The organism is Streptomyces dengpaensis (assembly GCF_002946835.1).
In the GTDB taxonomy this organism is placed as follows: domain Bacteria; phylum Actinomycetota; class Actinomycetes; order Streptomycetales; family Streptomycetaceae; genus Streptomyces; species Streptomyces dengpaensis.
This window is the reverse complement of the sequence record NZ_CP026652.1, coordinates 5,653,280-5,883,965: the sequence shown is the minus strand read 5'-3', so window position 1 is coordinate 5,883,965 and position 230,686 is coordinate 5,653,280. Positions and strand designations below refer to the sequence as shown.

Annotated in this window: 184 protein-coding genes, 4 tRNA genes and 11 pseudogenes (2 of these 199 cut by a window edge); 88 read left to right on the top strand and 111 right to left on the bottom strand. The window is 70.2% G+C overall.

What is annotated here, in order from left to right; all coding sequences use genetic code 11:
• Positions 1–219, bottom strand: the beginning of a protein-coding gene (locus C4B68_RS27235; RefSeq protein ID WP_099499188.1) for a DUF1266 domain-containing protein. 396 nt of this gene lie to the left of the window's left edge; the window shows 219 of its 615 coding nt (coding positions 1–219); it begins with the start codon at positions 217–219; its stop codon lies beyond the left edge, outside the window.
• Positions 220–631: 412 nt separating this feature from the next.
• Positions 632–1,372, bottom strand: coding sequence for a FadR/GntR family transcriptional regulator (locus C4B68_RS27230; protein WP_099499500.1), 741 nt, complete (start codon positions 1,370–1,372; stop codon positions 632–634).
• A 224-nt stretch (positions 1,373–1,596) separates the two neighbouring features.
• Between C4B68_RS27230 and C4B68_RS27225 the strand changes: the two genes are divergently transcribed.
• The 5 genes from C4B68_RS27225 to C4B68_RS27205 all read left to right on the top strand — a co-directional run bounded on the left by C4B68_RS27225 (position 1,597) and on the right by C4B68_RS27205 (position 8,559).
• On the top strand, positions 1,597–3,225 hold the full coding sequence (locus C4B68_RS27225; protein ID WP_099499189.1) for an ABC transporter substrate-binding protein: 1,629 nt from the start codon (positions 1,597–1,599) through the stop codon (positions 3,223–3,225).
• Positions 3,226–3,466: 241 nt separating this feature from the next.
• Complete coding sequence (locus tag C4B68_RS27220) at positions 3,467–4,429, top strand: ABC transporter permease (protein WP_099499190.1); 963 nt, start codon at positions 3,467–3,469, stop codon at positions 4,427–4,429.
• Between the two features lie 115 nt (positions 4,430–4,544).
• Positions 4,545–6,524: a dipeptide/oligopeptide/nickel ABC transporter permease/ATP-binding protein gene (locus C4B68_RS27215; protein ID WP_099499191.1), complete on the top strand. Its 1,980-nt coding sequence runs from the start codon at positions 4,545–4,547 to the stop codon at positions 6,522–6,524.
• Positions 6,521–7,624, top strand: coding sequence for an oligopeptide/dipeptide ABC transporter ATP-binding protein (locus C4B68_RS27210; RefSeq protein WP_099499192.1), 1,104 nt, complete (start codon positions 6,521–6,523; stop codon positions 7,622–7,624). Before C4B68_RS27215 ends, C4B68_RS27210 begins: the two co-directional genes overlap by 4 nt.
• A gap of 2 nt (positions 7,625–7,626) precedes the next feature.
• Positions 7,627–8,559, top strand: a complete 933-nt coding sequence (locus C4B68_RS27205) for a dihydrodipicolinate synthase family protein (RefSeq protein WP_099499193.1) — start codon at positions 7,627–7,629, stop codon at positions 8,557–8,559.
• Positions 8,560–8,608: 49 nt separating this feature from the next.
• On the opposite strand, the gene C4B68_RS27200 is transcribed toward C4B68_RS27205, so the two are convergent.
• From C4B68_RS27200 to leuA, 6 genes and pseudogenes are all read right to left on the bottom strand, one after another.
• Positions 8,609–9,826 (bottom strand): sialidase family protein, encoded by a 1,218-nt coding sequence (locus tag C4B68_RS27200; protein WP_099499194.1) that lies wholly within the window; start codon positions 9,824–9,826, stop codon positions 8,609–8,611.
• 120 nt (positions 9,827–9,946) lie between these two features.
• Entirely contained in the window at positions 9,947–10,621 is a 675-nt protein-coding gene (locus C4B68_RS27195; RefSeq protein WP_099499195.1) for a response regulator, read from the bottom strand.
• 230 nt (positions 10,622–10,851) lie between these two features.
• Positions 10,852–12,093: pseudogene (locus C4B68_RS27190) on the bottom strand (sensor histidine kinase); the annotation flags it as partial.
• Between the two features lie 64 nt (positions 12,094–12,157).
• A complete protein-coding gene (locus tag C4B68_RS27185; RefSeq protein WP_180289155.1) occupies positions 12,158–14,239 on the bottom strand; it encodes an MMPL family transporter in 2,082 nt (693 codons plus the stop codon).
• Positions 14,240–14,394: 155 nt separating this feature from the next.
• A complete protein-coding gene (locus C4B68_RS27180; RefSeq protein ID WP_099499198.1) occupies positions 14,395–15,090 on the bottom strand; it encodes a tellurite resistance TerB family protein in 696 nt (231 codons plus the stop codon).
• A 186-nt stretch (positions 15,091–15,276) separates the two neighbouring features.
• Positions 15,277–17,034, bottom strand: coding sequence for a 2-isopropylmalate synthase (gene leuA / locus C4B68_RS27175; RefSeq protein ID WP_099499199.1), 1,758 nt, complete (start codon positions 17,032–17,034; stop codon positions 15,277–15,279).
• Between the two features lie 329 nt (positions 17,035–17,363).
• Here leuA and C4B68_RS27165 point away from each other — a divergent pair, with 329 nt between their 5' ends.
• The 12 genes and pseudogenes from C4B68_RS27165 (at position 17,364) to C4B68_RS27110 (ending at position 27,239) form a co-directional block, all read left to right on the top strand.
• Complete coding sequence (locus C4B68_RS27165) at positions 17,364–18,437, top strand: M4 family metallopeptidase (RefSeq protein ID WP_099499200.1); 1,074 nt, start codon at positions 17,364–17,366, stop codon at positions 18,435–18,437.
• A gap of 41 nt (positions 18,438–18,478) precedes the next feature.
• Positions 18,479–18,745: a protealysin inhibitor emfourin gene (locus C4B68_RS27160; RefSeq protein ID WP_099499201.1), complete on the top strand. Its 267-nt coding sequence runs from the start codon at positions 18,479–18,481 to the stop codon at positions 18,743–18,745.
• Between the two features lie 190 nt (positions 18,746–18,935).
• Positions 18,936–20,252: a GH1 family beta-glucosidase gene (locus C4B68_RS27155; protein ID WP_099499202.1), complete on the top strand. Its 1,317-nt coding sequence runs from the start codon at positions 18,936–18,938 to the stop codon at positions 20,250–20,252.
• Positions 20,249–20,828: pseudogene (locus tag C4B68_RS27150) on the top strand (MFS transporter). Before C4B68_RS27155 ends, C4B68_RS27150 begins: the two are co-directional and overlap by 4 nt.
• 63 nt (positions 20,829–20,891) lie before the next feature.
• The gene (locus C4B68_RS27145; protein WP_099499203.1) at positions 20,892–22,004 is read left to right on the top strand and encodes a carbohydrate kinase family protein; all 1,113 of its coding nucleotides are present in this window, start codon (positions 20,892–20,894) and stop codon (positions 22,002–22,004) included.
• A 179-nt stretch (positions 22,005–22,183) separates the two neighbouring features.
• A complete protein-coding gene (locus tag C4B68_RS27140) occupies positions 22,184–23,251 on the top strand; it encodes a PhoH family protein (protein ID WP_099499204.1) in 1,068 nt (355 codons plus the stop codon).
• A gap of 12 nt (positions 23,252–23,263) precedes the next feature.
• Positions 23,264–23,761 carry an rRNA maturation RNase YbeY gene (gene ybeY, locus C4B68_RS27135; protein ID WP_099499205.1) on the top strand — a complete coding sequence of 166 codons (498 nt, stop codon included), beginning with the start codon at positions 23,264–23,266 and terminating at the stop codon, positions 23,759–23,761.
• Entirely contained in the window at positions 23,758–25,062 is a 1,305-nt protein-coding gene (locus C4B68_RS27130) for a hemolysin family protein (RefSeq protein ID WP_099499206.1), read from the top strand. The genes ybeY and C4B68_RS27130 overlap by 4 nt, the downstream gene beginning before the upstream one ends.
• Entirely contained in the window at positions 25,059–25,418 is a 360-nt protein-coding gene (locus tag C4B68_RS27125) for an MmcQ/YjbR family DNA-binding protein (RefSeq protein ID WP_099499207.1), read from the top strand. Before C4B68_RS27130 ends, C4B68_RS27125 begins: the two co-directional genes overlap by 4 nt.
• Before the next feature lie 54 nt (positions 25,419–25,472).
• Positions 25,473–25,823: a cytidine/deoxycytidylate deaminase family protein gene (locus C4B68_RS27120; protein ID WP_099499208.1), complete on the top strand. Its 351-nt coding sequence runs from the start codon at positions 25,473–25,475 to the stop codon at positions 25,821–25,823.
• A gap of 79 nt (positions 25,824–25,902) precedes the next feature.
• Entirely contained in the window at positions 25,903–26,490 is a 588-nt protein-coding gene (locus C4B68_RS27115) for a sensor histidine kinase (protein WP_240634488.1), read from the top strand.
• On the top strand, positions 26,487–27,239 hold the full coding sequence (locus C4B68_RS27110) for a response regulator (RefSeq protein ID WP_099499209.1): 753 nt from the start codon (positions 26,487–26,489) through the stop codon (positions 27,237–27,239). The genes C4B68_RS27115 and C4B68_RS27110 overlap by 4 nt, the downstream gene beginning before the upstream one ends.
• Positions 27,240–27,290: 51 nt before the next feature.
• Here the strand turns inward: C4B68_RS27110 and era are convergent, their stop codons facing one another.
• Complete coding sequence (gene era / locus C4B68_RS27105) at positions 27,291–28,283, bottom strand: GTPase Era (protein ID WP_180289156.1); 993 nt, start codon at positions 28,281–28,283, stop codon at positions 27,291–27,293.
• 220 nt (positions 28,284–28,503) lie between these two features.
• Between era and C4B68_RS42105 the strand changes: the two are divergent.
• From C4B68_RS42105 to C4B68_RS27085, 3 genes and pseudogenes are all read left to right on the top strand, one after another.
• Positions 28,504–28,659, top strand: a pseudogene (locus C4B68_RS42105) (ammonium transporter); the annotation flags it as partial.
• A gap of 220 nt (positions 28,660–28,879) precedes the next feature.
• A complete protein-coding gene (locus C4B68_RS27090) occupies positions 28,880–29,218 on the top strand; it encodes a P-II family nitrogen regulator (RefSeq protein ID WP_099499211.1) in 339 nt (112 codons plus the stop codon).
• Positions 29,219–29,276: 58 nt separating this feature from the next.
• Complete coding sequence (locus tag C4B68_RS27085; RefSeq protein ID WP_099499212.1) at positions 29,277–29,702, top strand: VOC family protein; 426 nt, start codon at positions 29,277–29,279, stop codon at positions 29,700–29,702.
• 55 nt (positions 29,703–29,757) lie between these two features.
• Here the strand turns inward: C4B68_RS27085 and C4B68_RS27080 are convergent, their stop codons facing one another.
• Positions 29,758–30,234 carry a hypothetical protein gene (locus C4B68_RS27080; RefSeq protein WP_099499213.1) on the bottom strand — a complete coding sequence of 159 codons (477 nt, stop codon included), beginning with the start codon at positions 30,232–30,234 and terminating at the stop codon, positions 29,758–29,760.
• Between the two features lie 968 nt (positions 30,235–31,202).
• Here C4B68_RS27080 and C4B68_RS27075 point away from each other — a divergent pair.
• Positions 31,203–32,510 (top strand): MFS transporter, encoded by a 1,308-nt coding sequence (locus tag C4B68_RS27075; protein ID WP_099499214.1) that lies wholly within the window; start codon positions 31,203–31,205, stop codon positions 32,508–32,510.
• Positions 32,511–32,513: 3 nt separating this feature from the next.
• On the opposite strand, the gene C4B68_RS27070 is transcribed toward C4B68_RS27075, so the two are convergent.
• From C4B68_RS27070 to C4B68_RS27050, 5 genes are all read right to left on the bottom strand, one after another.
• Positions 32,514–33,506 (bottom strand): adenosine deaminase, encoded by a 993-nt coding sequence (locus tag C4B68_RS27070; RefSeq protein WP_099499215.1) that lies wholly within the window; start codon positions 33,504–33,506, stop codon positions 32,514–32,516.
• 91 nt (positions 33,507–33,597) lie between these two features.
• On the bottom strand, positions 33,598–34,503 hold the full coding sequence (locus C4B68_RS27065) for a ribonuclease Z (RefSeq protein ID WP_099499216.1): 906 nt from the start codon (positions 34,501–34,503) through the stop codon (positions 33,598–33,600).
• Between the two features lie 6 nt (positions 34,504–34,509).
• The gene (locus tag C4B68_RS27060) at positions 34,510–34,863 is read right to left on the bottom strand and encodes a histidine triad nucleotide-binding protein (RefSeq protein WP_099499217.1); all 354 of its coding nucleotides are present in this window, start codon (positions 34,861–34,863) and stop codon (positions 34,510–34,512) included.
• A gap of 179 nt (positions 34,864–35,042) precedes the next feature.
• Complete coding sequence (locus C4B68_RS27055) at positions 35,043–38,342, bottom strand: S41 family peptidase (protein WP_099499218.1); 3,300 nt, start codon at positions 38,340–38,342, stop codon at positions 35,043–35,045.
• A 133-nt stretch (positions 38,343–38,475) separates the two neighbouring features.
• Positions 38,476–39,042 carry a hypothetical protein gene (locus C4B68_RS27050; RefSeq protein WP_180289157.1) on the bottom strand — a complete coding sequence of 189 codons (567 nt, stop codon included), beginning with the start codon at positions 39,040–39,042 and terminating at the stop codon, positions 38,476–38,478.
• Between the two features lie 308 nt (positions 39,043–39,350).
• Here C4B68_RS27050 and C4B68_RS27045 point away from each other — a divergent pair, with 308 nt between their 5' ends.
• Positions 39,351–39,758 (top strand): hypothetical protein, encoded by a 408-nt coding sequence (locus C4B68_RS27045; protein WP_240634487.1) that lies wholly within the window; start codon positions 39,351–39,353, stop codon positions 39,756–39,758.
• Here C4B68_RS27045 and C4B68_RS27040 read toward each other — a convergent pair.
• The 5 genes from C4B68_RS27040 to hrcA all read right to left on the bottom strand — a co-directional run bounded on the left by C4B68_RS27040 (position 39,700) and on the right by hrcA (position 44,291).
• Positions 39,700–40,092 carry a VOC family protein gene (locus C4B68_RS27040; RefSeq protein ID WP_099499220.1) on the bottom strand — a complete coding sequence of 131 codons (393 nt, stop codon included), beginning with the start codon at positions 40,090–40,092 and terminating at the stop codon, positions 39,700–39,702. The genes C4B68_RS27045 and C4B68_RS27040 overlap by 59 nt on opposite strands.
• A gap of 12 nt (positions 40,093–40,104) precedes the next feature.
• Positions 40,105–40,854, bottom strand: coding sequence for a 16S rRNA (uracil(1498)-N(3))-methyltransferase (locus C4B68_RS27035; RefSeq protein ID WP_099499221.1), 750 nt, complete (start codon positions 40,852–40,854; stop codon positions 40,105–40,107).
• Entirely contained in the window at positions 40,851–41,954 is a 1,104-nt protein-coding gene (locus tag C4B68_RS27030) for a nitronate monooxygenase (protein WP_099499222.1), read from the bottom strand. Before C4B68_RS27030 ends, C4B68_RS27035 begins: the two co-directional genes overlap by 4 nt.
• 177 nt (positions 41,955–42,131) lie before the next feature.
• On the bottom strand, positions 42,132–43,274 hold the full coding sequence (gene dnaJ, locus C4B68_RS27025) for a molecular chaperone DnaJ (RefSeq protein WP_099499223.1): 1,143 nt from the start codon (positions 43,272–43,274) through the stop codon (positions 42,132–42,134).
• Complete coding sequence (gene hrcA / locus C4B68_RS27020) at positions 43,275–44,291, bottom strand: heat-inducible transcriptional repressor HrcA (RefSeq protein WP_099499224.1); 1,017 nt, start codon at positions 44,289–44,291, stop codon at positions 43,275–43,277. It lies immediately after the preceding gene.
• Positions 44,292–44,460: 169 nt separating this feature from the next.
• Here hrcA and C4B68_RS27015 point away from each other — a divergent pair, with 169 nt between their 5' ends.
• Positions 44,461–45,204, top strand: a complete 744-nt coding sequence (locus C4B68_RS27015) for an MBL fold metallo-hydrolase (protein WP_099499225.1) — start codon at positions 44,461–44,463, stop codon at positions 45,202–45,204.
• Between the two features lie 44 nt (positions 45,205–45,248).
• Positions 45,249–46,058: a DUF3097 domain-containing protein gene (locus tag C4B68_RS27010; protein WP_099499226.1), complete on the top strand. Its 810-nt coding sequence runs from the start codon at positions 45,249–45,251 to the stop codon at positions 46,056–46,058.
• 21 nt (positions 46,059–46,079) lie between these two features.
• On the opposite strand, the gene hemW is transcribed toward C4B68_RS27010, so the two are convergent.
• Both hemW and C4B68_RS27000 read right to left on the bottom strand, forming a co-directional pair.
• Positions 46,080–47,312: a radical SAM family heme chaperone HemW gene (gene hemW / locus C4B68_RS27005; RefSeq protein ID WP_099499227.1), complete on the bottom strand. Its 1,233-nt coding sequence runs from the start codon at positions 47,310–47,312 to the stop codon at positions 46,080–46,082.
• A gap of 145 nt (positions 47,313–47,457) precedes the next feature.
• The gene (locus C4B68_RS27000; protein ID WP_099499228.1) at positions 47,458–49,533 is read right to left on the bottom strand and encodes a SpoIIE family protein phosphatase; all 2,076 of its coding nucleotides are present in this window, start codon (positions 49,531–49,533) and stop codon (positions 47,458–47,460) included.
• Positions 49,534–49,713: 180 nt separating this feature from the next.
• Here C4B68_RS27000 and C4B68_RS26995 point away from each other — a divergent pair, with 180 nt between their 5' ends.
• A complete protein-coding gene (locus C4B68_RS26995; protein WP_373682178.1) occupies positions 49,714–53,787 on the top strand; it encodes a HAMP domain-containing protein in 4,074 nt (1,357 codons plus the stop codon).
• A gap of 12 nt (positions 53,788–53,799) precedes the next feature.
• A complete protein-coding gene (locus C4B68_RS26990) occupies positions 53,800–54,393 on the top strand; it encodes a response regulator (RefSeq protein WP_099499229.1) in 594 nt (197 codons plus the stop codon).
• A 30-nt stretch (positions 54,394–54,423) separates the two neighbouring features.
• On the opposite strand, the gene C4B68_RS26985 is transcribed toward C4B68_RS26990, so the two are convergent.
• Entirely contained in the window at positions 54,424–56,304 is a 1,881-nt protein-coding gene (locus C4B68_RS26985; protein ID WP_099499230.1) for an AMP-dependent synthetase/ligase, read from the bottom strand.
• 213 nt (positions 56,305–56,517) lie between these two features.
• Positions 56,518–58,386, bottom strand: coding sequence for a translation elongation factor 4 (gene lepA / locus C4B68_RS26980; protein ID WP_099499231.1), 1,869 nt, complete (start codon positions 58,384–58,386; stop codon positions 56,518–56,520).
• A gap of 224 nt (positions 58,387–58,610) precedes the next feature.
• Here lepA and rpsT point away from each other — a divergent pair, with 224 nt between their 5' ends.
• Positions 58,611–58,877, top strand: coding sequence for a 30S ribosomal protein S20 (rpsT, locus tag C4B68_RS26970; protein ID WP_099499233.1), 267 nt, complete (start codon positions 58,611–58,613; stop codon positions 58,875–58,877).
• Positions 58,878–59,297: 420 nt separating this feature from the next.
• On the opposite strand, the gene holA is transcribed toward rpsT, so the two are convergent.
• The 8 genes from holA to leuS all read right to left on the bottom strand — a co-directional run bounded on the left by holA (position 59,298) and on the right by leuS (position 70,487).
• Positions 59,298–60,284 carry a DNA polymerase III subunit delta gene (gene holA / locus C4B68_RS26965; RefSeq protein WP_180289158.1) on the bottom strand — a complete coding sequence of 329 codons (987 nt, stop codon included), beginning with the start codon at positions 60,282–60,284 and terminating at the stop codon, positions 59,298–59,300.
• A gap of 212 nt (positions 60,285–60,496) precedes the next feature.
• Entirely contained in the window at positions 60,497–60,742 is a 246-nt protein-coding gene (locus tag C4B68_RS26960; RefSeq protein ID WP_099499234.1) for a hypothetical protein, read from the bottom strand.
• 109 nt (positions 60,743–60,851) lie between these two features.
• Positions 60,852–61,685, bottom strand: a complete 834-nt coding sequence (locus C4B68_RS26955; protein WP_099499235.1) for an arylamine N-acetyltransferase family protein — start codon at positions 61,683–61,685, stop codon at positions 60,852–60,854.
• Positions 61,686–61,689: 4 nt separating this feature from the next.
• Positions 61,690–64,233 carry a ComEC/Rec2 family competence protein gene (locus C4B68_RS26950; protein WP_099499236.1) on the bottom strand — a complete coding sequence of 848 codons (2,544 nt, stop codon included), beginning with the start codon at positions 64,231–64,233 and terminating at the stop codon, positions 61,690–61,692.
• A gap of 200 nt (positions 64,234–64,433) precedes the next feature.
• Positions 64,434–65,483, bottom strand: coding sequence for a ComEA family DNA-binding protein (locus tag C4B68_RS26945; protein ID WP_420824029.1), 1,050 nt, complete (start codon positions 65,481–65,483; stop codon positions 64,434–64,436).
• Positions 65,484–65,821: 338 nt separating this feature from the next.
• Complete coding sequence (locus C4B68_RS26940; protein WP_099499238.1) at positions 65,822–66,667, bottom strand: DegV family protein; 846 nt, start codon at positions 66,665–66,667, stop codon at positions 65,822–65,824.
• Between the two features lie 72 nt (positions 66,668–66,739).
• Positions 66,740–67,471, bottom strand: coding sequence for a hypothetical protein (locus tag C4B68_RS26935; protein WP_099499239.1), 732 nt, complete (start codon positions 67,469–67,471; stop codon positions 66,740–66,742).
• A gap of 133 nt (positions 67,472–67,604) precedes the next feature.
• Positions 67,605–70,487: a leucine--tRNA ligase gene (gene leuS, locus C4B68_RS26930; RefSeq protein ID WP_099499240.1), complete on the bottom strand. Its 2,883-nt coding sequence runs from the start codon at positions 70,485–70,487 to the stop codon at positions 67,605–67,607.
• Positions 70,488–70,903: 416 nt separating this feature from the next.
• On the opposite strand from leuS, the gene C4B68_RS26920 reads away from it, so the two are divergent.
• Together C4B68_RS26920 and C4B68_RS26915 are read left to right on the top strand one after the other, a co-directional pair.
• Positions 70,904–72,202, top strand: coding sequence for a ferric reductase-like transmembrane domain-containing protein (locus tag C4B68_RS26920; protein WP_180289159.1), 1,299 nt, complete (start codon positions 70,904–70,906; stop codon positions 72,200–72,202).
• The gene (locus C4B68_RS26915; RefSeq protein ID WP_099499241.1) at positions 72,203–73,822 is read left to right on the top strand and encodes an NADH-quinone oxidoreductase subunit NuoF family protein; all 1,620 of its coding nucleotides are present in this window, start codon (positions 72,203–72,205) and stop codon (positions 73,820–73,822) included.
• Positions 73,823–73,871: 49 nt separating this feature from the next.
• Here C4B68_RS26915 and C4B68_RS26910 read toward each other — a convergent pair.
• A tRNA-Ala gene (locus tag C4B68_RS26910) sits at positions 73,872–73,944 on the bottom strand.
• A 140-nt stretch (positions 73,945–74,084) separates the two neighbouring features.
• On the opposite strand from C4B68_RS26910, the gene C4B68_RS26905 reads away from it, so the two are divergent.
• The gene (locus tag C4B68_RS26905; protein ID WP_240634486.1) at positions 74,085–75,269 is read left to right on the top strand and encodes a glycosyltransferase 87 family protein; all 1,185 of its coding nucleotides are present in this window, start codon (positions 74,085–74,087) and stop codon (positions 75,267–75,269) included.
• On the opposite strand, the gene C4B68_RS26900 is transcribed toward C4B68_RS26905, so the two are convergent.
• The 9 genes from C4B68_RS26900 to C4B68_RS41430 all read right to left on the bottom strand — a co-directional run bounded on the left by C4B68_RS26900 (position 75,238) and on the right by C4B68_RS41430 (position 80,733).
• On the bottom strand, positions 75,238–75,471 hold the full coding sequence (locus C4B68_RS26900; RefSeq protein ID WP_099499243.1) for a hypothetical protein: 234 nt from the start codon (positions 75,469–75,471) through the stop codon (positions 75,238–75,240). The genes C4B68_RS26905 and C4B68_RS26900 overlap by 32 nt on opposite strands.
• Positions 75,472–75,474: 3 nt before the next feature.
• Positions 75,475–75,648, bottom strand: a complete 174-nt coding sequence (locus C4B68_RS42100) for a hypothetical protein (protein ID WP_167459174.1) — start codon at positions 75,646–75,648, stop codon at positions 75,475–75,477.
• Between the two features lie 428 nt (positions 75,649–76,076).
• A tRNA-Ala gene (locus tag C4B68_RS26895) sits at positions 76,077–76,149 on the bottom strand.
• Positions 76,150–76,256: 107 nt separating this feature from the next.
• A complete protein-coding gene (locus C4B68_RS26890) occupies positions 76,257–76,898 on the bottom strand; it encodes a histidine phosphatase family protein (protein WP_099499507.1) in 642 nt (213 codons plus the stop codon).
• A gap of 17 nt (positions 76,899–76,915) precedes the next feature.
• Positions 76,916–77,359: a ribosome silencing factor gene (gene rsfS, locus C4B68_RS26885; protein WP_099499244.1), complete on the bottom strand. Its 444-nt coding sequence runs from the start codon at positions 77,357–77,359 to the stop codon at positions 76,916–76,918.
• Between the two features lie 200 nt (positions 77,360–77,559).
• Positions 77,560–79,359, bottom strand: a complete 1,800-nt coding sequence (locus C4B68_RS26880) for an LCP family protein (RefSeq protein ID WP_099499245.1) — start codon at positions 79,357–79,359, stop codon at positions 77,560–77,562.
• 16 nt (positions 79,360–79,375) lie between these two features.
• Positions 79,376–80,086, bottom strand: coding sequence for a nicotinate-nucleotide adenylyltransferase (nadD, locus tag C4B68_RS26875; protein WP_180289160.1), 711 nt, complete (start codon positions 80,084–80,086; stop codon positions 79,376–79,378).
• 69 nt (positions 80,087–80,155) lie between these two features.
• Positions 80,156–80,317, bottom strand: coding sequence for a hypothetical protein (locus C4B68_RS42095; protein ID WP_099499246.1), 162 nt, complete (start codon positions 80,315–80,317; stop codon positions 80,156–80,158).
• Positions 80,318–80,538: 221 nt separating this feature from the next.
• Entirely contained in the window at positions 80,539–80,733 is a 195-nt protein-coding gene (locus C4B68_RS41430; protein WP_107475390.1) for a hypothetical protein, read from the bottom strand.
• Between the two features lie 69 nt (positions 80,734–80,802).
• On the opposite strand from C4B68_RS41430, the gene C4B68_RS26870 reads away from it, so the two are divergent.
• The gene (locus C4B68_RS26870) at positions 80,803–81,918 is read left to right on the top strand and encodes a M48 family metallopeptidase (RefSeq protein ID WP_099499510.1); all 1,116 of its coding nucleotides are present in this window, start codon (positions 80,803–80,805) and stop codon (positions 81,916–81,918) included.
• A gap of 42 nt (positions 81,919–81,960) precedes the next feature.
• On the opposite strand, the gene C4B68_RS26865 is transcribed toward C4B68_RS26870, so the two are convergent.
• The 15 genes from C4B68_RS26865 to C4B68_RS26790 form a co-directional block, all read right to left on the bottom strand.
• Positions 81,961–83,028 carry an SCO2583 family membrane protein gene (locus C4B68_RS26865; protein ID WP_099499247.1) on the bottom strand — a complete coding sequence of 356 codons (1,068 nt, stop codon included), beginning with the start codon at positions 83,026–83,028 and terminating at the stop codon, positions 81,961–81,963.
• 147 nt (positions 83,029–83,175) lie between these two features.
• Complete coding sequence (locus tag C4B68_RS26860; protein ID WP_441349327.1) at positions 83,176–83,802, bottom strand: SCO2584 family spore wall biosynthesis protein; 627 nt, start codon at positions 83,800–83,802, stop codon at positions 83,176–83,178.
• Positions 83,803–83,972: 170 nt separating this feature from the next.
• Positions 83,973–85,259: a glutamate-5-semialdehyde dehydrogenase gene (locus C4B68_RS26850; protein WP_099499249.1), complete on the bottom strand. Its 1,287-nt coding sequence runs from the start codon at positions 85,257–85,259 to the stop codon at positions 83,973–83,975.
• 61 nt (positions 85,260–85,320) lie between these two features.
• Positions 85,321–85,824 carry a hypothetical protein gene (locus C4B68_RS26845; protein ID WP_180289161.1) on the bottom strand — a complete coding sequence of 168 codons (504 nt, stop codon included), beginning with the start codon at positions 85,822–85,824 and terminating at the stop codon, positions 85,321–85,323.
• Between the two features lie 401 nt (positions 85,825–86,225).
• A complete protein-coding gene (gene proB / locus C4B68_RS26840; RefSeq protein WP_099499511.1) occupies positions 86,226–87,332 on the bottom strand; it encodes a glutamate 5-kinase in 1,107 nt (368 codons plus the stop codon).
• Positions 87,333–87,575: 243 nt separating this feature from the next.
• Entirely contained in the window at positions 87,576–88,718 is a 1,143-nt protein-coding gene (locus tag C4B68_RS26835; protein ID WP_099499512.1) for a glycosyltransferase family 2 protein, read from the bottom strand.
• Between the two features lie 256 nt (positions 88,719–88,974).
• On the bottom strand, positions 88,975–91,095 hold the full coding sequence (locus C4B68_RS26830) for a hypothetical protein (protein WP_240634485.1): 2,121 nt from the start codon (positions 91,093–91,095) through the stop codon (positions 88,975–88,977).
• Positions 91,096–91,239: 144 nt separating this feature from the next.
• The gene (locus tag C4B68_RS26825) at positions 91,240–92,739 is read right to left on the bottom strand and encodes a bifunctional cytidylyltransferase/SDR family oxidoreductase (RefSeq protein WP_099499252.1); all 1,500 of its coding nucleotides are present in this window, start codon (positions 92,737–92,739) and stop codon (positions 91,240–91,242) included.
• 317 nt (positions 92,740–93,056) lie between these two features.
• On the bottom strand, positions 93,057–94,607 hold the full coding sequence (locus tag C4B68_RS26820; protein ID WP_099499253.1) for an alkaline phosphatase D family protein: 1,551 nt from the start codon (positions 94,605–94,607) through the stop codon (positions 93,057–93,059).
• A 248-nt stretch (positions 94,608–94,855) separates the two neighbouring features.
• Positions 94,856–96,292 carry a GTPase ObgE gene (gene obgE, locus C4B68_RS26815; RefSeq protein ID WP_099499254.1) on the bottom strand — a complete coding sequence of 479 codons (1,437 nt, stop codon included), beginning with the start codon at positions 96,290–96,292 and terminating at the stop codon, positions 94,856–94,858.
• A gap of 123 nt (positions 96,293–96,415) precedes the next feature.
• The gene (gene rpmA, locus C4B68_RS26810; RefSeq protein WP_099499255.1) at positions 96,416–96,670 is read right to left on the bottom strand and encodes a 50S ribosomal protein L27; all 255 of its coding nucleotides are present in this window, start codon (positions 96,668–96,670) and stop codon (positions 96,416–96,418) included.
• Between the two features lie 14 nt (positions 96,671–96,684).
• Positions 96,685–97,005 carry a 50S ribosomal protein L21 gene (gene rplU / locus C4B68_RS26805; RefSeq protein WP_028802589.1) on the bottom strand — a complete coding sequence of 107 codons (321 nt, stop codon included), beginning with the start codon at positions 97,003–97,005 and terminating at the stop codon, positions 96,685–96,687.
• A gap of 268 nt (positions 97,006–97,273) precedes the next feature.
• Positions 97,274–101,410 carry an Rne/Rng family ribonuclease gene (locus C4B68_RS26800; RefSeq protein ID WP_099499256.1) on the bottom strand — a complete coding sequence of 1,379 codons (4,137 nt, stop codon included), beginning with the start codon at positions 101,408–101,410 and terminating at the stop codon, positions 97,274–97,276.
• Positions 101,411–101,670: 260 nt separating this feature from the next.
• Positions 101,671–102,474 carry a TIGR03936 family radical SAM-associated protein gene (locus C4B68_RS26795; protein ID WP_099499257.1) on the bottom strand — a complete coding sequence of 268 codons (804 nt, stop codon included), beginning with the start codon at positions 102,472–102,474 and terminating at the stop codon, positions 101,671–101,673.
• 48 nt (positions 102,475–102,522) lie between these two features.
• A complete protein-coding gene (locus C4B68_RS26790) occupies positions 102,523–103,707 on the bottom strand; it encodes a hypothetical protein (RefSeq protein ID WP_099499258.1) in 1,185 nt (394 codons plus the stop codon).
• A 170-nt stretch (positions 103,708–103,877) separates the two neighbouring features.
• On the opposite strand from C4B68_RS26790, the gene C4B68_RS26785 reads away from it, so the two are divergent.
• The 3 genes from C4B68_RS26785 (at position 103,878) to C4B68_RS26780 (ending at position 106,865) form a co-directional block, all read left to right on the top strand.
• Positions 103,878–104,462 carry a TerD family protein gene (locus C4B68_RS26785; protein ID WP_099499259.1) on the top strand — a complete coding sequence of 195 codons (585 nt, stop codon included), beginning with the start codon at positions 103,878–103,880 and terminating at the stop codon, positions 104,460–104,462.
• Between the two features lie 370 nt (positions 104,463–104,832).
• Entirely contained in the window at positions 104,833–105,003 is a 171-nt protein-coding gene (locus tag C4B68_RS42090) for a hypothetical protein (RefSeq protein ID WP_167458946.1), read from the top strand.
• 299 nt (positions 105,004–105,302) lie between these two features.
• Positions 105,303–106,865 (top strand): recombinase family protein, encoded by a 1,563-nt coding sequence (locus C4B68_RS26780; RefSeq protein ID WP_099499513.1) that lies wholly within the window; start codon positions 105,303–105,305, stop codon positions 106,863–106,865.
• Positions 106,866–107,032: 167 nt separating this feature from the next.
• On the opposite strand, the gene C4B68_RS26775 is transcribed toward C4B68_RS26780, so the two are convergent.
• From C4B68_RS26775 to C4B68_RS26760, 4 genes are all read right to left on the bottom strand, one after another.
• Entirely contained in the window at positions 107,033–108,409 is a 1,377-nt protein-coding gene (locus tag C4B68_RS26775) for a replication initiator (protein WP_099499260.1), read from the bottom strand.
• A gap of 301 nt (positions 108,410–108,710) precedes the next feature.
• The gene (locus C4B68_RS26770) at positions 108,711–108,908 is read right to left on the bottom strand and encodes a hypothetical protein (protein WP_099499261.1); all 198 of its coding nucleotides are present in this window, start codon (positions 108,906–108,908) and stop codon (positions 108,711–108,713) included.
• Positions 108,905–110,206, bottom strand: coding sequence for an FtsK/SpoIIIE domain-containing protein (locus tag C4B68_RS26765; protein ID WP_099499262.1), 1,302 nt, complete (start codon positions 110,204–110,206; stop codon positions 108,905–108,907). The genes C4B68_RS26770 and C4B68_RS26765 overlap by 4 nt, the downstream gene beginning before the upstream one ends.
• Positions 110,206–110,550, bottom strand: a complete 345-nt coding sequence (locus tag C4B68_RS26760; protein WP_099499263.1) for an SCO3933 family regulatory protein — start codon at positions 110,548–110,550, stop codon at positions 110,206–110,208. Before C4B68_RS26760 ends, C4B68_RS26765 begins: the two co-directional genes overlap by 1 nt.
• Positions 110,551–110,713: 163 nt before the next feature.
• On the opposite strand from C4B68_RS26760, the gene C4B68_RS26755 reads away from it, so the two are divergent.
• Entirely contained in the window at positions 110,714–111,493 is a 780-nt protein-coding gene (locus tag C4B68_RS26755) for a GntR family transcriptional regulator (RefSeq protein WP_099499264.1), read from the top strand.
• Between the two features lie 410 nt (positions 111,494–111,903).
• Here C4B68_RS26755 and C4B68_RS26750 read toward each other — a convergent pair whose 3' ends face one another.
• Complete coding sequence (locus C4B68_RS26750; RefSeq protein WP_099499514.1) at positions 111,904–112,200, bottom strand: hypothetical protein; 297 nt, start codon at positions 112,198–112,200, stop codon at positions 111,904–111,906.
• Between the two features lie 323 nt (positions 112,201–112,523).
• Complete coding sequence (locus C4B68_RS26745) at positions 112,524–113,078, bottom strand: ATP-binding protein (RefSeq protein ID WP_099499265.1); 555 nt, start codon at positions 113,076–113,078, stop codon at positions 112,524–112,526.
• A gap of 207 nt (positions 113,079–113,285) precedes the next feature.
• On the opposite strand from C4B68_RS26745, the pseudogene C4B68_RS26740 reads away from it, so the two are divergent.
• Positions 113,286–114,661 (top strand): annotated as a pseudogene (locus C4B68_RS26740) (sporulation protein).
• 3 nt (positions 114,662–114,664) lie between these two features.
• On the opposite strand, the gene C4B68_RS26735 reads toward C4B68_RS26740, so the two are convergent.
• From C4B68_RS26735 to C4B68_RS26675, 12 genes are all read right to left on the bottom strand, one after another.
• Positions 114,665–115,579, bottom strand: coding sequence for a phosphotransferase enzyme family protein (locus tag C4B68_RS26735; protein ID WP_099499266.1), 915 nt, complete (start codon positions 115,577–115,579; stop codon positions 114,665–114,667).
• Positions 115,580–116,531: 952 nt separating this feature from the next.
• Positions 116,532–118,484 (bottom strand): TIGR03960 family B12-binding radical SAM protein, encoded by a 1,953-nt coding sequence (locus C4B68_RS26725; RefSeq protein WP_099499268.1) that lies wholly within the window; start codon positions 118,482–118,484, stop codon positions 116,532–116,534.
• A 205-nt stretch (positions 118,485–118,689) separates the two neighbouring features.
• Complete coding sequence (locus C4B68_RS26720; protein ID WP_099499269.1) at positions 118,690–120,225, bottom strand: CYTH and CHAD domain-containing protein; 1,536 nt, start codon at positions 120,223–120,225, stop codon at positions 118,690–118,692.
• A gap of 272 nt (positions 120,226–120,497) precedes the next feature.
• Entirely contained in the window at positions 120,498–121,697 is a 1,200-nt protein-coding gene (gene rodA / locus C4B68_RS26715) for a rod shape-determining protein RodA (protein ID WP_099499270.1), read from the bottom strand.
• Between the two features lie 34 nt (positions 121,698–121,731).
• On the bottom strand, positions 121,732–124,023 hold the full coding sequence (gene mrdA / locus C4B68_RS26710) for a penicillin-binding protein 2 (RefSeq protein ID WP_099499271.1): 2,292 nt from the start codon (positions 124,021–124,023) through the stop codon (positions 121,732–121,734).
• A gap of 155 nt (positions 124,024–124,178) precedes the next feature.
• A complete protein-coding gene (gene mreD, locus C4B68_RS26705) occupies positions 124,179–124,850 on the bottom strand; it encodes a rod shape-determining protein MreD (protein ID WP_099499272.1) in 672 nt (223 codons plus the stop codon).
• 15 nt (positions 124,851–124,865) lie between these two features.
• Positions 124,866–125,804, bottom strand: a complete 939-nt coding sequence (gene mreC, locus C4B68_RS26700; RefSeq protein ID WP_099499273.1) for a rod shape-determining protein MreC — start codon at positions 125,802–125,804, stop codon at positions 124,866–124,868.
• A gap of 216 nt (positions 125,805–126,020) precedes the next feature.
• Positions 126,021–127,040 carry a rod shape-determining protein gene (locus C4B68_RS26695; protein WP_099499274.1) on the bottom strand — a complete coding sequence of 340 codons (1,020 nt, stop codon included), beginning with the start codon at positions 127,038–127,040 and terminating at the stop codon, positions 126,021–126,023.
• 401 nt (positions 127,041–127,441) lie between these two features.
• Entirely contained in the window at positions 127,442–127,855 is a 414-nt protein-coding gene (ndk, locus tag C4B68_RS26690; protein WP_099499275.1) for a nucleoside-diphosphate kinase, read from the bottom strand.
• A gap of 104 nt (positions 127,856–127,959) precedes the next feature.
• Complete coding sequence (locus C4B68_RS26685; RefSeq protein WP_099499276.1) at positions 127,960–128,325, bottom strand: DUF4233 domain-containing protein; 366 nt, start codon at positions 128,323–128,325, stop codon at positions 127,960–127,962.
• 4 nt (positions 128,326–128,329) lie between these two features.
• Complete coding sequence (folC, locus tag C4B68_RS26680; protein ID WP_099499277.1) at positions 128,330–129,877, bottom strand: bifunctional tetrahydrofolate synthase/dihydrofolate synthase; 1,548 nt, start codon at positions 129,875–129,877, stop codon at positions 128,330–128,332.
• Positions 129,878–130,125: 248 nt separating this feature from the next.
• Positions 130,126–132,750: a valine--tRNA ligase gene (locus tag C4B68_RS26675; RefSeq protein WP_099499278.1), complete on the bottom strand. Its 2,625-nt coding sequence runs from the start codon at positions 132,748–132,750 to the stop codon at positions 130,126–130,128.
• 136 nt (positions 132,751–132,886) lie between these two features.
• Here C4B68_RS26675 and C4B68_RS26670 point away from each other — a divergent pair, with 136 nt between their 5' ends.
• Positions 132,887–133,819, top strand: a complete 933-nt coding sequence (locus tag C4B68_RS26670) for a hypothetical protein (protein WP_099499279.1) — start codon at positions 132,887–132,889, stop codon at positions 133,817–133,819.
• A gap of 77 nt (positions 133,820–133,896) precedes the next feature.
• On the opposite strand, the gene clpX is transcribed toward C4B68_RS26670, so the two are convergent.
• The 5 genes from clpX to C4B68_RS26645 all read right to left on the bottom strand — a co-directional run bounded on the left by clpX (position 133,897) and on the right by C4B68_RS26645 (position 138,732).
• Positions 133,897–135,183 carry an ATP-dependent Clp protease ATP-binding subunit ClpX gene (clpX, locus tag C4B68_RS26665; protein ID WP_099499515.1) on the bottom strand — a complete coding sequence of 429 codons (1,287 nt, stop codon included), beginning with the start codon at positions 135,181–135,183 and terminating at the stop codon, positions 133,897–133,899.
• 171 nt (positions 135,184–135,354) lie between these two features.
• Entirely contained in the window at positions 135,355–136,035 is a 681-nt protein-coding gene (locus C4B68_RS26660) for an ATP-dependent Clp protease proteolytic subunit (protein WP_099499280.1), read from the bottom strand.
• A 107-nt stretch (positions 136,036–136,142) separates the two neighbouring features.
• On the bottom strand, positions 136,143–136,751 hold the full coding sequence (locus C4B68_RS26655; protein ID WP_167459328.1) for an ATP-dependent Clp protease proteolytic subunit: 609 nt from the start codon (positions 136,749–136,751) through the stop codon (positions 136,143–136,145).
• A 299-nt stretch (positions 136,752–137,050) separates the two neighbouring features.
• Positions 137,051–138,451 carry a trigger factor gene (gene tig, locus C4B68_RS26650; protein ID WP_099499282.1) on the bottom strand — a complete coding sequence of 467 codons (1,401 nt, stop codon included), beginning with the start codon at positions 138,449–138,451 and terminating at the stop codon, positions 137,051–137,053.
• A gap of 204 nt (positions 138,452–138,655) precedes the next feature.
• A tRNA-Pro gene (locus C4B68_RS26645) sits at positions 138,656–138,732 on the bottom strand.
• 152 nt (positions 138,733–138,884) lie between these two features.
• Between C4B68_RS26645 and C4B68_RS26640 the strand changes: the two genes are divergently transcribed.
• Positions 138,885–138,958 (top strand) — tRNA-Gly (locus C4B68_RS26640).
• 89 nt (positions 138,959–139,047) lie between these two features.
• On the opposite strand, the gene C4B68_RS26635 is transcribed toward C4B68_RS26640, so the two are convergent.
• Positions 139,048–139,242 (bottom strand): hypothetical protein, encoded by a 195-nt coding sequence (locus C4B68_RS26635; RefSeq protein WP_099499283.1) that lies wholly within the window; start codon positions 139,240–139,242, stop codon positions 139,048–139,050.
• A gap of 698 nt (positions 139,243–139,940) precedes the next feature.
• On the opposite strand from C4B68_RS26635, the gene C4B68_RS26630 reads away from it, so the two are divergent.
• Positions 139,941–141,137 carry an acyltransferase family protein gene (locus tag C4B68_RS26630; protein ID WP_099499284.1) on the top strand — a complete coding sequence of 399 codons (1,197 nt, stop codon included), beginning with the start codon at positions 139,941–139,943 and terminating at the stop codon, positions 141,135–141,137.
• A gap of 124 nt (positions 141,138–141,261) precedes the next feature.
• On the opposite strand, the gene C4B68_RS26625 is transcribed toward C4B68_RS26630, so the two are convergent.
• Positions 141,262–141,720, bottom strand: a complete 459-nt coding sequence (locus C4B68_RS26625; RefSeq protein ID WP_240634483.1) for an HD domain-containing protein — start codon at positions 141,718–141,720, stop codon at positions 141,262–141,264.
• Between the two features lie 190 nt (positions 141,721–141,910).
• Positions 141,911–143,137 carry a PP2C family protein-serine/threonine phosphatase gene (locus tag C4B68_RS26620; RefSeq protein ID WP_240634482.1) on the bottom strand — a complete coding sequence of 409 codons (1,227 nt, stop codon included), beginning with the start codon at positions 143,135–143,137 and terminating at the stop codon, positions 141,911–141,913.
• A 160-nt stretch (positions 143,138–143,297) separates the two neighbouring features.
• Between C4B68_RS26620 and C4B68_RS26615 the strand changes: the two genes are divergently transcribed.
• Positions 143,298–144,527: a GNAT family N-acetyltransferase gene (locus tag C4B68_RS26615; protein ID WP_099499286.1), complete on the top strand. Its 1,230-nt coding sequence runs from the start codon at positions 143,298–143,300 to the stop codon at positions 144,525–144,527.
• Between the two features lie 49 nt (positions 144,528–144,576).
• Here the strand turns inward: C4B68_RS26615 and C4B68_RS26610 are convergent, their stop codons facing one another.
• Positions 144,577–145,386 carry an Fpg/Nei family DNA glycosylase gene (locus tag C4B68_RS26610; protein ID WP_099499287.1) on the bottom strand — a complete coding sequence of 270 codons (810 nt, stop codon included), beginning with the start codon at positions 145,384–145,386 and terminating at the stop codon, positions 144,577–144,579.
• 180 nt (positions 145,387–145,566) lie between these two features.
• On the bottom strand, positions 145,567–146,055 hold the full coding sequence (locus tag C4B68_RS26605) for a ribose-5-phosphate isomerase (protein ID WP_099499288.1): 489 nt from the start codon (positions 146,053–146,055) through the stop codon (positions 145,567–145,569).
• Positions 146,056–146,301: 246 nt separating this feature from the next.
• Between C4B68_RS26605 and C4B68_RS26600 the strand changes: the two genes are divergently transcribed.
• The gene (locus C4B68_RS26600; protein WP_099499289.1) at positions 146,302–147,795 is read left to right on the top strand and encodes an amino acid permease; all 1,494 of its coding nucleotides are present in this window, start codon (positions 146,302–146,304) and stop codon (positions 147,793–147,795) included.
• Positions 147,796–147,981: 186 nt separating this feature from the next.
• Here the strand turns inward: C4B68_RS26600 and C4B68_RS26595 are convergent, their stop codons facing one another.
• Positions 147,982–149,940 carry a serine/threonine-protein kinase gene (locus C4B68_RS26595; RefSeq protein ID WP_240634481.1) on the bottom strand — a complete coding sequence of 653 codons (1,959 nt, stop codon included), beginning with the start codon at positions 149,938–149,940 and terminating at the stop codon, positions 147,982–147,984.
• A 231-nt stretch (positions 149,941–150,171) separates the two neighbouring features.
• Here C4B68_RS26595 and C4B68_RS26590 point away from each other — a divergent pair, with 231 nt between their 5' ends.
• The gene (locus tag C4B68_RS26590) at positions 150,172–150,900 is read left to right on the top strand and encodes a hypothetical protein (protein ID WP_099499291.1); all 729 of its coding nucleotides are present in this window, start codon (positions 150,172–150,174) and stop codon (positions 150,898–150,900) included.
• A gap of 119 nt (positions 150,901–151,019) precedes the next feature.
• Here C4B68_RS26590 and C4B68_RS26585 read toward each other — a convergent pair whose 3' ends face one another.
• Positions 151,020–151,601, bottom strand: a complete 582-nt coding sequence (locus C4B68_RS26585) for a biotin transporter BioY (RefSeq protein ID WP_099499292.1) — start codon at positions 151,599–151,601, stop codon at positions 151,020–151,022.
• Between the two features lie 490 nt (positions 151,602–152,091).
• Here C4B68_RS26585 and C4B68_RS26580 point away from each other — a divergent pair, with 490 nt between their 5' ends.
• Both C4B68_RS26580 and C4B68_RS26575 read left to right on the top strand, forming a co-directional pair.
• The gene (locus C4B68_RS26580) at positions 152,092–153,477 is read left to right on the top strand and encodes an amino acid permease (RefSeq protein WP_099499293.1); all 1,386 of its coding nucleotides are present in this window, start codon (positions 152,092–152,094) and stop codon (positions 153,475–153,477) included.
• Positions 153,478–153,777: 300 nt separating this feature from the next.
• Entirely contained in the window at positions 153,778–154,125 is a 348-nt protein-coding gene (locus C4B68_RS26575; protein WP_143674245.1) for a DUF6415 family natural product biosynthesis protein, read from the top strand.
• A gap of 112 nt (positions 154,126–154,237) precedes the next feature.
• On the opposite strand, the gene C4B68_RS26570 is transcribed toward C4B68_RS26575, so the two are convergent.
• Together C4B68_RS26570 and C4B68_RS26565 are read right to left on the bottom strand one after the other, a co-directional pair.
• Positions 154,238–154,864: a histidine phosphatase family protein gene (locus C4B68_RS26570; RefSeq protein WP_099499295.1), complete on the bottom strand. Its 627-nt coding sequence runs from the start codon at positions 154,862–154,864 to the stop codon at positions 154,238–154,240.
• Positions 154,861–155,130: pseudogene (locus C4B68_RS26565) on the bottom strand (carbohydrate kinase); the annotation flags it as partial. The pseudogene C4B68_RS26565 and the gene C4B68_RS26570, both read right to left, overlap by 4 nt.
• Before the next feature lie 44 nt (positions 155,131–155,174).
• Between C4B68_RS26565 and C4B68_RS43535 the strand changes: the two are divergent.
• The 3 genes and pseudogenes from C4B68_RS43535 to C4B68_RS26550 form a co-directional block, all read left to right on the top strand.
• Positions 155,175–155,363, top strand: a pseudogene (locus C4B68_RS43535) (glycerophosphodiester phosphodiesterase); the annotation flags it as partial.
• Positions 155,360–155,590: a hypothetical protein gene (locus C4B68_RS26555; RefSeq protein WP_099499296.1), complete on the top strand. Its 231-nt coding sequence runs from the start codon at positions 155,360–155,362 to the stop codon at positions 155,588–155,590. The pseudogene C4B68_RS43535 and the gene C4B68_RS26555, both read left to right, overlap by 4 nt.
• A 36-nt stretch (positions 155,591–155,626) precedes the next feature.
• Complete coding sequence (locus C4B68_RS26550; RefSeq protein WP_099499297.1) at positions 155,627–156,157, top strand: DUF4240 domain-containing protein; 531 nt, start codon at positions 155,627–155,629, stop codon at positions 156,155–156,157.
• A gap of 87 nt (positions 156,158–156,244) precedes the next feature.
• Here C4B68_RS26550 and C4B68_RS26545 read toward each other — a convergent pair whose 3' ends face one another.
• A complete protein-coding gene (locus C4B68_RS26545; RefSeq protein ID WP_099499298.1) occupies positions 156,245–156,907 on the bottom strand; it encodes a DsbA family protein in 663 nt (220 codons plus the stop codon).
• A gap of 188 nt (positions 156,908–157,095) precedes the next feature.
• On the opposite strand from C4B68_RS26545, the gene pepN (C4B68_RS26540) reads away from it, so the two are divergent.
• The 3 genes from pepN (C4B68_RS26540) to C4B68_RS26530 all read left to right on the top strand — a co-directional run bounded on the left by pepN (C4B68_RS26540) (position 157,096) and on the right by C4B68_RS26530 (position 161,814).
• The gene (gene pepN / locus C4B68_RS26540) at positions 157,096–159,711 is read left to right on the top strand and encodes an aminopeptidase N (protein WP_099499299.1); all 2,616 of its coding nucleotides are present in this window, start codon (positions 157,096–157,098) and stop codon (positions 159,709–159,711) included.
• A gap of 275 nt (positions 159,712–159,986) precedes the next feature.
• Positions 159,987–161,045: a hypothetical protein gene (locus tag C4B68_RS26535; RefSeq protein WP_099499300.1), complete on the top strand. Its 1,059-nt coding sequence runs from the start codon at positions 159,987–159,989 to the stop codon at positions 161,043–161,045.
• 202 nt (positions 161,046–161,247) lie between these two features.
• Positions 161,248–161,814 carry an isochorismatase family protein gene (locus tag C4B68_RS26530; protein WP_099499301.1) on the top strand — a complete coding sequence of 189 codons (567 nt, stop codon included), beginning with the start codon at positions 161,248–161,250 and terminating at the stop codon, positions 161,812–161,814.
• Between the two features lie 142 nt (positions 161,815–161,956).
• Here C4B68_RS26530 and C4B68_RS26525 read toward each other — a convergent pair whose 3' ends face one another.
• On the bottom strand, positions 161,957–163,744 hold the full coding sequence (locus C4B68_RS26525) for a TIGR03767 family metallophosphoesterase (protein ID WP_099499302.1): 1,788 nt from the start codon (positions 163,742–163,744) through the stop codon (positions 161,957–161,959).
• 343 nt (positions 163,745–164,087) lie between these two features.
• Here C4B68_RS26525 and C4B68_RS26520 point away from each other — a divergent pair.
• Positions 164,088–164,270: pseudogene (locus tag C4B68_RS26520) on the top strand (CGNR zinc finger domain-containing protein); the annotation flags it as partial.
• Between the two features lie 222 nt (positions 164,271–164,492).
• Positions 164,493–167,819 carry a S8 family serine peptidase gene (locus C4B68_RS26515; RefSeq protein WP_099499303.1) on the top strand — a complete coding sequence of 1,109 codons (3,327 nt, stop codon included), beginning with the start codon at positions 164,493–164,495 and terminating at the stop codon, positions 167,817–167,819.
• Between the two features lie 73 nt (positions 167,820–167,892).
• On the opposite strand, the gene C4B68_RS26510 is transcribed toward C4B68_RS26515, so the two are convergent.
• Together C4B68_RS26510 and C4B68_RS26505 are read right to left on the bottom strand one after the other, a co-directional pair.
• On the bottom strand, positions 167,893–168,693 hold the full coding sequence (locus tag C4B68_RS26510; protein WP_099499304.1) for a hypothetical protein: 801 nt from the start codon (positions 168,691–168,693) through the stop codon (positions 167,893–167,895).
• 1 nt (position 168,694) lies between these two features.
• Complete coding sequence (locus tag C4B68_RS26505; protein WP_180289162.1) at positions 168,695–169,234, bottom strand: sigma-70 family RNA polymerase sigma factor; 540 nt, start codon at positions 169,232–169,234, stop codon at positions 168,695–168,697.
• 231 nt (positions 169,235–169,465) lie between these two features.
• On the opposite strand from C4B68_RS26505, the gene C4B68_RS26500 reads away from it, so the two are divergent.
• The gene (locus tag C4B68_RS26500; protein WP_099499516.1) at positions 169,466–170,482 is read left to right on the top strand and encodes an aspartate-semialdehyde dehydrogenase; all 1,017 of its coding nucleotides are present in this window, start codon (positions 169,466–169,468) and stop codon (positions 170,480–170,482) included.
• A 57-nt stretch (positions 170,483–170,539) separates the two neighbouring features.
• Here the strand turns inward: C4B68_RS26500 and C4B68_RS26495 are convergent, their stop codons facing one another.
• The 3 genes from C4B68_RS26495 to C4B68_RS26485 are packed head-to-tail and all read right to left on the bottom strand — an operon-like array spanning position 170,540 to position 171,652.
• Positions 170,540–170,866: a type II toxin-antitoxin system PemK/MazF family toxin gene (locus C4B68_RS26495; RefSeq protein ID WP_276311601.1), complete on the bottom strand. Its 327-nt coding sequence runs from the start codon at positions 170,864–170,866 to the stop codon at positions 170,540–170,542.
• Between the two features lie 7 nt (positions 170,867–170,873).
• Positions 170,874–171,104, bottom strand: a complete 231-nt coding sequence (locus tag C4B68_RS26490; protein ID WP_099499517.1) for a ribbon-helix-helix domain-containing protein — start codon at positions 171,102–171,104, stop codon at positions 170,874–170,876.
• 59 nt (positions 171,105–171,163) lie between these two features.
• Entirely contained in the window at positions 171,164–171,652 is a 489-nt protein-coding gene (locus C4B68_RS26485) for a DUF1203 domain-containing protein (RefSeq protein WP_099499307.1), read from the bottom strand.
• 112 nt (positions 171,653–171,764) lie between these two features.
• Between C4B68_RS26485 and pepN (C4B68_RS26480) the strand changes: the two genes are divergently transcribed.
• The gene (pepN, locus tag C4B68_RS26480; protein ID WP_099499308.1) at positions 171,765–174,344 is read left to right on the top strand and encodes an aminopeptidase N; all 2,580 of its coding nucleotides are present in this window, start codon (positions 171,765–171,767) and stop codon (positions 174,342–174,344) included.
• Between the two features lie 37 nt (positions 174,345–174,381).
• Here the strand turns inward: pepN (C4B68_RS26480) and C4B68_RS26475 are convergent, their stop codons facing one another.
• Together C4B68_RS26475 and C4B68_RS43530 are read right to left on the bottom strand one after the other, a co-directional pair.
• On the bottom strand, positions 174,382–174,795 hold the full coding sequence (locus C4B68_RS26475; protein WP_240634480.1) for a hypothetical protein: 414 nt from the start codon (positions 174,793–174,795) through the stop codon (positions 174,382–174,384).
• Positions 174,771–175,136 carry a hypothetical protein gene (locus tag C4B68_RS43530; protein ID WP_240634479.1) on the bottom strand — a complete coding sequence of 122 codons (366 nt, stop codon included), beginning with the start codon at positions 175,134–175,136 and terminating at the stop codon, positions 174,771–174,773. Before C4B68_RS43530 ends, C4B68_RS26475 begins: the two co-directional genes overlap by 25 nt.
• Before the next feature lie 423 nt (positions 175,137–175,559).
• Here C4B68_RS43530 and C4B68_RS26465 point away from each other — a divergent pair, with 423 nt between their 5' ends.
• Complete coding sequence (locus tag C4B68_RS26465; RefSeq protein ID WP_180289163.1) at positions 175,560–176,432, top strand: trypsin-like serine protease; 873 nt, start codon at positions 175,560–175,562, stop codon at positions 176,430–176,432.
• 148 nt (positions 176,433–176,580) lie between these two features.
• On the opposite strand, the pseudogene C4B68_RS26460 reads toward C4B68_RS26465, so the two are convergent.
• Positions 176,581–176,889: pseudogene (locus tag C4B68_RS26460) on the bottom strand (aromatic-ring hydroxylase C-terminal domain-containing protein); the annotation flags it as partial.
• Positions 176,890–177,051: 162 nt separating this feature from the next.
• Between C4B68_RS26460 and C4B68_RS26455 the strand changes: the two are divergent.
• The gene (locus tag C4B68_RS26455) at positions 177,052–177,699 is read left to right on the top strand and encodes a TetR/AcrR family transcriptional regulator (protein ID WP_099499310.1); all 648 of its coding nucleotides are present in this window, start codon (positions 177,052–177,054) and stop codon (positions 177,697–177,699) included.
• A 164-nt stretch (positions 177,700–177,863) separates the two neighbouring features.
• On the opposite strand, the gene C4B68_RS26450 is transcribed toward C4B68_RS26455, so the two are convergent.
• From C4B68_RS26450 to C4B68_RS26440, 3 genes are read right to left on the bottom strand one after another with little or no spacing between them, the layout of a single operon-like run.
• Positions 177,864–178,103 carry a hypothetical protein gene (locus C4B68_RS26450; protein ID WP_099499311.1) on the bottom strand — a complete coding sequence of 80 codons (240 nt, stop codon included), beginning with the start codon at positions 178,101–178,103 and terminating at the stop codon, positions 177,864–177,866.
• 58 nt (positions 178,104–178,161) lie between these two features.
• A complete protein-coding gene (gene malQ / locus C4B68_RS26445; RefSeq protein WP_099499312.1) occupies positions 178,162–180,288 on the bottom strand; it encodes a 4-alpha-glucanotransferase in 2,127 nt (708 codons plus the stop codon).
• Complete coding sequence (locus tag C4B68_RS26440) at positions 180,289–180,489, bottom strand: hypothetical protein (protein WP_099499519.1); 201 nt, start codon at positions 180,487–180,489, stop codon at positions 180,289–180,291.
• Between the two features lie 634 nt (positions 180,490–181,123).
• Here C4B68_RS26440 and C4B68_RS26435 point away from each other — a divergent pair.
• The 4 genes from C4B68_RS26435 to C4B68_RS26420 all read left to right on the top strand — a co-directional run bounded on the left by C4B68_RS26435 (position 181,124) and on the right by C4B68_RS26420 (position 186,923).
• A complete protein-coding gene (locus C4B68_RS26435) occupies positions 181,124–184,219 on the top strand; it encodes a glycoside hydrolase family 84 protein (RefSeq protein ID WP_099499313.1) in 3,096 nt (1,031 codons plus the stop codon).
• A gap of 87 nt (positions 184,220–184,306) precedes the next feature.
• Positions 184,307–184,840, top strand: a complete 534-nt coding sequence (locus tag C4B68_RS26430; RefSeq protein WP_099499314.1) for a PadR family transcriptional regulator — start codon at positions 184,307–184,309, stop codon at positions 184,838–184,840.
• Positions 184,837–185,568 carry an ABC transporter ATP-binding protein gene (locus C4B68_RS26425; protein ID WP_099499315.1) on the top strand — a complete coding sequence of 244 codons (732 nt, stop codon included), beginning with the start codon at positions 184,837–184,839 and terminating at the stop codon, positions 185,566–185,568. Before C4B68_RS26430 ends, C4B68_RS26425 begins: the two co-directional genes overlap by 4 nt.
• Positions 185,565–186,923: an ABC transporter permease family protein gene (locus tag C4B68_RS26420; RefSeq protein ID WP_099499316.1), complete on the top strand. Its 1,359-nt coding sequence runs from the start codon at positions 185,565–185,567 to the stop codon at positions 186,921–186,923. Before C4B68_RS26425 ends, C4B68_RS26420 begins: the two co-directional genes overlap by 4 nt.
• Positions 186,924–187,105: 182 nt before the next feature.
• Here the strand turns inward: C4B68_RS26420 and C4B68_RS26415 are convergent, their stop codons facing one another.
• The gene (locus tag C4B68_RS26415; protein ID WP_099499317.1) at positions 187,106–187,642 is read right to left on the bottom strand and encodes an HNH endonuclease; all 537 of its coding nucleotides are present in this window, start codon (positions 187,640–187,642) and stop codon (positions 187,106–187,108) included.
• Between the two features lie 270 nt (positions 187,643–187,912).
• Here C4B68_RS26415 and C4B68_RS26410 point away from each other — a divergent pair, with 270 nt between their 5' ends.
• The 10 genes from C4B68_RS26410 (at position 187,913) to C4B68_RS26370 (ending at position 203,015) form a co-directional block, all read left to right on the top strand.
• Positions 187,913–189,004, top strand: a complete 1,092-nt coding sequence (locus C4B68_RS26410) for a mechanosensitive ion channel family protein (protein WP_240634478.1) — start codon at positions 187,913–187,915, stop codon at positions 189,002–189,004.
• A 470-nt stretch (positions 189,005–189,474) separates the two neighbouring features.
• Positions 189,475–189,615 (top strand): hypothetical protein, encoded by a 141-nt coding sequence (locus C4B68_RS42085; RefSeq protein WP_167458945.1) that lies wholly within the window; start codon positions 189,475–189,477, stop codon positions 189,613–189,615.
• 1 nt (position 189,616) lies between these two features.
• A complete protein-coding gene (gene helR, locus C4B68_RS26405) occupies positions 189,617–191,806 on the top strand; it encodes an RNA polymerase recycling motor ATPase HelR (protein WP_099499319.1) in 2,190 nt (729 codons plus the stop codon).
• Between the two features lie 311 nt (positions 191,807–192,117).
• The gene (locus C4B68_RS26400) at positions 192,118–193,599 is read left to right on the top strand and encodes a hypothetical protein (RefSeq protein WP_099499320.1); all 1,482 of its coding nucleotides are present in this window, start codon (positions 192,118–192,120) and stop codon (positions 193,597–193,599) included.
• A 13-nt stretch (positions 193,600–193,612) separates the two neighbouring features.
• Complete coding sequence (locus tag C4B68_RS26395) at positions 193,613–194,629, top strand: glutamate ABC transporter substrate-binding protein (protein WP_099499321.1); 1,017 nt, start codon at positions 193,613–193,615, stop codon at positions 194,627–194,629.
• Positions 194,630–194,707: 78 nt separating this feature from the next.
• Positions 194,708–196,045, top strand: a complete 1,338-nt coding sequence (locus C4B68_RS26390; RefSeq protein ID WP_099499322.1) for a hypothetical protein — start codon at positions 194,708–194,710, stop codon at positions 196,043–196,045.
• Between the two features lie 19 nt (positions 196,046–196,064).
• Entirely contained in the window at positions 196,065–198,728 is a 2,664-nt protein-coding gene (locus C4B68_RS26385) for a serine/threonine-protein kinase (protein ID WP_099499323.1), read from the top strand.
• Positions 198,729–200,150 (top strand): PP2C family protein-serine/threonine phosphatase, encoded by a 1,422-nt coding sequence (locus tag C4B68_RS26380; RefSeq protein WP_099499324.1) that lies wholly within the window; start codon positions 198,729–198,731, stop codon positions 200,148–200,150.
• A gap of 105 nt (positions 200,151–200,255) precedes the next feature.
• Complete coding sequence (locus tag C4B68_RS26375; RefSeq protein ID WP_099499325.1) at positions 200,256–201,602, top strand: vWA domain-containing protein; 1,347 nt, start codon at positions 200,256–200,258, stop codon at positions 201,600–201,602.
• A gap of 84 nt (positions 201,603–201,686) precedes the next feature.
• Positions 201,687–203,015, top strand: a complete 1,329-nt coding sequence (locus C4B68_RS26370; RefSeq protein ID WP_099499326.1) for an FHA domain-containing protein — start codon at positions 201,687–201,689, stop codon at positions 203,013–203,015.
• A 63-nt stretch (positions 203,016–203,078) separates the two neighbouring features.
• Here the strand turns inward: C4B68_RS26370 and C4B68_RS26365 are convergent, their stop codons facing one another.
• The gene (locus C4B68_RS26365; RefSeq protein WP_099499327.1) at positions 203,079–204,062 is read right to left on the bottom strand and encodes a methyltransferase domain-containing protein; all 984 of its coding nucleotides are present in this window, start codon (positions 204,060–204,062) and stop codon (positions 203,079–203,081) included.
• 184 nt (positions 204,063–204,246) lie between these two features.
• On the opposite strand from C4B68_RS26365, the gene C4B68_RS26360 reads away from it, so the two are divergent.
• Entirely contained in the window at positions 204,247–204,660 is a 414-nt protein-coding gene (locus C4B68_RS26360) for a globin (RefSeq protein ID WP_167459173.1), read from the top strand.
• A gap of 159 nt (positions 204,661–204,819) precedes the next feature.
• Positions 204,820–205,385 (top strand): annotated as a pseudogene (locus tag C4B68_RS44835) (ABC transporter permease); the annotation flags it as partial.
• A gap of 105 nt (positions 205,386–205,490) precedes the next feature.
• On the opposite strand, the gene C4B68_RS26350 reads toward C4B68_RS44835, so the two are convergent.
• The 4 genes from C4B68_RS26350 to C4B68_RS26335 all read right to left on the bottom strand — a co-directional run bounded on the left by C4B68_RS26350 (position 205,491) and on the right by C4B68_RS26335 (position 208,810).
• Positions 205,491–206,189 carry a DUF8185 domain-containing protein gene (locus C4B68_RS26350; RefSeq protein ID WP_099499328.1) on the bottom strand — a complete coding sequence of 233 codons (699 nt, stop codon included), beginning with the start codon at positions 206,187–206,189 and terminating at the stop codon, positions 205,491–205,493.
• Entirely contained in the window at positions 206,186–206,620 is a 435-nt protein-coding gene (locus C4B68_RS26345) for an acyl-CoA thioesterase (protein WP_099499329.1), read from the bottom strand. Before C4B68_RS26345 ends, C4B68_RS26350 begins: the two co-directional genes overlap by 4 nt.
• A 6-nt stretch (positions 206,621–206,626) precedes the next feature.
• A complete protein-coding gene (gene ettA, locus C4B68_RS26340) occupies positions 206,627–208,291 on the bottom strand; it encodes an energy-dependent translational throttle protein EttA (RefSeq protein ID WP_099499330.1) in 1,665 nt (554 codons plus the stop codon).
• 204 nt (positions 208,292–208,495) lie between these two features.
• Positions 208,496–208,810 carry an RNA-binding protein gene (locus C4B68_RS26335; protein WP_099499331.1) on the bottom strand — a complete coding sequence of 105 codons (315 nt, stop codon included), beginning with the start codon at positions 208,808–208,810 and terminating at the stop codon, positions 208,496–208,498.
• Between the two features lie 833 nt (positions 208,811–209,643).
• Here C4B68_RS26335 and C4B68_RS42080 point away from each other — a divergent pair.
• From C4B68_RS42080 to C4B68_RS44830, 3 genes and pseudogenes are all read left to right on the top strand, one after another.
• Entirely contained in the window at positions 209,644–209,997 is a 354-nt protein-coding gene (locus C4B68_RS42080; protein WP_167459172.1) for a hypothetical protein, read from the top strand.
• A 488-nt stretch (positions 209,998–210,485) separates the two neighbouring features.
• Positions 210,486–211,371, top strand: a pseudogene (locus C4B68_RS26325) (transposase); the annotation flags it as partial.
• Positions 211,345–211,637: pseudogene (locus tag C4B68_RS44830) on the top strand (tyrosine-type recombinase/integrase); the annotation flags it as partial. The pseudogenes C4B68_RS26325 and C4B68_RS44830, both read left to right, overlap by 27 nt.
• A gap of 323 nt (positions 211,638–211,960) precedes the next feature.
• Here C4B68_RS44830 and C4B68_RS26315 read toward each other — a convergent pair.
• Positions 211,961–212,596 carry a TetR/AcrR family transcriptional regulator gene (locus tag C4B68_RS26315; RefSeq protein WP_099499332.1) on the bottom strand — a complete coding sequence of 212 codons (636 nt, stop codon included), beginning with the start codon at positions 212,594–212,596 and terminating at the stop codon, positions 211,961–211,963.
• A gap of 147 nt (positions 212,597–212,743) precedes the next feature.
• Between C4B68_RS26315 and C4B68_RS26310 the strand changes: the two genes are divergently transcribed.
• The 3 genes from C4B68_RS26310 to C4B68_RS26300 all read left to right on the top strand — a co-directional run bounded on the left by C4B68_RS26310 (position 212,744) and on the right by C4B68_RS26300 (position 214,521).
• Positions 212,744–213,226: an alcohol dehydrogenase catalytic domain-containing protein gene (locus tag C4B68_RS26310; RefSeq protein ID WP_099499333.1), complete on the top strand. Its 483-nt coding sequence runs from the start codon at positions 212,744–212,746 to the stop codon at positions 213,224–213,226.
• A complete protein-coding gene (locus C4B68_RS26305) occupies positions 213,162–213,854 on the top strand; it encodes a zinc-binding dehydrogenase (protein WP_099499334.1) in 693 nt (230 codons plus the stop codon). Before C4B68_RS26310 ends, C4B68_RS26305 begins: the two co-directional genes overlap by 65 nt.
• A gap of 373 nt (positions 213,855–214,227) precedes the next feature.
• Positions 214,228–214,521, top strand: coding sequence for a DUF1876 domain-containing protein (locus tag C4B68_RS26300; protein ID WP_099499521.1), 294 nt, complete (start codon positions 214,228–214,230; stop codon positions 214,519–214,521).
• Between the two features lie 371 nt (positions 214,522–214,892).
• Here the strand turns inward: C4B68_RS26300 and C4B68_RS43520 are convergent, their stop codons facing one another.
• Together C4B68_RS43520 and C4B68_RS26290 are read right to left on the bottom strand one after the other, a co-directional pair.
• Positions 214,893–215,507: an arsenate reductase/protein-tyrosine-phosphatase family protein gene (locus C4B68_RS43520; RefSeq protein ID WP_240634477.1), complete on the bottom strand. Its 615-nt coding sequence runs from the start codon at positions 215,505–215,507 to the stop codon at positions 214,893–214,895.
• Positions 215,504–216,958, bottom strand: a complete 1,455-nt coding sequence (locus tag C4B68_RS26290; RefSeq protein ID WP_099499335.1) for a tyrosine-protein kinase domain-containing protein — start codon at positions 216,956–216,958, stop codon at positions 215,504–215,506. Before C4B68_RS26290 ends, C4B68_RS43520 begins: the two co-directional genes overlap by 4 nt.
• 408 nt (positions 216,959–217,366) lie before the next feature.
• Here C4B68_RS26290 and C4B68_RS26285 point away from each other — a divergent pair, with 408 nt between their 5' ends.
• The 10 genes from C4B68_RS26285 to C4B68_RS41420 form a co-directional block, all read left to right on the top strand.
• Positions 217,367–218,023 (top strand): hypothetical protein, encoded by a 657-nt coding sequence (locus tag C4B68_RS26285; RefSeq protein ID WP_099499336.1) that lies wholly within the window; start codon positions 217,367–217,369, stop codon positions 218,021–218,023.
• A 10-nt stretch (positions 218,024–218,033) separates the two neighbouring features.
• Positions 218,034–219,926, top strand: coding sequence for a DUF4012 domain-containing protein (locus C4B68_RS26280; RefSeq protein ID WP_099499337.1), 1,893 nt, complete (start codon positions 218,034–218,036; stop codon positions 219,924–219,926).
• Entirely contained in the window at positions 219,919–220,752 is an 834-nt protein-coding gene (locus C4B68_RS26275) for a glutaminyl-peptide cyclotransferase (protein WP_099499338.1), read from the top strand. Before C4B68_RS26280 ends, C4B68_RS26275 begins: the two co-directional genes overlap by 8 nt.
• Positions 220,753–221,295: 543 nt before the next feature.
• Entirely contained in the window at positions 221,296–222,753 is a 1,458-nt protein-coding gene (locus C4B68_RS26270; protein ID WP_240634476.1) for a sugar transferase, read from the top strand.
• Between the two features lie 922 nt (positions 222,754–223,675).
• Positions 223,676–224,866, top strand: a complete 1,191-nt coding sequence (gene wecB / locus C4B68_RS26265; RefSeq protein WP_099499340.1) for a non-hydrolyzing UDP-N-acetylglucosamine 2-epimerase — start codon at positions 223,676–223,678, stop codon at positions 224,864–224,866.
• Positions 224,867–224,909: 43 nt separating this feature from the next.
• Positions 224,910–226,082 carry a glycosyltransferase family 4 protein gene (locus tag C4B68_RS26260; protein WP_099499341.1) on the top strand — a complete coding sequence of 391 codons (1,173 nt, stop codon included), beginning with the start codon at positions 224,910–224,912 and terminating at the stop codon, positions 226,080–226,082.
• Positions 226,079–227,161: a glycosyltransferase gene (locus C4B68_RS26255; RefSeq protein WP_167459171.1), complete on the top strand. Its 1,083-nt coding sequence runs from the start codon at positions 226,079–226,081 to the stop codon at positions 227,159–227,161. The genes C4B68_RS26260 and C4B68_RS26255 overlap by 4 nt, the downstream gene beginning before the upstream one ends.
• Positions 227,158–228,147: a glycosyltransferase gene (locus C4B68_RS26250; protein WP_099499343.1), complete on the top strand. Its 990-nt coding sequence runs from the start codon at positions 227,158–227,160 to the stop codon at positions 228,145–228,147. The genes C4B68_RS26255 and C4B68_RS26250 overlap by 4 nt, the downstream gene beginning before the upstream one ends.
• The gene (locus C4B68_RS26245; protein ID WP_099499344.1) at positions 228,144–229,523 is read left to right on the top strand and encodes a hypothetical protein; all 1,380 of its coding nucleotides are present in this window, start codon (positions 228,144–228,146) and stop codon (positions 229,521–229,523) included. The genes C4B68_RS26250 and C4B68_RS26245 overlap by 4 nt, the downstream gene beginning before the upstream one ends.
• Positions 229,520–230,686 carry the 5' portion of a lipopolysaccharide biosynthesis protein gene (locus C4B68_RS41420; RefSeq protein ID WP_143674247.1) on the top strand. The gene runs 141 nt beyond the window's last position, so the window shows 1,167 of its 1,308 coding nt (coding positions 1–1,167); its start codon is at positions 229,520–229,522; the stop codon falls past the right edge of the window. The genes C4B68_RS26245 and C4B68_RS41420 overlap by 4 nt, the downstream gene beginning before the upstream one ends.

The window sequence follows — 230,686 nt, the reverse complement described above, 5'->3', positions numbered from 1 at the left end:
GCGGACCAGCGCCTCACGCGAGGTGATCTCCCACTTGTCCGCCAGCCACTGCCCGGCCTTGTCGTCGTCGATGCGGGTGAAGGGGTACAGGGTCGTCCGCGAGGCATCCTTGTCCCAGTTCACGGGCGCGCTGAGCGACACCATCCACAGCTGGTGCATGGTGAGCGGAACGGGGTACTTGCGCGTCGCCTTCGGTTTGCGACGGTTCCATATCGCCATGCGGCCGCACCCTACGTCACTCCCTCCTCAGGGGTTCAAGCCAGGAACACAAGCCGCGTCTCCGCCATTCCGGGCACCCGCCGCCCGTCCCGGCACCCCTTCAAGTTCAAGTCGCTCAAGGGTCCCGCCCCTTCAAGGAACCTCGCCGCGGCTGCGCGCGTTCGCCTACGCCGTCGCCGCGCGCAGCCGCTCCACGGCGGTCGCGGTGCCCCCGCGCCTGGACGGAGTTCATCGGCTGCTCCTTCTTCCGATCAGCCACGTACGCCGCGTACCGGGCCTCGGCCAGCGGAATCGCAAGCCGGAACCCGGCACCTTCACTCATACGAGGCGGCCCGGCCTCGGCGCGGCCGGCGGGCAGTTCCCCGGGGCTCCGCCCCGGAACCCCGCTCCTCAGGGGCCGGAGGGGCGAGGATCAGCTCACCCCCCGCGAAGCCTGTGCCGCCCTCGCCTCGATCCCCCTGAAGTGGTCCGCCATGGCCCGCTGAGCGGCCTCGACGTCGCGGGCGCGCAGGGCGGTGATGATGTCGCGGTGGCGGCGGACGGTCACCTCGGGGGCCGGGTCGTCGGTCCAGCCGCGGACGCCGGCGACGCGGCGGAAGACGGTCCAGAAGGCGCCGAGGAGCTGCGGGACGAGGGCGTTGCCGAGGGAGGCGTACAGCAACTCGTGGAATTCGCGGTCGAGTTCGGGGAAGGGGCGGCCTTCACTGCCCGCCGCCTCCATCTGGACCACCACGGATTCGAGGCGGTCGAGCTCCGCCTCGGAGAGGGTCGCCGCGACCCGGCTGATCAGCCCCTCCTCCAGGACCTCGCGGACCTGCAGTATCTCCGCCAACGCACCGGTCTCGTCGTCCAGTTGGGCGAGCGTGCGGAAGGTGAGGCCGTCGACGAGGGGGTTCAGGGAGGCCTGGCCGACGTAGGTGCCGTAGCCGTGTCTGATCTCGACTATGTCGAGTGCCTGCAGGGCCTTGAGGGCCTCGCGGACGGAGTTGCGGCTCACGCCGAGGTCGGCCATCAGCTCGGTCTCGGTGGGCAGCGGCGCACCGGCCGGGAGCTTGCGGTCGAGGATCAGCTGCATGACCTCGCGCTGGATCTGGCTGCTCACCCGGCGTTCGGGCCGACGCCGGTTCTCGGTCTCCTCAGGCATGCGCCGCATCGTACGCTCGCTGGACATCGGACGTCCCACCTCCGGACTGATTAAACGCCTACTGGCGTCAATGGAAGCCAACTACCCCGTTTCACACCGCCATTGGTCGTACCTCTGGAAGATACGCCATTCGTGTGCGAGCCCTTGACCGCCCTCACCGCCCCTCTTATGGTCACGCTGCCCCCTATGACGTAGGACGTCGTATCTCCCCACCACTCCTTGCTGGAGGAACCGTGCGCGACGTGACCAACACTCCGGCGCTGCACCGCCGGGCGTTCCTGAAGTACACCGGCGCCCTCGGGGCGGCCGCCGCCCTCTCCTCGTCGCTGGCCGCCTGCTCGTCCGGGCCGGAGTCCACGAACGACACCAACGACGGCGGCGGCGGCAAGAACGCCACCCTGACGGCCGTCATCGGCTACGGGAACGACGGCAGCTGGGATCCCACTCAGACCGCGTCCGCCTTCTGCATGGCGGCCAACAACCACATCTACGAGGGCCTGCTCGACACCGACCCGATCTCCCGCGAGCCGTATGCCGCGCTCGCCACGCAGGTCCCCGCCGACCTCACGAGCACCTCGTGGAAGTTCGAGCTGCGCGCGGGCGCGAAGTTCCACGACGGCAAGCCCGTCACCGCCGACGACGTGGTCTTCGTCTTCGACCGGATCCTCGACCCGAAGACGCCGACCCTCGCCAAGGGCTTCTTCGCCAGCTGGCTGAAGGAAGTCAAGAAGATCGACGCGCAGAACGTCGAGCTGGTCCTCAAGTTCCCCTTCCCGGACGGGATTTCGCGGCTCACCCTCGCGAAGATCATGCCGAAGCACGTCTTCTCCCAGCCGGGCGCCTGGGACGACGCGATCAAGGGCAAGGCGATCGGCTCGGGGCCGTACCGGCAGACCGCGCACCACCCGAAGTCGAACACGACCTTCGAGGCGTTCGCCGACTACAACGGGCCGCGCAAGGCCGCGTTCAAGAAGATGAACTGGCTGACCATAGTGGATGCCGCGCCCCGCGTCGCGAAGATCTCGGGGTCGAGTGCCGGCGCGCAGATCGCCGACAACATCCCGTACGCCAATATCGAGCAGCTCAAGCAGGGCGGTATGACCGTCCAGGGCGGCGCGGGCATGAACAACCTCTTCCTCATGTTCAACACCCAGCACAAGCCCTTCGACGACGTACGGGTCCGGCAGGCGCTGCACTACGCCATCGACACCGGCAAGATGGTCGAGGTCGCGCTCAAGGGGCACGGCAAGCCGTCATCGTCGTTCCTCAACGAGGGCAACCCCTTCTACCGGCCCGCGAAGACCGTCTACTCGTACGACCCCGAGAAGGCGAAGAAGCTGCTGAAGGATGCCGGGGTCTCGGGGCTCAAGATCGAGATCCTCGCGGTGAACGTCAGCTGGATCGTCGACTGCCTGCCGACCATCAAGTCGTCCTGGGACGCGATCGGCGTGGAGACCACGCTCTCGCCGCAGGAGACGACGGCCGTCTTCACCAAGATGGACCAGAAGCAGGACTACCAGGTCGTCGCGGCCGCCTCGAACCCGAACCAGTTCGGGCTGGATGCAGACCTGATCATGCACTACAACTACGGCCCCGAGAACCTGTGGATGCAGTACGCCCGCTGGGCCGGCAACTCCGTCGCCAAGCAGCTCTTCAAGGAGATGGACGCGGCGACGCAGGAGCCGGACGCCGACAAGAAGAAGACGATGATCCAGGACTACATCGACATCGTCGCCGAGGAGGCCGTGCTCTACCCGGTCGTGCACAACGAGCTGATGACCGCGTGGAACCCGAAGAGGCTCTCCGGGATAAGGGCGCAGCCGTACCCCGGAATCAACCTCCTTCAGGCCAAGTGGGTCTAGGGCCTGTCCGGCGGATCATGTCGGAGACGCGGGGCTTGGCACGCCCATCTGCGGCATTGTCGTCACTCGCCGACTCCCCCACGCTCGAATGCGCTCGCGCGGGGGCACCCCCATCGAGTCGACTCCCTCCTCCGCCTTGCATCCGGACGCACCAAGCCCCGCTCACCTGTGTTTATAAGGCACCGTTACTTTCCCCCAACCTGATCCGCCGGACAGGCCCTAGCGTGCAGGGAGTTCGTACGTGGTCGCCATCGCCAGGATCCTGCTGCGCCGCATCGCGCTGCTCGTGCCGCTGATGCTCGGGATCGTCCTGTTCGTGTTCCTCGTGATGCGGTTCTCCGACGTCGATCCGGCGTCGGCGTTCTTCCAGGGCGCCAATCCGACCGAGCAGCAGCTGCATGACTTCCGGGAGCAGAACGGCCTGCTCGACCCGCTGCCCGTGCGCTACGTCGACTTCGTGGTGGACCTGCTGCACGGCGACATGGGCACCAGCGCGCTGACCCGGGCGCCGGTGGTCGAGCAGGTCACCACCGCGCTGCCGCTCACGGTCCAGCTCACGTTCCTGGGCCTCGGCATCGCGGTGGTGCTCGCGCTGCTCGGCGGGGTCACCGCCGCGATCTACCGCGACCGGCTGCCCGACCAGCTCATCCGCGTCGTCTCGCTCACGGGGGTGGCCGCCCCTGGGTTCTGGCTGGCGCTCCTGATGATCCAGTACCTCGCCGTCGACCAGGGCTGGTTCCCGACCGGCGGCTACATCAACCCGGCCGACTCGCTGAGCGGCTGGCTGAAGACCATGACCCTGCCCGCGCTCGCGCTCTCCCTCCCGGTCGCCGCGCAGCTCACCCGGATCGTGCGGACCTCCGTGGTGGAGGAGCTGGACAAGGACTACGTACGGACGGCGATCGGCAGCGGCCTGCCGCCGCGGGTCGTCGTCGGCCGCAACGTCCTGCGCAACGCCCTGATCAACCCGCTCACCGTGCTGGGCCTGCGCGTCGGCTATCTGCTCGGCGGCGCGGTCGTCATCGAGACGATCTTCTCGCTGCCGGGCATGGGCAAGCTCATGATCGACGCCGTGAAGAACGGCGACCCGGCGGTCGTGCAGGGCGTCGTGCTGACCACGGCCACCGGCTTCGTGGTCGTGAACCTCGTCATCGACATCCTGTATCTGCTGGTCAACCCACGACTGAGGGACGCGAACGGATGACGCCGCCCCTGACGCCGCCCATGCCCCTGACGCCCCGGCGGATGACGCCCCCGACGCGCCCGACGCTCCGCCGGATGACACCCCGACAGACCACGCCCCTTGGGGGTGCGACCTGATGTTCACCCGCAAGAGCCTCACCGAGGCACTCTCCCGGCCCGGCATCCGGCTGCGGGGATGGCGCAGGCTGCCGCTGCTGTCGAAGGTCGCGGTCTGCTTCCTCGCCGTGGTCGTGCTGGTCGCGCTGTTCGCCCCGCTGCTGGCCCCGCACGACCCGCTCGACCAGCAGCCACCGGTGGACGGCACCGGACACCCGTCCGCCGGCCACTGGATGGGGCAGGACAGCCTCGGCCGGGACATCCTCAGCCGGCTGATGTACGGCGCCCGCTGGTCCCTCGCGATCGGGCTCGGCGCCACCGCGCTCGCCCTCGTCGTCGGGGCGCTCCTCGGCGCCGTGGCCGCCACCTCCCGCAAGGCGGTCGACGAGACGCTCATGCGCTGCCTGGACGTGGTGATGGCGTTCCCCGGCATCGCGCTCGCCGCCGTCCTGGTCGCCGTCTTCGGCGGCGGCATCACCGTACTGATCTGCGCGATCGCGTTCCTGTTCACGCCGCCGGTCGCCAGGGTCGTACGGGCGAACGTCCTCGATCAGTACGGCGAGGACTATGTGACCGCCGAGCACGTCATCGGCGCCCGCACCCCGCACATCGTCATTCGGCACGTGGCGATCAACTGCGCCGCGCCCGTGCTGGTGTTCTGCACCGTGCAGGTCGCGGAGGCCATCGTCTTCGAGGCGTCGCTGTCCTTCATCGGCGCGGGCGTACGGCCGCCGGACCCGTCCTGGGGCAGCGTCATCGCGGACGGCAAGAACATGGTGCTGACGGGCGGCTGGTGGGCCACGGTCTTCCCGGGCCTGCTGATGCTGATCACCGTACTGTCGCTGAACATCCTCTCCGAGGGCGTCTCGGACGCGTGGGCGGCACCGGCGGCGCGCGATGTCCCGGCGCGTGCGGCCAAGGCGGAGGACCGGCTGGAGGCACCCGAGCCGGGCAGCGGCAAGGTCCTCGACCTGCCGGGCCTCACGGAGGCGGCCGCGCGGCTGCGCTCACGGGCCCGCCCACTGCCCTCCGGCCAGCCCGTCCTCGCGGTCGAGAACCTGGCCATCGGCTTCGATACCCGGCACGGAGGCGTGGACATCGTCGACGGCATCAGCTTCGAGGTGCAGCTGGGTGAGGTCCTCGGCCTGGTCGGCGAGTCCGGCTGCGGCAAGTCGCTGACGGCGCTGACGGTGATGGGCCTGGAGCCGAAGGGGGCCCGGGTCCGCGGCCATGTCCGCTTCAACCAGCGGCAGTTGGTCGGTGAGCCGATGCGCGTACGGCGCAAGCTCCTCGGCCACGAGATGGCGATGATCTACCAGGACGCGCTGTCGTCCCTGAACCCGGCGATGACGATCAGGGCGCAGCTGAAGCAGGTGATCCGGCGGGGCGGCAGGCGCACGGCAACCGAGCTGCTGGAACTGGTCGGCCTGGACCCCGAGCGCACCCTGCGCAGCTACCCCCACGAGCTCTCCGGCGGCCAGCGCCAGCGTGTCCTGATCGCCATGGCCCTGTCCCGCAGCCCCAAGCTGATCGTCGCCGACGAACCGACGACCGCCCTGGACGTGACGGTCCAGGCGCAGGTCATAGAGCTGCTGCTGCGGCTGCGCGCGGAGCTGGACTTCGCGCTGATCCTCGTCTCGCACGACCTGGCGCTGGTCGCCGACGTCACCGACCGGGTGGTCGTCATGTACGGCGGCCAGATCGTGGAGACCGGGGTGACCGCCGACCTGGTGGAGGCCCCGGCCCACCACTACACGCGCGGGCTGCTGGGCAGCGTTCTGTCCCTGGAGTCGTCGGCCGAACGGATGACGCAGATCAAGGGGGTCGTCCCCTCCCCGGCCGACTTCCCGGCCGGCTGCCGGTTCGCCGACCGCTGCCCGATGGCGAGCGAGGTGTGCCGTACGACGGCACCGGATCTGGTGGGAACGCATACGCATACGGCGGCCTGTCACCACCCGGCGGTCGACCTGGTGACGGCGGAGAGCGAGGCGGTCAATTGAACGCGCCGACCGGGGAAGCCGAGGTTGTCGGGACACCCGCGATCGTCCGGCTCACGGACACCCACGTCGTCCACAAGGCCCGCAGCGGCGGCCTGTTCACCCGGGACAAGGTGTACGCCCTGACCGGCGCCGACCTCGCCATCGCGCCCGGCGAGACGGTGGGCGTCGTCGGCGAGTCGGGCTGCGGCAAGTCGACGCTGGCGAAGGTGCTGGTGGGGGTGCAGCGGCCGACGTCGGGCACGGTGTCGTTCCGCGGCCGGGACGTCTGGTCCATGAGGCCGACGGAGCGGCGTACGGCCATCGGCAGCAGCACCGGCATGATCTTCCAGGACCCGTCGACGGCACTGAACCGACGGCTGACGGTCCGCCAGATCCTGCGGGACCCGCTGGATGTGCACCGGCGCGGTACCCCGTCCGAACGGGAGGACCGTGTACGGGAGTTGATGTCGCTGGTCGGGCTCCCGCGGGTCCTGGCCGACGGGCTCCCCGGCCAGCTCTCCGGCGGCCAGCGCCAGCGTGTGGCCATCGCCCGGGCCCTGGCGCTCGACCCGGACCTGGTGGTGGCCGACGAGCCGACGAGCGCGCTGGATGTGTCGGTCCGCGCCCAGATCCTCAACCTCCTCCTGGACCTGAAGGAGCGTCTGGGCCTGGCCCTGGTCTTCGTCTCGCACGACATCCAGACGGTACGGCGGATGAGCGACCGGGTGATCACGATGTACCTCGGCCGGATCGTGGAGGAGTCACCGGCCGACGAGGTCACCGACGGCTCCCGGCACCCGTACACCCGGGCGCTCTTCTCGGCGACCCCGGGTCTCCTCGACCCGATCGACCCGATCCCGCTGGTGGGCCCCGTTCCCTCGGCGACCCGGCCGCCGAGCGGCTGCCCGTTCCGTACGCGCTGCTGGAAGGCTGACGAGGAATGCGGCGTCTCCATGCCGGACTTCACGGCCGCGTCAACCCCTGATCACCGCTACCGGTGCCACCATCCTGTGCAGGAGGGCATCTCCACGCGCGCGCTGGTCGCGCAGGCAGAGTCCGCCGCCCCGGCCACCGCCATGGCCGCCGATGTTCCGTTCCAGCAGCACATCAGGGAGCCCTAGAAATGATGCCCACCCCGCTGTCCGGTGTCGTACCGCCCGTCTGCACCCCTCTGACACCGGACCGCGAGGTGGACATCCCGTCACTGGTCAGGCTGGTGGACCACCTGGTGAACGGCGGGGTGCACGGCCTCTTCGTCCTCGGCTCGACGTCGGAGGCGGCGTATCTGACGGACGCGCAGCGCAGGCTGGTGGTGGAGACGGTCACGTCCCATGTGTCCGGCCGGCTCCCGGTCCTCGCGGGCGCGATCGACATGACGACGCCGCGCGTCCTGGACCACGTCCGGGAGGTGACGGCGGCGGGCGCGGACGCCGTCGTCGTCACGGCGCCCTTCTACACCCGCACCCACCCGGCGGAGATCGCCCGCCACTACCGCGTGATCGCCGCGCACTCCCCGGCCCCCGTCTTCGCCTACGACCTCCCCTCCTCCGTCCACACCAAGCTGAGCCCGGACCTGGTCCTGGAACTCGCCGCGGACCGGGTCCTCGCCGGTCTCAAGGACTCCAGCGGCGACCTCGGCGCCTTCCGCGCCGTCGTCACCGCCGCCCGCACGCGCCCCGACATCACCCGTTTCACCCTCCTCACCGGATCCGAACTCGTCGTGGACTCGGCACTGGCCCTGGGCGCGGACGGGGCGGTGCCCGGTCTGGCCAACGTCGATCCGGTGGGGTACGTGCGGGTCTACGACCTGTGCGCGGCGGGCGACTGGGAGCGGGCCCGGGCCGAGCAGGAGCGGCTGTGCGCATTGTTCGGGATGGTGGGCGTGGGTGACCCCGCCCGGATGGGCGGCAGCTCGTCGGCCCTGGGGGCCTTCAAGGCGGCGCTGTACCTGCGGGGGATCATCGACTGCCCGGCGACAGCGGAGCCCCAGGTTCCGCTGTCGGAGGGAGAGGCCGAGCGGGTGGGGAAGTACCTGGCGGGGGCGGGGCTGCTGTAAGGACCGGCTCCCACGCCAGGGCTGTCCGGCGGATCATGCCGGACAGGCCCTAGCCGAGGAGGTCGTCCACCGGCACCCGCCTGAACTCGATCGTCTCGTACGTCCCCGTCACGCCCGTCTCGTAGAGGAGACCGACCCGGCTCCTGCTCAGCTGTACGAGGTCGGAGTACGCGGCCCGCTGGGTGGACAGCGTGGTCGCCTTGGTGAAGGTCGTGCCGCCGTTCGTGCTGCGCCAGACGGCCATGGACTGGCGGGCGGTGGGGACGGAAGGGCCGGAGAAGAGGAGCGGGGCGGCCCGGCCGGTGAGCTGGAGGACGGAGGCCTGGACCACGGGGACGTCGTTCAGGGTGGGCTGGACGGCGTAGGGGCGGTCGAGGGTCTCGGCTCCGTCGCTGGAGTAGGAGTCGAGGCGGTTGCCCACGCTCGTGCCGTTCTGGTCCCGGGAGGTGAAGTAGATACGGCCGTCGGGGAGTTCGGCGGCCAGGCTTTCGTTCGCGTTGTCGACGCCGTCGTACGAGTCGTCGATGAAGCCCATGCGCCAGGTCAGGCCGCCGTTGTCGCTGTAGAGGGCGTGGGCGCCATAGTACCTGGGCTCCTGGCCGGTGTCCGGGGAGCCGACGGGCGGGGCCGTGGAGTGGTTGGCGGGGACCACCAGGCGGCCGGCGTGCGGTCCGTGGCGCAGCGCGAGCGCGTGGCCGGGGCCCGTGGCGTACCAGCGCCAGTTCGGGAGTTTGACGTCCGCCGTGATGTCGCGCGGTGCGGAGAAGTGGCGGCCGTTGTCGCCGCTCGTCTGGACGAAGACGCGGCGGCTTTGTTCCGGTGTGGCCTCGCCGCGCATGATCTGCGCCTCGGTCACCGCGCCGCTGTTGTAGGAGGTGAGGAGGACGATACGGCCCGTGCGCGGGTCCACGACCGGCGCCGGGTTGCCCCGTGTGTCGCCGTCTCCGGACGCCACCACCTGGAGCGCGCTCCAGGTGCAGCCGCCGTCGTGGGAGCGTCTGAGGACCACGTCGATGTTGTCGGTGTCGCCCGCGCCGTTGCGCCTTCCCTCGGCGAAGGCGAGCAGCGTGCCCGCCCGGGTCGTGACGGTCGCCGGGATGCGGTACGTGTCGTAGCCGTCCTGGCCCGCCGTGTACGGGACGGAGGACGTGCAGCTCCGGCTCGCGGGCGGCGCGGCCACGGCCGTACCGGGGGCCGCGAGGGCGGTGAGGGCGGTGAGCAGCCCGGTGACCGCGGCCGAAGCGGCCAGGCGGCGTTTGACGGTCATGACACTCCCTGGGCAGCGGCGGACAGAACATCGGACGTGTGACGTGGGATGTCCAGGAAAACCTAATGTGCCCCAGGTGGCACATCAATACCCGTGTCGCTACGGCGTGTTGACGTGACGTCAGCCAGATGCGGTGCCGGGAGTGACGAGCCCCGACTCGTACGCCACGATCACCAGCTGGGTACGGTCGCGGGCACCCAGCTTGCCCATGATGCGGCTGACATGGGTCTTCGCGGTGAGCGGGCTCAGGCCCAACGCTCCCGCTATCTCGGTGTTGTTCAGGCCGCGCGCGACTAGCGTCAGCACCTCGCGCTCACGTTCGGAGAGGCATTCGGGGCCGCTCCCCGCGGGCGCCGGAACCGACGGGCCGCGCAGGAAGCGGGCGATCAGCCGGGCGGTCGGCGCCGGCGAGAGCAGGGCGTCGCCGGCGGCCACCGTACGGATGGCGTCGAGGAGTTCGGCGGGCCTCGTGTCCTTCACCAGGAAGCCGGAGGCGCCCGCGCGCAGGGCCTCCACGATGTGCTCGTCGGTGTCGTACGTGGTGAGGACCAGGACCCTGACCCCGGCCAGGTCCTCGTCGGCCGCGATGAGCCGGGTGGCCTCGATGCCGTCCAGGTCGGGCATGCGGATGTCCATGACGATCAGATCGGCCCGCACGCTGCGCGCCAGCTCCACGGCCTCCCGCCCCGTGGCCGCCTGCCCCACCACCTCCATGTCCCGCGCCGATTCGACGAGCATGGCGAACGCGGCGCGCACGAGCGTCTGGTCGTCGGCGAGGAGTACGCGGATGGTCATCGGGGTTCGCCCCGTTCCGGTTCGGGGGCGGGTAGGGGTGCGGGTCCGGGTCCGGGTCCGGGTTCGGTCACGGGGGGATCGGATGCCCGTACGGCTTCGGAACCACGTACGGCATCCGGATCTCGTACGGCTTCGGAACCACGTACGGCTTCCCGGTCCCGTACGCCTTCAGAACCGCCTACGGCTTCCAGGTCCCGCGCACCTTCCCGTTCGCCCGTCCGCGCCGCGCCCCCAGCCCCCGTCGGCAGCACCGCCCACACCCCGAACCCGCCGCCCTTCCGCGCCCCGGCCTCCAACGTCCCGCCCACACTACGAGCCCGCTCCCGCATCCCGATGAGCCCGAACCCGGGCGTGCCGCCCGAGTCGCTGTCACCGACCCCGTCGTCCGTGACCGTCACCCGCAGAGCCCAGTCCTCCGCCCGCAGTTCCACCTGTACGCTCACGTCCGGGCCCGCGTGCCGTACCGCGTTCGTCAGCGCCTCCTGGACGATCCGGTACGCGGCGGCACCCACGGCGGACGGGACGTCGCCCGCGCCCACCGCGACCGCCGCCGCCACCTCGGCGCCCGCCGTGCGCGCCGCGGCCACCAGGTCGGGCACCCCGTCGAGCCCGGGCAGCGGCCCGCGGCCCTCGCCTCCGTACACGGAGCCGTACTCCGACGCGCGCAGCACCTCCAGCGTCGTACGCAGTTCGCCGCGCGCCGACCGGCAGGTCTCGGCGATGTCGTCGAGGGCCTTCGCGACCGCCGCCCGGTCCAGTCGCTCGGGGTCGGCGGCCAGGACGTGCGCGGCGACGGAGGTCTGGACGCCGACGAGGGTGATGCTGTGGGCGAGCAGGTCGTGCAGGTCACGGGCGATGCGCAGGCGTTCCTCGGCCACCCGGCGGCGGGCCTCCTCCTCGCGGGTGCGTTCGGCGCGTTCGGCGCGTTCGACGATGGCGGCGACGTACTGGCGGTAGTAGCGGACGGCGACGCCGAAGAAGAGCACGGCGATGACCCAGCCGGAGATCCGCAGCAGTTCGACGGCCTGGTGGGTGTCGACCGTGAGCATCACGTTCACCGAGACGGTGAGGACGGCGATGCCCGTCGCGAGTGTGCGCAGGGGCCGGCCGGTCACGGCGACGGTGTAGAGCGCGACGCACGCCGCCGGGGTGGGCGCGACGTGGTTGTTGTCGAGGGCGTGGTACGGCACCATCAGCGCCACCACCAGGGCCAGCACCAGCAGTGGACGGCGCCGCCGCCACACGAGCGGCACCTGGGCCGCGAGCAGCAGCGTCCAGCCGAGCGCGTCGGGACTGCGTGCCTCGTCGGTTAACAGGCCCATGGCCACGGCGAGGAGAGCGGTCACCGCGGCCAGCAGCGCGTCGTTGCGGGTGGCGCGCGCGGCGGTCCGGGGATCGCGGCTGACCGCCGCGATGATCCGCTCGCCGGGGCGGGGCCGCGCCGTTGTCGTCGTTGCCTGCACGGGGTTCATCTTCCGGTAGGAGGGCGCCCCTCCGGCAGAGAGGGGCGCCCTCGGGTTCACACGGGCTGACGGATCACACGGGCTCCGGCTGCCGCTCCGACGGCCGGAGCGGCTCGGGGGCCTTGGACAGCCGGCCCGGCCACCACACTCTCCGTCCGAGGGCGACGCTCGCGCTGGTCACCAGGTAGGTCCGGACGAGGAAGGTGTCCAGCAGCACACCGACCGCGATCACGAAGCCCAGCTCGACGAGCTGCACCAGCCCCATGTTGGTGAGGACGGCGAAGGTGGCGGCGAGGACGAGTCCCGCGGAGGCGATCACGCCGCCCGTGGTCCGCAGCGCGCTGAGCGCGGCGGCGACCGGCTCGGCACCCCGTATCGACTCCTCCCGCATCCGGTGCAGGAGGAAGATGCCGTAGTCCACGCCCAGGGCGACGAGGAACACGAAGGACAGGAGCCCGAGCCCCGGATCGGTGCCCTCGAAACCGAGCAGCGGCCCGAAGACCAGCCCGCCGATCCCGAGCGCGGCGCCCCATACCGCGACCACGGCGGCCACCAGCATCAGCGGTGCGACCAGCGAGCGCAGCAGAGCGATCAGGATCAGCAGGACGGAGGCGAGGACGATCGGGACGACGATGAGCCGGTCCCGGGCGTTGGTGTCCTCCAGGTCGATCTGCTGGGCGCTGGGCCCGCCGACGTAGGAGCCCTTGAGGTCGTCCCGGAGTTCCTTGATGGTCCGGGTCTCGCCCGCGGACTGTGGTGCGTCCGCGGCGATGACGGAGATCTCCGTCCAGCCGTTTCCGGTACGTCCCTTCCGCGCGTCGGCGACGCCTTGCGTGCCGCGGACGGTCGCCAGGGTCGCGTCGGCACGGTCGGCCGGTGTGATCACGTCGATGGGCTGGCTGCCTCGGTCGGGGTAGCCCCGGGCCAGCGTCTGCAGGGCGGCGACCGACTCGGGCTTGTCGACGAAGGAGTCCTCCTGCTTGATCGAGCCGGGCAGGTTGAAGGCCCCCAGGGCGAGCGCGCCGAGCAGGACGGCACCGCCCGCGAGGACGGCCAGCGGGCGCCGCCCCGCCGAGGTGCCCATCGCGGAGAACAGCGACCGGCGCGCCTTGGGCGTGCTCCCGTACGCGGGCACGAGCGGCCAGAACACCCGGCGGCCCAGCAGGACGAGGATCGCGGGCAGCAGCGTCAGCATGGCCACCAGCGCGCACAGCACTCCCACGGTGCCGAGTGGTCCCATGCCCCGGCTGGAGTTGAGGTCGGCGGCGAGCAGGCACAGCAGTCCGGCGGCGACGGTCCCGGACGAGGCGAGCACGGCGGGCCCGCAGCCGCGCAGGGCGGCGCGCATCGCGTCGTACGGCCGCTCGATGCGCCGCAGTTCCTCCCGGTAGCGGGCGACGAGCAACAAGGCGTAGTCCGTCCCGGCGCCGAAGACGAGGATCGTCATGACGCCCGAGCTCTGCCCCGAAACGCTGGTCCCGAAGGCCTGGTTGAGCCCGTAGGCGACGCCCATCGACAGATAGTCCGCGATGCCGGCGACGACGAGCGGCACCAGCCACAGCAGCGGGCTGCGGTAGATGAGGATCAGCAGGACGGCCACGACGGCGACGGTCGTGTAGAGCAGCGGTCCGCCGAGCGAGTTGTACACGCCGGCGGCATCGGTGTTCAGTGCCCCGGGCCCGCCGACCTCGACCGTCAGCCCGCCTTCGCTGTGGGCGACGTGGCGTACGTCGTCGACGAGGGCGTCCCGCTTGTCCTCGTCGCTGCCGGGCTCGTTGCTGGCGACCGGGTACATGAGGGTCGTACCGTCCGCGGACGGGATGCCCTGCGGCGTCCCGTTGAGCGTGTGCTGCCCGGCGATCGTGGTGACCTGCCGCTCCGCCGTGGCCTTGTCGGCGGCGGTCAGACCGCTGTCCCGGTGGTAGACGAGCACGAGTTCCGTGCTCTGGCCCCCGGGCAACTGCTCCTGGATCTTCGCGACTTGGGTGGAGTCGGCGCTCGCGGGCAGATAGTCGGTGACCCGGTCGTGCTGCACATCGGCGAGCTTCGCCGCGAACGGCCCCACCGCCGCCAGTACGGCGACCCACAGCCCGAGCACCAGCCAGGGCACGGCTCGTCGCCGCCCCCGTGTCACATCAGTCCTTGCGGCCCCCATCGACGGGCCTCCCTCCGGCATGGATGTCTGGTTGCCGTCTCCAGACTTCCGGCGCGGGAGGGCGGAATCGTCGTGCGGGAGGGCGAGCCCGGGGGTACTGCGAGGGGTGGCCGTACGGCCCGACTACTCCCTGGGGAGTACGCGCGCTGCGGCACCTACGACGGTGTACGCGCCGCCGCGAGCAGCCGCGTCACGTCGTCCGAGCAGATCGTCAGCGCCGCGCCCACGGTGGCCAGGACCTCCCGCTCGGCGGGGGTGTACGGCCCGTCGGCCAGGGCGATGCGGGCGCCCTGGAGGAGGATCGACTCCCGGCCCGCGGCGGCGAGGTGGGGTGCCAGCGGGTCCAGGGCCTCGTGGAGCTCTATGGCCAGGCTGGCGCCGCAGGGCTCCCCGAAGAGCCGTCCGGTGTCCGCGGCGAGCGCCTCGACGAGGGCGCCGAGCTGGTCCTCCGTGCAGTCGTCGAAGCCGGCCGAGCGCACGGCGCCTGCGGCGGTCTCCAGGGACGTACGGGAGCAGGTGCCGCCCGTGGCGAGGACGGCGAGGGCGACGGTGTGGACGGCGTCGCGGAGCATCGCGGAGAAGCGGGTGGTGGTGGGGTGGTCGAGGACGTCGGGGCCGTAGTGGTGGCGGCAGGCGGCGCATTCGACGACGGGTCCGGTCTCGCCGCGCGGCAGGACGGGAACGCCGAGGAGGGTGAAGCGGCGACGGCCGGTGAGGCGCTGGTAGTTGCGGTCGCCTCCGCAGCCGGGGCAGAAGAACTCGCCGTCGCCGACGCTGGTCCACGCGGTACGGGTGCCCAGGATGCGGGAAACCTGAACTGCACGACCGTTTCGTCCCCATCCTGGCAGCACGCTCGCACACCTCCGTAACCCCGCGGCAACATCGCCGCGCTTGCGTGATGTTAGCCACATTGTTGATGTGGAGTCAGTACCCAGGACGAGACCTCCCCGTGACCTCCACGGGGATTGGCCGGTAAATGACGGGCCCCGCCCGCCTCGTAAGGCGAGCGGGGCCACGAAAACCGCCGGTCAGGCTGGTCAGCGGGTCGCGCGGTTGACGGCGGAGACGACGGCCTTCAGCGAGGCACGTGTCGTATTCGCGTCGATGCCGATTCCCCACAGAACCTTGTCGCCGATCGCGACCTCGATGTACGAGGCGGCCTGCGCGGAGGCGCCCTCGCTCATCGTGTGCTCCTGGTAGTCGAGCAGGCGGGCGTCGATGCCGATGCCCTGCAGCGCGTGGAAGAACGCGGAGATCGGACCGTTGCCGCTGCCCACCAAGGTGGTCTCGACGCCGTCCACCTCGGCCTCGACGGTGAGGGTGTCCACGCCGTCCGTGTCCGTGGTCGACTGGCCCTTCCTGACCTGCAGACGGCCCCAAGGGTTCTCCGGGTTGGGCAGGTACTCGTCCTGGAAGGCCGCCCAGATGTCCTTCGGCGTGACCTCGCCGCCCTCGGCGTCCGTCTTCGCCTGGATGATCTTCGAGAACTCGATCTGCATCCGGCGCGGCAGGTCCAGCTTGTGGTCGTTCTTCAGGACGTAGGCGATACCGCCCTTGCCGGACTGCGAGTTGACGCGGATGACGGCCTCGTACGTGCGGCCGACGTCCTTCGGGTCGATCGGCAGGTACGGGACGGCCCACTCGATGTCGTCGACCGTGACGCCCTTGGCCTTCGCGTCGGCCTCCATCGCGTCGAATCCCTTCTTGATGGCGTCCTGGTGGGAGCCGGAGAAGGAGGTGTAGACGAGGTCGCCGACGTACGGGTGGCGTGCGTGGACCTCCATCTGGTTGCAGTACTCCCACGTGCGACGGATCTCGTCGATGTCGGAGAAGTCGATCTGCGGGTCGACGCCCTGGGAGAACAGGTTCATGCCCAGGGTGACCAGGTCGACGTTGCCGGTGCGCTCGCCCTGCCCGAACAGACAGCCCTCGACGCGGTCGGCGCCGGCCATCAGCGCCAGCTCGGCGGCGGCGACGGCCGTACCGCGGTCGTTGTGGGGGTGGATCGACAGGCAGACGTACTCGCGGCGGGACAGGTTGCGGCCCATCCACTCGAAGCGGTCCGCGTGGGTCGACGGGGTCGAACGCTCCACCGTGGCGGGCAGGTTGAGGATGATCTCGCGGCCGGGGCCGGGCTGCCAGACGTCCATGACCGCCTCGCAGACCTCCAGGGCGAAGTCCAGCTCGGTGTCGGTGAAGATCTCGGGCGAGTACTGGTAGCCGAACTCCGTCTCCGGGTCCAGCAGCTTCTCGGCGTACTCCATGACGAGCCGGGTGCCGTCGACGGCGATCTGCTTGATGTCGTCCTTGGAACCGTTGAAGACGACGCGGCGGAAGACCGGGGCCGTGGCGTTGTACAGGTGCACGGTGGCGCGTCTGGCGCCCTTCAGCGACTCGACGGTCCGCTCGATCAGGTCCTCACGGGCCTGGGTCAGTACGGAGATCGTCACGTCGTCCGGGATCGCGCCCTCTTCCTCGATGATCGAGCGCACGAAATCGAAGTCGGTCTGGCCGGAGGCGGGGAAGCCGACCTCGATCTCCTTGTAGCCCATCTTCACCAGCAGGTCGAACATCGCGCGCTTGCGCGCGGGCGACATGGGGTCGATCAGGGCCTGGTTGCCGTCGCGCAGGTCCGTGGAGAGCCAGCGGGGGGCCACGGTGATCCGGTTGTCCGGCCAGGTGCGGTCAGGGATGTCGACCTGCTCGTACCGGCCGTACTTGTGGACCGGCATGGAGGTGGGCCGCTGCCGGTTCGGGCGGGTCTGGTCGCTCTTGCTGCTCTGGCTGTTCGCCATGATGCGTGGGCTCCTCGAGGTGTCCGCATGTCCTGAAGGGACGGCCGACGGCGCAACGCCAGACTCCGCGGGGAGGGGGTCGGCCTCGACTACAGGCCCTCGCCGCGGCAGCTAAGGAGAAGCAGCCCGAAACGCATGATGCTCCGCAGCCTAGCCGAGCCTCCCTCCGTGCGAGGGGTCGTATCAGTATGCGGGATCGTGTCGACATAACGGGGCAAAAAGTGCGCCATACCACGTCCAGACGGAGTCCGCCGCTCCTTATCGCCCCATTTCACCAATCATGGTTGCAGGTAGTGACAGAGGCATAACTCAGTGCAAGGGTGCCGGGCATGACGAACCACGGGGGCTTCACGCCCGTCTTCTGCACGATCATCCCGCCTCATGTCCTCGACAAGCTCGCCCAGAACGAGGACCCCGCGCTCGCCGGACCCGCGCGCCAGACCCTGCAGCGCGACGCCTACGAGCGCACCCACCGCCGCCTGACCACGGTCATCGGCGCCCCGGCCGTCGCGCCGCCCGCGGACGCGCCCGAGGAGCAGCCGCACCGCACGATCTACGACGCCCGCCACCAGCAGGACCTGCCCGGCGAGAAGGTCCGCGGCGAGGGCGACGAGCCGGGCAAGGACTCCACCGTCAACCGCGCGTACGCCGGTCTCGGCGCGACCTTCGAGCTGTACCTCAAGGCGTACCAGCGCAACTCGATCAACGGCGAGGGCCTGCCGCTCGACGCCACGGTGCACTTCGACGAGAACTACAACAACGCCTTCTGGAACGGCGAGCAGATGGTGTTCGGCGACGGTGACGGCGAGATCTTCCTCGACTTCACCATCCCGGTCGACGTCATCGGCCACGAGCTGACCCACGGCGTCACCCAGTACACGGCGAACCTCACCTACTTCGGCCAGCCGGGCGCCCTGAACGAGTCCATGTCGGACGTCTTCGGCTCGCTGATCAAGCAGTACACGCTCGGCCAGACCGCCTCCGAGGCCGACTGGCTGATCGGCGTCGGCCTGCTCGCCCCGCGCGTCACCGGCACGGCCCTGCGCTCCATGAAGGAGCCGGGCAGCGCGTACGACGACGACGTGCTCGGCAAGGACCCGCAGCCCGGGACGATGGACGGCTACGTCCGCACCGGCCGCGACAACGGCGGCGTCCACATCAACTCCGGCATCCCCAACCACGCCTTCTACCTCGTCGCCGACGCCCTCGGCGGCCATGCGTGGGAGCGGGCCGGACAGATCTGGTACGACGTCCTCACCGGCGGCGAGCTCTCGTCCCAGGCGAGCTTCACGGACTTCGCCAAGCTGACGGTCGCGGCCGCGAAGGCACGGTACGGCGACAGCGGCGAGGAGCTCCAGTCCGTGCTGAAGGCGTGGGAGCAGGTCGGAGTGCCCGCCATGTAGCTCCGGTGGCCACGGCCTCCGACTCGTACTAGACAGGACCCATGCGTATTCAGGTAAGGCGCACGGGCGGATTCGCGGGCATCGACCGCCACGCCGAGGTGGACACCTCGGACCGGCCCGATGCCCAGGAGTGGCACGCCCTGGCCGAGCAGGCACTCTCCGCCGGCCGGGGCACGCCCCCCATCGGCGTACCGGACGGATTCAGCTACCAGATCACGGTGGACGACAAGACGGTGTACGCGGCAGACCCGCGCTTGACGGACGAGCAAAGGAAGCTGATTTCCAGAGTCCTGAAGGAGGGCGCATAGAAACCGGGGCCCAGGGAAGCTGGCGTCAGGGGCGCGGGGCTGTGACATTGTGCGGCTCCGCCGCGTGGGCGCGACAAGCCACAGACGGCCCGCAGTCGCGTGATCAGGGGACCCCGTCCCCATGAGGCGCCCCCGGAAGCACAACTGCTGGTTGGCACCGGGCCGTTGACTTGCGTTACCCGCGGTACAGATGATCGCACGCATGGCGACGAACCCCCTCCCGCAGTTCCCGCCCGGCTTCCTCTGGGGCGTATCCACCTCGGCCCACCAGATCGAGGGAGCCGTCGACGAACGGAACCCCTCGGTGTGGGACGCGTTCACGGCCGAGCCTGGCCGGGTGAAGGACGGCTCCACCGCGACGGTGGCGTGCGACCACTGCCACCGCTACCTCGAGGATGTCGCGCTCCTCGCCGACCTGGGCGTGGACGCGTACCGCTTCTCGATCTCCTGGCCCCGGGTGAACTCCCCCGGCGGCCTGGACTTCTACGACCGTCTGGTCGACGAGCTGGCCGGGGCGGGCATCCGTCCCGTCCCGACCCTCTTCCACTGGGACCTGCCCGTGGAGCTGGACTGGCTGAACCGGGACACGGCGGAGCGCTTCGCCGAGTACGCCGGTGTCGTCGCCGCACGCCTGGGCGACCGCGTCCAGAAGTGGATCACCCTCAACGAGCCCGCCGAACACACCCTGTTGGGCCACGCGCTGGGCGCGCACGCTCCCGGCAAGCGGCTCCTGTTCGACGCGCTGCCGGTGGCACATCACCAGCTCCTCGCCCACGGTCTCGCCGTACAGTCCCTGCGCGCGGCCGGAGTCGCGGACATCGGGATCGCCAACTCGCACGGCCCGACCTGGGCGGCATCGCGCAACGCCGAGGACGTGGAGGCCGCCGACTTCTACGACGTACTCCTCAACCGCCTCTTCGCGGACCCGATCCTGCTGGCGCAATACCCGGAAGGCATCGGCGAGTTGCTGCCGGGCGACGTCGAGGCGGACCTGAAGGTCATCGCCGAGCCGGTCGACTGGTACGGGATCAATTACTACGCGCCGACCAAGGTGGGCGCTCCCGAGGGCGCGGAGATGGAGTTCGGCGGACTGACCCTGCCCGCCGAACTCCCCTTCTCCGTACTCCCGTTGGAGGGATATCCGGTCACCGACTTCGGCTGGCCGGTCGTACCCGAGGCGCTCACCGAACTGCTGGTCGGCTTCCACGAGCGGTACGGCGACCGGCTCCCGCCGGTCGTCATCACCGAGAACGGCTGCTCGTACGAGGGCATCGACGACCAGGAGCGGATCACCTTCCTGGACGGTCATGTACGGGCCCTGCACCGGGCGTTGGAGCAGGGCGTCGACGTACGCGGCTATTTCATCTGGTCGCTGATGGACAACTTCGAGTGGGCGGAGGGATACGCGCGCCGCTTCGGTCTCGTCCACATCGACTACGAGACCCTGGAACGGACACCGAAGGCGTCGTACGCGTGGCTGCGGGATGTCCTGCGGGCACGGAGATGACGGCCTCGCCGCCCGCACCGGCCCTCGCCGAGCCGGCAGAGCGGGTCGGCAGGGGCTGGACCGCGGCGCTGTCGCTCGCCAACGGGGCCATCTGGGTGGGCTGGTACGGCCCCCTCCACATCCTCCTCGCCTCCCAGGCGGAGGACTTCGCGCCCGGCACCGGGATGTCGAAGGAGGCCATGCTGGCGTGGGTCACGGGCGCCGGCGCGGTCGTCCCGCCGCCGCAAGCCGTTCGTGATCTGGTCCGGCGTGCTGATGGCGGCGGCCACGGCCGCCCTGTCCGGCTGGCAGACCTGGCCCGGCGCGATCGTCGCGGCGGCGGTCCTGGGCGTGGGCTTCGGCGTCTTCACCTCCGTCGACTTCGCCCTGATGACGGACGTCCTGCCCAAGGCCCTGGACCGCGGCAAGGACCTCGGCGTCATCAACATCGCCAACGCCCTCCCCCAGGTCGCCGCCCCGGCGCTGGCCGCGCCGATCGTGACCTATCTGGGCGGGTACCAGGTGCTGTACCTGGTGGCGGCGGCGATCGGGCTCGCAGGGGCGGTGCTGGTGGGCCGGATTCGGGGCGTGGACTGACACCTCAGAGGGGGCAGGCGTGGTGCACACTGACCAGATCCGCACCACCCCAGGGAGCGCACCGTGATCACGCCGGACGGAGAGCGACCGTACTTTCACGCCCACGTCGACCCGCTCGCCGGGCTGCGTACGCCCCAGGACCCGCCCTGGGACGTCTATCTCACGGGCACGGTCTTCCTGGACATCATCTTCACGGGGCTCGACTCGGCCCCGGTGCGCGGCACCGAGTCCTGGGCGCGGGGCATGGGGTCCAGCCCCGGCGGCGTGGCGAACATGGCGACGGCACTGGCGCGGCTGGGCCTGAAGACGTCACTCGCCGCCGCCTTCGGGGACGACCACTACGGGGAGTACTGCTGGGACGCGCTGGAGCAGGGCGAGGGCATCGACCTCGCCGCGTCGCGCACCGTACCGGGCTGGCACTCACCGGTCACCGTCTCGATGGCGTACGAGGGCGAGCGGACCATGGTCTCGCACGGCCACGAGCCGCCCCCGGAGGAGCCGGCGCCGAACTGCCCGCCGCGCGCGCGTGCCGCGGTCGCGTCCCTGACGCCGGGCGAGCGGGCCCACTGGATCGCCCACGCCGCGAGCGAGGGCACCCGCGTCTTCGCCGACGTCGGCTGGGACGACACGGGCGCGTGGGACCTCGCGGGCCTGGCCGACCTCGAGCACTGCGAGGCCTTCCTGCCGAACGCCGAGGAGGCCAGGCGCTACACCGGCACCGACTGCCCGCGCGCGGCGGCGCACGCGCTGACGGAACACGTACCGGTGGCGGTGGTCACCCTGGGCGCGGAGGGCGCGTACGCGGTCGACCGCCGGACCGGGGAGGCCGCCGAGGTGCCCGCGATCGCCGTGGAGGCCCTCGACCCGACCGGCGCCGGGGACGTGTTCGTGGCGGGCTTCGTCACGGGCACCCTGGCCGGCTGGCCGCTGGCCGACCGCCTCGCCTTCGCGGGGCTGACGGCCGCGCTGTCCGTCCAGGAGTTCGGGGGGTCGCTGTCGGCCCCCGGGTGGTCGGAGATCGGGGCGTGGTGGCGGAAGGTGCAGTCCGTGGAGGGCCAGGACCCGGCGGCGCTGCGGCGGTACGCGTTCCTGGCGGACCTGGTGCCCCAGGAGCAGGTGCGGCCCTGGCCGCTGCGCAGGGCGGTGCCGACGATCGGGTTCCGTCGGTCGGCGTGACGGCCGCCGTTGACGTCTTCGGCGGATGACATCACAGGGCGCACCCTCTGCCGGTGCTCCGCGTGTGAGGAAAAGCCCTACGGCACTGTCAGTCCAGCGACGTACCCTGGGAACCGCAAGGCTGTCCATGTGGCAAGCGTGCCGATCGAGGAGGAAAAGCAGGCCTACAGAGCCGGCCCATGACTCAGACACCCACAGCACAGACCCCCGCGCAGGGGCAGGCACGAGCGCACTTCACGGTCCCCGCGAAGCACCCCATGGTCACCGTGCTGGGATCTGGCGACGCCCTCCTGCGTGTGATCGAGAAGGCCTTCCCGGCGGCCGACATCCATGTCCGGGGCAATGAGATCAGTGCGGTCGGCGACGCCGGTGAAGTCGCCCTCGTCCAGCGCCTGTTCGACGAGATGATGCTGGTGCTCCGCACGGGGCAGCCGATGACGGAGGACGCAGTGGAACGCTCGATCGCCATGCTCAGGGCGAGCGAGAACGGGGAGGGCGACGGCCAGGAGACCCCGGCCGAGGTGCTCACGCAGAACATCCTGTCCTCGCGAGGCCGCACCATCCGTCCCAAGACGCTCAACCAGAAGCGGTACGTCGACGCCATCGACAAGCACACCGTCGTCTTCGGCATCGGCCCCGCCGGTACCGGCAAGACGTACCTCGCCATGGCGAAGGCGGTCCAGGCCCTGCAGTCCAAGCAGGTCAACCGGATCATCCTGACCCGGCCCGCCGTGGAGGCGGGCGAGCGCCTCGGCTTCCTGCCGGGCACGCTGTACGAGAAGATCGACCCGTACCTGCGCCCGCTGTACGACGCGCTGCACGACATGCTCGACCCGGACTCGATTCCGCGGCTGATGGCGGCGGGGACCATCGAGGTCGCGCCCCTCGCCTACATGCGCGGCCGGACCCTCAACGACGCCTTCATCATCCTGGACGAGGCACAGAACACGAGCGCCGAGCAGATGAAGATGTTCCTCACCCGCCTCGGCTTCGACTCGAAGATCGTGGTCACGGGCGACGTGACGCAGGTCGACCTTCCGAACGGGACGAAGTCGGGTCTGCGCCAGGTCCAGGAGATCCTGGAGGGCGTCGAGGACGTGCACTTCTCGCGGCTCACGTCCCACGATGTCGTACGGCACAAGCTGGTCGGCCGTATCGTCGACGCGTACGAGAAGTACGACATCGAGAACGGCACCGAGAACGGCTCCCACCAGGGCCGCGGAAAAGCCGCACACAAGGGGAAGTAGAACAGCACCAGCATGTCGATCGACGTCAACAACGAGTCCGGAACCGAGGTCGACGAGCAGGCGATCCTCGACATCGCCCGGTACGCGCTCGCGCGGATGCGCATCCACCCGCTCTCCGAGCTCTCGGTGATCGTCGTGGACGCCGACGCCATGGAACAGCTGCACATCCAGTGGATGGATCTGCCCGGCCCCACCGATGTCATGTCCTTTCCCATGGACGAGCTGCGGCCGCCGTCGAAGGACGACGACGAGCCGCCGCAGGGCCTCCTCGGTGACATCGTGCTCTGCCCGGAGGTCGCCGAGCGGCAGGGCAAGGACGCCGAGACGCGGCACTCCATGGACGAGGAGCTCCAGCTGCTCACCGTCCATGGGGTGCTGCACCTGCTCGGCTACGACCACGAGGAAGCGGACGAGAAGGCCGAGATGTTCGGTCTGCAGGCCGCCATCGTGGACGGCTGGCGCGCGGAAAAGGGCATGACAGGCCCCTCTCCCGCCCCGACCGTGTCATGAGCCCCCAGCTCGTCATCGGCGCCGTCCTGCTGGTTGTCGTCGCCTGGCTCGCCGCCTGCGCGGAGGCGGGCCTCGCGCGCGTCTCCAGCTTCCGCGCCGAGGAAGCCGTGCGCAGCGAACGCCGCGGCAGCGCCAAGCTCGCGCAGGTCGCCGCCGACCCGACCCGCTACCTCAATGTCGCGCTGCTCGTGCGCGTCGCCTGCGAGATGGCGGCCGCCGCGGTGGTCACGTACGCCTGCCTGAAGGAGTTCGACAGGACCTGGCAGGCGCTCACCGTCGCGATCGCGGTCATGGTCCTCGTGTCGTACGTCGCGGTCGGCGTCTCCCCGCGCACCATCGGCCGCCAGCACCCGCTGAACACGGCGACGGCGGCCGCGTACGTCCTGCTGCCGCTGGCGCGGATCATGGGCCCGATCCCGCCGCTCCTGATCCTCATCGGCAACGCGCTGACGCCCGGCAAGGGCTTCCCGCGCGGCCCGTTCGCCTCCGAGGCCGAGTTGCGCGCGTTGGTCGACCTCGCCGAGAAGGAGTCGCTGATCGAGGACGAGGAGCGCCGCATGGTGCACTCGGTCTTCGAGCTGGGTGACACCCTCGTACGGGAAGTCATGGTTCCCCGCACGGACCTCGTCAGCATCGAGCGGTTCAAGACCATCCGGCAGGCGCTGACCCTGGCGCTGCGGTCGGGCTTCTCGCGCATCCCCGTGACCGGGGAGAACGAGGACGACGTCGTCGGGATCGTGTATCTGAAGGACCTCGCCCGCAAGACGCACATCAGCCGGGACGCGGAGAGCGAGCTGGTGTCGACCGCGATGCGGCCCGCCAGCTTCGTGCCCGACACGAAGAACGCGGGCGATCTGCTGCGCGAGATGCAGCAGGAGCGCAACCACGTCGCCGTCGTCATCGACGAGTACGGCGGCACGGCCGGCATCGTCACCATCGAGGACATCCTCGAGGAGATCGTCGGCGAGATCACCGACGAGTACGACCGCGAGCTGCCGCCCGTCCAGGAACTCGGCGACGACCGGTACCGCGTCACCGCCCGCCTCGACATCGGCGACCTCGGCGAGCTGTACGGCTTCGAGGCGTACGACGACGAGGACGTGGAGACGGTGGGCGGACTGCTGGCCAAGGCGCTCGGGCGGGTCCCGATCGCCGAGGCCTCGTCGGTCGTGGAGCTGCCCGACGGGCGGGAGCTGCGGCTGACGGCGGAGGCCGCGGCCGGGCGCCGCAACAAGATCGTCACGGTGCTCGTCGAGCCGGTCGGCCCGGTGGATCCGCCCGAGGAGGAGCAGCCGGAGTGACTCCGAAGCAGCTGCGCGCGTTCTGCCTGTCCTTCAACGCGACCGTCGAGGACTTCCCCTTCAACCCGGAGACCTCGGTCTTCAAGGTGCTGGGGAAGATGTTCGCCCTCACGAACCTGGCGGCCCGTCCCCTCACGGTCAACCTGAAGTGCGACCCGGAAGACGCGGTCCGGCTGCGCGGCGAGTACCCGGGGCTGATCATCCCCGGCTATCACATGAACAAGAGGCACTGGAACACGGTGACGGTCGACGGCGAGCTCCCGGACCGCCTGGTCCGGGAGCTCGTCGAGGATTCGTACGATCTCGTCGTCGCCGGTCTGCCGAAGGCCGAGCGGCTCCGCCTCGACCGTCCCTGACGGCTGGTGCCCCCTTGGGCGGAGGAGCGCGGTGCGGGTTCGTATGCTCGGGGCATGACGGACAGCGCGCTTGACCCCGAGGACCGCAAGATCGTCACCCTGGCCCGTTCCGCGCGGGCGCGTAACGGTGTGCCCGAGGGGGCGGCCGTGCGGGACGAGACCGGCCGTACGTATGTCGCCGGGACCGTGGCTCTGCCCTCCCTGCGGCTGAGCGCCCTGCAGACCGCGGTGGCGATGGCGGTGGCTTCGGGGGCGAAGTCGCTGGAGGCCGCGGCGGTGGTGTCCGAGGCGGACGCCGTGCCCGCGGAGGACCTGGGGGCTGTACGGGACCTTGGCGGGGACGGGACGCCGGTGCTCCTCGCGGGGCCCGACGGGGCGGTTCGGGTCGTCGTGACCGCGGGCTGAGTTTTTCGCCCCCTCCGCCCCTGCCCGTCCCGAATCTGGGGGGCTCCGCCCCCCAGACCCCCGTGTCGCGCTTCGCACGATGCCGGACGAGGCCGCGGCCGCCCTGAGAGCCGTCGAGGACGCGGGACGGGGCGCGATGACCGATCTGCGGCATCTGCTGGGCCTGTTGGCGCCGTCGCCGAACGGCGAGGAGCCGGAACCGAGTTCGGGCGGAAGCCCTGGCGGCGACGTCGGTACGGCGGGGCTGGCGCCGCAGCCCGGCCTTGACCGGCTGGGACCACTCGTCGACCGGATATCGTTCGCCGGGCTGCCCGTCGAGGTGCGGATCTCGGGCGAGCCGCGCCCGCTGCCGGAGGGGATCGACGTGACCGCGTACCGGATCATCCAGGAGGCGCTGACCAACGCGCTCAAGCACGGCGACGGCGGCAAGGCCGAGGTGACCGTGCGCTACGCGGACCACGCCCTGCGCGTGGAGGTGCTGAACACCGGCCCGAGCATGCTGACCGGCGCGGCGCCCGCGCCGCTGCCGCGGCCCAAGACGGGGACCGGCCGTGGACTCCTCGGCCTGCGCGAGCGGGTCGCGGTGTACGGCGGGGACCTGGACGCCCGGCGGCGGCTCGGCGGCGGCTACCGGGTGCGGGCCCGCATCCCCTTGGACCGCCCGTGACGGCGGCCGCGGCGGAGCCGGCTCCCCGCGTGCTCATCGCCGATGACCAGACGCTGATCAGGACGGGTTTCCGGCTGATCCTGGCGGCCCGCGGCATCGAGGTGGTGGGCGAGGCGGCGGACGGCACGGAGGCGGTGGCGGCGGCGCGCGAACTGCGCCCGGACGTCGTGCTGATGGACATCCGTATGCCGAACATGGACGGCCTGGAGGCCACCCGCCGCATTCTGGCGCAGGCTCCGGAGTGCCGGGTGCTCATGCTGACCACGTTCGACCTGGACCGCTATGTGTACGCGGCGCTGTCGCTCGGGGCGAGCGGCTTCCTGCTGAAGGACGTCACGCCGGAACATCTGGCGGCGGCCGTACGGCTGGTCGACACGGGCGACGCCCTGCTGGCCCCGTCGATCACCCGACGCCTGGTGGAGCGCTTCGCGCCGGCGGTGGCCGACCCGCCCGCCGTGCACGCGGACCTCTCGGCCCTGACGCCCCGTGAGCTGGAGGTCCTGACGCTGCTGGGCCGCGGCCTGTCCAACGCCGAGCTGGCCGCGCGGCTGGTCCTCAGCGAAGCCACCGTGAAGTCCCATGTGACCCGCATCTTCGCCAAGCTGGCCCTGCGCGACCGCGCCCAGGCGGTCGTCCTCGCGTACGAGACAGGCCTGGTCGTTCCAGCCCGTCCGGCGTTTGAGGACAAGGCCGTTCAGGCCGATACGGGGGGTCTGGGGGGCGGAGCCCCCCAGAGACGGGACGGGTAGGGGCGGAGGGGGCGAAAACCCCGACGGCCACGGCCACCCGCCCCGCTCGCCTCAGAAGCCCAGCTTCCGCAGCTGCCGGGGGTCCCGCTGCCAGTCCTTGGCGACCTTCACATGGAGGTCCAGGAACACCGGCGTGCCGAGCAGCGCCTCGATGTGCTTGCGGGACTTGATGCCGACTTCCTTGAGGCGCTTGCCCTTCGGGCCGATGATGATGCCCTTCTGGCTGGGGCGCTCGATGTAGACGAAGGCATGGATGTCGAGGAGGGGCCTGTCGGCGGGGCGGTCCTCGCGGGGGAGCATCTCCTCGACGACGACGGCGATGGAGTGGGGCAGCTCGTCGCGGACGCCTTCGAGCGCGGCCTCGCGGATCAGCTCCGCCACCATGACCTGCTCCGGCTCGTCCGTCAGCTCGCCGTCGGGATACAGCGCGGGCCCCTCCGGGAGGAGCGGGACGATCAGGTCGGCCAGCAGGTCCACCTGCTTGTCGCCGACCGCCGACACGGGCACGATCTCCGCCCACTCGAAACCCAGCTCCTGGGCGAGCTGGTCGATCGCGATGAGCTGCTCGGCGAGCGTCTTGCCGTCGACCAGGTCGGTCTTCGTGACGATCGCGATCTTCGGCGTCTTCTTGATGGACGCCAGTTCCTTCGCGATGAACCGGTCACCGGGGCCGAGCTTCTCGTTCGCGGGCAGGCAGAAGCCGATGACGTCCACTTCGGCCCAGGTGGTGCGTACGACGTCGTTCAGACGCTCGCCGAGCAGCGTGCGCGGCTTGTGCAGGCCTGGGGTGTCCACCAGGATCAGCTGCGCGTCGGGCCGGTGCACGATGCCCCGCACCGTGTGCCGCGTCGTCTGCGGCTGGTTCGCGGTGATCGCCACCTTCTGGCCGACCAGAGCGTTCGTAAGGGTGGACTTGCCCGCGTTGGGGCGGCCCACGAAGCAGGCGAAGCCGGCGCGATGATCCCCCACTGCCTTGAGGGCGTGGGAGGTGCCCCCATCCTCGGACGGCTCAGGTGACTGGTTACGAACGCTCATGGCGCCCATTGTCCCTGATTCACGAGCCCCCGCCGCACGCCGAGCCCCTGATGCGTACGACCCCGCCGCACACCCGAGCGCCTCCGCGCGGTGCGGTGAGCTTCCGGAAACCCCCGCGCAACAGGAAAGGCGCACGTGCACAACCGGAAACGCGGGCCGGTGCCCCTCCGACGATGCCCCCGTCCCCGTCGGAGAGACCGGAGAGACCGTGATCCTGGCCGCCGCCTTCGGCGGGCTCATCGGAGGCCTGAAGCACGCCGGTATGGCGGGCATCGGCCCCGACAGCGTCCAGGGCACCGTCCCCACCGTCCTCTTCGCCACCTTCCAGCTCACCTTCGCGATCATCACCGCCGCGCTGATCAGCGGCGCGATCGCGGACCGCAGCTAGGGGCGTTCCGGCCGTGGGGGCGTACGCCTTCGCCATCACGTACGGCATCGGGAAGCTGATCGACCGGCTCATGGGCTTCCCGGGCGGACGAGGAGCAGGAGCGGACGGGTCTGGACCTTACGGTGCACGCCGAGACGGCCTACGATCACGGGGTCCTGGGCCATGGCGCCCCGGTCTCGTCATCCGTCCCCGCCGCGCAGAAGGTCACGACCCAGGCATGAAGCTCATCACCGCGATCGTCAAGCCGTACCGCCTCGACGAGGTCAAGACCGCCCTCCAGGAAATCGGTGTGCACGGTCTGACCGTCACCGAGGCCAGCGGCTACGGGCGCCAGCGCGGCCATACCGAGGTGTACCGCGGCGCCGAGTACCAGGTCGACCTCGTCCCCAAGGCCCGTATCGAGGTCGTCGTCGAGGACGCCGACGCGGACGCCGTCATCGACGCGATCGTCAGGGCCGCGCAGACCGGGAAGATCGGCGACGGGAAGGTCTGGGCGGTACCGGTGGAGACCGTCGTACGGGTCCGTACGGGCGAACGGGGCCCGGACGCGCTCTGATCACACCTGTCGCCTCGCCTCCCCGCCCACGGCCACCGCTCGCGGCACAGTGGGGGCCATGAACGCAGACGACAGAAACCTTCTTGCCCGGGCGCGTGTGGCGACCAGGCTTCCCGCTCAGGACCTGGACCGAGCGCGCCGTTTCTACTCCGAGCGGCTCGGTCTGGAGCCCGTCGACGAACGGCCCGGTGGGCTGCTCTACCGGTGCGAAGGCGTGGACTTCGTGGTGTTCCAGTCGACGGGAGCCTCGCCCGGCACCTTCACGCAGATGGCGTTCGAGGTCGACGACATCGAGGCGGTCGTGTCGGAACTCAAGCGGCGCGGCGTGGTGTTCGAGGACGTCGACGTGCCTGGGCTTCGGACGAGGGACGGGATCGCCGAGATCGAGGGGAACTACCCGAGCAAGGGGGCGCGGGGTGAGCGCGGCGCCTGGTTCCGGGACAGCGAGGGCAATCTGCTGGGCCTCGGCCAGCCGGTCGTCTGACGCGTGAGCCGGTGCCGCCGCGCGCGAGCGACACCGGCTCCTTCAGGGCTTGGCGTCAGTCGAACACGAACGGGCCCGGGGACTGCGGCGCTCCCGCGGTGCACGTGATGGTGATGCCGAAGACCACCATCTCAAGGGAGCCACCGAATGCCTCCAGGCTGTCGCCGGAGGCGACGGTGCCGTCCAGGGGGCCCACCGTGACCCCGCCGCCCGCTGGGATGGCGGGGTTCTTCGTCCCGCTGAAGACGGTGGTGCCGCCGCCCGTCTTCACCATGGTCAGGGTGGAGCTGACCGAGTCCTCGGCGACGGAGATCGGCGCCGTGATCTCGGTGGAGCTGAGGGTGATGGTCGCGGCCGTGCCGTTCTGGGTGGCCGTCAGGGTGGCCGCGCCGCTGCCGCCGATGCTGCAGGTCGCGTTGATGGTGGCCGTCTGTGGGACGACGGCCGCGGCGGCGGGCGCGAAGGCCAGACCGGTCGCGGCGAGGGTGCCCGCGGCCAACGCCGCGGCGATTCCGAGTCGCTTGCCTCTCATCGGATTCCCTTCCCTTGTACGGGAATTGCCATGTGGGGGTTTCACGCGCCGGACGGCACCGCCCTGTCCGGGCACACCGGCTTCTCACCGTTGCGCAGGTGAGCGTGCGGGGAGATGTGTGCGCGGGCCGCTTCGCGGGGGCGGGGTGCGGGACGCCTCGCGGCGGCGTATCTGACGGTCCGTCGGAACGTGCGGTCCCATTGATGCGCGGGTGGCTCGCGATGGCAAGGGATGCCAGGAGTTTTCCTCCAAGGGTCACGAAAACTGGCCGAAGTTCGCCCGGCGGCAGGCTTCTTCCACCCCGGAGAGGCTGGAATCAGCCCGTCCGGCGTTGACGCACGGCTCGCGCCTCACCCTCGAACACCGGACGGGCCGACGGTTTCCTCGCCCCCGCCGCCCCTACCCATTCCCATACCTGGGGGCTGCCGCCCCCAGCCCCGCGCATCGGCCTGAACGGCCTCGTCCTCGAACGGCGGACGGGCTGAAAGCACCTTCGCCGGCCGGAGTGGGTGGGGGCGCGGCCCGTTGCCCCACCCGCGAGCGCCGGACGGGCCAAAAGATCTGGACGCACGCCCCCACGCACCCGCAGTCGCCATCGCACGGGAGGGGCCGTGCCGGTACATCACATGCCCGTCGCCCCGTTCGGATCTGGAGACGGCTCCTGTAATCCAACGTCTGATCCACCGGCCACGACGGGCGGATGTACCGGCACGGCCCCGACCCACCCACCGGCAGAAAGCGACCCCGGCGCGGCCAGCGGTGCGGGCGACAGCCGGGCGAAAGCCGGACCGCAAACGCCATTGCCTACCCCTGCCCTCCCACCCCAAACGCAACGTGCCCCAGATCACACCATCCCGGCTTCTTCGCACCCCCACCCCCTTGATACAAATTGCCCGCGCGTTCCTGTCTGTCGACAGCCGCCCAACCTCCTTCTTGAACCGCTCCTTTCGCATGCCCTGGGAACGCCCGTGTCCGCCCGCACCACCACCCCCTGGCCCCTCGTCGCCCTTTTCACGGCCGGGTACCTCGCCCCGTATCTGCTGCCGACCACCGTCGGCAGACTGGACGCGGGCCTCCCCCTCTCGACCACGCAGGCCGGTGCCATCGGCAGCGCGCTGCTGCTGAGTTCGGCGACGGCGGGCTTCCTGCTCGCGTCGCGCGTCGACCGCTTCGGACCGCAGCGGCTCGCTCGCACGGGCCTGCTGCTCGCCGCCGTCGGGTACGGCACCGCCGCCCTCAGCACGACCGTCCCCCTGGTCATCGCCAGCGCGATGATCGGCGGCCTCGGCTCCGGTACCGCCACCACGGTCGCCGCGACCGGCATCGCCGCCCAGCGCGACCCGCACCGCACCACCACCCTGGGCCTGCTCGGCGTCTCCGCCCTCGCGGGCACGCTGTATCTGACGATCCCCCACCTGGGCCCGGCCCACGGCCTGCCCCTCGCCGCGATCGCCTGCACGGCGCTGCTCGTGCTGCCCGCGACCGGACACCTCCCCGCCCGCACGCCCGCGACCCAGCGCCCGCGCACCGCGGCCCCGCTCCCCCACCCCCGCTCCGGCCTCGTCCTCGCCGCCGCCATGCTGTTCTGGTCCCTCGCCCAGAACTCCCTCTGGGGCGTCAGCGGCCGCATCGGTCTCACCCAGGCGGGGCTCACCGAGGTCACGGTCGGCGCGGTCTTCGCGGCGGCGCTCGGCGCGGGGCTGCTGGGGGTGATCGGCGCGGGTGCGCTGGGCCCGCGGCTCGGTCAGGCGTGGCCGATCGGCGCGGGCACGGCGTTGATCGCCGGCTGCATCGCGCTCAGCGCGGCATCGAGCGACCTGGCGTCGTTCGCGACGGGCGAGATCGCCTGGAACACGCTCTACCCGGTCGTGCTGTCGTACGTCATCGGCCTCGCCGCGTCCCTGGATCCGCGCGGCCGGTGGGCGGTCCTCGTCGGCTCGGCCTCCTCGCTGGGCACGGCGTGCGGCCCGCTCGCCGGCAGTCTGCTCTCGGCGCGGGCGGGTTTCCCCGCGATGGGCACGATCCTGGCGCTCGGCCTGCTCCTGGTCACCGTCCCGATGACGGTCGTGGCGCTCCGCCCGAGGCGCGCAGCCCAGCGCGAACACCCGGTCGTCGAGTTCCCCCTGGAGGCCCTGCCCGTCCAGCGCACGGCGTCCGGCACGGCCGCTTACGAAACGAAGGCCTACGACATGAAGGCGTACGACATGACCGCCTACGACATGGCAGGACCCCGGCAGGTGGCAGCGACCGCCGCGCCGGGGGCCGGAACCACCTGAGCGCTACGCGAACTCGTACGCCTCGACCTCGGCGATGTACCGCGCCCGCCGCTCCTCGTCGTGCTCCAGGAAGGACGCCTCGAACGAGTTGCGTGCCAGCTCCCGCAACCGCTCCTGGTCGAGGCCGAGCGCTTCGCGCACCGCGTGGAAGGTGTCGCCGACGTAGCCGCCGAAGTAGGCGGGGTCGTCGGAGTTGACGGTGCACAGCAGCCCGGCGTCCATCATGGCGGGCAGCGGGTGGTCCTCCAGGACGTCGACGGCGCGCAGCCGTACGTTCGACAGCGGGCACAGCGTCAGCGGCACCCGGTCCCGTACGAGCCGCTCGACGAGGTCGGCGTCCTCCATGCAGCGCAGCCCGTGGTCGACGCGCTCGACGCCGAGCACGTCCAGGGCCTCGGTGATGTACGCGGGCGGGCCCTCCTCGCCCGCGTGCGCGACGCGCCGCAGACCGAGCGCGGCGGCGGCCTCGTACACCGCGCGGAACTTGACCGGCGGGTGGCCGACCTCGGCGGAATCGAGGCCGATGCCGACGATCCGGTCGAGGTACGGCTTCGCGGCCTCCAGGGTCGCCATGGCCGACTCGGCGGACTCGTCGCGCAGGAAGCACATGATCAGCTGCGTGGAGATGCCGTGTGTCTCCTCGCTGCGGGCGAGCGCCCCGGACAGACCCTCGACGACCGTCCCCATCGCCACCCCACGGGCGATGTGCGCCTGCGGATCGAAGAAGATCTCCGCGTGCCGCACGCCCTGCGCGGCGGCCCGCACCAGGTAGGCGTCGGCCAGGTCGGCGAAGTCCTGTTCCGTCCGCAGGACGGCCATGAGCTCGTAGTACAGGTTCAGGAACGACTGGAGGTCGTCGAAGAGATACGCCTTGCGCAGCTCCTCGGTGTCCGCGTACGGCAGCGTGACGCCGTTGCGCGCGGCGAGCGCGAAGGCGAGCTCGGGTTCGAGGGTGCCTTCGATGTGGAGGTGCAGTTCTGCTTTGGGGAGGGGCATCGAAGCATCGTACGGTCGTTTCCCTGGCACTCCGGAAACCGGCACTCGGACCGCGCTCACCGGCGCCTCGAAACCCCAACCCGGACCCCGCTCAGCGACGCTTCGGAACCGGCACCCTGACCAGATCGTGCGCCACCGTCAGCTCCCCCTCGAACCCGGCGGCGCGGGCCTGCCGCTCGAAGGCTTCGGGCTCGGAGTAACGCTGACTGAAGTGGGTGAGCACGAGATGCCGTACGCCCGCTTCCTTAGCCACCCGTCCCGCCTGACCGGCGGTCAAATGCCCGTGCTCGACGGCGAGTAGCTCGTCCTCGACGAGGAAGGTGGACTCGATGACGAGCAGATCGCACCCCTCCGCGAGAGCGCCCACCCCCTCGCACATCCGGGTGTCCATGACGAACGCGAACCGCTGACCGCGCCGCACCTCGCTGACGTCGTCGAGGGTGACCCCGCCCAGCGAGCCCTCCCGCTGCAGCCGCCCGACGTCGGGCCCCTTGATGCCCCGCTCGGCGAGCCGCTCCGGCAGCATCCGCCGCCCGTCCGGCTCGACCAGCCGGTATCCGAAGGACTCGACGGGGTGGGAGAGCCTGCGGGCCTCCAGGGTGTACGCGGGCGTCGCCGCGAGCACGCCGTCCGCCTCGACCGGCGCTTCCACCAGCTCGACGGTCTCGCGGTAGGCCGTGGCATAGCGCAGCCGGTCGAAGAACCGCTGCCCGGAGCGCGGGTAGTGCGCGGTCACCTCGTGCGGTACACGGTCGAGGTTGATGCGCTGGATCACGCCGGCGAGTCCGAGCGAGTGGTCGCCGTGGAAGTGGGTGACACAGATCCGGTGCAGGTCGTGCGCGGCGACCCCGGCACGCAGCATCTGGCGCTGCGTGCCCTCGCCGGGGTCGAAGAGCAGTCCCTCGCCGTCCCAGCGCAGCAGATAGCCGTTGTGGTTGCGGTGCCGGGTCGGGACCTGGCTGGCGGTGCCGAGGACCACCAATTCACGTACGGACAACGTCGGTTACCCCGGGGGCCAGTGCATGCCGCGGCCGCCCAGGAGGTGGGCGTGCGCGTGGAAGACGGTCTGGCCCGCGCCGCTGCCGGTGTTGAAGACGACGCGGTAGCTCTCCAGCTGCTCCTCGCCCGCGACCACGCCGGTCTCGCGCAGCATGTCCGCCGTGATGGCGGGCTCGGCGGCGGCGAGCGTTGCCGCGTCCCGGTAGTGGACCTTGGGGATGACCAGGATGTGGGTGGGCGCCTGCGGGTTGATGTCACGGAACGCCACGGTCGTGTCCGTCTCCCGGACCACGGTCGCCGGAATATGCCCCGCGACGATCTTGCAGAACAGGCAGTCGTCCTGCGGCTCTCCCGCCATGCGTGTGCCTCCTCACGCCAGCCGATCATTACGTCGGCATCGTATCGGCCCAGCCGCCTGCCCTGTGTGCGGCTCCGCGCCCGCCCAAAAGGGCGGGCGGGCGGGGAACATCCGCCGCGAAGCGGCGGATCACCCAAGCCACAACGGCGCGGCACCAAAGATCAAAGCGGCGGCGAAGATCAAAGCGGCGGCAAGGCGGGCGCAGCCTTCGCCGGGTTCTCCGACAGCGCCGCCAGTGCGATCCGGATCGCCTCGTCGAGCTGGGGGTCACGCCCGGCGGCGTAGTCCTGCGGGGTCTGGACGACCTCGACGTCGGGGTCGACGCCGTGGTTCTCCACCGACCACTCGTACCCCTCCAACCAGAACGCGTACTTGGGCTGGGTGACGAGCGTGCCGTCGACGAGCCGGTAGCGGCTGTCGATGCCGATGACACCGCCCCAGGTCCGCGTACCCACCACGGGACCGATGCCGAGCGCCTTGATCGCCGCGTTGACGATGTCCCCGTCCGAGCCGGAGAACTCGTTGGCGACGGCGACGACGGGACCGCGCGGCGCGTCCTCCGGATAGCTGTACGGCCGTACCCCGCGCGGAACGTCCCAGCCCACGATCCGGCGCGCCAGCTTCTCGACGACCAGCTGGGAGGTGTGGCCGCCGCGGTTCTCGCGGACGTCCACGACCAGCCCCTCCCGGGCCACCTCGACACGCAGGTCGCGATGGAGCTGGGCCCACCCGGAGCCCACCATGTCGGGCACGTGCAGATACCCGAGGCGGCCCCCGGACCGCTCGTGGACGTAGGCGCGCCGGTCCGCCACCCACGCGTGGTACCGCAGCGGCTCCTCGTCCGCGAGGGGCACCACGACCGCGTGCCGTGGATCCCCGCCGCCGGACGGCGAGATGGTCAGCTCGACCGGCTTGCCCGCGGTGCCGACGAGCAGCGGCCCGGGCCCGGCCACCGGGTCGACCGGCTGCCCCCCGACCGCGACGATCGCGTCCCCGGCGCGCACCGCGACCCCGGGCGCGGCGAGCGGCGCCCGCGCCTGAGGGTCGGAGGTCTCCGACGGGAGGATCCGGTCGATGCGCCAACTCCCGTCCGCGTGACGGGAGATGTCCGCGCCGAGCAGCCCCTGCTCCCGGTCGCCGCCGCCCCATCCGCCGCGCGGAGTGACGTACGCGTGCGAGGTGCCGAGTTCGCCCTGCACCTCCCACAACAGGTCCACGAGGTCGTCGTGGGTGGCGACCCGTTCCAGGACCGGCCGGTATCTGTCCAGGACCGCGTCCCAGTCGACGCCGCCCAGGTCGGGCCGCCAGAAGTTGTCCCGCATGAGGCGGCCCGTCTCCTCGTACATCTGCCGCCACTCGGCGACCGGGTCGACGGTCCGCTGTACGCGTGAGAGGTCGACGGTGATGTTCGTGTCGCTCTCGTCGTCGTTCGAGGCGCGCCGGTCGCTGGGGACGACCTTGAGCTTGCCGTCGGCCCACAGCAGCACCCGCTTGCCGTCGCCGCTGACGGCGAAGTGGTCGGCGTCGGCGGCGAGATACTCGATGCGCTGCTGGACGAGGTCGTAGCGCTCCAGCTCGGTCTTCGGGTCCGGGTCGTCGGGCGTGGCACGGGAGGCGCCGAGCACGCCGCGCACCGGGTGGCGCAGCCACAGCACCCCGTCCTTGGCGGCCCGCAGCGTCGAGTAGCGGGCGGCCTCGACGGGGAACGGCACGATGCGGTCGGCGAGCCCGTCCAGGTCGATCCGGGTCGCGGGCGCGCCCTCGCTGTCGGGCGTCTCGTCCTTGTCGGGCGCCTCGAAGGGGCGGCCGTGCCGCTGCGGCCCGAAGGGGGACGGCGTGGTCGCGGCCAGCGTGATCAGGTACGGCCGGGAGCCGCCCACGAACGCCAGGTCGAAGACGTGCTCGTCGTAGACGGGGTCGAAGGAGCGCGCCGACAGGAAGGCGAGGTGCTTGCCGTCGAGCGTGAACGCGGGCGCATAGTCCCGGAACCGGAGCGGGGTCGCCTCGGTCACCGAGAGGTCGGTGGTGTTGGCCAGCTTGAGCTGGCGCAGCGGGCGCGGCCCGGGGTGCGACCAGGCCAGCCACGCCGAGTCGGGCGAGAAGACGAGGCCGGTGATCTCCCCGTCCTCGCTGCGGTCGACCTCGCGCACCTCGCCGCTCTCCCGCTCGACGAGCAGCACGCGTCCGTCGTGCGAGGCGACGGCGGCGCGGCTGCCGTCGGGCGCCATGGCGAGGCCGAGTACCCGTCCGAGCTGCCCGGCGGCGAGCCTGCGCGGGGTCGCTCCGGGGGCGACGCCCGTGGCCGGGGCGAACTCGAGGGCGTCGTCGCCCTCGGCGTCGGTCACCCACACCACGTGCTCCTCGCCGTCGGCGCGGAAGGTGCGGGGCAGCCGGGCGCGTACGCCGGGCTCGGCGGCGAGGGCGCGGGCCGGGCCCGAACGGTGGGTGACCCAGTGGACGGCGCCGCGCACGGAGAGCGCGCTGCCGCGTCCGGTGTGGTCGGGCACGCCGGCCGAGAACCAGCGCGACGCGTTCACCGGGTGCGGCTGCTGGTCGACGCGCTGCCCGCCGAGCCGGAGGTCCAGCCGGCGCGGCTCGGCGCCCTCCAGGTCGTCGAGGAGCCACAGTTCGCCTGCGGACGCGTACACGACCCGCGTGCCGTCGCTCGCCGCGTGCCGGGCGTAGAAACCTCCCCCACTCTCGGCTTCTCCCCCACTCTCGGCTTCGCTCGAGCGGGGAGACCCCCATGAGCGGGAGGTGCCCCCACCCGGCGTGTGCCGACGCAGGTCCGACCCGTCGGCGAGGGAGGAGTAGAGCGCGCCGACGCCCTCGTGATCCGACAGGAAGGCGATGCGCTCCCCCACCCACACAGGGTATTCGAGGTTCCCGTCGAGCTCTTCATGCAGCCGTACGAACTCCCCGGCGCCTTCCCCGTCGCGGACGCCCCTGTCGATCCACAGCTTCCCCGCCGTACCGCCGCGGTACCGCTTCCACCACGCGGCCTCGCGCCCCATGGGAGCGGACAGCAGGACGACACCGGGGCCGCCGTGGGCGACGTCGCCGACAGGACCGTACGGAAGGGTCGTCGCGGGACCGCCGTCGAGCGGGACGGCCCGCGCCCAGCTTCGCCTGAGGCTCGCCTGCCCCTGGGCGCTGAGCGCGAGGACCTGCCCGTCCGGGGTCCAGCCGCGCACCTGGGTCTTCGCACTGCCCCAGTACGTCAGCCGCTGGGACGGTCCGCCCTCCAGGGAGGCGGCGTGCACCTCGGGCGCCCCGTCTCGCGTCGACGTCCAGGCGACGGTCATGCCGTCCGGGGAGATGCGCGGATGGTTCACCGGGGTGTTGTCGGCGCTGATCCGCCAGGCCCGGCCGCCGCCGTCGAGCGGGGCGGCCCAGACGTCGTCCTCGGCGGTGAAGACGACCAACTCGCCGTGCAGATGCGGAAACCGGAGGTACGCGGAGGGTGCGGACTCTGTCACCCGATCACCCTAAGCAGCGAAAGCGCCCGCCGACAGGGGTTTCGATCACTTGATCCGGGTCCGGCCGGGCCGGTCGTCTGCCCCGGGCGTCTTGCCCCCGGCCCCTTGTGCCCTGCGGGTCACTTGCTCTGAGTCACTTGCCCTGGGACGGCCAGCACGTGGGATCGCCCTTGCACCACATCGTCTTCGTCACGGTGACGGTGACGGTGGGGTCGGGCTGTCCGTTCGTGGGCTGGTACGAGATCGGCGGGGTGGGGGTGTTCGTGGATTCGCAGTTGCCCAGGCCGTTCACGTGGAACCACTCCTTGCCGCCGACCGTGGCGACGAGGTCCCCGCGCACGCACGCGCCGTCGACGGCGCGGGTGACCTTGCCCTTGACGGTGATGTCCTGCCCGTCGTCGGTCTCTCCCTGGCAGTCGACGGAGGCGACGGTGTTCTCGGTCGGCGAGTGCGTCTTGCCCGGCGTATAGGCCTTGTTGTCCCCGTCGTAGGACGCCGTGCAGCTGAGCCAGCGCACGTTCGCGTGCTGCCGTTCGAGTTCCTTGGTCGCGGTCTGGTCGGTCGTGTAGGCGACCGTGGCGGAACTCAGCCCGTTCGGATCACAGGCGACGACTCCGCCCACGACGACCACCGCAAGGCCGGCCACGGCTGCCGTCCGCTGTGTCCGCGGACGGCCCCAAACCCACTTCAATGCCCCCATGGAGGGCATCCTGCCACTGTCCCGGGCGACGCGATAGGGCGTATACGGCCACTCCTCGGCTCACCCGCCACAATCGAGTCCCTCGCCCAACTGAGCATGCCCCGGAGGCCCGTTGCCCCACTCGCGGATCCGCCCCCGCCGGAACACCCCCCGGCTCCTGCCCGCACCGCGCCCCTCCGACGACGCCCCTCAGGGCTCCGACCCGGCGGCGGACCTGGCAGCCGGACCTCCGGCGCCGCGAGGACATCCAACTCCTGCCCGCGGAAAACCCGGAGACCAGGAGGTGTCCCGCCGCATAGCCTGGCGTGGTGGGCAACGACCGCAGGCTGCGCAGGCTCGTCGTGGACGAGCAGACGACCTACTTCTGGAGCTACCGCCAGAAGCGCGGCCGCGACGGCGTCTGGCGTGACGCCCTCACGCTGTACCGCGACGGCACCCGCACGCGTTTCGTCTTCCACGCGGGCGAGGCGGGCTCGGGCCGGTACACGTCCGAAGGCGGCTATTGGATGGAGGGCTGCCTGGCGGACGGCCGCGGCAACCTGCTCAACCTGCGTGAACCCGGCGTCGTACGCGCCCTGGTCGACGAGGCCGGGCGCCGCGGACTGCTGACGGGCGCTGGGGAGCTGGACGGCTGGGAGCTGTTCCGGGCGGTCGTCGTCAGCCGCTCAGCAGCAGCCACTGCTGGAGTTCCACCAGGTTCCCCTCCGGGTCCTTGAGGTGGGCGACCCGCATGCGGTCGGTCAGGAGCACCGGGCCGTGCAGCACGGTCGCGCCACGCGAGGTGATCTGCTCGCAGTACGCGTCCAGGTCGTCCACCCGCAGCACCACCAGGGAGCGGTGCCCGGTCGCCGACTCACCCAGTTCACCCAGGACTTCGGCCATCGCCGCCCGGTCCTGCAGGGCGATGCCCGCCGAGCCGGCGGCGGGGCTGAACTTCTCGTACGGCCCCTCGGTCGCCCCCGACTGGGGCTTGAGGCCCAGGACTTCGCCGTAGAAGCGGTAGCACGCGGCGAAGTCCGAGACGAGCAGCCGTACTTGGGCGAGTTCCACGGCGATTCCCCGTCAGTACCAGCGGCCGGTACGGGCCAGCAGCAGCGCCGTCGCCACGGTCCCGGCGGTCGACGTACGCAGCACCGTGCGCCCCAGGTGGAACGTCCGCGCGCCCGCTTCGGTGAACAGCCGAACCTCCTCGGGGGAGATCCCGCCCTCTGGGCCGACCACCAGGACAATCTCCCCGGACGCGGGGAGTTCGGCCGTCGCGAACGGCTCGGTCCCCAGCTCCGTGTCCTCGTGCAGCACCGCCGCGAGGTCCGCTGTGGCGAGAAGTGCGGCAACCTGCTTGGTCGTCATCGCGTCCGCGATCTCCGGGAAGCGGACCCGACGGGACTGCTTGCCGGCTTCCCGCGCCGTGGCCCGCCACTTGGCGAGCGCCTTCAGGCCCCGCTCGCCCTTCCACTGCGTGATGCAGCGGGAGGCGGCCCAGGGGACGATCGCGTCGACGCCGGTCTCGGTCATCGTCTCGACGGCGAGTTCGCCCCGGTCGCCCTTGGGCAGGGCCTGGACGACGGTGATACGGGGGGACTCCTCCGGCTCCTCCGACACCGCGTGCACGTCGACGATCAGCCGGTCCTTGCCCTCGGTGCCGACCACCTCGCACTCGGCCCAGCGCCCCGCGCCGTCCGTGAGGACGACACTCTCCCCGGGCCGCAGCCGCTTCACGGAGACGGCGTGCCGCCCCTCGGGGCCGTCGAGGACGTAGCGTGCGCCGGCGCCCGCGTTGAAGTGTTCGGCCACGAACACCGGTGCCGTCATCGGACCGCACCCCCGTCCTGTCCCGGGGTCTCTGACAACGCTGTCGTCAACGCCGTCCGTGCGGCGAGGAGTTCGGTGTTCAGTACCTCAACCAGCTGCCCCGCGGGCAGTTCGCGCGCCATGCGGTGGCCCTGCCCGGCCCACAGCGCCATGCCCTGCGCGTCGCCCGCCGCGGCGGCCGCCTTGCGCAGCGGGGAGGTGAGGTGGTGGATCTCGGGGTACGCGGCGGGCGCGTACGGGCCGTGCTCGCGCAGGAAGCGGTTGACCAATCCGCGCGCCGGGCGGCCGGAGAACGCGCGCGTCAGCTCCGTACGGACGAAGAGGGGGTTGGTCAGCGCCTGCTTGTGCACGGCGTTGGCGCCGGACTCGGGGGTGGCGAGGAAAGCGGTGCCGAGCTGGGCGGCGTTCGCGCCCGCGGCGAGGGCCGCGGCGATCTGGCTGCCGCGCATGATGCCGCCGGCGGCGACGATCGGGATCTGCACGGTCTCGCGGACCTGTGCGATCAGCGAGAGCAGTCCGATGCCGGTGCCGTCCGTCTCCGGGTTGTCGCGGTGGGTGCCCTGGTGGCCGCCCGCCTCGACGCCCTGCGCGATGACCGCGTCGGCGCCCGCCCGCTCCACGGCGAGGGCCTCCTCGGCGGTGGTCGCGGTGACGAGGGTGAAGGTGCCCGCGCGACGCAGCGAGAGCAGGACGTCCCGGGTGGGGACGCCGAAGTGGAAGGAGACCACCGGCACCGGGTTGTCGAGGAGGACGGCGAGCTTGGCGTCGTATCCGTCGTCCCGGCCGCTGTCGGGGTCGCCGAGCTCGGTCTCGTACCAGGCGGCCTCACCGGCGAGCTGGCTGGCGTACACCTGGACGGTCGCGGCGTCCGCGAACTCGGGCTGCGGCATGAACACATTGACCCCGAAGGGGCGGCCCGTCAGCCCCCGCACCTGCTTGATCTCCTGGTACATGCCGTCGGCGGTCTTGTACCCGGCAGCGAGGAAACCGAGCCCACCGGCCTCGGACACGGCCGCCGCGAGCCGCGGCACGGAGACGCCGCCCGCCATGGGGGCCTGCACGATCGGGTAGGGGAAGAGATCGGTCAGTGCGGAGGACATGACGGCATGTTGTCACGTCCTCCGCACAGGACCGAATCCACCCTGGCACCAGCCCGTCCGGCGTTTGAGGACGAGCGCGAAGCGCGATGAGGGGGTCTGGGGGCGGAGCCCCCAGGTACGGGACGGGCAGCGACGGAGGGGGCGGAAAACCCTCCCCAGCGCCCCCTCAGTGCCTCGTCAGCGACCGTTGAACGCATCCTTCAGCCGCGAGAACAGCCCCTGCTGCCCCGGCTGGAACTGCCCGGTGGGCCGCTCCTCGCCCCGCAGCTTCGCCAGCTCCCGCAGCAACCGCTCCTGCTCGGGATCGAGCTTGGTCGGCGTCATGACCTCGACATGCACGATGAGGTCACCGCGGCCACCGCCCCGCAGGTGCGTGACACCGCGCCCGTGCAGCGGAATCGACTGCCCGGACTGCGTACCGGGCCGGATGTCGACCTCCTCCAGCCCGTCGAGCGTCTCCAGCGGCACCTTGGTACCCAGCGTCGCCGCGGTCATCGGAATGGTGACCGTGCAGTGCAGATCGTCCCCGCGCCGCTGGAACACGGCGTGCGGCAGCTCATGGATCTCGACGTAGAGGTCACCGGCGGGACCGCCACCGGGCCCGACCTCGCCCTCACCCGCGAGCTGGATCCGCGTGCCGTTGTCGACACCGGCCGGGATCTTGACCGTCAGCGTGCGACGCGACCGGACCCGGCCGTCGCCCGCGCACTCGGGGCACGGAGTCGGGACCACGGTCCCGAAGCCCTGGCACTGCGGACAGGGCCGCGAGGTCATGACCTGACCGAGGAAGGACCGGGTGACCTGGGACACCTCACCGCGGCCGCGGCACATGTCACAGGTCTGCGCGGAGGTCCCCGGCGCCGCACCCTCGCCGTTGCAGCTGTTGCAGACGACGGCCGTGTCGACCTGGATGTCCTTCGTGGTGCCGAAGGCCGCCTCGTCCAGGTCGATCTCGAGCCTGATCATGGCGTCCTGGCCACGCCGCGTACGCGACCGGGGGCCGCGCTGCGACGCCGTACCGAAGAAGGCGTCCATGATGTCCGAGAAGTTCCCGAAGCCGCCGGCGCCGAAGCCGCCCGCGCCCGCTCCCGCGCCGCCCGACTGGGACAGCGGGTCGCCGCCGAGGTCGTAGACCTGCTTCTTCTGCGGGTCCGACAACACCTCGTACGCGGCGTTGATCTCCTTGAACCGCTCCTGCGTCTTCGGATCGGGATTGACGTCCGGGTGCAGCTCGCGCGCGAGCCTCCGGAACGCCTTCTTGATCTCGTCCTGGGATGCGTCGCGGCGCACGCCGAGTACGGCGTAGTAGTCCGTGGCCACTTAGGACTCCGCCAGGATCTGTCCGACGTACCGTGCCACCGCTCGTACCGCTCCCATCGTTCCCGGGTAATCCATGCGGGTCGGTCCGACCACGCCGAGTTTGGCTACTGCCTCGCCGCCCGAACCGTAGCCGACCGAGACCACGGACGTGGAGTTGAGTCCCTCATACGCGTTCTCATGACCGATCTTTACCGTCATGCCCGAATCCCCGGCCTCGCCAAGCAACTTGAGGAGCACGACCTGCTCTTCGAGGGCTTCGAGCACCGGACGGATGGTGAGAGGGAAGTCATGTCCGAAACGGGTGAGATTGGCGGTGCCGCCGATCATCAGCCGCTCCTCGGTCTCCTCGACGAGTGTCTCCAGCAGGGTGGAGAGCACCGTCGCGACCGTACCCCGGTCCTCCGCATCGAAACTGTCCGGCAGATCCTGCACCAGCTGCGGGACGTCCGTGAAGCGGCGGCCGGTGATCCTGCTGTTGAGCCGGGCCCGCAGATCCGCGAGCGACGTCTCGCCGAACGGCGCCGGGCAGTCGATCATGCGCTGCTCGACCCGGCCGGTGTCCGTGATCAGCACCAGCATCAGGCGCGCGGGGGCCAGCGACAGCAGCTCCACGTGCCGCACGGTCGAGCGCGTCAGCGAGGGGTACTGCACGACGGCGACCTGCCGCGTGAGCTGCGCGAGCAGCCGTACGGTCCGCGCCACGACGTCATCGAGGTCGACGGCGCCGTCGAGGAAGTTCTGAATGGCCCGCCGCTCCGGCGCCGTCATCGGCTTGACGCCCGCGAGCTTGTCGACGAAGAGCCGGTAGCCCTTGTCGGTGGGGATGCGCCCGGCGCTGGTGTGCGGCTGGGCGATGTAGCCCTCGTCCTCCAGCGCGGCCATGTCGTTGCGGACGGTCGCCGGGGAGACGCCGAGCCGGTGCCGCTCGGTGAGCGCCTTGGAACCGACCGGCTCCTCGGTGCCCACGTAGTCCTGGACGATGGCGCGCAGCACTTCGAGCCTGCGTTCACTGAGCATCGCGCACACCTCCAGATGTCTTCCCGTGGTCCCCGTGGACTGCCGGCCTGGCACTCAGCGCACGCGAGTGCCAGCGTTTCCCGGCCAGTGTACGGCGGTGAGGTATGGCCCCGGCAAGGGCGGGCCTGCGAAGTCGTTCCCCGCACCCTGTCACGGCTAGCGTCGGCGTATGAGCGTGACTTGGGAAGAGCTGGGGTGGGAAATGCTGGCACCCCGGGTCGGGCGGCGACGGCTTCCGGTGTGGGACTGCACGGCCGGGCTCGTGGTGGGCGAAGGCGCGGCCCTGATGATCGACGCGGGGTCGAGCCTGGCGGAGGGCGCGCGCCTCAGGACCGAGACACGACGGCTCCTCGGCGGCGGCCGCCGCGTGACGCACCTCGCACTCACGCACCCGCACTTCGACCATGTCTTCGGCGCCGCGGCGTTCGCGGGGGTGGAGGTGTTCGGGGCGGTCGGTCTGGACGCGGTCCTCGCGTACGAGCGCGAGCGCGAGGCGCTGCGCGCGGACGCCGTACGCAACGGTCTGGACCCGCGGGACGCGGCGGAGGCCGCGGACCTCCTGGTGCGCCCCCGCCACTTGGTGTGCGGCGAGTGGACCCTCGACCTCGGCGGCGGTGTCCAGGTCCTGCTGGCGAACGTGGGCCCGGCCCACACGGCCCACGACCTGGCGATCCTGGTCTCCGGCACACCGGACTCTCCCGAGGTCGTCTTCTGCGGTGACCTCGTGGAGGAGTCGGGCGAACCGCAGGCGGGTCCGGACGCCGTTCCCTCCCACTGGCCGGTCGCCCTGGACCGGCTGCTCGATCTGGGAGGGGAGAACGCGGTGTACGTGCCGGGGCACGGGGCCGCGGTGAATGCGGCGTTTGTCCACGCCCAGCGGGACGCGCTGGCGGCCCGTTTCGGCGTGTCGTAGGAGTCGTACGACGTCAGGGCCGCGCTTCTCCTATCGTCATCCGAATGCGCCAGTACTCTCCGGACATGACCCCGCCGTGGAAGAAGCCCCGGGCCGTGCCCGAGGTCCCCGCGGACCCCGGCCTGGTGGTCGAGGAGCCCGGCACCGGCTTCTGCGGCGCGGTGATCCGCTGCGAGGCGGGCACGGTGACCCTGGAGGACCGCTTCGGCAAGCACCGGGTGTTCCCGCTGGAGCCGCGCGGCTTCCTCCTGGAGGGCGGGGTGGTGACCCTGGTCCGCCCGTCTGCCGCTCCGGTACGGCCCTCGCGTACCGCCTCGGGTTCCGTCGCCGTACCGGGCGGGCGGGCCCGGGTGGCGCGGGCCGGGCGGATCTACGTGGAGGGCCGCCACGACGCCGAACTGGTCGAGAAGGTCTGGGGCGACGACCTGCGCATCGAGGGCGTCGTCGTGGAGTACCTGGAGGGCATCGACGACCTCCCGTCGATCGTCGCGGACTTCGCGCCGGGGCCGGACGCCCGGCTTGGCGTCCTGGTGGACCACCTGGTCCCCGGCACCAAGGAATCGCGGATCGCGGAGTCGGTGACGAGCGAGCACGCGCTGGTCCTCGGCCACCCGTACATCGACATCTGGGAGGCGGTGAAGCCGTCGTCCCTGGGCATCGCGGAGTGGCCGCGCGTGCCGCGCGGGCAGGACTGGAAGAAGGGGGTGTGCCGGGCCCTGGGGTGGCCGGAAAACACCGGTGCGGCGTGGCGGCACATTCTGTCGCGGGTGCGGTCTTACAAGGACCTGGAGCCGGAACTACTGGGCCGGGTGGAGGAGTTGATCGACTTCGTCACGGACAGCGCTGGGGCCTGACTCCCGCACAATCCCGAGTGATCAGTCCACCAGGTCCCTGACCACGGCGTCCGCCAGCAGCCGCCCCCGCAGGGTGAGCACCGCACGCCCCTCCTCGTACGGCCCCGCTTCGAGCAGACCGTCGGCCACTGCCCGGCGTGAGGCCGCCAGGCCGTCCGCGTGGAGCAGGGACAGCGGCGCCCCCTCGCGCAGCCGCAGCTCCAGCAGGATGCGCTCCACCCGGCGGTCCTCGTCGGAGAGGAGTTCGCGGCCCGCGCCCGGGGAACGGCCGGAGGCCAGCGCCGCCGCGTACGCCCCCGGGTGCTTCACGTTCCACCAGCGCACGCCGCCGACGTGGCTGTGGGCGCCGGGGCCCGCTCCCCACCAGTCGGCGCCGCGCCAGTAGAGCTCGTTGTGCAGGCAGCGGCCGGATTCCGACGTGGCCCAGTTGGAGACCTCGTACCAGTCGAAGCCCGCCGCCGACATCACCTCGTCGGCGATCAGGTACCGGTCCGCGTGGACGTCGTCGTCCGTCATCGGGACCTCACCGCGGCGGATGCGGCGGGCGAGCTGTGTGCCCTCCTCGACGATCAGGGCGTACGCGGAGATGTGGTCGGGCCCGGCGCCGAGGGCCGCGTCCAGGGACGCGCGCCAGTCGTCGTCCGACTCCCCCGGCGTGCCGTAGATCAGGTCGAGGTTCACGTGCTCGAAGCCCGCCGCGCGGGCCTCGGCGACGCAGGCCTCGGGGCGGCCGGGAGTGTGCGTGCGGTCGAGCACCTTCAGTACGTGCTGCCGGGCGCTCTGCATGCCGAAGGAGATCCGGTTGAAGCCACCGGCGCGCAGGGTCGCGAGGTACGCCGGGTCGACGGACTCCGGGTTCGCCTCCGTGGTGATCTCCGCGTCGTCCGCGAGCCCGAACTCGTCGCGGATCGCCCCCAGCATCCGTACGAGATCGTCGGCGGCCAGCAGGGTCGGCGTACCGCCGCCGACGAAGACCGTGCGCACCTCGCGCGGGTCGTCGCCGAGGACCTTGCGGGCCAGGCGGACCTCGTCGATCAGCGTGTCCGCGTAGTTGTCGCGGGAGGCGAGTACGCCTCCGGTGCCCCGCAGCTCGGTCGCCGTGTAGGTGTTGAAGTCGCAGTAGCCGCAGCGGGTCGCGCAGTACGGCACGTGGAGGTAGAACCCGAGGGGTCGCTCGGCGGCCCCGGCAAGGGCGTTCGCGGGCAGCGCCCCGTCGTCGGGGACGGGCTCACCGTCGGGGAGTGCGGAAGGCATGTCTTCTATTGTCCAGCACGGAGGGATTGATCAAGCCCGTCCGGCGTTTGAGGACGAGCGCGAAGCGCGACAAGGGGGTCTGGGGGGCGGAGCCCCCAGGTAGGGGACGGGTAGGGGCGGAGGGGGCGAAAACCCCGTAGGACCCCTACTCCGCCTGCAGCACCAGCAGCGCCATGTCGTCCTCCGGCGGCCGCGAACCGAACTCGTGCACCAGCCTGCGGATCCGTTCCGCGATCAGTTCGGCGCTCAGGCCCGCGCAGCCCGCGAGGGCCTTCGCGAGGCCGTCGTCGTCGTCGAACTGGCGCGGCCCGCTGCGCCGCTCCGTCACGCCGTCGGTGACGCACAGCATGGTGTCACCGGGGTACAGCTCGAAGGTCTCGGACGTATAGCCGGCGTCCTCGACGACGCCGAGGAGGGTCTGCGGCCGGGCCACCTCCCGTACGTCGCCGTCGGGCCCGAGGAGCAGCGGCAGCGGATGCCCGGCGGAGGCGATGGTGCAGCGTACGCCACCGTCGAAGGGGACGAGCTCGCCGTACAGCAGGGACAGGAACCGCGTCTGCGGGCCGAGGTCCGCGCCGAGCCCGGGCGCGCCCGCCGCCACGAGCGCGCGGGCCGCGGCGTCCGCGGCCTCCGTCGCGTCGTCGAGCAGGAGCTGGTTGAGGCGGTCGAGGACGTCCGCGACGTCGTAGCCCTCGCGGGCCAGCAGCCGCAGCCAGGGCCGGGCGAGCCCGATCACGACGGCGGCCTCGGGCCCCTTGCCCTGGACGTCGCCCACCGTGAAGCACCAGCGGCCGTCGCCCGCCGGAAAGAGGTCGTAGAAGTCGCCGCTGGGTCCGCCCTTGTCGAGCGGCTCGTACACGAGGGCGCTGCGCACCCCGGGGATCTCGGCGACCGCGCCGGGCAGCAGACCGCGCTGCAGGACCCGGCTGATGGTGGCCTGGCGCGCGTACTGGCGGGCCGCGCCGATGGCGAGGGCGATACGGCGGCTGAGGTCCTCGACGAGTCCGGTGATCTCGTCGGGGAAGCCGATCCGCCCGGCCCGCCCGATGACGAGCGTGCCCAGTGGCCGCCCGCCCGCGATCAGCCGGTACCCGAGGGCCGCGCCGCTGGCCCCGGGCGCGCCCAGCGCCTCGCCGGGCCAGGGCACGGGGACGGCCCGGGAGCGCACGGCGTCGGGCAGCCGCGGCGGGTCCTTCTCCAGGGCGCGGCGCAGGTCCTCGATACGGTTCTCGCTGCCGTGCCAGACGCGGGCGAGCCGGGGTCCCAGGGCGAGGCCGAGCCCGCCCATCCGGTCGGTGGCCTCGTCCTCCAGCCACACCGCGCACCAGTCGGCGAGGCGCGGCACGAGGAGCTGTCCGGCGAGCGCGGCGACCAGGTCCTCGTCGAGCTGCCCGGCAAGCAGATCGGAGGCCTCGGCGAGGAAGGAGAGGGCGCCGCGGTTGAGCCAGTCCAGGTCCTGCTGGGCGTTGCGTCGCGGCTCGGGCGGGAGCATCTCGTGGGCGAGCGTCTCGCCGGCCCGCAGCCCTCGCTCAAGGGCCTGCTCGGCCTGCTCTGCGGCGTACGCGGCTCTCCCCTCCGCGTCCGAAAAGCGTCTGGCACCCGGAATCCCGTTGTCGTCCGGGATCCCGTCGCCTCCCGGCATCCCCTCGCCGCCCACCGTCGCCTCGCCGCCCGAAGCCCTGGTGGAGCCCGCACCCCCGTCGCACCGCCCACCTGCGTCGACCAGCAGCCGCGCCCACACGGTCTTGATGCCCGGGCGATACGTGATCCCCCAGGCCTCGGAGAGCGCGGCCACGAGCCGCAGCCCGCGCCCGTACTCCGGTGTGCCGTACGGCCGTTGGATGCTGTCGTCGCACACCCCGCGCGAGGGGTGCTGATCCGAGACCTCGACGACCAGCGGGCCCGGCGCCCCGTCGGCCCTGCCTTCGAGGTGGCAGAGCAGTTCGACGTCGGTGCCGGCGTGCACGACGGCGTTGGTGACGAGTTCGCTGACCACCACGAGGGCGTCCTCGGTGAGGCGGTCGTCGATGATCTCGGTTCCGGGCAGGGCGAGTTGGGCCCAGTCGGCGAGCGCGCCGTGCAGGAACCTGCGGGCGGCTCCGGGTGCGAGCGGAGTGCCCGCCAGCGACGTACGGGCCATGAGTTCCTGGCCGGCGCGGTGGTTCGCAGGCGCATCAGGGGCACGCGCCATGGACTCCCGTTGCGTCGGAATGGCCCCCACTGTGCGGCTCCCTGAGCAGTTCGGACGAATACGCCTCAGGCGATGCAGACAGAGTGACAGACTGGCCCTGCCCATAAGCACCGAGTTACGAAGTGGGCCACCATGAGTGAGAACAGTGGTATGCGCATGCTCGAAGACGGTCAGATTCGAGCATCGGATCTGCGCCCCCTGCTCGCCGCGATGACCGCCGCGCGGGACGGCGACTTCACCAAGCTCCCGGAGACGGGGCACGGCCTGGTGGCCGAGCTGAGCACCGCGTTCAACCAGATCGTCGACCGCAGCAACCATTTCAACACGGAAGTGCAGCGGGTACGGCGGGAACTGGTCCGGCACGGGCGGCTCGACGAGCGCCTTTCGGCCAGCCCGGGCCAGGGCACCTGGACGACGCGCGTCAATGACGTGAACCAGCTGCTCGACGCCCTGGTGGCCCCGGCGGCGAACGCGACCCGCGTGCTCGACGCGGTGGCCGGCGGCGATCTGACCCAGCGGGTCGACCTGCACGACGGCAACCGGCAGCTGCGCGGCGACTTGCGCCGGCTGGGCCGCGCCGTCAACAAGATGGTCGACCAGCTCTCCCTCTTCACCGGCGAGGTCACCCGCGTCGCCCGCGAGGTCGGCACGGAGGGGCGGCTCGGCGGTCGCGCCAAGGTGACGGGTCTGTCGGGGAGCTGGCGGGATGTCACCGAGGCGGTCAACACGATGGCGTCCCGGCTGACGGCCCAGGTGCGGGACATCGCCCTGGTGACCACGGCAGTGGCGCGCGGCGACCTGACCCGTACGGTGACGGTCGAGGCGACCGGCGAGCTGCTCGAACTGAAGCTCACCGTGAACACGATGGTGGACCAGCTCTCCGCCTTCGCCGACGAGGTCACCCGCGTGGCCCGCGAGGTCGGCACGGTGGGCCAGTTGGGCGGCCGGGCGCAGGTGCGCGGCGTGTCGGGGGTCTGGAAGGACCTCACCGACAACGTCAACTTCATGGCCTCGAACCTGACCTCCCAGGTCCGCAATATCGCCCAGGTCACCACGGCCGTGGCCAACGGCGATCTGAGCCAGAAGATCACGGTCGACGCGCAGGGCGAGATCCTCGAACTGAAGTCGACCATCAACACGATGGTGGACCAGCTCTCCGCCTTCGCCGACGAGGTCACGCGGGTCGCCCGCGAGGTCGGTACCGAAGGCAACCTCGGCGGGCGCGCGCAGGTCCGTGGCGTGTCGGGCGTCTGGAAGGACCTCACCGACAACGTCAACTTCATGGCGGACAACCTGACGTCGCAGGTCCGCAATATCGCGCTCGTCTCCACGGCCGTGGCGCAGGGCGACCTCGGCAAGAAGATCACGGTGGAGGCGAAGGGCGAGATCCTGGAGCTGAAGTCCACGATCAACACGATGGTCGACCAGCTCTCCGCCTTCGCCGACGAGGTTACGCGCGTGGCCCGCGAAGTGGGTACGGAGGGCAACCTCGGCGGCCAGGCGCAGGTCCGTGGCGTGTCGGGCGTCTGGAAGGACCTCACCGACAACGTCAACTTCATGGCCCTGAACCTGACTTCGCAGGTCAGAAACATCGCCCAGGTGACGACCGCCGTCGCGAACGGCGACCTCTCCAAGAAGATCACCGTCGACGCCCGCGGCGAGATCCTGGAGCTGAAGGACACCGTCAACACGATGGTGGAGCAGCTGCGCGCCTTCGCCGACGAGGTGACCCGGGTGGCCCGCGAGGTCGGCACCGACGGGCGGCTCGGCGGCCGCGCCCAGGTGCTCGGCGTGTCCGGCGTCTGGCGCGATCTGACCGACAACGTCAACTACATGGCCGACAACCTGACGTCGCAGGTGCGGAACATCGCGCAGGTGGCGACGGCCGTGGCCCAGGGCGATCTGTCGAAGAAGATCGACGTGGACGCCCGCGGCGAGATCCTCGAACTGAAGACGACGATCAACACGATGGTCGACACCCTCTCCTCCTTCTCCTCCGAGGTCACCCGGGTGGCCCGGGAGGTGGGTTCCGAGGGCCAGCTCGGCGGCCAGGCACGGGTCGAGGGCGTGTACGGCACCTGGAAGCGCCTGACGACCAACGTGAACGAGCTGGCCTCCAACCTCACCACCCAGGTCCGCGCGATCGCCGAGGTGGCCTCCGCGGTGGCCCAGGGCGACATGTCCCGCTCCATCACCGTGGAGACCCAGGGCGAGGTCGCCGAGCTGAAGGACAACATCAACCTGATGGTGGCCAACCTCCGCGAAACCACCCGCGCGAAGGACTGGCTGGAATCGAATCTTGCTCGCCTGGCCGCCCTCATGCAGGGCCACCGCGACCTGATGGAGGTCGCCGACCTGATCCTGCGCGAGCTGACCCCGCTGGTGAACGCGCAGTACGGCGCCTTCTTCCTGGCCGACCCCGAGGAGGAGGGGACGTCGCTGCGAACGTCCGTACCCGCCAAGGGGCTTGCCTTCATCGCCGGGTACGGATCCGCGCAGGGCGCGACCGTCGACACGGGCGGCATGCCGGTGCACGGGCTCGTCCGGCAGGCCGCCGGCGAGAAGAAGCGCATCCTCGTCGAGGAAGCCCCACCGGACTACATCAAGATCAACAGCGGTCTGGGCGAGGCCGCTCCCGCCAGCGTCGTCATCATCCCGATCCTCTTCGAGGACACGCTGCTCGGCGTGATCGAGCTGGCATCCTTCTCCCGCTTCTCCGATGTCCACCTGGCCTTCTTCGACCAGTTCGTGAACACCATCGGCGTCGCCATCAACACGATCATCGCCAACTCCCGTACGGAGTCCCTGCTCGGCGAGTCCCAGCGTCTGGCCATCCAGCTCCAGGACCGGTCGGACGAACTCCAGTCGCAGCAGGCGGAGTTGCAGCGCTCGAACGCGGAACTGGAAGAGAAGGCCGCCCTGTTGGCAACAAGCTCCCAGTACAAGTCGGAGTTCCTGGCGAACATGTCGCACGAACTGCGTACGCCGCTCAACTCCCTCCTGATCCTGGCCCGGCTCCTCTCCGACAACCCGGACGGCCATCTCTCCGACCAGGAGGTGCAGTTCGCGACGACGATCCACCGATCCGGCTCCGACCTCCTCCAGCTGATCAACGACATCCTGGACCTGTCGAAGATCGAGGCGGGCCGGATGGACGTACGCCCGAAGAAGTTGCCGTTGATCAAGCTGCTGGACTACGTCCACGCGACCTTCCGTCCGCTCACCCTCGACCGGGGGCTCGCCTTCGAGGTGACGGTCGGCGAGGACGTACCGCGCGAGATGTACTCGGACGAGCAGCGGCTCCAGCAGATCCTGCGCAACCTGCTCTCCAACGCGATCAAGTTCACCGCTTCCGGCCGGGTCGAGCTGCGCGTCAACCGCCTCAAGGACCCGGAACACACCTACACCCGTGAGAACAGCGACGACGTGATCGCCTTCGCCGTCTCCGACACCGGCATAGGGATCGCGCCCGAGAAACTCCCGGTGATCTTCGAGGCGTTCCAGCAGGCCGACGGCACCACGAACCGCAAGTACGGCGGCACCGGCCTCGGTCTGTCCATCAGCCGCGAGATCGCCAGACTGCTCGGCGGCAGGATCATCGCCGAGAGCAAGCCCGGCAAGGGCTCCACCTTCACGCTGTACGTCCCTGTCGTGAGCCCCGGGCACATGGCGACCGGACCGGCCCCCGAGGACCGCCCGGCGCCCGTGCCCGAGCAGCTCTCCAGCGAGCCGTACACCGCCCATGACACCGACGACACCTGGCCGACACCCACCAAGCTGGAGGCGTGGAAGTCCGGCAGAGCGGGCCAAGTCCTGCCCGGGCGCCGGGTGTTGATAGTGGACGACGACATCCGCAACGTCTTCGCGCTCACCCATGTCCTGGGCCGCGTCGGCATGCCCGTCCTGTACGCGGAGAACGGCCGCGAGGGCATCGAGACGCTGGAGCGCAACCCCGACATCGAGCTCGTTCTGATGGACATCATGATGCCGGAGATGGACGGCTACGAAACGATCTCCGCCATCCGCCGCACCCCCCGCTGGACGGGTCTGCCCATCGTCGCGCTGACCGCGAAGGCGATGCCCGGCGACCGCGAGAAGTCCATCGCGCGGGGTGCCAACGACTACGTACCGAAGCCGGTGGACGTCGACCAGCTCCTCACCGTCGTGTGCGCCCTCCTCGACCCGGAGGCTGCGGACGACCCGGAGCGGGACGCCGCAGGCGGTGCGGTCGCACCGGGACCGAGCACATCTGGGGAGCCCGCAGTCCCGCCGACAACTGAGTGAGGCACAGTCACCATGAGCGCTGTGGAAACGACCGACGAGCGCGCCAGCATCCTCCTGGTCGACGACATGGAGGACAACCTGATCGCTCTGGAGGCCGTCCTGGGGTCCCTCAACGAGCCGCTGGTGCGGGCGCGTTCGGGCGAGGAGGCGATGAAGGCCCTGCTGCGGCAGCGGTTCGCCGTCGTCCTGCTCGACATCCGGATGCCGGGCATGGACGGCTTCGAGACCGCCGCGAACATCAAGCGGCTCGACCAGACGAAGGACGTCCCCATCATCTTCCTGACGGGCACGGACGCCGACGCGGGCTACGCCTTCCGCGGGTACGCGACCGGAGCCGCCGACTATCTGACGAAACCCTTCGACCCCTGGGTCCTGCGCGCCAAGGTCACCGTCTTCCTCGACCTGCACCGCAAGAACCAGCAGCTGGAGCGGATGCTCGCGCGCGAACAGGAACAGTTCGACGAACTGGCGGACCGCCTCGAGAAGATAGAGACCCAGATGGCGGCCAGCAGCCTGCAGGACGTCTTGGAATTGCGCCACCAGGTACACCAGATGGAGGAGCTGCTCCACGAGATGCGGGAGATGCGGAGGGGGCGGGGGATTTGACTCCCCCGCCCCTCCAGCGACGTACGGGCCTTACGCCTCGCGCGTCCCCGCGTACATCTCGTCGATCAGGTGCTTGTACTCCCGCTCGACGACCGGCCGCTTGAGCTTCAGGCTGGGCGTGAGCTCGCCGTGTTCGATGTCGAGGTCACGCGGCAGGAGGCGGAACTTCTTGATGGTCTGCCAGCGCTGGAGGCCCTCGTTGAGCTCCTTGACGTAGCCCTCGATGAGGGCGACCGTGGCCGGCGCGGCGACGACATCGGCGTACGACTTGCCCGCCAGGCCGTTCTCCTTGGCCCAGTCGAGGATGGACGGCTCGTCGAGGGCGATGAGCGCGGTGCAGAAGTTCCGGTCGGCGCCGTGCACGAGGATGTTGGAGACATACGGGCAGACGGCCTTGAACTGGCCCTCGACCTCGGCCGGCGCGATGTACTTGCCGCCCGAGGTTTTGATCAGGTCCTTCTTGCGGTCCGTGATGCGCAGGTATCCGTCGGGGGACAGCTCGCCGATGTCGCCGGTGTGGAACCAGCCGTCGGACTCCAGGACCTCGGCTGTCTTCTCGGGCAGCCCGTGGTAGCCCTCCATGATGCCGGGGCCGCGCAGCAGGATCTCGCCGTCGTCCGCGATGCGCACCTCGGTGCCGGGCAGCGGCTTGCCGACCGTGCCGATGCGGTACGCCTCGCCAGGGTTCACGAAGGAGGCCGCGGACGACTCCGTGAGGCCGTACCCCTCCAGGATGTGGATGCCGGCGCCGGCGAAGAAGTAGCCGATCTCGGGCGCGAGCGCGGCGGAGCCGGAGACGCAGGCGCGCAGGTTGCCGCCGAAGGCCTCGCGGATCTTGGCGAAGACCAGCGCGTCGGCGACCTTGTGCTTGGCGCCGAGCGCGAAGGGCACGGACGCGGTGCCGGTGCGGCGGAAGTTGTCCTGGCTGGCCTTCGCGTACTCACGGGCGACCCCGGCGGCCCACTGGAAGATCTTGTACTTGGCGCCGCCGCCGGCCCGCGCCTTGGCCGCGACCCCGTTGTAGACCTTCTCGAAGATGCGCGGGACGGCCGCCATGTACGTCGGCTGCACGACCGGCAGATTCTCGATGATCTTGTCCACGCGGCCGTCGACGGCGGTGACGTGCCCGACCTCGATCTGGCCGGAGATGAGCACCTTGCCGAAGACGTGCGCGAGCGGCAGCCACAGGTACTGGACGTCGTCCGGGCCGACCAGGCCGGTCGACGCGATGGCCTTGGCCATGTACGACCAGTTGTCGTGCGGGAGGCGGACGCCCTTGGGGCGGCCCGTGGTGCCGGAGGTGTAGATGAGGGTGGCGAGCTGATCGGCGGTGATCGCGCCGACCCGCTCCTTGATCAGGTCGGGGTGCTTCTCCAGGTACGCGGCACCGCGCTGCTCCAGCTCGGCGAGGGTGAGTACCCAGTCGCCGGTCTCGACGCCGGCCGGGTCGATGACGATCACATGGGTCAGCTCGGACAGCTCGGCGCGCTTCTCCTGCGCCTTGGCGAGCTGGGCCGCGTCCTCCGCGATGAGCACCTTGCTCTCGGAGTCGGCGAGGATGAACGCCGACTCCTCGGCGTTGGTCTGCGGATACACGGTCGTCGTGGCCGCGCCCGCGCACAGGATGCCGAGGTCGGCCAGTATCCACTCGACCCGCGTGGCGGAGGCGAGCGCGACGCGCTGCTCCGGACGCACACCCAGTTCGATCAGACCGGCCGCGATGGCGAAGACCCGCTCGGCGGACTGCGCCCAGCTCAGCGACTTCCACTCGTCCGGGCCCTGGCCATCGCCCGAGGCCGGTGGCACCGGGTAGCGGTAGGCCTCGGCGTCCGGCGTGGCCTGCACGCGCTCCAGGAAGAGGGCCGCCACGGACGGCGGACGGTTCTCGATCAAGGTCTGTGTGTCGCTCACGACATCCTCCGGGGCCCGCGACGGTGCGGCTGGCTCAATTGCGGCTGTTGTTTAACTCGCGAGTAACTATCGAGCAGAGATCAGAGTAGAGCGCGTCCGGCCAGTACGTAAGGGGCGGAGGGCGGTCACTTCCTCCAGGCGATCCTCCGCGGACAAGCGCAGGGCCCGCCACGCCGAAGCGCAACGGGCCCTGGAAATCGCCATGCCGCGTAACTACTTCTTGCCCTTGGCGGAGCCACCGCTGTCGTCGCTGGACAGCACGGCGATGAAGGCCTCTTGCGGAACCTCCACAGAGCCCACCATCTTCATCCGCTTCTTGCCTTCCTTCTGCTTCTCCAGCAGCTTCCGCTTACGGGAGATGTCACCGCCGTAGCACTTGGCGAGGACGTCCTTGCGGATGGCGCGGATGGTCTCGCGGGCGATGACCCGGGAGCCGATGGCCGCCTGGATGGGCACCTCGAAGGCCTGCCGCGGGATGAGCTCGCGCAGCTTGGCGACGAGCCGCACGCCGTACGCGTACGCCTGGTCCTTGTGGGTGATCGCCGAGAAGGCGTCGACCTTGTCGCCGTGCAGCAGGATGTCGACCTTGACCAGGCTGGAGGTCTGCTCGCCGGTGGGCTCGTAGTCGAGCGAGGCGTAGCCGCGGGTCTTGGACTTCAGCTGGTCGAAGAAGTCGAAGACGATCTCGGCGAGGGGCAGGGTGTAGCGGATCTCCACCCGGTCTTCCGAGAGGTAGTCCATGCCGAGCAGGGTGCCGCGCCGGGTCTGGCACAGCTCCATGATCGAGCCGATGAACTCGGAGGGCGCGAGGATCGTGGCGCGCACGACCGGCTCATACACCTCGTTGATCTTCCCCTCGGGGAACTCGCTCGGGTTGGTGACGGTGTGCTCGGTCCCGTCCTCCATCACGACCCGGTACACCACGTTGGGCGCGGTGGCGATGAGGTCGAGCCCGAACTCGCGCTCGAGCCGCTCACGGATCACGTCGAGGTGGAGGAGCCCGAGGAACCCGACGCGGAAACCGAACCCGAGTGCCGCGGAGGTCTCCGGCTCATAGACGAGCGCGGCGTCGTTGAGCTGCAGCTTGTCGAGCGCGTCGCGCAGCTCCGGGTAGTCGGACCCGTCCAGCGGATACAGCCCGGAGAAAACCATGGGCTTGGGGTCCTTGTAACCGCCGAGCGCCTCGGTCGCGCCCTTGTGCAGGGTGGTGATCGTGTCACCGACCTTGGACTGCCGGACGTCTTTCACACCGGTGATGAGGTAACCCACCTCACCCACGCCAAGACCGTCTGCAGGCAGCATCTCGGGCGAGTTCGTCCCGATTTCGAGCAGCTCATGCGTGGCGCCGGTGGACATCATCCGGATCCGCTCACGCTTGTTGAGCTGCCCGTCGATGACGCGGACGTACGTCACCACACCCCGGTAGGAGTCGTACACGGAGTCGAAGATCATCGCGCGGGCGGGCGCGTCGGCGACACCGATCGGGGCGGGGACGTCGGCGACGACCCTGTCCAGCAGCGCCTCGACGCCCAGACCGGTCTTGGCGGAGACGCGCAGGACGTCGTGGGGCTCGCAGCCGACGAGATTGGCCAGCTCCTCGGCGAACTTCTCGGGCTGCGCGGCAGGCAGATCGATCTTGTTGAGCACCGGAACGATGGTGAGGTCGTTCTCCATCGCGAGATACAGATTCGCGAGAGTCTGCGCCTCGATGCCCTGGGCGGCGTCGACGAGGAGGACGGTCCCCTCGCACGCGGCCAGCGACCGGGACACCTCGTACGTGAAGTCCACGTGCCCCGGGGTGTCGATCATGTTGAGGATGTGGGTGTTGCCCGGGTCCTCGGTCGGCGCCCAGGGCAGGCGGACCGCCTGGGACTTGATCGTGATGCCACGCTCGCGCTCGATGTCCATGCGGTCGAGGTACTGAGCACGCATCTGCCGCTGCTCGACCACCCCGGTCAGCTGGAGCATGCGGTCGGCGAGCGTGGACTTGCCGTGGTCGATGTGCGCGATGATGCAGAAATTGCGGATCAGAGCCGGGTCGGTACGGCTCGGCTCGGGCACATTGTTAGGGGTCGCGGGCACGCAGGGTCCTGTCTCTTGAGGCGCCTGTCGCCTCGGGTCGGATCGATACGTAGCTTCCATGGTCCCACGGGCGGGGAGCTGCGACCGGTTTGGGCCGGTCCTACGGCTACTGGTAGCCTGAGTGGCTGTGTCTCATGCCCTCTCTGCAGGAGGCACACCCCAAGGAAATCAAACGGCGGGCGAGACGTGCTGTCTCGTGCGCCTGAACCTGTAAAGGCTCATTCGTGGCGAACATCAAGTCCCAGATCAAGCGGATCAAGACCAACGAGAAGGCCCGGCTGCGCAACAAGGCCGTCAAGTCTTCCCTGAAGACCGCGATCCGCAAGGCCCGTGAGGCCGCTGCCGCGGGTGACGTCGAGAAGGCCACCGAGTACCAGCGCGCTGCCGCGCGTCAGCTCGACAAGGCCGTCTCGAAGGGCGTCATCCACAAGAACCAGGCCGCCAACAAGAAGTCGGCGCTTGCTTCGAAGGTCACCTCCCTCAAGGGCTGAGTCGGCTGGGCCCTTCGGGGCTCAACCCCTGACTTGACCGTCGGCTGGACCCGAGCGGGCCCTCTCTCATCCGCTCCCACCCGACACCCCCGGATCCACGCGCGGCCTGCGTTCGCCACGCGGGCGTGAATCCAACAGCTTGAACCGAGACCCCATTTTCCCTCCTTCCCCAGGAGGGGGAGCGGGGTCTTGGGCTTTCAGCCCCGGCCGGAAATCTTCAGCCCGTCCGGCGTTTGACGACGAGGCCGTCCAGGCCATACGGGGGTCTGAGGGCGGAGCCCCCAGGTACGGGACGGGCAGGGGCGGAGGGGGCGAAAAAACCATCCGCCCGGACCCGACGCGGGCAACCATCGGTCCGGACCCGACGCGGGGCCGCCCGGGAACGGGAACGGCGGCTCAATGCCGCACCGCGGCGAACTCCTACCCCCTACGGGACCGAGCCGCCCGAGCAATCACCACAACCGCCTTCTCCAACGCGTACTCGGGATCATCCCCACCCCCCTTGACCCCCGCGTCCGCGTCGGCGATCGCCCGCAGGGCGATGGCAACCCCATCAGGAGTCCACCCCCGCATCTGCTGCCGCACCCGGTCGATCTTCCACGGCGGCATCCCCAGCTCACGAGCAAGATCGGCCGGCCGCCCCCCACGCGCGGACGACAGCTTTCCAATGGCCCGCACCCCCTGCGCGAGCGCACTGGTGATCATGACGGGCGCGACCCCGGTCGACAGAGACCACCGCAACGCCTCCAACGCCTCCGCGGCCCGCCCCTCCACAGCCCGATCAGCCACGGTAAAACTCGACGCCTCGGCCCGCCCGGTGTAGTACCGCCCGACGACAGCCTCGTCGATCGTCCCCTCGACATCCGCGGTCAACTGCGACACCGCGGACGCCAGCTCCCGCAGATCACTCCCGATCGAGTCGACGAGCGCCTGGCAGGCCTCCGGCGTGGCAGACCTCCCCAGTCCCCGGAACTCATTCCGCACGAACGCCAGCCGATCCGCAGGCTTCGTCATCTTGGGGCACGCCACCTCCCGCGCCCCCGCCTTGCGCGCGGCGTCGAGCAGCCCTTTGCCCTTGGCACCTCCGGCGTGCAGCAGCACGAGGGTGATCTCCTCAGCGGGCGCCCCCAGATACGCCTTCACGTCCTTGATGGTGTCGGCCGACAGATCCTGCGCATTGCGTACGACCACGACCTTGCGCTCGGAGAAGAGCGACGGACTCGTCAGCTCGGCAAGTGTGCCGGGCTGCAACTGCTCCGGGGCGAGGTCCCGTACATCCGTGTCGGCGTCGGCGGCCCTGGCAGCGGCCACCACCTCCTGCACGGCACGGTCGAGCAGGAGATCCTCCTGGCCCACGGCAAGCGTGACGGGGGCGAGAGGGTCGTCATGAGCAGTCTTCTTGGCCATCACCGAAAGCATCCCACGCCCCACTGACAACGAGCCCCGCCCCGCCCCCTCCCCCGCAGCTGGGCCGGGGGCGCCTCACGGGAACGCCACCGCCGGACTCCTCACGGACGGCGGCCCCCGCTCCTCACGGGACCGCAGACCCAGCGCTCAGGACCCCGTCGTCGTCGTGCGAGTACGACGACGACACATACGACGGCGCGATGACGGTCGGCCTACGGCTCCTCGCGCCAGCCGTCCCACTCCCCCGCGAACTCGTCCAGTTCCTTCGGATTCAGCGTCTCCTCGGGGTCCGCGAGGACAACCAGCCACTGCGCGTCGTCGGCATCGTCCTCACCGGCCAGGGCCTCCCGTACCAGCTGCGGCTCCTCGACGAGGCCGAACCGTTCACCGAGCACCTCCGCCGCCTCTTCCGCGGCATCGCGGTCGGGCAGCACCAGCACATGTCTCACATCGTTCACGTGGACATTTTCCGATACGCCCGGCAGGCCCGACGACGGGGTCGGCCCTCGCCACGGCAGCCGACCGATCACCGGCTCGCTCGTTCCTCTACTCCCCTCTCGCGTCCCCTCAGTGACGCGCCTCCCTCACCTCCGGAACCCGGTCCAGTTCGATCCCGAAGCGATCCCGATACGTGGCCAGCACCTCCTCGTCCGTGGCCAGTTCCGACACCTCCTTCGTCCCCTCGACCGTCGTCACCGTGAACTTCCGACCGCTGAGCGTGATCCTCCCGCCGTCCTCCGTGAGCCGCGAACAGACCAGCGACCGCCCGAAATGCGACACCGGCGAGGTGCTGTGCCACCAGGCGCCGGTAACGAAGTCCCCGAGCACTCGCGGCCGCATCTCCATGCGGTACTGCGCCTTGCCGTCCCGGATGACGTCGAGATCATGGCCCTCCCTCGACGCGCCGACACCGCGCACCCCCGCCGCGTCCGGCCCCGACTCGATGATCCGGAACGTGCCGCCCCGATCCTCCTGCTCTCCCCGCTCCCCGAAGGCCAGCGGATAGTGGCTGTGCGCCCCGAACCCGACGTCGGTCAGCCAGTCGCCCCCGTCCACCGTCCGCACCCGCAGCGCGAGATGGTCGTACGGAATCCCCAGCCGCCCCTCCTCGCCGTACGTCCGCGCCGCGAGCAGCGTCACATCGAAGCCCAGCGCCCCCAGCAACGCCCCGAACGCCCCGTTCAGTTCGTAGCAGAAGCCACCCCTACGAGCGCCCACCAGCTTGTCCAGGAGCCTCTTCTCCTCCAGCACGATCTCCTCACCGAGGTGGATCGACAGGTTCTCGAACGGCACCGTCTGCAGATGACGCAGCTGAAGCTCGCGGAGCACATCGGACGTGGGCCACGCGGGGTACTGGGCCCCGATCCGGCGGAGGTAGGCGTCGGCCTGTGCGGAATTCATGAGTTCAGTCTCTCGCCACCCTCAGCCCTCCGCCCGCACCGACGACGGCCAGCGCCCCGTCCTCGTCCGTACGCAGCACTATCGCGCCTCCGGCCCGCAGCGCCGCGACGGTGCTCGGCGCGGGATGCCCGTACGGATTGTCCTTGCCGCACGAGATCAGCGCGAGCCGCGGGGCGACCCTGCGTATGAGGTCCGGGTCCTGGTACGCCGAGCCATGGTGGGCGACCTTGAGCACGTCCACGGCTCCCAGCTCCTCGGACGCCGGCGATCTCAACAGATCCCGCTGTGCCGGGGGTTCGAGATCACCGAGCAACAGCAGCGTCAGCCCCGCTGACCGCGCGACCAGGGCGACACTGGCGTCGTTCGGGCCGTCCGGCGTGGGAGCCGGGCTCGGGGGTGGCCACAGCACCCGCCAGTCGAGGCCTCCCGTGCTCCGCCGCTCCCCGGCCACCGCCCGTGTCACGGGGATGCGCCGTGCGGCCGCCTCCCTTCGTACGAACTCTGCCTGGTCCCGCGGCTCTTCGAAGCCGGTCGTCTCGATCGCGCCCACCGAGCGCCCGCGCAGCACGCCCGGCAGCCCCGCCACATGGTCGGCGTGGAAGTGCGTCAGCACCACGAGCGGGATCCTGGTGACACCCAGCGCGCTCAGACAGCGGTCGACCAGCACCGGGTCGGGCCCGGCGTCGACCACCACCGCACTGCCGTCGCCCGCCGCGAGCACCGTCGCGTCGCCCTGCCCCACGTCGCACATCGCGAACCGCCAGCCGGGCGGCGGCCACCCCGTGATCACCCTGGTGAGAGGCGGCGGCTGCACGACGACCAGCAGGAACAGCACCACGCAGGCGCCGCCCAGCCACGGGTGTCTCAGCAGCCGTCGGCCGACGCGCACGACCACCGCCGTGACGAGAGCGAGCAGCAGCGCCCCCGTCCAACTACCCGGCCAGTCCAGTCCCCCACCGGGCAGCGCCGCGCCGGTGCGTGCGATGTCCGCGATCCACCGGGTGGGCCAACTCGCGCACCACGCCAGGGCCGTGGCGACGGGCATGGCCACGGAGGCCGTCGCCAGTGTCGCGAAGCCCAGCACCGTGGCCGGCGCGACCGCGAACTCCGCGAGCAGGTTGCACGGCACCGCGACCAGGCTCACCCGCGCCGACAGGACGGCGACAACCGGTGCGCACACGGCCTGTGCCGCGGCGGCCGCGGCCAGCGCCTCGGCCGCCCGCGGCGGCACACGGCGCCTCTGGAGCGCCGCGCTCCACCGTGGGGCGAGGGTGAGCAGGGCGCCGGTGGCCAGAACGGAGAGGAGGAAGCCGTAACTGCGGGCCAGCCACGGGTCGTACAGCACCAGCAGCAGGACGGCCGTGGCCAGCGCCGGGATCAGCGATCTGCGGCGTCCGGTCGCGATGGCGAGCAGCGCGATCGATCCGCAGGCGGCGGCCCGCAGCACGCTCGGGTCGGGCCGGCACACGATCACGAAGGCGAGGGTGAGCGCTCCACCGAACACTGCCGTCGCCCGGAGCGGAACACCGAGCCGTGCTGCGAGACCGCGCCGCTCGGCACGCTGGGCGAGGCCCGGCGGTCCGATGAACAGGGCGAGCAAGATCGTGAAGTTGCCCCCGCTGACGGCCAGGAGATGGGTGAGGTCGGTCGCCTTGAACGCTTCGTCCAGCTCCTGTGTGACACGCGAGGTGTCCCCCACCACCAACCCCGGCAGCAGCGCCCGCGCATCCGCCTCCAGCCCGTCGGTCGCCTCCCGCAAGCCCTCCCGCAGCCGGCCGGCGATCCGCTGCGGCCCGGAGGGCTCCCCCACCACCTCGGGCGGCCCACTGCCCCGTACCCGCAGGACGGCCGCGATGTCGTCCCCACCCGACAGGGCGGGCACGAGCCGCCCGGACACACGCAACTTCGTGGAAGGCAGCAGCGACAGCCAGGGCGAGCGTTCACCCGCACGCTGAGGCGAACCCTCTGACGAGCGCTCGGCGGAAGACTCGGGCGAACCTCTGGGCGAGCGCGCGTCGACGATCATCAACACCGGCGCACGTGTCTTCACCACCGTTCCGTCGGCCCGTGTCACCCGCCGCACCTTGGCGTCGAGCAGCACGGCCGTCGGAGCCATGTGATCCCCCTTGATCCGGGGCCGGGTGAGGCGTGGATCGGAGGTGATCTCCACCTCGGCCGTCACGTTGGCAAACTGCCGCGCCAGGGAGGGAACGGGTCCGCGGCGCAGATCCGCCCCGTGCAATCCCGCGGAGGCCGCAGCCGCCGCGACACAGAGCAGCACGGCGGCGACGGAGATCCGCGGCCATGAACGCGACCACTCCCTCCGGCTGCCTCTCGTAGTGCGCGTCCCTCTCCGCCCGGCCAGCAGCAGCGCGCCGCCTGCGATCAGGGAGACCATCACCACACCCGTGACCCACCCCGGCGGGGCACCGACCGTCACGGCCGCCGTCGCCCAGGCCGCCAGAGCCGGCGGCACGAGCCGGAGATCCGTGGGTCCTTCCTGTCGCGGGTGTGAGGCCCCGAGCCGCTTGCCAGAGGCGGCGTGCACGGGCCGTCGGCTCGCGGCGCCGACGGCGGCCGTGCGCGCGGCACCTTCCTGACTCAGCCGACTCTGCTGCTCCTCTAACCCCTCCGATCGCTCTGGTCGCGGCAGTCCCTCTGATCGCTTCGATCGCTGCGATCCATTTAGGCGCTTTAGTCGCTCCTGACTCTGTGGCAACTCCAGCCTCTCCAGCCGCTCCGGCCCGTTCATGGCCTTACCAGATTCCGCAGATCCGCGAACCGGCGATCGCCGATTCCATTCACCTCGCGGAGCTCGTCGACCGAGCGGAATCCGCCGTGCTGGGTCCGGTAGTCGATGATGTGCTGGGCCAGGACGGGGCCTACTCCCGGCAGGCTGTCGAGCTGCTCCACGGTGGCCGTGTTGAGGGCGACCGGAGCGGCAGGTGCCGCACCGGCGACGGAACCGCCGGTGCCGATCGCGCCCGTACCGCCGGGGCCCGTGCCGGATCCCACCGGGGATGCGGGAGCTCCGACCACGATCTGCTCGCCGTCCACAAGGAGGCGCGCGCGATTGAGTCCGTCGGTGTTCGTGCCGGGGCGCACTCCGCCCGCAGCGCGCAGTGCGTCCGCCACGCGGGAACCGGTCGGCAACCGCTGGAGCCCCGGGCTGCGCACCTTGCCGCTGACGTCCACGACGATCGCGGTCCCTGCCGCGCCGACCGGGCTCGGCGCTCCGGCCGAGGCATCCGTCCCTGCGACCGACCGCTCGCCCGGCGCGGTCTTGTCGCCGTAGGGAGCCGCCGCCCGCACTACTTCGGGCGCCTGGACCGACTGAGTCCGGCCGGCCCAGAAGTACTGCACCGCGAAGACCGCGGCGACGACCAGCAGCACGGCGAGTGCGGCCACGCTCCTGCGCTCAAGGCCGCACCTCGACTGCAGCCACAACGGCATCCGCTCCCGCACGGCCAGCCCGGCCCGGTGCCGCCAGGCCCCCGATTCCGCAGTACGCGAAGCGACGTCGGCGTGCCCCTCCGCGGGCGGGTCAGCACGCCCCTCCACGCGCGGATCAGCACGCCCCTCCACGCGCGGATCGGCGTGCGCGTCGACATGCGCGCCGACGTCAACGGCAGCACCCCCACCAGCAGACGCTGCATCACGGTCCCGATCACGGTCGCGAGCCCGATCACGGTCACGGCGACGGGCACGCCCCACACCCCCGCTGAATCGAGTCCCCCGTCCCCACACATCGCCAACACCCGCCCCCACCACGGTGCTCGCGTCCGGCCCGTCCCCCACATCCCGCTCCGCCCCCGGCGGTCCATGGCCCAACTGCCGTCGCTCTCCGGCCCTTTCGGTGAAGAGCGCCTCCGCGCGCAGGCGGACGGCCTCGGCCGATGCCTCGTGGCGTCGGGCCCGGCTTCGCGGGTGGTGACGACGATGGCGGCTACGGCCGTCGGACGTGGGGCCACGACCCGGGCCGCTGGTCGGTGCGGCGGTGCGTGAACTTGAGCGTGATCGAAGTGCCATGCGACGAGGATCCGGCATCCGCCGCCCTCGCGATGATCTTGCTCAATTCTCGGGGATTACTGCCCAGTTGTGGATAACTCCGACACCCACAAGAGTAGTGAGCGCGCTCACCGATCCGAGACAACTGCCCCCAGCAGCCCAGGCCCCGTATGCGCCCCGATCACCGCGCCGACCTCACTGACATGCAGATCTGCCAGGCCCGGAACCCGCGCCCGCAGCCGGTCCGCGAGAGCCGAGGCCCGCTCGGGGGCGGCCAGATGATGGACGGCGATGTCGACCTGGGTGCCGCCCGCGCGCTCGGCCACGATCTCCTCCAGCCGGGCGATCGCTTTGGACGCCGTCCGAACCTTCTCCAGGAAGTCGATGCGGCCGTCGTCCAGTTGCAACAGCGGCTTCACCGCGAGCGCGGAGCCCAGCAGCGCCTGCGCGGCCCCGATCCGGCCGCCGCGGCGCAGATAGTCGAGTGTGTCGACGTAGAAGTACGCGGAGGTGCCCCCGGCACGCTTCTCCGCGGCCGTGACCGCCTCGTCGATCGTGCCGCCGGCCTCCGCGGACTGGGCCGCGGCCAACGCGCAGAACCCGAGGGCCATCGCGACCATCCCGGTGTCCACCACGCGCACCGGTACCGGAGCCTCCCGCGCCGCGAGCACCGCGGCGTCGTACGTGCCCGAGAACTCGGACGACAGATGGAGGGAGACGATGCCGCTCGCGCCGGACTCGGCGACTCTTCGGTAGGTCGCGACGAAGTCCTCGGGGCTGGGCCGGGACGTCGTGACGGGGCGCCGTTTCTGCAGCGCCAAGGCCAGGGAGCGGGCCGAGATCTCGGTGCCCTCTTCGAGCGCCTGGTCACCGAGGACCACCGTCAGGGGTACCGCTGTGATGCCGTGGCGCTCCATCGTCCGCGGCGGCAGGTAGGCCGTTGAATCGGTGACGATCGCGACATGGCGGGACATGAGCTGGAGGTTACCTGTCGGGGCGGCCGATCGGCAGCCCGGCTCCTCCTGCCTGCGGCTGGAGCCGCCGGATCAAGTCGTGCTCTCGGGGCGGGGCTTCTTCTGCCAGGGGTAGGTCGGGCGAGTGCCCGGCGGGGTGATGGCGGGGCGCGTCGGCTCCTCGGTCGTACGGGACTCCGCGCTGTCCGGCCAGGTCTGCCCGTCGGAAGCGGCCGCGTCCGCTGCGGGTGCCTCGGGCCAGGAAGCCGCAGGCTTCGGCTCCGTCGTCCAGTGCCGCAGCGCGCCGGCCTCCACGTCTATCTGCGCGCTCAGCGCGTCCAGCTCGTCGTCCGCGAAGCGGTGGGCCCGGTCGCGCGCGGCCCAGCGCAGCGCGTCCGCCGACTGTGTGATCCGCTCGGTGCGCTCGCGCAGTCCGGGCAGCCGCGAGACGAGCGCGCCCCGGTCAGGCTCGGTCTCCAGGCGCTTGAGCTCGTCGTCCAGTTCGTGCCCGTGCACGCTGAGCCGCTCGAAGAGGCCCAGGGACTCCTTCAGGGACTCGTCCTCCGCCACGCCCGCGTGCAGCGCGTCCTGCGTGGCCCGCATCGACGTGCGCAGCTGCAGGCGGAGCTGGGCGATCTCACCCAGCGGGCCCGGCTGGGCGAGGGTCTTGGCGCGCAGTGTGGTGTCCTCGACCGTGCGGCGGGCCTGCGAGATCGTGCGGTCCACACCGCGCTTGGCGGCGCCGACCACCTTCACCGTGGCATACACGCCCAGCACCACGAACAGCAGGAAGAGCAGGGCGATTACTGTGATCACGGCTTCCACCAGGCTCCTCCTCACACCGGCCGCGACAGCTGTCGCCGCGCTCTTCAACGGTAAACGCAACGGGCAGGTCCGGAGTTCCAGAAGAACCCCGAACCTGCCCGTAGGGGACTACCCGGAGGCGGGGCCCCAGCGCTTACGCCGGAACGATGTTCACCAGCTTCGGCGCCCGAACGATCACTTTGCGGATCCCGGCACCGTCCAGCGCGGCCACGACCCTCTCGTCGGCCAGCGCCACCTTCTCCAGCTCCTCGTCGGAGATGGACGGCGGCACCTCCAGGCGCGCCTTGACCTTGCCCTTGATCTGCACGACGCAGGTCACGGCCTCGTCCACGACGTACGCCGGGTCGGCCACGGGGAAGTCCTGGTGGACAACCGTGTCGGTGTGGCCCAGCTTGCGCCACAGCTCCTCGGCGATGTGCGGGGCCAGCGGCGCGACCAGCCGCACCAGGGCCTCGGCGACGCTGCGCGACACCGGGCCGCCCGCCTTGGTCAGGTGGTTGTTCAGCTCGGTGACCTTGGCGATGGCGGTGTTGAACCGCATGCCCTCCAGGTCCTGCCGTACGCCGTCGATGGCCTTGTGCAGGGCGCGCAGCGTCTCCTCGTCCGGCTCGGCGTCGACGACGGTGACCTCACCGGTCGCCTCGTCGACGACGTTGCGCCACAGCCGCTGCAGCAGCCGGAACTGGCCCACCACCGCGCGCGTGTCCCACGGCCGGGACACGTCCAGGGGGCCCATCGCCATCTCGTACAGGCGCAGCGTGTCGGCCCCGTACTCGGCGGCGATCTCGTCCGGAGTGACCGCGTTCTTCAGGGACTTGCCCATCTTGCCCAGCAGCCGGGAGACCTTCTCGCCCTGGTAGTAGTACGCGCCGTCGCGCTCCTCCACCTCGGCGGCGGGCATCGCGATGCCACGGCTGTCGCGGTACACGTAGGCCTGGATCATGCCCTGGTTGAACAGCTTGTGGAACGGCTCGGCCGAGGAGATGTGGCCCAGGTCGAACAGGACCTTCGACCAGAAGCGCGCGTACAGCAGGTGCAGTACGGCGTGCTCGGCGCCGCCGACGTACAGGTCGACGCCGCCGTGCGGCCGGCCCTCGCGCGGGCCCATCCAGTACTGCTCGATGGCCGGGTCGACCAGCTTCTGGTCGTTGTGCGGGTCCAGGTAGCGCAGCTCGTACCAGCAGGAGCCGGCCCAGTTGGGCATGGTGTTGGTCTCACGGCGGTACTTCTTCGGACCGTCGCCCAGGTCCAGGGTGACGTTGACCCACTCCTCGTTGCGCGACAGCGGCGTCTCGGGCTGGGTGTCGGCGTCGTCCGGGTCGAAGGTGCGCGGCGAGTAGTCCTCGACCTCCGGCAGCTCCAGGGGCAGCATCGACTCGGGCAGGGCGTGGGCGATGCCGTCCTCGTCGTAGACGATCGGGAAGGGCTCGCCCCAGTAGCGCTGACGGCTGAACAGCCAGTCGCGCAGCCGGAAGTTGACGGTGCCCTCGCCGATGCCCTTGCGGGCCAGCCACTCGGTGATGCGGGCCTTGGCGTCGGCGACGCCCAGGCCGTCCAGCGAGATGTCGTCGTTGGAGGAGTTGATGATCTTCGCGTCGTACGACGCGAAGGCGTTCTCCCACGTCGACGTGTCGGTGCCGCGGCCGTCGGTCGGCTCGACGATGCAGTGGACCGGCAGTTCGAAGGCGCGCGCGAACTCGAAGTCGCGCTGGTCGCCCGCCGGGACGGCCATGATCGCGCCGGTGCCGTAGCCCATCAGGACGTAGTCGGCGATGAAGACGGGGACCTGCTCGCCGTTGACCGGGTTGGTCGCGTACGCGCCGATGAAGACGCCGGTCTTGTCCTTGGCCTCGGCCTGCCGCTCGACGTCGGACTTCGAGGCGGCCTGCGCGCGGTAGGCGGCGACGGCCTCGGCCGGGGTCGCGTGGCCGCCGGTCCACACCTCGTGGGTGCCCTCGGGCCAGGCGGCCGGGGTGAACTTCTCGACCAGCGGGTGCTCGGGGGCCAGCACCATGTAGGTCGCGCCGAACAGGGTGTCCGGGCGCGTGGTGAAGACCGTGATGCGCTCGCCGTCGATCGGGAAGTCGACGCGGGCGCCTTCGGAGCGGCCGATCCAGTTGCGCTGCTGCAGCTTGATGGCGTCGGGCCAGTCCAGCCCGTCCAGGTCGTCCAGCAGCCGGTCGGCGTAGGCGGTGATGCGCATGTTCCACTGGCGCAGGTTGGCCTTGAAGACGGGGAAGTTGCCGCGCTCGGAACGGCCGTCGGCGGTGACTTCCTCGTTGGCCAGTACGGTGCCCAGTCCGGGGGCCCAGTTGACGGGCGCGTCGGAGGCGTACGCCAGGCGGTACTCGCTCAGGACGTCGGCGCGCTCGGCGGCGCTCAGCTCGTTCCACGCGCGCGTGGTGCCGTCGGCGGCCGCTACGGCGCGGTCACCGCTCTCGAACTGGGCGACCAGCTCGGAGATCGGGCGGGCCTTGTCGGCCTCGTCGTCGTACCAGGAGTTGAAGATCTGCAGGAAGATCCACTGGGTCCACTTGTAGTACTCCGGGTCGGTCGTGGCGAACGACCGGCGCTTGTCGTGGCCCAGGCCCAGCGCGCGCAGCTGGGCCTTCATGTTCTCGATGTTGGTCTCGGTGGACACGCGCGGGTGCGTGCCCGTCTGCACGGCGTACTGCTCGGCGGGCAGGCCGAAGGCGTCGAAGCCCAGGGTGTGCAGGACGTTGTGGCCGGTCATCCGCTGGAAGCGGGCGAACGCATCGGTGGCGATGTAGCCCAGGGGGTGACCGACGTGCAGGCCCGCACCAGAGGGGTACGGGAACATGTCCATGATGAACTTCTTGGGCTTGGCCGCCAGCTCGGGGTCACCGGCCAGGTCACCACTGGGGTTCGGCGCCTCGTACGTGCCCTCCGCGTCCCAGAAGTCCTGCCAGCGTGCCTCGATCTCAGCGGCCAGGGCGGCCGTGTAGCGGTGCGGCGCGGCCACCTCGGAGGCGGCAGCGGTATTCGTCTCGCTCATGATCCTCAAAGCTCCATCGATCGTCTCTGCCAGCGGCTTAGAAATGAAAAATCCCCTCGCACAGGAGGGGACGCCGCGCCGATTCCGACCACGATTCGTCAGTGGCCGGGACTGATCAGCGCGGCTCGCTAAGCAGAAGGCGTACGGCACGCATGGCGCCAGGGTACCGCAGCCCCCGAGCGCGCCGCGACGAGCTTCCGGGACCGTTCGACACCCCGTGCCACCGTCCCGAGCACCGCGAAACGCTGAACAACATTCAAAGGTTACTTCGCGTAACGGACTCTAAGGGGCAACACAAAGAACTTGTTGTCCTTTGATAACAACGCAATAACTCAAACCTCCTACCCATCGGTATGGCTGGACTTAGAGTGCCGCTTCGGGACCGCTTCCCCGAACCCTTGGGAGTACCCCCCCCCATGACCCCTCGTCGCACCAACAGTTCGCTCCCCCGTCCGGGTCGCTCGACCTACGGGGCGCTGACGGCTGCCACCCTGGTGCTCATACCCCTGGTCGTGCTGGTCGGAGGCGACGACCTGCGCGAGTTCCTCAACTTCGGCGTCGGCGTGCTGTCGCTGGTCGCCCTCACCTGCTCCGTGGTCTGGGGCCTCGTCGCCACCGACCGGCTGTTCCTCAACACGCGTCAGCGGCTGGTCGCCCAGGCCGTGCACAGAACGACCGCGGTCTCCTCAGTCGCCTTCCTCCTGCTGCACATCACGGTCAAGCTGGCCCTCGACCACACCACGCTGGTCGCCGCGCTCATCCCCTTCGGGCTCGGCGTCACCGGCACGAACGGGCTCATCGGCCTCGGCTCCCTGGCCGGCCTGCTCATGATCTTCACGGCCGTCACCGGCGCACTGCGCAGCGCCTTCGCGTCCCCCGCGCCGGTCGCGGCACGCTGGCGCGCCATGCACATGCTGGCGTATCCGGCCTGGTGCTCGGCCCTGGTGCACGGCCTGTACGCGGGGCGCCCCGCGAGGACGTACGTCACCGTCCTCTACATCCTCTGCCTGGTCGCGGTGATCGGCGCCCTGGCACTGCGGTCGGCCTCCGGCCCCTTCAAGCGCAAGGTCGCCGACCGGATCCTGGGGGTCATCGGGGAGAACAACAGCCCCGGCGCCCGCGCCCGCGAGGAACTGGAGGCATCCCGTGCCGCCGCGGCGGAATCCCCGCTGCCGGGCTACGCCGGGCGCGCGGCCAAGCAGTCCCGCGGAGACACGTTCGTGCCCCCGCAGCGCGCCCAGTCGCCGTACGAGGCCGCACCGGATCCGGCCACCACGGGCGGACTGTCCGGCTTCGCGGCCGCCTACAGGGCCGTGTCGGGGGGCGCGACCGGCGGCGACGGCCGTGGACCGGCCCCGACCGAGCGCCTTCAGATGCCTCGGGACATGCAGCCCACCGAGACATTCCCGCGCGTCGACAGCGGCAGCACGTCGGGCAGCTGGCCCATCCCCTCCCCGCCACCCGTGGGCGAGGCACCCCAGTCGGCGTACGACCCCCTCAACGACACGGGTTACAACATCCCCGTCTACGACAATTCGACCGCCCCCGCGTACGGCACGAGTGACGTGTACGACACCGGTGAAACGAACCCCGCCTATGGCACGTACAACACCAACGACACGTACGACAGCGGTCCCACGACTGAAGTACGGCCGGGCGCCTTCGACGCTCCTGGCTCCGGTGAACCATGGAACGCCCCTTCCGGAGGCTTTTAAGTGAACGAGGCCCTGCCCGACGTCCCGGAAGTCCGCGTGGTCGGACTTCCGCAGCTCACGTCGGGCTTCGACCTGGTTGAACGGCTTGATCTCCCGATGCACCTCAAGGTGCACGGACCGCTCGAACCGATGGGCGGCGAACAGCTTGCGAGCCTCGCCGAAGCGATCTCCCTGAAGGGCCGCGGCGGCGCGGGCTTCCCCTTCGCCAAAAAGCTGCGCTCGGTCGCCGAGACGGCCATCAAGAAGGGCATCCGCCCCGTTGTCGTCGTGAACGGTAGCGAGGACGAACCCGCCTGCCGCAAGGACACGGTGCTCATCAACCGCGCCCCGCACCTCATCCTGGACGGCGCCCTGCTGGCCGCGGAGGCCATGGGCGCGCGCACCCTGGTCGTCGGCGTGACCCGCGAATCCACCCAGCGGTCCATGGAGGCCGCGCTGGCCGAGCGCGGCCTGAGCAACCGGCGTGGATCGGCCGTCCGCGCGCGCGTGCAGCGCAATCCCGTGCGCATGGTCACGGGAGCGGCCGCTTCGCTGATCCGCTCCATCGACGGCGGCCCGGCCATCCCGCCCGGCCGCAAGATCAGCGCGTCGCAGAGCGGCGTCGGCGGCGCGCCCACCCTGCTGTCCAACGCCGAGACGTTCGCCCAGCTGGCCATCGCCGCCCGCATGGGCCCCGACCGCTACCGCAACACCGGCCTGTACGACGAGCCGGGCACCGTCATGCTCACCGTCTCCGGCGCGGTCGCCCGCCCCATGGTGATCGAGGTCCCGACCGGTGTGCCGCTGCGCTACGTGCTCCAGCTGGCCGGCGCCCCGCCCTCGCCGCAGGGCGTGCTGACCGGCGGGTACCACGGCAAGTGGCTGGACGCGGCGACGGTCGACGAGGCGATCGTCTCGCGTAACTCCCTGGACGCGGTGGGCGGTGCGCTCGGCGCGGGCGCGGTCCTGCCGATCAGCCAGCAGACCTGCCCGCTGGGCGAGTCGCTGCGCGTGGCGCAATGGCTGGCCGAGGAGAGCGCGGGACAGTGCGGGCCCTGCTACCTCGGTCTGCCCGCCGCGGCGCGCGGCCTGGAGGACATCCTCAACGGCGGCGGCCCGGCCGCCCTGGAGGCCGTGAAGCAGGTCGCCAAGGCGGTGAAGCGGCGCGGCGCCTGCTCGCACCCGGACGGCTCGGCCATGTTCATCGAGTCGACCATCAAGGCATTCACGGACGACCTGGCCGCGCACGTCCTCGGAAACGGCTGCGGAAGGCCCGTGGAGGGCGTTCTGCCGCTCTTCGAGGGTGGCCAGGTCCCTACGGGCGTCCCGGGCGGCCAGGGGCAGCAGGAGACCGGTCCCAGCCGTCAGAAGATCTACGTCGACTGGACGCTGTGCCGCGGGCACGGGCTGTGCGCGGACATCCTTCCGGAGGTCTTCGAGCTGGGCGCCGACGGCTTCCCGACCGTCGCGCAGGCACAGGTGCCCCGGTACGCGGAGGCGAAGGCCATGCGCGCCGTGCGCCGCTGCCCGGCACTCGCGCTGCGCATCGAGGAGGACACCCGCTCCTCCGCCCCGGCGCGCAACAACTTGCCGGTCCTGTCCCAGGGGCGCGGCCGCCGCGCGCTCGGCAGCGGACGCTGAACACGAAGAAGCGGGCCACCCTGATCGGGTGGCCCGCCTTCAACGTCTGTGGAGCTAAGGAGAATTGAACTCCTGACCTCCTGCATGCCATGCAGGCGCTCTACCAACTGAGCTATAGCCCCTTGCGGCCACGCGGTGGAGCCGCGTTTTCGACCGTGTCGCCCGGTTTCCCCCGGCGGCGACGCCAACATTACACGGTCCCCCGGGTGCACCACCAAATCGTTTCCCTTCTGTACGGATTCGCTGGCTAGTGTCGGCTTTCGTGACCGTGACCGCGCTCCCCCGTGCCCGCCGTCGTGCGCCCGTTGCCCTGGGGGTGTGCCTACTGTCCTTCGCGGTTTTCTGGTGCGCGCAGCGGGCGGCACACGTCTCGATGATCGACCTGATGGTGTACCGCGCGCAGGGCGAGACGGTCCGCGCGGGCGGCGACCTCTACGCGTTGCGCGCGACCGAGGCCCATCTGCCCACCACCTACCCGCCGTTCGCGGCGCTGCTGTTCACGCCTCTGACGCTGCTGGACACGGCGAGCATGCGCACCGTGGCGACGGCCGGAAACCTGGCCCTTCTTGTGGCGTTCGTGGCGCTCTCGCTGCGGCTCGCCGGCCACGCGCGCGTGGAGTGCGTCTGGTGGGTCTCGGCGGCCGCCGTGTGGTGCGAACCGGTATGGACGACGCTGCGGTACGGCCAGATCAATCTGCTGCTGGCCGTGCTGGCGCTGTGGGACCTGTCGCGGCGGCCCGGTCACCGCTGGGCCGGGGTGGGCATCGGGATCGCGGCGGCAATCAAGCTGACACCCGCGCTGTTCGCGGTGTTCCTGCTGGTCACCGGTGTCGTGGCGCACACAAGACGGGGTTCCGGGGGGCCGTGGCTGCGGCACGCGGGCGGGGCCGCCGCCGCGTTCACCGGGGCGACGCTGCTGGCGGCGGCCGTTCTGCCGCACGACTCCTGGCGCTTTTGGACCCGCATGGTCTTCGCGGCGGGCCGGGTCGGGCTCGTCGAGAACACCGCGAACCAGTCGCTGCGCGGCGTCCTGGCCCGGCTGCTGCACACCACGGAGCCCGGAGCCCCATGGGTCGCGGCGGCGGCCCTGGCGGGCACCGCGGGCCTCGCGGCCGCCGTGGCCGCCGAACTGCGCGGGGAGCGGGCCTGGGCGACGGTCGCCTGCGCGGTGACGGCGCTGCTGGTGAGTCCTGTGTCGTGGTCGCACCACTGGGTGTGGTGCGTACCGATGGTGCTGGTCCTCGCGGCGGTGAACCGGACGGCCGCGCTCTGTGCGGCCGTGGTCTTCTGCGCCTACGCACTGTGGTGGGTGCCGCACGGGCCGGGCAGGTTCGAACTGCACCAGAACGGCCTCGAGTTGACGTTGTCGGCCCTCTACGTAGGAACCGGTTTCGCCTTCCTCGCCCTCGCCGGGGTCAGGCTGTGGCGAACGTATAGAAGCGTTTGAGCGTGCAGTGCTCCTCGAGGAGCCGACCGTAGATCGGCTCGCCCTCCAGCTCGCGGTACGTCTCGATCGGGTCGCCTTTTATGATCAGCGCCCGCGCGCATTCCTCGCACCAGTACTGGTAGTCGTGGTTGACCGGCTCCATGTCGCGGACGATCGGCGTACCACTGCCGCACCAATCGCACTTCCGCCTATGTGCACCCATCGATCAGCTCCAGCTGTGGCCGCAGGCCGTGCACACGGAGGAGATCCCGCCGTTGTCACCGAGGACCTGGGCGACGTGGACCGATCCGCAGGAAGGGCAGTCGAGACGAGTGGCTTTTCTCCGCTTCGGTGCCACTGCGAGGAGATCGTCGACCTCCTCGAGGATGCTCGCAGGCATCGCTTCTCCCTCCCGTCGGGCCGCGCCCCCTTCCGGCCGTTTGATTCTGCCACGGCTGGAGCAATACGGTCAGCGACGCCTTCGTACCAGTCCGGACACGGCGCCCGGCGTGGCCGTCGCGGCCAGCGCATACGTGCACGCGAGGGCGCGTCCGCAGAGGTATACGCCCCGGGAGCCCCAAGTGACTCAAGCCGGTTCAGGAATCCTCGCCACCAACTGCGCGTGCCGCGCCGTGTTCTTCACGCCCCGGACCCTCAACACAAGGGTGTGCAACGCTCTGTGGACGCTCATCGCCGTCGCCTGCGCGCGGCGCGACTGCGGGATCTGCGGCCCACGACGGCAACCCACCACAACGAAAAATCCCGCTCCCTGACGGGAACGGGATCCTTGACCATTGATCTCTGACGACTCGAAAGAGAGTCAATCTGTGGAGCTAAGGAGAATTGAACTCCTGACCTCCTGCATGCCATGCAGGCGCTCTACCAACTGAGCTATAGCCCCTTGCGTTCTTCCCGCCCTGCGAGCTGAACAAGAAGAACTTTAGCCTGCGACCAGCCAGAAAGTGAAATCCGGTCCCGACGGGCCCAAGGGACCGGACAGGGAGCCGCTCAGTCGTCGTCGCCGAGCACCGGCTCCGGCAGCGTGCCGGCGTTGTGCTCCAGGAGTCGCCAGCCGCGGGCGCCCTCTCCGAGGACGGACCAGCAGCAGTTGGAGAGGCCGCCGAGGCTCTCCCAGTGCTGGGACTCCAGGCCGAGGAGACGGCCGATGGTGGTGCGGATCGTGCCGCCGTGGCTGACGACCACGAGGGTGCCGTCCTCGGGGAGTTTGTCGGCATGCCGCACGACGATGGGGGCGGCGCGGTCGGCTACCTCGGTCTCCAGCTCGCCACCACCGCGGCGCACCGGCTCACCGCGCTTCCAGGCGGAGTACTCGTCGCCGTACCGGGCGATGATCTCCTCGTGCGTCAGCCCCTGCCAGACGCCCGCGTACGTCTCGCGCAGGCCCTCGTCGTGGGTGACGTTGAGGCCGGTGAGGGCGGACAGCTCGGCGGCCGTGGCGGAGGCACGCTTGAGGTCCGAGGCGACGATCGCGTCGGGCTTCAGCGAGGCGAGCAGCCGGGCGGCGCGGCGGGCCTGGCCGACGCCCGTCTGGGTCAGCTCGATGTCCGTGGAGCCCTGGAAGCGGCGCTCCAGGTTCCAGGCGGTCTGGCCGTGCCGCCAGAGGATGACGCGGCGGCCCCGGCCCGGCATCTTCCCGGCCTCGACGCTCACCGCAGCTCCCTCAGGTCCGCGGCGTCCTCCTCGGCCTGGAGCTTGGCATGCTCGGCGGCCTTGCCGCGGGTCGCCTTGGCGTCGGCGGGCAGGTCCATCTCCGGGCAGTCCTTCCACAGCCGCTCCAGGGCGTAGAAGACACGCTCCTCGCTGTGCTGCACGTGCACCACGATGTCGACGTAGTCCAGCAGCACCCAGCGGGCCTCACGGTCGCCCTCGCGGCGCACCGGCTTGGCGCCGAGCTCCTTGTTCAGCCGCTCCTCGACCTCGTCGACGATCGACTTGACCTGGCGGTCGCTGGGCGCGGACGCCAGCAGGAAGGCGTCGGTGATGGAGAGCACGTCACTGACGTCGTAGGCGATGATGTCGTGCGCGAGCTTGTCGGCGGCCGCCTGTGCGGCGGTCTTGATGAGCTCGATGGAGCGGTCCGTGGCGGTCACTACGCGGCTTTCCGTCGGCGGTCAGTAATGACTCAAGGGTCTCACGGACCGCCGAGGACACCCCACGCGTTTCTCCGGCCCCGGCCTCCGGCGCCCCGGGACGGGCCGTCGGCCACCAGGGGTGGGCCGCCCGTCCCCGCCCAGCGCGGGCCGCCCGTCGCCCGGGGCGGGCCCTCGACCGCCCCGGGACGTGGCGTCGGTCACCCCGTCGAGCCGCTGGTCACCTCGTAGTCCTGGCCGAGGACCACGGACACGTCCGCATTGGAGGTGACCTTGCCCTTCTCGACGGAGTCGGTGGACAGGCCCAGGGTCTTGGCGACCTCGGTGGCGTCGTTCTTCTTGGCGGGGTCGGAGTAGGTGATCCGGGACACACTCTGGGCGCCGGTGGCCGTACCGGAGTCGAGGAAGGTGTAGCCACCGTTGACCAGGACGACACGGGCCTGCTCGGTGGCGGCCTTGTCGCCCGTCGCGTTGTTGATGCCGACGCGGACGGCGGCATCGGCGTCGGGGCTCTTCGCGGTGCCGCCGAGCACGTCCTTGACCACGCTGTCGGAGGCGCTCGCGCTCAGGGTGCCGTCCTGCTGCACGGGCAGCAGCGCGGTCTTGTAATCGCCGCCCTTGGCGAGGTCGGCGAGCTTGGCGAGGAAGGCGCCGAGGTCCTGGTCGGTCAGCGGTGGGTCGAGGATCTGCGCCAGAGTCTGCACGGTGACGGTCGCGGCCTGCTTGTCGGAGGACAGCTTGCGCAGCACGCCCTGCATGACCTGTCCGAACCGCTCCAACTGCGCGTTCTGGGCCTCGCCCGGGGCCCGGTAGGTGGCGTAGGCGACGGCCATCTTGCCGCTGAGGGTCTGGTTCTCGCCCTTCTTCACGAGGGGCGACTCGCCCTTCTTCTTCGCTTCGGGGTCGGGCACATCGGCGTTGGTGGTGATGTCGACGTTGCCGACAAGCTCGACGAGGTTGCTGAGGTAGGGGGTGTCGAGGCGCCAGGTGCCCTGAATGCTGGTCCCGAGCACCGTGTCGATCGCGTCCTGGGTGCCGGAGGAGCCGTCGTCCTCGACGGACTTGGCGAGGGTGGTCGTCGAGCCGTTGTCGTCCGTCAGGGCAAGGGAGTTGGGCAGCAGGACGGTGGTGCCCTGCTTGGTGGTGGTGTTGTCGACGAGCAGCGCCGTGGAGGTGCCGCCGCCCTTCGTGTTGTGCAGGTGGACGACGAGCACGTCGCGGTTCTGGGCGCCGACGGCGGCCGTCGTACCGGACTTGCTGTCCGAGGACGCGCCGGGCAGCTTGCCCGCGTACCAGAGGTAGCCGACGCCGCCGACCGCGACCAGGGCGAGCACCACGACCAGGGCGACGACCCGGCTGCGCGCGCGGCGCTTGGCCTCCTCGCGCCGTTCGGTGCGGTTCTCGGTGAACTGCAGCCAGTCGATGACGTCTTCGGGGTCGGCTTCCTGCTCCTCGACGAAGGCGAACTGCTCGGTGCGGTAGTCCCGGTCGGCCCGCTGCTCGCCGTTCTCGGCGGGGGGCCCGGCCTGCTGCGGGATGTAGGCGGTCTGCTCGGCGACGCGGGGCTGCTGACCGGTCTGCGCGACGCGGGGCTGCCGCCCCGTACGCGCGGCGCCGGCCGGGCCCGCACTCTGCCCATAGGGGTCGTACGCCGGCGAGCTCGTCCCGGCGGCTCCGGGCGCGCCGGTGCCGTACGGGTCGTAGGCGTCGTACGGGGGGACCGGCGGCTGCTGACCGGTGTCATAGGACGACACAGGTCGCTGCTGACCGGTGTCATACGCTGACACAGGCGGCTGTCGGCCCATGTCGTACGGCTGGGCGGGCTGCTGCTGACCGGTCGCGTACGGGTCGTAGCCGTACCCCTGCGGCTGGGCGCCGTAGGGGTCGTAACCCTGGGGAGGCGGCTGCTGCACCTGTCGGTACACAGGCTGTCCGAACTCGTCGTAGCCGACGAGTTCGTACGGGTCGCCGCCCGTGTATCCGTCGTATCGGTCGTTCACCGGTGCCCCTCTCGGCTCAGTCGCCGCGGTACAGCTCTCGCTTGTCGATGTAGCGCACCACACCGTCCGGCACCAGATACCAGACGGGCTCTCCCTTGGCGACTCTCGCACGGCAGTCTGTGGACGAGATGGCGAGCGCGGGAACTTCGACGAGTGAGACGCCGCCCTCGGGAAGTCCTGGGTCGGTCAGGGTGTGGCCGGGCCGGGTGACCCCGATGAAGTGCGCGAGGGAGAACAGCTCTTCCGTGTACCGCCAGGTCAGGATCTGGCCGAGCGCGTCGGCGCCCGTGATGAAGAAGAGGTCGGTGTCGGGGTTGAGCGCCTTCAGGTCGCGCAGGGTGTCCGTGGTGTAGGTCGGGCCGCCGCGGTCGATGTCGATGCGGCTCACCGAGAACTGGGGGTTCTCGGCGGTCGCGATGACCGTCATCAGATAGCGGTCCTCGGCCGGGGAGACCTTGCGGTCGCTCTTCTGCCACGGCTGCCCGGTCGGCACGAAGACCACCTCGTCGAGGTGGAACTGCGCGGCGACCTCACTGGCCGCCACGAGGTGCCCGTGGTGGATCGGGTCGAATGTTCCGCCCATGACGCCGAGGCGGCGCTTGCCCGGATTCGAGGGGCCGTTTCCGGGGCCGGTCGTCAGACGCCGCGCCGCGCCACCCTTGGCGGCGTCGGCGGCGTCGTACTCCGTGTCACTCGCCGGACCGGTAGGCATGTCCTGCTCTCCCATGCGTGCAGACACTACCGGCCCGGCCTGCGGGCTCCGGCCGACAGGGGCCCTCAGCGGTCCCGGCAGGGCTCAGCGGTCCCGGTTGAAGCGCGTGGTGATCCACAGCAGCAGAAGCAGGATGACGAGGGCGCCACCGCCGGTCAGGTACGGGCTGAGGCTCTCGTGGTTGCCGCCGTGCTCGCCTTCGGCGGCGACGGTGATCAACTGTGCAGCGGTGCTGTGGAAGCTCATCTCGGCAGGACCTATCCGGTGTGGGCGGGATAAAGATGTCGGCCCATCGTATGCGGGGGCCTCGGCCACGATCACGCCGACTCCGCCGTTGGGGACGCCGCTTGCGGCATGCGCCGTGCCGGACTCCGTTGCCGCATGCGCCGTGCCGGACTCCGTTGCCGCATGCGCCGTGCCGGACTCCGTTGCCGCATGCGCCGCGGCCTCCTCGTCCGGCGCGGGGCTCAGTCGTCCCGCTTGTACCCGCGCAGCAGGAACCAGGCGGTCAGGACCGACCCGACGACCATCACGATCAGCACGACGCGCAGAAGATTGCCCGCGCCCTGCTGCTCTGCCGCGTTCGCGGCCTCGGTGAGCCAGGCGGCTGTGGTGAGGGGCTCCATGGCGTACGACTCTCCTTCGCTGTACTGCCCGTCCACGGTATCTCCGCCTAGGCTGGGCACTGCCTTGGGGGCACAGAGGACACTCAGACGCACATGGGGGAACACATGTCCGACGCCGGCCACGAGCAGAACGGGCACGAGAACGTGCCGAGCAGGCAGCGCAGGCGCTTCGCGGGGATCTCCTCGCGTGCGTACGAACATCCGGCGGACCGCTCGGCCCTGGTGGCCCTGCGCAAGCTCAGCGGCTTCGACACCGTCTTCAAGGCGCTCAGCGGTCTGCTGCCCGAACGGAGCCTGCGGTTGCTGTTCCTGTCCGATTCGGTGCGCGTCTCGGACGCCCAGTTCGCGCACCTCAACGACATGCTGCGGGACGCCTGTTACATCCTGGACCTGGAGAAGGTCCCGCCGATGTACGTCACCCAGGATCCGCAGCCGAACGCGATGTGCATCGGCCTGGACGAGCCGATCATCGTCGTGACGACGGGGCTCGTCGAGCTGCTGGACGAGGAGGAGATGCGGGCCGTCGTGGGGCATGAGGTCGGCCACGCACTGTCCGGGCACTCCGTCTACCGCACGATCCTGCTGTTCCTCACCGCCCTCGCGCTCCGCGTCGCATGGATCCCGCTGGGCAACTTCGCGATCATGGCGATCGTGACCGCGCTGCGCGAGTGGTTCCGCAAGTCGGAGCTGTCCGCGGACCGCGCCGGGCTCCTGGTGGGCCAGGACCTGCGGGCCTCGATGCGCGGCCTGATGAAGATCGCGGGAGGCAACCACCTGCACGAGATGAACGTGGACGCGTTCCTCGCTCAGGCCGAGGAGTACGAGGCCGGGGGCGACCTGCGGGACTCCGTGCTCAAGATCCTCAACGTACTGCCGCGCACCCACCCCTTCACCGCGGTTCGCGCGGCCGAACTGAAGAAGTGGGCCGAGTCGCGCGACTACCAGCGGATCATGGACGGTCACTACCCGCGACGCAGCGAGGACAAGGACACCTCCGTCTCGGACTCCTTCCGGCAGTCGGCGTCCGCCTACGCCAGCGACGTGCGGAGCTCCAAGGACCCGCTGATGAAGCTGGTCAGCGACATCGCGGGCGGTGCGGGAGACCTCGGCGACCGGGTACGGCGCGGCTTCAGCGGCTTCGCGAGCGGCTCGCCCAAGGACGCGCCGCCGCGGGACTCGGACGAGCGCCGGGACGGCGAGAGCCCCAACGGCAACGGCTGATCAGAGCGAGCCCAGGCCCCCAGCCGCAGCACAGGCCGCAGGTCACACCTTCGGCTGTGCGCTCGTCGCCAGCGACCCGCACAGCGCCGTCGCGGACCCGGTGGCGTACGGGTCGCTGCCGGCCGGGCCGCCCGCCTTGGCCGTCTGTCCCGCGAGCAGCGGCCGCAACCGGCCCACCGAGTCCTCGGAGCAGGAGAGCGGTCCGGCCTGGACGTAGGAGACGACCAGCTCGGCCTGGTGCATCCGCAGGTCGTCGCGGTCGAGGCGGAAGTGCAGCTCGCGCCGGAGAGTGAACAGCGAGGCCTCTGCCTTCGCGTCGGAGCCCGTCGGCTTCAGCGCGTACACGAAGGTGTGGTCGGCGACGACCTCAAGGGTGCTCGAGTCGACTTCTGCGGCCTGGAGGGTGCCCTGCACGCGGATCTTCGTGTCGGCGAGTTCGGTGCGGTTCGCGTCGAAGCGGACCAGCCAGCCGGTGGGCGCATGCCGCCCGTCGGCGGTCGGCCGCTTGAAACTCTCGTCGAACTGGTCGAGCTGCCGCGGGTCCAGCAGGATCCGTACGGGCCGGGTGGCGCCGCCGGTGAGTACGTCCGGGTCGAGCGAGGACTCGACGATGTAGTCCTTGGCGGTGGTCAGGGCGGTGACGACCTGGCTGTCGGAGAAGTGCGCGGTGCGCCGGGAGGGGGGCAGCGTGATGCCGTCGGCGCCGATGCGGAACTGGGCGGCCGGGCTGCGCGCATACAGCTCGTCGACGTTCGTGGAGCCGGGCACGGCGGTCTGCGGGGCGAGCGGGATGACCGTCATCCGCAGCGGCTCGGGAGGCTGGGAGACGGGGGTCTGGTACGGGTGCCGTACGCCCATGTAGATCGCGGTGCCGAAGGCTATGGCGATCAGCAGGACGAGGATCAGCGCCTGCGGGGAGAACCCGCGCTGGAGGGCCGGGCGGCGCCGTACGGCCGGGGCGTGGTCGGCGATGCGCTCCTGCGCGGAGAACTCCTGGAGGCGCGCAGCACGGACGAACGACTCGTCGAAGACGACGGATCGGTACTCGTCCTCTCCACCAGCGGGAGCGCCCTCGGGTGTCCCCTCAGGTGGGTCTCCAGGCCCGCCCATACCTTCAGAGTAGGTCTCCCGGAGCCCGGGTAAACGCCCTGGTACACGACAAGTTCTGACAGGTTCTCACCAGGACCGTCAGGGCGTTCGAGGGGCCGACGTCGCGGTGCTCAAGAGGCCGTCGTCACCGCGTTCAACAAGCTGCGGTCACGGTGTCCGAGGCACCGCGGACACCGCCGGCTGGGAGTAGTCGGCCGAAGCGGAGGGGCCGGTACCGGTGACCTTGTCGTGGCCCTTTTCCAGACCCTGTTCGAGGCCCGTCGAGGCGGGCGGCGGGGGCTGGTCCTGGCGGCCCGAGGAGGCCCCTCGGTAGACCGCGGTGAAGGCGAGGGCGACCATGCCGATGCCCATCACGAGGGCGAGGATCCAGGCGACGGGGCGGTGCCAGCGGTTCTGTCTCCCGTAGGCCTTGCCGTACGTTCCCGGTGCGCCGTAGCGGCCTTCCAGGACCTCGGTGTCGTCCAGATCGTCCACATCGGGGTCATGGCCGAAATCGCCGTGGGCGTCGGGCCCGAAACCGTCCTCGTAGCGCTCGTCGTCGCCGCGTGCGCCATGGGCGTGCGTTCGGCGGGCCTCGGCCTCGGAGGCCTCCGCGCGGGCCTGGGCGGCCGCAAGGAGTCTCTCCACCGCGGTCGGCTCATGGATCACCGCCGCCCGTACGAAGTCCTCGTCGAAGACCACGGAGGCGAACTCTTCGTCCGCACCCCCGCGGTCGCGGTCGTCGTCGGGCTCCCAGCCGTCAGGGAACGGCGTGCCCCCCACGTCCTCCGGCACGGATCCAGAGTAGACCTGGGGGGTCAATTTGGGCAGACGGTATGGAAATTCATCCACCCGGCGAGACGCGTCCCACCGCGGCGGCGCGCCGCGGCGGCGCGCCGCGCGCCAAAAGCCCACGCCCCCGGCGTACACCGCCCGATCGCCCGCCCACCCCGTGGCGGCACGCCTCAGCGCCGGATGTGCCCGTCCCCCGTGACGATGTACTTCGTGCTCGTCAGCTCCGGCAGGCCCATCGGCCCCCGCGCGTGCAGCTTCTGCGTGGAGATGCCGATCTCGGCGCCGAAGCCGAACTGGCCGCCGTCGGTGAAGCGGGTCGAGGCGTTGACCGCGACCGTCGTGGAGTCGACCAGCTGGGTGAAGCGGCGGGCGGCCTGCTGCGAGGTGGTGACGATGGCCTCGGTGTGGCCCGAGGTCCACAGCCGGATGTGCTCCACGGCCTTGTCGAGCGAGTCGACGACGGCGGCGGCGATGTCGTACGAGAGGTACTCCTCCTCCCAGTCCTCGGGGGTGGCCTCGACGACGGTGGCCTTGGAGTCCTTGGCGTAGGCGAGGACGCGCTCGTCGGCGTGCACGGTGACCCCGGCGTCCGCGAGGGCGTCCAGGGCGCGCGGCAGGAACTCGGGGGCGATGTCCTGGTGCACGAGGAGCGTCTCGGCGGCGTTGCACACGCTCACGCGCTGGGCCTTGGAGTTGATCAGGATGTCGATCGCCATGTCGAGGTCGGCGTGCGCGTCGACGTACACGTGGCAGTTGCCGGTGCCGGTCTCGATGACCGGAACGGTGGACTCCTGGACGACCGCGCGGATCAGCGAGGCGCCGCCGCGCGGGATGAGGACGTCGACGAGGCCGCGGGCGCGCATCAGCTCGCTGACGGACTCGCGGCCCTCTCCCGGCACGAGCTGGATGGCGTCGGCGGGCAGCCCGGCGCCGCCCACGGCGTCCCGCAGGACCCGTACGAGGGCCGTGTTCGACTCGTACGCGGACGACGAGCCGCGCAGCAGCACCGCGTTCCCGGACTTCAGGCACAGGGCCGCGGCGTCGACCGTCACGTTCGGGCGGGCCTCGTAGATGATCCCGACGACGCCGAGCGGGACGCGGACCTGGCGCAGGTCGATGCCGTTCGGGAGCGTCGAGCCGCGGACGACCTCGCCGACCGGGTCGGGCAGCGCCACGACGTCGCGGACGTCGGAGGCGATCGCGCGCACGCGCTCGGGCGTGAGCGTGAGCCGGTCGATGACGGATTCGCTGGTCCCGGCCTCGCGGGCGCGCGCGATGTCCTTGGCGTTGGCCTCGACGATCTCGCTCGTACGGACCTCCAGCGCGTCCGCGATGGCGAGCAGGGCGTCGTCCTTCTCCGCCCGCGGCAGAGGCGCCAGGTCGTCGGCGGCGGCCTTCGCCCGGTAGGCGGCCTGGGTGACCGGGGACATCGAGTCATACGGCGAGAGCGTGGTCATGAGGGAAGGGTAGTGCGCCGGGCGGGCCGGTCCACCTGCAATCCCATACCGCGAGACGGCCTCAAAAGGGGTGAACTCCGACAGGCGTCGCCGGCAGCGGACCGTAGCCCTCCGCTATCCGCTGGTGGTACGTCTCGCGGTCGATGACCTCCAGGCCGACGATCTCCCAGGGCGGGAGCTTGGCGGTCTGCCGGTGCTCGCCCCACAGGCGCAGCGCGACCGCGGCCGCGTCGTGCAGGTCGCGGGCCTCTTCCCAGTAGCGGATCTCGGCATGGTCGTTGGCGTACCGGCTGGTCAGCAGAAAGGGGTGGTCGTGGGCGAGCTGTTCGAGACCGCGCCTGACCTCCTTCAGCGGGGCCTCCTCGCCCGAGACGCTCAGCGTGACGTGCCACAGCCGTGGCTGCACGACCGGCTCCTCGCCCTCGTACGTGTCACCGGCCGCGACGCTCATCAGGGCCCGCTCCTCGCCCGCCGCACGCAATGGGGATCCCCCCGCTCGAGCGGAGTCGAGCGAGGGAGAGACACCGCCGCGGGACGCCGCCGCCCCAGGGCGCACTCGTCTCACGACGGCCTCCTTTACGCGATGCTCGTACCTCGTACCGAATACCAATACCGGGGTCTCCCTGCCACAAAGTTGAGCAGGTGGGGCGCCTTCGTGTGGCGGTTTCACGGAACGTCCCCCGGCGGGGGCGGCGGAATCGGCCGTTTACGGGTGTAGTGGACAGCTGTTTTACGGATGCCCGTCAGGTGCCGCAGAACGCGTGTCTTACGGATGAGAGCACGGGCGCGCCTCACGGGCGGCCGCAGAGGTGCCTTGCCGAACACCGCAGGGGCGCCTCACGTACGACCGCAGGGGCGCCTCACGTTCGACCGCACCGCCTCACGTTCGACCGCACCGCCTCACGTACGACCGCACCGCCTCACGGATCACCGCACGGGCGTCTCACGGATCACCGCACGGGCGTCTCACGGATGCAGGAGCACGAGGTCGTCCCGGTGGACGACTTCACGCTCGTACGCGGGGCCCAGTTCGCGTGCCAGTTCCCTGGTCGAGCGGCCGATGAGCTGCGGGATCTCCTTGGCGTCGAAGTTCACGAGGCCGCGCGCGACCGCCCGGCCCGTACTGTCGCGCAGCTCGACCGGGTCGCCCGCGGTGAACTCGCCCTCGACGCCCGCGATGCCCGCCGGCAGCAGCGACTTGCGCCGCTCGACGACCGCGCGTACGGCGCCGTCGTCCAGGGTGAGCGCGCCCTGCGGGGTGGAGGCGTGCTGCAGCCACAGCAGCCGGTGGGCGGACCGCTTGCCGGTGGGGTGGAAGTATGTGCCCGTGTCCCGGCCCGCGAGGGCGTCGGTGGCGTGGATGGCGCTGGTCAGCACCACCGGGATGCCGGCCGCGGCGGCGATACGGGCCGCCTCGACCTTGGTGGCCATGCCGCCGGTGCCGACGCCCGCCTTGCCCGCGCTGCCGATGTCGACGTGCGCGAGATCCTCGGGAACGCGTACTTCCGCTATCCGCGACGTACCGGGCTTGCTGGGGTCTCCGTCGTAGACGCCGTCCACGTCGGAGAGCAGGACGAGCAGATCGGCCCGTACGAGATGGGCGACGAGGGCGGCGAGGCGGTCGTTGTCGCCGAAGCGGATCTCGTCCGTGGCGACGGTGTCGTTCTCGTTGACGACCGGCAGGGCGCCCATCGCGAGGAGCTTGTCGAGGGTGCGGGAGGCGTTGCGGTGGTGGGCGCGGCGGCTGGTGTCGTCGGAGGTGAGGAGTACCTGTCCGACGCGGATGCCGTGGCGGGCGCAGGAGGCCGTGTAGCGGGCCACCAGGAGGCCCTGGCCGACGCTGGCGGCGGCCTGCTGCCGGGCGAGGTCCTTGGGCCGGCGGCGCAGCCCCAGCGGTGCGAGCCCGGCGGCGATGGCGCCGGACGAGACGAGGACGATCTCCTTCTCGCCGCCGCTGCGCGCCTTGGCGAGGACGTCGACAAGGGCGTCGACCCGGTCCGCGTCGAGGCCGCCCGAGGCAGTGGTCAGCGACGAGGACCCCACCTTGACGACGATGCGGTGGGCCTGCGCCACGGCCATCCTGTGGACCTGCGTCACGGTCTGCCTTGCCCCTGCCACCTGCTGTGTGTCCCCTCGCGTCGGTCCGGGTGCCCCGCCCCGCAATCTACGCGAAGAGGGTGGGCCGAAGCCCGTCCGTCCAGCACGCGGACGTCGCGCGGACGGGACACGGACGTCGCGCGGACGGGACGCCGACGAGGCGCGGACGGGACGCGGATGAGGCGCGGACGGGACGCGGACGGGACGCGGGCCGCCGGGTCACCCCGCGCGCCGCGCTCCCAGGACCCGCCGGGCCACCCGTCGCAGCCGCGGGAAGTGGTTGGTGCGGGGCTTGAAGCCCTCGATGGTGGCCGTCTCGCGGGACGTCGGGACGTAGCAGCTGTCCGGGATGCCCGCGGCCGGGTCACGGAAGTGGGGGTAGGCGAGGTAGGCCTTGCGGCCGCGGGACTCCAGGAGGACCTCGGGGGTCTTCTTCGCCTTGATGAACTCCAGTACGTCGACGAGGAGATCACCCCGGCCCTGGGCCACGAGGTGGAGGCGCAGGCGTTCGTGGACCTTGAGGCGGGAGGCGACGCCGTCGTGCCAGTACGCGTCCATCAGGGGCCTGGCCAGGTCGAGTTTGTGCCACCGTACCTTCTCATTCTGCTTGAGGAAGCCGGGGCCGAACTGCGGGAGCAGGGTGATAAGTAAGGGACGGACCATCAGGGCGTCACGGCGCGCCCCGGCGGGTACGTGCTCGGCGATCAGGCCCATCAGCGCGCGGGCCGAGTCGAAGCGCAGGGTGTAACTCCCGCTCTTGGTCGCGTGCTTGCCGTCGTCGCGGCCGACCAGGTAGTAGCACGCGTAGTCGGCGATCACGGAGACGCCGTCGGCGCGCAGGTAGGCCTCCATCGTGAACAGCGCGTCCTCGCCGGTCTTCAACGACTCGTCGAAGCGCATGCCGTGCCGCGTGAGCAGCTCGCGCCGGAAGAACTTCTGCGCGCTGAGCGTGAACTTGATGTTCGAGGAGAAGACGTCCGTACGGGGCTGGTCCTTGCCCCACATCGACTTCGGGGCGCCCCTGTTGACCCCGACGATCTTGCCGAGCACCACGTCCGTGCCCTGCTCGTCGGCGACGGCGACCATGCGCTCCAGGGCCTCGGGGCCGAAGTAGTCGTCGGCGTCGAGGAAGAAGACGTAACGTCCGCGTGCCTTGCCGAGGCCGACGTTGCGCGGGCCGCTGGGGCCGCCCGAGTTCGGCTGCCTGATCACCGTGACGGTCATGGCCGCCCGCTCCGCGAACTCCTCCAGGTACTCCCCCGTGCCGTCCGTCGACCCGTCGTCGACGGCGATCACCTCGATCCGTGCGGGGTCGAGCGTCTGGTTCTCCACGGAATCCAGGCACTTGACCAAGTACGGCATCGCTTCGTACGCCCCGATGACGACGCTCACATCAGGCTGCGGCACGGTTCCCCCCTCGTCGCGGGAAGTGTCCCCACAACATTTCCCCTTTGTCGCCTCAATCGCTACCTGCAAGACAACTGGACGTAGGGACTGGTTGCTTAACGCCACTCAGTTCGTGACCCAGGTCACAAAGCAGAACGTCTCGGAGCGGAAAAGGGCCCGGCCCCGAGGGGAATTCCTCGGGGCCGGGCCCTGTACGTCATCGGTCAGCGGGTCACCCCGTGACGGCAGCACCGTCCGTCTCGCCGGTCACCCGCTGGCCGGGCACCGCGCCCGCCAGGTCCACAGCCGCGGCCGAACCGCTGGTCTCCTGGCCGAGGTTGCGCCTCTCGGCCTTCTGCGCCAGCGCCCGCACCGCGGAGTTGAACTGGTCGATCGAAGCCGGCTCGTCGGGGCCGAGCAGATACCGCTTCAGCTCCTGGCGGTCGGCGGCCTGCGCGTCGGCGGCCCGGTCGGTCACCGCGGCCAGCAACTCGCCCAGTTCGTCGGCCGAGTTGGACAGGATCACGGCGGCGCGCACCGCGGTGTTCTGCCGCTTGAACTCCTCGTCGCCGAGCTCCGCGGAGTCCGTGACCGCGTACGGCTTGCCGCTCGCGATGAAGTCGGAGACCACGCTGGAGATGTCCGAGACCATCGCGTCGGAGACGTTGAAGCAGTCGTACAGGCGCGGCTCGGCGCCCTCGATGACACGGTGCTCCGCGGTGCCGAAGGAACGCCAGTACGCGTCGTTCCACTCGGCGCGTAGCCGGGCTACCTCCGCGTGCCTGGCCGCGTCGACCATGCCGTCACGGGTGGCCTCCGCCTCGTCGCCCTTCGCGGCGGCACCGGTCAGCTCGGCGATACGGTCCTGGATGCGGGCCATGTCGGCCTTGGCCGCGCTCTGCGCCGCGGCGTCGGCGGCGAAGCGCGGGTCGGCGGCGCGCTCGGCGGCCGCCTCCTCGACCAGCGCGGTGATCCGCTGGTGCGCGGCCTTGGCCTGCGCGCTGCGGGTGCCGGTGAAGGGGTGCGGCTTGTAGAGGACGCGGACCGGCTGGTCGGCGGCGAGCAGCCGCCGCACGATGTTCTCGCCGGCGAGCAGAATGGAGGTGTTGCCGGGGTTGTCGTCCCAGCCCTCCCACGTGGGGGCGTACAGGACCGTGGGGCAGCGTCCATCAGCGGCTCCGCCGCGGGGGCCGTCCGGCACGCCCTGCCAGGACTGGATCGGGGCCAGCTGCGGGCGGCCCACCTCCACGATGTCGTCGTCGCGGACGCCCACGTCGGCGATGGCGTAGCGGTCGCGGCCCGCACGGCCCGCTGTCCACACCTCGTCGTACACCTTGCTGAACGGGTTGACGCTGGCGAGCTTGTCGCTGTCGCCGTGGCCGATGAAGACGTGCTTGATGGTCGGCACGCGCAGCATGTGGATGTTCTTGCCGACGTTCGCCGCGTACAGCGCGACCCGCACCGTGGACAGGTCCATGTTCATCAGGTGCACCCCTCCGGGCACGCAGATGACCGGCACGGTGGTGGGCGCCATACGGTCCAGGATGGCGCGCTCGCGGAGGATGATCAGCGGCTTGGTGTCCAGCTGCTCCATCGTCTCCAGCCACATGTTGACCTGGTACGCCGAGTCCTTGGAGCCCGAGAAGTAGAGCACCGTCTCCGGGCGGTACTCACGCAGCCAGTCGTCGACCGCCGCCAGGACTGTCTCGCCTTTCGGCGGGATGCGCCTGCCGCGGACGAACGGGACGAGCGCGGCGACGTAGCCGAAGCTCAGCAGCAGCGTCAGGCCGATGCCCACGAAGCCGTAGACGTTGTTGTCGGTCGCCGCGGTGACCAGGACGCCGACGACCGCGGCCAGGTCGAGGTGGAGCATCTTCTCGGCGGACCGGTGCAGCAGGCGGCGCGGGGGCGCGCCGGGGATGCGTATGCGCGAGCCCAGGTCGACGTTGCGGGTGGCGACGGGCATCTTGCGGCGGAGCCGGATCAGCGTGATCAGCGCGCCGTGCGGGGCCTGGAAACCGTAGAAGGCCAGGAAGCACGCGATGGCCGCGTAGAAGACCAGGCTGTCGGACAGGCCGAGGCGCGCCAGAAGCAGGACGAGCAGCAGCTGCCGGATCAGGAACCTGATGGACAGACCGGCGCGCACCTTGCTGAGGCGGTTGATCAGATAGCTGCCGCGTCGGTGCAGATAGCGGTCCGCCAGATACGTCACGGCGGCCGCGGCCGCGAAGGCGGGGACGCTCGGCAGGAGCGCGGCCAGCATCAGGCAGGGGTAGCCCAGCATCATGAGGGCCGCCGCGGCCAGCTCGGCCGCGCTGCCCACCCGGGCAACGCGAATAGCGGTGGAAATCACGGAGAAACCTGCTCTTGAGGGGTGAGTGCCGGTTTGGTACTAAAAGTGAATCAAAAGTGAAAAAGCGACTTTACGGATTCAGGCCTCTGTGAATGTGCAGCAAACGCACACCAACAGAGGCCTGAATTCGGAAAGATTATTGAATTATGCCACGCCGTCCTGGCGGTCCAGGACACTGGCCAGGGCCGCCTCGAATCCGGAGGCCCGGCCCGCGCCCGCCGTCGGGTCCTGCTGGCGGACGTCGATGACGTGGCCGGTCAGCTCGGAGACGAGGACGTCGAGCGAGGTGCGCGCCACGGCCTCCGAGGACAGCAGCGAGCCCGCGGGCTCCTGGCCGAACGCCTTGGTCCGCATCGGGGTCGCGGTGCGCTCGGGGTTGATGCAGTTGACGCGGATACCGTCGCCGGCCCACTCGTCGGACAGCGCCTGGGTGAGGTTCACCATGGCGGCCTTGGTCGAGGAGTAGAGGCTGTACTCGGCGCGGCCGCGGGTGTAGCTGCTGGAGGTGTAGAGCAGCAGCTGGCCCTTGGTCTCGGCCAGGTACTTGTAGGAGGAGCGGGCGATCTGCACCGGGGCCAGGTAGTTGACCTTCAGCGCTTCCTCGATGGTCGCGTTGTCCGTCTCCGCGAGCTTGCCGATGCGCAGCACGCCCGCGGTGTTGATGACGTAGTCGATGCGCCCGGTCTCGGCGTACGCCGTGGACAGCGCGTCGTCGACCTCCTCCGGGTTCTCGACGTGCGTGCCGGTGGTCGAGCGGCCCAGGGCGTAGACGTTGGCGCCGTAGCCCTCGGCGAGTTCGGCGATGTCCCTGCCGATGCCGTACGACCCGCCGAAGACCACCACGGTCTTGCCGGTGAGCAGCTGGCGGTAGGCCTCCTCGCCGGCCTGCTCGGGCGCGGCGGTGGAGGCGAGCTGGAAGAGCTTGTCGGCGATGAAGACGTCGACGGGCTGCGTGACCTTCATGTTGTACTCGTCGCCCGCGACGACGTGGATCGGCACGTCCGGCAGGTACTTGAGTACGACGGAACAGTCGTCGGTGGCCTGGAAGTTGGGGTCGCCGGCCGCGACCTCGTAGGCGCGCCGGATCGTGGACAGCTTGAACGCCTGGGGCGTCTGGCCGCGGCGCAGCCGGGAGCGGTCCGGGATCTCGGTGATGAACTCGCCGTCCTCGCCGTGGGTGCGGGTCACGATGATCGTGTCCGCGGACGGGATGGCGACGTCGACGGCCTGGTAACGCTCGAGCGCGGTCACGCAGTCGTCTATGACGCGCTCGGACAGCAGCGGACGCACGGCGTCGTGGAACAGGACGTTGCGGTCCTCGCCCTCGGCCAGCCCCTCGCCCAGCGCGGCGATCGCGCGCTCGGTGGTCTCGTTCCGCGTCGTGCCGCCCTCGATGACGCGGGTTACCTTGGTGAAGCCCGCCTTCGCGACGATCTTCTCGATGTCCGGCACATAGCCCGGGGCCATCAGCACGATGATGTCGTCGATCGAGTCGGCCTGTTCGAAGGTGTTCAGCGTGTGCTCGATGACCGCCTTGCCGGCGATCTTCAGCAGCTGCTTCGGAATCGACAGACCCACGCGCTGACCGGTCCCACCAGCCAGGATCACTGCGGTGGTACGGGGCTTGGCAATGTGCTCAGACACAGGTGACCTACCTTGGGGCGACAGGGAACTTGGGAATGTTCCCACTTACGGTTACTGCCATGCAAGGTGAGCGACCACTGCTGCATATGTGCGCGCAACCGGTTATTCACCTTGTGCGCAGGCGCCTTCCATGAGCAGGGACCGGATTGTCCGGATTTCCTGTGAGTAACTGCACACGATTTCCGTGGGTTCTTCACAGAACATCACGTCACGAGCTCACACCCGCTGTAAGCACGTGATGCCCTGGGACTCACGTGAGTCCCAGGGCATCACTGTCGAGTACGGCAGTACCGCGGTGTGTCAGTGCGGTCAGTACGTCACACGAGCCGTACGCCCGGCTTCCCCGCCTCGACCCGCAGCCGGGCCAGCGTGCTGGAGGCGGCCTCCGGCTTGAGCACCGTCTCCGGAACCCGCACCTGGGCGTCGATGCCGTCGCGGCGGATGTCGAAGAGGTGGTAGCCGCGGTGGGCGTCGATGAACTTCCAGTGCGGGTTGTCCGGCATCCGCGGGTCCCATTGCGCGTGGAAGGCGGCCTGGTCCTGGTCGCCACCGCTGGAGATGGAGGTGCCGACGAACTCGGCGCCCACGACGTCGGAGTCCGGGTCGGCGAAGTCCTTCTTGAGGTCGCTGATCATCGTGAGGTGGCGGTCGCCGGTCATGACCACAGGGTTGCGGACGTTCGCGAACTCCCCCATGAGGGCGTTGCGTTCGGCCTGGTAGCCGTCCCAGGCGTCGTAGTACCAGAGCTTGCCCTCGCCGACCTGGAGGTCGGTCTCGGCCATCATGATCTGCGAGGCGATCAGGTTCCACCGGGTCGGCGAGTGGTGCAGACCGTGGAGCAGCCACTCCTTCTGCCCGGCGCCGAGCATGGTGAGCGAGGGGTCCTTGGCGCCCTCCTGGCTGGTCGCCTGGTCGCTGCGGAACTGCCGGGTGTCCAGCACGTTGAGGCGGGCCAGGCGCCCGAAGTCGAGCCGCCGGTACATCTGGATGTGCGGCCCGTTCGGGATCGAGGTGGCGCGGACCGGCATGTGCTCGTAGTACGCCTGATAGGCGGCGGTCAGCCGGGCGACGAACGCCTCGTGCGTCTGCTTGGCGGGGTCCTGCGGTATCTCCCCGGCGAAGTCGTTGTCGACCTCGTGGTCGTCGAAGGTGACCACCCAGGGGGCGTTCGCGTGCATCGCCGCGAGGTGCGGATCGGTGCGGTACTGCGCGTGCCGGTTGCGGTACTGGACGAGGGTGTACGGCTCGCCGCTGCCCTCGTGCCGGCGTACGGCCGTGGCCGACGGCGTGGACTCGTAGATGTAGTCGCCGACGAACAGCACGACGTCAGGGTCCTGGCCGAGCATGTCGGCGTACGGCGTGAAGTAGCCGTTCTGCCAGTTCTGGCAGGAGGCCAGGGCAACCCGCAGCGAGCCGCCCGAGCTGCTCGGATGCGGTGCGGTGCGGGTGCGGCCGGTGGGCGAGAGCTGTCCCTCGGCGCGGAAGCGGTACCAGTACACGCGGCCGGGGCGCAGCCCGCGGACATCGACGTGCACGCTGTGCCCGTACTCGGGACGCGCCTGGGCGGTGCCGCGGCGCACCGGCTTCCTGAAGCGGCCGTCCTCGGCGATCTCCCACTGCACCGACACCGTGCGGTCGGGCATGCCGCCGCCGTTCAGCGGGTCGGGAGCGAGCCTGGTCCACAGCACGACGCCGTCGGGCAGCGGGTCGCCGGAGGCGACGCCGAGGGTGAACACACCGTCGGGCAGCGGCGTTTCGGCCGCGCGCGCGGAGGTGGGAAGCCACAGCTGGGCGGAGGCGGCAGCGCCGAGCACGGCGGCCCCCGCGGTGAGAAAGCGGCGTCGATCGCGTGAGACTGCTCCGGGCATCGGCGAACTCCCTTGCGTCGGTGGCCCCTTGGACACCGGGAAGCTCACACGGCGCGACGGCCCGCTCGCTGAACGGAACACATCGCAGGCATGACAAATGCACGAGCATCGAACGACTCAGGGCAACAAGGGACGCCGGACGGGCTGGAATCAGCCCGTCCGGCGTCTGAGAACAAGCGCGTTGGCGCGACAAGCGGGGGTCTGGGGGCGGCAGCCCTCAGGGGAAGGGAACTTGCGCTGGCGAAACCCTAGAACGGCTCGAAGTCGTCGTACGCCTTCTCCACCTCGTCCAGCTCCGCCTGCCGGTCACGGCGACGCTGGACGGCAGGCCGCGGCGCCTCGAACCGGTGGTCCTCGCCACGCCGGCCGAGCATCTCCGCACCGGCCATCACCGTCGGCTCCCAGTCGAAGACGACCGCGTTCTCCTCGGGACCGATGGCAACGCCGTCGCCCGAGCGCGCGCCCGCCTTCAGCAGCTCTTCCTCGACACCGAGGCGGTTGAGGCGGTCGGCGAGATACCCGACGGCCTCGTCGTTGCTGAAGTCGGTCTGGCGGACCCAGCGTTCGGGCTTCTCGCCGCGCACGCGGAAGAGGCCGTCCTCCTCCTGGACCACGGTGAAACCGGCGTCGTCGACCGCCTTCGGGCGGATGACGATCCGGGTCGCCTCCTCCTTGGGCTTGGAAGCCCGCGCCTGCCCGACAAGGTCGGCGAGAGCGAAGGACAGCTCCTTGAGGCCCATGTGCGCGACCGCGGACACCTCGAAGACGCGGTAGCCGCGCGCCTCCAGGTCCGGGCGGACCATCTCGGCCAGGTCCTTGCCGTCCGGCACGTCGATCTTGTTGAGGACGACGATGCGCGGCCGGTCGCCGAGGCCGCCGTACTGCTTCAGCTCCTCCTCGATGATGTCGAGGTCGGAGACGGGATCACGCTCGGACTCGAGCGTCGCCGTGTCCAGAACATGCACGAGCACGCTGCAGCGCTCCACATGGCGCAGGAACTCGAGGCCGAGTCCCTTGCCCTGGCTGGCGCCCGGGATGAGGCCCGGCACGTCGGCGATCGTGTAGACGGTCTCACCGGCCGTCACCACACCGAGGTTGGGGACGAGGGTCGTGAAGGGGTAGTCCGCGATCTTCGGCTTGGCGGCCGACAGGACCGAGATGAGCGACGACTTGCCCGCGCTCGGGTAGCCGACGAGGGCCACGTCCGCGACCGTCTTCAGCTCCAGGACGATGTCCTGCAGGTCCCCGGGAACACCGAGCAGCGCGAAGCCGGGCGCCTTGCGGCGGGCCGAGGCCAGCGCCGCGTTGCCGAGGCCGCCGCGGCCGCCCTGTGCGGCGACGTACGCCGTGCCGTGCCCGACGAGGTCCGCGAGGACATTGCCCGCCTTGTCCAGGACGACCGTGCCGTCCGGCACCGGCAGGATCAGGTCTTGGCCGTCCTTGCCGGAGCGGTTGCCGCCCTCGCCCGGCTTGCCGTTGGTGGCCTTGCGATGCGGGGAGTGGTGGTAGTCGAGCAGCGTGGTCACCGACTGGTCGACCGTCAGGATCACGTCACCGCCACGGCCGCCGTTGCCGCCGTCCGGGCCGCCCAGCGGCTTGAACTTCTCCCGGTGTACGGAGGCACAGCCGTGGCCTCCGTTACCCGCGGCGACGTGCAGTTCGACGCGGTCCACGAAGGTGGTCATGGTCAATGCCTCCAGAAACGTACAGGAATGTCTTCTGCATAACACGCGAAAGGCGGACCCACTTCCCCAACGGGGAAGGGAGGTCCGCCTCGCGAAGAACTCTGTTCAGGTGAGCCCGAGTGATCAGGCGACCGGAACGATGTTCACGACCTTGCGGCCACGGCGGGTACCGAACTCCACCGCACCGGCGTCCAGCGCGAACAGCGTGTCGTCCTTGCCACGGCCGACACCGGTGCCGGGGTGGAAGTGGGTGCCACGCTGGCGGACCAGGATCTCACCGGCGTTGACGACCTGACCGCCGAAGCGCTTCACGCCGAGCCGCTGAGCATTGGAGTCGCGACCGTTCCGAGTGGACGATGCGCCCTTCTTGTGTGCCATCTCTCCTCAGTCCCTTACTTCGCAGCCGCGGGGATCTCAGTGACCTTGATCGCCGTGTACTGCTGGCGGTGGCCCTGACGACGGCGGTAGCCGGTCTTGTTCTTGTAGCGAAGGATGTCGATCTTCGCGCCCTTGTGGTGGTCCACGACCTCGGCCTGGACCTTGATGCCGGCCAGGACCCACGGGTCGCTGGTCACGGCGTCGCCGTCGACAACGAGCAGGGTCGAGAGCTCGACCGTGTCGCCAACCTTGGCAGTGGAAATCTTGTCAACCTCAACGATGTCGCCGACAGCAACCTTGTGCTGCCGACCACCGCTGCGCACGATGGCGTACACGCGGATCTCTCTCTCGCTCGGAACGGGACCCCGCAGTCCAGCCGTACGCGATGTACTTCGCGAGCGGCCTCTCCCGAAGCGCACGACACGCATGACGCCGGGAGGAAGAGGTTTACGGGGATGCGGCGCGTCAGTGAACACGCCGACGGTCAAGGTTACGGGGCCACAGCCGAAGGGGTCAAACCAGGCCCGGCCCCGTGGGTGTGCCACCGGTCACGCCGACGCCTGGGCCCCGCTGACGCGCGGGACCCAGGCGTCGGGCCGGGGCTCAGCTCTCGCCGGCCGAAGCCGTGACGGAGGACAGTGTCTCCTCCGCCGCCGCGGTCTTCTTCGCGGTCGCCTTGGCGGCCGTCGCCTTGGTGGCCGCCTTCTTCGCGGTCGCCTTCTTGGCCGTGGCCTTCTTGGCAGCGGTCTTCTTGGTGGCGGCCTTCTTGGTGGCGGCCTTCTTCGCCGTCGCCTTCTTGGCCGTCTTGCGCGCGGCCGTCTTCTTGGCCGCGGCGGCGGCCGGAGCCTCGGCCTCGGCAGCCTCAGCCGCCTCCGCCTCCGCCTCCGCGGGCGCCGAGGCCGACGGTACGACCACGACGGCCGCCTCCGCGGGCGCGGTCGGCGCGGTCGCCTTGCGGACGGCACGGCGGCGCGGACGGGCCGGCGCGGCACTCTCGGCCAGCGCCTCCGCGGCGGGCTCGGCCACCGGCTCGGCCACGGGCTCGGCCACCGGCTCGGGCGCCGGCTCGACGGCCTCCGGCGCGGGCGCCGCGACCGGCTCCGTGACCGTCACAGCGGCCTCTTCCGCCACCTTCGGCGAACCGGCCGGGGCCGACACCTTCCGGGTCGCACGACGACGCGTACGGCCCTTGGGAGCGGCCTCCTCCTGTACGGGAGCTTCCTGCACGGGAGCTTCCGCAACGGGGGCCTCAGCGACCGCAGGGGCCTCGGCAACCGCGGTGGCCTCGGGCGTCTCCACGACCGGGTCCTCGACCGCGACCGGCTCGGCCTCGGCGGCCTCACGCGACTTGGGGGCCCGCTCGGCGCGCTCCTCCCGCCTCGGCGGACGCCCCTCGGCCTTCGGCGCACCCGCCGGAGCGGACACGCGCCGGGTCGCCCGGCGCCGCGAACGGCCACGGGTGGCTGCGGCCTCCGCCTCGGCGGCGCTGCTGTACAGCTCCTCGTCCGGCACGAAAGCGCCCATGAGCGGCTCCTCCGCGGGCGGTGCGGCCAGCGCCACGGGCGCGGCGACCTCGGCGGCCACCTCGGCCTCGGTCTCCACCTCGACGGCCTCCGGGGCCTCCGCGGCCACGGCCTCGTGCTCGGGCACCTGCTCGGCGCCACGACCGCGCTTCTTGCGCTTGCCGCCGCCACCGACGGAGGTCGGCTGCTCCATGTGCACGATGACACCGCGGCCGTTGCAGTGGACGCAGTTCTCGGAGAAGGACTCCAGGAGGCCCTGTCCGACGCGCTTCCGCGTCATCTGCACCAGGCCCAGCGAGGTCACCTCGGCCACCTGGTGCTTCGTACGGTCGCGTCCCAGGCACTCCAGGAGGCGCCGCAGCACCAGGTCCCGGTTGGACTCCAGGACCATGTCGATGAAGTCGATGACGACGATGCCGCCCAGGTCACGCAGCCGCAGCTGGCGCACGATCTCCTCGGCCGCCTCCAAGTTGTTCCTGGTGACGGTCTCTTCGAGGTTGCCGCCCTGACCGGTGAACTTGCCGGTGTTGACGTCGACCACGACCATCGCCTCGGTCTTGTCGATCACCAGCGAACCACCGCTGGGCAGCCAGACCTTGCGGTCCAGCGCCTTCATCAGCTGCTCGTCGATCCGGTACGTCGCGAAGACGTCGACCTCCGAGGTCCACCTCGACAGGCGGTCGGTCAGGTCGGGCGCGACGTGCGAGACGTACCCGTGGATGGTGTCCCACGCCTCGTCACCGCTGACGATGACCTTGGAGAAGTCCTCGTTGAAGATGTCGCGGACGACACGGACGGTCATGTCCGGCTCGCCGTACAGCAGCGACGGCGCATTCGAGCTGCCGCCGTTCTTCGACTTCTTCTCGATGTCCTCCCACTGCGACTGCAGTCGCTCGACATCGCGGCGCAGCTCGTCCTCGCTCGCGCCCTCGGCGGCGGTGCGCACGATGACGCCCGCGTCCTCGGGGACGATCTTCTTGAGGATGGTCTTCAGCCGCGCGCGCTCGGTGTCGGGCAGCTTGCGGCTGATGCCGGTCATCGAGCCCTCGGGCACGTAGACCAGGTAACGGCCGGGCAGGGAGACCTGGCTGGTGAGGCGGGCGCCCTTGTGGCCGATCGGGTCCTTGGTGACCTGCACGAGGACCGACTGGCCGGACTTCAGCGCGCTCTCGATACGGCGCGGCCCGTTGGCCATGCCCAGCGCCTCGAAGTTGACCTCACCGGCGTACAGCACGGCGTTGCGGCCCTTGCCGATGTCGATGAAGGCGGCCTCCATCGAGGGCAGGACGTTCTGCACCTTGCCGAGATACACATTGCCGACGTACGAGGTCGCCTGCTCCTTGTTGACGTAGTGCTCGACGAGCACGTTGTCCTCGAGGACGCCGATCTGGGTGCGCTCGCCGCTCTGGCGGACGACCATCACGCGCTCGACGGCCTCACGGCGGGCCAGGAACTCGGCCTCGGTGATGATCGGAACGCGCCGGCGCCCCTGCTCGCGACCTTCACGACGACGCTGCTTCTTCGCCTCCAGGCGCGTGGAGCCCTTGATGGACTGCACCTCGTCGGACGGGTGCTCGTCCTTCTTGCGGGGCTCGCGGACCTTGACGACGGTGCGCTCGGGGTCGGTCTCGGCGGGCTCGGTGTCGGTGCCGGTGTCACCGGCGCGACGACGGCGGCGACGACGGCGACGGCTGCTGGAGCCCGTACCGCCGGTCTCCTCGCGCTCGTGCTCCTCCGCCTCCTCGGCGTCTTCCTCGATCTGCTCGGCGGTGTCCTCGGCGTCCTGCGTGGCCTGCTCGGCCTGCTCGGCGGCGAACTCGTCCTCGCCAGCCTCGCTCTCCGCCTCGGCGGACTCGCCACGGCGACGACGACGGCCACCGCGACGGCGACGGCGACGGGAGCCCGCGGACTCCTCCTCGCCCTCTTCACCCTCGGCGGCGTACTCGGCCGGCTCCTCGGACTCCTCAGCCTCCTCGGGCTCCTCGGGCTCCTCGGGCTCCTCGGGGGTCTCCGCGGTCACGGCCGCGGGCTCCTCCTCGGCGGCACGGCGACGACGACGGCGGCGACCGCCGGTCAGCTCCTCGACGGCCTCGGCCGGCTCGGGGGCCTCGACGACCTCGGCGGTCTCCGCGGCCTCCTCCGCCGCCTCGGCGGCAGCCGCGGCGGCGGCCCGCTCGGGCGTCTGGAACATCGGCTCGGTGAACACCGGCGCCTGGAACACGGCGGCAGCCGGACGCGCGGGCCGCTGCGCGGATTCGTCCGTCTCCGCCTTCTTCGGCGCGGGCGCGGAGAAGCCAACGGCGGCCTTGCGGGTGGCACGGCGGCGGGTACGACGCTGGGCGCCCTCCTCGGCCTGCGCGGCCTCGGGCTCCTCGGTGGGGGTCTCGTCGGCGGTCACGGGCGCCTCCACACGCTCGTCGGCTGCGGCGCTTTCGGGTGCACCGGCGGGCGCGGACACGCGCCGGGTGGCGCGCCGGCGGGTGGCACGGCGGGGAGCGGCCTCCTCTACGGCGGCGGGCTCCTCGTCCGCGGCGGGCACTTCGGCCTCGGCGGACGCCTCGACGCTCACCGGCTCCTCGACCGTCTCGACCGCCTCAGCCGCCTTCGGCGCACCGGTCGGCGCGGAGACGCGGCGCGTCGCACGACGACGCGTACGAGCGACGGGAGCGGCCTCCTCTACGGCGGCGGGTGCTTCGGCAGGGGCCTCGGCAGGGGCCTCGGCGGGGGCCTCGGCAGGGGCCTCGGCGGGGGCCTCGGCAGGGGTCTCCTCGACCTCGGCGGCGGCAGCGGCCGGAGCCGCGGGCACCACCGTCTCCGCCGCCTCGGCCGCCTCGGCCGTCACGGGCGCACCGGCGGGCGCGGACACGCGACGCGTGGCACGACGACGCGTACGGGCGACGGGAGCGGCCTCCTCGGCCACGGCCTCCGGCGTCTCGACGACAGCAGCGGTCTCGGCTGCTTCAGTTACTTCAGTTGCTTCAGTGGTCTCTACGGCCTCGGCGGCCTCAGCAACCTCTTCGGAGGGCATCTCCTGCACGAGGTCGGCGGACGCCACAGCCGGTATGGCCGGCGCGGTCGTCTCGGCCGCGGCCTCAGAGGCGGCGGCCGGCGGACCGGCCGGGCGCGACGCCGCACGACGGCGGCGCCGCGGCGGCAGGGTGTCGCTGGGAGTGTTGTTGTTCTCGGAACCCTCAGTGGGTTCGGTCGGCTCGAGCATGCGGGTGGATCTCCCGTCAGGCTCCCGGGCGCCGCGCCTGGTCCGGCAGTGCCGGTGACGTCCGCGGCTGCGCGATGCGCGATGCCGCCGTCCGGGGCGCGGGCGCCGCACGGGAACTCTCTGTGTCCTGTCTCGCCGGTTCCGTACACCATGTGTGCGTACGGCCTGGCGAAAGTCTTGTGGTCGGTGCGCTGCCCGACCCAGGTGGCTCCCGGATACGAGGGCGGCGCTACGACATCCGTCCCTACGCGGGACCTTCCTTACGCCGGCGCCTTCGCGGCGGCAGATGCGGCGACCCCGGATCGATCGGCTGGGGCGGCCGTGACTGCCTCGCGGTCGGGCGCGAGCGGGTCGGTCACCGTGCCGGTCTCTTCATCGAACAGCCCCTGCGCCAGCCTGGTCACCGCTGCGGCGACCGGCGGCGCCAGGTCGGCCACGGCGCGAAGACCGGACAGGACGTCGTCGGGTCGTACGGCAGGCGTCACGTGCCGAACAACCAGCCGCAGTATCGCACAGGGCTGGTCGGTAGGCCTATCAGCCTGTGGACCGTCGCTCTTACTGCTTGCTGCTGCGTTGTGCGTCTCAAGGCTTGCTACGGCGGCACGCGCGTCGAAGGTGCGCATGCCGTTCTTCGTCTTGCGCTGGACCTCGACGGTGTCGGCCGCCTTGAAGGCCTCGACCGCGCGCTCCGCCTCCGCCGGGTCCACGCCGTCGAGGCGCAGCTCCCATACGGAAGCGGTGAGCCGGTCGGCGAGACCCGAGGTGCGGGCCTCGACCGCGTCGATGATGTCGAGCCCTGCGGGCAGCGACTCGTCGAGGAGCTCGCGCAGCTTCTCCGGATCACGCGCCTCGGTGAGCGCGATCTCCAAGTACTCCGCCTCACTGCCCGTGCCGGTGGGTGCGGCATTGGCGTACGACACCTTCGGATGCGGCGTGAACCCCGCCGAGTACGCCATCGGCACCACGGCACGGCGCAGCGCACGCTCGAAGGCGCGCTGGAAGTCACGGTGGCTGGTGAACCGGAGGCGGCCGCGCTTGGTGTAGCGCAGTCGGATGCGCTGCACCGCGGGTGCGGGCGGCGGGCCTTCGGGCTGTCGCTTGCCCAGTGTCGTTCAGTCCTTCGTGAGAGCGGTCGTACTGCTACCTAGAGTACGTGTCCCACCAGCCGTTGGTTCCCGCCGGTCCACGGGCTGCGGCTCCCGAGGCGTCCCGAAGAGCATCCGCCGGAAGTCGGCGCGTGCCTGCCGGGCGGAGTCGCGGGCGTCGGTCAGGGCCTGCCGTGTCGCCCGTCCCACGCTGCGCGCGGCCTCGGTGGCGGGCCGCAGGACGGTGTTCCGTACGGCATGCCCGACGGGCGTCAGCACGGCCTGATACACCCAGCGCACCGGCTCCACGAAGATCCACCGGAAGAGTCGCCCCAGGAACCGGCCGACGGCGAGCGAGATGTGCCCGGCGACGCGCCAGGCGTGCCCGAGCGCCTCGCCGGTCTCCCTCCCGATGACGGCGAGGAAGCGCCCGATCGGTACGAGCACCCACCGCCATACGGCGAGCGCGGGCAGCACCAGCAGGATGCGCAGCGTCCAGTAGAGCGCGGCACCGATCCCGGTGAAGATCATCCGTACGAGCCACACGAGCCCCAGCGCCAGCCAGGCGATCGCCCGGCCGACGGGCGCGAGGACCCACTCGTACAACCACAGGGCCGGTACGACGAAGAGATACCGCACCAGCCAGGCCACGGCCGTGTACACCCCGAGCCCGACGGCCGCGAGCACCAGCCCAAGTCCCTTGAACAGCCAGGCGATCGCGTGCCCGACGGGCGTGAGCAGCCGCACGTACACCAACGCGAGTGCGACGCCGATCCCCCGAGCCGCCCACGCGACCCCGGCGCCGATCCCGCACCCCAGCCAGGCGAGCCCGGCCCAAGTCCCCCGCGCCGCCCAGGCGATCGCCTGCCCGAGCGGTGTCAGCACCGTCCGGTACAGCCACACCGCGGGCACGACGAGCAGCACATGCCCGAGCCACGCCAGCCCCCTGCCGGCCGGCACCAGCACGTACCGCCACAGCGTCACCCACGGCAAGACGAACACCGCCCACGCCGCCCACGCCAGGGCCCGCCCCACCGGCCGCAGCACGGTGTCCCGCAGGAACCGCCCGCCGACGACGAGCGCGTCCCACACCATCCGCACCGGCACGACCAGGACGAGCACCACGATGCGTACGGGGACGCGGATCGCGACGGCGAGGCATCCCTCGGCGCGCTCCGCGGGCTGCGGGCCGGACGGCTTTTCGATCTCCATGCCCGGGTAGACGCGACATCGACTGCGCCGGATGCAGTGCTCGGCACTTCGCAACAAAACGGCAACTGATCGCCCAGGTGCGGTGAACTCCAGAAGTTCCAGGCGCATTTCGCGAAGTTCCAGGCACACTTTTCCTGTCGTAGTCCCGTCACCAAGAGGATGATCCACGCATGATTACGCTCACGAAGGAAGACGGCCCGGCGGATCTGGACGGAGTGACCCATCTGTCCATCGGCGTGTCCTGGGATCCCACCTCCGGCAGCAGCGGCGGTGTGGTGGGCATGCTCCGCCGCAAGACCGGTACCGACCTCGACCTGATCGCCATCGCGATGCAGGGTGCGGAGCCGGTGCGCCTCGCGGGCCTCGACTCGCTCGACCCCATGGGCAACGGCGCCTTGGTCCACAGCGGCGACAACCAGACCGGCCGCGGGACCGGCGACGACGAGACGGTGACGGTCGAGTTCTCCCGGATGCCGCCCAACGTCACGGCGATCGTGTTCGTCGCCGCCGCGTACAAGAAGGGCAGCTCCTTCCAGAAGGCGCGCAACATCAGCTTCAAGGTGTACGACTCGACCGGGGGCAGCTCCCAGCAGGTCGCCGACATCTGGCCGAGCCTGCTCACCCACGACAACGGCTGCGCAGTGGCCAAGGCCGTGCGGGTCGACGGCAGTTGGAAGCTCGAGGTCATCAACGTCACGGGGAAGATCAAGCAGGGCGACGAACACGCGCTGATGCGCTTCGCCGTCAGCAAGTAGTTCGCCGTCGCCGGGTCGCGACAAGCGGCGAGCGGCACCTGGCGAGCAGTACCGGACCCCTGCGGCCCGGGCGACCACGTGGCGCCCGGGCCGCGGCTCCTCGCAAAGTCACCCGCAGCCGTACGACGCCGGATCCTGAGGGCTCCCTCCATACGGAAGGCGGGCCGGATCGGCGCGCCGATTTGATCCCCGCGAGCTTGACATCACATCAATTTATTGCCCATTACCCCATCTAGAGCGGCCGATTATTCCGATTTGCCGATATGCGTGCACGTTCCGACGGGGCGCGCCAATCAGAGCCATGTGCACACTTCAAGCTCTGACTGGATTCGGGACACGGCCCGATCCAGTTGACGCAAGGAGCATGTACATGAGTCCAGCGAACAGGACGACCTCGCTGCTGGGCCCAGTGGCGCGAGACAGGTTCAGGAAGGCCGGCGTGCTGGCCTCGCTAGCGCTGATCATGGCGACGGGCGTGGTAAGCCCCGCCAAGCTGCGCTTGGACGCCGGGGCGGGCGCGAGCACACGCGTCGGCACCTGATCCCTCACCTGGCCACCGCAACACGGAAGCCCCTCCCTGATCGGGGAGGGGCTTCCGTGTTGCGGCCGGTCCGCTGGTGGGCCGCCAGCCGACCCGCACTCACTCGTACCTCAGTGGGCGTGCCCGCTGTTCGCGGGCTGCTTGACGGTCAGCGGCAGCAGCTTCTTGCCCGTCGGGCCGATCTGGATGGAAGTGTCCATCGCCGGGCATATGGAAAAACCTCTAAAACTATCCCTACGCTGGTCAGCATGAGGAAACGAGGACAGCGCCGACTCGTGGCAGACCGAGCGGCCTACAGCGTGGAAGCCGAGTGGACCGAGGCCGACCTTGCTCTGTTAGCGGAGCTGAAGCGGGCCGAGTCCCTGTTACCCGAGGACGCTCCTCGGGCTCTCCTATCTATCCGCTTGTCTGTGTTGACCGATGACACGACGTCGCCAGTACGGCAGGAACTTGACCTTCGCATCCTGGCCAGGGAGCGCGGCTGTCGAGTCGTCGGTGTCGCTTCGGATCTGAACGTGTCGGCAACGAAGGTGCCGCCATGGAAGAGGAAGAAACTCGGAGACTGGCTGAACAACCGCTCCCCCGAGTTCGACGAGATCCTCTTCTGGAAGCTGGACCGCTTCGTACGCCGCCTCTCTGACCTCTCAACGATGATCGAGTGGAGCCTGAAGCGCGGGAAGAACCTCGTCTCGAAGAACGACAGCCTTGATCTCACGACGACAGCCGGAAAGATCATGGTCACGATCATTGGTGGTATCGCCGAGATCGAAGCGGCCAACACCTCTACCCGGGTCATGAGTCTGTGGGACTACGCGAAGACTCAAGAAGACTGGATCATCGGTAAACCGGCCTTCGGCTACGTAACGGATGACGACGAGTCAGGGAAACTCGTTCTCGTCATAGATCCCCAGGCGTACAAGGCGCTGCACTGGGCTCGACGCATGGCACTTCGAGGACGCTCCGCCCGGTTCATGGTGCGCTGCCTGAAGCGATCCGGACTCATGAGCCAGGGACTCACCGTGGCAACACTTCACCGCCGCCTCCGTAACCCTGCACTCCTCGGCTACCGAGTAGAGGAGGACAAGCACGGTGGACAACGGCGCTCGAAACCGATCCTCGGCAAGGACGGCAGGCCGATCAAGGTTGCTCCCCCGGTCTTCACTGAGGAGGAGTTCGAAACCCTCGGCGCAGCTCTCGACAAGCGCAAGAAAAACCAGCCTCCGCGCCGTGTCGGCGGAGCAACCCACTTCCTCGGCGTCCTCTTGTGCGCCGACTGCAAGACGAACATGACCGTACAGATCACGAACAACACGTACGGGACCTACCACTACCTACGCTGCCGCAACTGCAAGAGCGGCGGACTCGGCGCACCCAACCCCGAGCAGGTCTACGAGCGCCTCGTGGAGGACGTGCTCAAGGTTCTCGGCGACTTCCCCGTACAGGTTCGCCAGTACGCCGAGGGCGCCGAAGTACGCCGAGAGATCAAGCGCCTTCAAGAGTCCATCGCGCTCTACATGAAGGAACTCGAACCCGGGGGCCGGTACACGAAGACCCGGTTCACGAAGGAGCAGGCAGAGGCGACGCTCGACAAGCTCATCGGGGAACTGGAAGCCATCGACCCCGAGACGGCACAGGACCGATGGGTCAACGTCCACGACGGGAAGACCTTCCGCGAGCACTGGCAGGAAGGCGGCATGGAAGCCATGGCCGCAGACCTGTACCGAGTCGGCATCCGGTGCGAGGTCACCCGCACGAAGGTGCCGAGGGTGCGAGCCCCGAAAGTGCACCTCCGTCTGCTGATCCCGAAGGACGTACGCGAGCGGCTCGTGATCCGAGAGGACGACTTCGCGGAAGCCCTCTGACACTGCCCAGCCGCACACGAACACAGCCGCCTTCCCCGTGTGCAGGGGCAGGCGGCTTCGTGTGTCACTCGAACCACGACGTGGCGTCGAACGGTTCTTCCGTGCCGTCCTCATCCACGATCACGATCTCACTGTCGATCAGGCTCACAGTCCCGTCGTCCCTGGGCTCAGGTTCGGGCAGAGGGGTAATTGGCCCCACCCCCCTCTTGCCTCGCGTCTGCGCCGATCCGCCGGGACTCTGCAAGGTCTTCGGCGATCCCGGCCGCGATGAGAGCGGCGCCGGGGGTGTGACCAGAGCCGACGTAGCGCCAGTGCGCATCTGTGACCGTGCTGGGAATGTCGGAATGGCCGACGTGGTGGGCGCGTTCGGCACGCAGAGCCGCGTACGTCGTCGAGTAGGCGCGGGACTTGGTGAGGATGTGGCCCCGGTAGCCGAGCGTATGAGCCCAGGTGCGCAGGCGCAGCGGCGCGTACTCGGGGAGGCCGCCGAGGCGCCAGCAGGTTCGCATGAGGGTGCGGACGTGTTCGCTCACGGGTGCCATGTCGATGTCGTCCCAGGTGGAGACCCTATGGTCGGTGCCGGCGCCTGTGTCGCCCGCCCCCTTGGTGACGTACTTGGCCACGTACGCGGCCACAGCGTCGTCGTCGAGTCCGGCACCGTCGGCGCGCAGCGGACGGGCGTCGACCTGGACGCCCCAGCGGAGTGCCAACTCACCCACGGCGGGGCTGTGAGGCGTGCGGACCAGGAGCCGCCGGGCCGTGGCACGTACGGCGTCGCTGAGTCGGTCCGCAGTGCCCCAGGCAGGGGGTTCGTCGTCCGGACCGGCCGGGCCGTCGAGGCGGACGACGGCGTGCACGTGGACGGCCGCCCGCCGCTGGTACTCCGCGACGCGCGCGAAAGACAGCCGGGCGTGTTCCGGGAAGCGGGACTGTACGAGGTCAACCGAGGAGGCGAGGTGTCGGCGGACGCCGATGACGAAGCGGTCCCACAGCTTGCCCGCGTTGGCGTGCCAGAGCACGTGAGCTGTGTAGTCGTAGCAGTCGGGGCAGAGGGGTTGGCCGACGAGAAGGTCGGTCGCGTCGTGGGCGGCGCCGCAGCTGATGGGGCGACCGTGTTGGCACCTGCCGCCGTCGCGACGCGGTCGGCACAGCTCCCCGGCACGATGGACCGCGCCGAAGGACGGGGCGGTCAGCGTGATGAAGAGCCGGGGCCGGTGGCGGACCGTGGCGGGAACGTTCTTGCCGCCGATCAGGCCCGCGCGGACGAGGTGGAAGGTGTCGCCCGCGTGGAGGCGGGAGCAGGGTGCGCAGACGGTGGCACGTCGGTTGCGGCAGCGGACGGAGAGCCGTTCGCCGGGTTCGTCGTGGGTGTCGTAGTGGTGGAGGATCTCGCCGGTTTCCGCGTCCAGGGTGGTGGTCGAGCCGGAGAGGTGGACGGGGTGGGCGCAGCCGCCGGTGGCGGTGATCTGCTCCAACCATCTTGTGTACTGGGGTTCTTGGGCGATGCGTATGGCGTCGCGGTCTGTTTCGGGGAGCTGGCGCAGGCGCGCCGCGCGGTCGAGGACGGCGCGCCTGTCAGCCGCGGTGAGGGCCGGGGTGATGGTGGTGACCTTCCGGGGTGGGCCGCCGCAGCGGCACTGATGATGGTGGGTGGCGCGTTGTGGGGCATGGGGATCACTCCTTGCGTGGGTGGCGAGTTGTGGTGATCGCCAGTCAGCGGATGGTTCCGGTGCCCCGGCAGACCCGGCAGCGGCGGAGCCGTCCAGTCCAGGTCTTACGGGCCCCGTCGCCCTTGCAGTGGGGGCACCTCACGCGAGGCATGGGCATGACGTCTGTCCTTCCTGCTCAGGTGTGGGAGAAGCCGGTGATGAGCCAGGTCACCAACCCGTGGACGGTGTAGATCACGGGGGTCTGGCCCAGGTAGACGCCGAAGAGGCCGACGCAGACCGCTTCCCAGGCGCGTACGTCGCGGGAGCGGACGAGGAGGACGGTGATGATCCCGAAGATCACCGCGAACGTGAACGCCGTACCTTCGCTGATCACTTGTCGTCTCCTTCCAGCGCCGCAAGAGCGCGGTCCACGGCGGGTAATTCCGGGGTCAGGGCGGCGTGTTTGCGTGCTGTGGCCATGGCCTGTTCGGTGGTGGTGAGGTGGGAACGGGCGCGGCTCCAGCCGCCATCCGGGCCGGTGCAGACGGCCACGCCCTGTTCCTCCGCTGTGATGGCTTGGGCGACGGCCACGGCGTCCTTGTTCAGGTCTCCGAGGGTCATTTCGGCTGTGCCGGGGTCGTTGACGCGATGGCAGATCCGGCCGCCGAGCTGGGCCCGCAGGGCGGTGACGCCGGGGCCGAGGTCGGAGCCGACGCGTTGTCCGGCGACGACCAGGTGCATGCCGAGCGCGGCACCGAGCTGCGCGAGGCGGAGCAGCAGTGTGGAGCACTGTTCGGCTTCCGCCCTGCTCTCGCGTCTGCCGTCGGAGAGGTACAGCTCCGCCAGTTCGTCGACGATCACCACGACCGGTACCGGCCGCACCTTGTCAGGCAGCTCCCATATCGAGCGGACGCCCGCCGCACGGCAGGCGCGCATGCGGTCCTGCATGTCGACGACGAGCGCGGCCAGGACCGCGACCGCCTCACGCCGACAGGTAGTCAGAGCACTCAGCCGTCCGGCGAACAGGCCAAGCTCCATGCCGCCTTTGCAGTCGATGCCGACCAGGGCGACGGGCTGCGGAGCGAGTTGGGTGATCAGCCGGGCCAGCAGCGTCGACTTGCCCGAGCGGGTGGCCCCGGCTATGAGCCAGTGCGGCACCAAACGCAGGTCCATCACCCACGCCCCGCCGCTCTCCAGCGCGCCGATGAGCGCGGACAGCAGCGCGGTGGGCGCGGTTGCCAGGCCGGGCCGCTGAAGCGGATCGCTGGCCGTGGCGGTCAGCAGGACGAGGCCGCGTTCGGGCGAGGTCACCCGTACCGCGTGGACCTTCCACGCATGTACGAGGGCATCGGACGCCTTCATGTACGTCGCCGGGGTCTGGCCCGCGTGCAGGCGCACGGTCACGGTCAGGCCCATGGCAGTAGCGCGCGGGAACGACAGGCGCGGAGTCACCGGCCGCAGCGGATCACCCTTGACCACCACGTCGCCGAGCAGCCCGCGCGGCGGACGGCGGGAGACCGCGAGGTCGTTGAGCGTGGCGACCTTGCGCCAGGTATACAGCACCCGCCAGGCGGTGACCGGGTATCCGGTGACGTACCAGTGCCAGACCGGGCGATGCCGCCGGACCAGGTCGCCGAGGACGAGCACCCACGCCAGCATGGCCAGCGCGAAGGCGATCAGGATCGCGCTCATCACGCACCACCGGCCTTGCCCGCGGCCGGAGCGCCGATGGGTGTGATCGCGTCCGCGCGGAAGCTGATTCCGTGCCGGTCGCCCATCGACCAGGCGAACGCCACCAGCCCGGTGACCTTGACGATCTGCCCTTCCTCGATCCCCTTCGGTTCACCGGCGACGGCGATCTCGATCACCGAGATGCGGCGCCGGTCCTGCCGCACCGTCACGGCCACGGTGAAGACGGGGTTGCCGTCGCGGTCTTTCTTCACCTCCTGTGTCTCGGAGTTGCTGATCTTCGCTTCGGGCGCGATGGCGCACCGCAGTACGCCGAGCCGCGCCGTGTCCACGGGAATGGACTGCATTTCTTGGCCTCCTTGGCCAGCCAGGACGCCACTCTCGACGTGACGTCACTTGTCCTTATGAGTTATGACTATGAAGTCCTGTACGGCGAGAGTGCAACTACTTATGCTGACGAGTGATGTCGCGCGTGCGACGTGCCTACGACCTCAACCCGGAGATGCCGAGATGACGGAGATCCAACGCCCCGGAGCCCTCTACCAGCAGGTCGCCGCCGCGATCCGGGAAGCGATCCTGTCGGGCGAGTTCGAGCCCGGCGCCCCGCTCCCCTCCGAGGCCCAGCTCATCGGCCGCTACAAGGTGTCCCGTCCCACGGTCCGCAACGCCATCGCTGCACTGCGCGCGGAAGGCCTGATCGAGGTGCGGCACGGCAAAGGCAGCTTCGTACGCTCCGACGGCCAGCCCGCCATCACCATCGAGCGCCGGGTGAGCCGCACGCCCGACGGGCGGTTCGTGATGCCCAACGGCGACGTCTGGGACGAGGCCGAGGATCCGACCCCGTACCGCACACGGACCACGAAGGCCACGGGCCGCCTGCTCGACCTCAGCGAGGAAGAAGCCCTGTTCGCCTGCGACCGACTGCTCATCGACCCCGGCACCGGCACGCGCGCCATGCACCGCACGCTGATCCCCTTCGAGGTGGCCGAGAGCATCCCGCTGCTTGCTGAGGAGCCTTGCAAGCGCCCAGCAGCGATCTACTGGCTCCTCACTCAGGACGGACACAAACTGTCGTGGTCCGAGACGGTCCGCGCCCGGATGCCGCTTCCCGACGAGCGGACCGCGCTCCAGCTCCCAGACGCCACCCCGATGCTGCACCTGGCCCGCGTCACGCACGGCACCAACGACCGCCCGCTGATCCTCGAAGAGCTGCGCACCGGTGCGGATCGCGCCGAACTCGCCTACCGGCTCACCGCCGACGAGCAGCCCGCGCGACGCCCCCGCGCCTGAGCGTCGACGGCCATCGGTCGAATACGTCTTCACTTCCTCAAGGGCGCGCCTGCGGCGCGCCGGGCCGCCCGGCCGCCCCGGCCGGGCGTGCGGCGTGACCGCCGGTCCCGGCCGGACGCCCGACGCCCCACACCGCAGCACGCCCGAGGAGGAGAGACATCTACTGGCCGTCTCGGGCCGGGGCCCACGTGGCTGGGGGTCGACGGCCTCCGAGACTTTAGGCAGCTCCCACGGGGCGAGCCTCGAAGAACAGGGAGCCCATCGGGCACACCAGCGGGCAGGTCCAGTACCTGCCCGATTCGCCGGGCCAGCGTAGGGCCCCCTGTTCACTCGCCCCATGGCAGCTACCGCCCAAAGTCTCTGCGGCCGGCGACGTGCCCACGCGCGGCACTCACCAGCGAAAGCGCGCCTCACGCCGCACCGCCGTCGCCGTCCGCGATCGACCCCAGCAACCCGGCGAGCCGCGCCATGGCATCCGGCCAGCCCGCCACCCGTACGGCCCCGCGCCCGTCCTCGCTCGTGGACGCCACGGCCCGCACCTCCGACAGCTCGAACCCTGCTCCGAGGAGCGCCCGATTCAGGTCGTCCGCAGCCTCCCGCGCACCGCGCCAGCCCGCCACGTAGTCAATCCCCGGCACCCACAGACCGGAGCCAGCGTCCTCCGTGTCCAGTCCGTCCCGCAGCCAGTCCTCACCCGCGCCGGTCACCTTGCCCACCTCTGCCCTGATCTAGGTAATGGATCGTCAACTTCATTGGCCCAGGGCATAAATGCAGCACGGCAGCCCCGGTACCATCAGGCACCGGGGGCCACCGCGTCCCCTGCCGGACCACCCCAGTTGCTGCCAGGCGCGGGGGTGGTCCGGTCTCGGTATGAGGTTGTGAAGCGCGGCCCCTCGCTCGGGAGGGGAGCCCCCGGAGGCATCCGAGGAGCCGCGCCCCTTGGCCAGAGTGGTCGGACTCCGGCCGTTGACCGGATCGCCGCCCGCTCCCGATCGCGAGGGAGTAGACCAGGGCGGCGACCCGGCGCCTGTCAGGCCGAGTTCTCGGCCTTCAACTTGCCGAGATCGAAGCGGCACCACACGGTCTTGCCGCCCTTGATCGCGGCCGACCACCACACCGACTCGGCCAGTCGCTGAGCGATCAGCAGCCCGCGTCCCCGGTCGGGCAATAGCGCCTCGACGAAGTCCCCCGCCAGCTCAGGCGAGACGAACTCACCCGGCGGAAGATCGGGCGGAGTCGAGTCCTCATCCGACACACCGAGGACCAGCACCTCAGGCCAGGTCATCAGCGACACGTCGATGCGCCGTCCAGCACCCGGACGCGCAAGGCAGTCATCCGGCACCGCGTGATGCACCACGTTGCCGACCAGCTCCGACACGACCAGTTGCGCGGCATCCACCGCGTGCGGCACCCCCCAGGTCTGGAGGTACGAGCCGACCATGTCCCGCGCGTCCTTGGCGCAGTCCGGCGACTCCGCGAAGAGCGTCAACGCCCGGAAGTGTCCGTTGGTCGGGTCGTGAGCCGAGCGGCACGAAGCGGCCTCCAGCGAGGCGTTCGCTGCGTGTTTGCTCTGCTGTGCTTCCACCGCTTTCCCTCCCGAGCGCTGACGGGCCCTGTAGCCCGTTGATCTGTGCCGACCAGTGAACGCCGCAGGAAGCGCGGCCGGGAGAGTTCACCAGGGGGTTCACGTGAACACCGGCGAATGCAAAGGGGGTTCACCAACGAACCCCCCAAGGCGGCACTGCTGTGACACGATGGACACTCGCTGTCATTCTCGGGTTGGCAGGGGAGCATGAGCCGAGAGCCGAACGCGCGGTTAGTCGCCGTCATGTACGAAGCGAAGGTCTCGAACAAGGGCTTAGCGAAGCGGATGCAGGACGCCGCCACCCAGCGCGGCGTGAGTCTCGGTACGACGCACGTCTCCGTGCAGCGATGGCGGGACGGCGCGGGCATCCAGCCGCAGACAGCGGCGATCATGGCGGAGGTACTGGGCACCAAGCTTGGCCGTCGCATCACACCGGGCGATCTCGGTTTCTTCGATCACTCGCGGTCGAGCGCCCCGCAGCCGGTGGGCTACCCGAGCAGCGTCCCTGATGTCCTGTCCATGCTGGAGGGGCTCGCCGACCAGAGCCCCGAAGCCCCCGCCTCTGACCAACTGATCATCGCGGAGGCCGACCTCAGTTCAGCCGTCCTCTCATGGATGATCGCCCGCCCCGACGGCGTCCAGCCCGACAGACCCGCACCCCAACGCGTCGGCATGCGCGACGTACGCGCCATCAGAGACGCCGCCAGCATGTTCATGCAACTCGACTTCAAGTACGGCGGAGGTCACGGCCACAAGGCATTGCGCCACTCTTCCGCCAGGAAGTTCTGCCCCTGCTGGACGCCAGCTATAGCGAGAGGGTCGGCAACGCGTTATTCGGCGCCGCCGCCGAGGTCTCCCAGTTGCTCGCATGGACCGCGTACGACACCGGAAACCACCCGCTCGCCCACCGCTATCTGACCTCCACGCTGCGTCTGTCGCAGGTCATCGACGACCGCATGTTCGGCGCCCGCATCCTCGGCAACCTCAGCCACCAAGCCAACTACCTCGGGAACCACGCCCAGGCCATCCAACTCGCCCGCGCCGCCGTCGAGGGTGCCAAGGGACGGGCCACCCCACGCGCCATGGCGAACTACTCAGCGATGGAAGCCCGCGCCTTGTCCAACGCAGGTGACCCGACCGGAGCGGGCCGCGCGATGAACGAAGCGGAACGCCACTTTGAGCGCGCCGACACGGCCGAAGACCCGGCATGGCTTGGCTACTTCGACTCCGCGGAACTCATGGGCGAACTCTGCCACTGCTTCCGCGACCTCAAGATGCCCCGCGAGTCGGTCGAGGCCGCACAGCGCGCGGTCGACGAAACCGACCCGAAGTACGCCCGCACCCTGGGGTTCTGCCGCATGGTGCTCGCCCAAAGCCACCTACTGAACGGCGAGTTGGAAGCCGCCGTCACAACCGCCAGCCTGGCCGTGGACGGCGGCGACAGCCTCCAGTCCTCCCGCTTCCTGCGCTACGTGACCGACTTCCAGACCGAGGTAAGCACCCACGCGGCGAACCCGACCGTGGCCGCCTTCAACGACCTGGTGCACGACGCGCTCGCCCGCCTGGAGGACGACGACGGGTAGCGGCTACCAGGGCTGCCAGTCCCGAGGCGCGTCGTCATTGCGCAGGCCAGCGATGCGCCGGCGATACTCGGCCGCTGTCTGCTCGTCCTCCTGCACGTTCTGCATCAGCCACGTCGTCATGCCGAACTCTTGCAGTCCACGCAGCGTCTTGTACCCCTCCCAGTCGTACAGGTCGCGCCCGTACGCGGCCACAAAGTCGGCGTACTGCTCATCGGTCTGCCACCCAAGGCTGTGATGCTCCACCGCCGTAACCATCAGGTCCCACTCCGGGTGATCGAAACAGAAGGCATCGAAGTCGATCAGGATCACTTGCCCCTGATCGTCCACCATGAGGTTCTGCACGTGGGCGTCACCGTGCACCGGCCCTTTAGGCGTCTCGAACCGCAACTCGGCATACCTGTCTTGCAGTTCCCTCCACCGCTTCCGCAGGAAGACCCTGTCATCCTCCGGGATCACGGCCCGGTTGAGCCTCAGATCTTGCTTGTCGAAGGGCTCGAACGAGGGCAGCTCAAGCCCCTCCGGCACCGTCAAAGAGTGCAGGTCCCGCAGGACGCCCCCCAACTCTCCGTAAGTCGCCTTCCGGTCACCCTCGACGATCAGGTGCCAGAACGTCACGGGGTGGCCATCGATCACGAGCGGCTGCTCAAGATCCTCAACGATGCGAGCAGCAGGAAACCCTTCCCCTGCCAGCCATCGAGAGACCGCCACTTCAACACGCGCTTTCGGCAGCCACTCTTGCCCACGGGCCACACGCACGATCACCGGGGCCGAGGCCAGCCGGAACAACGCGTTCTCTCCAAGGCGGATCAAGGTCACGCCTCTATCGTCGAGCCCCGCAGCCCGGCACGCGGAGACCATCACCCGCGTAGCCCTCGCCGACGTGAATCCCTCTTCCGACCGAGCAGCGTCAACCGCCATGCCCGTACCAGCTCCCCTAGTCGCGCGCGATCAACCAGCGCACGCGTACGGGCGACCAACCCGACGTGCGCCAGACACGACATCGACCGTATCGAGTAGACCGATCCGCGACGAGGGGGCCGTGCGTGACTCACGGACACACCAGACCATCGCCTTGCCGACGAGGTTTGACGTAACCAACCCAGCCCGAAGAGCGAAGATTCGAAGGCTTAAGCGCACCAAAGAGCCGCAACTACCTTCAATTTAAAGGGATTCAGCCTTGGAATTGAAGGCAATATCGTGACGTCGGTCACACGGAATGCCCCATTCAGGGGGCAAAAGAGGGCGAATCGCCGCAATATTTCGAAGGCCGGGCGCCTTCGGAATTGCCTCGCAGGACCCCCAGGGGGGAAGCTTGGCCACCTGAAGGTGCATGCATACCTTCAGAAGCAAGGAAGAGGTCACCTGCACGCCTGAGAAACGAAACAAGTGACCTCTATGCCTTGCCCACCTCCTGCGGAAGGGGCAACTTCAGTATGAACTCTTCAGACAAGGGTGGCCAGCCACCCCCGTCACCGTGGCCGACGGCTCTGTTTCGAGCTGTGGCCATGATCGGCGGATTCGTATTGATCTACGCCAGTAAGGCAAGCCCCGCCGAGGCGGCAGCATTCGTGTCGCCGTTCCTGGCATTGGGCAGTCGCCGATAGAGCGCTGTGGGCCCGCGTGCGCAGGTCTACACGCGGGCCCACGAGTGACGCAACTGGCCCAGAGAAAGGATTTCCGGCCTCAGACCCACTCCACCTCGGAGTGGACGGCCGAAGAGCTCCCAGGCGGCGGCAGGGGCGTTCTCGGCGCCTGCCGCACGATCCTCGGCCGCCCGCTTTGAGCACCGAGCGCCCTCAGGGCGGCAGCAGCCTCTTCCTCGCCGCCGTCCCCCAGGGCCTCTACGATGCGCTGCAACGCCTCACTCACGTCAGTGGGCGTGTCCGCTGGTCGCGGCGTCCTTCTTGACCGTCAGCGGCAGCAACTTCTTGCCGCTGTTACTTACTTGTGGCCAAGTGTCCATCTGCGGGCACACGCCGCAGTCGAAGCACGGCGTCCAGCGGCAGTCCTCGACCTCGGTCTCGTCGAGGGCGTCCTGCCAGTCCTCCCAGAGCCAGTCCTTGTCGAGACCGGAGTCGAGGTGGTCCCAGGGGAGGACCTCCTCGTAGGAGCGCTCGCGGGTGGTGTACCAGTCGACGTCTACCCCGAACTCCGGCAGCGTCTTCTCGGCACAGGACATCCAGCGGTCGTACGAGAAGTGCTCGCGCCAGCCGTCGAAGCGGCCGCCGTCCTCGTAGACCGCGCGGATGACCGAACCGATGCGGCGGTCACCGCGCGAGAGCAGGCCCTCGACGATGCCGGGCTTGCCGTCGTGGTAGCGGAAGCCGATGGAGCGGCCGTACTTCTTGTCGCCGCGGATCTTGTCACGGAGCTTCTCCAGGCGGGCGTCCGTCTCCTCGGCGGAGAGCTGGGGCGCCCACTGGAAGGGGGTGTGGGGCTTGGGGACGAAGCCGCCGATCGACACCGTGCAGCGGATGTCGTTCTGGCCGGAGACCTTGCGGCCCTCGGCGATGACGTTCATCGCCATATCGGCGATCTGCAGGACGTCCTCGTCCGTCTCCGTCGGCAGGCCGCACATGAAGTACAGCTTCACCTGGCGCCAGCCGTTGCCGTACGCCGTGGAGACCGTGCGGATCAGGTCCTCTTCCGAGACCATCTTGTTGATGACCTTGCGCATGCGCTCGGAGCCGCCCTCGGGGGCGAAAGTCAGGCCCGAGCGGCGGCCGTTGCGCGTCAGCTCGTTCGCCAGGTCGACGTTGAAGGCGTCCACGCGGGTCGAGGGGAGGGAGAGGCCGATCTTGTCGTCCTCGTACCGGTCCGCCAGGCCCTTGGCGATGTCGCCGATCTCCGAGTGGTCCGCGGAGGACAGGGACAGGAGGCCCACCTCCTCGAAGCCCGTCGCCTTCAGGCCCTTCTCGACCATGTCGCCGATGCCGGTGATCGAGCGCTCGCGCACCGGACGCGTGATCATGCCCGCCTGGCAGAAGCGGCAGCCGCGCGTGCAGCCACGGAAGATCTCGACCGACATGCGCTCATGGACCGTCTCCGCGAGCGGGACGAGCGGCTGCTTGGGGTACGGCCACTCGTCGAGGTCCATGACGGTGTGCTTGGACACGCGCCACGGGACGCCGGACTTGTTCGGGACCACGCGGGCGATACGGCCGTCGGGGAGGTACTCGACGTCGTAGAACGCCGGGATGTAGACGTTGCCGGTCTTCGCGAGGCGGAACAGGACCTCCTCGCGGCCGCCGGGGCGGCCCTCCGCCTTCCAGGCGCGGATGATCTCGGTCATGTCGAGCACGGCCTGCTCGCCGTCGCCGATGATTGCCGCGTCGATGAAGTCGGCGATCGGCTCGGGGTTGAATGCCGCGTGGCCGCCGGCCAGGACGATCGGGTCGTCCAGCATGCGGTCCTTGGACTCGAGGGGGATCCCGGCCAGGTCCAGAGCGGCCAGCATGTTCGTGTAGCCGAGCTCCGTGGAGAAGCTCAGGCCGAACACGTCGAACGAACGCACCGGGCGGTGGCTGTCCACCGTGAACTGGGGGACCTGGTGATTGCGCATCAGCTCCTCCAGGTCCGGCCAGACGCTGTACGTGCGCTCGGCGAGGACGCCCTCGCGCTCGTTCAGTACCTCGTAGAGGATCATGACGCCCTGGTTGGGCAGCCCGACCTCGTACGCGTCGGGGTACATCAGGGCCCAGCGGACGTCACAGGCGTCCCAGGGCTTGACCGTGGAGTTGAGCTCTCCGCCGACGTACTGGATCGGCTTCTGCACATGCGGGAGCAGAGCTTCGAGCTGCGGGAAGACCGATTCGGCAGGCATCTCGCGAACCTTCGTGAGCTGACAGGGATGACTGTCTAGCCTAACGCGGTCGGAGAGGGCCACCGCACCGTCCCGCCGCCCGGGCCGCCTCGCCTCCGCACTGCCCGGCCCGCCTCGCTCCTTGCTCCGCGCTGCCCGGCCTGCCTCGCCTCCGCACGTCCCGGGCCGCCGCGCCTCCCCTTCCCGCCGCACCGGCGGACCGCCTCTAGACCGCCGCCTTGCCCTTGACCCCCTCCCAGGCTTCCGGCAGCGCCGCCTCGGCCTCCGCCGCCCGCTGCTCCTCGCGCCCGTACAGCACGCCGTACGTGAACGTGTCCTCCCCCGCCTCATGCGCCTGACCTGCGAGTTCACGCAAGGTCTCGCGGGCCATCACGCTGTCCTGGTGGTCGCCGAGCAGGGTTTGCAGGGACTTCGTCGACTTGACCAGACCGGCCGCGGGTTTACCGAGGGCGGGGGCGGCCGCCTCGGCCGCGTACCGGGTGCGCTTGGCCTTCTTGCGGGCCTCGTGCATCGCGAGGTCCCGGTCCGCGCCGGGCGACAGGTCGAGGGCCTGTCCGACCAGGTCCGACAGCTTGCCGAAGCTCCGCGTGACCGCCTTGCCGAGCACCTTCTCCGGGTCGCCCCCGGCCGCCTTGCGCAGCGGCGGATCCGCGAGCAGGGAGTCCAGGGTCTCCAACAGCCGCAGGTACCGCTCCCCGTCCAGTACGGCGATCATGAGTCCCCGGGAGTCGGACCCGCCGGCGTGGGCCCAGGTGTTCAGCCGGTCGCCGATGGGGCCGGCCACCAGTGCCGGGGGGAGCTCGGTGAGCGCGGCCGTGAGGCGTTCCGCCAGTACCTCCTGGTCCCGGCCGACACCCAGCTCAGCCGCCAGCCACTTGAGTTCCTCACCGATGGGGTCGGTGACGGCACGGTCCAGGACCTTGGAGTACGACCGGAGGGTGCTGCGCATACGGCGGGTGGCGACGCGCATCTGGTGCACCGAGTCGTAGACGTCGCGGCGGACGGCGGGGTCCATTTCGACGATCGCGTCGCGCTGGGCGCGGACGTAGGCGAGGACGTGGTCGCCCGCGGTGACGGGTTCCTCGGGGGTGGTGGCCGTCGCGGGCTTCTCGCGCTTGTCCGTCTTCTCGGCCTGCTCCGTCTCCCCCAGCGCCTTGGCCAGCTTGGAGGGCGAGGTGGAGCGGGTCAGGCCCGCCTTGCGGAGCTTCTCCTCGACTTTGTCGAGGAAGGCGGGGTCGCCGTCGTCCGCCAGTTCCACCTCGATCTCGGTCCACTCGGTGGTGCCCTCGCCCCCGCTGAGCCGTTCGGCGCGTACGCGGTCGAGGCTGACCTCGGCGAGGAGGGCGCCGGAGGCGTCGACGAGGTGGCGGATGTCGCGGGCCGAGCGCAGGCGGACGAGGGGGACGAGTTCGGCGTCGCGTACGCGGGAGCGGACGAGGTCCGTCAGTTCGGCGGGCACGGTGTCGGAGAGCGGGGCCCTGACTTCGTCGCGGACGCCCTCGGAGACGGGGAGTTTGAGGTGCCAGCCCGCGTCTCCGCCTCCGGTGCGGCGGCGGAGGGTGAGGGAGTCGGCGGTGAGCCGCTGGTCGGGGGTGTCGTAGTACGTGGCGTCGAGTTCGGCTACGCCCTTGTCGATGACGCTCGACACCCCGGAGACGCCGGTCAGGTCCGGCAGTCCCGCGTCGTCGCCGGTTGCGGAACCTTCGTACTTTCGCTCGATCTCGCGCTTTGTGTCCGCCATGACCTGAATCTAGTGCGCGAGGGGCCGGGATGGCAGTGCGCATCGTTTCTGGGCTGGTGGGGAAGGCGTGTTTTCGCCCCCTCCGCCCGTGCCCTTCCCGTACCCGGGGCTCCGCCCCGAACCCCGCTCCTCAAACGCCGGAGGGGCTGGTTTTCAGCCCGTCCGGAGTTTGAGGACGAGCGCGTCAGCGCGACAGGGGGGTTGGGGGGCAGGCAGCCCCCAAGGACGGGACGGGCAGGGGCGGAGGGGGCGAAAACCCAGTCCGCAGCCCCCTACGCCGACATGGGCCGCTGCACCCTGATCGACTGCAGCAACCCCACCGCGACCCACACCGCGAACATCGACGAGCCGCCGTATGAGACGAAGGGCAGCGGCAGACCCGCCACCGGCATGATGCCGAGCGTCATGCCGATGTTCTCGAAGGACTGGAAGGCGAACCAGGCGATGATGCCGGCCGCGACGATCGTGCCGTACAACTCGGTGGTCTCGCGGGCGATACGGCAGGCGCGCCACAGCACCACGCCCAGCAGGACCAGGATCAGGCCGGCGCCCACGAAGCCCAGTTCCTCGCCGGCGACGGTGAAGACGAAGTCCGTCTGCTGCTCGGGGACGAACTGGCCCGTGGTCTGGGAGCCCTGGCCGAGGCCGGTGCCGAAGAGGCCGCCGGAGCCGATGGCGATCCGGGCCTGGTTGGTGTTGTAGCCGACGCCGGCCGGGTCGAGGTCGGGGTTGGCGAAGGCCGCGAAGCGGTTGATCTGGTACTCGTCGAGCACCCCGAGCCGCCACACCAGCACCGCTCCGACCGCACCTGCGCTGAGCAGGCCGAACACCCAGCGGTTGGACGCGCCGGAGGCGAGCAGCACGCCGAGGATGATGATCACCATGACCATGACCGAGCCGAGGTCGGGCATGAGCAGGACGATCAGGATCGGGACGGTGGCGAGGCCCAGGGCCTGCACCACCGTGCGGTGGTCCGGGTACGGCTTGTCCCCCGCGTCCACCCTCGCCGCGAGCAGCATCGCCATGCCCAGGATGATCGTGATCTTCACGAACTCGGAGGGCTGGAGAGAGAAACCGCCGCCCAGGACGATCCACGCGTGCGCGCCGTTGACCGTCGCGCCCAGCGGGGTCAGCACCATGAGGATCAGCAGGACCGAGATGCCGTACAGGATCGGCACGGCCGTGCGCAGGGTGCGGTGGCCGAGCCAGACCGTGCCGACCATCAGGGCGAAGCCGATGCCGGTGTTCATGAGGTGGCGGACGAGGAAGTAGTACGGGTCGCCCTGGTTGATCTCGGTGCGGTTGCGGGTCGCCGAGTAGACGAGGGCCGTACCGATCAGCGAGAGCGCGATGGCCGACAGGAGTATCGGCCAGTCGAGGCGGCGGGCCAGCGAGTCGCGGGCGAACAGTCGTGTCCAGCGCGCGCGCTCGGGTCCGTACCCGGAGACGGAGAAGTTGTTCGCTCCGGTCATGTCAGGATCCTCAGCACCTTCGTCGCCGCTGTCGTCATGTCGGGATCCTCTTCCCCCGCCGCTTCTTCGGGCGGGCCGTGCGCCTGCGGGTGTCGCGGTTGCTCTCGGTGGGCGAGGGCGAAGTGCCCGCGGGCAGCTGCTGGTCGGCCGGGTCGGAGGTGTCCGTCTCGTCGGCCTGCTCGTCCTCGCCGGTCCGCTCGTCCTCGTCGGCCTTCTTCTTGGCCGGGTACTCGGAGATCGCCTGTGCGTCGATCGAGCCGTCGGTCTGGATCTTCGGCAGGCTCTTCTGCGGGGTGGGCAGCAGGGCCTTCGACTTGTCGATCTCGCCGTCCTCGGAGACGCCGTACAGCGCGTTGTAGATGTTGCGCACGGCGGGGCCGGAGGCGCCGGAGCCCGTACCACCCTGGGAGATGGTCATGACGACCGTGTAGTCCTTGGTGTACGTGGTGAACCACGAGGTGGTCTGCTTGCCGTAGACCTCGGCGGTACCGGTCTTGGCGTGCATCGGGATCTCGTCCTGCGGCCAGCCGCCGAAGCGCCAGGCGGCCGTACCGCGGGTGGCGACGCCGGCGAGGGCCTCGTTCATCTCGGCGAGCGTCTTCTTGTTGATCGGCAGCTTGCCGTGTGTCTTGGGCTTGATCTCCCGCACGCTCTTGCCGTCGGCGCTGATGACGGCCTTGCCGACGGCCGGGTCGTACAGGGTGCCGCCGTTGGCGATGGCCGCGTAGACCGTGGCCATCTGAATCGGGGTGACGAGGGTGTCGCCCTGGCCGATGGAGTAGTTGACGGAGTCACCGGCGCGCATCAGGTTGCCTTCGAGGCAGTTCTCGTACGCGATCTTCTCGACGTACGAGCCGTCCTTCTTGCCGCTCTTGCACCAGGCGTCCTTGTTGGCCTTCCAGTAGGCCTGCTTCCACGCGCGGTCGGGGACGCGGCCCGTGACCTCGTTGGGGAGGTCGATGCCGGTTTCCTTGCCGAGGCCGAACTGGTGGGCGGCCTTGTAGAACCAGTCCTTGGCGTCCTTCTTGGGCTTGATGCCCCCGTCCTTCTTCCACTCGTTGTGGGCGAGGCCGTAGAAGACGGTGTCGCAGGAGACCTCGAGGGCGCGGCCTAGGCTGATCGGGCCGTGGCTCTGCGACTCGAAGTTCTTGAAGACCTGGCCGCCGATCGAGTACGAGCTGCCGCAGGGGTAGCGGCCGTTGAAGTCGTAGCCCGCCTCGACGGCGGCGGCGGTGGAGATGACCTTGAAGGTGGACCCGGGTGCCGACTGACCCTGTGTGGCGCGGTTGAGCAGCGGGTAGTTGGACTTCTTGCCGGTGAGCCGGGCGTAGTCCTTGCCGGAGATGCCGCCGACCCAGGCGTTCGGGTCGTACGACGGGTTGGACGCCATGGCGACGACGCGGCCGGTCTTGGCCTCCATCACCACGACGGCTCCGGAGTCCGCCTTGTAGTTTTCGTTGGTGTTGTCGTCGAACTGCTTGCGGGCCTCCTTCATGGCCTCGTTCAGCTCGTACTCGGCCACCCGCTGCACGCGGGCGTCGATGCTGGTGACGAGGTTGGCGCCGGCCTCGGCCTCGTCACTCTTGGCCTGGCCGATGACGCGGCCGAGGTTGTCGACCTCGTAGCGGGTGACGCCCGCCTTGCCGCGCAGCTCCTTGTCGTACTGGCGCTCGAGGCCGCTGCGGCCGACCTGGTCGGAGCGGAGGTAGGGCGAGTCGGTGTCCTTGGCCTGGGTGATCTCTTCGTCGGTGACGGGCGAGAGATAGCCGAGGACCTGGGCGGTGTTGGCCTGGCCGGGGGCGGCGTAGCGGCGCACGGCCATCGGCTCGGCGGTGATGCCGGGGAAGTCCTCGGAGCGCTCGCGGATCTGCAGGGCCTGCTTGGGGGTGGCCTCATCGGTGATCGGGATCGGCTGGTACGGCGAGCCGTTCCAGCACGGCTGCGGCGTCTTGGCGTCGCAGAGGCGGACCTTCTCCATGACGTCCTGGGGCTTTACGCCCGGGACACCGGCGAGTTTGGTGAGGACGGCCTTGCCGTCGTCCTTCATCTTCAGCAGATCGGTGCGGGAGGCGGAGACGACGAGCCGGGTCTCGTTGTCGGCGATCGGCACGCCGCGCGCGTCCAGGATCGAGCCGCGCACGGCGGGCTGCACGACCTGCTGGACGTGGTTGCCGGAGGCTTCCTTGGCGTATTCGTCGCCGTTGCGGATCTGGAGGTACCAGAGGCGTCCGCCGAGGGTGCCGAAGAGGGAGAGGACGAGGATCTGGATGACGATGAGCCGGATCTGGACCCGTGGAGTCCGACCGGTCTCGGGGATGTTGGTCACTGCGGCTGCCTCCCCCTCTCAGTGTGTGCACGAGACATACGAGTACCCGGCGAACTTGTGCGTGGAGACACCGTTGTCGGTCAACTTCCGTGACACGAGCGAAGCTTGAGGTGAACTCGGCACGACTGCCCGCACGACTGCTCTCACCACTGTCCTCACAGTCGCTTGACCCCCTTGATGCGTCCCGCGCGGGCGACGCGCGCCTTGGTGGCCTTCACGCGCAGCCCGCCGCGCTGGCGGCCGATGCGCAGCCCGGTGCCGGACGACAGCCAGCCCGAGGAGACGTCCGGGGCCTTGGCGGACGTACTGCTCTCGGCGAGCGGGTCGTTGTCGGCGCGCCGGGCCAGGGCCATCAGCGCGGGGACGACGAAGGGCGCGAGCAGCAGGTCGTACAGAGCGGCCGTGAACAGCAGGTTGCCGAGGCCCACATGGCGGGCCGCGGTGTCGCCGACGAGGGCGCCGACGAGGGAGTACAGCAGGGTGGAGCCCATCGCGGCGACGACGACCACGGCCATCGGCCCGGTCGCGGACCTGAGTTGGCCGTTCTCCGGCTTCACCAGGCCCGCGAGGTAACCGATGACGCACAGCACGAGGGCGTAGCGCCCGGCGGCGTGGTCGGCGGGTGGGGCGAGGTCGGCGAGCAGTCCCGCGCCGAAGCCGATGAGGGCGCCGCTGACGTGGCCGTACACCATGGCGAGGGCCAGCACGGTCAGGAGCACCAGGTCCGGGACGGCGCCCGGGAGGTGGAGTCGGGCGAGCACGCTGACCTGGATCACCAGGGCGACGACCACGAGGGTGGTGGAGAGCAGCATCCGGTTGAAACGCATGGGATTCAGCTCCTCCTAGGACTCGTCGCCGTCGACGGGCGCCGACTCCGAGGGGGTGACCGTCACGGTCACCGTCGGTGTGGGCGTCGGCTTGGATTTGGGTGGCAGCACGGTGTCCCGCGGGTCCTTGTCCGGTGCTTCGACGACGACGCCGACGATGTCGAGCCTCGTGAACGAGACGAACGGCTTGACGTAGAGCGTGCGGGTCAGATCGCCGCCGGAGGGATCCACGCGGGAGACGACGCCGACCGGGACTCCGGGCACGAACGGCTTGTCGGCCTGCGAGCCGAAGGTGATCAGACGGTCGCCCTTCTTGATTTTGGCCTTGCCGTTGAGCAGTTCGACCCGCAGCGGGCGGTCGCCCTGGCCGGAGGCGAAGCCGAGTTCGTCGGTCGCCTCCATCCGCGTACCGACGGTGAAGTCGGGGTCGTTGGCGAGCAGCACGGTGGCGGTGTTCGGGCCGACCGTGGTGACGCGCCCGACCAGGCCGTCGCCGTTCAGTACGGTCATGTCGCGCTTGACACCGTCGTTGGCGCCGACGTCGATGGTGACGGTCCAGGAGAAGCCCTGGGCCGCGCCTATGGCGATGACCTCGGCACCCTTGATGCCGTACTGGCCCTCGCCCGCCACCCTGATCATCTTGTCGAGCTGCTTGAGGCGGCTGCGGTCGCGGTCGTCGCTGCCGAGCTTCGCCTTCAACGCGGCGTTGTCGTGTTCGAGTTGGGCGATGCGATCGTGCCGGTCGCCCGAGTCACGGATCGCCGCGACGGCGTTGCCGACGGGGTCGACCGCGGACGACACCCCGTTCTCGATCGGGCCGAAGACCGTCGCGGCGGCCTGGCGGGCACCGTCGACCGGTGAGTCCTGCCCGCCGCGGATGTCCACCGTGATCAGTGCGAACGCGATGGCGATCAGCAGCACCAGGAGCAGCCGGCTCTCTCGTGTGTCCCTCACGTGCGGCGGCCGTGCCTTCCTCGTTGGAATGGTCAACAGGGGCGCACCCCGAGCAAAAAGATGCCCGCGGGTGTTATGAGGCTGTCAGGTGATGAGGTTGTTGTGGGGGCTCTTATGACTCTATGTCGCAGGAGCTACATGGGAGTTTAGGCCTCCATGCCAACGATCCGCCGTACGAGAAGGGGTCATCTCGTACGGCGGAATCGAAGCGTTACTTCATCTGCGCGGCTGGGCGTCCAGAACCTGCTGGAGCGCCTCGAACTCCTCGACGCACTTGCCGGAGCCGAGCGCCACGCTGTCCAGCGGGTCCTCGGCGATGTGGATCGGCATACCGGTCTCGCGGCGCAGCCGCTCGTCCAGGCCGCGCAGCAGGGCGCCGCCGCCGGTCAGAACGATTCCGCGGTCCATGACGTCGCCGGAGAGCTCGGGCGGGCACTTGTCGAGGGTCGTCTTGACCGCGTCGACAATGGCGTTGACCGGCTCTTCGATCGCCTTGCGGACCTCGCCCGCGGCGATGACGACGGTCTTGGGCAGCCCGGAGACGAGGTCCCGGCCGCGGATTTCGGTGTGCTCGTCAGTGTCGAGGTCGTACGCCGAACCGATCGTGATCTTGATCTGTTCGGCGGTGCGCTCACCGAGAAGGAGGCTGTACTCCTTCTTGATGTGCTGGATGATCGCGTTGTCCAGTTCGTCGCCCGCGACGCGGATGGACTGGGCGGTGACGATGCCGCCGAGCGAGATCACCGCGACCTCCGTGGTGCCGCCGCCGATGTCCACCACCATGTTGCCCGTGGCCTCGTGGACCGGCAGGCCGGATCCGATGGCTGCGGCCATGGGTTCCTCGATGATGTGCACCTGGCGGGCGCCGGCCTGGGACGACGCCTCGATGACGGCACGGCGCTCGACGCCCGTGATGCCGGAGGGCACACAGACGACGACACGGGGGCGGGCGAGGTAGCGCCGCTTGTGGATCTTCAGGATGAAGTAGCGGAGCATGCGCTCGGTGATCTCGAAGTCGGCGATGACACCGTCCTTCAGCGGCCGCACGGCAACGATGTTGCCCGGCGTCCGCCCGATCATCTTCTTCGCTTCCGCGCCGACCGCGAGGATGCCACCGGTGTTGGTGTTGATCGCGACGACGGACGGCTCGTTGAGTACGATCCCGCGACCCCTGACGTACACCAGCGTGTTGGCGGTCCCGAGGTCGACAGCCATGTCACGGCCGATGAACGACATTGAGTTCCCCATCAGGATTCGTCTGGCCTTCCCAAGTGGAGCTTTGACGGCTTTTTAGGACGGCGAGGTGGGTGCAGCGACGTGAAGGCTTCCATCGTAGACGCGCCTTCCCGAACACTGCGCGAGGGTCTTCGCCATTGTCAGCAGATGACGGACCGCCTCGCTTCTGGAAACGGGCCATCGGGGGAACGCGTTCCCCCGATCGGCACGCATATGCCACGGGACGGCCGAAAAGATGCGGCCGTCCCAGGTCAGGCGTCTGAGTGACATGACGGTCCCTCAGAAAATATCTCGGAAAATTGACGATGTCTTCGCGATGCGATGGCTCCGCGAAGTGCCGTTTTCGCGACACGTCGTTTCCGCGACGCCATGTCTTCCCGAAGACGTCGTCTCCGCGATCCTCAGACCCGGCCGGGGAAGAAGATCTTCAGTTCGCGCTCGGCGGACTCCTCGGAGTCGGAGGCGTGGATCAGGTTCTCACGGACGATCACACCGAAGTCGCCGCGGATGGAGCCGGGGGCGGCGGCGATCGGGTCGGTGGGCCCGGCCAGCGCCCGTACGCCCTCGATGACGCGCTCGCCTTCGACGACGAGGGCCACGACCGGGCCGGAGGACATGAACTCAACCAGCGGCTCGTAGAAGGGCTTGCCCTTGTGCTCGCCGTAGTGCTGCTCCAGCGTCTCCTGGTCCAGGGTGCGCAGCTCCAGCGCGGTGATCTGCCAGCCGGCCTTGCGCTCGATTCGGCTGATGATCTCGCCGGTCAGGCCGCGACGAACGGCGTCGGGCTTGAGAAGGACGAGGGTGCGCTGGCTCACGGGGTGGCTCCTTCAGGTCACACGGGTGCGGATGACCCGAGGCTACAGGGCGTGTCGGGGTGGTTGTTACGCAGAGTCAGGTGGTACGGGCACCAGGCACCGGCTCACGCCGGGCTGCCGCCCGCTTCGGCCTGCGCCTCCGCCTGCGCGGCGAAGCGGGCCTTGGCATCGTCGATCTTCCGCCCGTAGTGGACCGACGCCCACCACAGGGCGGCGAAGACCGCGCCCAGGAAGAACATCGGCGGCACCACGAATCCGCTGGCGATCAGCGCGATCTGCAGGGCCCAGCCGAGCTGGACGCCGCCGGGCCGGGTGATCATGCCGCAGAGCAGCACGCTCAGCGCCATCACGATCCCGCAGACCGTCCACACCGTGGCCATGGACAGATCCGGATCCTTCATGGCGACGAGCCCGGCGAAGCCGACCACGCAGAACTCGCCGATCAGCGTCGAAGCACAGAGCGTACGCACAGTGTCAGCCCCTCCCCAGGAGCAGTCGGGACTCGCCGACGGTGATGACGGAACCGGTGACCAGCACGCCACCGCCCGCGTACTCGCCCTCCTCCTCGGCGAGCGTGATCGCGGCCTCCAGCGCGTCGTCGAGCCGCGGCTCGACCTGGACCCGCTCCTCGCCGAAGACCTCGACGGCGATCCCGGCCAGCTCGTCCGCGTCCATGGCGCGATGGCTGGAGTTCTGCGTGATGACGACCTCGGCGAAGATCGGCTCGAAGGCTTCCAGCAGCCCCCGTACGTTCTTGTCGCCGCTCACGCCGACGACGCCGATCAGCCGGCTGAAGTCGAAGACCTCGCTGATGGCCTCGGCGGTGGCGCGGGCACCCGCCGGATTGTGCGCGGCGTCGACCACGACGGTGGGCGAACGGCGTACGACCTCCAGACGCCCCGGCGCCGACACCGACGCGAACCCCTTCCGCACGGTGCCGATGTCGAGCCGCTGGGCGCGGTCGGCACCGACGCCGAAGAACGCCTCGACCGCGGCGAGCGCCACGGCGGCGTTGTGCGCCTGGTAGGCGCCGTGCAGCGGCAGGAAGATGTCCTCGTACTCACCGCCGAGCCCGCGCAGGGTCAGCAGCTGCCCGCCGACGGCGACCTGCCGCGCGACGACACCGAACTCGAGCCCTTCGCGCGCCACGGTCGCGTCGGCCTCGACGGCCTTCTTCAGGATCACCTGGGCGGCGTCCACCGGCTGCTGCGCCAGGATGACGGTGGCGTCCTGCTTGACGATGCCCGCCTTCTCCGTGGCGATCTCGCCGGGCGTCTCGCCGAGCCGGTCGGTGTGGTCGAGATCGATGGGCGTGATGACGGCGACGTCCCCGTCGATGACGTTGGTGGCGTCCCAGCTGCCGCCCATGCCGACCTCGACGACGGCGACGTCGACGGGGGCGTCGGCGAAGGCGGCGAACGCCATGCCGGTCAGTACCTCGAAGAAGGAGAGCCGGTACTCCTGCTGCCCGTCGACCATCTCGATGTACGGCTTGATGTCGTTGTACGTCTCGATGAACCGCTCGGCGGAGATGGGCGCGCCGTCGAGGCTGATGCGCTCGGTGACCGACTGCACGTGGGGGCTCGTGTACCGGCCCGTGCGCAGATCGAAGGCGCCGAGCAGGGACTCGATCATGCGGGCGGTGGAGGTCTTGCCGTTCGTGCCCGTGATGTGGATCGAGGGGTACGAGCGCTGCGGCTCACCGAGGATGTCCACCAGCGCGGCGATGCGGCCGACGGACGGCTCCAGCTTGGTCTCGCCCCAGCGGGTCGCGAGCTCCGACTCGACCTCGCGCAGCGCCTTGTCGACCTCGGGGTCGGTGGGGCGGGCGGGGACGTCCTGCTCCGGCTGGGCGCTGCCCTGCGTGCGCAGGGTGCGGCTGCCGGCCTCGATCACCGCGAGGTCGGGGTCGCGGTCGGTCTCTTCCGCGACGATCTCGTCGAAGAGGCCGAGCGGGTCGCGGGGTTCCGGCTCGCCGGACTCGCCACGGTCGTCACTGTCGTGCGGGGGGAGCTCACTCACGAGCCCAGTCTACGGAGCCCCGCGCCGGGCGCGCGTGTGGGGCTGGGACGGAATCAGCCCCTCCGGCGTTTGAGGAGCGGGGTCTGCGGCGCTGCATCCATCAGCGGCTCCGCCGCGGGCCCAGGACGGGACGGGAAGGAGCGGAGGGGGCGAAAAAACCTCAGGGCGCCCCCGGCCGGCAGGCTCCGCAGACGACGGCCCCCGAGACCACTGAGGTCCCGGGGGCCTTCACGCACGACGTACGAAAGCTACGCCTCCGGCAGCCGGTCCAACTGCGCCTTGATACGGGCGATGTCCTCGTCCGCCTTGGCGAGCCGCGTCCGGATCTTCTCCACGACATGGTCGGGAGCCTTGGCGAGGAACGCCTCGTTGCCGAGCTTGCCGTTCGCCTGGGCCTTCTCCTTCTCGGCGGCGGCAAGGTCCTTCGCGAGCCGCTTCCGCTCCGCGGCGACGTCGATCGTGCCGGAGAGATCGAGCGCCACCGTGGCACCCGCGACCGGCAGGGTGGCCGTCGCCGTGAAGGACTCGCCCTCCGGCTGGAGCCGCAGCAGCTGGCGGATGGCCGCCTCGTGCGGGGCGAGCGCCGTCCCGTCGAGGGTCAGCCGGGCCGGGACACGCTGACCGGGCTGCAGGCCCTGGTCGGCACGGAAGCGACGGACCTCCGTGATGACCTGCTGCAGCGTCTCGATCTCGCGCTCGGCGGCGCCGTCACGGAACCCGCTGTCGGCCGGCCAGTCGGCGATGACGACCGACTCACCACCCGTGAGGGTGGTCCACAGCGTCTCCGTGACGAACGGGACAACCGGGTGCAGCAGCCTCAGCGTGACGTCGAGAACCTCGCCGAGGACACGCTGGGAGACCTCGGCCGCCTCGCCGCCCGCCTGGAACGTGGTCTTGGACAGCTCGACATACCAGTCGAAGACCTCGTCCCACGCGAAGTGGAAGAGCGTGTCGGAGAGCTTCGCGAACTGGAAGTCCTCGTAGTACGCGTCGACTTCGGCGACGACCGAGTTGAGGCGGGAGAGGATCCAGCGGTCCGTCGCCGACATGCGCGAGGCGTCCGGCAGCGGGCCCCCGACCGTCGCGCCGTTCATCAGCGCGAAGCGCGTGGCGTTCCAGATCTTGTTGGCGAAGTTGCGGGACCCCTGGACCCAGTCCTCGCCGATCGGGACGTCGACACCGGGGTTGGCGCCACGGACGAGCGTGAACCGCAGCGCGTCGCTGCCGTACTTGTCCATCCAGTCCAGCGGATTGACCGCGTTGCCGAAGGACTTCGACATCTTCTTGCCGAACTGGTCGCGGACCATGCCGTGCAGGGCGATGGTGTGGAACGGCGGGGTGCCGTCCATCGCGTACAGGCCGAACATCATCATCCGGGCGACCCAGAAGAAGAGGATGTCGTAGCCGGTGACCAGGACGGAGTTCGGGTAGAACTTCGCGAGGCTCTCGGTCTGCTCGGGCCAGCCGAGCGTGGAGAACGGCCACAGGCCGGAGGAGAACCAGGTGTCGAGGACGTCGGTGTCCTGGTGCCAGCCCTCGCCGGCCGGCGGCTCCTCGTCCGGGCCGACGCAGACGACCTCGCCGTCCGGGCCGTACCAGACCGGGATCCGGTGACCCCACCACAACTGCCGCGAGATGCACCAGTCGTGGAGGTTGTCGACCCAGTCGAAGTACCGCTTCTCCATCTCCTGCGGATGGATCTTGACCTTGCCGTCGCGTACGGCGTCACCGGCGGCCTTCGCCAGCGGGCCGACCTTGACCCACCACTGCATGGACAGGCGCGGCTCGATGGTGGTCTTGCAGCGCGAGCAGTGGCCGACCGAGTGGACGTACGGCCGCTTCTCGGCGACGATCCGGCCCTCGGCGCGCAGCGCGGCGACGATGGCCGAGCGGGCCTCGAGGCGGTCCAGGCCCTGGAAGGGGCCGTGGGCCGTGATGACGGCGTGCTCGTCCATGACGGTGATGGACGGCAGGTTGTGGCGCTGCCCGATCTCGAAGTCGTTCGGGTCGTGGGCCGGGGTGACCTTGACGGCACCCGTGCCGAACTCGGGGTCGACGTGCTCGTCGGCGACGACCGGGATGGAGCGGTCGGTCAGCGGCAGCTTGATGAACTTACCGACCAGGTGCTTGTAGCGCTCGTCCTCGGGGTGAACGGCGACGGCCGTGTCACCGAGCATCGTCTCGGCGCGGGTGGTGGCGACGACGATGGTGTCGTCCCCGTCGCCGTACTTCATGGAGACGAGCTCGCCGTCGTCGTCCTGGTACTCGACCTCGATGTCCGAGATCGCGGTCAGACAGCGCGGGCACCAGTTGATGATGCGCTCGGCGCGGTAGATCAGCTCGTCGTCGTAGAGGCGCTTGAAGATGGTCTGGACGGCCTGGGACAGGCCCTCGTCCATGGTGAAGCGCTCGCGGGACCAGGCGACGCCGTCGCCCAGGCGCCGCATCTGCCCGGAGATCTGCCCGCCGGACTCGCCCTTCCACTGCCAGACGCGCTCGACGAACGCCTCGCGGCCGAGGTCGTGGCGGGACTTGCCCTCCTTGCCGAGCTCCCGCTCGACGACGTTCTGCGTGGCGATACCGGCGTGGTCCATGCCGGGCTGCCACAGCGTCTCGTAGCCCTGCATGCGCTTGCGGCGCGTGAGGGCGTCGATGAGCGTGTGCTCGAAGGCATGCCCGAGGTGCAGGCTGCCCGTGACGTTCGGCGGCGGGATGACGACGGTGTACGGAGGCTTGCCGCTCTTCGCGTCGGCCTCGAAGTAGCCCCGCTCTACCCAGCGCTCGTACAGCGGCCCCTCTACGTCGGCCGGCGCGTACTGGGTCGGCAGTTCGGGAGTGGATGCTGGCGGCTGCTGCTGAGCGTTGTCGGTCACGGAGTCAGTTTAGGGGCGTCACGCCCGTGTCCCGAAACGGGATTCTTTCGTAACGGTGCGGCCCCCGGGGACTTGGCCGCGTGACCTGTGCGTCAGGATGTTCGGAACACATAAGTATCTGGAGGGGAACCCAGTAATGAGCTACAACCAGCCGGGCCCGTACGGCGGGCAGCCCCAGCAGCCCGGACCGTACGGTCAGCAGCCGCAGGCCCCCCAGCCGGGTTACGGCTACCCGCAGCAGGCTCCTCCCGCGCAGCCCGGCTACGGCTACCCCCAGCAGGCGCCCCAGGGCGCCCCGCAGACTCCCCCGTACGGCCAGCCCGGCCCCTACGGCCAGCAGCCGCCCTATGGCCAGGACCCGTACGGCGTCCCGCAGCCGCCCGCCCCGGGAGGGGGCAAGAAGAAGACGGGCCTGATCATCGGCGCGGTCGCCGTCGTGGCGGCGATCGCCGTCGGCGCGTACCTCGTCATCGGCGGTGGCGGCGGTTCGGACGTCGCGGACGACGGCCCGCACAAGCTGACGACGCCGGCCACCGTGCTCAGCGGTGAGTACAAGAAGTCCAACGAAGCCGACAGCGGCGGCTTCGACAGCAGCGACCTCAAGGACGCCGAGAAGCACGGCGTGAAGAACGCCAAGGACGTGCACGCCGGTTACCAGTCCGGGGACGCGAGCAACCCGCTGGCCGGGCAGGCGATCAACTTCATGGGCGTGTACGGCGACATCGAGGACCCCGAGGCGGTTGTCGACGGGATGTTCAGCGAGTTGAAGAAGAGCGCCAAGGACGAGGACGAGGGCGAGGTCGTCGGCAGCCCGAAGGCGTACACGCCCAGCGGTCTCGACGGTGCGGTCCTCAAGTGCCAGGAGATCAAGTACAAGACCGGCTCCACCGGAGCGTCGGACGGGCCGAGCGAGATCAGCATGCCGGTGTGCATCTGGGGCGACCACAGCACCCTCGGCGTCATCATCCACGTCGACACGGCCAGCGCCCTGGCGGGCAAGAGTGCCGACGTGAGCGCCGCGGCCGACATGACGGCCAAGTTCCGCACGGACGTACGCGTCAAGATCTGACGCCCGTACGGCACTTCACGACGAAGGGGGCGCCCAGCGAAGTCCGCTGGGCGCCCCCTTCGTCGTACGGGCGTTGCTTACGCCGTCTTCTGCTCCCCTGGGCCCCGGCCGCGGGCGTCGCGCGGGATCAGGGTCGGGTTCACGTTCGAGTGGACGACGTCGGCTGTGATGACGACGCGGGCCACGTCCTTGCGGGACGGGACCTCGTACATCACCGACATGAGGACCTCTTCCATGATGGCGCGCAGGCCGCGCGCGCCGGTCTGGCGGAGGATGGCCTGGTCGGCGATGGCTTCCAGGGCCTCGCGCTCGAAGTCCAGTTCCACGCCGTCGAGTTCGAAGAGGCGCTGGTACTGCTTCACGAGGGCGTTGCGGGGCTCCACCAGGATCTGGAGGAGGGCTTCGCGGTCCAGGTTGTGGACCGACGTGATGACCGGGAGGCGGCCGATGAACTCCGGGATCATGCCGAACTTGACCAGGTCCTCCGGCATCACGTCCTCGAACTGGTCCTTGGACTCGAGTTCGCGCTTCGAGCGGATCGTCGCGCCGAAGCCGATGCCCTTCGCTCCCGCGCGGGCCTCGATGAGCTTCTCCAGACCCGAGAACGCGCCGCCCACGATGAACAGGACGTTCGTCGTGTCGATCTGGATGAACTCCTGGTGCGGGTGCTTGCGTCCGCCCTGCGGGGGCACGGAGGCGGTGGTGCCCTCCAGGATCTTCAGGAGTGCCTGCTGGACGCCTTCACCCGACACGTCACGCGTGATCGACGGGTTTTCGCTCTTCCGGGCCACCTTGTCGATCTCGTCGATGTAGATGATCCCGGTTTCGGCTTTCTTGACGTCGTAGTCCGCTGCCTGGATGAGCTTCAGCAGGATGTTCTCGACGTCCTCGCCGACATACCCCGCCTCCGTCAGCGCCGTCGCGTCCGCGATGGCGAACGGGACGTTCAGCATGCGGGCGAGGGTCTGGGCGAGGAGTGTCTTGCCAGAGCCCGTGGGGCCCAGCAGGAGGATGTTGGACTTCGCCAACTCGATGGCGTCGTCGCGGTTTTGGCCGCCGCCGTTCTCACCGGCCTGGACCCGCTTGTAGTGGTTGTACACCGCGACGGAGAGGGCCTTCTTGGCCGACTCCTGGCCGACCACGTACCCCTCGAGGAACTCATAGATCTCGCGGGGCTTGGGGAGTTCCTCCCAGCGCACCTCGCTCGTCTCCGCGAGTTCTTCCTCGATGATCTCGTTGCAGAGATCGATGCACTCGTCGCAGATGTACACACCGGGGCCTGCGATGAGCTTCTTGACCTGCTTCTGGCTCTTGCCACAGAACGAGCACTTGAGCAGATCGCCGCCGTCACCGATGCGTGCCACGGTGTGCTTCCCCTTCGCCTGGGAGACGCCTAGGTCCAGCGGCTCCTGGTGCTGCCTTATGTCCGACGGTACCTTGCCGAGCCCCCCGTTCGGGCCCCCCTTGGCGCGGTTCACATTGTCGTGAACCACGCCAAGGCGCGGCAGATGAGCGGTAGACGATACAGCGTTACGTCAGACGACCGCGGCGTTGTTCATCTTCCGGGTGGAGATGATCTGGTCGATCAGGCCGTACGCCAGGGCGTCCTCAGCGGTGAGGATCTTGTCGCGCTCGATGTCCTCGCGGATCTTCTCGATCGGCGTGGTCGAGTGCTTGGCCAGCATCTCTTCGAGCTGCGAACGCATCCGGAGGATTTCGTTCGCCGCGATTTCGAGGTCCGAGACCTGGCCGCGGCCGGTCTCGCTGTAGGGCTGGTGGATCAGCACGCGGGCGTTCGGAAGCGCCATGCGCTTGCCCGGCGTACCGGCGGCCAGCAGGATCGCGGCGGCCGAGGCGGCCTGGCCCATGCAGACCGTCTGGATGTCCGGCTTCACGAACTGCATCGTGTCGTAGATGGCGGTGAGCGCCGTGAAGGAGCCACCGGGGCTGTTGATGTAGACCGAGATGTCACGGTCGGGGTCCATCGACTCCAGGCACAGCAGCTGCGCCATGACGTCGTTGGCGGAGGCGTCGTCGATCTGCACACCGAGGAAGATCACGCGCTCCTCGAACAGCTTCGCGTACGGGTCGTACTCACGCACGCCCTGCGAGGTGCGCTCGACGAAGCGCGGGATGACGTAGCGGGACTCCGCGCGAGGACCGGTGTACTCGGCCTGCGTGCGGGCGTGGAGGCCGCTGCCGGGGAAGTCGTTCACTGTGTCTCCTGAGAAGCCTGAAAAGGGCTGAGGCGGTCGGCTGGGGGCGCGGGAGACCTGCCGGGTCGGCAGGGGGCCTCGGCGCCGCCCTGGGGCGCTGGCGGGGCTTACGCCGCCCCGGTGCCGCCGCCGCCCGGCATACCGACAGCGGTGGGCATGATGTCGTCGATGAGGCCGTACCCCTTGGCCTCGATCGGGTCGAACCAGCGGTCACGGTCCGAGTCGCGGGTGATCTGCTCCACGGTCTGGCCGGTGTGGAAGGCGGTCAGCTCCGCCATCCGCTTCTTGGTGTGCAGCAGCCGCTCGGCGTGGATCTTGATGTCCGACGCGGAACCCGCCAGGCCCGCGGAGGGCTGGTGGATCAGGATCTCGGCGTTCGGCAGGGCGAAGCGCTTGCCGGGGGTACCGGCGCTGAGCAGGAACTGGCCCATCGAGGCCGCCATGCCCATGGCGATGGTCACCACGTCGTTCTTGATGTACTGCATGGTGTCGTAGATCGCCATGCCGGCCGTGATCGATCCGCCGGGGCTGTTGATGTAGAGGTAGATGTCCTTGTCCGGGTCGGAGGCAAGGAGCAGCAGCTGCGCGGTGATCTTGTTCGCGATGTCGTCGTCCACCGGCTGGCCGAGGAAGATGATCCGCTCGTTGAGCAGCCGGTTGTAGACCTGGTCGCCGAGGCCACCACCGATGGAAGGCTCGCCGGCGGCGGAGGGCATCAGATTCGTCACGTATCCACCTGCTCGTCTTACGACGGCGCCGGGCCGTCTCACGTCTTCTGCAGGGGCCTGGGACCCCGGGTTCCGCGCCGCCTACCGGCGGCGTCCGGGGACTCCCCTGCCCTCGTATTCATGGACCCTAACGCGCTGGTCCCTCCGGTGAATCCCGCAGAGCGAACTGTTCGCTGTGAGCGCATGCGCTGCGCCGGCCCGACCGGGGGTGGCGCGCCCCTGAAAACCCGGTGGGCCCCCGGGGCAGAAAAGTCCCGGGGGCCCATCGCGGCGTACAAGCGGGGCGATCAGGCCTCGGTCTTCGCCTCGGTGGAGCCTTCGGCGGCGTCACCCTCGGTGGCCTCGGCGGCGACCTCGGTCGCCGTCTCCGTCTCGTCCTCGTCGGACAGGTCGACGATCTCGCCGTTCGTGTCCTTGACCGTGGCGGCCTCGACGACGACCGCGAGGGCCTTGCCGCGGGCGACCTCGCCGACGAGCATCGGGACCTGGCCGCCCTCGACGACGGCCTGGGCGAACTGGTCGGGGGACATGCCGGAGGAGGCCGCGCGCCGCATGAGGTGCTCGGTGAGCTCCTCCTGGTTGACGTTCAGCTTCTCCTTGTTGACGAGCTCGTCAAGAACGAACTGCGTCTTGATGCCCTTGATCGCCGCTTCTTTGGTCTCGGCGTCGAACTCTTCCTCGGTCTTGCCCTGGATCTCCAGGTACTTCGCGAGGTCGAGGCCCATCTGGCCGAGCTGGTGGTGCTCAAGGTTGTGCTTGCGGGTGTTGATCTCGTCCTCGAGCAGCTTCTCGGGGACCGGGACCTCGACCAGCTCGAGCAGCTTCTCCAGGACGCGCTCCTGGGCCTGCGTGGCCTGGTCGTACTGCTTCATGTTCTCGAGGCGCTTGCGGCTGTCCGCCTTGAGCTCGTCGAGGGTGTCGAACTCGGAGGCGAGCTGCGCGAAGTCGTCGTCCAGCTCGGGAAGTTCACGGGCGGCGACCTGGGTGACCTTGACGGTGACCTCGGACTCCTTGCCGGCCGCGGAGCCGCCCTTGAGCTCGGAGGTGAAGGTGGCCTCGCCACCGGCCTCCAGGCCCTTCACGGCGTCGTCGATGCCGTCGAGCAGCTCGCCGGAGCCGATGGTGTAGGAGACACCGCTGGCGATGCCGTCCTCGAGGGCCTCGCCGTCGACCTTGGCCTCCAGGTCGATGGTGACGACGTCGCCGTCCTGGGCGGCGCGCTCGACCGGGGAGGTCGACGCGAAGCGCTCGCGCAGTTCGGAGACGGCCTTCTCGACGTCCTCGTCGGTGACCTCGACGGCGTCGACCTCGACCTCGATGCCGGAGTAGTCCGGGATCTCGATGGCCGGGCGGACGTCGACCTCGGCGGTGAAGTTCAGCGTCTCGCCGTCCTTCAGCTCGGTGATGTCGACCTCGGGCTGGCCGAGGACATTCAGCTCAGCCTGGTTGACCGCTTCGGTGTAGAACTTCGGGAGCGCGTCGTTGACGGCCTCTTCGAGCACGGCGCCGCGACCGAACCGCTGGTCGATGACGCGCGCCGGGATCTTGCCCTTCCGGAAGCCCTTCACCGTGACCTGCTGGTTGATCTTCTTGTACGCCGCGTCGAGGCTGTCCTTGAGCTCCTCGAAGGGCACCTCGACAGTGAGCCGAACCCGGGTCGGGTTCAGGGTCTCCACGGCGCTCTTCACGGTTCGGTCTCCTTGTGGCTGACTTCTTGGGGGTTCTGCTGTGTGCTTCTGCCGAGTCGGGCAAAGCCTTCAGCGGATTCGCGGCCCAGGGAGAGACGTAACAGTGCAGACACACGGGCGCGCAGCTTGCATAGTAACCGCAGGCGGTACACGCCCCAAAAGGTGATCTTGCGGCGGGTCGGAACCGAACCGGGTTCCGGCTGGTGGTCGGGGTGGCGGGATTTGAACCCACGGCCTTCCGCTCCCAAAGCGGACGCGCTACCAAGCTGCGCCACACCCCGTCGGTGCGACACGTAGGGTACATGCCCGCAGGCAGTGCGGCTGCCGCATTTCACTGGCGCCGGTGCGGGTGGGAACGGGGTGTGCGGTGAAGGCGTACAACCCGCTACGATGCCTCCTGTGCCGCGGTCACTGACCTGCGGCGCGACCTGCTGCGGGCGTAGCTCAATGGTAGAGCCCTAGTCTTCCAAACTAGCTACGCGGGTTCGATTCCCGTCGCCCGCTCCATACGCCTAAGGCCCAGGGAGAGGTTCCGTCCTCTCCCTGGGCCTTAGGTGTCTCCGGTTCCGGCCTCGGCGTAGGGCGTGGCCGGCCGGTCAGAACTGGATCTCGTTGATCGTCTCGGCTATGGAGTTCAGGAAGCGCTGGATGTCGTCGGCCATGCCGGTCGAGGCCAGGAAGAAGCCGAAGAGCACCGCGACGACGGCGGGGCCGGCCTTGATCGATCCCCCGCGGATCAATACCACGAGGATGATCGCCAACAGCACTACCACTGACAGTGAAATGGCCACAACTGATCACACCCTACGGTCGGTCCGCTCTCCCGGCCCGAGGGTGCAACCCCACACCCCCGCCAGAACCATCGTGCCACCAACGCGCCATGGGTATGCGGCGGGTGACGTAACGTCGGCCAGATCACGCCGGACCTGTACACCCGCGCCGCGCCTCTCGGGGCGGGTGAACGGCGGGGCCACGCACCGCAATTCGAGAGTATGCGCCCGCACGGGGGCCCCGCATCGGAAATTCAGGGGGACCGTCGCCATGTCCACACAACCTGTTCGCAGGTAATTCGAATTGTTGCCGCAGGGCACGTCGAAGACGCCGTAGACCGGCCGCCAGCAGGCCATCGGTAGGCCGTCAGTAGGTCGTCAACGGGCCGGCAAGGGGGGCATCAACCGACCACTAAAGTCCAATGAACCGGACATATCACCAGAGTCGCCCGCGAGTGTTATGCGCCCTTTAGTCAGGATGAATTGGGATAGAGCAGCCTTATACGGTCAACGGATCGGTATGCGGAGTCCCTTGCGCGCAGACAGGCAAACATCTCCAAAATCCTGGGTACTCACAGGCGTTAAGCAGGAATGACGTCCGGCGTTTTACGCAGACGCATAATCAACGCTAGGGTGCCTCAGATGTTCCACGCCGCCACGTCCCCCGCATGCGCAGCGAGGTCCAGGATCGTCTCCCCGAGTTCTTGGTGGGAGGGCCTGTGACGAACTCGCTCCGACCGCACGGCCACCACAGGGCGCCGCTCCCCCCGGCACAGCAGCCGGCGGAGGGAGTGCCGAGTCCGCGCTCACCCCAGTCCACGCGGTCGGCCACCGGTGCCGCCACACCGGGCGCCAAGCCCGCCAAGCAACGCGACGCCTTCTTCGACAACGCCAAGTACCTGGCGATCGTGCTCGTGGCCATGGGCCACGCATGGGAACCGCTGAAGGACCAAAGTCGCATCCTCGAAGCGGCGTACTCGGTTGTGTACGCCTTCCACATGCCGGCCTTCATCATCATCTCCGGCTATTTCTCGCGCAGTTTCGACATGCGCCCCGACCGGCTGAAGCGGCTGGTGACGGGTGTGGTCGTGCCGTACGTCGTCTTCGAGACGGCGTACTCCCTCTTCAAGCGGTGGGCCGCCCCCGACCCCACGCATCCGATCAGCCTGCTCGACCCCTGGTATCTGACCTGGTTCCTGGTCGCGCTCTTCGTCTGGCGGCTGACCACCCCACTGTGGAAGCTGGTCCGCTGGCCGCTGCCGCTCGCGCTCACCGTCGCCGTGCTCGCCTCCATCTCGCCCGACATCGGCGCCACGCTGGATCTGCAGCGCGTCCTGCAGTTCCTGCCGTTCTTCGTGCTGGGCCTGATCATGAAGCCCGAGCACTTCCAGCTGGTGCGCCGTCGTTCGGTGCGGATCCTGTCGGTGCCGGTCTTCGCCGCCGCGCTCGCCGTGGGTTACTGGGCGGTGCCCCGGATGAACACGGCGTGGTTCTACCACCGCGACGCCGCGCAGGAACTCGGCGCTCCGTGGTGGGCCGGTGCCGTGATGACGCTCGCGCTCTTCGGCTGCTCGATGGTCCTCACCGCGTGCTTCTTCGCGTGGGTGCCGCGGCGCTCGTTCTGGTTCACGGCGCTCGGCGCGGGCACGCTGTACGGCTACCTGCTGCACGGTCTCGTGGTCAGGGCCTCCGAGTACGGGGGCTGGATGGACGCGGCGTGGCTGCACGAGCCGCTCGGCGAGATCCTCGTGACGCTCGCCGCGGCCGCGCTCGTCACCGTGCTGTGCACCCCGCCCGTCCAGCGGATCTTCCGCTTCGCGATGGAGCCCAAGATGGAGTGGGCCTTCAAGCGGGACGCCGCGGAGCTGGCCCGGGAAAGGGCCAGGGCCCAGGCCCAGGCCCAGGCCAAGGTCTAGGACCAGGCCTAGGACCAGGCCTAGACGATCACCTGAGTGCGGGTCCGGGAGCCGTCCCGGGCCCGCATTCTCGTGTTCGGGCTCAGGGGCCGGGCGTTCGGGCTCAAGGACCGGGCGTTCCGGCTCAGGGGCCCGGCGGGAGGTCCAGCAGCGCGCGCATCGTCGCGTACTTCTTCGTCAGCCGGGCCCTGGTGTGCTCGTCGAGGACCGCGAGCCGGGCCGGGTCGGCGTTGTGCGCCAGGTCGGACACCTTCACCAGGAGGGCGCCCGGGGTCGTACGGATGCGTCGCGCGTACGACTCCGGCGGCTCCCCCTCCTGTTTGGTGAGCGCGAGCACGATGTCCTTCGTGCGGCGGGTCAGCGCGGCCTCGCGCAGCCAGTCCTCGGAGAGTGCGGCGTCCTCGAGCGCGTCGTGGAGCCAGGCGGCCGCCATCTGTTCGTCGTCTCCGCCGCGGTCTCGGACCCCTTCCGCTACGGCCTCAAGGTGCTCGGCGTACGGGCGGCCCGCCTTGTCGGTCTGGGCTGCGTGCGCCTCGCGGGCGAGGGCTTCGACTTCGGCCAGGGTCAGAAGAGTCTGCGTCACCTCCCCAGTGTCTCCCTGTGTCCCTCGTACGCCGTGTGGTTGGAGGTTTTTCGCCCCCGCCGCCCCTGCCCGTCCCGTACCTGGGGGCTCCGCACCCAGACCCCCGTATCGCGCTGACGCGCTCGTCCTCATACGCCGGACGGGCTGAACAACCAAGCGCCGGACGGGCTGAACAACATCGCGGTTCGCGCTAGTGCTCAAACGCCGGACGGGCTGAATGATCTCCGGCGCCGGACGGGCTGAAATGCAGGGGGACGTTGGGGCCCTCTCGGCAGATCAGCAGGAGTGCCCGGTCGTCGTTGACGTCCTTGGCCACGGCTTCGATGAGGTGCCAGGCGGCTCCGTGGAAGCCGCCGGCGACGTAGCGGTCGGCTTCGCCCGTCAGGCGGTCGATGCCCTCGACGATGTCGCGGTCGGCCGTCTCCACCAGTCCGTCCGTGAACAGCATCAACACATCTCCGGGACGGAGCGAGCCCTTCGCGGGGTCGAACTGAGCGCCGTCGTACACACCCAGCAACGGCCCTTCCGCCGCCTTCTCCTCCCAGCGGCCGCTGCCCGCGCTGAGCTGGAGGCCCGGAGGGTGGCCGGCCGAGAAGAGTTCGTAGTCGCCCGAGTCCAGGTCGAGGACCAGGTGGATCGAGGTCGCGAAGCCCTCGTCCCAGTCCTGGCGGAGGAGGTATCCGTTCGCGGCGGGCAGGAAGGCGTGCGGCGGGAGTGAGCCGAGGAGGCCTCCGAAGGCTCCCGACAACAGCAGCGCGCGCGAACCCGCGTCCATGCCCTTGCCCGACACGTCCGTGAGGACGACCTCCAGCGTGCGGCCGCCGTTCGTACGGGCGGCCACCACGAAGTCACCGGAGAACGACTGCCCGCCCGCCGGTCGCAGCGCCATTTCCCGGTGCCAGCCCAGCGGCAGCTTCGGCAGCTTGCTCTGCACCCGGATCCGTTCGCGGAGGTCGAAGAGCATGGTGCCGCCCCGTCGCCAGGGCACGCCCACCCGGCTGCGGAACTGCGCGATGAGGAGGCCGAAGAAGCCGCACGCGGCGACCACCAGCACCACGCCCGGCGTCACCCGGGACGGGCCCTCCGTGTACGGGCCCAGCTTCACGGACTCCACTATGAGCGCGGTGGCCGCGGCCGCGTACAGACCGAGCAGGCTGGCCGGACGGAGCAGGAGGCCGCCGGCCACGATGGGAAGGACCAGGGCCGCGGGTGAGCACCACACCGAGTTCACCAGCGTCGTGGCGGCGATCAGCGGAATGGTCAGCAGCAGACCGGCCAGCGCGATCCAGTCGGAACCGTCCCCGCGGAAGTAGTCGACGGCGGATCTGCGCACGCCTGTGCGGGCCCGGTGTACCTGCTTCTTCAACCGGGCCGTGAACGTCTCGGCTTCCGCGCGCCGCTCTCGTCCTGCTGCCATTAGTTCGGGACCCTATCCATCGGACCAGGTGCTTGGCACGGGAGGTCCCACTTGTCCCCCGTCCGAGCGCTCAACTTCACAGAGAACTTCACAGCGGGCGGCCTCGACAGCCGGGAGAAATCCCCTCGCTCCTACCGCATTGCCCTGGTACGCATGGGCTATGACGACTGATGTGCGGGTGTTGCAGAAGGCCGACTGGACAGAGTGGTACGACAACCTCATCCGCGCGTTCGGCGGGGTGCCGGAGTCGTCCGACGAGCGTGAGCTGTACAACGCGCTCACAGAGTACGACCGTTCCCTGGGCGTTTGGGCCGGAGATCACTGCGTTGCCACGGCGAGCGCGTTCTCGTTCCGCGTCACCGTCCCCGGCGGCGCCTCCGTACCGGCGGCGGGCATCACCATGGTGAGCGTCGCGGCCACGCACCGGCGGCGCGGGGTGCTGACCGCGCTGATGCGACGCCAGCTGGACGACATCCGAGCGGGGGGTGAGCCGCTCGCCGTCCTTACCGCGTCGGAGCCGGCGATCTACGGCCGGTTCGGCTACGGCATCGCGACGCTGCAGCTCAACGCCGAGATCGACACCAGCCGCGTACGACTGTCCGTGCCGCCCGGCACCGACGACATACAGCTGCGGTACGCGGCGCCGGCCGATGTCCTCGACGCCTGCGAGGCGGTGTACGCGCGACTCGTTCCGGGACGGCCGGGGATGCTGGCCCGGCAGCCCGGCTGGGAGCGGTTGCAGGTGCTCGACCCGGAGGACGAGGGGGGCGGGGCGTCGCCGTTGCAGTGCGTGGTCGCCGAGCGGGCCGGCGCCGTCGTCGGCTACGCACGCTACCGGGTCAAGCCGAACTGGGGCCCGTCCGGGCACAACGGCTCGGTGATTCTGAACGACCTGGAGGGGCTCGACCCGGCGGCGCGGGCCGCGCTGTGGCGGTTCCTGTTCGGCATCGACCTGACGTCCACGCTCGTCACCCGTGGCCGGCCCGTCGACGACGGCGTGCAGCACCTGGTGTCCGACATCCGCCGCTGCAATCTGCGCATGAGGGACTCGCTGCACGTACGGCTCGTCGACGTCGGCGCCGCGCTGGAGGCGCGGACGTATCAGGCGCCGGTGGACGTGGTGTTCGAGGTCGAGGACGCGTTCTGCCCCTGGAACGAAGGGCGTTGGCGGCTCGCCGGGGACGCGAAGGGCGCGTCGTGCGCGCGTACGGACGACGCGGCCGATCTCGTGCTGTCCGTACGGGAGTTGGGGGCCGCGTATCTCGGCGGGGTGTGCCTGGCGTCGCTTGCGGCGGCGGGGCGCGTGCGGGAGGTGCGCAAGGGCGCGCTGGCGGAGGCGTCGGTCGCGTTCTCGTCAGCGGTGGCGCCCTGGCTGCCGCACGGGTTCTGACAGCTGTCCGTGCGCTGTTCCGACTGCTGTCCGAGCGCTGTTCCGACTGCTAGCGGCGCTGGCAGGCCGGGCACCAGAAGAGGTTGCGGGCGGCGAGATCGGCGGTGCGGATCTCGCCGCCACAGATGTGGCAGGGCAGGTTGGCCCTGCGGTACACGTAGACCTCGCCGCCGTGGTCGTCGACGCGCGGCGGGCGGGCCATGGCCTCCGGCGTGTGTTCCGGGCGGACGGTGTCGATGCGGTTGTTGCGGACTCCCTCGCGCATCAGCGCGACCAGATCGTCCCAGATCGCGTCCCACTCGGCGGGGGTGAGGTCCCTGCCCGTGCGGTACGGGTCGATGCCGTGCCGGAAGAGGACCTCCGCGCGGTAGACGTTGCCCACGCCCGCGATGATCTTCTGGTCCATGAGGAGCGCGGCGATCGTCGTACGGCTGCGGGAGATCCGGCGGTACGCGGCCGACGGGTCGGCGTCCGGGCGGAGGGGGTCCGGGCCGAGGCGGTCGTGTACCGCCTTCTTCTCGGCGTCCGTGATCAGGGCGCAGGTGGTGGGGCCGCGCAGGTCGACGTACGACGTGGTGTTCGCGAGGCGGAGGCGGACGGTGTCCGTGGGGGGCGGGGCGGGGGCGTCGCCGAAGTTGACCTTGCCGAACAGGCCGAGATGGATGTGGATCCAGTCCGCAGCGCGGAAGCCGAGGAAGAGGTGCTTGCCGTGGGCTTCGGCGGTGGTGAGCTCGGAGCCGTCCAGGAGGGTGGCGGCATCGGTGAACTTGCCCTGCGGGCTGGTCACGCGGGTCTTCCCGCCCCCGAAGCTCGCGAGGTAGTCCTCGGCGAGCCGGTGGATCGTGTGCCCCTCGGGCACGGGTCCTCCTGTTTGTCTGTCCTGTGACGGCCCAGGCGGTTCTTCGCCCCCTCCGCCCCTGCCCGTCCCGAATCTGGGGGGGCTCCGGCCCCGAGACCCCTCGTATCGCGCTTCGCGCTCGTCCTCAAACGCCGGACGGGCTGAAAATCTCCAGCCCGGCCGGCAAAGGTCCCCTGGAGGCTACGACTGCTGCGGGTGGTGGGCCGGGACCGGGGGGAGCTCGCCCGTGGTCTCGTACGTCGTGAGCATGCCGATGCGGCGGATGTGGCGCTCGTCACCGGAGAAGGGGGTGTTGAGGAAGGTCTCGACGAACTTCGTCGCCTCCTCCTGCGTGTGCATGCGGGAACCGACCGCGACCACGTTGGCGTTGTTGTGCTCACGGCCGAGGGTCGCCGTCTCCTCGCTCCATGCGAGGACGGCACGAACACCGGCCACCTTGTTCGCGGCGATCTGCTCACCGTTGCCCGAGCCGCCGATCACGATGCCGAAGGACCCGGGGTCGGCCGCCGTGCGCTTCGCGGCGCGCAGGCAGAAGGGCGGGTAGTCGTCCTGGGCGTCGTAGATGTGGGGCCCGCAGTCGACGGGCTCGTGGCCCGCGGCCCTGAGCCACTCGACGAGGTGGTTCTTGAGCTCGAAGCCTGCATGGTCGGAACCGAGATACACGCGCATGGTTCGAGTCTGACATGGCCGTTTCGGCGCGGCAGCCTCGGGTGTCGGCCCGGCAGGTGTGAGCCGCGCTATAGAACCTCTGGGATACCTCGGGTAACAATACGGAATCAAAGGTTCCCGTATTTGGACACCTCAGATTCACCGGTCCAGCTTCTGCACCGCTCGTACGGGAGCTCGTACCGGCGTCCTGGCCGCAACCGCGGCAGGACGCGCATCCGCTCACCCGGCGCAAAGGAAATCCCGTCAATGACCTCGCAGCCGACCCCCACGAAGGCCGCAAACGGCCATGGAGGCCCCGGAGAACCCGGTGGCGGTCTCCATGCCGGACTCAAGAACCGTCACCTCTCCATGATCGCCATCGGCGGTGTCATCGGAGCCGGGCTCTTCGTGGGCTCCAGCTCCGGTATCGCCACCGCCGGGCCCGGCATCCTGCTCTCCTACGCACTCGTCGGCACGCTCGTGGTGCTGGTGATGCGGATGCTCGGTGAGATGTCCGCGGCCAACCCGACTTCCGGGTCCTTCTCTGCGCACGCCGACCGTGCACTCGGGCGCTGGGCCGGGTTCTCGATCGGCTGGCTCTACTGGTTCTTCTGGGTCGTCGTGCTGGCCGTGGAGGCCACCGCCGGCGCCTCGATCCTCGAAGGCTGGATACCGGCAGTGCCCCAGTGGGCCTGGGCGCTCATCGTGATGGTCGTCCTCACCGCCACCAACCTGGTGTCCGTCGGGTCGTACGGCGAGTTCGAGTTCTGGTTCGCCGGCATCAAGGTCGTGGCGATCGGCGCGTTCATCGTCATCGGCGGGCTCGCCATCTTCGGTGTGCTGCCAGGTGTCGACGCCGAGCAGGCGGGGCTCAGCAACCTCACCGGCCACGGCGGGTTCCTGCCCAACGGGCCCGGCGCGATCCTCACCGGTGTGCTCCTGGTCGTCTTCTCCTTCATGGGCAGCGAGATCGCGACCCTCGCGGCCGGTGAGTCCGAGGACCCGCAGCGCGCCGTGACCAAGTCGACCAACAGCATCATCTGGCGCATCGGCGTCTTCTACCTCGGCTCGATCTTCGTGGTCGTGGCCCTGCTGCCGTGGAACGACCCGTCGATCAAGGAGAGCGGCTCGTACGTCGCCGCCCTCGACTCCCTCGGCATCGCGCACGCCGGTCAGATCATGAACTTCATCGTGCTGACCTCGGTGCTGTCGTGCCTCAACTCCGGGCTCTACACGGCCTCCCGCATGGCCTTCTCGCTCGGCCGGCGCGGCGATGCCCCGAGGGCCTTCGCCCGGACCACGAAGCGCGGTGTGCCGCTGATCGCCATCATCGTCTCGGTCGTCTTCGGCTTCGTCGCCGTCTTCTTCAACTACAAGTTCCCGGACTCGGTCTTCCTCTTCCTGGTCAACTCCAGCGGTGCGGTCGCCCTGTTCGTCTGGCTGGTCATCTGCTTCTCGCAGCTGCGGATGCGGAAGATCATCCAGCGCGAGGCGCCGGAGAAGCTGGTCGTGAAGATGTGGCTGTACCCGTACCTGACCTGGGCGACGGCCGCGCTGATCGTCTTCGTCCTCGGCTACATGCTGACCGACACCGAACACGACGGCCGTACGACCGTGCTGCTGTCGCTGCTGGTCGCGGCGGTGGTCCTCGTCATCGCGGTGATCCGGCAGAAGATCGGAGCGGGGGTGCGTCCGGGTGCGGCCTCCGTGCAGGCGGCCTCGGACGAGCCTCGCGACGAAGAGCACGTGAAGGTCGGCTGAGCCGGCTGAAGCCGACTGCACTGAGTCGGCTGCGGCATGGCGTGACACGTCGTGACGTGACGGAGGGGGCTCGTGGCTAACGCCGCGAGCCCCCTCCGTATGTCCGGCATGGTCCACGTCCGTATGTCCGGCATGGACTACGTCCGGCGTGCGTCCGGCCGGGTCCATGTCCGGCGGGGGCTCCGCTCACAGCACGGTGAAGCTCCTCCTGACCTGTTCGTAGACCTTGAGCGCCTGGCTCTCGATGTCCGGCTCGTACCAGGTGTTGATCTGGTACGACTTGCCGTCGACGTCGAAGCCGAGCAGCTGGGCGTGGTAGTGCACGCCTTTGAGCGTGAAGGTGTACTCCCAGACGACCGCGGGCCGGCCCTGGAACGTCGTGTTCTCCAGCCGGATCTTCTGGTAGTCCCGGCCCTGCCGGGCGTTCCGTTCCGAGGTCTGCCAGGTCTGCATCAGGTCACCCTTGGCGAGGGAGGACTTGGCCGCGAGTTCCTGTTTTCCGTCGGGTGAGGTGTAGTGCACCTCGGAGCCCGTCTTCAGGTCGCGGCGCCAGCCTTTGGGCGTCACCCACGCGTACCCTCCAGCCTCCCGGTGCGCTCCCGGGGGCGGGCTGGGCGGACGTGAGGTGCCCTCGACGGTGGGCGAGGGGCTGCCCTTCGTGCCGGCCGAGGCGGTCGGCACGGATGACCCGGACGACCCGGTCTTGCCGTCGGGCGAACCGCTCGTCGCGGCGATGACGATCCAGGCGACGAGTCCCGCCGCGACCACACCGCCCGCGGTGGCCAGACCCGTACGGCGCCTGCTTCGTCGCGGGGCGGACGGCACGGCGGGGCCGGGGAGTTCGCCCGGGGGCATCACGGGGATCGGGGCGGGGGCCGTCGGCCGCCGGGCGACCTCTGTCGTCGCGCCGGGGGTACCGGCCGAGGGGATCTCCGAGCCGGCCTCCGCGCGCAGTTCGGAGGGGACTTCGGTGGAGGCGTTGGGGGTGGGGATCGTCTCGGGTACGGCCTTGGGTGCGTGCTCGGGCTCGGATACGGCCTTGGGTGCTCGTTCGGGCCGCGGTTCCTCTGAGGGCGGGACGGCTTCAGGGAGATCTTGCGGGGCCTGTGGGGCCTGCGAGGGCTGTCGTATGGCACGTATCAGGTCGGCGTCCAGGAGTGCAGGGGTGGGCAACTCCTGGTGTGCCTCAGGGGCTTGATGCGCATCAGGCGCCTCGGGGGTCACAGTGGCCTTGGGGGCCGCAGGTACCTCGGGGGTCGCAAGCAGCTCTGGAGTCACAAAGGCATCAGAGGCCTCAGGCACCTCGGGGGCTACAGGGGCAGCAGAGGCCGGCTCCTCCTGGGCCGACGAAATGGACCCCGATCCCGGCCCAAGCTCCGGCTGCGGCCCGGCAGCCGGAAACGCGATCTCCCCCAGCGTCCCCTCAAGCTCCTCCAGACCAGGCCTCGCCTCCGGTTCCTTCTCCAGCAAGGCTGCCAGAATGTCCCGCAACTCACCCGCCGTGGACGGGAGTTCCGGCTCCTCGTACAGAACCGCGTGCAGGGTCGCCAAGGTTGTGGCGCGGGAGAAGGGAGAGCGGCCGCCGAGGGCCGCGCAGAGGGTGGCGCCCAGGGACCACACGTCGGAGGGCGGGCCCTGCGGGCGGCCGGAGACGCGTTCGGGCGCCATGTAGTCGGGGGAGCCGACCAGCATCCCGGCCATGGTGAGCGCCTCCGCGTCCTGCAACGCGGCGATGCCGAAGTCGGTGAGGACGACGCGGTTGCCGCGCCGCTCGACCAGGACGTTGCCCGGTTTGATGTCGCGGTGCAGCACTCCCCCGGCGTGCACCTGGCGCAGCGCCGCGACCAGTTCGAGCCCGATGCGGGCCGCCTCGCGCGGGCCGATGGGTCCGTCCTCCACCACCATCTGTTCGAGGGAACGTCCGGCGACAAGTTCCATGACGATCCACAGCCGCTCACCCTCGTCAACGACGTCGTAGATGCGGACGACGTTGGGGTGGTCGATCCGGGCCGTGGCCCTGGCTTCGCGCAGGGTTCGCTCGCGGCGCGTACGCGAGTCTTCGGGGTCGAGTCCGTCGATGCGCATTTCCTTGACCGCGACCTGCCGGTCGAGCATTTCGTCGGCGGCCCGCCACACCCGCCCCATTCCTCCCTGCCCGATACTCTCTACCAGCCGATAACGCCCCGTCACCAATAATCCCGGAACACCGCCCCGTACATGCGCAGACAATCCCCGCACCCCCTCAACACACGCAACACCCTGTCGGCACAACAGAAACACAATGGTCACACTTCAGGTCGTACCAGCATAGTGCGGAGAAATCTTGTGGTACCTCTTCAAGTACTGCGAATTCAGGCGCAGCCAAGGGGGACGAACATGAGTTCTCGTCACACGACGACCATCGCGGGATCGCTGCTCACGGCATCTTTCTCGGCCGTGTTGATCCTTTCCTTCACCGCCGTCGCGGACGACCAGGGGCCGGGGAGCAGCAAGGGGGGAAAGGTAATTGACGAGGCACCGGCGGGCGTAAAGCTGACCACGCTGCTGCCCGAGAAGATCTCGGTCGACAACAGTTCACAGAAGACCGCGATAACCGCCACGGTAAAGAACGAAGGCACCAAGGACAGCGGCGACATCAGGCTTTTGGTGGTCGGATTCGACGGCCTGACGGTCAAGAGCGTTCAGGGCTGCTCCGCTCTCGCCGAAAAGGATCTGCCCGAAGGCTCGAACAGTGGTTTCAGTTGTGCCGTCGGCAATCTCGCGGCGGGCAAGTCGAAGTCGTACGCCGTCGACGCGACGTTCGATCTGGGAAAGACCGGCAAGATCTGTCTGCCGGTGCAGACGAGCGACGGGAAGAAGACGTACTGGCAGCAGGGCCCGGTGCCGTTCGGTACGACGAACCCGTCGCCGAACGCCCCGGCCACCCCGCTTCTGCTCGGCACCGACAACCAGCCGGTGGCACCCGGCGGTGACGAGCTGCCCAGGACCGGCGCGGGGAGCGACGTCCTGCCGCTCGGTGTGGCGGGCGCGGCGCTGATCTCCGCGGGGGCGGCGGGTCTGTGGTGGGCCCACTGGCGTCCGCGGCAGCGGGGGCAGCAGTCCTAGCGGCCACTCGGCCATACGGGAAGGGCGGGCCGGGATGCCGAACGCGGCATCCCGGCCCACCCTTTCTCTTCCGCAGGAACTGCAACCTGGGGACTGAGAGGTCACTTCTCAGCTCGAGGTCACTTCTTGTTGACGAGCTTCCACGCCGCGGGCAGGACGCCCATCGCCAGGGCCGCCTTGAGGGCGTCGCCGATCAGGAACGGGGTGAGGCCCGCCGCGATGGCCGCGCTCGCCGGCATGTCGGCGGCCATGGCCAGGTACGGGACGCCGATCGCGTAGATGATCGCCTCGCCGATCAGCATCGTGCCCGCCATCCGCGGCATGGAGCGGTCGGCACCGCGGCGGGCGAGGGCGCCCACGACGGTGGAGGCGAGGAGCATGCCGAGGATGTAGCCGAAGGACACGCTGACGCCGGAGGCGCCCCCGGCGAACCACGGGACGCCGGCCAGGCCGACCAGCGCGTACACCGCGAGCGACAGGAAGCCGCGGCCCGCGCCGAGCGCCGTGCCGACGAGGAGCGCCGCGAAGGTCTGGCCGGTCACCGGCACCGGGGAGCCCGGCACCGGCACCGCGATCTGGGCGGCGAGGCCGATGAGGGCGGCGCCCCCGAGCACGAGGGCGGCGTCCCGGACGCGGGAGGCGGGGAGCAGGTCGGCGAGGACCTCCCCGGGGCGGGAGGTGGTGGCGGCAGCGGTGCTCATGGGGACTCCGGCGATGGGATACCCCCTGCTCCTTTGTGAGCTTGGGGGAAGGCAGATTGGGACACCGTGACGCTATCCCAGGCGTACACGACCGATCACCGTCAGCGGTCGACAAAGGGGGGATCGGGGGGTTGGTGGGCTCCTTACAAACGATGGCATGTACACCTGAGTCGGGGTGATGCCGGTCACTGAGGCGGGGTCGTGTTGGCCACGGGGGCGGGTGGCCGGTGACTGTGGGGATCCACCAAAGTTTTTTCGCCCCCTCCGCCCCTACCCGTCCCGATCACTGGGGGCTGCCGCCCCCAGACCCCCCGCTTGTCGCGCTTCGCGCTCGTCCTCAAAGCCGGACGGGCTGCACATCATCCGGTAGCCGAATGCTCACGCTCCGCACGGGCTGCGTCCGGATGATGAACAGTCAATCCCCCTAATCGGAGTGACTGCCCAGAATGGGGCAGTTTTGCCCGCCTCACGTATCGGACGAGCCGCGCCCATGCCCAGCACCACCCTGGAGAACCCGCCGGAGGCGGACGTCTCCCTCTCTCACGGTCTCAAGCAGCGCCACCTCTCGATGATCGCCCTCGGCGGGGTGATCGGCGCCGGTCTGTTCGTCGGATCCGGGGCGGGGATCGCCGCCGCCGGGCCCTCCATCGTCATCGCGTACACCCTCTCCGGACTCCTCGTTATGCTCGTGATGCGGATGCTCGGCGAGATGTCGGCCGCGTATCCGTCGTCCGGTTCCTTCTCCGCGCACGCGGAGCGGGCGATCGGGCCGTGGGCGGGCTTCACCGTCGGCTGGGCGTTCTGGGTACTGCTGTGCACGGCCGTGGGCCTCGAAAGCATCGGCGCCGCGAAGATCGTCACCGGCTGGCTGCCCGGCACGCCCGAGTGGGCATGGGTGGCCCTCTTCGTGGTCGTCTTCTGTGCCACGAACCTCGCCGCCGTGAAGAACTTCGGCGAGTTCGAGTTCTGGTTCGCCGCGCTGAAGGTCGGCGCGATCAGCCTGTTCCTCGTCCTCGGCGTGCTCGCGATCGCCGGGGTCCTGCCGGGCGCGGACTCCCCGGGGACCTCGAACCTCTTCGGCGAAGGGGGCTTCCTGCCGAACGGCGCCGAGGGCCTCGTCATCGGCCTGCTCGCGTCGGTGTTCGCGTACGGCGGCCTGGAGACCGTGACGATCGCGGCGGCCGAGTCGGAGAACCCGGTCAAGGGCGTCGCGAACGCCGTACGCACCGCCATGTGGCGCATCGCGCTGTTCTACATCGGCTCGATGGCGATCGTCGTCACCCTCGTCCCGTGGGACTCCAAGGAGGTCGTCGAGAAGGGCCCGTACGTCGCCGTCCTCGACCAGCTCGGCATCCCGGGCGCCGCGCAGTTGATGGACGTGGTCGTGTTCGTGGCCCTGCTCTCGGCGATGAACGCCAACATCTTCGGCGCCTCGCGCATCGCGTACTCCCTGGTGGAGCGCGGCCAGGGCCCGAAGAGCCTGGGCAAAGTCTCGTCCGGCGTCCCGCGCGTGGCCGTCCTCGCGTCGTCCGTCTTCGGCTTCGTGTGCGTCGTCCTCAGCTACTGGCGTCCGGACGACGTCTTCCCCTGGCTGCTGAACATGATCGGCGCGGTGATCCTCATCGTCTGGATCTTCATCGCGGTCACGCAGCTGCGGCTGCGGCGCAGGCTGGAGCGGGAGGCACCGGAGAAGCTGGTCGTACGGATGTGGGCCTTCCCGGTGCTGACCTGGGTCGCCCTGGCGGGGATGGTGGCGATCTTCGTGCTGATGGCACGGGAGTCGGACACCCGCGTCCAGCTGTACTCGTCGGGCGGCATGACGCTGTTCCTGGCGTCGGTCGGCTACGCCTGGCAGAGGACACGCGCCCGCGCCTGACGCGTACTGGCCGAAAGACACGTGCCCGCGCCTGATGCATACGGGCGGCAGGCACGCGCCCGCGCCTGACACGTACAGGCGGCAGGCACGCGCCCGCGCCCAACACATACGGCCCCTGTGGCCGGAGGGCCCTCGCACGAAGGACGGTTTCGTGCGAGGGCCCTGTCGTGTGCCCGGGCGCGGATCCCCCGGCGCGTTCGGCGCCCCCTCGGCGGTGGCCGGGAGTGGGATGCCCGTCCGGAGGACCTGCGCGCGTGTGGCCACGACCAACGCGCGATCACAGGGTGAGCGCCTGTGACCATGAACGCCTCTCTCCCGGTCGCCATCGAGACGATGCGCGCCACGGCCGCCCGCGTGCTCGCTGAGGACGCGCAGCCGCCCACGGCCGACGAGTTGCACACGCTGACCTTGCCGTGCGAGGGCCACCTGACGCTGCTGATCCCGGAGGTCTTGAAGGCGTGCCTGGGACGGCCGGACGACGACACGCTCACCGCGGGGGCCCTGAAGGGAGTTGTCCAGGCCCGTACGCGGCTGGACATCGTGCCCGGCATGCAGTGGTCCCGCCAGGTTGCCCACGCCCAGCGCCTGGCCCGCTCGGTCGACTGCCTGCTCGGGCATCTGGAGAACCTGGCCGGTAAGCACACGTGACGGTACCCATGACGCATCTGCCGCCGCGATGACGAGCCGATCAGCGAGAAGCCGGTGACGGTCACGCACGAGGAGACCGCGTCCGGACCCGGGCCGGATCGCGTGAAGCCCCTCACGCACAGGGAACATTGAGCGACAGCAGGCCGGCCTCCCCGTCCCGTACGTGGAGTTCGGTGAGGGCCGCGTTGCGCAGGTGGGGGAAGACGCGGCGGTACTCGCTCAGGGGGATGGACAGGAGGGAGCAGAGGACCAGGCGGAGGAGGGTGTTGTGGGCGACGACCAGGACGCGTTCGCCGGGGTGGGCGGTGGCGATGCGGCGCAGGGCGCGCGCGCCGCGGGCCGCGGCGGTGCGGGGGTCCTCCGCCTCCGGGAAGGGGTACGACACCGGGTCGGCCCGGAACGCCTTCGCGCGGTCCGGGTTCTCCGCCTCGAACTCGGCGAGCGTGCGGCCCTCCACGACCCCGAAGTCGCATTCGCGCAGGGCGGGTTCGCGGTGCGGGGTGAGACCCAGGGCGCTGCAGGCGGGCTCCGCGGTGGCCATGGCGCGGGCGACGGTCGACGTCCAGACCGCGTCGACCGGGTGCGCGGCGGCCCAGCGGCCGAGAGCCTGAGCCTCGGCGCGCCCCTCGTCGGTGAGGGGGACGTCGCTGATGCCCGCGTAACGGTTCTCGGCGTGCCAGATGGTCTGCCCGTGCCGGGCCAGCAGAAGGGTCGCACCGCGGGTGCTCGTCGTACTCATGACCCCGCAGTATCCAGGTCCAGGCGCACGCGCGCGTGCGCCGCGACGGAAGGGGGCAGCCAGCCGCGCCGCTCCAGCTCGTCGACGAGCCGGGCGTACGGGTCGGCGAAGACTGCCGTACGGGCGGGGCGGGGTTCGACAACCGTGCGGACGCGGACCATGCGGTCGGCGGCGTCCGCGAGCGAAGGGGCGGCTCCACTGCCGTACGCCGCCAACACGGCCATGCCCAGGGCGGGTTCGGTCTGTCCGGGTACGCGAGCGCGCCGGACGGTTCGAAGGCGCCGGCCCGGGGGTCCATCGCGGCGGGCTCGGCCTGCGGATCGGCCCGTACACCTTCCGGGCGGAGAACCAGTTCCTGCCGACGGACTTCCGACGGGGCACCGGAGCCAACGATTTCGGCACCGCGTTCGCGGAATACGCGCTGTACTACCGACTGGGGGTGGACGCGGTGGTGACGGACTTCCCGGACCTGGCGGCGATCGCGCGGAGAAGCTCATGACGAAGAGCAAGGCCTGTCCGACCTGCGGCGGCATGCAGGACTTCCGTCCACTCACCGATGCCGAGAAGGTAGCTGTGCAGACGATCAAGAAGATCGTCTACGTGCACGACTACTGGCGTTGCGCAGTCGCGGGCTGTCTGTGGTTCCAGCGCTACGACAAGAGGAGCGACGGCGGCTTCCTCCCCGAGGAGTTCCGCACACCCAAGCCCGATCCCGACACAGGCTGACGCCCCGTTGTCAGACCCTCCTGGCACTCTTCATCCATGGACACCGGAGAGTTCTGGAACGTGGTCGAAGAAGCGCGGCGCCAGACGGGCGACCCGTCGGACAGCGAGGCCGTCGCCGAGCGGGCGGTCGCGCTGCTCGCCGAGCGGCCGGCCGGGGAGATAGTCGCCGCCCAGCAGGTGCTGTGGGACCTGCTGGCCATGTCGTACCGCAATCCCCTGTGGGCGGCGGCGTATGTCATCAACGGCGGCTGTTCCGACGACGGCTTCGACTACTTCCGCGGCTGGCTGCTCCTGCAGGGACAGCAGGTGTACGAGCGTGTCGTGGCCGAGCCCGACGCGCTCGCGGAGCTGGCGGTGGTCCGGGACGCGGCCGAGGAGGGCTTCGAGATGGAGTGCGAGAGCGCCCTCGGTCTCGCCTGGGACGCGTATCTCAGGGCGACCGGCGAGGAGCTGCCCCAGGACTCCTTCACGATCAGGTATCCGGATCTGGAGCCGGCCTGGGACTTCGACGACACCGGGGAGACGGAGCGCCGGCTGCCACGGCTCAGCGCCCTCTACGCCGAGTAGGCGAAGGGCCCTCCACGCCGAGTGGGAGGAGGGTCCTCTACGCCGAGCAGGCGCGGGTGGCGTGTGCGTGGCAGCCGGCGCCGGGGCTCACAGGTTGCTGAAGTCCGGCCCCGCCGTCCGCGTGCGCTTGATCTCGTAGAAGCCCGGCACCGAGGCGACGAGCAGCGTGCCGTCCCACAGCTTGGCGGCCTCCTCGCCCTTGGGGGCGGGGGTGACGACCGGGCCGAAGAAGGCGATCTGCTCGCCGTCGTGGCCGGGGACGGCGATGACCGGGGTGCCGACGTCCTGGCCGACCTTGTCGATGCCCTCCTTGTGGGAGGCGCGCAGCTCGGCGTCGTACTCGAAGTCCTCCTGGTCCCAGTAGGCCATGAGGTCGGCGGGCAGGCCGGCCTCCTCGAGCGCGGCCGCGGTCGCCTCGCGGGTCGGGCCCTCCTCCTGGTTGTGGATGCGGGTGCCGAGCGCTGTGTAGAGCGGGCCGAGGACGTCGTCGCCGTGCTTCTGCCAGGCGGCGGTCACGACGCGGACCGGCTGCCACGCCGTGGTCGCGAGCATCTCGCGGTACTCCTCGGGAAGCTCGTCCAGCTTGGGCTCGTTCAGGACGGCGAGGCTCATGATGTGCCAGCGGACCTCGATGTCCCGGACCTTCTCCACTTCCAGGACCCACCGCGAGCTCATCCAGGCCCAGGGGCACAGCGGGTCGAACCAGAAGTCGACGGGGGTCTTGCCGGATGTCGTGGCGGTCTCGGACATGGCTCTCCTCGGAATGCGGTGGACGAAGGGCAACGGTGCTCCAGGTACTCCTTCAGCAGGCAACATCGCCCTCCCGCATCCCATTCCCGGCCCGTTCCCGGCTGTCCGCGGTCAGGGGTGCATGGCAGGATCGGTCCTGTTCAGCCGTATGCGCAACGTATCCGAGATGTCCTGAGGGAGTGCCGCCCGTGCCCGGTGAGAATCTGTCCCGCGACGAGGCCCGGGAGCGGGCCGCCCTGCTGTCCGTCGACGGGTACGACGTGGCCCTCGACCTGCGGTCGGCGGTGGGCGAGTCCGCTACCGTCGATCCCGCCACCGGCGAGGACGGCGCCGACGGGCCGCGGACGTTCCGGTCCGTGACCACCATCCGCTTCCGCTGCGCCGAGCCGGGCGCGGCGAGCTTCGCCGACCTCATCGCATCGAGCGTCACGGCCGTCTCACTCAACGGCCAGGATCTCGACCCGGTCGAGGTCTTCGACGGCTCTCGGATCCGGCTGGAAGACCTGGCCGCCGAGAACGAACTCGTCGTCGACGCCCAGTGCGCCTACTCCCGCACCGGCGAGGGCATGCACCGCTTCGTCGACCCCGAGGACGGCGAGGTGTATCTGTACACGCAGTACGAGCCCGCCGACGCCCGGCGCGTCTTCGCGAACTTCGAGCAGCCGGACCTCAAGGCCCCCTTCCGCTTCGAGGTGCGGGCCCCGGAGGGCTGGACCGTCTGGAGCAACGGCGCCGGTGAACTCACCGACGGCGTCTGGAGGTTCGCCGAGACGAAGCCGATCTCGACGTACATCACGGCGGTCGTGGCGGGCCCGTACCACCACGTGACCGACACCTACACCCGCACGTTCGGCGACGGTACGACGCTGGAGATCCCCCTCGGCGCGATGTGCCGCAAGGGCCTGGCTCCCCACTTCGACTCCGACGACGTGTTCCTGGTGACCAAGCAGGGCCTGGACTTCTTCCACGACCACTTCGACTACCCGTACCCGTTCGGGAAGTACGACCAGGCGTTCGTGCCCGAGTACAACCTCGGCGCGATGGAGAACCCCGGACTCGTGACCTTCCGCGAGGAGTTCATCTTCCGCGGCCAGGTGACGCAGGCGTCGTACGAGGGCCGGGCGAACGTCATCCTGCACGAGATGGCGCACATGTGGTTCGGCGACCTCGTCACCATGGAGTGGTGGGACGACCTGTGGCTCAAGGAGTCCTTCGCCGACTTCATGGGCGCGTTCTCGCTGGTCGGCGCCACCCGCTTCAAGAACGGCTGGATCACCTTCGCCAACCGCCGCAAGGCGTGGGCGTACCGCGCGGACCAGCTGCCGTCCACGCACCCCATCACGGCGGACATCCACGACCTGCAGGACGCCAAGCTCAACTTCGACGGCATCACGTACGCCAAGGGCGCCAGCGTCCTGAAGCAGCTCGTCGCATACGTCGGCCAGGACGCGTTCCTCGAAGGCGCGCGCCGCTACTTCAAGCGGCACGCGTACGGCAACACGCGCCTCGGCGACCTGCTCGCGGCCCTGGAGGAGACGAGCGGGCGGGACATGGCGGCCTGGGCGCGGTCCTGGCTGCAGACGGCGGGCGTCAACTCCCTCACCCCGCAGGTGATTCTGAACGCGGAGGGCCGGATCGCGGAGCTGTCCGTACTGCAGGAGGCGCCTGAGTCGCACCCCGAACTGCGCCCGCACCGCGTGGGGTTGGGTCTGTACCGGCGCTCACTCGAAGGCACCCTGGAGCGGTACGCGCGCGCCGAGGTGGACGTCGACGGCCCGCGCACGGTGGTCGCCGAGCTGACCGGCGCCGAGGCCCCTGATCTCGTCCTCGTCAACGACGACGATCTGACGTACTGCAAGATCCGTTTCGACGAGGGCTCGTTGGCCACCCTGCGGGAACGGCTCGGCGAGATCACCGACCCACTGGCGCGCGCCCTGTGCTGGTCGGCGCTGTGGAATCTCACGCGCGACGCTCTCATGCCGGCCCGTGACTTCATCGACCTGGTGCTGCGTTTCGCGGGCGGCGAGTCCGACATCGGTGTGCTCCAGATGCTGCACGCCTGGGCCAACTCGGCGCTCACGCACTACGCGGTGCCCGACTGGCGCGACGAGGGCGGGCGCCTGCTCGCCGAGGGCGCGCTGAGGGAGCTGCGGCTCGCCGAGCCGGGCAGCCAGCACCAGCTCACCTGGGCCCGCTTCTTCGCCACCGTCGCGTCGAGCGAGGCCGATCTCCAGCTGCTGCAGGGGCTGTTGGAGGGCACGGCGAAGATCGACGGGCTCGAGGTCGACCAGGAGCTGCGCTGGGCGTTCCTGGGCCCGCTGGCCGCGCACGGTGTCGCGGACGAGGCGGCGATCACGGCCGAACTGGCCCGCGACGACACCGCGTCCGGCAAGCGCCATCAGATCCGCTGCCTCGCCGCCCGCCCCTCGGCTGCGGTCAAGGCGCAGGCCTGGGCGGCCGTGGTCGAGTCCGACGCGCTCTCGAACGCGCTCGTCGAGGCGACGATCGCCGGGTTCACGCAGCCGTCCCAGCGGGAGCTGCTCGCGCCGTACGTGGCGAAGTACTTCGACGCGATCGTGCGGGTCTGGGCCGAGCGGTCCATCCAGATCGGCATGGACGTGGTGAAGGGACTGTTCCCGGCCCTGGAGGACACGCAGGAGACCCTCGACGCGACGGACGCCTGGCTCACGGCACACGAGGACGCGGCGCCCGCACTGCGGCGGCTGGTGCTGGAGGCGCGGGACGATCTGGCGCGGGGGCTGCGGGGGCAGGCGTGTGATGCGGCGGCGGTCGCGGCCGGTTAGGGCTTACCGGGTGGGGCGGCGGCCGGACAGGACGCGGGCCGTCTGAGGCACCTTGAGGGCACCGGTTCCGGCCGGTGCCCTCTTCGGTGACGTCACCCGATGCGCCCAGTGGTTACGAAATACAGGTATTCAGAGCCGTAACCTTTATTACTCCCCATCCGGACCAGCGCCTTTCGGCAGTCGAACGCCCGTACTTTAGTGCCGTCTTGTCCGGATTTGTCGACGGGCGTGTAACAGCGGTTAGGGGACGGACCGGGCGCGGGAAACCCCCGGTCATGAACCACAACACCCCGCTCTCCCACTCCCCCCGCCCCCTCCGCCACCTGGCCGACGTACAGCGACGGGTCCTCACCACCGCCCAGCTGCGCGCCCACGGCGTGAGCACCGCCGACACGAACGAGCAGTGCCGGCCCGGCGGCCCCTGGCAGCAGATCCTCCCGGGCGTCTTCCTCCTCCACCCCGGCCCACCCACCTCCGAGGAACGGCTGCACGCGACCCTGCTGTACGCCACCCGCTCCCCCGTGCCCGGCCCGGCGACCGCCGTCCCCACCCAGCCGGGCGCCGAGGAACCCCACGGCCAACAGCCGTACACGGATGCGCTGATCACGGGCCTGGCGGCCCTCACCCTGCACGGCTTCACCTCGGCCCCGCCGTTGCTCTCCCTCCACAAGATCGACGTCCTGGTCCCCCGCCTGCGCCGCCTCCGCTCGACCGGCTTCGCCCGCATCGTCCGTACGCCGTCCCTCCCGACCCCCTTGCACGTCACCGGAGTCCCGGTCGCGCCCGTCCCCCGCGCCCTCGCCGACGCGGTCACGGACCTCGCCGACGCGGGCGCCGTACGCCGGCTGCTGACGGAGGCGGTACGCGGCGGCCACTGCGAACCGGCCTCGGTCGTTCGGGAGTTGACCCAGGCCAAGCTGCTGAGCCGCCCGCACGTGGTGGACGCGGTGGACTCGCTGCTCGCCGAGGGCCGCGCGATCGCCGAGGACCGGCTCTACCGGATGGTCCGCGAGTACGGCCTCCCCGATCCGGTGTGGAACGTGGACCTCCGCCTGCCGGGCGGCCCCCATCTCGGCGGCCTGGACGCCTACTGGCCGGAGCAGGCGGTCGCGGTGGAGCTGGACACCCGCGCCCCCCGCCAGGACGAGGACGCCCTCTGGTCCGAGTACGCCCGCAAGCGCGAGCACCTGGAACGCCTGGGCATCACCGTCGTCTACATCACCCCCAAGAAGCTCCGCGACGCGATGGAACAGCAAGCCACCGTCGTCCGCACGGCGTTGATGGCCTCGAACGACCGCGAACCGGCGGCGTATGTCGTGGTGCTGCCCCGGTAGTGACGGACCGGGCGGTATCAGGAGGGGAGAGAAGGGGCCCGCGAGACCGTCGTCTCGGGGCCCCTTCTCACATGGCGCGGGTATCACGCACATGGCGCGGGACGGCGGAGTCCTGGCGTTGTCAGTGGCCGCCTCTACTGTGGGCGCGAACTGGATCCACGACCGCACGACTCCGCGACGAGAGACAGGAAGGTCACGTCCCATGACGACCCTGCCCGATCGGCCGAACACCGCGCTGCTCATCATCGACGTCCAGAACGGGGTGGTGGAAAGCTCCCACAACCGCGACGACGTGATCGCGAACATCAACACCCTGGTGGACAGGGCCCGTTCGGAGGACGTGCCCGTGGTGTGGGTGCAGCACTCCGACGAGCACCTCCCGCGGGACAGCGAGGCCTGGCAGTACGTCAAGGAGCTGGTCCGCTCTCCTTCGGAGCCCCTCGTCCACAAGCTCTACGGCGACTCCTTCGAGGCCACCGACCTGGAGTCGCTGCTCGCCGAACGGAGCGTCGGCCGCCTCGTCGTCACGGGCGCCCAGACCGACGCGTGCATACGCTCGACCCTCCACGGCGCCTTCACCCGCGGATACGACGCCACCCTGGTCGGCGACGCCCACACCACGGAGGACCTCACCGAGTACGGCGCACCGAGCCCGGAGAAGGTGATCGCGCACACCAACCTCTACTGGGACTTCCAGAAGGCACCCGGCCGCCGCGGTGGCACGGTCAGCACGGCGGACGTGACCTTCACTCCGGCCGAGTCGGACTGACCCCGGAGAGCCGGGCCCGCACGGTCTTCCCGTCGGATCAAGCCGCTGAGGAGCGTCCGCCCGGCCGCGCCTCCCGGGCCCGTCCTCGTCATGCGGAGTGATCCTCGCCAGCACCCTCTTCGCGCACTGAAGAGCCGGGGGTTCAGCCCTTCTTCAGGACCAGCTCCGTGTTGCGGTCCCCCGACGTCCCCGACAGGTCCGTACGAGCCCCGGGTGTGTTGAAGGAGATCTCGCGGTAGAGCGCCGCCAGGCCCGTCTGGGTCAGGTCGCCGAAGTCCGTGGCGTGCGGGGCCGCGGACTCGATGAGCGTGGTGAACAGGGACAGCGTGCCGTCCTTGTTGTCCACCAGCTCGATCACGCGGGCGAGTTGGGGGTAGTCGACGTGGGAGGCGGTGGAGATCTCCCAGAAGGAGCGGTTGCCGGGGGCGGCGTGCGGGATGATCTCGTTCTTGTGGGTGTGGCCGTTCACCCAGGCCAGGACGTTGGCGAAGCTCGCCAGCAGGGCCACCATCTCCTCGCCCCCGTGGCGCTTCTCCCCCGGATGCGCGGGGTCGGGGACCCGGTTGCGCATCGTCTTGCTGGTGTGGTGGCTGAAGACGACGACGTAGGAGTCCTTGTTCTCGCGCAGCGTCCTCTCCAGCCAGCGGAGCTGGGCCGTGCCGACGGAGCCCTCGTAGTGGCCGCCGGGGTCGGTGGTGTCGAGGCTGACGCCGATGACGTCCTCGGCGATGCGGAAGGTGTAGTACTGGGTGCCCGCGGCGAGGTTCGCGGAGGAGTAGCCGTGGCCGATGGGGCCCGGGCCCGTGTACGCCGGGTCGAGGTGCGCCCGGAGGTACTCGGCGGGGGTGAAGGGGGCGCGCGACTCGTCGGGCGTGACCGAGCGCATCTGCCGGGTGTGCGCCTTGAGCAGGTCCCTGTACTCCGTGCCCTTCGGGCTGCTGGCGTTCTTGATGGACTTCTGCAGGGCGGCACACTCCGCCGCGGGCAGCGACATCAGCTTCTTGCCGCCGACGGCGAAGTCGGTGAGGTACGAGTCACCGCGCGACCCGTAGCAGCCCAGCGGCAGGGCGTCGTGGTTGCCGACCGTGGAGTACCAGGGCAGCTTCAGGCCGGGACTGCGCAGCTCGCGGATCGCCGCCTCCAGGAAGCCTTCGATGCGCGGGAAACCGAGCTGCTTGTCGGCGTCGCGGAGGGCCGCGTCGGGCTGCCAGTACGTCTTGAGGCCGCTGGACTGAACGCCCTCGTAGTGGCGCGGGTCCCCGCTGTTGGGGCTGATGCGGCCGCCGCTCATGACCTTCAGGAACCACTCCAGCTCTGTCTTGGAGTTGTTGTCCGTGTTGTCGCCCGTGGTCATGACGAAGTGCAGCGGGGAGCCGGTGACGGGGGCTCCCCGCAGCGAGTTGACCCGCTCGACGAGCGAGACGGCGCCCGCAACGGTCAGGGTCTCGTGCGGCCGCCAGGCGCTCTTGTTCTGGGCCCGCAGGTACTCCAGCCGCAGCGGGTGCTGGGCGTCGATCAGGTGCAGGTCGGTGAGCTGCACGAACGCGGCGAGCGTGGTGTGCCGATCCGCTCGGCCCGACTTGGCGGCGGCCAGCTCGTCCCGCACGACCCGTTTCCAGCCGGGGCCGTCGCCGAGCCGCCGGAACCCGGAGCCGGAGCGTGGGGCGGCGACGCTGTGCAGGGTGGTGCCGCGCGTGTACGGGGCCAGGGCCGCGGGTGCCGACGGGCGCACCACAGCCGCCTTGGCCTTGGCGTCCGCGATGGAGTCGGCGACGGGTGCCTGGCCCGGGGTGGTGGCGGCGTGTGCCGGGGAGTCCGGGCGCAGGGCGAAGCCGATCCCCGCGGAGAGGGACACCGCTCCCGTGGCGGCGAGGAGGCTGCGGCGGTTGAGGGCGGGTACGGCGGCGGCGACAGAGCGTATGCGCGACATGGCGCGGTCTCCCCGAGTGCGAACGCGTCGGCAGTGGTCGCGGGGCGTTCGTGTCGCGAACCCCGCTCACACTGGATCGTTGGCACCGGGGGTGACCTGCGCGTTAACTGGGCGGCAACGGGCAACACCGATCACCGTACGTGGATCTTGGACTACCCTGCGCGCCCACGGAGCCTCGCCGAACGGCCGGAATGCGGTCACTCCGTGTTCATCTCGCGGGGTAGTGAACCTAGTTCTGGGCCCGCGCGTCACGGGTTGGGCCCGCGCGTCACGGGTTGGGCCCTCACGTCACGGGTTGGGCCCTCACGTCACGGGTTGGGCCCTCACGTCACGGGTTGGCCCGGCCCGCAACTATCTGGAACTGCTCACCACCGCCCCCGACCGGATCCGCCACTGCGCCCACGACGCGTGCGCCCTGCACTTCTTCGACATCTCGCGGAACGGCACCCGCCGCTGGTGCTCGATGGCGGCGTGCGGCAACCGTGCGAAGGCGTCCCGCCACTACGCGCGCACGAAGGAGAGCTGAGCCTTCGCGCATGTCACTCCATACACCGGCATAACCGGCGTGACGCATGGCGGAATTGCGCCATGGCTCCGTGCCGTCACGGTCAACTCTCCCCAAACAACTGTCCCTTAGGCAAAGCTGAGCGGTCGTCCGGGTTCACATACCGGACTGATGCGATCGCGTCCCGAGTGCCCATCGGAACCGGTCGCTCCGCGCTCGCTCCTTTACCTACAAGGGATGCAGATGACTTCCGACCCTCAGCGCGCTCCGATATCGGGCGCGAGACGCGTGGCCCGCACAGCTGTGGCCGCGGGCCTGGTGGCCGCGCTCTCCGCGGCCGGGCCGATACCCATGGCCTTCTCCGCGAACGCGCACGCGGGCACCGGCACGGACGCCACGGCGGCCGACCCCGGCACCAAGTCCGCCGCCGCCAAGCTCGGTTCGTCCGACGCCGGCCTCCTCGCCGAGGCCAAGGCCAACCGCGACAAGAACGTCACGATGATGATCGCCACCGCTCCCGGCCAGACCGAACAGGTCGCCAAGGAGCTGGACGCGGTCAAGGGCGGCTCCGTGGGCCGCACGTACGACGAGCTCGGTTACGTCCGGGCGACCGTCCCCACCGGCAGGGCCGACTCGGCCATCGCCGCCGCCGCGAAGCTTTCCTCGGTGCACGGGATCGACCTGCGCCAGGAGATCGCGCTGGACGACCCGACGCCGAGCGCCGACACCGCCAAGGGTGCCGACAACGCCTCCACGGGCGCCACTTACCCGGCTCCCGGCAAGAACACCCCCGCCGAGAACCCGTACAACCCGTCCTTCGAGACGGGCGCCGTCGACTTCGTGGAGGACCACCCGAAGGCGGACGGGCGGGGCATCACCATCGGCATCCTCGACTCCGGTGTCGACCTGGGCCACCCCGCGCTGCGGAAGACGACCACCGGCGAGCGCAAGATCGTCGACTGGGTGACCGCCACCGACCCGATCGTGGACGGCGACGCGACCTGGCGCCCGATGGTCACCGCCGTGTCCGGGCCTACCTTCACCTACGACGGCAAGACCTGGAAGGCGCCGGCGGGCTCGTACGCGATCAGCACCTTCCGGGAGTCCGCGACCACGGGCGGCGACGCCAAGGGCGACGCGAACCGGGACGGCGACACCACCGACACCTGGGGCGTCCTGTACGACGCCGCGGCCGGCACGGCCACCGTCGACCTGAACAACAACAACGACTTCACCGACGACAGCGCGATGAAGCCGTACAAGGACGGCTACCAGATCGGCTACTTCGGGACCGACAACCCGTCGACCGACGTCGTCGAGCGCCAGCCGTTCGTCGTGGAGATCCGCAAGGACGTCCCGATGGACCCGTACGGCGGCGACTGGATCGGCAAGACGTCCGACTTCGTCAACATCGGCGTCATCGAATCCGAGCACGGCACCCATGTCGCGGGCATCACCGCCGCGCACGGCCTGTTCGGCGGCAAGATGAACGGCGCCGCCCCCGGCGCGAAGATCGTCTCCTCGCGCGCCTGCACCTGGACCGGCGGCTGCACCAACGTCGCGCTCACCGAGGGCATGATCGACCTCGTGACGAAGCGCGGCGTGGACATCGTCAACATGTCCATCGGCGGTCTGCCCGCGCTCAACGACGGCAACAACGCGCGCGCCGAGCTCTACACGCGTCTCATCGACACCTACGGCGTCCAGCTGGTGATCTCCGCGGGCAACTCCGGCCCCGGTGCCAACACCATCGGCGACCCGAGCCTGGCCGACAAGGTCATCTCCGTCGGCGCGACCATCTCCAAGGCGACCTGGGCCGCCAACTACGGCTCGGCCGTGGAGAAGAAGTACGCGATGATGCCCTTCTCCTCGCGCGGTCCGCGTGAGGACGGCGGCTTCACGCCGACCCTGTCCGCGCCGGGTGCCTCGATCAACACCACCCAGACCTGGCTGCCCGGCGGCCCGGTCGCCGAGGCGGGCTACTCGCTGCCGGCCGGCTACTCGATGCTGCAGGGTACGTCGATGGCCTCACCGCAGGCGGCGGGTGCTTCGGCGCTGCTGCTGAGCGCCGCCAAGCAGCAGGGCATCGAGCTGAAGCCCGCCACCCTGCGCACGGCGCTCACCTCGACCGCCGGTCACATCACGGGTGTTCAGGCGTACGAGGAAGGCGCGGGCCTCATCGACATCGAAGACGCCTGGGACTCCGTCAAGGACGGCGCCACCGCCCACGCATACACGGTCAAGGCGCCGGTCGACACCGCGATCGACTTCGCACTGAAGACGCCGGGCTTCGGCACGGGCGTCTACGACCGCGAGGGCGGCCTCAAGGCCGGTCAGAGCAAGACGTACGCGGTGACGATCACCCGCACGTCGGGCGCCGACCGCGCGATCCGCCACGAGCTGCACCTCGAGAACAACAAGAGCGACACGTTCCGCATCGTGGGCTCCGACGAGGTCTCGCTGCCGCTGAACAAGCCGGTCACCGTGAAGATCGCCGCCAAGCCGTCCTCGGCCGGCCTCAAGAGCGCGATCCTGGAGGTCGACGACCCGACGACCGAGGGCATCGACAAGCAGATCCTGTCGACGGTCGTCGTCTCGGCCCCCGTCACGTACACGTTCTCCGCGGCGGGTTCGGTGCAGCGCAACAGCAGCCAGTCGTACTTCGTCACGGTCCCCGAGGGCGCCAAGTCCCTGGAGGTCGCGATCGGCGGGCTCAAGGACAAGAGCCAGACCCGCTTCATCGCGATCCACCCGTACGGAGTTCCGGTCGACACCACCGGCACGCCGTTCTGCTACAACAACTACCTGGACGGCAACGGCTGCAAGCCCGACGTGCGTTCGTACGCGGACCCGCAGGCCGGTGTCTGGGAGATCGAGGTCGAGTCGCGCCGTACGTCGCCGCTGCTCGACAACCCGTACAAGCTGGACGTCGCCGTGCTCGGCGCGACCTTCGACCCGGAGGTCGTGACCGTGCCCGAGGCCAAGGTCGGCACCCCGGCCGCCGCCTCCTGGAAGGTGACGAACACCTACGCCGCGCTGGACGGCACGTTGAAGGGCGGCCCGCTCGGTTCCTCGAAGAACGCGCGGCCGACCATCGCGGACGGCGCGACGCAGACCACCACGGTCGAGGTGCCCGCGGGCGCCGAGTCGCTGGACGTCGTCATCGGCAACGTCTCGGACCAGGCCGCTGACCTCGACCTTGTGGTGAGGAACGCCGCCGGAACAGAGGTCGGCTCGTCCGCGGACGGCGACTCGGAGGAGGCGGTCTCCGTCGCCAAGCCCGCCGCCGGGACGTACACCATCGAGGTCGTGGGCTACTCGGTCCCGGCGGGCTCGACCGCGTACGACTACCAGGACGTGTTCTTCTCCTCCGCGCTCGGCACGGTCACGGTCGACGGGTCGGCGCCGGTGAAGCTCGGCACGGGTGACTCGGCGACGGTGTCCGGCTCGGTCACCGCGGCGGCCGCGGCGCCCGAGGGGCGCGAGTTCTTCGGCCAGGTCCAGCTGGTGAACGCGCGCGGCACGGTCGCGGGCATCGGCAGCGTGAAGATCGAGAAGGTTACGCCGTAACTTCGGTTCGTACGGTGATGGGGCGGGCGTCCGGACAACGGGCGCCCGCCCTTTCCTTTCTCCATCACATGTCTCATTCACAGGCGAGGCCTCGGGACTGGGGCAGCGCCTTGAGGATCCACGCTCGTTCGCGGGCGATGTCCTTCTCCCGGGTGCTCCAGATGTCGGGCGACGCCGCGTTGCGCGGGATGCCGACCAGGACGTGGTCGCCCTTGCGCAGCCGCGGGTCGACGTCCTCGTTCATCACGAAGGTGACCTGGTCCTTCCCCTTGTCCGGCTTGTAGTAGCGGGCCACGTCGAGGGTGATCCGGTCCTGCGCGACGCCCGGCACCGGCTCGACCTCGGCGACCGTGCCCTCGGCGATGAGCCGGGAGCAGGCGATGTAGCCGGGGGCACTGAGCGAGGATTCCGCGCCCCCCGTCCTGTCCGCGCTGCCCGCATCCTTGTTGTCGCTGTCCGCCCTGGCCGACGACGCGGTGTCGTCCCCCCCGCCGACCCCGCTGTGCGCGATGAGCCAGCTCATGCCGACGACCATCGACGCCACCACGGCCACCGCGAAGGTACCGAGGGCGACGGCGAGGGCGTCGGGGCGCCTGAAGCGCTTCCTCGGGCCGGCTGACGGACGCCGGTTCCTGGGCTTCCTGGCCCCTCTGGGCCTCCTGGGCTTCCTCGCTGTGCGGGCGACGGGTTCACCGGTCTCCGTACTGTCCGCGAGCGCGTCCCCGATGAGCGTCAGCTGCTCCTTCAGCAGGGCCACGTCAGCCAGCGCCGATCCGTGCTCGGCCATGAACGCGGCGTCGTCCTGGACCTCCTCGGGCAGCGGCTCGTCCGTGATCGCGGCCAGCAGCGCGTCCACACCTTCGTACTCGGCCACGTCACACCACCTCGTCCTCGTGCAGGCGGGCGCGCAGGGCGCGCACCGCCGTGTGCAGCCTGCTCTTCACCGTGCCCTCCGGGATGCCGAGCTCCTTGGCGATCCCGCGTACGGAGAGATCGGCGTAGAAACGCAGGACGAGGACCTGGCGCTGGGCGTCGGGCAGTTCGTCCAGGCCCTGGGCCACGGCGAGCGAGAGCACGCTGGAGTCCTCGTCGGAGGGATGCTCCAACTGCCGCAGCGACGCCAGCCGTTCACCGAGCCGCTCCTGGCGGCGCTTGGCCCGGTGCCAGTCCATCGCCAGGTTCGAGGCGACGACCGCCGCCCACGCGGACACGTCGCGCGGCGCCTCGTCCCCCTTCGCCGCGCGCTCCAGCAACCGCAGGCGGACCTGCTGCACCCCGTCCGGCAGGTCCGCCTGCGGTACGCCACCGAGCGCGAGCACCGCCCGCACCCGGCGCTCCTGGGCCGCGTCCAGGGGGTCGTCCGCCCACTCGCCCACCCCCGGCGCGCGGCGCACCTTTCTGCGCAGCACAGCCACCCCTCCCCTCCCGCGTTTCCTCTACGACGCCGGGGCGGGCCGAAAGGTTCGGCCCACGTCGGCGGGATCTTCCGGACTCCCTGCCTCCGCCGCGCCCCGCAAGGGAGCGCACCGCACTGTGAGCTGTCCCACTTCGTGAGCTCTGGCCGCAAAGGATTGGACAGGCGGGCCCGGGTGAGACGCATGATGGACAGGCTTGACTACGTCATACGTATGCAAAAGGGAGTCGCCGTGAGGGTCGGAATCGTCGGAGCCACCGGTCAGGTCGGCACGGTCATGCGCAGGATCCTGGTCGAGCGGGAGTTCCCGGTCACCGAGCTGCGTCTGTTCGCCTCGGCCCGTTCGGCCGGGACGGTGCTCGACGGTGTGACGGTGGAGGACGCTTCGACGGCGGACTACTCGGGCCTGGACATCGTCCTCTTCTCCGCAGGCGGTGCCACGTCCAGGGCGCTGGCCGAGAAGGTCGCCTCGCAGGGCGCGGTCGTGATCGACAACTCGTCGGCCTGGCGCAAGGACCCCGAGGTCCCCCTGGTGGTCTCCGAGGTGAACCCGCACGCGATCGCCGACCGCCCCAAGGGCATCATCGCCAACCCGAACTGCACGACGATGGCCGCGATGCCGGTCCTGAAGCCGCTGCACGAGGAGGCGGGCCTGAAGGCCCTGGTCGTCGCCACTTACCAGGCCGTCTCCGGCTCGGGTCTCGCGGGCGTGGCCGAGCTGCACGGCCAGGCGCTGAAGGTCGTCGCCGACGCCGACAAGCTCACCCACGACGGTGAGGCGGTCGACTTCCCCGAGCCGCACGTCTACAAGCGCCCCATCGCCTTCAACGTGCTGCCCTTCGCCGGCAACCTCGTCGACGACGGCCTGAACGAGACCGACGAGGAGCAGAAGCTCCGCAACGAGTCCCGCAAGATCCTGGAGATCCCCGCCCTGAAGGTCTCCGGCACCTGCGTGCGCGTCCCGGTCTTCTCGGGCCACTCCCTCCAGGTGAACGCCCGCTTCGCGCGTCCGATCACGGCCGAGCGCGCCACGGAACTCCTGGCCGGTGCCCCGGGTGTCGCCCTCTCCGACATCCCGACGCCCCTCCAGGCCGCCGGCAAGGACGCCTCGTACGTCGGCCGCATCCGCACCGACGAGACGGTCGAGCACGGCCTCGCCCTCTTCATCTCCAACGACAACCTCCGCAAGGGCGCCGCGCTGAACGCGGTGCAGATCGCGGAGCTGGTGGCGGCGGAGCTGAGCGCGTAACGGACGTACGAAGAGGGGGCGCCCACCGTTGAACCGGTGGGCGCCCCCTCTTCGTGTTCAGAGCGCCAGGTGTCGTCGCAGCGCCAGGTCGATCTCGGCCATGCGCTGTCGCGGGAGCGCACCGATCGGCCTCAGAAGCCTTTCCAGGGCCAGAGCACGCACTTGCTCGCACTGCACCTTGGAGTCCTTCAGGAGACCCGCCTCCCCGGCGGGAAGCAGTACCTGGAACGGGTAGACGCGCGACGTGTTCGTCGTCAGCGGCACCAGCGTGACCACGCCTCGCCCGATCCGCTCCACCGCCTCGTTGGCGGCGTCGTTCGACACGATCACCGCCGGCCGCGCTTTGCTGGCCTCACTGCCGCGCACCGGTTCGTAGTCGACCAAGTAGATGTCACCGCGCTTCATCGAGCAGCCCGTCACCCGAGAACTGGTCCCAGAACTCCGCGTCCTCGCTGCCGTCCCACTCGGCGAAGGCCTCCGCGTACTCCTCCACCAGCTGCGCTTGCCGCAACAGCTCGATAGCGGCGTGTATCACGGCCGACCGCGAGTCGGCATCGGTACGCGCGGCGTACTCGTCGACGAAGCTGACGTCCTCCTGCGGCAGGCTCACACTGATCTTCATACCCTCACGATAGCAGAGTATGACCTGCATGGGCTACCAATCGTACTACCGTTGAGTCGCTAAACCTTGCGCACCTCATAGAGGAAGCACCCGTACTCCACCGCCCTGACATGCACCAACGCCACCTCCGGATCGGCGAACGCCTCCGCGAAGGCCGCGTCGAAGGCGTCGCGGTCCGCCACGAGCAGGCCGCCCAGAATGTGCCCCTCGGAGGAGTAGCGGCGGACCGTGCGGTGGGCGTTGGTGAACGGGTAGCCGCTCCCGGCCGGACCGGCGCACTCCTCGGCATGAAGGAAGACCGGCCCCTGCTCGTCGTACGCGCCCGGGTCAGCGCCCGTCTCGGCCGCCCAGCGGCGCAGCGGGGCGTAGGAGACGAGGGCGATGCGCTCCCCCGGTTCGCTGCGGCGCAGGCAGCAACGGAGCGGGGCGCCGCCCTCGGCGTCCACGAACGGACGGCAGGCGCGGCCCGCGTCATCGGTGTCGCGGAGTTCCTTCAGAGCCCTCGGTTCGATGGGGCGTGCGGTGTACGTCGTAGTCTCCGTCGTCATGCGTCCAGGCTCGCGCCCGCGCGGGCCCGCCACCGGCGGGAAACGGACATCGCATTCCGTGCGGGTCCCGTGGAAGGATGGCGCAACCCACCCATAACGAGGAGATGACCGCGTGCCTGGCACAAACCTGACCCGCGAAGAGGCTCAGCAGCGGGCGAAGCTGCTCACCGTTGACTCGTACGAGATCGATCTCGACCTCTCCGGCGCGCAGGAGGGCGGCACCTACCGGTCCGTGACCACGGTGCGCTTCGATGTCGATGAGAGCGGCGCGGAGTCCTTCGTCGACCTGGTGGCCCCGACCGTCCACGAGGTCACCCTGAACGGGGACGCGCTCGACCCGGCCGAGGTCTTCAAGGACTCGCGGATCGCCCTGCCCGGCCTCCTGGCGGGGCGGAACGTGCTGCGCGTGGTCGCGGACTGCGCGTACACGAACACCGGCGAGGGTCTGCACCGCTTCGTCGACCCGGTCGACAACCAGGCCTACCTGTACACCCAGTTCGAGGTCCCCGACGCCCGCCGCGTCTTCGCGTCCTTCGAGCAGCCGGACCTGAAGGCCACCTTCCAGTTCACCGTGAAGGCCCCGACCGGCTGGACCGTCATCTCCAACTCGTCGACGCCCGAGCCCAAGGACGACACCTGGGTCTTCGAGCCGACGCCGCGGATCTCGACGTACATCACCGCGCTCATCGTCGGCCCGTACCACTCCGTGCACAGCGTGTACGAGAAGGACGGCCAGAGCGTGCCGCTGGGCATCTACTGCCGTCCCTCGCTCGCCGAGTTCCTCGACTCGGACGCGATCTTCGAGGTCACCCGGCAGGGCTTCGACTGGTTCCAGGAGAAGTTCGACTACGCGTACCCGTTCAAGAAGTACGACCAGCTCTTCGTGCCGGAGTTCAACGCGGGCGCGATGGAGAACGCGGGCGCCGTCACCATCCGCGACCAGTACGTCTTCCGGTCGAAGGTGACCGACGCCGCGTACGAGGTGCGCGCCGAGACGATCCTGCACGAGCTCGCCCACATGTGGTTCGGCGACCTCGTGACCATGGAGTGGTGGAACGACCTGTGGCTGAACGAGTCGTTCGCCACCTACACATCCATCGCCTGCCAGGCGTACCACCCCGAGTCCCGCTGGCCGCAGTCGTGGACCACGTTCGCCAACTCCATGAAGACGTGGGCGTACCGGCAGGACCAGCTGCCCTCCACGCACCCGATCATGGCCGAGATCCGCGACCTGGACGACGTCCTCGTCAACTTCGACGGCATCACGTACGCCAAGGGCGCCTCCGTCCTCAAGCAGCTCGTCGCGTACGTCGGGATGGACGAGTTCTTCCGGGGCGTGCAGGCGTACTTCAAGACGCACGCGTACGGCAACACGCGCCTGTCCGACCTGCTGGGCGCCCTGGAGGAGACCTCGGGGCGCGACCTGAAGACGTGGTCGAAGCTGTGGCTGGAGACGGCGGGCATCAACATCCTGCGCCCGGAGATCGAGACGGACGAGAACGGCGTCATCACGTCCTTCGCGATCCGGCAGGAGGCCCCGGCGCTGCCCGCCGGCGCGAAGGGTGAGCCCACCCTCCGCCCGCACCGCATCGCGATCGGCCTGTACGACCTGGACGACGCGAGCGGCAAGCTGCTGCGCGTGGAGCGCGTCGAGCTGGACGTCGACGGCGAGCTGACCGCCGTACCGCAGCTGGCCGGCAAGCGCCGCCCGGCCGTCGTCCTGCTCAACGACGACGACCTGTCGTACGCCAAGGTCCGCCTGGACGAGCAGTCGCTGGCGTTCGTGACGGAGCACCTGGGCGACTTCGAGTCGTCCCTCCCGCGTGCCCTGTGCTGGGCGTCGGCCTGGGACATGACGCGCGACGCGGAACTCGCGACCCGCGACTACCTGTCCCTCGTCCTGTCCGGCATCGGCAAGGAGTCGGACATCGGCGTCGTGCAGTCGCTGCAGCGCCAGGTGAAGCTGGCGATCGAGCTGTACGCCGACCCGACCGCCCGCGAGGCCCTGCTGACCCGCTGGACGGAGGCGACGCTCGCGCACCTGCGCGCGGCCGAGCCGGGCAGCGACCACCAGCTGGCCTGGGCGCGCGCCTTCGCGGCGACCGCCCGTACGCCGGAGCAGCTGGACCTGCTGGAGGCGCTGCTCGAAGCCCGCGAGACCATCGAGGGCCTGGTCGTCGACACCGAGCTGCGCTGGGCGTTCGTGGAGCGGCTCGCGGCGGTCGGACGCTTCGACGAGGCGGAGATCGCCGGCGAGTACGAGCGCGACAAGACGGCGGCCGGTGAGCGGCACGCGGCGACGTCCCGTGCCGCCCGTCCCACCGAGGAGGCGAAGGCTGAGGCCTGGGCCTCGGTCATCGAGTCCGACAAGCTCCCGAACGCCGTGCAGGAGGCGGTGATCTCGGGCTTCGTCCAGACCGACCAGCGTGAGCTGCTCGCCCCGTACACGGACAGGTTCTTCGCCGTGGTCAAGGACGTCTGGGACGCCCGCTCCCACGAGATGGCCCAGCAGATCGCCGTCGGCCTCTACCCGTCCGTCCAGGTCGTCGAGGAGACCCTCGCCAAGACGGACGCGTGGCTGTCCTCCGCCGAGCCCAGCGCGGCCCTGCGCCGGCTCATCTCGGAGTCGCGCTCGGGCGTGGAACGCGCGCTGAAGGCGCAGGCTGCGGACGCGCAGGCCGCGCACGCCTGACCGGTGGTGACGGACGGTGGGCGGGTGACCGAATCGGTCACCCGCCCGCCGTGCACACCTGGCGGGCGGTGTCGATCATGGTCCGCACATGCAGTCCGGTCTGCGCGGACACCGGCACCCACCGGAGGTCGTACGACTTCTCCAGCTGCTGGCACCACTCGCGCACGATGCTCGCGAGGACGTCGGAGGTCCCCGGATCGGTGCGCGCGAGCGCCCGGCGCATCATGGCCGCCGCTCGCAGCGGGATACGGCGTGCGGAGATGCCGAGGGTCGCGAAGTGGCCCCGATACGTGCTCTGTTCCTCCGAGGCCCAGGTGTCGGCGATGGACGGTGCCACGTCGATGAGTTCGCGTGCGGCGTCGCACAGAGGCGCCAGCTCCTCGGGCACGGCGGCCACCGCCCGCCCGCACGCGCCGAGCACAGCCGTCAGCTCCCGGGTCTGCCCCAGCAACACCTCGCCACCCGCGCGATCTCCCGCTCCGGGTCGACGACGGTCCGCGCCTCACTCACCGCGGGCACGCACCAGGCGGGCGTTTCGATCAGGGCGGTCAGGGTCCCGTACCGGCGGGGGGGGTACAGCCAGGTGCTCTCGGCGACGAACCCGCTCGGGTCGCGTTCACCCGCACCCCGCCCACCGGGCAGCACCAGGGGCGATCTGTACGGGGACGGGGTGGCGTTCACGAAGTACGTGGCCCGGCGTCTCCTGCGCCGTACACAGGCTGTGGACCCCAGCCGCGAACTGCCCGTCCACGAGCGGCGGGCCGTGCGCGGGTACAGCGTGGTGCTCGTCATGGGCACCACGCTGTGTCTGGCGTTCCTCGCCACCGTCACCCTGCCCGCGGACGTCAGGCTCTTCGCCCGCGTGGTGACCCGCCTGGGCCCCGGCCACTCGGCCGCGCAGCGCCTCGACGCCGCGGCCGTCGTCATCGCGCTCGGCGGAATCCACCTCCTCTGGGCCCGCACATGGTGGCGCAACCGACGCGCTCGAAAGGTCCGTGAGATCGCCGAGGTCAGGAGGTCAGCCCGGGCTAGACCCCGCCCCCGACCTCCTGCCGTCCACCCTCTGCTCCCGTATCAGCAGTCCGCACTCCGTACTCCGCCGCCGTCCGGCGCCGCGATGGGGCGCGCTCTTGCCCTGGCCTGCCCCAGGCGCTTCACTTGGCCCCACCTCCCACAGGAGAACGCCCACTCCCACCTGCAGAAGGGGTAGTTCTTTTGTCAGCGATACGCGCCACCGCCGTCACCGCGGCGGCCTGTGCGGCCGTGCTCACCACCGCGCTGCCGTCCTCGGCCATCAACTCCTACAACGCGACGCCCGCCCCCGAGCGCACCGAGGTCGGCGCGCTCGTCGCCACGTGGGACAACGACGACGACCCCGCGACCCCGGACCGGGTCGACTGGGTCTGTTCCGGCGCCATGATCGACGCGGACACGTTCCTGACGGCCGCGCACTGCACCACCGACTGGCCGGACAACGTGAAGTTCTACGTGTCGCTGGACCAGAACGTGCAGTCCGGGCTCGACGCCGCCGCCAAGAAGTACCCGGGCGACCCTGCCGCGCAGGTGAACGCCGTCGCCGTCCAGGGCACCGCCCACAGCCACCCCGACTACCCCGGGCCCGCGTCGGACACGCACGACATCTCGGTGATCGAGCTGCCCGCCACGAAGGTCAAGGCCCGCTGGACCTTCACGCCGGCGACACTGCCGACCGCCAACCAGCTCGGTGCGCTCGGTCCGCAGGGGCTGAACTCGACCAACTGGTTCGTCGCCGGGTACGGCACCCAGGAGGCCGTGAACGGCCCCGGCGGCCAGACCCACCCCGGCGGCGGGATCCGCATGAAGGCGCCCGTCACGTTCGACGCCCTCAACGACGCGTGGGTGCGCCTGGCGATGACCGCGCCGCAGGGCAACGGCGGTGCCTGCTACGGCGATTCAGGCGGCCCCAACTTCGCGGTGATCGGTGGCAGGAATGTTCTGGCCGCCACGACGATCACGGGCGACACCCCGTGCTACGCGACGAACGTGACGTACCGCCTGGACACGCCCGGCGCCCGCACGTTCCTCTCGCCGTTCGTGAAGTTGCCGTAGTTCCACCGGCCTGAAGAGCCCGGGGAGAGAAGACTTCTCTCCCCGGCCTCCGAGGCGATCGCCGAGCGCGCGTCCTCCCTCACCCCATGCGCGCGTTCTCCCTCACCCCATGCGCGCGTCCTCCGTCACCCCACGTGCGCGGCAACCGTCACCCCACGTGCGCAGCAACCGCGGCCTCGATCGCGGCCAGGTCGGCGGATTCGGCCGCCCAGGCCACGTATCCGTCGGGGCGCACCAGGACGGTCGTACGGCGGTCGCCCGCCCACCGTTCCACGGTCAGCCGGTCCTTGCGGCCCTGCCCGTCGTCGTACGCCTCCGGAGTGATCAGGACGAACCTGCCGCCGCGCAGGGCCTCGTACAGGCGGTCGCCGGCCAGGGCGACGTCCGGGGTGCGGGTGCCGACCAGGCGGTGGGAGCCGCGCGGCGCCCCGTACGCGTACCCGATGCCCGTGACCTGTTGACCGACGCCTGCCGACCGACGCCTGCCGGTCAACACTCGCTGGCCAACGCCTGTTGGCCAGCGACGATGCGCCTGCCAACAACTGTTGGCCAACCTCCGTTTGCCAACATAGGTTGGCATCACTGGACTGTCAACACGTGTTGGCCTACGGTTGTTGGCATGGCACTCAAGGACCGCTCCGCGCCCAGGTCAGCGGCGGCGGACGCGCACACGTCAGCCGAGACAGACACGGCAGACACGACAGACGCACCCGCGCCCCGCCGCTCCGACGCCACCCGCACCGCGATCCTCGCGGCCGCCCGCGAGCGCTTCGCGGCCGACGGTTATGAGCGCGCCACGATCCGCGCCATCGCCAAGGACGCGCGGATCGACCCGTCGATGGTCATGCGCTACTACGGCTCGAAGGAGGGGCTGTTTGCCGCCGTCCTCGACATCGATCTGCGGATGCCCGATCCGGTGGGGCACGATCCGCACGAGGTGGGCCGCATCCTGGTGAGCCACTTCCTCGACCTGTGGGAGGAGAACGAGGTGCTCACCGCGATCCTCCGGGTCGGCGTCACCAATCAGGCCGGCGCCGAGCGCATGCAGGGCATCTTCCGAGACCAGATCGCACCGGTCGCCCGGCGCGCCTGCCCCGACCCCGAGCAGGCTCCGACGCGGGCCGTCCTCTGCGCCTCACAACTCCTCGGGCTCGCGCTCTCCCGCTACGTCCTGCGGTTCGGGCCGGCCGTCGCGCTGCACCGCGACGAGATCGTGGCGTGGCTGGGCCCGACGGTGCAGCGGTACCTGACGGCGCCGCATCCGTAGCCGGCGCAGGTCCGTAGCCGGCGCAGATCCGTGCCGGCGCAGATCCGTGCCGGCGCAAGTCCGTGCGCGGCGGGGCCGCCCGCGAAAAGACGTCGAGGGAGTCCGCGCACCAACGGATGCGCGGACTCCCTCGACGTGAAGTCGGTGCGAGCTGCGGCCCGGAGTCAGCTCTGCTTCTGCTGCTTCTTGGACTTGCCCAGGACCATCACGAGGCCGGCGATGACCAGGAACAGCACGATCGGCGCCGCGACGTAGAGGCCCAGCGTGTCGATCACGCTCAGGCCCGAGCCGGGGTCGTCACCGTCGTCGCGGGTCAGCGCGAGCGCGGGGGACGACATGAGCAGCATCATCAGCGTCGTACCGGCGGCCAGGGCGCCGGCGCGCAGGGCGTTCTTCTTGTCCACGGTGCCAACGTAGCGAACACCTGAATGAGCCGCGCGCCCGGGGTGCCGTACGGATGGATCAGCGCCGGTAGCGCTGCCCCCGCAGCACATCAATCAGTTCATGCAGCCGAGGCGAGGCCGCCAGTTCCTCCAGCGTCACCGGGCGGCCCTCCGCGTCCGCGATGGGCAGGCGCCAGTTCGGATACTGATCCCACGTTCCGGGCAGGTTCTGCGGGCGCCGGTCGCCGACCGTGTCCGGGAGCCAGACGCCGATCATGCGGGCCGGGGTGCGCAGCAGGAACCGGTGTACGGCCTGGATCTCGGCCTCCTCCGCCACGGCGGGGCAGCCGCCGCGCGTGCCGCGCAGCAGCCCGAGCCGGGTGAGCAGCGCCAGCCACTCCCGCGTGTCGGCGGCGGCCGCGGCCCGTTCCTCCTCCTGGGAACGGGTCAACAGACCTAGCCGGTCGCGGAGTTCGACATGGTCGCCGGTGAGCCGGGACGCGGTGGGCGGCAGGTCGTGGGTGGTGGCGGTGGCCAGGCAGTCGGCGCGCCAGTGCTCGGGGGGAAGGGGCAGCCCGTCGCCGTCCCAGTCGCGTTCGAACCACAGCACCGAGGTGCCGAGCACTCCGCGCCCCTGCAGCCTCTCGCGCACCCCCGGCTCGACGGTGCCGAGGTCCTCGCCGATGACCAGCGCCCCGGCGCGCGACGCCTCCAGCGCCAGGACCGCGAGCATGGCCTCGGCGTCGTAACGGACGTACGTGCCCTCCGTGGGCGGCTGTCCCTGCGGGATCCACCAGAGCCGGAACAGGCCCATGACGTGGTCGATGCGCAGGGCGCCCGCGTGGCGGAAGAGGGCACGCAGGAGGCGGCGGTACGGGGCGTAGCCCGAGGCGGCCAGCCGGTCCGGTCTCCAGGGCGGCAGGCCCCAGTCCTGGCCGCGCGCGTTGAAGGCGTCCGGGGGCGCGCCGACGGACATGCCGGCGGCGAAGTACTCCTGCTGGGCCCACGCGTCGGCCCCGTCCGGATGCACCCCGACGGCGAGATCGTGCACCAGCCCCACCGGCATGCCCGCGTCGCGCGCGGAGCGCTGGGCGGTGGCGAGCTGGGCGTCGGTGAGCCAGGCGAGCCGGGTGTGGAAGTCCACGCGGTCCATCAACTCGCCCCGGGCGCGGGCGGTTTCCGACGAGCGTGGGTCACGCAGACCAGCGGGCCACCGCCGCCAGTCGGAGCCGTACACCTCGGCGAGCGCGCACCAGGTGGCGTGGTCCTCCAGCGCCTCGCCCTCCTCGGCGAGGAAATCGGCGTACGCGGCCCTTCTGCCGGGCCCGAGGGGCACCGCGCGCACCAGTTCCAGCGCCTCGCGCTTGAGCTCCCACACGGCGTCGCGGTCGATCAACGCGCCCTTGCGCAGCACGGATTCACGCAGCCGCTCGGCGCGCTCCAGCAGCGTACGCAGCCGGTCGGGCTCGTCGACGTACGCGTACTCGGGGATGTCCTCGACCCGCAGATGCACCGGATCGGCGAAGCGGCGGGAGGAGGGCCGGTACGGAGACGGGTCGGTGGGTTCCCCGGGTACGGCCGCGTGCAGCGGGTTGACCTGCACGAATCCGGCGCCGAGCGCGCGGCCCGCCCAGGCGGTCAGCTCGGCGAGGTCGCCGAGGTCGCCCATGCCCCAGGAGCGGCGGGACAGGAGTGAGTAGAGCTGGACGAGGAGGCCGTACGTGCGTCCGGGCCCGGTGGGCAGCCGGGCGGGGGCGACGACGAGGTGGACGTCGGCGGTACGGCCGTCGGGGGCGGCGGCGTGCAACGCGTGGACGCCGGGCGGGAGTCGTTCGGCCTCGGCGCGGGTCTCGCCCTGTTCGGTCGCGATACGGAGCCGGGTGCCGTCCGGCAGTTCGGCCAGCTCTGCGGGGGCGCGGCCGCCCCAGCACACCACCGTCGGCGGCAGCAGCCGCTCCCGCGTCTCGGCCTCCCGTGCCGCGAGGGCGGCGCTGACGGCGCCGGGCGTGCTCGCGTCGACGTCGAGCGCCGCCAGGGCCGCGACGACCGCGGTGTCCGAGGCGGCGACCGTACGGTCCGGGGAGGGGCTGTAGGAGGTGGCGACGCCGTGCAGTTCGGCGAGCCGGGACAGGGGCGTCGGCGGCGTCGGCTGTGGCGTCGCGTGCGGTGTCGTCTGCGGTGGGTCGGCGGGCCGACGTGGTGGCATCTAGACCCCCGACGCGGCACCGGTGGAGGTGGGCTCACTCGTCAGGTGCGCGGCGTCGGCCAGCGGCGGCTCGCTGGTCAGCGGTTCGGCGTCGGGCAGCGGGGGTTCGCTGGTCAGCGGGGCCTCCGCGCAGGCGCCTTCCGCGCTGAGCAGGCACAGGTGGGCGCCCTCGGGTTCGAGGGACGGCTCCGGCCGGCGCACGGGCGACTCGGCGTCACGTACGGACGGCTCCAGCCCACGTACGGGCGACTCGGCGTCACGCACGGACGGCTCCAGCCCACGTACGGGCGACTCGGCGTCACGCACGGACGGCTCCAGCCCACGTACGGGCGACTCCGCGTCACGCACGGACGACTCCAGCCCACGTACGGGCGACTCCGCGTCACGCACGGACGACTCCAGCCCACGTACGGGCGACTCCGCGTCACGCACGGACGACTCCAGCCCACGTACGGGCGACTCCGCGTCACGCACGGACCGCTCCGGCTCGGGTTTGGACAGGGCCGAGAGGAGAAGGTGTGCCGATGCGGCCACGGGGGCCTCCTTGTCGAGTACGTCGAATGTCGAGTACGGCGGCCTGGGGCCCGGTCCGGCGGGTGATGCCGGGGGCGTGCCCCAGGGCGGGTCATCGCAGCCCTACCCAGCAGGCGCGACGGCAGACGTTCCCGGACGAACAACGTGCTTCTGGTCACATTCCGTGGCTAGGCGGCTTCTCCAGGTTGGGGCAATCAACGCACTTCGGCCACTCTCATTGACACCCTCACCACGTGGATGGTGGGCTCGACGCGCCTCCCCGTCGGTGCCATCGGGGAGCGGACCAACGAGGAGGGGGACCGTGCAACTCCGGCGTGGGAAAGGGGCGGCCGCGCTCGCGTTCGCCGTCGTCGCGAGCGCGCTGGGAACGGCTCCCGCCGTCGCCGCGCCGCCCGCACCAACGGCTTCCGCCGACGACCGCGAGTCCGCCGAGAGCGGGATCCCCCCGGTCTGGCCCCGCCCGCAGTCCCTGCGCGCGGGCGGTACCTCGGTCGCGGTCCCGGACGGGGTCGTCCTGGTCACCGGCTCGCCGTCCGGCGGCACGGCCGATCCGTACGCCCTCGACGCGCTGCGCACGCTGCTCCGCCAAGCCGGCGCGCGCAAGATCACGACAGCGCACGAAGCGGATGCGCTCCCGGCGCGTGCGCTGGTGGTGTATGCGGGCCAGGAGGCGGCACAACCGGGCCGACAGGGCGCGCGGAGCGCGAACTCCCAGCAGCCCCCGCAGTCCCCGTACTCCCCGCAGTCCTCGCGCCCCTCCCAGCCCCCGTACCCCTTCGGCGGGCACGCCGGGAGCGCGGCCGCCGATGGGGCGCACGCCCTGGGTGCGCGCGCCGCCACGAGCCCGGTGGAGCGGGCGCTCACGGCGCTGGGCGCCGCGCCCCGCGCCGACCTGCCGACCGGCGGCTACCGCCTGGCCGTCGGCCGCACCGACGGCCGTGACACGGTCGCCCTCGCGGGGGTCGGCGAGGACGGCCTGTTCCACGCGGTGCAGACGCTCAGGCAGCTCATCGGCGCCGACGGCCGGATCGCGGGGGTCGTCGTCCGCGACTGGCCCGGCACCGCCGTCCGCGGCACCACCGAGGGCTTCTACGGCACGCCCTGGTCCCGCGAACAGCGCCTCGCCCAGGCGGACTTCATGGGCCGCACCAAGCAGAACCGCTACGTGTACGCCCCGGGCGACGACCTCTACCGCCAGGCCCGCTGGCGTGAGCCGTACCCGGCCGAGCAGCGCGCGGAGTTCCGGGAGCTGGCGGAGCGGGCGCGCGGCAACCACGTCACCCTGGCCTGGGCGGTGGCCCCGGGCCAGGCGATGTGCTTCGCCTCGGACGCCGACGTGAAGGCGCTGACGCGCAAGCTCGACGCCATGTGGGCGCTCGGGTTCCGGGTCTTCCAGCTCCAGTTCCAGGACGTCAGCTACAGCGAGTGGCACTGCGGCGCGGACGCCGACATGTTCGGCTCCGGTCCCGAGGCGGCCGCGAAGGCGCAGGCCCGGGTGGCGAACGCGGTGGCCCGGCACCTGGCCGAACGCCACCCGGACGCCGCCGCGTTGTCCCTGATGCCGACGGAGTACTACGAGGACGGCTCGACGACCTACCGCCGAAAGCTGTCGAGCGCCCTGGACGAGGGCGTCGAGGTGGCGTGGACGGGCGTCGGCGTCGTACCGAGGACGATCACAGGACGCGAACTGGCCCGCACCCGGGAGGCGTTCGGCGGCCACCCGCTCGTCACCATGGACAACTACCCGGTCAACGACTACGCGCAGGACCGGGTGTTCCTCGGCCCGTACCAGGGGCGCGAGCCGGCGGTCGCGACGGGCTCGGCGGCCCTGCTGGCGAACGCGATGCCCCAGGCCGAGGCGTCCCGCATCCCGCTGTTCACCGCCGCCGACTACGCCTGGAACCCGCGGGACTACCGCCCCCAGGAGTCCTGGAAGGCCGCGATCGACGACCTCGCGGACGGCGACGCGCGCCGCGGGGACGCGCTGCGCGCCCTGGCCGGCAACGACGCCTCCTCCGTCCTCGGCGGCGACGAGTCGGCGTATCTGCGCCCGCTCATGGAGGCGTTCTGGCAGGCGCGTACGAGCACGGACCGGGCCGCGAACGAGACGGCGACCCGGCGGCTGCGCGCCGCGTTCACCGTGATGCGCGAGACCCCGCAGCGGCTGGCCGACGGCCCGCTCGCGGCCGAAGTGGCGCCCTGGACCGCGCAGTTGGCGCGCTATGGCGAGGCCGGCGAGACGGCGGTCGCCATGCTGCGCGCCCAGGCGGACGGCGACGCCACGGCGGCCTGGACGGCGTACCGCGCCCTCGACCGACTGCGCGGCGAACTCGCGGCGAGCCAGGTGACGGTCGGCAAGGGCGTGCTGGACACGTTCCTGACGAAGGCCCGGAAGGCGTACGAGACCTGGGCGGGCCTCGACCACGAGCCGGCCGCCGACCGCGGCGCCACGGCGGACGGCCGCACCGTACGTTTCCCGCACACCCGCGCCCTCACCGCCGTGAGCGTCCTCACCGAACCCGGCACCACCGGTTCCGTCGAGGCCCATCTGCCGGGCGAGGGCTGGCGGCGCCTCGGCTCCCTCTCGGCCGGGGGCGCGACGGAGCTCACGGCGACGGACCTCCACGTGGACGCCCTACGCGTCACGGGCCCCGCGCCCTCCCGCGTACGCCACCTCGTGCCGTGGTTCGCCGACTCCCCCGCCACTTCGCTGAAGTTGGCCCGCTCCACGACGGACGTGGAGATCGGCGGCACGGAGCGGGTGACGGCCCGCCTCACGTCGCTCCGCCCCGCCGACGTCAACGGCGAACTGACCACGAGGGCACCGCAGCCCATCACGGTGCGCGTCCCGGAAACCTCGACCCTCCCCCGCGGAACCACCGTCGACCTCCCGATCGAGGTCACCGTCCCGCCGGGGACGCCATCAGGAACGTACGCGGTCCCCGTCACCTTCGGCGCGGAGACCCGCACCCTGACGGTCCGCGCCTTCCCGCGTACGACGGGCCCCGACCTGGCCCGCTCCGGAGTGGCCTCCTCCTCCGGCGACGAGACGGCGGACTTCCCCGCGTCGGCGGCGAACGACGGCGATCCAGAGACTCGTTGGTCCTCCCCCATCGAGAACGGCGCCTGGTGGCAGGTCCGCCTCGCCGAGCCGGCCCGCCTCGGCCGTCTCGTCCTGCACTGGCAGGACGCGTACCCCTCCTCGTACCGCATCCAGGTCTCCGCCGACGGCCGCACCTGGCGCACCGCGACGACGGTCGACGACGGCCACGGCGGCCGCGAATCCCTCCGCTTCGACGAGCGCGATGTGCGTTACGTGCGCGTCCAGGGGGTCAAGAGGGCGACGCAGTACGGGTATTCGCTGTGGACCGTCGAAGCGTACGCGGTGGCGGACTGACGCCGAGCCAACCCGATGGCACCTCGACATCATTTCTTTCTGAATCACTATTCACTCAGTACATATCCTGGGTACATACTGATCCCCATGAGTACCCGTCACATCCTGTTGGGGCTGCTCGCCGGAGGGCCCAGCCATGGGTACGACCTCAAGCGACGGCACGACGAACGCTTCCCGCAGGCCCGTCCGCTGGCCTATGGGCAGGTCTACACAACCTTGCAGCGCCTGGTCCGCGACGGTCTCGCCGAGGTCGACGGCACCGACTCCGACGGCGGTCCGGAACGGACGCTGTACCGCACCACCGACGACGGATCACGTGAACTGGACCGTTGGGCGCGGGAGATCACCCCGCCCGCGCCCTTCGTGACGAACGAGATCTTCGCCAAGGTCGTCGTCTCGATCCTCGCCTCGGCGGACCCGGCCGGCTATCTGCGGGCGCAGCGCGCCGCACACATGGCGCGCATGCGTGAGCTCACGGCGGTGAAGACGGCGCCCGGCGCCGATCTCGCGACCGTCCTCTCGGCCGACTACGCCCTCAACCACCTCGACGCCGACCTCCGTTGGATGAACACCACGGCGGCCCGGCTCACCACCCTGACCGCGGAGGTCGACGCAGCATGAGCAACCCACTCCTGGCCGCCCGGGGCCTCGTCAAGGCGCACGGCTCCACCCCGGCGCTGCGCGGCGCCTCGGTGGACCTGCGCGCCGGCGAGATCCTGGCCGTCACCGGGGCCAGCGGCAGCGGCAAGTCCACACTGCTGCACTGCCTGGCGGGCATCGTCCGGCCCGACGAGGGCACGGTGGAGTACGCGGGTGAACGCCTCGACCGGCTCCCCGAGAAGCGGCTCAGCGAACTGCGGCGCACCGACTTCGGGGTGGTGTTCCAGTTCGGGCAGCTGATCCCCGAGCTGACCGCCGTCGACAACGTGGCGCTGCCGCTGCTGCTCGCGGGCACCTCGCGTACGGCGGCACGGGAGCGGGCCGGTGAATGGCTGGAGCGGTTCGGCGTACGCGGGCAGGAGGCGCTGCGGCCCGGTGAGATGAGCGGCGGCCAGGCCCAGCGGGTCTCGCTCGCGCGGGCGCTGGTGACCGGCCCGAAGGTGGTCTTCGCGGACGAGCCGACCGGGGCGCTGGACTCCCTCGCCGGGGAGCAGGTGATGACCGCGCTGGTCCACACCGCCCGTGAGTCCGGCACGGCGGTCCTGCTGATCACGCACGACGCACAGGTGGCGGCGTACGCGGACCGGGAGGTGTCGCTGCGGGACGGGTTGGTGACGGCGGAGGGGACGTCCGGCTCCGCGGACACGGCCGGCTCCGCTTCCGAGGCGCCGGCGGAGGTGTCCCGATGATCACGGACCTCCGTCTCGCGCTGCTGCTGACCCGCGGTTCCGACCGGCGGGAGTGGTGGCGGGTCACCCTCACCGCGCTGGGGGCGGCGCTCGCCACCGGCTTCGCGCTCGCCGCCGTCGCGGTCGCGTCGCTGGAGGGGCAGTACCACCTGTCCGTCGCGAACGGTCTGCTGAACCAGCCCGGTGAGCGCTCGGGCATCGTCCTCACGCTGCTGCTCCTGCTGGTCCCGGTGCTGGGCTTCCTCGGGCAGTGCGCCCGGATCGGAGCCGTACACCGTGACCGGCGGCTGGCCGGGCTGCGCCTGGCGGGGGCCTCCCCGGCGCAGGTGCGGCGGATCGCCGCGCTGGAGGCGGGGCTCGCGTGCCTCGCGGGCTCGGCGGTCGCCACCGTCTTCGCCGCGCTGCTCCTGCTGCGCGAGTGGCACGAGCCGCCGGCCGTCGTCTGGCTCGGGTTCGCGGCCATCGCGGTGACCGTGCCCCTGCTGGGAGCGCTGGTGAGCGCGTTCGCGCTGCGCCGTGTGGTCGCCTCGCCGCTGGGCTGGGTACGGCGGGTGCGCCCGAGCGGCGGCCGCGGACCGGTTCTCGTGTTCCTGGTGGCGACGCTGATGATCCTGCTCACGGGGCTGGTCATGGGGCTGGTCATGGCCCCACGCGGTTTCCACGGGCCCGGCACGGCCCCGCTGCTCGTCTTCACCGTCGTGATCATCACGGGCGCGGGCGCCGTGTGGCTGACCGGCGTCACCGCCCGGCTCACCGGACGGCTGCTCGCGGCCCGCACCGGGAACCCGGCGACGCTCATCGCAGCGGAACGGCTGCGCGACGACCCGTGGGCCGCCGCCCGCACCCACGCGGCCGTCCTGCTCGTGACCATCGTGGGGACCGCGTTCATGGGGATCCGGCAGGTGCTGCTCGACGAGCTGAACGGCCGCGCCCCTGAGGCACGCCCCGAGAGCATGTCCTTCTACACCACCGGCTTCAACCTCACCGGCGCCGCGATAGTGGTCGCCCTGACGATCACCCTCTCCGCCCTCGCCGTGGGCACCGCCGAATCCCTGGCCACCCGCCGCCGCGGACTCGCCGCGCAGACAGCCGCCGGGGTGCCGGGGAACGTACTCGGCCGGGCGCTGCTCCTGGAAACGGCCCTGCCGCTCGCCCCCGCGGTCGCGCTGGCCGGCGTCGGCGGCATGGTGATCAGCACCGGATACGCGTTCCTCGTCGAAGGCGGCGGCCACGCGGTACCGCTGGTGCCGCTCCTGGTGCCGCTGATCGTTTACGCGGCCTGTCTGCTGGCGGCGGCCACGTCCCTGCCGCTGCTGCGCCGCTCCGTACACCCGGCGGAACTGCGTTACGTCTGATATCTCACACCCGGCGGAGCGGGGTTACGTCTGATATCTCACACCCCGGCGGGCCGGGTCAGGTCTGACCTCGTGCCGCGTGCCTCGTGCCGGAGGGCGGACGCGGCCGGCTCCCCGGGAGGCACGGGGGTCCTCCTGGGAAGCCGGAAGCGGGCGAGGGAGCAACACGAAGGCCCGGATCGTCAGGCGGAAATGCCGTCGATCCGGGCCATCGCGTCGTCCGCGCCGTACGGCTGCAGATATGGCAGCCAGCGCGGATCCCTATGCCCGGTTCCGATGATGCGCCACGCGAGCCCCGTCGGCGGGGCGGGTTTGTGGCGCAGGCGCCAGCCGATCTCGACCAGGTGACGGTCGGCCTTGACGTGGTTGCAGCGGCGGCACGACGCCACCACGTTGTCCCAGGCGTGCTGACCCCCGCGGCTGCGCGGGATGACGTGGTCGACGCTGGTTGCGACGCCACCGCAGTACATGCACCGGCCGCCATCACGGGCGAAGAGCGCCCGCCTGGTCAGTGGAACGGGCCCCCGGTAAGGGACCCGAACGAACCTTTTCAGCCGGACCACGCTGGGTGCGGGGACAGTAACGGTCGCGCTGTGCATGAAGGCGCCGGATTCCTCGAGACAAATGGCTTTGTTCTCGAGGACGAGCACGAGCGCGCGGCGGAGCGGTACGACGCCGAGCGGCTCGTACGACGCGTTGAGGACCAGGACATGCGGCACGGATGCCTCCTTGGGCGTCGGCGGCGCGTGGCTCGCGCCGGGACGATCTGTAGTCAGTCTCCCCTCATGCCTGGTGGAAGCGCCACCATGTCCCGGTAACGGGCTGGGAGTGTTTTCGACCACACCCTCTTCATCCCCAGCTGGGCACAGCCCCTCCCCCGGACATCGTCACGATCCACAGACGATGCCCCGTTAGTGTGGTAGTTCTGCCCGCCGGTGCCCCTCATGTCCCCTGCCGCGGGCAGACCGCTATGCCTGGAGGTACCTGCCGTGTCCTTGCCCGCCGTCCTACTGGCCGCCGGCCCGTCGCCGTCGCCGTCCCCCTCGACGACGGCTCCGAAGGTGCCCACGCTCAAGGACGCCCAGGAGAGCGCGACCAACGCCGCCGGCTGGGTCGAGCAGAACTGGTCCACGTGGCTCGCCATCGGCCTGCGTGTGCTGCTGATCCTGGTGATCGCGGCGGTACTGAGGGTGGTGGTCCGGCGGGCGATCACCAAGCTGATAGAGCGCATGAACCGTACGGCCCAGGCGGTCGACGGCACGGCGATCGGCGGCCTCCTGGTGAACGTCGAGCGCCGCCGCCAGCGCTCCCAGGCCATCGGCTCGGTGCTCCGCTCGGTGGCGTCGTTCCTGATCATGGGCACGGCCGCCCTGATGGTCCTCGCCACGTTCGAGATCAATCTGGCCCCGCTGCTGGCGTCGGCCGGTGTCGCGGGTGTGGCGATCGGTTTCGGCGCCCGCAACCTGGTCACCGACTTCCTCTCCGGTGTCTTCATGATCCTCGAGGACCAGTACGGCGTCGGCGACTCGATCGACGCGGGCGTCGCCTCCGGCGAGGTCATCGAGGTGGGCCTGCGCGTCACGAAGCTGCGCGGCGACAACGGCGAGATCTGGTACGTCCGCAACGGCGAGGTCAAGCGCATCGGCAACCTCTCCCAGGGCTGGTCCACGGCCGGCGTCGACGTCACGGTCCGCCCCTCGGAGGACCTCAACCGCGTCAAGGCGGTCCTGGCCGAGGTCGGCGAGACGATGAGCAAGGAAGACCCCTGGAACGAGATGCTCTGGGGCCCGATCGAGATCCTCGGCCTGGACAGCGTCCTGCTGGACTCGATGGTCGTCCGCGTCTCGGCGAAGACGATGCCCGGCAAGTCCCTGACGGTGGAGCGCGAACTCCGCTGGCGCATCAAGCGCGCCTTCGACGCCGAGGGCATCCGCCTCGTCGGCGGGCTCCCGGCCCAGTCGGCCGAGGAGACCGCCACCGACCCGACGGCAGGCATGTCGGCCCCGTCGGCCTTCGCGAACACGACGTCCCCCCAGTCGACGGCGGCTTCGCCGCTTGCTCCGCCGAGTACGACGAAGTAGGCGGAAGACGTACGAGGGAGGCGGCGTCCGGGGTTCCGGGTGCCGCCTCTTGGTGTGCGGGGAGGGCGGAAGCGGAGACTTCACCGCAACTGGCCCTGGCCTCAAGCACGTTGCGGAAGTGCTGGCTCAGGACGCCTCAAGGTGGTCCAAGTCGGCCTGGGGCAGCCGCAGGTGAGTGGGTGTCGCGCCGTGTGCGCGACGGAGAGGGCGCTGACGAGTTTCAGCCGGGGGGGGAGAGAGGCGGCCTCGGGACGGAGAACACCTGCCGCTCGGATACGTTTCACGGCGGCGGTCTCGACGACGTCGGGCTTGTCCGTCCACAGCGGGCGGTGCAGACAGATCTGAACGCCCACCCCTCGCCACTCTCAACTTATAGCGCACAGGGGGCCTTGCGGCAAGGCCCCGGTCGTGCTGCAGAATCGCTGGCCGAAAGCCAGAACCTGCAGAAATGGGGGATCCACGAAGTGCGTGTGCTGTTGTCGGCATATGGGTTGTGCGGTGACGTCGAGGCGGTGGTGGGACTCGCGCCGCGGTTGCGGGCACCCGGCGCCGAGGAACGGGTGTGCGTGCCGCCGGACTTCGCGGACGCGACCTCGGACCGGAGCTGCTGACATGAACCCTGTGACCACCAGTGCGTTCGACCTTCCCGACCACCTCTCCCCCAAGGCCGACCCGACGCTGATCGGTGGCGACGAGCAGCACTTCGCGGCCATCGCGGAGAGCCTCGAGCAGGCGATCGCCGAACTGTCCGACCGCCTCGATGCCGTGCGCAGGGCGCCCGGCGGCCTTGGCCGGGAGGCGATGGAACGGGACACGGAGATCCACCGGCTGACCGGTCGTCTGCGCGCACTGCGTCGCTTCGGTTTGGACCTGTGTCTCGGGCACATGGTCAGCGCGGACCACCCCGAGCCCGTGTACGTCGGCCGGCTTGGCCTTACGGACAGCGCGGGCCGTCGGCTGCTGCTCGACTGGCGCTCCCCCGCGGCTGAGCCCTTCTTCGGAGCCACCCACGCCAACTCGATGGGTCTGGCAAGCCGCCGCAGGTATCGCTGGACCCGCGGCCGGATCAGCGACTACTGGGACGAGGTGTTCACCTCGGACGCCTTCGCCGGGCACGCCGCGCTGGACGACCAGTCCGCCTTCATCGCCAGCCTGGGCAGCAACCGGTCGGACCGGATGCGAGACGTGCTCGCCACCATCCAGGCCGACCAGGACGCCATCATCCGCGCGGGATCCCGCGGCGCTCTCGTCGTCGACGGCGGTCCGGGTACGGGCAAGACCGTCGTCGCTCTGCACCGCTCCGCCTACCTCCTCTACTCCGACCCCCGCCTCAGTCACCGTCGGGGCGGCGTGCTGTTCGTCGGCCCGCACCAGCCGTACCTGGCCTACGTCGAAGACGTCCTCCCCAGCCTCGGAGAGGAGGGGGTACAGACCTGCACCCTGCGGGACCTCGTCGCCGAGGGAGCCGGAGCGGCGGTCGAGACCGACTCTGACGTGGCCCTCCTGAAGTCGTCCGCGGACATGGTGAAGGCGATCGAGAAGGCCGTCAGGTTCTACGAGGAGCCGCCCGCCCAGGGGATGACGGTCACGACCTCCTGGTCCGACGTCTGGCTGAGCGCCGACGACTGGGCCGAGGCGTTCGAAGCACCAGGACCAGGTACTCCGCACAACGAAGCGCGCGACCAGATCTGGGAGGAGCTGGTCACGATCCTGCTGGACAAGCACGACGGCGACGTCCCGCCCGACCTGTTCCGCAGGTCGCTGCTGCACGACGAGGAGCTGGTCGGCGCCCTCGACCGCGCATGGCCGCTGCTCGAAGCGGCCGACCTCGTCGGAGACCTGTGGTCAGTACCCGCCTACCTGCGCATGTGCGCCCCCTGGCTCAGTCCCGAGGACGTATGGAAACTGCGGCGCGAGGATGCCCAGGCCTGGACGGTGTCCGACCTGCCGCTCCTGGACGCGGCACGGCAGCGACTCGGCGACCCGGAAACGGCACGGCGGCGGCGTCGGCACGAGGCCATCCTCGCCGCCCAGCGCGAGCACATGGCGCAGGTCGTCGACAACCTGATCGAGGCCGCAGCCAACTCCGGCGCAGACGGTGACGACGGCGAAGGCCTGGTGACGATGCTGCGCGGCCAGGACGCCCAGGTCAGCCTGGTCGACGAGTCCGAACTGCCCCCCGCCGACCCAGACCTGCTCGCCGGCCCGTTCGCGCACATCGTCGTGGACGAGGCCCAGGAACTGACCGACGCGGAGTGGCAGATGCTGCTGCTGCGCTGCCCGTCCCGGAGCTTCACCATTGTCGGGGACCGCGCCCAGGCCAGGCACGGGTTCACGGAGTCGTGGCAGGAACGGCTGGAGCGGATCGGGCTCGACCGGATCGACGTGGCCTCCCTGAGCATCAACTACCGGACGCCGGAAGAGGTCATGACGGAAGCGGAGCCGGTCATCCGAGCCGTGCTCCCGGACGCCAATGTGCCGGCCTCCATCCGCAGCAGCGACATCCCCGTCGTCCACGGATCCGTTGCGGATCTGGACTCGGTCCTCGACGCCTGGCTCGACGCGCATGCCGACGGGATCGCCTGCGTCATCGGCGATCCCACGTTCCGGCCGACGTCCCGCGTCCGGTCGCTGACCCCGGAGCTGTCGAAGGGGCTCGAGTTCGACCTGGTCGTCCTCATCGACCCGGAGAACTTCGGCAACGGCATCGAAGGAGCGGTAGACCGCTATGTCGCGATGACCCGGGCGACCCAGCAACTAGTCATCCTCACAAGCTCCGATTTCAGCCCGTCCGGCGTTTGAGGACGAGCGCGAAGCGCGATAAGCGGGGGTCTGGGTGCGGCAGCCCCCAGGTACGGGACGGGAAGGGGCGGAGGCGAAAGAAGCCTGGCCCGTACCCGCGTAGGCCGGGAACCGAACGCGTTCGGAACGCGTGTTCATGGGCAGGGGGGTGGTGCGGGGAGCTTCGTGCTGCGCTGTGATCCGAACAAGATCCAGGCAAGGCCTGTGCGGATGTCAGTCCCGGCGGCGATACTTGCGGCCGTGCAGCCTTGTGCGTGCTACCCGAGCACGGGCGAAGGTGAGCAAGAGCGAATGACCATGGGGGAGGTCAAGTGACACACCCGCCGAACGGCAGCGCGGCGCCACCGGGGCAGCCCACGCCCGCGCCCACACGTACGCCCACTTTTCCGGGCGTACCGCCGCAGGCCCAACCCACCGCGCCACACGGCCAGTTCACCGCGCCGCAGACCGATCCGGCGACGCCCGAACGGCGTACGGCGTGGGCGGAGGGCGTCGACCGCCTGCGCGCCGCGGCGACGACGGAACCGGGCCGGCTCCGCATCATCGGCGCCGTCCTCGCCCTCCTGGTCGTCGCGTTCGGCGCCGTCACCGCCTGGCAGATGACGGAGCGTTCGGCCGCCGCGGACGACGTGCTGCACAGCAGCCAGCCGCTGAGCGCGAGCGCGGCCGACATCTACCGCTCCCTCGCGGACGCGAACACGGCGGCGTCCAGCGCCTTCCTGGCGGGCGGCCAGGAGACGAAGGTCTCCCGCGACCGGTACGAGAAGGACATCAAGACCGCCGCCGAGAAGCTGATCACCGCCGCCAACAGCTCGGAACCTGGCTCCCCCTCGGCGGAGACCATCTCCAAGCTGAACAGGCTGCTGCCCGAGTACAAGGGCCTGATCGAGCGGGCCCGCGCCAACAACCGGCAGGGCTACCCGCTCGGCGGCGCCTATCTGCGGTACGCGAACGAGAAGATGCAGAAGGAGATGCTCCCGGCGGCCCAGGATCTCTACGAGCGGGAGAACCAGCGGCTGAGCGCCGACTACGCCGACGCGAAGCCCTACCCGTGGGCCGCCATCGGCCTCGGCGTGCTGGCGCTGGGCGGACTGGTATGGGCCCAGCGCCGTAACTACCGGCGCACGAACCGGGTGTTGAACCAGGGCATGGTCGCCGCCAGCGCCGCCTCCGCGGTCGTCCTGCTGTGGCTCGTCGTCGGGCACAGCGTCGCGCGCGCGGGGCTGAACGAGTCGTACGACCACGGCGTCCGCTCGCTGAACGTGCTGCACGACGCCCGGATCGCCTCACTGAACGCGCGGGGCAACGAGAACCTGACGCTGGTCAGCCGAGGCGCCGAGACCAGGACGCTGGCCGACGGCACGACGACTGTCGACGCCTTCGACTACGACTTCCAGCAGGACATGAAGACGCTCACCAAGGGCCTGGCCCTGGCCGCCGACCTCGCCGACGACAAGGTCGGCGAGAACCCCGTGCAGGCCGCCACCGGCAACATGAAGGTCTGGAAGTCCCGCCACAACGAGGCCCGCGCGGCCGACGACGCGGGCGACTACCAGGGCGCTCTGGACAAGGTGATCGGCTCCAGGAGCGACAAGCCGACCGGCGAGTGCTTCGACGGCGTCGACAAGAATCTGGCGCTCGCGCTCACCCACGAGGAGAGCGAGTTCAAGCAGGCGGCGGGCGACGGCCGGGACGCGATGACCGGCCTCCCGCTGGGCGCGGCCGTCCTCGCGGTGCTGGCCGCGTCGGGCGCGTTGCTCGGCATCGGGCGCAGGCTTTCGGAGTACCGGTGAGAGGGGAGCGGCGATGACGGCACGACGCCTGAGGGCGAGCCTGAAGGGCTGGGGCGGCGTGGGCGCGATGGCCGTCGCCTGCGCCCTCGCCGTGGTCTTCGCACTGCTGCTGCCGCTGAGCAACACGGGCGGGGACGGCAGCACGGGAATCGGCGGCAAGGGAGTGGCCCAGGTCACCCAGGCCGCGGACGACACCTGCACGGATCCGCAGGACCAGAGCCTCTCCCCGTCTCGTGACGAGAGCGGCGAGACGATCGCGGCCATCAAGAAGCGCGGCTATCTGCGGGTCGGCGTCGACCAGAACAGCTACCGCTGGGGCTACCGCGATCCGAACAGCACGAGGAAGAGCAGCGACCTGGAGGGCTTCGACATCGATCTCGCGCGCGAGATCGCGAGAGAGATCCTCGGCGACCCGAACGCGGTCCGGTTCCGGGCCATCCCCACCATCCAGCGCATCCCGGCGATCAAGAACGACCGGGTCGACATGGTGGTCCGCTCGATGACGATCAACTGCGCCCGCCTCAAGGACGTCGCCTTCTCCGCGCCGTACTTCCTGACGGGCCAGCAGGTCCTGGCCCCGAAGACCTCGGACATCACGGGGTACGACAAGTCGCTGGCGGAGAAAAGGATCTGCTCGGCGACGGGCTCCACCGCGTACGACAAGCTGAAGGCGGACAAGGACGGCGGCAAGCTCGTCTCCAGCGCCGACATATCCACCACCGTGCCCAATCAGCTCGACTGTCTGGTGCGGCTGCAGCTCGGTGAGGTCGACGCCGTCGTGACCGACGGCGCGCTCGCCGCGAGCCAGGCCGCGCAGGATCCGACGGTGGAGCTCAAGGGCGACCGCTTCACGACCGAGTATTACGGGGTGGCGATGAAGAAGGACGCCGACGATCTGGTACGCCGGGTCAACCAGGTCCTCGTGGACTACCGCAGGAACGGCTGGCGCGCGTCGTACGACAAGTGGCTGTCCCCGACCCTGGGCGCGGACTCCGAGTCGGCGAACCCGCCTGCGGCGAAGTACAAGTAACCGACCCGATACGACTGGAGAGTTACCCGGGCGCACCGGACACGCGCACAGGGAACGACAGAGAGCGAGAGGTGATCGATGGGCGTCACGGGACCCCCCGGGCCGGTGATGGACCGGGACGAGGTGGACCGTGCGCTGGCGCGGCTCGGCGCGGAGCACGAGGCGATCGAGACCTCGCTCCTCGCCCTGCAGGACCACGCGGGCCGCAGACTCCTGGAGGGCGCCGAGCTCACCGGCACGACCAAGGAGCGCTGGACGTCCGCGGAGGCGTCGATCACCCTGCTGTGGGCGTACTTCGACGCGTACACGGACGCGCTGCGCTCCGCGCGCGAGATCCGTTCCCGCAGGCGCTGGTCCAGCCGTGACGATCTGACCGAGCTGACCGAGCTGCTGCGCGGCGAGAGCGTCACGGTCGCGGGCAGCGCCACGGCCACGGCGAACGCGCCGACGCTCGCCGGCAGCGGCAGGCTCAGCGAGCGCTTCTCGCTGACGGCCCTGGTCGAGCGGATGAACGAGCTGTACGCCTCCTCGCTGGACATGGTCGTCGCCGCGGACGCCGTGTGGTCCGCGCTGCCCGCCCGGATCGATTTACTGGCCGCGGAGCTCCAGCGGACCCGCCGGCTCGCACACTCCGTGGGCGTACGCCCCGGCGAGCACCCGGCGGGCGACGACCTGGAGCGGATCACGCGGACGCTGACCACGCTGCGCGAGCGGGTCGTCTCCGACCCGCTCGACTTCTGGGTTCCCGCACAGGGCAGTTCGGCGCCCGGCGGCGGACGCCCGGACACGACGACGTACGACCGTGAGGCGCGCGCCCTGGAGGAGGTGCGCCGGGAGATCGACGCGGTGCTCACGGTCCGGCAGGACGCGGAGGCGCGGCTGGTGAAGCTGCGGGACGTACTCAGCCGCGCGGACCGCACGCTCGCCGAGGCGAGGAGCGCCCGCGGCGAGGTGCTCGCGAAGATCGCCGCGTCGGAGGTGCCGGCGGTCAGCGGTCCGCCGACCGCGCTGCAGGAGCAGCTGGCGACGGCCGCCGAGTACCGCAGACACGCCCAGTGGCATCGTCTCTCCCCGCTCCTGGAGTCCCTGGAGGAGAAGGCGGAGGACGAACTCCTGCGCGCCCGCGAGTCGTTGACCGCGGTCACCGCGCCGCTGGCGGTCCGCGCGGAGCTGCGCGGCCGCCTCGACGCGTACAAGGCGAAGGTCGCCCGGCACGGCCTCGCAGAGGACCCGCTCCTCGTCGAGCGCTACGACGCGGCGCGCCGCATGCTGTGGAGCGCGCCCTGCGATCTGCGCGTCGCGGAGGAGGCGGTGCTGCGCTACCAGCGGGCGGCCGCCGACCTGTTGACCCCGCGCGTGCCCCAGCAGGGCCGCGGGCCGGATGAAGTACACGACCGGAGGGGGCCCAACGCGTGAGCGTTAAAGGTGATGCAGCGTGAGTCAGCAAGCTGCGGGACAGCAGAAGTGCCAGCGGCCCGGTTGCCCGGGGTCGTACGAGGACGTGGGCGGCGGCGAGCTGTACTGCGACACGTGCGGTCTGGCCCCGGTCGTCTCGGCGAACGGCATGGTGGGCTCGCCCCCGACCGGTATCACGGCGGGCGGCAAGGGCTCGCGCGGCTCCAACAGCAGCAGTGCGCACAGCAGTTCGCGGGCCAGTTCGCGTACGTCGTCGCGGTCCTCGCAGTCGCGGCGCTCGGTCTCCGGGCGGCTGTCGCGCTCGCTGCCGGGGTCGTCGACGGGCCGCTCGGTGTCGGTCCGCAGCTCGGGTTCGGCCGCCGGTTCCACCGGACGCGGCCGACTCGGTGCCGGTCTGGTCCAGGTTCCGGACGTGCCGCGGCCCGACCCGCGCGCGATGGTCCTGGAGAACCCGGAGGTGCCCGAGCGCAAGCGGTTCTGCTCGCGCTCCGACTGCGGTGCCCCGGTGGGGCGTTCGCGCGGTGAGAAGGCCGGGCGCACCGAGGGGTTCTGCACCAAGTGCGGTCACCCGTACTCGTTCGTGCCGAAGCTGCACGCGGGGGACATCGTGCACGGCCAGTACGAGGTCGTGGGCTGTCTCGCGCACGGCGGACTCGGCTGGGTCTACCTCGCCGTCGACCGCGCGGTCTCCGACCGCTGGGTGGTCCTCAAGGGCCTCCTCGACACCGGCGACCAGGACGCGATGGCGGCGGCGATCTCCGAGCGGCGCTTCCTCGCCGAGATCGAGCACGCCAACATCGTGCGGATCTACAACTTCGTCGAGCACCTCGACCAGCGGACGGGTTCGCTGGACGGGTACATCGTGATGGAGTACGTCGGCGGAAAGTCGCTGAAGGAGATCGCCAACGGCCGCCGTACGCCGGACGGGAAGCGGGATCCGCTGCCGGTGGAGCAGGCCTGCGCGTACGGCATCGAGGCCCTGGAGGCCCTCGGGCACCTGCACAGCCGCAACCTGCTGTACTGCGACTTCAAGGTCGACAACGCGATCCAGACCGAGGACCAGCTCAAGCTGATCGACATGGGCGCGGTGCGCAGGATGGACGACGACGAGTCGGCCATCTACGGCACGGTCGGCTACCAGGCACCGGAGGTCGCGGACGCCGGCCCGTCGGTCGCGTCCGACCTGTACACGGTCGCCCGTACGCTCGCCGTGCTGACCTTCGACTTCCAGGGCTACACGAACGTCTTCGTGGACTCCCTGCCCGACCCGGACAACATCGAGGTCTTCCGGCAGTACGAGTCCTTCTACCGGCTGCTGGTGCGGGCCACCGACCCCGACCCGGCCCGCCGCTTCGCCTCCGCGCAGGAGATGTCCGAGCAGCTGACCGGCGTCCTGCGCGAGGTCGTCTCCCTCCAGACCGGGCGTGCGCGCCCGGCCCTGTCGACTCTGTTCGGGCCCGAACTCAAGGTCATGGACACGGAGTTGTTCGGGCGTCTTGAGGGGGATGTGTCGCGGCTGGGGGCGCGGGTCATGCCCGTGGGGCGGCGGTCGCGCAGCTCTTCCCTCGCTGGAGGCGCGGGGCACGCCGGGCTTCCGGGCGGCGGAGCCGCTGCTGCGGTGGGCGGCGGAGGCGCCGGTTTTCTGGCCGACGGAGCCGTAAGCGCGGTGGCCGGCGGAGCCGGGAGTGCGGGCGGCGGAGCCATGACCGCGGTGGGCGCCGGTGTCCCCGGTGGCCTGGTCAAGCCCGTTCAGGCCGCCGCCACCGCGCTCGCGCTGCCCATCCCCCGTGTGGACCCCACCGACCCCAACGCCGGGTTCCTCGCGGGGCTCCTGACGTCCGGGCCCGGCGAGCTGATCACGGCGCTGCACGCGGCGCCCACCGGCTCGCTGGAGCTGCGGCTGCGCGAGCTGCGGGCCCGCCTGGAAATGGGCGAACTGGCAAGCGCGAGCAGGGCTGTCGAGGCCCTGGAGACGGACCACCCCGACGACTGGCGGGTGGTCTGGTACCGGGGCGTGGCGGCGCTGGCGACCGGGGAGTACGAGATCGCGGCGCTGTCCTTCGACGCGATCTACGACGCGTTCCCGGGCGAGCCCGCGCCGAAGCTCGCCCTCGGCCTGTGCGCGGAGGTACTCGGGCAGCTGGACAACGCCGCCGAGTACTACCGCCTGGTGTGGACGACCGACCCCAGCTATGTCAGCTCGGCGTTCGGCCTTGCCCGCGTGCAGCTCGCCTCGGGCGACCGCCGTGGCGCCGTACGCACGCTGGAATCCGTACCGGAGGCGTCGATCCACTACACGGCGGCGCGGGTCGCGGCCGTACGGGCGCGGCTGCGGCAGCGGATGGCCCAGGAGGCGGCGGCCGCGCCGTTCCTGGACGATCTCACCGCGGCGGCCGGACAGGTCGAGGCGCTCGACGGGTACGGTCTGGACGCGGTCCGACGCGAGCAGTTGTCGACGGAAGTCCTTGGCTGCGCCCTGGACTGGGTACTCTCCGGTAGCCAGGCTTCCGCTCCGGCCTCCGGCGGCGGACGTGTGCTGCTCGGCAGCGAGCTGGACGAGCGCGGCCTCCGCTTCGGCCTCGAGCGCTCGTACCGGACGCTGGCCCGGCTCGCGCAGGGCGGCGAGGAGAGGATCGACCTGGTGGAACGTGCCAACCGTTACCGCCCCCGGACGTGGGTGTGATTGATGTCCCAGATGCCCCAGCCGACGGCCCTTTCGCGGTGCCCCAGTTGCGAGGAGCCGCTGGAGGCGGGTGACCGTTTCTGCGGTGCGTGCGGCTACGACCTGTCGGCGGTGCCCGCACCGCCGGCGGACAACCCCACGATCACCATGAACGGCAGCTCGCCGCGGCCCCCTTCGTCCGTCGCGCCCGTGGACTGGCCCCTCGCGCCGGAGGCGGACAGCTCCGACACGACCCCGCCGGTGCACCGCGCCACGGACATCCAGGGCCAGGACTCGGCCGGCTCCGAACTCCCGCACCCGGATACGGAATCCGCGGACGCGCGGCCGTCGGGCGGGCAGTCACCGGACGTACACCCGTCAGGCGGCGTACAGCCATCATCGGGTGTGCGGTTCGACCGGCCTTCGGAGCCCGACGAGTACCCGCTGGCTCCCCCGGCCGCCGAGCCGTCCGCGGAGCCCTCGCCTGTCGTCGATCCCCGCACCGCCGACCTCGGCACGCCCCCGAGCACCAAGCTGTGCGTCGCCTGCCGTTCCGGCCATGTCGACCACGACGGCTACTGCGAGAACTGCGGGCACGCGCAGCCGCGCGAGCGCGATCACATGGAGCAGGAGCTGGGCGCGGTCGCCGCGGTCAGCGACCGGGGCCTTCGCCACCACCGCAACGAGGACGCGTTCGCGATCTCCTCGACCGCGCTGCCCGACGGCTCGCCCGCGGTCGTCGCGGTCGTCTGCGACGGCGTCTCCTCGGCGACCCGCCCCGACGAGGCCTCGCTCGCCGCCTCCCACGCCGCCAACGAGAAGCTCCTCGCGGCCCTGCCGCTCGGCACGCACCCGCAGCAGGCCATGCACGAGGCGATCGTCGTGGCCTCGGAGGCCGTCAACGCGCTGGCCGACGCGTCCACCGCGCAGGGTGAGCACGCGCCCCACGTGAACGCGCCGGCCTGCACCCTCGTCGGCGCCGTCGTCACCCCGGCCCTGCTGATCGTCGGCTGGGTCGGCGACAGCCGCGCCTACTGGGTGCCCGTCGACCGGAGTTCTCCGCCGGCCCGGCTCACCGAGGACGACTCGTGGGCCGCGCAGATGGTCGCGGCGGGCCTGATGAACGAGGCGGAGGCGTACGCCGACGAGCGCGCCCACGCCATCACGGGCTGGCTCGGCGCGGACGCGTACGAACTGGAGCCGCACACCGCTTCCTTCAAGCCGGACCGGCCGGGTGTAGTGGTGGTGTGCACGGACGGGCTGTGGAACTACGCGGAGGCGGCCGAGGAGATGGCCGAGGTCGTGCCCCTCGACGCCGCCGACAGGCCTCTGCACAGCGCCCAGGTCCTTGTCGGCCACGCCCTGGACGGCGGGGGCCACGACAACGTAACAGTGGCCGTCGTGCCGTTCCCGGCACCGTCCCAGGGGGCAGGATCGGCCTGAGGCCGTTGAGAACGCAACGGGGACGGCCTCGGACCGGAGGGGACCGGTCCGCATACAGTCATCACCTCCGCCCGTGGGGATGGCCCTGAGGGGGACGAAGAAGCCATGGCCAATTTCTCGAAGTCGAACGTGCCGCAGTTCTCGGTCGACGTCTACCAGAACGAGTACCTGCCCGAGGGCGGCCGCGAGGTCAACGCGATCGTCACGGTGAGCGCGACCGGCGGCGGCACCATCGGAAGCGCGGTCGCGGCACCACACTTGTACGCACCCGGCCAGGGACCGGACGCCGCCGTGGCGATCATGGTCGACTGTTCCGGCTCGATGGACTACCCGCCGACGAAGATGCGCAACGCACGGGACGCGACGGCCGCCGCGATCGACACCCTGCGCGACGGTGTGCACTTCGCGGTGATCGGCGGCACGCACATCGCCAAGGAGGTCTATCCCGGCAGCGGGCGGCTGGCGGTCGCCGACGCGACCACCCGCGACCAGGCCAAGCAGGCGCTGCGCAAGCTGAGCGCGGGCGGCGGTACGGCGATCGGCACCTGGCTGCGCCTCGCCGACCGGCTGCTGTCCTCGGCGGAGGTCTCGATCCGGCACGGCATCCTGCTCACCGACGGCCGCAACGAACACGAGTCGCCCAAGGACCTGAAGGCGGCCCTCGACTCCTGTGCCGGACGGTTCACGTGTGACGCGCGTGGAGTGGGCACCGACTGGGAGGTCAAGGAGGTCACCGGAATCGCCTCGGCGCTGCTCGGCACCGCCGACATCGTCGCCGACCCGGCCGCCCTCTCCGCCGACTTCACGCAGATGATGGAGACGGCCATGGGCAAGGAGGTCGCGGACGTCTCCCTGCGGCTCTGGACGCCGGTCGGCACGGAGATCAAGTTCGTCAAGCAAGTCGCTCCCACGGTCGAGGAGTTGACCGACCGCCGCACCGAGGCGGGCCCGCGCGCCGGGGACTACCCCACCGGCTCCTGGGGCGACGAGTCCCGCGACTACCACGTGTGCGTCGAGGTCCCCACCGCCGGGATCGGCCAGGAGATGCTGGCCGCCCGGGTCTCGCTGGTGATCCCGCAGGGGGACGGCAGCGTGCAGAACCTCGGCGCGCAGGGCCTCGTACGGGCCGTGTGGACCGACGACATGGCGGCCTCGACGAGCATCAACCCCCAAGTCGCCCACTACACAGGTCAGGCGGAACTGGCGCAAGTCATCCAACAGGGTCTCGATCTGCGCAAATCGGGAGATGTCGACGGGGCAACGGCCAAGCTGGGACGCGCTGTTCAGCTCGCCAGCGCCTCCGGTAACGCCGATACTGCGAAACTGCTGGCGAAGGTGGTGGACGTCGTCGACGCCGCGGCAGGTACTGTGCGATTGAAGGCGAAGGTCGAAGAGGCCGACGAGATGACGCTCGAGACACGGTCCACCAAGACTGTTCGTGTAAAGAAGTAAAGAAGAAGTAGCGAGCCCGGTTCCCGCAAGGAGCCGGAGAAACCCGGTCACAACGACCGGAAAAGGAGAGGGGGAAGCGCCGACATGCCGACCTGCCCGAACGGACACCAGTCGGGTTCCGACGACTGGTGCGAGGTCTGCGGTCACCGCATGGCCGGTTCCGTGCCCCCGCCGCCTCCGCCGCCGCCACCGGCCGCGGGTTACGGCTATCCGCCGCCCGGTTCGCCCCCGCCGCCGCACGGCCCGGGTGGGCGCCCGCACCTGTCCGCGGTGCCCGACCCCGAGCCGCAGCTCTGCCCGCAGTGCCGTACGCCCCGCGAGGGCGCCGCGCCGTTCTGCGAGGAGTGCCGGTGGAACTTCCTGACCAATACGGCGACCTCGTACACGCCGGCCGCGCCGCGTCCGCCCGCGCCCGGGCCGGGGGCTCCTGGGGGCCCCGGTGGTCTTGGAGGCCCCGGCGGTCCTGGGGTTCCTGGGGGTCCGAATCCGGCGCTGCGGTTCCAGCAGCAGGAGCCGGGGCAGCCCACCGGTCCCGGCGCGGGTCCTGGAGGTCCTGGCGCGGGTCCCGGTCATGACCCGTTCGAGTACCAGAGCTCGCGGCCCTCGCAGATGAACCGGCCCGCCGAGCCGATCCCGCCGGGTCCGCCCGCTCAGCCGGGTCCGGCTGCGCCGTTCGCCGGTCCCTCGGGCTTCGGCGGCGATCCCTCACGTCCGGTTCCGCCGCCGCCCGGGCCCCCGGCAGGTGGCCCCGGCGCCCCGCAGGCCTTCACCCAGCAGCCGGCCTCGCCCGGCTTCCCGTCGCAGACCCCTCCGTCGCCGCCCGGCGGCCCGTCCTTCGGCGGCGGTGACGACGACTGGGTGATCTCCCCGCCGTCGACCGGTACGCCGAACGGCGGTCCCGGCGGTGCGGGTCAGGGCGGCGGCCCCGGCGGTGGCTACGGCTACCCGCAGCCCGGCCCGACCCAGGCCCCGCCCGGCCGCCCCGGCGCCGTCCACCAGCAGCAGCCGCTGGCCTGGACCGCGACGATCGGTCCCGACCGCGCGTACTTCATGGCGATGATGCAGCGCTCAGGGCCCGAGGCCGCGGGGCTCAACCTCCCCGCGTACTCGCCGGAGCAGCAGCGCCCGCTCAGCGGCAACCAGATCACGATCGGCCGCCGCAGGCACTCCACCGGCGACACCCCGGACATCGATCTGTCGGTGCCCCCGGAGGACCCGGGCGTCTCGCACCAGCACGCGGTCCTGGTCCAGCAGCCGGACGGCAGCTGGGCAGTCGTCGACCAGAACTCCACGAACGGGACCACGGTCAACGGCGGCGAGGAGCCCATCCAGCCGTTCGTGCCGGTTCCGCTCCAGGACGGCGACCGGGTGCACGTGGGCGCCTGGACGACGATCACCATCCGGCGCGGATAAGGCACGCGTGCGGACGTAGGCGGTCCAGGACACGGACACGCCTGCGGGCGCAGACGTACGTGGTCACGGCAGCGGCCAGGCGTACGGCCCCTCGGGGTCGTCCAGCCACGCCCAGGAGCGGTCGCCGCTGACCGTGATCCCGTACCTCTCGCGCGAAGGCTGGTTCTCGAGCTCCCACAGCGCGTACGACTCGTACGGGTCGAGGCTGCGCGCCGTCAGGTTCAACAGGAACCGGAACAGCTCGTGGCTCCTGACCCGGCGCGGCAGCCCGCTCAGTTGCTGCGGCTCCGGCAGCCCGGGCCGGGTCTCGCCGCGCAGGGGCACGAAATAGGCGGGTGTGTGCAGGAAGCGCCCCTCGGCGTGCCCGGCGTCCCGGACCTCCAGCGCGATCAGGCCGGTGGCCATCGGCGCGAGGATGCGGGCGCCCGGGTTGCACTGGGCCAGCCAGGGGCGCGGGACCGAGGTCAGCGTGCAGGTGGCGATGATCCGGTCGAAGGGGGCGCGCTCGGGGACTCCGCGCGCGCCGTCGCCCGTGACGACGGTCGGGTGGTACCCGGCGGTGGCCAGATGCCGCCGCGCGGACTCGGTGATCTCCGGGTCGAGGTCGATCGTGGTCACCAGGTCGTCGCCGAGGCGGTGGGCGAGCAGGGCGGCGTTGTAGCCGGTTCCGGCGCCGATCTCCAGGACGGCGTCCCCGTCCCGTACGCCCAGTTCCGTCAGCATCATCGCCATCAGCGACGGCTGGCTGCTGGAGGACACCAGAACCCCGTCGCGCACCCGGGTGGCCAGCGGGGTGTCCGCGTACGCCCCGCGCACCCAGCGCTCCCTGCTGGCCGGGTCGGGGTCCTGGCCCCATACGCGCTCGAAGCCGCCCACGACGCCGATGTAGTAGTACGGCACGAAGAGGTGGCGCGGGACCGCCTCGAACGCCTCCCGCCAGACCGGGTCGGCGTCCCAGGCGCCGCTGCTGTCGATCTCGCGCACGAGAGCCGCCCGCGCCAGGGTGGCGACGTCGTCGAGGTCGTGGTCGAGAGCGTGCGCGCTCATACCTCCACTGTGCTGCGGGACAGGCCGCGAGGCGAGCGTCGGACCGGCCGATCGGGTACGCGCGGTGACGGGCCGAACGGGCACGCGCGGTGACGGGCCGAACGGGCACGCGCGGTGACGGGCCGAACGGGCACGCGCGGTGATGGTCCTAGGTCTCGAGTCCTCGGTCACGCGGTCTGAGACCATGGGAGGCGTGAAAGAGATTCGGCGCGGCACCCTTCAGGAACAGACCTTCTACGAGCAGGTCGGAGGCGAGGAGACCTTCCGCCGCCTCGTGCACCGTTTCTACGAGGGTGTCGCCGAGGACCCGTTGCTGAAGTCCATGTATCCCGAGGAGGACCTGGGCCCTGCCGAGGAGCGCCTCACGCTGTTCCTGATCCAGTACTGGGGCGGCCCGACGACGTACACCGAGAACCGCGGCCACCCCCGGCTGCGGATGCGCCACGCCCCGTTCACCGTCAACCAGGCCGCGCACGACGCCTGGCTCAAGCACATGCGCGTCGCCGTCGAGGAGCTCGGCCTCTCCGAGGAGCACGAGCACACGCTGTGGAACTACCTGACGTACGCGGCGGCCTCGATGGTGAACACGGCGGGCTGACACCGGCCGCCCCTGACGCCCGACGCGCGCATTCCGGTCGTCCGTCGCCGGAATCCGGTCACGATCCGGTCAAGCCCGCGCTACAAGCGCTTACCCCCGCCCCTCCCCTCTGACAGCATCGCGCGAAAGTCCGAGATCCGGGACAACGGCGGGAGCCGGGTGACGGGGTTCGTCTTCTTGCGGGCGCGGGCGCACCCCTGCTGCTCGTCGCCGCGCTGCTCACCGTCCTGCTGACGACGGCGGTGCTCGCGACCCTCACCGCGTACTCCGGCGCGATCGGCGACGCCTCCCTGCGGCACGCGCTCCAGGAACCCCGCAACGCCGTCGACACCGCGCTGATCGTCCGCGCCGGCGTCCCCGCGGAGCAGCGCGAGGCCGCCGACACCGCCGTACGCAAGGGAGCGGAGCAGACCTTCGACGGGTTCCCGGTGACGCTGCGCACCCTGGTGCGCTCGGGCCCGTACGCACTCCCCCGCTCGTTGCGGGCGCCCGCCGGGCGACCCGGCGACCCGGACCTCACCCACTTCGCCGCCCTCGACCACACCCAGATACGGGTCACCGCCGGGCGGCTGCCCAGCCGCCCGGGCGGCCCGGTCCTCGATGTCGCCCTGCCCGACACGGCCGCCGGCCGTCTCGGGCTCAAGCCCGGCGCGCGCCTCACCCTCGTCGACCGGCCCGGTGGCCCGCAGGTGCGCGTCCGGATCACCGGTCTGTACCAGCCCGTCCGGCCGCGTGGAAGGCGGTGTCGGGGACCAACAGCACGGTGGGGTCGCCCAGCGCCACCACACGCGGCCACGCGTGATCCGCGCCGCAAAGGCACGGGGGGGCGGTCAGCGGACGCTGACGTCCAGCGCCCCAAGTCCCGCCCTGCGCACGGCGATCGACCCGTACGGCGTTCGCAGCCGGAGCCACGCACCCGACGAGTACAGCCCCAACAGGCTCTCGCCGGGGGCGACCTGGCGTTCCGGGCTCACGGGGCGGAGGAATCCGAGCGACTGCGCCGCGTGCGCGGCCCGTACCGGAAGGCCGGTGTCGCCGACCGGCCGGGACCAGATCTCCCGCCCGATCCGGTCGAGTTCGGCGCGGGTACGGCCCTCGGGCGCCAACTCCTCGGTACGGGACCGGAATTCGGCGACCGCGGCGGCAACCATCGCGCGTACGGCGTCCAGGGCGGGCAGCCCCGGTTCCTGCCGCCAGCCGCCACGGGGCGGCAGCACCCCGGCCCACGGCGGTCCGGTGACGGCCTGCGGGACCTCCGCCGTGGCGCCCGGCTCGTCGATGGACTCCAGGAGTTCACCGGCGGAGACGGTCACGTCGAGGGTGACGTCGAGCCCGTTCTCGTACGGCTTGGCGAGGCGCGCCGTACGGATGGCGAGGACCTCGAAGGACGGCGGGCGGCCGAAGACCGCGAGGGCGGTCCCGGCGGCCTGCAGTCGTACGGCCGCCGCACGGTCGTAGTGGATCAGCCGGGAGAGGAAGGCGGCGAGGTCCGCCGCCTCCCCGGTGTCGGCGAGGTGCAGGACGGTCATGCCGCGACGGCCTCTGCGTCCTTCTCGCCGTCCGCGTCGCCCTCGTCGTCCCGGTACTCCTCCAGGAACTCCCGTTCCTCGGCGGTGAGACGGCGCGGGCGCTGGGCCTGGAAGTCGAACGGCACTATCACGGTCGAGGCCCGTACGTAGACCTGGTCCGGGTCCTTGACCTCATACGTGATCGTGAAGGACGCCGCCCTGATCTCCGTGATCCACAGCTCGATGTCCACCGGCGTGTGCCGGTGGACCAGCTGCCGCTTGTAGTCGATCTCGTGGCGCGCCACCACAGACCCCTGCTTGAAGTCCTTCTCCGGGCGGAACAGGAAGTCGATGCGCGCCTCCTCCAGATAGCGGAGGAAGACCACGTTGTTGATGTGGCCGTACGCGTCCATGTCCGCCCAGCGCAGCGGGCAGCGGTAGATGTGCCGCAAGATCGATCAGCCCCGGGTCAGCTTCTTGTAGGTGGCACGGTGCGGACGCGCCGCGTCCGGGCCGAGCCGCTCGATCTTGTTCTTCTCGTACGACTCGAAGTTGCCCTCGAACCAGAACCACCTGGAGTCGCCCTCGTACGCGAGGATGTGCGTCGCGACCCGGTCGAGGAACCAGCGGTCGTGGGAGACGACCACGGCCGCACCCGGGAACTCCAGGAGCGCGTTCTCCAGGGAGGACAGCGTCTCGACGTCGAGGTCGTTGGTCGGCTCGTCGAGGAGCAGCAGGTTGCCGCCCTGCTTGAGGGTCAGCGCGAGGTTGAGGCGGTTGCGCTCACCACCGGAGAGGACGCCGGCCGGCTTCTGCTGGTCGGGGCCCTTGAACCCGAACGCGGAGACGTAGGCGCGCGAAGGCATCTCGACCTGGCCCACATTGATGTAGTCCAGCTCGTCGCTGACGACGGCCCACAGCGACTTCTTCGGGTCGATGTTCTCGCGACCCTGGTCGACGTACGAGATCTTGACGGTGTCGCCGACCTTGATGGAACCGGAGTCCGGCTCCTCCAGGCCCTGGATCATCTTGAAGAGGGTGGTCTTGCCGGCGCCGTTCGGGCCGATGACACCGACGATGCCGTTACGCGGCAGCGTGAAGGAGAGATCGTCGATGAGGACCTTGTCGCCGAAGGCCTTGGAGAGGTTGTTGACCTCGACGACGATGGAGCCCAGGCGGGGGCCCGGCGGGATCTGGATCTCCTCGAAGTCCAGCTTCCGCATCTTGTCGGCCTCGGCGGCCATCTCCTCGTACCGCGCGAGACGGGCCTTGGACTTGGCCTGCCGCCCCTTGGCGTTGGACCGCACCCACTCGAGCTCTTCCTTGAGCCGCTTGGCGCGCTTGGCGTCCTTCTGGCCCTCGATCTTCAGGCGGGAGGCCTTGTTGTCGAGGTACGTGGAGTAGTTGCCCTCGTACGGAATGGCGCGGCCGCGGTCGAGCTCGAGGATCCACTGCGCGACGTTGTCGAGGAAGTACCGGTCGTGGGTGACGGCGACGACGGTGCCGGGGTACTTCGCGAGGTGCTGCTCCAGCCACTGCACGGACTCGGCGTCCAGGTGGTTGGTGGGCTCGTCGAGAAGCAGCAGGTCGGGGGCTTCGAGGAGCAGCTTGCACAGCGCGACGCGGCGACGCTCACCACCGGAGAGGTTGGTGACGGCCCAGTCGCCGGGGGGGCAGCCGAGGGCGTCCATGGCCTGCTCGAGCTGGGTGTCCAGGTCCCAGGCGTTCGCGTGGTCCAGGTCCTCCTGGAGCTTGCCCATCTCGTCCAGGAGCGCGTCCGAGTAGTCGGTGGCCATCAGCTCGGCGACCTCGTTGAAGCGCTTGAGCTTGTCCATGACCTCGCGGGCCCCGTCCTGGACGTTCTCCAGAACCGTCTTGGACTCGTCGAGCGGCGGCTCCTGGAGCAGCATGCCGACGCTGTAACCGGGCGACAGGAACGCGTCACCGTTGGAGGGCTGCTCGAGCCCCGCCATGATTTTGAGAACGGTGGACTTACCGGCACCGTTCGGACCGACCACACCGATCTTGGCACCCGGCAGGAAGTTCAAGGTGACGTCGTCGAGGATCACCTTGTCGCCGTGCGCCTTGCGCGTCTTGCGCATGGTGTAAATGAACTCAGCCAAGAGAAACCGTCCGGACGCTTGAAATCGGCAGTGGGCAGATACAACCCATCTTGCCTGACGGCTACCCCTCGAAGGAAACCCGTTCGGTCAGGGGCCCGTGACCTGGCCGTTCCCCGACCGCGCTGGTAGCTGACCTGTCACTGGTTGTCGCCGCCGGTCACTGCCGAGCGACCTCGCACGGCCCAGGGACGGCCCAGCGAGCGATCATTCAGGCCGGTCCCACTCGTCCAGCTTGATCTTTACCTGATGGTTGTGGTCTGCATGCCAGACGACCGTGCCTGTGACTTCAGCCCCCATGGCGGGCAGCTCCATGTCATGCGGCATGCTGCCGACCTCAGCCAGTCCCACGGCTTCGGGCATGCCATCAATCTGGATGAAGACGCCGAATCGCTGGCGGCCGATGACCTCTCCTTCGATGCGGGCCCCCACAGGCAGCGCCGCGACGGTTGCTGCCCAGCTCTGCCGAACCCTGTCCGCAGCCGGCACCTCGGGACCTGTAGGCAACGCGTATTCATCCATCGCTAGATCATGACTGCACCGGCGACTCGTCGACCGCCACCTTGTAAGGGCGGGGATGAGGAAGGACCCTGGTGCGCAGGTCACCCCAGCTCTGAAGAGCTCGCAGGTCACCGGCACATCTCAGCTGATGCGAGCCGCTGTTGACCGTGGTTGACCGCTCTATCTGGCACGGCTGTGGCACGCGCTGTGAGACCAGGCGCTTAGAAGATGCGGGCACACCTTATTCGGACGGCCCGGCGGCACCCTGTCGCTACCGTGCCGGGCCGCCCAGCGGCGCTGACGTCCGTCGTCGTTGCCATCAACGCTGCCTTCACTGCCGTCAGTAGTTTGGGCGAAGACGACCGGCCAGCCGTGGCGCTCGCACTGCTACCTCTTGCAGTGCTGGCAGGCTGTGAGCCCCTGTTCCTTGGCCTTGTCCTCCGACATCGAATCCTGCCCCATGTAGGTGTCCTGCTTCCAGCCCTTTCGCACTGGACGCCGACACCCAATATCTGGGGCGGCTTAACAGCGGATCGCAGGAAAGACATACACACGACCGTAGCTTCAATTTCTGCTCTCGTAGGGGGATTCGGCACGGCCGCGGTCGCACAATACGCAAGCTCACATGGTCGAGATATGCGCGAACTGCGCATACGGTTCGGCAGTAGCCTCCGAAAAAACTGGTCGAGTATCCTGACTGGAATGCTGCTCATCTCAGCCGGGTGCCTGGCACTTTTGATAATCGACAGATCGAAGTCGATCGGCAACATCAGCGGGATCTTGCGGTGCGGCAGCGCAAATTTCCCGCGCGGCATGGCCCCTTGGATGGATTAGACGCTGTCGGAGCCACCGCCGTGGTCGGAGCCACCGCCATGGTCGATGCCACCATCGTGGTCGGAGCCACCGCCATGGTCAGAGCCACCGCCATGGTCGGAGCCACCGCCATAGTCGATGCCACCATCGTGGTCGGAGCCACCGCCATGGTCGGAGCCACCGCCATGGTCGGAGCCACCGCCATGGTCAGAGCCACCGCCATAGTCGATGCCACCATCGTGGTCGGAGCCACCGCCATGGTCAGAGCCACCGCCATAGTCAGAGCCACCGCCATAGTCGATGCCACCATCGTGGTCGGAGCCACCGCCATGGTCGGAGCCACCGCCATGGTCGGAGCCACCGCCGCTGTCGTCGCGGACTGCTGTCTGGATTGATGTGTTCGCGGGTGACTGGGAAGCCGCTATTGCTGTGGTAGCCCCTGCGGATACGAGGAGTGCAGTGCTGATGCACGAAACACAGATCAGCCGGGGGATTCGCCTCCGGACCGTGGTATTCATGACAACTCCATGAGTGCGTGAATCTGGCGCTGGATGCGATGGTTTACCTCTTAGGGGTAACCTGTTGAATTGGCGACGATCAGGGCCGTCCCGATGTGGGTACGGCCGCACGCCCACAAAGCCCATGCTTCTCTCGCTAGCTCGCTTGCCGCAATGGGCCTTTCGGCCCTGCGTTCAGTGACTTTGTGTTGTAGTTTTTTGCGTTGCGTAAGGCGGTCACGTAAACGCTTGAAGGTGGCTAACTAGCTACTTGCCCCTGAAGAAGTCGGGGCTGCCGGCGGTGTGACGCTTTGGGGAGAGCTGGTGGGAGCCATCGGTTGGCCGGGACAGTTGACGTGGGTCATCGGCGGCCGGGGGTGGTGGCGATGTTGCGTGTCGCGGGAGTGCCGGACATTTGGTGGGAGGTGCTGCCGGAACAGGCGCGACAGCTGCCTCGGGAGCTGGCCAGGATCGATGCGTTCTTGGACGACGAACGGTTCATCGCCCCGTGGCGGGCGGTGTTCGCCGAGCGGCTGGGGCGTCCCTCGGTCCCGGTCGAGACACTGCTGAGGCTGCTGTACCTCAAGCACCGCTACCAGCTCGGCTACGAGACGTTATGCCGTGAGGTGGCGGATTCGCTGAGCTGGCGGCGGTTTTGCCCGGATCCCGTTGACCTCTCCGGTGCCGCACTCCACCACGCTGATCAAACTGGTACGCCGCAGCGGCCCACAGACCGTGGAACAGCTCAATGCCGCGCTGCTGGGGAAGCTGGTCGAGGACAAGCTGCTGCGGTGCCGCAAGCTGCGCATCGACACCACCGTGGTCGAGGCCGACATCGACCACCCCACGGACGCCGATCTGCTGGAGCACGGGGTGCGCAAGCTGGGCCGACTGGTGCGGCGGATCAAGGCCGCGGGCGCCGCCAGGCGCACCCGTTTCCGGGACCGCAGCCGGTCAGCGGGCCGCCGCTTGAAGGAGATCTCACGCACGCTGCGGCGGCGCACCGGCCAGGCTATGGGCGAGATCGACCGGCTTACCGGCGAGATCGCCATGGTGGCCCGGGCAACACTGCGGGAGGTGACCGCAGTGGAGACAAACGCCCGCCGGACACGGGGCAAACGTCCGTCAGGACGGCTCGCGCATCTGTTGGGTGAGCTGGCCGAGAGCGTGGCAGGCACCCGCCGACTGCTGGAGCAGACCGCTTTGCGGCTGGCCGGGATCCGCACCATCCCCGACCGACTGGTTTCGCTCGCTTCCGCAGGGATCATCCCGACTCCCGAGAAGGGCGAGCGCTACGCAGCGGCTCGGGAGCACGGCATGCACGCCCTGCGGCACTTCTACGCCTCGGTCCTCCTGGACGCCGGGGAGAACATCAAGGCTCTGAGTCTGTACCTCGGCCACAGTGACCCGGGATTCACGCTCCGCGTGTACACGCACCTGATGCCGAGCAGCGAGACCCGGACCCCAAAGCCATCAGCGCCATGTACCGGGCCGCCGGTCACGCCCATGACGGCCCAGAGACGGCCCAAGCCGCCTGACACGGCCCCTCATCGACGGGAAACCCGCTGGTGAGGGGCTGTTTCATGCCCAAGATCGGCAAGTAACAACCCATCTTGCCTGACGGCTACCACTGGAACGAAACCCGTATCGCCGGGTGCTTCTGACCTGCTCCCTTCGCGGGGACACCGATGTAGTTGATCTGCCGGTCTCAGACCTTGTCCCGGGGTGGCGTCAGCGGCCGTTGAAACGGGGCGCCAGACCGCCGGTGAGGTAGGTCAACTATGCGCACGAGGGCGAAGCCAGCCGCCTTGTAGGAGCGATGCAGGCCCGGGTTGTCCTTTGGACGAGTGAAGGGCTCGGATCATGTTCGCTGTGCCGGCGGCAGCAGTCCGTGCAGGACCATGGCCGACAACGCGTCGGCCATGGCGTTCCGGTCGCGCGACGCGGTCGGTGGGGCGGCGGGATCGAGGCGGTCGGCGATCGGGTCCTGTGTCAGCGCCAGTGCCGGGCCGACGATCGCGAAATAGAGGATGTGCGGGGCTACGCGCGGGATGCGCCCCGCCTCGACGAGAGCCGTGATCGTCGGTGTGATGGAGTCCCAGAACGGCTGCACGAACCGCTGGTGCAGGTAGTCCAGGCGGTCGGAGTCGCGAGTGGACTCATCGGCGATCAGCCGGTTGAGCTGCGACGCGTGTGCCGTCGTGCGGTAGAGCTGGCCCACCGCGTTTCTCAGCCGTTCGTCGTCGTCGCGGTACCGCGCCAGCAGCGCGTCGCGCTCGGCTTGGACGTCGGTGAGCGCGAAGTCCACCACCGCGCGCCAGAAGCTCGCCTTCGACCCGTAACGGTCATTGATGAAGTTGTGACTGACGCCGAGCCGGCGGGCCAGCTCCCGCACGGTGGTCGCGTCGTAGCCGAGCTCGGCGAACGTGTCGAGTCCCCGGCGGAGGATCTCGCTCTCGTCGAGCTGCACGGCAGCGTTCTTTCGTCGCGGCTCCATTTGACGCCTTCCAGTCGGTTCGTCCGGATCCAGGGACCCTGCGGTGTGGTGGATCACGCCTGCTTGACGCCTGTCAGAACCGGCGTAGTCTGACAACTGTCAGAAGCTTACCCCGGGAGATCCGGGCCACACGAAGAAGGTCGCTCGATGGCACTGCAGAGCAAGGTCGCAGAGACAGGAATTCGAGGAGGAGCCGCCGACATGTCTGCCGATACGATGCTGGCCTACCGCATCCCGTCGATCCACAGCTCCGCGCAATGGTCACGGGTACCCGTGCCGAAGCCCAGCTCCGGCGAGGTCCTGATCCAGATGGCGGCGGCCGGCCTGTGCCATACCGATCTGGAAATCATGGACAAGGGCGTGCAGTTCGTGCCGCACAAGGACCGTCCCTACACGCTCGGGCATGAGAACGTCGGTTACGTGGCCGCGCTCGGCCCAGGGGTCACGGACGTGGTCGTGGGCGAGGCGGTCGTAGTGAACTCGGGTATGACCTGCGGCACGTGTGAATACTGCCTGGCCGGCCAGGACAACTACTGCGACAATCGCCCCGGTTACTACGGCCTGAGTGACGACGGCGGCCTCGCCGCCTACCTCCTTTGCGCGGCGCCGCGACCTCGTATCCATCGGTGACCTCGATCCGATCCAGGCCGCACCGCTCGGCGACGCCGGCGGAACCTCGTACGGCGCCGTCAACGCCGTCCTGCCGTACATCCGCCCGAACGGTTTCGTGGTCGTGGTCGGCATCGGCGGCCTCGGCTCGTTCGCCCTGCAGTTCCTGCGCCTGAAGACCTCGGCCACCATCATCGCGGTCGACCTGGCCGACAAGCTTGCCCACGCCCGCAGCCGAGGCGCCCACCACACCGTCACCAGCGACCCCTCGGCGGCAGCGACGATCAGGGAGCTCACCGGTGGCCGCGGTGCCGACGCAATCATCGACTTCGTCGGTGTCGACGCCACGTTGCAGCTCGCCACCGACGTCGTCCGTCCCACCGGCTGCATCAACTTCGTCGGCACGGGTGGCGGCACCCTGCCGTTCCGTTTCCAGAACCCGCCCCTGGGCGTGCACATCGTCGCCACGGCCAGCTATTCCATGCAGGAACTGCAGGACCTGGTCGGGCTCGCTCAACGTGGCCTGCTCACCTCCGACGTCACCACGTACGCCTTCCAAGACCTGGAGGAGGCCTACAGCGCCCTGCGAGACGGTCGGATCGAGGGGCGCGCGGTCGTCGCTTTCGACGGTGACCGGCCCACGCCGTGACGGTTCCGGTGGTCGGGCCAACCAGGAACGGCTGATCGCTTCTTCGGGGTAGTTCTTCCGCTTTGCCACCTTGGATCACTTCCCCTGGATGACAAAACATCCAGCGTCCAGATGTCGGAATTTCGGGGGTCACTCCACTGGTGCGGCCGGCCCCCGCACGCGGCAAGGGTCATCGTGGCGGCGGCCACAACACCGCGGCGGCGCACGCTGGTTGGCTTCACCGGGCCGACCCTGTCGGCCGGGCCCCGGCGGCACTCGTAGCCGTCCCGTCACTCCTTGCCGACCTGGAACTGCCGGGCGGGCCGTCGCCTCGTGCGTACACGCCCGAAGGAGCACACTCGTACTAAGGGCAGAGGCTCCGGAGGTGATCGTGATGACACAGGCGCAGACTCCGCTACGGACCGCCGTCGGATGGCACGTGGAGCTGGAATTCGAGGAGGACGAGCACCGCACGCGCGCCGCAGCCCTCGTACGTCTCCAGGACGGAAACGAAGTGCGTGCCCACGGGTACGCAAGCCGCCACCCCTCCGACTCCAATCAGCCGAGAGTCGGCGAGGAGGTCGCGGGAGCGAGGGCACTGAATGAGTTGGCGATGAAACTGCTGACCAAGGCGCACGACGAGATCGACGAGGCGTCGGGCAGGACATCGCGCCCGCTGACCACCTGAGCTGGTCGGCCACAGGAATACAGCCCGTCTACCACCGTCGGGGGCAACGCCCCCGACGGCGACTTCCAGCCCTTCACGGACCGGGCACGCCCGGATCCCCCGTGATCGCCCGGAGCCGGTCCAGCTCTACGGCCCGTGCGCCGGCACGCCCCCTCAGTTCATGCACAGCCGCACGGACCGCGGACTCGCTCCCGTCGGGCAGTGCGATGTCCCATCTGATGCTCGTCCGTCAGGCAGGGCGACCGTCTCCACATGTACGTCGCCGATCAGGGACGACATGGTCCCGTGGGCCCGCGGGGATTTCCGCTCCGCCGGCCCTGGCTCGGTGCGGGGCCCGGCCAGCCACGCGAGGTCCCTCGCGGACCTTCGGCTCAGAGGCTCGCTCCGCCGCCCAGCAACCGGGCGAGCGCGCTTACCGCCCCGTCGATCTCGCGGGCGCACTCGTACAGCACGGAGTGGGGCCTCCCCCACGGGTCCGAGATGTCGTCCTCGGCCGGCGGGACCGGGGCGGCGACACCCCGACGGCCGGCCGTGGCCGCGACCACGTCGTCGAAACCGTCCACGACCGGCGGAACTTGCCCGTCCGGTACGTCGCCATGCATGGTCGCCGTACCTTTCCCGCCCCGCACCGTGTCGGCTCCCCCCACAGCGAGACGTACGAACTCCTTCAGGGTGAAGCAGCGCCGCAGCGCCGTCGGCGCGAGCCGTACGGCGGCCTCCCGGTGTTCGTGCGCGAGCCCGAGGACCAGCGCTGCTTCCGCGACGAGCTGCGCGGTGAGCGGGCGGGCCGCGAAACCGGAGCCGTCACCGCCCAGTTCCTCCAGCACCGCCCTGGTGGAGGCCTCCATGCCGGACCAGGGCCGCGCCTGCGTTCCGGCGCTCTTCGGCCGTACGGCCGAACCGGGCGGAAGCCTCGCGGCCAGCAGCCGCTCGGCGAGCACCGAGCGGTGCACGTTGCCCGTGCAGACGAACAGGACCTGGGTCATTTCTCGTCCGCGAGGGGTGTCGCCGCGGCGGCCTCCTTCCGGGGGTGCGACACACGAGGAGCGGGCAGCTCGCCGTACGAGCCGTAGGTGCCGTAGCGATTGCCCCGGTGCACCGGAGCCATGTTGAAGACGGTGCCGAGAACGCGGACACTCACGCGGTCCAGCGATTCCGCGGCGGTGCGGACCTGTTCCCGGCTGGTCTTCGCGGCGCGGACGACGAGCAGCGCGCCCTGGGCGAGGGACGCGAGCCCGAGGGTGTCGGCGACCGGCAGCAGCGGCGCGGTGTCGACGATCACGACCTCGTAGGTGTCCGCCAGTTCGCGCAGTACCTCTTCCATGCGCGCCGAGGCGAGCAGCTCCGTGGGGTTCGGCGGTACGGCGCCGCTGGCGAGAACCGAGAGCCGGGCGCCGGCCTGCTGCATCACGTCCTCGATGCGGGCCTGTCCGATGAGCACGGTGGTCAGACCAGCGTCCTGGACGAGACCGAAGGTCGAGGCCACGCACGGTCGGCGCAGGTCGCCGTCCACGAGGCAGGTGGAGAGACCTGTCTCAGCGAGCGAGAGGGCGAGGTTCACCGCGGTGTTGGTCTTGCCCTCGCCGGGCACCGAACTTGTCACCGCGATGATCCGGGGCGGCTCGTCGACCTGCGAGAACTGCAGGTTGGTGCGCAGCTTGCGGAAGGCCTCGGCACGCTGGGAGTGCTCGTCGGAGCTGACGAGCGGTTGCTTGGGGACGTTCCTGTCGTACGGGATGGTGCCGAGACCCGGCAGCGTGGTGAACTCGCCCAGCGCCTCGCTCGTCTTGAGCGTGGTGTCGAGGGTCTCGCGCAGGGCGACGAGGCCGGCACCGAGCAGCAGGCCGCCGAGCACTCCTGCGACGAGGTTCAGCAGCGGGCGGGGTGAGATCGGACCGGCGGGGGCGACGGCTTCCTGGGTGACGCCCAGGGAGACGAGCGAGGCATCGGCGCCCGAACGGCGGCTCTTTCCTGTCTGCTCCGAGCCGGACGCACGCTTGGGCGCCTCCAGTCGCTCGACGACCGCGCTGAACCGCTGCGCCACGGCGTTGGCGATGCGCGCCGCACGCTGGGGCTTGGTGTCCCGGACGGTGATGTCGATGAGCACGGTGTTGAGTGGGGCGGTGGCGGTGATCCGCGACGCCAGTTCCTCCGGAGTGGTGCGCAGTCCCAGCTCCTTCACCACGGGCCGGGTCACCTGACGGGTGGTCACGATCGCGGCGTACGACTGAACGCGCGCCTGCGAGAAACTCTGCCCCTGGTTCATCTGGGTGGTGTCGTCGCCGGTGCGGGTGGCGACGAAGAGCTGGGTCCTCGCCTCGTAGACGGGGGTACTCAAGCCCGTCACGGCGAGCGCCGCCCCGATCGCGAGAACCAGACAGACCACGGCGGTCGGCCAGCGTCTGGCAATAGCTTTAAGGAATCCGTGGAGATCCAAGCTGCACCCCTCATCACCCCTCGTAGACCGAGGGAACTATCCGAAATGAAGTGTTCTGTTCCCTGCGCGCACAGCCGAACATAGGGACTCGCGCGCTCAAACCCGGGAAGCCACCCCTATGTCGAGCCGTCGGACGACACCGGTGGCGCAGGCCGTCCCGCCACTCGACTCGGCGGCGTGGGCCAACGGTGGGCAAGCGTTCCACCATCCGGTGGCTTCTGGATGCCGCCACGCCAGTAGATGTCGGTATGTCCCATTTATTCCCTGTATCAAGATCTTGGTACCCGAAATCTTGATCACGACCAACGCTGCAGCATGGTCCGGACCGAAGTCGAGTCGAGGAGAGTGAAGTAGATGACGAGGTCGCCCAGATGGCGGGTTGTCCTGGCATCGGCAGCATCGGCTGCCATGCTCATCGCGGCACCCCTGGTGGGGGTGCAGGCCGCCTACGCGCAGCCATACCCGGGATCACCCCCACCCCTGAACATCAGCACCTCCACGGTGACGGCCGGAGGACTGTTGAGCTTCGACACCCCCCCGGGAGTCTTCGATTCCGGGCAGAGCATCACGGCGCTACTGGAATCAACGCCGATCGTCCTCGGCCATTTCCAGGCCGAGGACGACGGATCGGTGGCAGGGACTGTGGACATCCCGGAGACGGCCCCTAACGGCTGGCACGTCTTCCGGCTCACCGGGGACAACCCCGACCTCAGCGTCGGCGCCACCATCTATGTGCTGGGCGGCGGTGGCACCCCGACTCCGACGCCCACACCGACCAAGCCCCCGAAGCCGACCAAGCCCCCGAAGCCGACCAGCCGGCCCACCCACTCGGACAAGCCCGAACACCCCGGTGGGCACGACGGACATGACGACGGACAAAACGGATCCCACGGATACGGCGTCGGGAACCCCGTGAGCTACGAGCACCAGACTCAGCACCACAACGGTGAAGGCCTCGCGGAGACGGGCAGTGGCAAGGCCCTGACCGTGGGCGGCACCACGGCGGCGCTGCTCGTGGCGGGCGGTGGCACGATGCTGGCCGTACGCCGTCGCCGCAGCTCATGACGGGCAGTTCATGACGGAGCGAGACATCCGTACGGCGGCACAACGGCGTCCCGGCCCCGACCGGGACGCCGTCCGCATGCCCGGGGCAGACCGCTCCGGCGAACGGGCACCGGGCCGCCGCCGCGTACTCAGGAAAGCACTGCTGGCCATCGCGCTGCTCCCGCTGGCCGGCGCCGTCTGGATCGGTGTCACCGGGCTGTTCGCCCATTGGGAGCTGCTCGCGGCCCAGCGGGACCTCGGCGCGCTGCGGCACTCGGTGGCGGCCGCGTCGGTGACCGGCTCCGCCTCCGGTAAGGCGACCGCGCCCGCCCCGGTGCCGGAACAGGCGGTGCGCTCGGCCGCCGTCCACGCGGCTCGGGCGCATCGTCTCACCACCGGCCCGGCCTGGTACTCCGCCGCCGAGCTGCCCTTCCTCGGGGATCCTGTGAGAACCGTGCGCGGCGCCGCTTACGCGGCGGACCGGCTGGCCGGCGACGTGCTGCCCCCGCTGACCGGCGTCCTGCAGCCGTCCACGCCGAACGGAAGCGGCGGCGGGATGTCCGAGGCCCTCGCGGCGTTGCAGCGGCACGGGCCGGAAATCGCCCGGGCCGCAGAGGTCGTTGCCGAGGTGCGTACCGACGTGCACGGTCTGCCCCGGTCCACCTGGCTGCCCACGGCCGACCGGGCCCGTGCCGCACTGCAACAGCAACTCGACCGCCTCACCCCGGTCATGACCGACACCTCCCTGGCGGCCCGCATCCTGCCGCCCATGCTCGGCACGCAAGGACAACGGCGCTACTTCCTCGCGTTCCAGAACATCGCCGAGGCACGCGGCACCGGGGGTCTTCCGGGCGCCTTCGCCGTACTGCGGGCCGACCGGGGCCGGCTGTCCTTCGAGCGGTTCGGCAACAACACAGAGATGGAAACGGCGAAGCCGGACATCGACCTCGGAGCCGAGTTCAACGCCCGCTACGCGGGCAGCGACCCCATCCACGTCTGGCCCAACTCCAACATGAGCCCGCACTTCCCCAACGCGGCCCGCATCTGGGCAGCGGCATGGCGCAAGCACACCGGCGAACGCGTGGACGGGGCGATCGCCGTCGACCCGGTCACGCTGAGCCGTCTCCTGCAGGTCACCGGCCCGGCCCGCATGGCCGACGGCACCGAGCTCACCGCCGACAACGTCGTGGACCTCACCGAACGGGCCAGCTACGCGAAGTACGAGGACATCGCCCGGCGCAAGGCGTTCTTCGTCGACGCCGCCCGTGCCGCCGCCGCACGGCTGATGGGGGCGCTCGACGACACGCGCCGACTGCCCGCACTGCTCGTCGCCGTGAACGACGTCCAGCGGGACGGACGGCTGAAGGTCTGGAGCGCCCACAAGGAGGAGCAGCGCCTCCTGGAGTCCCGCCCCTACTCGGGCGCGCTCCCAAACGCCCCCGGCCCCTTCGCGGGACTGGTGGTGAACAACGCGGCCGGCGGCAAACTGGACTACTACCTCGACCGGAGCCTGACCTGGGAAGCAGGCGCCTGCTCCCGCGGCGGCCGCACGGTCACAGTGACCATGACCCTGACCAACCGGGCGCCGGCCTCCGGCCTGCCCGACTACGTGACCATCAGGGCGGACTCCCCTCCCTACCGCACCCGGCCGGGTGACAACCGCCTACAGGTGTCGTACTACGCGGGGGTCGGGGCCACCCTCGCCGACGCAACCCTGGATGGCCGCCGCGCGCTGCTCGCGTCCGGCGTCGAACGCGGCCACTCCGTGTTCACGCGCGACCTGGAGCTGCCCGCGGGTTCCAGCCGCACTCTCGTGCTGCACCTGCGGGAGCCGCACGCGGACGGCTCCCCCACCCTGCTGCAGCAGCCCCTGGTGACGCCCCTGCGGGCCACGTTGAAGCCGGGAGGTTCTTGCCATGTCTGAGCGTATGCGCCGCGCGGCGGGGGCCGTACTAGCGGCCGCGCTGCTGCTCGCGTCACGCCCGCCGGCAGACCGCGCCCCCGACGACCCGGCAGGCCGAGCCATGGATGGGCGGCAGACCGCGGCGCACCGGGTCGAGCACCTGCGGGTCAAGGTGCTCAAGCCCCTTCCGCACGACCCGCAGGCGTTCACCCAGGGACTCGAGATGGCCGGCGACACGCTCTACGAAGGCACCGGCCTCTCCGGCCGGTCCTCGGTACGGGCGGGGCCTTTGGGCAAGAAGCCCACGGTCCGCGCGGCACTCCCCGCGCCCTTGTTCGGTGAGGGCATCACCGTGCTGGGCCGAACCCTGTGGCAGCTCACCTGGCGGAACCGGACCGCCATCGAGCGCGACGCCAAGACGCTCGCTGAGCTGCGACGCGTCCCGTACTCGGACGACGGCTGGGGCGTGTGCCTCCAGCGGGCCCGGCACCGGCTGGTGACCAGCGACGGCTCGTCACGGCTGACGTTCCGTGACCCAGCGACGCTCGCGAAGACGGGCGAGGTCACCGTGACCGAAAAGGGCCGACCGGTGGCGGAACTGAACGAGCTGGAGTGCGTCGGCGCCACCGTGTACGCGAACGTGTTCCTCACCGACCGGATCGTGCGCATCGATCCCGCCACCGGCGCGGTGACGGCGAGCATCGACGCCTCGGGCCTGCTGCGCGACGACGAACTCGTCCCAGGGTCCACGCTGAACGGCATCGCGGCGGTCCCCGGCACGGATCAGTTCCTGATCACCGGGAAGTTCTGGCCCAGAATGTTCCGTGTGGTGTTGGTCTCGGCCTGACAGACGGGCGGCCCCGGCGGCTGAACCGGAGGGACGGCCCCACAGCGGCGCAGATCACCGCCGACGCCGCTACAGTGCGGCGGCGTAAGTGAACTGCTGATCATGTCGCTGCGCGACCACGCGCACGCCCAGGTCCTGTACCTGCTGGCCGGCGGCGGCAAGACGATGGGGGGCGAGGAGAAGCCGTCCGAGGGCAGCTCAAGGACGTCCCGGCGGGCGAGGCGGAGTCGGAGAGCGAGCCGGAGCCGAAGCCCGTGAAGTAAACGGGGGTCGTACGCCCCCTCGTCTGTCCGCCGGTCGCCGGCGGACCACACCGCCCTCCAGCGCCCTCCCGCAGCAGCGGCCTCCCGGGAACTCCTCGCCTCCCGGCCCCGGCGTCTGCATATGCGCGGGGCATGGAGCTCTGCTCATTGGGTGAGAGTTGCCCGCGGCCCAGCGTCGCGCCCCGCAATTCAGTGGACAGCCATACAGACTCGCAGAGTCCCTTTTGGCCCGCTTGGAGGGTGAATGTGGCAATTCGGGGAGACAATGCCCCACGTACCAGTGGCAAGACCTGCGCAGACACAGGTCATCCGGGAGCAGCCGCCCAGCGGGCGCCGCACCAGCAAGCCCGTCTGGTACGCGCCGGCCGCCGTCATCGGCGACGTGGCCGGCGCCGCCGTGCCGGTGTATTTGGCCTTCGCGCCGGCCGGCAGCACGCATGCCGCGGCCTACGCGACGGTGGCGGCCGCAGCATGGCTGCTCGTGCGCGGCGCACGGGACCGCTACTGCGAGCCCAGTCTCGGTGAGCGCGACAACACCGGCCCCGCGCTGCAGGACTGGCTGGTACTGGTCGGCCTGCTCGCGGTGGTGCGCGCGGCGACGGGCGAGGAGTCCCCGTTCCTCGTCGCACTCGCCGCCCTGGTGCCCTGCGCGCCGACGAGCGCCGTCGTGCACACGCTGATCCATCGTCATCTGGTCGCCCGACGCCGCGACGGCCGGGCCGTCCGCCGCGCCCTGGTGATCGGGGAGGCGAACGCTGTCGACGGTCTGGCGAGCCACCTCGCGAAGCGGACCGACCACGAGCTCGTCGTCGTCGGGGTGTGCCCGATCGGCGACGAGGACCCGCACGCACTGGCCCCGGTCGCCACCCGCCTCGGCAGGCAGGCACCGCAGCGCCCGTCGGCCGACTCCGCCCCGGTACTGGAGGCGGCCCGGCGGCTCGACGTGGATGTGGTCCTCATCGTGCCGGGACCGCACATGACCGGAACGCGCCTGCGGCGGCTGTCGTGGGCCCTGCACGGCGAGGAGCTCCCGCTCGTGGTCGTACCGGGCCTGACCGAGGTTGCCGGGCGCCGGGTGGGCATCCTCTCCGTGGCCGGGCTCACGATACTGAGCGTGGCCCCGCCCCTGAGGCGGGGACTTGCGACGCTTGTCAAGTCGGTGACGGACCGGCTGGGCGCGGTGCTGCTGATTGCGCTGCTCGCCCCGGTGTTCGTGGCGGTGGCCCTCGCCGTACGGCTGGACTCCCCGGGCCCCGTCGTACATCGGCAGACGCGCATCGGCCGCGGCGGACAACCGTTCACCATGGCCAAGTTCCGCACCATGGTCGCCGACGCGGAACGGCTGAGGCACCAGCTGACCGGGACCAACGAGCAGGACGGCCGCATGTTCAAGATCCGCCGCGATCCGCGGATCACCCGCGTCGGCCGGGTGCTGCGCCGCTGCTCCCTGGACGAACTGCCCCAGTTGTTCAACGTGGTGCGGGGACACATGTCCCTCGTCGGTCCGCGACCGCCGCTGCCCGACGAGGTCGCCGGTTACGACGAGGTGGAGCGGCGCAGGCTGGCCGTCAAACCGGGGCTCACCGGCCTGTGGCAGGTCAGCGGCCGCTCCGACCTCTCCTGGGACGAGACGGTCGCCCTGGACCTCAGGTACGTGGACAACTGGTCCCCGTCCGGGGACGTGGTGGTGCTCGTGCGGACGGTGCGGGCCGTCGTGGTGGGCGCCGGAGCGTACTGAGCGGTTGTCAGCCCGCTTCCGGGCGTCCGGGATCGCGGCGGCCGCGCACCCTCGGAGGGCCCATGCCGTCGAGCCCCCACCGTCCTCTCATCCCAAAGCTGGTCCGGACCGAAGCAGCCGTCGGCAGGGGCTGTACGGAATCGCCGCAAGCGTAGCGAGCGGGGCTGGGACTCTCCCCGCCCGCGCCTTGGTCCAGCTGTCCCGGTGAGTTTGCTTCCTTCCGCGGAGGGAAGCCGGCGCGTCTTTCCACCTCCCGTTGCAGGACGTCTGCCGTTCGTGCCGTGCGGACCTGCCGTGCGGACCTGCCGTGCGGACCTGCCGTGCGAGCCTGCCGTGCGGACCTGCCGTGCGGACCTGCCGTGCGGACCTGCCGTGCGAGCCTGCCGTGCGAGCCTGCCGTGCGGGCCTGGACAACATCACTTGGATCGCGTCTGTCTCGTACGGCATTCGCCGCCGTTGAGGCTGGCCCTGACACGCCGTCGTGGTCTTCCGGTCCGGTCCCGCGTGGACCGGAAATTCGGCTGATTCCTGCGCTACCGCCGACGCTCGTGCGGCGGTCTGCGTGGCCGCCCTGAGCTTCGGCAGGGCGAATGTTGGAATGCGCCGTTCGGACGGCACCAGATCGTGTGGTATCCGCGGCTATCCCGTTCTCCCGGCAAGGAACATTGCCTACCCGCCCTACGCTCGTCACGCCGTAGAGCGCAGCACTACGGAAGGCGATAAGAAATGCTCGGCGGCTGGCGGCACCTGTGCTGGTGGAAATCCCGTATGCCGGTGGGCGTCCAGCCGTTCGTCAACGCAGTTCTTTTAGAAATTCCACTATAAATTCCACGCCACGAAGGCGCCTGAGTCGGCGCTCCCGAAAAGGACGTGTGGCTCCGGCCCGGGCTTGGTGTGGTACCGAAAGGCGGCTCCGCACGTAATGGCACGTGTCTTGGCGATTTATGGAACCCGGCCTGAGGCCGTGAAAGTCGCTCCCGTAGTGAAGTCGTTGCGCGACAGTGGCCGCCATGAACCGGTCGTGGCGGTGACCGGTCAGCATCCGCACCTGGTCGATCAGATCCACCGGACGTTGCAGGTCGGGGCAGACCTGGACCTGCGTGCCTTCGAGCCGGGACAGCCGCTCGCTTCGATGACCGCAAGGGTGATCGAACGCGCCTCCGCCGCGATTGCGGAGGTTCAGCCGGAACTCGTCCTGGTTCAGGGAGACACCACCAGCGCGTTCGCGGCAGGCATGGCCGCCTTCTACGCCGACGTCCCGCTGGTGCATCTGGAGGCGGGGCTGCGTACGGGCAGCCGGCGCACTCCGTTTCCGGAGGAGATGAACCGCTCGCTGCTCGGCTGGATCACCGACCTCCACCTCGCTCCCACCGTCGCGGCGAAGCAAAACCTGGTCGGCGAAGGGGTGGCCGACGACCGTGTCGTGGTCACCGGCAACACCGTGATCGACGCACTCCAGGAGGTGCTGCGAATCTCTCCGCCGCTCCAGGACCGCTGGCTGGCGGAGATCCTCACCGGCGCGATCGACCGCGTTCGTCGGCCCGGGATCGTCACGGTCACCACCCATCGCCGGGAGTCGTGGGGGGCGCCGATGGAGGAGATCTTCGCGGCGGTCAGTGCACTGGCGCGCAGGTACCCTGACCACCGGTTCGTCATCCCACTGCATCCAAATCCGCTGGTGCGCGGAGCCGCCCGAACCCACCTCGCGAGGCGCCCCAACCTTCACACTCTCGAGCCGCTGTGCTACCCGGACTTCTGCCGGCTGATGGCAGCGAGCACGATCGTCATGACCGACTCGGGCGGAGTCCAAGAGGAGGCGCCGTCGCTCGGCGTCCCGGTCGTCGTGCTCAGAGACACCACCGAGCGGCGGGAGGCGGTCACCGCGGGAACGGCCGTCCTGGCCGGTACCAGGGCGAGCGCGATCATCCAGTGCTTCAGCGAGCTCGTCGAGGACGAGGAGCGGTACGGCCGAATGGCGCGCAGTGTCAACCCGTACGGCGATGGCCACGCGGCGCCACGGTGCGTCGCCGCGATCGACGCGCTGACGGGCTGCGGCGAGCGGTTGCCGGACTTCGTCCCCGAGCCGGTGAGCGCGCTGGTGGCTGGTCTGTGATGCGTCGGCGGTTGCGGGCCACGCCAACAGAAACGGAGTGAGGATGAGAATCGCGATGGTGACCGCCGCCTATCTCGACGTCGGGGTGGGCGGTGTCGAGTCGCACGTCTACGAGGTATCCCGCCAGTTGCGGCTGCGTGGCCATGACCCGATCGTGTTCCGGACCAGCTCCGGCGCGGCCCGGCTGCGACCGCCGGCGGATGTGCCGCTGGTCGTTCTGCGGCCGGGCCGGCTGCCTTCCCCGTACCAGCGGTCGCCCGTCACCGAGGTCGCGCGCCGGATCCTCAACGGCTTCCAGGCCGTCGGGCAGGCCGACCGGGTTGTCGGGACCACACCCGACGTGGTGCACTTCCACGACCTGTGCGAGGCCCTGCCGATGGCCCTGTGGCTGCGCCGCCGGCTGCCGGCCGCGCAGGTTTGGACGAACCATCTCGGCGAGTTCCTCGCCCTGGCCCGGTACCCGGCGGGGCGCACGGTGACCCGGCTGCTGACGGCGCCGTATCGGCTCGGCATCGGCCCGTCGAGCGAGCTGGCCCGCCAGGACGCCTGCCGGCCCCCGATGCGGTTCATCTCGAACGGTTACGATCCGGCGCGCTTCTATCCGGTCAGCCCGGCGTGCCGGGCCTCCCTGCGTGCCGGATTCGGCCTGGACCCGGACCAGTTCGTCGTGCTCGTGCCGAGACGGTGGGCGCCCACCAAGGGCGTCCTGCACTTCGCCCACGCGGTCCGCCGCTGGGTGCCGTCCGGCCGGACGGCCACCGTGCTGTTCGCAGGGAGCGGCACCGACCGGTACGCGGCGTACCAGGAGGAGGTGCGGCGGGCACTGGCCGGGGCCGCGGTCGAGGTCCGCACGCTCGGGGCCGTCGCCACGGCGGACATGCCAGCGCTGTACCAGGTCACGGACCTCACCGTGGTCCCGTCCCTCAAGGAGGCCACCAGCCTGAGCGCGATCGAGTCGCTGGGCTGCGGCGTGCCCGTCCTCGGCACCCGGGTCGGCGGCCTGCTCGACCTTGGCGACGCCTGCGGCGACTGCCTGACGCTGGTGCGGCCGGGCGACCCGGACGCGCTGCTCGGCGGACTGTCGATGTTCTTCCGGCCGGAGTACCGCTGGGACGGTGAGCGGGCCGCGCAGATCGCTGCCGAGATCGAGAAGCGCTTCTCGTGGGCGTCGGTCGCCGAGTCCGTGGAGCGGGTCTACCTGGAGGCCATGGCGTGAGAATCCTCTACCTGCAGCACGTCGACTGGAACTGGATCCCGCAGCGGCCGCATTTCCTGGCCGCCGAGCTCAGCCGGCTCGGCCACGACCTCCACGTCTTCCATCTCCGGGCGTGGCGACGATCCGGTCTGGTCGACCAGGACTCGGGGATCGAACTGCCGGTCGCCCCCACCGGGGTCCGCTGCCTGCCCCGCTGGTCGCGGCCGGTGGTGCGGCAAGGTGACGCCGCGCTGGTGCGCCGGCTCGGCCGTACCGCTCGGGCGCTGCGGCCGGACGTCGTCTGGGTCACTCATCCCCGGCTGGAGCCGCTGGTCCGGGAACTCACCGGCGTGCCGGTGGTGTACGACTGCATGGACCTGGCCCCGGACATGGCAGGCGCGGATCATCGCTATGTCAGGGACCTCGAAGCGCGGCTGGCCGCGCGGGCGAACACGAGGATCGCCTCGTCCCCGCGCATCGCGGACGAACTGAGCAGGCGATATCCCGCCGCAGCAGGCTCATATCTCGTTCGGAACGCGTGCCGGGCCGATTTTGCCTGGCCGGCGCTGGCGGCGTCCGACGCCAGGCCGGATGCCCCGGACGGCCCGGTCCGACTGCTCTTCTTCGGCACGATCGGACCATGGCTGGACATGGAGTTGCTCGCGGCCCTCGCCACTGCGCCAGGCGTCCGCCTGAAGATCATCGGCCCAGTCAGGACCGCGCTGCCGCCGGAGGTAGGACCGTGCGTGTCGGGCGCGATGCCGCAGCTCGAGTTGCTGGAGATGGCCAGCACCTGGTCGGACGTGCTGCTTCTCCCGTTCCGGTCTGACGATTTCGCCGAATCGGTCGATCCGGTGAAGCTCTACGAGTATGTCGGGCTGGATCGCCCGATCCTCGCGCCTCCGCTGCGCGTACTCCAGCCGGCGGGGCCCTTTCTCAGCTACTACCGATCCGTCCCGCAGGCGTTGGCGGCGGTGCGGGCCGGCGTCGATGCCACGCCCGGCGACCGGTCAGCCCGGCAGGCGTTCGTCGCCGACAACACGTGGTCCGCCCGTGCGCGCGAGGTCGACGCGCTGCTGGCGAAGGGATTCGACCGATGACCTCATACAGCGTCGGAATCGTCTCCTACGGGTCCTTCGACCTGGCGCACGAGGCCTTGCGATCGACGCTGCGGCAGGCATCCCCACCGACCACGATCGTGGTCGTCGAGAATTCGCAGTGGCCGGAACACTGGCGGTGCTGGACGTCGCTGGTCCCGGCGGGCGCCGAATGCCTGTCCAGCCGCCAGAGCGGGGCCCGGGCGTACCCGGTGCGCGAGGTGCTGTCGTGGCGGTCCGGCGGCACGAAGTGCGTCGTGGTCTGGAGCGCCGAGAACGGCGGCTACTGTCGCGGCAACAACCTCGTGCTGGCGTACTGCGACGAGCCGTACCACCTGGTCCTGAACCCGGACTGCGTGCTCCTGCCCGGCGCGGTGACGGACATGCTGCGGGCTCACGTAGCCGACACCGGAGTCGTGTCCGGTGTGCTGGTGAAGACTCCGGTAGCGGTGCCGGGCGACGGGACACCGTCCAAGCGGAAGGTCGACTGTGCCGGCGGATGGGTTTCCCTGCGTACCGGCCGGACCAGGAGATTGACCGACCCGCCGACCCCTGACGTGGTGCCCGCGGGCGCTCGGGCCGCGGGCGGGGGCGTCTTCACGTACGCGGGCGCGTGCGCCCTGTTCGAGCGGGCCTCGCTGGATCGGATCGGCGGATTCCCCGGCGACCTGTTCCTCTACTACGACGAAATGCTGGTGACCCTGCGGCTGCGGGAAACCGGACGACGGTTGCGGCTGATCCCCCAGGTCGTCGGCGTCCATCAGCGCCACTCCACGACGCGGGGCGGCGGAAACGTGCGCAGCCCGCTGGAGGCCTACCACGCTGCCCGGTCGGCGGCCATGGTCGCACGCACGATCGGCCCTGGCACGTCCGTGTGTTGGACGGTGGCCCGGCTCGGCTGGGGCCTGCGACTGCTGGCCTCGTCGCGAGCGGCGGCCGGGGCGAGCCTGCGCGGTCTGGTCGCCGGACTGCGCGCGGTCCGGCCATGACCGGGTTCGTGTCGGCTGCGGTCGTGCTGGTCTGTCTCGGGGCGCTGGTCGGCATCCAGCGGAGGATCACCCCGGCGTTCCTCCTGGTGCTGTCCATGGCCCCGATCCTGGTCGGCTTCGAGATGGTCTGCGCGCGGCTCGGTCCTGCTCCGCACAACTGGGCGGTGTACGCCACCGTCCCGGCGTTCACCGGCGGCGTGCTCGCCGTGGGCCGGCGCGGCGGCAAGGCCGGGGGGCGTGCGGGGGTCCGCCCGGCGGCACTGCGGGGTTCGCGGCAGATCGGGCTGGCCGTGTCGGCGTTGATCGTCTGCGGCCTGACCGTGACCCACTTCAGCATTGTGGGCGTTCCCGCGCTGAGCGAAAACCCGGAGATCGAGCGGTTCAACCTCGGCGCGTCCGGCCTGTTCGGTCTGCCGAGCCGCAGCGTGCTGTTCGGTCTGCCGATCCTGGCCACGCTGTGCGGGGTGAAGTACGACGGCCTGCCGAGGTGGGTCACCGGCATGGTGTGGGCGGTGTTCGTGCTGTCGCGGCTGGCGCTCGGTTTCAAGGGTGGCCTGGTCGAGGTGCTGGTCGTTCTCCTCATCGCGGTGCTGCTCCGGGGCCGCGTGCGGCCCGCGGCCGTCATCTCCGGCCTGCCGCTGCTGGCGCTGGCGCTGTGCTACGGAGCCTGGATCGGAAACCAGTACCAGACCGTGGCTCGTTCCGGCGGTGCATCCCTCGGCTACCTGCTCGACCGGCTCACCATCGTGGCGGCGAGTCCCGCGTGGTACTCGCTGGTGTTGGGCCGGACGGCCACGCAGGGCAGCCCCGTGTTCGGCTACGACCTGCGCCACTTCGCCGCACACTACCTGGGGCTGGGCAGCGGCCCCGTGTTCGCCTACGACGAGATCGTCTCCTCCCACGTCACCGGGACCCCGCTGACCGGCGGCTACTTCCTGGTGCCGGTCACCACTGGCGGCGCGGCGTACCTGATCAACAGCGTCGGGCCGGTGCTCACCGTGGCGGTCGCGGGGACCCTCGGCTACGCCTGGCAGCGCTGTTGCCACCGGATCACGGCCACCCGGGAGGTACTCGTCGTCCTGGTGTGCATCGTCTTTATCCTGGCGACGCGGACGTTCCTGATCAACGGCGGCGGCGCGTATGTGGTGGTGAACTACGGGTTCGTGCTGGCGCTGCTGGCCATTCCCTACCTCGTCGTCGTCACGGTGGTGCGGACACCGCAGGAGAACGACGCGCGCCGCCGATGCCGGTCGTCGGCGCCGGCACGCACAGCGCCACAGCCAGGACCGGGGCCGAGACGTGAGCTGTGCCCGGTCGGCCGGCATCAGTACGCTGCGCAGGATCGCCCACGCGGCCGGGAACGGCCTGAGTCATGAGAGCGGGCCTGCCCCGACTCATGCTCTACTGCACCGGTGCGGTGAGCCTCGGGCTCAACACACTGTTCCTGTGGCCGGTCCTGGCTCGCCACGTCGCCCCGGACCTCCTCGGCCAACTGGCCACCCACCTCACCGTGGTCGGCCTGCTCAGCCCGGCCGCCGCAGCCGGACTGCACGTCTACGTGCAGCGGCACGCGGCCCATCCCGACCCGCGGGTCCGCCATCAGGCGGAGCGGGTCGCGGAGGTGTCGATGCGGACCGTCATCGGGCCGGCGGTCGGCCTCGCGCTGGTGCTGCTGCCGTTCTGGCCGACGGTGGGCAGCGCGATCCTGGCCGTGCTCTGCGCCGCGGCCGGCCTCGTCGTGGTCGGGCTCATGCGCGGCCTGGACCGGGCCCGGAGCTTCGCCGTGTTGACGCTGAGCGGCCAGACCGTTGCGCCGGCGGCGGCGGCGCTGGCGCTGGCGCGGACCGGCTCGGTCAACACCGCGATGCTCGCGTACGCGGCCGTGGTGGTCCTACCCGCGGTCGCGGTCCGCCGCGACGCCGCAAGCCCAGCCACCCGCGCCGACCGGGTGGCGACCGGCCGCGCGGCGACCCGCCGGGACGACCGGTCCATGCTGGCCCAGGCGCTGCGCTTCTCGGTGCCACTGTTGCCGCACCTGGTCCTGATCCTCGGGCTGGTACAGGGGGTCCGCGTCCTCGTGGCGTTGACGCAGGGTTATTCGGCGGCCGGATACTTTCAGTTCGCGGCCATGCTGGGTGGGTTTCCGATCACGGCCGTACTCATCCTGCACGGTCACTGGTCCACCTGCGCGCTCCGGTGTCAGGACGACGAGGCGTTCTACCGGGAGACGCTGAGGTACGGTCAGCGGCTTGCCTGGACATCTGTGGCACTTGCCGCCATCGCAGGCGTCTCGGCGCTGCAGCTCCTGCCCATCCTGCTGCCGTCGTCGTACCCCGTTCGGCCGATCGCGCTGGCCGTCGCCGCACTGGTACCGGCGGTCACCCTCAAGTGCGTCGGAGATCTTCAGACCGAAATGGCCCTGCGGAGCGGCAAGGGCGGCTCGGTGTCCATCGGGACTGGCATCGGCGCGTGCGTCGCAGTGGCGGTCGTCCCGCTGGCTGGCGGATCGCTGGGGCTGGCCGCCGGAGGACTTGCCGTC

Coding starts and splice junctions, on each gene's coding strand:
- C4B68_RS27230 (WP_099499500.1), bottom strand. CDS start 1,372: ATGCGGCGCATGCCTGAGGAGACCGAGAACCGGCGTCGGCCCGAACGC.
- C4B68_RS27215 (WP_099499191.1), top strand. CDS start 4,545: ATGTTCACCCGCAAGAGCCTCACCGAGGCACTCTCCCGGCCCGGCATC.
- C4B68_RS27205 (WP_099499193.1), top strand. CDS start 7,627: ATGATGCCCACCCCGCTGTCCGGTGTCGTACCGCCCGTCTGCACCCCT.
- C4B68_RS27200 (WP_099499194.1), bottom strand. CDS start 9,826: ATGACCGTCAAACGCCGCCTGGCCGCTTCGGCCGCGGTCACCGGGCTG.
- C4B68_RS27195 (WP_099499195.1), bottom strand. CDS start 10,621: ATGACCATCCGCGTACTCCTCGCCGACGACCAGACGCTCGTGCGCGCC.
- C4B68_RS27185 (WP_180289155.1), bottom strand. CDS start 14,239: ATGGGGGCCGCAAGGACTGATGTGACACGGGGGCGGCGACGAGCCGTG.
- leuA (WP_099499199.1), bottom strand. CDS start 17,034: ATGGCGAACAGCCAGAGCAGCAAGAGCGACCAGACCCGCCCGAACCGG.
- C4B68_RS27165 (WP_099499200.1), top strand. CDS start 17,364: ATGACGAACCACGGGGGCTTCACGCCCGTCTTCTGCACGATCATCCCG.
- C4B68_RS27160 (WP_099499201.1), top strand. CDS start 18,479: ATGCGTATTCAGGTAAGGCGCACGGGCGGATTCGCGGGCATCGACCGC.
- C4B68_RS27155 (WP_099499202.1), top strand. CDS start 18,936: ATGATCGCACGCATGGCGACGAACCCCCTCCCGCAGTTCCCGCCCGGC.
- C4B68_RS27140 (WP_099499204.1), top strand. CDS start 22,184: ATGACTCAGACACCCACAGCACAGACCCCCGCGCAGGGGCAGGCACGA.
- ybeY (WP_099499205.1), top strand. CDS start 23,264: ATGTCGATCGACGTCAACAACGAGTCCGGAACCGAGGTCGACGAGCAG.
- C4B68_RS27130 (WP_099499206.1), top strand. CDS start 23,758: ATGAGCCCCCAGCTCGTCATCGGCGCCGTCCTGCTGGTTGTCGTCGCC.
- C4B68_RS27120 (WP_099499208.1), top strand. CDS start 25,473: ATGACGGACAGCGCGCTTGACCCCGAGGACCGCAAGATCGTCACCCTG.
- C4B68_RS27115 (WP_240634488.1), top strand. CDS start 25,903: ATGCCGGACGAGGCCGCGGCCGCCCTGAGAGCCGTCGAGGACGCGGGA.
- era (WP_180289156.1), bottom strand. CDS start 28,283: ATGGGCGCCATGAGCGTTCGTAACCAGTCACCTGAGCCGTCCGAGGAT.
- C4B68_RS27090 (WP_099499211.1), top strand. CDS start 28,880: ATGAAGCTCATCACCGCGATCGTCAAGCCGTACCGCCTCGACGAGGTC.
- C4B68_RS27085 (WP_099499212.1), top strand. CDS start 29,277: ATGAACGCAGACGACAGAAACCTTCTTGCCCGGGCGCGTGTGGCGACC.
- C4B68_RS27080 (WP_099499213.1), bottom strand. CDS start 30,234: ATGAGAGGCAAGCGACTCGGAATCGCCGCGGCGTTGGCCGCGGGCACC.
- C4B68_RS27070 (WP_099499215.1), bottom strand. CDS start 33,506: ATGCCCCTCCCCAAAGCAGAACTGCACCTCCACATCGAAGGCACCCTC.
- C4B68_RS27060 (WP_099499217.1), bottom strand. CDS start 34,863: ATGGCGGGAGAGCCGCAGGACGACTGCCTGTTCTGCAAGATCGTCGCG.
- C4B68_RS27050 (WP_180289157.1), bottom strand. CDS start 39,042: ATGGGGGCATTGAAGTGGGTTTGGGGCCGTCCGCGGACACAGCGGACG.
- C4B68_RS27035 (WP_099499221.1), bottom strand. CDS start 40,854: ATGACGGCACCGGTGTTCGTGGCCGAACACTTCAACGCGGGCGCCGGC.
- C4B68_RS27030 (WP_099499222.1), bottom strand. CDS start 41,954: ATGTCCTCCGCACTGACCGATCTCTTCCCCTACCCGATCGTGCAGGCC.
- hrcA (WP_099499224.1), bottom strand. CDS start 44,291: ATGCTCAGTGAACGCAGGCTCGAAGTGCTGCGCGCCATCGTCCAGGAC.
- C4B68_RS27015 (WP_099499225.1), top strand. CDS start 44,461: ATGAGCGTGACTTGGGAAGAGCTGGGGTGGGAAATGCTGGCACCCCGG.
- C4B68_RS27010 (WP_099499226.1), top strand. CDS start 45,249: ATGCGCCAGTACTCTCCGGACATGACCCCGCCGTGGAAGAAGCCCCGG.
- hemW (WP_099499227.1), bottom strand. CDS start 47,312: ATGCCTTCCGCACTCCCCGACGGTGAGCCCGTCCCCGACGACGGGGCG.
- C4B68_RS26995 (WP_373682178.1), top strand. CDS start 49,714: ATGACCGCCGCGCGGGACGGCGACTTCACCAAGCTCCCGGAGACGGGG.
- C4B68_RS26990 (WP_099499229.1), top strand. CDS start 53,800: ATGAGCGCTGTGGAAACGACCGACGAGCGCGCCAGCATCCTCCTGGTC.
- holA (WP_180289158.1), bottom strand. CDS start 60,284: ATGGCCAAGAAGACTGCTCATGACGACCCTCTCGCCCCCGTCACGCTT.
- C4B68_RS26955 (WP_099499235.1), bottom strand. CDS start 61,685: ATGAATTCCGCACAGGCCGACGCCTACCTCCGCCGGATCGGGGCCCAG.
- C4B68_RS26940 (WP_099499238.1), bottom strand. CDS start 66,667: ATGTCCCGCCATGTCGCGATCGTCACCGATTCAACGGCCTACCTGCCG.
- leuS (WP_099499240.1), bottom strand. CDS start 70,487: ATGAGCGAGACGAATACCGCTGCCGCCTCCGAGGTGGCCGCGCCGCAC.
- C4B68_RS26920 (WP_180289159.1), top strand. CDS start 70,904: ATGACCCCTCGTCGCACCAACAGTTCGCTCCCCCGTCCGGGTCGCTCG.
- C4B68_RS26900 (WP_099499243.1), bottom strand. CDS start 75,471: ATGGGTGCACATAGGCGGAAGTGCGATTGGTGCGGCAGTGGTACGCCG.
- C4B68_RS42100 (WP_167459174.1), bottom strand. CDS start 75,648: ATGCCTGCGAGCATCCTCGAGGAGGTCGACGATCTCCTCGCAGTGGCA.
- C4B68_RS26890 (WP_099499507.1), bottom strand. CDS start 76,898: ATGCCGGGCCGGGGCCGCCGCGTCATCCTCTGGCGGCACGGCCAGACC.
- nadD (WP_180289160.1), bottom strand. CDS start 80,086: ATGGGAGAGCAGGACATGCCTACCGGTCCGGCGAGTGACACGGAGTAC.
- C4B68_RS42095 (WP_099499246.1), bottom strand. CDS start 80,317: ATGAGCTTCCACAGCACCGCTGCACAGTTGATCACCGTCGCCGCCGAA.
- C4B68_RS26870 (WP_099499510.1), top strand. CDS start 80,803: ATGTCCGACGCCGGCCACGAGCAGAACGGGCACGAGAACGTGCCGAGC.
- C4B68_RS26865 (WP_099499247.1), bottom strand. CDS start 83,028: ATGGGCGGGCCTGGAGACCCACCTGAGGGGACACCCGAGGGCGCTCCC.
- C4B68_RS26850 (WP_099499249.1), bottom strand. CDS start 85,259: ATGACCACGCTCTCGCCGTATGACTCGATGTCCCCGGTCACCCAGGCC.
- C4B68_RS26835 (WP_099499512.1), bottom strand. CDS start 88,718: ATGCCGTACTTGGTCAAGTGCCTGGATTCCGTGGAGAACCAGACGCTC.
- C4B68_RS26820 (WP_099499253.1), bottom strand. CDS start 94,607: ATGCCCGGAGCAGTCTCACGCGATCGACGCCGCTTTCTCACCGCGGGG.
- obgE (WP_099499254.1), bottom strand. CDS start 96,292: ATGACCACCTTCGTGGACCGCGTCGAACTGCACGTCGCCGCGGGTAAC.
- rpmA (WP_099499255.1), bottom strand. CDS start 96,670: ATGGCACACAAGAAGGGCGCATCGTCCACTCGGAACGGTCGCGACTCC.
- C4B68_RS26800 (WP_099499256.1), bottom strand. CDS start 101,410: ATGCTCGAGCCGACCGAACCCACTGAGGGTTCCGAGAACAACAACACT.
- C4B68_RS26790 (WP_099499258.1), bottom strand. CDS start 103,707: ATGGAGATCGAAAAGCCGTCCGGCCCGCAGCCCGCGGAGCGCGCCGAG.
- C4B68_RS26785 (WP_099499259.1), top strand. CDS start 103,878: ATGATTACGCTCACGAAGGAAGACGGCCCGGCGGATCTGGACGGAGTG.
- C4B68_RS42090 (WP_167458946.1), top strand. CDS start 104,833: ATGAGTCCAGCGAACAGGACGACCTCGCTGCTGGGCCCAGTGGCGCGA.
- C4B68_RS26765 (WP_099499262.1), bottom strand. CDS start 110,206: ATGAGCGCGATCCTGATCGCCTTCGCGCTGGCCATGCTGGCGTGGGTG.
- C4B68_RS26760 (WP_099499263.1), bottom strand. CDS start 110,550: ATGCAGTCCATTCCCGTGGACACGGCGCGGCTCGGCGTACTGCGGTGC.
- C4B68_RS26755 (WP_099499264.1), top strand. CDS start 110,714: ATGACGGAGATCCAACGCCCCGGAGCCCTCTACCAGCAGGTCGCCGCC.
- C4B68_RS26735 (WP_099499266.1), bottom strand. CDS start 115,579: ATGGCGGTTGACGCTGCTCGGTCGGAAGAGGGATTCACGTCGGCGAGG.
- C4B68_RS26725 (WP_099499268.1), bottom strand. CDS start 118,484: ATGCCTGCCGAATCGGTCTTCCCGCAGCTCGAAGCTCTGCTCCCGCAT.
- C4B68_RS26720 (WP_099499269.1), bottom strand. CDS start 120,225: ATGGCGGACACAAAGCGCGAGATCGAGCGAAAGTACGAAGGTTCCGCA.
- rodA (WP_099499270.1), bottom strand. CDS start 121,697: ATGACCGGAGCGAACAACTTCTCCGTCTCCGGGTACGGACCCGAGCGC.
- mreD (WP_099499272.1), bottom strand. CDS start 124,850: ATGCGTTTCAACCGGATGCTGCTCTCCACCACCCTCGTGGTCGTCGCC.
- C4B68_RS26695 (WP_099499274.1), bottom strand. CDS start 127,040: ATGTCGTTCATCGGCCGTGACATGGCTGTCGACCTCGGGACCGCCAAC.
- C4B68_RS26670 (WP_099499279.1), top strand. CDS start 132,887: ATGAGCTACAACCAGCCGGGCCCGTACGGCGGGCAGCCCCAGCAGCCC.
- C4B68_RS26655 (WP_167459328.1), bottom strand. CDS start 136,751: ATGCCCTCCGCCGCCGGCGAGCCTTCCATCGGTGGTGGCCTCGGCGAC.
- C4B68_RS26620 (WP_240634482.1), bottom strand. CDS start 143,137: ATGGCAGCAGGACGAGAGCGGCGCGCGGAAGCCGAGACGTTCACGGCC.
- C4B68_RS26615 (WP_099499286.1), top strand. CDS start 143,298: ATGACGACTGATGTGCGGGTGTTGCAGAAGGCCGACTGGACAGAGTGG.
- C4B68_RS26605 (WP_099499288.1), bottom strand. CDS start 146,055: ATGCGCGTGTATCTCGGTTCCGACCATGCAGGCTTCGAGCTCAAGAAC.
- C4B68_RS26600 (WP_099499289.1), top strand. CDS start 146,302: ATGACCTCGCAGCCGACCCCCACGAAGGCCGCAAACGGCCATGGAGGC.
- C4B68_RS26595 (WP_240634481.1), bottom strand. CDS start 149,940: ATGGGGCGGGTGTGGCGGGCCGCCGACGAAATGCTCGACCGGCAGGTC.
- C4B68_RS26590 (WP_099499291.1), top strand. CDS start 150,172: ATGAGTTCTCGTCACACGACGACCATCGCGGGATCGCTGCTCACGGCA.
- C4B68_RS26585 (WP_099499292.1), bottom strand. CDS start 151,601: ATGAGCACCGCTGCCGCCACCACCTCCCGCCCCGGGGAGGTCCTCGCC.
- C4B68_RS26580 (WP_099499293.1), top strand. CDS start 152,092: ATGCCCAGCACCACCCTGGAGAACCCGCCGGAGGCGGACGTCTCCCTC.
- C4B68_RS26575 (WP_143674245.1), top strand. CDS start 153,778: ATGAACGCCTCTCTCCCGGTCGCCATCGAGACGATGCGCGCCACGGCC.
- C4B68_RS26570 (WP_099499295.1), bottom strand. CDS start 154,864: ATGAGTACGACGAGCACCCGCGGTGCGACCCTTCTGCTGGCCCGGCAC.
- C4B68_RS26555 (WP_099499296.1), top strand. CDS start 155,360: ATGACGAAGAGCAAGGCCTGTCCGACCTGCGGCGGCATGCAGGACTTC.
- C4B68_RS26550 (WP_099499297.1), top strand. CDS start 155,627: ATGGACACCGGAGAGTTCTGGAACGTGGTCGAAGAAGCGCGGCGCCAG.
- C4B68_RS26545 (WP_099499298.1), bottom strand. CDS start 156,907: ATGTCCGAGACCGCCACGACATCCGGCAAGACCCCCGTCGACTTCTGG.
- C4B68_RS26535 (WP_099499300.1), top strand. CDS start 159,987: ATGAACCACAACACCCCGCTCTCCCACTCCCCCCGCCCCCTCCGCCAC.
- C4B68_RS26530 (WP_099499301.1), top strand. CDS start 161,248: ATGACGACCCTGCCCGATCGGCCGAACACCGCGCTGCTCATCATCGAC.
- C4B68_RS26525 (WP_099499302.1), bottom strand. CDS start 163,744: ATGTCGCGCATACGCTCTGTCGCCGCCGCCGTACCCGCCCTCAACCGC.
- C4B68_RS26515 (WP_099499303.1), top strand. CDS start 164,493: ATGACTTCCGACCCTCAGCGCGCTCCGATATCGGGCGCGAGACGCGTG.
- C4B68_RS26490 (WP_099499517.1), bottom strand. CDS start 171,104: ATGAAGATCAGTGTGAGCCTGCCGCAGGAGGACGTCAGCTTCGTCGAC.
- C4B68_RS26485 (WP_099499307.1), bottom strand. CDS start 171,652: ATGACGACGGAGACTACGACGTACACCGCACGCCCCATCGAACCGAGG.
- C4B68_RS43530 (WP_240634479.1), bottom strand. CDS start 175,136: ATGACGAGCACCACGCTGTACCCGCGCACGGCCCGCCGCTCGTGGACG.
- C4B68_RS26455 (WP_099499310.1), top strand. CDS start 177,052: ATGGCACTCAAGGACCGCTCCGCGCCCAGGTCAGCGGCGGCGGACGCG.
- malQ (WP_099499312.1), bottom strand. CDS start 180,288: ATGCCACCACGTCGGCCCGCCGACCCACCGCAGACGACACCGCACGCG.
- C4B68_RS26430 (WP_099499314.1), top strand. CDS start 184,307: ATGAGTACCCGTCACATCCTGTTGGGGCTGCTCGCCGGAGGGCCCAGC.
- C4B68_RS26425 (WP_099499315.1), top strand. CDS start 184,837: ATGAGCAACCCACTCCTGGCCGCCCGGGGCCTCGTCAAGGCGCACGGC.
- C4B68_RS26420 (WP_099499316.1), top strand. CDS start 185,565: ATGATCACGGACCTCCGTCTCGCGCTGCTGCTGACCCGCGGTTCCGAC.
- helR (WP_099499319.1), top strand. CDS start 189,617: ATGAACCCTGTGACCACCAGTGCGTTCGACCTTCCCGACCACCTCTCC.
- C4B68_RS26395 (WP_099499321.1), top strand. CDS start 193,613: ATGACGGCACGACGCCTGAGGGCGAGCCTGAAGGGCTGGGGCGGCGTG.
- C4B68_RS26390 (WP_099499322.1), top strand. CDS start 194,708: ATGGGCGTCACGGGACCCCCCGGGCCGGTGATGGACCGGGACGAGGTG.
- C4B68_RS26375 (WP_099499325.1), top strand. CDS start 200,256: ATGGCCAATTTCTCGAAGTCGAACGTGCCGCAGTTCTCGGTCGACGTC.
- C4B68_RS26370 (WP_099499326.1), top strand. CDS start 201,687: ATGCCGACCTGCCCGAACGGACACCAGTCGGGTTCCGACGACTGGTGC.
- C4B68_RS26365 (WP_099499327.1), bottom strand. CDS start 204,062: ATGAGCGCGCACGCTCTCGACCACGACCTCGACGACGTCGCCACCCTG.
- C4B68_RS26360 (WP_167459173.1), top strand. CDS start 204,247: ATGGGAGGCGTGAAAGAGATTCGGCGCGGCACCCTTCAGGAACAGACC.
- C4B68_RS26350 (WP_099499328.1), bottom strand. CDS start 206,189: ATGACCGTCCTGCACCTCGCCGACACCGGGGAGGCGGCGGACCTCGCC.
- C4B68_RS26335 (WP_099499331.1), bottom strand. CDS start 208,810: ATGGATGAATACGCGTTGCCTACAGGTCCCGAGGTGCCGGCTGCGGAC.
- C4B68_RS26315 (WP_099499332.1), bottom strand. CDS start 212,596: ATGGAGCCGCGACGAAAGAACGCTGCCGTGCAGCTCGACGAGAGCGAG.
- C4B68_RS26310 (WP_099499333.1), top strand. CDS start 212,744: ATGGCACTGCAGAGCAAGGTCGCAGAGACAGGAATTCGAGGAGGAGCC.
- C4B68_RS26300 (WP_099499521.1), top strand. CDS start 214,228: ATGACACAGGCGCAGACTCCGCTACGGACCGCCGTCGGATGGCACGTG.
- C4B68_RS43520 (WP_240634477.1), bottom strand. CDS start 215,507: ATGACCCAGGTCCTGTTCGTCTGCACGGGCAACGTGCACCGCTCGGTG.
- C4B68_RS26285 (WP_099499336.1), top strand. CDS start 217,367: ATGCTCATCGCGGCACCCCTGGTGGGGGTGCAGGCCGCCTACGCGCAG.
- C4B68_RS26280 (WP_099499337.1), top strand. CDS start 218,034: ATGACGGAGCGAGACATCCGTACGGCGGCACAACGGCGTCCCGGCCCC.
- C4B68_RS26275 (WP_099499338.1), top strand. CDS start 219,919: ATGTCTGAGCGTATGCGCCGCGCGGCGGGGGCCGTACTAGCGGCCGCG.
- wecB (WP_099499340.1), top strand. CDS start 223,676: ATGGCACGTGTCTTGGCGATTTATGGAACCCGGCCTGAGGCCGTGAAA.
- C4B68_RS26260 (WP_099499341.1), top strand. CDS start 224,910: ATGAGAATCGCGATGGTGACCGCCGCCTATCTCGACGTCGGGGTGGGC.
- C4B68_RS26250 (WP_099499343.1), top strand. CDS start 227,158: ATGACCTCATACAGCGTCGGAATCGTCTCCTACGGGTCCTTCGACCTG.
- C4B68_RS26245 (WP_099499344.1), top strand. CDS start 228,144: ATGACCGGGTTCGTGTCGGCTGCGGTCGTGCTGGTCTGTCTCGGGGCG.